Below are 224076 nucleotides of genomic sequence, written 5' to 3' on the forward strand. Positions count from 1 at the left end.
CCACCATCATGCCTCGGCGTCGGCCTGGGCCACCTCAGCCTTCACCTTCTTCGGCTCCAGCAGCATCTCCAGCGCCTTGCCCACCGCAGCAAATGCGAAGGCGCCGGTGATGTGGGTGGCCGCACCGAGGCCGGCACCGCAATCCAGCTTCAGCGCGGCGTCGGCCCCCAGGTTCGGGCGCAGGCCACAGACACTGCCGTCGGCCTGGGGATACTTCACGTTCTCCAGCGAATACACCGCCGGCACGCCGAAATAGCGCTTGGCATTCTTCGGGAAATTGAACTCGCTGCGCAGCTTCTTGCGGATCAGCGCCAGCATGGCGTCATGCTCGGTGCGCGAGACATCGCGGATGCGCACCAGGGTCGGGTCGGTGCGGCCCCCGGCAGCCCCTACGGTCAGCAGCGGCAGCTTGCGGCGGCGGCACCAGGCGATCGTCTCGACCTTGACCCGGAAGCTGTCGCAGGCATCGATCACCAGGTCGAAACCGCGGTCCAGCAGCTCGGCCATGTTGGAGACGGTCAGGAACGCCTGCACCGCATCGACGCCGATATCCGGATTGATCGCACGGCAGCGCTCGGCCATCGCCTCGGCCTTGTTGCGGCCATAGTTGCCTTCCAGCGCGGGCAGTTGCCGGTTGGTGTTGGACACGCAGATATCGTCGGCATCGATCAGGGTCAGGTGGCCGACCGCCGAGCGCGCCAGCGCTTCCACCACCCACGAGCCGACGCCGCCCATGCCCACCACCGCCACGCGGCTGCCCTGCAGGCGCTCGAGCGCACCTACGCCATACAGCCGTTCGATGCCGGCGAAGCGTTGTTTGACCTGTTCGTTCATCCGGCTATTTTAACGTGCAGGCACGCGTGCCTACAGCGCGCCGGTACCAAACCCACCGTTGCACGCCACCGTTGCACGACCGGAGAGCCCGCCATGAACGCCAGCCCGCCCCGCCGCCTGTCCTCCGCCCACCGCTACCTGTTCGTGCTCTGCCTGGGCCTGCTGATCGGCCTGGTCGCCACGGTGATGGTCGGGCGCGTGTTGCAGGCTCGCCGCGATCCGTTCCCGGACAGCCTGATGCAGGTGATGCAGCGGCAGTCGCAGCTGCTGCAGCAGGCCCAGCAGCAGAACCGCTGCAGCCTGGCCGACAGCATTCCGCGCCTGCAGGCGCTGCGCCTGCTGTCCAACGACCTGGACCTGGCCTTTCCCGGGCTGAAGGACAACGCGCAGTTCCAGCAGCATGCCAGCCGGTTGCGCGGCACCCTCAACAGTGCACTCGCTGCGCCGCCCAGTGACTGCACCGCCCTGGCCAAGGTGGTGGAAAGCGTGCAGAGCGACTGCCGGGCCTGCCATCAGGATTTCCGCTGAAGCGCATTCATCTTCCAGCCGGACTGTGCACGCGTGGTTGGCACCTCGTTCACGTTCAAAAGGGGACGATTCGTCCACCCTGCTGCATGACGCAGTACCACCCAACGCACCCGCCTTCACGGCCAGGAGACGCCCCATGAAGATCCAGCTCATCGCTGCCAGCGCCATTGCCACCCTTGCCCTGGCCGGCTGTGCCACCTCGCCCGGCTACGGCGGTGGCGGCTACAACAATGGCGGTTACAACTCGGGCGGTTACGGCAACAACGGCGGCTACAACCAGGGCCGCTGCGCCGACTGCGGCATCGTCACCCGCATCAACGTGGTGCCCTCGGGCCGTACCGCGCCCAGCGCGACCGGCGCGATCCTGGGCGGCATCGTCGGCGCCGTGGCCGGTCATGAGATCTCCGACCACACCGGTGGCAGCCGTGGCAACAAGAACATCGCCGCCGCCGCGGGTGCGGTCGGTGGTGCACTGGCCGGTAACCAGATCCAGAAGAACGTCACCAGCGACACCTACGACATCAGCGTGCGCATGGATGATGGCCGCACCATCGTGGTCAACCAGCGTGATCTGGCCGGCATCCGCGAGAACACCTACGTGCGCGTGGTCAACGGCAAGGTCATCCTGCGCTGATCGGCAACGGGCCAACGGCAAAGAAAAAGGCCCGCTTGCGCGGGCCTTTTCCGTTTGACGTGATGCAGCTCGATCAGGTCGGCTGCACGGCGTCGGCCTGCAGGCCCTTCTGGCCCTGCACGACGGTGAAGGTGACCTTCTGGCCTTCCTTCAGGCTCTTGAAGCCCTGGGTCTGGATGGCGCGGAAGTGCACGAACACGTCTTCGCCGTTTTCACGGCTGATGAAGCCGAAGCCCTTTGCATCGTTGAACCACTTGACGGTACCGGTCTCGCGTTCGGACATCTCACTAACTCCCTGATGACTCTCTCTTGTTGTTGGAAACGCCTGGTGGGCGGCTGACAAGCAAGGGGGAAGCGAGGTGCATCGATGCAGCGGATCGGGAAGATCTTGCTTCATCAGGCCACGATCCACGGTGACCTTGCCAAGCTCAGCGACTGCAACTTAACCCGCCCAAAACGAAAAAGCAACTGGCAAAATCTTTCACTGTCAACCCCAAAACGACCACCATACGGACCAGCATGGGACTCTCATTCATCTTGTATCTGCTAGCGGTCATTTTTGTCCTCGTCGGTATCGCCGGGATCATCCTGCCGGCCCTGCCAGGCATCCCGCTGGTCTTCGTCGGCCTGCTGCTGGCCGCCTGGGCCGATGGCTTCGCGCATGTCGGCTGGCCCACCCTGGTGGCGCTGGGCGTGTTGACCCTGCTCTCGCTGCTGGTTGACGTGCTGGCCACCGTGGTCGGCGCCCAACGGGTCGGGGCCAGCCGCAAAGCCCTGTGGGGAACGTTCGTGGGCAGCATCGTCGGGCTGTTCTTCATGCCGATCGGCCTGTTCGCCGGGCCGCTGCTCGGCGCGTTGGCCGGCGAGTACTGGCATACCCGCGAACTGGGACGCTCGACCAAGGTCGGCCTGGCCACCTGGCTGGGCATCCTGCTGGGCCTGGCGCTGAAGCTGGCCGTGGTCATCGCGATGCTGGGCCTGTTTGCCTTCGCCTGGTTCCTGTAGCGGGCATTGCCTTCACGCTGCGCGCACGCTGTGCCCGTGCATAAACCGTGGGGGCTGGCCGCCATCCGGTGCAGTCGCCACACTGTGCGTTCCCCGTATTCAATGAAGGGCCTGCTGCAATGACCCTCCCCACGCTGTTTCCCCGCCTCGCACCACTGGCCGCAGCCCTGTCCCTGGCCAGCGCTACGGCGGCCGCCCAGGAGTTCGCGCCCAGCGCCGAAGCCTCGCCGGCGGCGTGCGCGGCCATCACCACCGATGCGGCCCGCCTGGCCTGCTATGACCGTCAGTTCGGGCATACCCCGCAGGCCACGGCCGCCGCCGACGCAGCCGCCGAAGCCGCCGCCCAGGCCCGCCGCGAAGAACGCCAGACCGCACGCGTGAGCCAGGGTGAGGAGAAGCTGCGCGAACGCGTCAGCGACCTGTTCCGCCCGGCCGCCCCGGACAGCGCGCTGGCCAATGCCGGCCGCGGCTCGCTGCTGGACAGCCGCTGGGAACTGGCCGAGGACTCCAAGCTGGGCCCGTTCCAGCTGCGCGCCTACAAGCCGGTGTACCTGTTGCCCGCGTTCTGGACCAGTGACCGCAACACCATGCCGCACTCGCCGAACCCGGCCAATACGGTCACCACGCCGCAGGTCCTGGACAGCGCCGAATTGAAGTTCCAGATCAGTTTCAAGACCAAGATCGCCGAGAATTTGTTCGGCGACAACGGCGACATCTGGGCCGGCTACACCCAGAGCTCGCGCTGGCAGGCCTATAACAGCGCCGATTCACGCCCGTTCCGCGAAACCAACTACGAGCCGGAAGTGATGATGGTGTTCCGCAATGGCTACTCCATCGGGGGCTGGCGCGGGCGCATGACCGGCATCGCGCTGAACCACCAGTCCAACGGCCGCGCCGACCCGCTGTCGCGCAGCTGGAACCGGGTGATGCTCAACATCGGCCTGGACCGCGAGAACTGGGCGCTGGTGCTGCGCCCCTGGTACCGCATTCCGGAAACCCGCAGCGATGACAACAACCCGGACATCGAGGACTACATGGGCCGCGGTGATGCGACCCTGACGTGGAACCGCAACGGCCACGAGGTCTCGCTGATGGCCCGCCATTCGCTGCGCACCGGCAGCCGCTCGCACGGTGCGCTGCAGCTGGACTATGGTTTCCCGATCAGCAACCTGCTGCGCGGCCACGTGCAGGTCTTCGATGGCTATGGCGAGAGCCTGATCGACTACAACCACAAGGCCACGTACGTGGGCGTGGGCGTGTCGCTGCTGGAGTGGTTCTGATGCACGTGACGATCTGGCACAACCCGGCCTGCAGCAACTCGCGGGGTGCGCTGAAGCTGATCCGCGACGCCGGCTTCGAACCGGTGGTGATCGACTACCTGGACAGTCCTCCCGACATCGCCACGCTGCGCCAGGTGCTGGCCGAGTCGGGGTTGTCCGCGCATGAGCTGGTGCGCAGCAAGGAGCAATCGTTCGGCGAGCTGGGCCTGGCGGACGCCGATGAGGCCACCCTGTTGGCGGCCATGGCTGAACACCCGCGACTGATCAACCGTCCGGTGGTGCGCACCGCGCGCGGCACGCGCCTGTGCCGTCCCCCGGAAACGGTGCTGGAGCTGCTGTAACCCACCCCGCTCTGGTAGAACCGAGCCATGCTCGGCTGCGGTCCGCGTGCAAACCGTGAATGCAGCCGGACATGGCTCGGCTCTACAGAACAGGCTTACAACCAGTCGGCGATGCCTTCGCGGCGGTACACCTCGGCAAAGGCCGGGCGCGCCTTCATCGCGCTGGCATGCGCCTTCAGCACCGGCCAGGTGTCGCTGGGCCGCGGCATGTTGCGCGACCAGCGCATCAGCATCACCAGCATGTAGTCGACCACGCAGGGGGTTGCGCCCAGCAGGTAGGGGCCGTGCGCCTGCAGATGGGTGGCCACGTGCTGCCAGGCCGCTTCAAGGCGCTGCCGCGCCATTTCGCGGCTGGCGGCCACGTGCGCCTCGCCCGCCACCTCATGCGGATAGAACCAGGCCCGATAGGCCGGTTGCAGCGTATTGGCGCACCAGAACATCCAGCGGTAGGCATCGCCCCGCTGTGGCGTGCCCAGCGCCGGCAACAGGTTGGCCTCCGGGTGCCGGTCGGCCAGATACAGCGCGATGGCCGCCGCTTCGGTCAGCACCACGCCATCGATCACCAGCGTCGGCACCACGCCGGCCGGATTCAGCGCCAGGTACCCGGCCGCCTTGTGCTCCTGCGTATCGAAATCCAGCAACACCAGTTCATGCGCGATGTCCAGTTCGATCAGCAGCCAATGCACCACCAGGGCGGCGGTACTGGGCGAACCATACAGCGTGGTGCTCATGCGGCAGATCCTGTGCGGGTGGAGCGGCCGATTATGCGCCCACGCGGGCAATCGTTGATCAGCCACAACTGCTCATGCAGGAATCCCGGCGTTCACCACAGGACATCATCGGCGCGCGCAGCGTGCAGTCATGCGCTTTCAGTTCGCAGGAGCGGCGCAGCTCGGGGTTGGCGATGTCCTTGCAGCGCTTGTCCGGCGCCGGCACCACCTGCTGCTCGCAGTTGCTCTGGCGGCTGCCGATGGAATCATTCTGCGCCATGCAGCTGCGGTAGCTGGCCTGGCACTGCATGCGGCATTGCGCCGATGCGGAGAAGTCCGCGCCTTCGTACGACGCCGGGGTACTGCAGCCGGCCAGCGCCAGCAGCACGCCTACCACGATGAATCGATGCAGGGCCATGGACACGTCCTGTGTGAGCGGATGCCGACCGTAGCAGAGCCAGCGCTGCAGATTCGTTAACCCCGCCCCAGTTACAGCAACGGCGCCGCGTGGGCGCCGTTGCCTGAAACGGAAGCGGAGGAATTACTCCACCACCACCGGAATCTTGCCGATGCGGGCCTGCCATTCACGCGGGCCGGTCTTGTGCACCGATTCGCCGGTGGAGTCGACCGCCACGGTCACCGGCATGTCCTGCACGGTGAACTCGTAGATCGCTTCCATGCCCAGGTCGGCAAAGCCAACCACCTTGGCCGCCTTGATCGCCTTGGACACCAGGTAGGCCGAACCGCCGACCGCCATCAGGTAGGCCGACTTGTTGTCACGGATCGCCTCGATGGCCGCCGGGCCACGCTCGGCCTTGCCGACCATGCCCAGCAGGCCGGTCTGCTCCAGCACCTGGCGGGTGAACTTGTCCATGCGGGTGGCGGTGGTCGGGCCGGCCGGGCCCACCACTTCGTCGCGCACCGGATCGACCGGGCCGACGTAGTAGATGAAGCGACCCTTCAGGTCGACCGGCAGCTGCTCGCCCTTGTTGAGCATGTCGACCATGCGCTTGTGCGCGGCGTCGCGGCCGGTCAGCAGCTTGCCGTTGAGCAGCAGGGTCTGGCCCGGCTTCCAGCTGGCCACGTCTTCCGGGGTGATCGTGTCCAGGTCCACGCGGGTGCCCTTGGACGCGTCGTAGGTCAGCTTCGGCCAGTCTTCCAGCGACGGCGGGTCCAGCATCACCGGGCCGCTGCCGTCCAGGGTGAAGTGCGCATGGCGGGTGGCCGCGCAGTTCGGGATCATCGCCACCGGCAGGTTGGCCGCGTGGGTCGGGTAATCGTTGATCTTGATGTCGAGCACGGTGGTCAGGCCCCCCAGGCCCTGCGCACCAATGCCCAGCGCATTGACCTTCTCGTACAGCTCCAGGCGCAGCTCTTCGATGCGGTTGGAGGCACCACGGGCCTGCAGCTCGGTGATGTCGATCGGCTCCATCAGCGCTTCCTTGGCCAGCAGCATCGCCTTCTCGGCGGTGCCGCCGATGCCGATGCCGAGCATGCCCGGCGGGCACCAGCCAGCGCCCATGGTCGGCACGGTCTTCAGCACCCAGTCGACGATCGAATCGGACGGGTTGAGCATGGCGAACTTGGTCTTGGCTTCCGAACCACCGCCCTTGGCGGCGACGATCACGTCGACCGTATTGCCCGGCACCACCTTGACGTTGACCACGCCCGGGGTGTTGTCCTTGGTGTTGATGCGCTTGCCGGCCGGATCAGCCAGCACCGAAGCGCGCAGCTTGTTGTCCGGGTGCATGTAGGCACGGCGCACGCCTTCATTGGCCATGTCTTCCACGCCCATGGTGGCGTCGTCCCAGCGCACGTCCATGCCGATTTCCAGGAACACGGTGACGATGCCGGTGTCCTGGCAGATCGGACGGTGGCCTTCGGCGCACATCCGCGAATTGATCAGGATCTGGGCCATCGCTTCCTTCGCGGCCGGCGACTCCTCGCGCTCGTAGGCGGCGGCGAGGTTCTTGATGTAGTCAACCGGGTGGTAGTACGAGATGTACTGCAGCGCGTCGGCGATGGACTGGATGAGGTCTTCCTGCTTGATCGATGTCACGGCTTGCTCGCTTGCTCGAGGCTGGCGGGGGTAATCCGCCCATTTTACCCCCTCCCCCGGCCGCAGGGTGGTAGTGCCGGCCGCTGGCCGGCAATATCCGCGCAAGCCCCCTGTCACGCCACGCGCCAATGCGGCGTCCTTGCCCACATGAACGCCGAAACCACTTTCCAGACCCACCGCCCGCGCCTGATGGCGCTGGCCTACCGCCTGCTCGGCAGCCGCGCCGACGCCGAAGACGTGGTCCAGGACGCCTGGCTGCGCTGGTCCGGCGCCGATCCGGCCAGCGTCCGCGACGCCGAGGCGTGGCTGGTCACCACCACAACCCGGCTCGGGCTGGACCGCCTGCGCGCGGCCAGGCGCGAGCGCCTGCACTACGTCGGCCCATGGCTGGCTGAGCCGCTGGCGGTCACCCTCGAGCCCGATCCGGCCCCCGGCCCGGCCCAGTTGCATGCGCTGGCCGACGATGTCTCGGTCGCCTTCCTGACCCTGCTGGAGCAGCTGGGCCCTGAAGAGCGCGCCGCGTTCCTGCTGAAGGAAGCCTTCGACCACGACTATCGCGAGATCGCCGTCCTGATCGGCCACAGCGAAGCCAACTGCCGGCAGCTGGTGCACCGCGCGAAACAACGCCTGCAGTCCGGGCGGCCGCGCTTCAACGCCGATGCCAGCCAGCACCGGCAGCTGCTGGCGCGCTTCATGGAGGCCTCGCAGCGCGGCGACAGCGAAGCGATCCAGGCCCTGCTGCACGCCAACGCGTTGCTGGTCTCCGACGGCGGTGGCGTGGTTACCGCCGCGATCCGCCCGCTGCTGGGCGCCGAGCGCATCGGCCGCCTGTTCTGGGCGATCGCGCGCCGTGGGGCGGTGCATCCGGCGCAGCTGGGCTACGTCAATGGCGAACCGGCGATCCTGCGTTTCATCGGCGACCGACTGCACTCGGTCACCACCATCGAGGTTATCGACGGCCGCATCGCCAACCTCTACAGCGTGCTGAATCCGGAAAAGCTGCCGACGGTTGTCACGCGCGAGGGTGCTGCGGCGTCCTGGTAGTGAAAGGCGGTCATCGTGGCCGCCGTGGAGCCGAACATGTCCGACCACGCCTCTCCGCGCGTCCCCTACACCCGCCTGGCCGCCGAGGCCTTCAAGGGCCTGCTGGCCACCAGCAAGGCGGTGCATGACAGCTCGATCGACCCGACCCTGATGGAACTGCTGTTCCTGCGCGTATCCCAGCTCAATGGCTGCGGCTACTGCATGGACATGCACGGCACCGCGCTGCGCAAGGGGGGCATCGAGCCGCGCAAGCTGGATACCCTGCCCGCGTGGCATGAAAGCCGCTTCTTCGATGCGCGCGAGCGTGCCGCGCTGGGCTGGGCCGAGGCGCTGACCCGGCTGACCGACGGCGCGCCGTCACAGGCCGCGTTCGATGCGCTGGCCCCGCACTTCGATGAGAAAGGCATCAGCGACCTGAGCATGGGCATTGCGGTGATCAATGCCTGGAACCGGTTGGGTGCCGGCCTGCTGCCGCCGTTGCCGTAAGAGGGTTTTGTTGGCCGGGCTGCCGCCCGGCACCCGCAGAGGCAACAGCAACGTCAAAAGCTGGCTCTACTGTGGGTTGGCGGGGTGGGCCAGGTCGCAGGGGACGCTGCAAGTACATCCATGTAAGCTCGGTCGCCGCATCCATGCGGCTCACGCCCCTGCGACCTGACCCACCCCACCTTCGACAGTTCCCTGCTGCTGTTGGTAGGTGTCGACCTTGGTCGACAAGGTAGATCCACGCCATGCGTGGATGCAGCAGGGTCAGATCTCTTTGCAGGGCAAAGGGATCTGACCCCAAGCCGCACGGCTGCACTGATCCCTTCTGCACGGCCCGGGCGCGCACAATGCGCACATGCCCGCCGCCTCCGAAAAAAAGCCCAGCCTGCGCCAGCGCTTCAGAGCGATGCGCAACCTGCCGCCGTTCCTGCGCATGGTCTGGCAGACCAGCCCCGCGCTCACCCTGGCCAGCCTGGGCCTGCGCCTGATCCGTGCGCTGCTGCCGGTGGCGATGCTGTACGTCGGCAAGCTGATCATCGACAGCGCGCTGCACCTGAGCCAGCACGATGCCGGCTTCCCGCCGCTGGGCGAGGCACTGTCCAGCGGCCTGCTCAATCCGCTGCTGGGCCTGCTGGCGCTGGAGTTCGGCCTGGCCATCGGCTCGGACCTGCTCGGCCGGCTGGTCAGCTATGCCGATGCGCTGCTCTCGGAATTGTTCGCCAACGTCACCAGCATCCGCTTGATGGAGCATGCCGCCACGCTGGACCTGGAGGACTTCGAAGACCCGGACCTGCAGGACAAGCTGGACCGTGCACGGCGCCAGACCATGGGCCGGATGAACCTGATGAGCCAGCTGTTCGGCCAGGTGCAGGATGCGATCACCGTGGCCAGCCTCGCCGTCGGCCTGCTGGTCTACGCGCCGTGGCTGATCCTGCTGCTGGCGCTGGCGCTGGTGCCGGCCTTCATCGGTGAGTCGCACTTCAACGCGGCCGGCTACAGCCTCAACTTCCAATGGACGCCCGAGCGCCGCCAGCTCGACTACCTGCGCCAGCTCGGCGCCAGTGTGGAAACGGCCAAGGAAGTGAAGATCTACAACCTGCACCGCTTCCTGGTGGAGCGTTACCGGCGCCTGTCGGTGGCGCTGTTCCAGGCCAACCGGGCACTGGCCCGGCGCCGCGCGTTCTGGGGCACGCTGCTGGCTGCGCTGGGCACGCTGGGCTATTACACCGCCTACGCCTACATCGCCTGGCGCACGGTTCGCGGCGATTTCTCGATCGGTGACCTCACCTTCCTGGCCGGCAGCTTCCTGCGCCTGCGCCAGCTGCTGGAAGGCCTTTTGATCGGGTTCTCGCAGGTGGCCAGCCAGGCGCTGTACCTGGACGATCTGTTCTCGTTCTTCCAGATCGAGCCGGAGATCCACACCCGCGACGGCGCCGTACGCGTGCCGCAGCCGATCCGCCAGGGCTTCGTGTTCGAGAACGTCGGCTTCCGCTATCCCGATGCGGAACAGTGGGCGGTGCGCCATCTGGATTTCCAGCTGCATGCGGGCGAAGTGCTGGCCCTGGTGGGCGAGAACGGCGCCGGCAAGACCACCCTGGTCAAGCTGCTGGCGCGGCTGTACGAACCGGACGAGGGCCGCATCCTGCTTGATGGCCGCGACCTGCGCGATTACGACCTGGACGACCTGCGCGCCAACCTCGGAGTGATCTTCCAGGACTTCGTGCGCTACAACCTCAGCGCCGGCGAGAACATCGGCGTCGGCCAGGTCGAGGCCATGCACGATCAGGCGCGCATCGCCGACGCCGCCCGGCGTGGCATGGCCGAAGAAGTGATCGACGCACTGCCCGGCGGCTATGATCAGCTGATCGGGCGGCGCTTCAAGCAGGGCGTGGACCTGTCCGGCGGCCAATGGCAGAAGATCGCCATCGCCCGCGCATGGATGCGCAATGCGCAGGTGATGATCCTGGATGAGCCCACGGCGGCGCTGGATGCACGCAGCGAGTTCGAGGTGTTCCAACGGTTCAGGGAACTGGCGGATAATCGCACCGCTGTACTGATTTCCCACCGTTTTTCCTCGGTACGCATGGCCGATCGCATCCTGGTGCTGGCCGATGGGCGGATCGAGGCCAGTGGCACCCACGCCCAGCTGATGGCCCAGGGCGGTCGCTACGCCGAGCTGTTCGAGCTGCAGGCGGCCGGTTACCGCTGAGAACGCCTCTCGTTCCGCCTAATGAGAACCCGTCTCATTTGAGATAGAATCACCCCCGACGACTTTCGATAGATACGCCCATGTCCTCCGCTTTCGGCGCCGAAACGGTGCTTGAGGTCCGTCACTGGACCGACGCCTACTTCAGCTTCACCCTTACCCGCGACAGCGGTTTCCGCTTCGAGAACGGCCAGTTCGTGATGATCGGCCTGGAAACCGAGGCGCGGCCGCTGCTGCGCGCCTATTCCATCGCCAGCGCCAACTGGGAAGAGCATCTGGAGTTCTTCAGCATCAAGGTGCAGGACGGCCCGCTGACTTCGCGCCTGCAGCACATCAAGCCGGGCGACAAGGTGCTGGTCGGCAAGAAGCCCACCGGCACCCTGCTGATCAGCGACCTGCACCCGGGCAAGAACCTGTATCTGCTGGGTACCGGCACCGGCATGGCGCCGTGGCTGTCGGTGATCAAGGATCCGGAGACCTACGAGCGCTTCGAGAAGGTGATCCTGTGCCACGGCGTACGCTACGAAAAGGACCTGGCCTACCGCGATTACTTCGAGAAGGAACTGCGTGAGCACGAGTTCCTCGGCGAGATGATCGGCGACAAGCTGCTGTACTACCCGGCCGTCACCCGCGAACCGTTTGCCAACCAGGGCCGCCTGACCTCGCTGATGGAAAGCGGTGAGATGCAGCGCACCCTTGGCCTGCCGGAACTGAGCCCGGAAAACGACCGCGCGATGATCTGCGGCAGCCCGCAGATGCTGGCCGACCTGCGCGCCGTGCTCGACGCGCGTGGCTTCCAGGTTTCGCCGCGCATCGGCCAGCCAGGCCATTACGTGTTCGAGCGCGCGTTCGTCGAGAAGTAAGGCGGCCTTTGTGCGTGCCCGCTTGCGTGCTCCACGCATTGCGGGCATCGTGCACCGCACATGGGCCAATGGCCCCCTGGGGACGACACGGATGACGAACACACCTGTTCCGCACTGGATGCGGGCCTGGGCAATGGCCTGCCTGCTGCTGGCCGCCATTCCGGCATGGGCCTCGCCGCCCGCCAGCGGCGACGTGCCACCGCAGGCGCTGGGCGATGACGCCAAGGGCAAGCCAGTCAACCTGACCGAGCTGCGCGGCAAGGTGGTGATCGTGACGTTCTGGGCTTCCTGGTGCGGCCCGTGCCGCAAGGAACTGCCCATCCTGGCGCATCTGCAGCAGGTCGTCGGCGAAGACGCATTGCAGGTCTATGCCGTCAACTGGGGCGAGCCGCGACGGGAGGTCAACCGCCTGATCCGCCAACGTGGCTGGCCGAAGCTGGACTACCTGCACGATCCCAGTGGCGTGCTGGCCGAGCAGTTCGGCATCGTCGCCGTGCCCCACATGTTCATCGTCGGCCGTGACGGCACCATCGCCCACGCCCATCGTGGCTACAGCGAGGCCAGCCTGCCGCGGATCATGCAACAGGTCATCGAAGCGCTGCCCGAAGAAGTCCGCAACCGCCAGGCAGGAGCGGCCGCAGGAAACTGAGCGGCGGCAATCACGAGCGACGCCGGGCATGGCCTGGCGCTGCCGCAGGGCGCAGGCGGTTACAGCAGCGCTTCGATCGCTCCGCGCAGTTGCTCCGGCCGGGTGGTGGGCGCATACCGCGACACCACCTGCCCCTGGCGGTCGACCAGGAACTTGCTGAAATTCCACTTGATGCGGGCACTGCCCAGCAGGCCGCGCTTCTGGCGTGACAGCCAGGCCCACAGGGGATCAGCGCCCTCGCCGTTGACCTCGATCTTCTCCGACAGCGGGAAGCTGACCGGGTAATCCAGCGAGCAGAACTGGCGGATCTGCGCGGCATCACCGGGCTCCTGTGCGCCGAACTGGTTGCAGGGGAAGCCGATCACCACCAGGCCGCGCTCGCGATAGTCCTGCCACAGCTGTTCCAGGCCGGTGTACTGCGGGGTGAAGCCACAGCGGCTGGCGACGTTGACCAGCAGCAGCGGCTGGCCCTGGTACCGGGCCAGCGCCTGCGGCTGGCCGTCCAGGTCACGGAAGCTGAAATCGTAGGCGGTGGTCATGGCGGTGGGCCCGGGGAAAGGACACCCGCATGGTACCGGGGGAGCCGCGTGCCCGGCAGCCACCCATGCGGCGGCGCTGCCAGCATGTCTTTTGACACAAGTGGGCGCGCGACCGGCCGGGTTACCCTCGGAACCTTGTTTGCCTTACCGGAGTTCCTACCTTGACCACTCGCCTTGCCCTTGCCGTGGCCATGTCCCTCGGCCTTGCCCTGCCCGCCTTCTCCGCCGGCGCCGCCACCCCGGCCGCCAGCACCGCCGCCCAGCAGGCCAATCCGTTCTTCGCCGAAAGCCCGCTGCCCCTGCACTTCCCGCAGTTCGACAAGATCAAGGACAGCGATTTCGCCCCGGCCTTCGACGCCGGTATGGCGCAGCAGCTGAAGGAAGTGGAAGCGATCGCCAACAACAAGGCCAAGCCGACCTTCGACAACACCATCATCGCCCTGGAAAAGAGCGGTGACGTCCTTGATCGCGCCACCACCGTGTTCTTCAGCCTGGTCGGCGCCGATACCAACGACACCCGCAAGAAGCTGCAGGCTGATTATTCGGCCAAGTTCGCCGCGCACAGCGATGCGATCGCGCTGAACGGCAAGCTGTTCGCGCGCATCCAGGCACTGTACGACACCCGCAGCCAGCTGGGCCTGGACGCCGAAGGCGTGCGCCTGGTCGAGAAGTACTACGACAACTACGTGCGCGCCGGCGCCAAGCTGTCCGACGCCGACAAGGCCAAGCTGAAGGAAATGAACGCCGAGCTGGCCAACCTGGGCACCAAGTTCAGCCAGAACGTGCAGTCGGAAGTGAACGCTTCGGCGATCACCGTCGCCGACGTCAAGGAACTGGACGGCCTGTCCAAGGAGCAGATCGCGGCCGCCGCCGAAGCGGCCAAGGCCCGCGGCCAGGACGGCAAGTACGTGATCACCCTGCTCAACACCACCGGCCAGCCGCCGCTGACCAACCTGGCCAACCGCGCCCTGCGCCAGAAGATCTACGAAGCCTCGGTCAGCCGTGGCAGCCGTGGCGGTGAGTTCGACAACACCGCACTGGTCTCGCGCATCATGCAGCTGCGTGCCGACAAGGCCAAGCTGATGGGCTTCCCGAACTTCGCCGCCTACAACCTGACCAACCAGACCGCCAAGACCCCCGAAGCGGTCAATGCGATGCTGGGCAAGCTGGCCCCGGCTGCGGTGGCCAACGCCAAGCGTGAAGCTGCCGACCTGCAGGCGATGATCGACCAGGAACAGAAAGCGGCCGGCAAGAAGACCTTCGCGCTGGAACCGTGGGACTGGGCCTTCTACAGCGAGAAGGTGCGCCAGGCCAAGTACAACTTCGACGAGTCGCAGCTGAAGCCGTACTTCGAAATGAAGAACGTGCTTGAGAACGGCGTGTTCCATGCCGCCAACCTGGAATTCGGCCTGACCTTCAAGCAGCGCACCGACCTGCCGGTCTACCACGATGACGTCACTGTCTACGATGTGTTCGACGCCGACGGCAGCCAGCTGGCGATCTTCATCTTCGACCCGTATGCACGCGCCTCCAAGCGCGGTGGCGCGTGGATGAACTCCTACGTATCGCAGTCCAAGCTGACCGGCTTCAAGCCGGTGGTCGCCAACCACCTGAACATCCCGAAGCCGCCGGCCGGCCAGCCGACCCTGCTGACCTGGGACGAGGTGAACACCACCTTCCACGAGTTCGGCCACGCCCTGCACGGCATGTTCTCCAACGTGAAGTACCCGTACTTCTCCGGCACCTCGGTGCCGCGTGACTTCGTCGAGTTCCCCTCGCAGGTCAACGAGATGTGGTCGGACAACCCGGTCATCCTGAAGAACTACGCCAAGCACTACCAGAATGGTTCGGCGATGCCGCAGGCACTGCTGGACAAGGTGCTGGCCGCGGCCAAGTTCAACCAGGGCTTTGCCACCACCGAGTACCTGGGTGCGGCCATGCTGGATCAGCGCTGGCACCAGATCGGCGCTGACCAGGTGCCGGCCGCCAAGGACGTGATGGCCTTCGAGCGTGCTGCGCTGGAGAAGGACGGCATCTACTACGCACCGGTTCCGCCGCGCTACAAGACCCCGTACTTCAGCCACATCATGGGCGGCTACTCGGCCGGCTACTACGCCTACATCTGGTCGGAAGTGCTCGACGCCAACACCCAGAAGTGGTTCAAGGACAACGGTGGCCTGAGCCGCAAGAACGGCGACCACTTCCGCGCCACCCTGCTGTCCAAGGGTGGCAGCGTGGATGCCATGCAGCTGTTCCGCGATTTCGCCGGCCACGAGCCGCAGATCGAGCCGCTGCTGGAAAAGCGTGGCCTGACCGGCGCCGGCAACTGATCGCTGGCGCGGTAGCGTGAAACGAAAACCGCCCGGGAGACCGGGCGGTTTTTTGTTGGATGGGGTCAGAGGCCATTTCTACGAAACGGGATCCGACCCCGGGGTCGGATCCTGTTCCATCGGAAAGGGCTCTGGCCCCATCCACGCATGGCGTGGATGGGCCTGAATCAACGCGGCGCCACGTACCCGCCCGGCACGCCTTCCGGCGACAGCACCAGCTGCCATAGCTGCGCATGCCGGCAACGGAAGGTGGCCATCGAGCCGGCCAGGTAGAACCGCCACATGCGGCGGAAATGCTCGTCATAACGGGCATCCAGCTGCGGCCAGGCCGCTTCCACATTCCGCCGCCAGGCCTGCAGGGTCAGATCGTAGTCGGTGCCGAAGTTGTGCCAGTCCTCCAGCACGAAGCGTCCTTCGAACGCCTTGCTGATCTGCAGCGCCGACGGCAGCATCGAATTGGGGAAGATGTAGCGCGCGATCCACGGATCGGTGCGGTGCCGGGAGATGTTGGTACCGATGGTGTGCAGCAGCAGCAGGCCGCGCGGCGACAGGCAGCGCCGGGCCACCTCGAAGAAGCTGGCGTAGTTCTTGTCGCCGACATGCTCGAACATGCCGATCGAGAAGATCGCATCGAACGGCTCATCCAGTTCGCGATAGTCCTGCAGGCGGATCTCGATCGGCAGGCCGGCACACAGCTCGCGGGCGAAGTCGGCCTGCTCCTGCGAGATGGTCACGCCGACACCGCTGACGCCATAGCGCTCGGCAGCGAACTTCAGCGCTTCGCCCCAGCCACACCCAATGTCCAGCACGCGCTGGCCCGGGCGCAGCCCCAGTTTGCGGCAGACCAGGTCGAGCTTGGCCTCCTGCGCGGCGTCCAGATCGCCGGCACTGCGCCAGTAGCCACAGCTGTACACCAGGCGCTGGCCGAGCATGGCCTGGTAGAGATCATTGCCAAGATCGTAGTGGCGCCGGCCGACCTCGTAGCTGCCCTGCCCGCTCTGCAGGTTGAACAGCCGCGCTTTCAGCGCATCGGCCACTTCGCGCCAACCATGCACCCGTTCGTCCAGGTGCGCCTGCATCAGGTGGACGAGGAATTCATCCAGGACAGTGGCATCCCACCAACCGTCCATGTAGCTCTCGCCGAGGCCGAGCGAGCCGTGTGCCATGACCCGCGCGAAGAAGCGCGGGTCATGCACCTGGATGTCCTGTGGCTGGGTGCCGCCGATGCGGACCCCGGCTTCGTGCAGCAGGCCGGCGACCCGCTCCTGCAACCCTGTATCCACCCCACGTCCTCCACTGCGATCAACCGCGTGCGAACAGCTCCACGTAGTCCTTGGCCACGTGCGGCAACACCACCGCCGCCGGTACGTCAGCGGTCTGGGTGCCGTCCGAGTATGGGCCCACCTGGTACGGCGGGAACACAAAGCGCAGCGCGGTGATCTGCCCCTTGTCGTCGGTCAGCGGCTGGAACTGGCTGAAATTATCGGCCTGCGGGCCGGTCCCGTCGGCGATCATGCGCGAGGCATTGCGCAGCGATTCCTGCAGCTGGGCCGGGTCCATGTCTTCGCCACTGAGGCGGGTGGCCACGCGCTCGCGCAGCTGGTCGGCGACGAAATCGCTGATCGCTTTCCAGCCCTTGGCGTCGGGCACCAGCTTCTCGGCACTGAGCATCTGCTGCTGCTGAGGCAGCCACACGAAGCGCGCCACCAGCGGCTCACCGTGGGCGCCACCGGTATAGCGGCTGCCATCGGCGCTGACCACCACCAGCTGCGGGGTTTCCAGCAGCTTCTCAAAGCTCAGCGACAGTTCGTAGGGCATGGTCGGCTTGTCATTGCCCAACCCATCCAGCGCCTGCTGCAGGTCGCTGCGCGCACTGGTGGCATAGCCCTGCAGCGCGCGCGCCAGCCCCGGGTAGCGATCGATGCCGGCCGGGTAGCTGATACCCACCACCTCGCGCTCGTTGTTCTCGATCACGTCGCGCAGATCCAGCGGCGCTTCCGCGGCCGGTGCCGGATCGACCGCAGCGGTTTCGGCGGCGGGAGCCGCATCGGTCGCCGGAGCCGGTTCGCCTTGACGCTGGCAACCGGCCAGCACCAGCACACCCACCACGCCGGCCAGCACGCTTCCGTGCAGTGGCCGGTTGTTTCCAATCTTCATCGGGATCCCCTGTTCATGTTTATCCATCATCGCCTGCCCTGGCTGAAGCGTGCCCCGCTGGCGCTCAGCCCACCAGCAGGTCGTGGTACTCCTCGTGCCGCTGCAGGAAGGCTTCGGCATAGGAACACGCCGGCACCACCTTGTACTTCTGTTCGCGGGCAAAGCGCAGCGCGACGCGGGTCAACTCGCCGGCGATGCCACGGCCAGCGATCGGCTCGGGCACTTCGGTGTGGGTGATGACCATGCGCCTGCGCTTGATCTGGTAGTCCAGTACCGCCAGCTGTCCTCGCACACGAGCGGTGAAGCGGTGGTTGGCCAGGTCGTGCTCGACCTCGTAGGCCAGACCGGGGGGCGTGACCGAAGCCATGGAACTGTCTCCTGCGGCGACTGCGTGGATGGTGCGCAGCCGGGCGCCATGATCGCGTGAAGCCTGAACAGGGGCAAGTCCAGTCCGTTCACGTCACTTTTCGACCCTCAAGCTGGAGCCGGGGCGGCCGCTATCGCCTGTGGAGGGGTCTGCCTTGGCTGGCACGGCCCTTGCGAACGTTGATCACGTGCACCCCGCGGAGGCTTTCATGCACCCCAGCGACACCCATTCGGACACCGACCACGCCCTGCTCGAGGGGCTGCTGCAACTGGCAGTGGAAGGGCAGACCGAAGACCAGGATTTCCAGCGCATCGGCGAAGAAGTGTTCGCCCGCCTGCTGGACACCTACGGCCAGCAGACCCGGGCCTGACCAGCAACCAGGTCCCTGCCCCGGGGTCGGATCCAGCGGATCCGACCCCAGCCCCTCAACCGCCGCCGAGGCGGAAGGTCGGGTTGGACAGTTCGCGCAGGAAGTGGCTGAAGATGCTCGGCTGCATGGCCAGCATGAAGATCACGCCGAACGCCGCGCCGGCCAGGTGCGCACTGTGGTTGATGCGGTCACCGCCACGCTTGTCCATCCAGATGCTGTAGCCGACATAGAACGCGGCGTAGATGATCGCCGGTGCCGGGATGAAGAACACCAGGATGATCGACCACGGCTTGATCAGGATGAAGGCGAACAGCACCGCCGACACCGCACCGGACGCCCCCAGGCTGAGGTAGTTCGGGTTCTTCTGGTTCTTCAGGTAGCTGGGCAGGATCGAGACCAGCAGCGCGCCGATGTAGAACGCCGGATAGGTCAGGTAGCTGCCGGTCAGCTGCACCATCACGCTCTCGATGAATCCCCCGAAGAAGAACAGGGTGATCATGTTGAAGATCAAGTGCGACCAGTCGGCGTGGATGAAGCCATAGGTCACCAGCCGGTCGTACTGGCGGTGACGGTCGATGGCCGGCGGCCACAGGATCAGCCGGTCGGCCAGCTTGCGGTTGTTGAACGCCATCCAGGACAGGATGGCGGTGATGGCGATCAACAGCAGATTGACAGGGGTCATCTCAGGCTCAGGCGCTGCGGTAGTTGTCGACCATACGATAGCGTTTTGCATACCAACCGAACGCCAACGCCGCGATGAAGGCAAAGCCGGCGAAGAAGAACATCAGGAAGGCGGCCTCGCTCAGCCCGGTACTGGCAATCTGGTGGGTCACCGCATCGTTGCGCACCGCCGCGTTGGACAGCAGCACCCACAGGTTGCCGATGGTGGTGGTCAGGTTCCAGAAGCTCATCACCACGCCCTTCATCGCCTGCGGCGCCTGGCTGTAGGCGAATTCCAGGCCGGTGGCCGAGACCAGCACCTCACCGAAGGTCAGCAGCGCATACGGCAGCATCTGCCAGAAGATCGACATGGCGTTGCCACCGTCCATGATCACCTGGATGCCGCCGACCACGATCCAGGCCAGGCCGCTGAAGGCGATGCCGGCGGTCATGCGGCGCAGCGCGGTCGGCTCGAAGCCGAAGCGGCGCAGCGCCGGGTACAGCACCAGATTGTTGAACGGGATCAGGATCATCACCAGCAGCGGATTCAGCGCCTGCATCTGCGAAGCGGTGAACCAGCTCGGCATCTGCATCTGCTGGCCCTGCAGCACCCAGGTCGAGGCCTTCTGGTCGAACAGCGAGAAGAACGGCGTGGTCAGCGCGAAGATCACCAGCACGCGCAGCACCGAGCGCACGCCCTCCACCGCCTCGGCCGGATGCTGGCCGCGGGCGCGGTCCAGCTGCAGCCAGGTGCCGCCACCGATGCCGGCCAGGATGGCCACCAGCGCCAGGCACAGGCAGATCACGATGCCCAGCGAACCGACCAGGCCGAACGAGGCGGCGGCCAGCACCAGACCGGCAATGGCCATCACCAGGCCCGGACGGCCCTGGCCGGCCACGCGCGCGGTCAGCGCGGTGCGCACCACGTTGGCGAACGAATGCGGATCCTTCGGCGGCAGCGGCACCAGCACGTAGCGCTTGCGGCCCAGCCAGAACACGAAGGTGGCCACGAACATCAGGATGCCCGGGATGCCGAACGCCCACTGCGGGCCCCAGTTCTTCAGCACCAGCGGAATCAGCAGCGAGGCGAACAGCGAACCGAAGTTGATGATCCAGTAGAAGGCGTCGAAGACGATCTTGGCCAGGTGCTTGTTGCTCTGGTCGAACTGGTCACCCATGAACGAAGCCACCAGCGGCTTGATGCCACCGGCGCCGAGCGCGATCAGGCCCAGGCCGAGGAAGAAGCCTTCGCGGCTGTTCTCGAACAGCGCCAGGCACAGATGGCCGGCACAATAGACCAGGCTGAACCAGAGAATGGTGTGGTACTTGCCGAAGAACCTGTCGGCCAGCCAGCCACCGAGCAGCGGGAAGAAATACACGCCGATCATGAAGCTGTGCATGATGTCCTTGGCTTCACCGGCACGGCCTTCGGCTGTGATTTCCTGCAGCAGCAGCGAGGTGATCAGGAACTGCACCAGGATGTTGCGCATCCCGTAGAAGCTGAACCGTTCGCAGGCCTCATTGCCGATGATGTACGGGATCTGGCGCGGCATCTTTCCCTGGCCGGCGATGGGGGCGACTGCGTCGTGGCTCATCCTGTAAGGCATTCCTGCAAAGCGAAAGGCGCAAGATTACCGGAACCCGGGCTTGCGAGGCACGCTGCAGGGCTGCATGACAACGGTGGCAATCCATGGCAGGCGACGCCGACCCTGCCGGAAGTCACGGCACCTGCACGACAAAAGCGTAAACTTATCGTTATGCGCCCCCTCCCCCCCGCCCGCCTCCTGCTCAGCTGCCTTGCGCTGGTGCTGGCGTTGCAGGTGCAGGCGCGTCCACAGGCGCCAGCCAGTGCTGCCGCTGATGCAGAGCCCCGCCAGCTGACGGTGGCCGCCCTGGAACTGCCCAGCCGCGACGACGCGCAATGGAAGCTGCGCCGCGAGCAGGTCGCGCAGCTGCTCACCGAACTGCAGCCGGATGTGATCTCGGTGCAGCAGGTGCTGCAGCAGCAGGGCCGCAACCCGGCCTGCTGGCTGGCCAGCCGGTTGCGCTACAGCTGCGACTTCGTCACCGCCGACCCGCCCAGCCAGTCGCTGCGGCATGGCAACGCGATGCTGACCCGGTTGCCGGTCAGCGAAGACGGAGTCACCCTGCTGCATCCGCCTGGCACCTTCAGCGCGGCCGGCATGATGCGCCTGAAGCTGGGCCAGGCGCTGGTCAACATCTACGTGGCGCGGCTGCGCCCGGACCCGGACGAGGCGGCCGCCCGTCAGCATCAGACCAGCGATCTGATGACCTGGATCGGGGCCACGGCCGAAGGCATGCCCAGCCTGATCGCCGGTGATTTCTCGGCAACCACGGTGGAACTGGTGCGCAGCACGCCCGGCTTCCAGCCGGCCCGGCGCAATCCCGGCGGCCGCCCCGAAGCACCTGCGGCCAGTGGTGGCGGCGCCAGTGGCCACGGCCTGGACGTGCTGTTCCAGGTCAAGCACTTCGGTGGCATCCGCCAGCAGCCGATCCTGCTGCCGGCCGACGGTGATCTGCCCGGCCTGCGCCTGGGCGTGATGGCAACCCTGCGCCTGCAGGGCGATACGGCCACCGCGGAATAGGTAGTGCCGGCCGCTGGCCGGCTCCCCCGGCACCACACCGATGCCGGCCAGCGGCCGGCACTATCGAATGACTGCTGCAACAAAAAGGCCGGGGTCTCCCCCGGCCTTTTCATTTCATCCAGTGACGCAGATCAGGCGATCGCTTCCTGGTAACGGCGCTCGACTTCGTTCCAGTCGATGACGTTGAAGAACGCGCCGATGTATTCCGGGCGACGGTTCTGGTACTTCAGGTAGTACGCGTGCTCCCACACGTCCAGGCCGAGGATGGGGGTATTGCCTTCCATCAGCGGGCTGTCCTGGTTGCCGGTGCTTTCGACCACGACCTTCTTGTCCGGGGTCACGCTCAGCCAGGCCCAGCCACTGCCGAAGCGGGTCAGGGCGGCCTTGGTGAAGGCATCCTTGAACTTGTCGAAGCCACCCAGGTCCTTGTCGATGGCCTTGGCCACGTCGCCCACCGGGTTGCCGCCGGCGTTCGGCGCCATCACCGTCCAGAACAGCGAATGGTTGGCGTGGCCACCACCGTTGTTGCGCACCGGGCCCTGCAGGTTCTCCGGCAGCGACTTGAGCTTCTTCACCAGTTCTTCGACCGGCAGGTCAGCGTACTCGGTGCCTTCCAGCGCCGCGTTGACGTTGTTGATGTAGGTCTGGTGATGCTTGGTGTGATGGATTTCCATCGTCGCCGCATCGATATGCGGTTCCAGCGCGTCGTAGGCGTAGGACAGCTTGGGCAGGGTGTAGGCCATGATGCATCTCCTGATTGCGAGGGCACCCGACGGTGTCGGGCGGTGCGCGGTGAATGATGGGGACAGACCCCAAGATTACCAAGGGGGATGTAAAGGAAATTGCGTCCTGCCGGTGAGCATCCCGGCAATTGTTACGCAGCAGTGACGCGCCGCCCTCCTCATTCACCGTGCAGCGCGCAGGCGCTACAGTGCGTGCATCACCCTCGCCTGCCCCCGCCCATGCGCAACCCCCGGCTGCTGATCACCGCCATCGCCCTGCTGCTGCTCGGCCTGGTCGTCAACCAATTCATGCAGCGGCCACCGGCGCCGCAGTTCGCACCGGACCTGCAGGGCGCGCCCGCCGCGCGTGCACCGGCGGTGCGCAGTACCGGCGACGCCAGCGGGCTGCCGGCGTTCCTGCCCGCCGAGGCACGGCAGACCATCGCCCTGATCCAGCGCGGCGGCCCGTTCCCACATCGCCAGGATGGCAGCACCTTTGGCAACCGCGAGCAGCAGCTGCCACAGCGTGCGCGCGGCTACTACCGCGAATACACCGTCGATACGCCCGGCGCACGCACCCGTGGCACGCGCCGCATCGTTACCGGTGGCGATCAGCCGGAGGCGTGGTACTACACCGATGACCACTACGCGTCATTCCGCAGCTTCACCGTACCGGCCCAGGGAGCGCAGTGATGAGCCATGATGATTTCGGCCTCGGCCTGCATGACATCAACAATGCCGGCGTCTACGCCATCGACAGCGAGGACATCGGCGCGCTTGCCGCGGCGATGCGCGATGCCGGCCTGCGGGTGATCCGCATCGATCTGGAAGGCGTAGCGGACAAGCGCACGTTGCTGGCGCGGCTGGCCGCGCAGCTGGATTTCCCGGCCGGCTTCGGCGGCAATTGGGATGCCTTGTCGGACAACCTGCGCGACCTGCAGTGGCTGCCGGCCAACGGCTATGCATTGTTCCTGGCCGACGTGGACGCACTGCGGGCCACCACGCAGAAGGACTTCGACACCCTGCTGGACGTGATGGATGAAGCCAGCCGCGACTGGGTCGGCCGCGACGTGCCGTTCTGGGTGTTCCTGTCGCAGAGCGCGTAGGCGCAATGCCCTGGTAGAGGCCGGCCTTGGTCGGCGCTCATGCCAACCAAGGTTGGCATCTACCCAGGCGCGCCTGCACGACGACCACACCCCGCGATGGAAACAGGCGTGGACAACGGCAGCCGCTAGCGGCTCCCGTTGTCTTCCTGCAGTTCCTTCTTGAACGGGATGTCCGGCGGCGGACGCGCCACGGCCGGCTGGTCCTGCATGTTCGGATCACTCAGGCCGCAACCGCCACCGGCCTGCAGGATCGAGATCACGCAGGAAATCCGCGTGCTGGTGCCCGGCAGCGGGATTTCCATCGTCTGGATGCCCTTGCGCACCCACTCGGCCAGCAGCGATTCCTGCGGCACCCAGTATTTGTCGAACGAGGTGGGGGTGTAGTCGTACGGCGGCCGCTTCAACCACGTGCCCGACTGGGCGATGCGCTCCCGGCTCCAGCCATCATTGGCGCCGCCCGGCGCGCCGCGCTCGGCATGACCCTCACCGTCCTGCCCCGGTACACGCACGCTGCCATCGGCATTGAACAGGCCATCTCCCTTGCCTGCGCTGCTGGCCTGGCGGGCACCGCTGGCGGCGCCATCACGGTTGCGGCTGGACGCGCCCCAGTCATCGCCCTTGGCGGGGGTGGCCCAGTTGCCCGGAGTGGGCGCAGGGCGCGCGCCGGCCTGGCCGGGTGCGGTGCTGGGCACCGACGCTGCCGACGTCCGGTTGCTGGCCTGCGCCGCACTGCCGCTGGCCGCCGGCATAGCGGCCGGCGCACTGCCACTGGAGGTGGAAGGCGACGCTGCCGGCGCCGACGCGACGGCGCGCTCGCGCACCTGCACCTCGCGACCTGCCGGCGCACGCAGCGCCGGCGCGCGGCCGGCCACGTCCGCCATCCGCACCTGCGGATCGACCACTGCCTGTACCTCACGTTCGCGCACCTGCACGTCGCGCTGCGGTACGCGCACCTGCACATCAGCCGTGCGCAGCGGCTGCGGTGCAACCGGCGCATCCACCGCGCTGACCTCGCGTTCCTGCACCTGGATCTCACGCACCTGCGGCGCGCGCACCGCGACCTCCTGCGTCCGCAGCGGTGTCGGGGTGGGCGGCGCCTGCACCGGCTGCACGCTGCGCTCGCGCACCACCGGCGTGGCGTCGCGCGGCACGATGCTGACCTCGGTACGTGGCACGCTGACCGGAGGCACCACGAAATCGCTGCTGGCTTCGGCCACGGTGGTGGCCTGCACCGGCGAGGGCGGTGGAGCTGCCAGCGGCGCGGGTTCGGCAGTGGCAGGCGGCACGGACTGGCTGGCGGTGGGTGCCGCTGCTGGCGCGGGCGCAGGCGCCGATGCCGCGGCCGGACGCGGCTCGGGCGCGGTCGCCGCGCCCGCGTCATGGCCCGCCGCAACCTGACCGGCCGGCGCGGCCGCAGCCGCTTCAGCGCCGGGCTGATCGCCGCCGCCTTCCTGGCTGGCGCGGCCGACGAATTCCACCTGCACGCGCTCGCCCTCGGCGCCCTCTTCATCCGGCGCCGTGGTGCGGATCACCGCCACCCACAGCAGCAGAATGAAGAACAGCAGATGCAGCAGCGCACTGGCCAGCGCGGAGGTCCAGCGCATCCAGCGCTGGTCCCGCGGCGCGGCATCCCAGTCCTGCCAGAACAGGCGGCGCAGGGCCTGCCAGGGCGACAAACGCGGCAGCCGGCCCGGCGGGCCCGGCAGCGGCCGCGGCAGCAGCACCGCGATCACCTCACGGGCGTGCAATGGCCTGGGCAGCGGACCCAATGAGCGCAACCACAGCGCCCAGCCATACGGCAGGCGCGTGGTCTTTTCGAGGATGGCGCCTGGCTGCTGGCGCGCCAGCAGCAGGTCGATGAGTTGCTCGGCCCGGGTCAGAGGCACGCGTCGGCGATCAGGCGGCGTTGCCGCGCGGAATGTACGGCGCGTGGCCGCTGTCGTGGTCGGTCGCGTCGCGCACAGCGGTCACGCCCGGCACGCGCCCCATCAGGGTCTTTTCGATGCCCTGCTTGAGGGTCACGTCGGCCATGCCGCAGCCCTGGCAGCCGCCACCGAAGCGCAGCAGCACCACGCCTTCGGCCGAGACTTCCTGCACGGCCACCTTGCCCCCATGCGACGCCAGCTGGGGATTGATCTCGTTTTCCACCACCCAGTGCACGCGCTCGACCAGCGAGGCCGCATCGCCGGGCGCTTCGCCCTTGATGCGCGGTGCCTTGATGGTCAGCTGCTGGGTGCCGGCGCTGCCGGCGACGATATCGATCTCGGCGCCGTCGAGCCAGCCGACGCTGCCGGCATCGACATAAAGGGTGAAGCCATCGCAATCCACCGCCCACTCGTCGCCTAGCAGGTCGGTTGGCTCGGCGAACTCCAGCCGGGCGTCGGCGCGCGGCGTACCGGGATCGACGGCACTCAGGCGCACGCCCATGCCGGGCACGCCCTCGCGTTCGATCAGCTTGCGGAAGTGGGTCTGGGCAGTGTCGGAGATCTGGATCATCAGGCTATTCTAGCCAAGTCAGCGTCGGCCGCTCATTCGGTTTATACACCGTCCGGCGCATTGTTCAGTCAACACGAGGTGGAGGAACCCATGTCCGACCTGATTCCGCTGGCACAGGCGCACTGCGTGCCGCGAAAGGGCAGCGACCACAAGCTGGGCGAGGCCCGCCTGGCCGAGCTGCTGCCGCAGGTGCCGGGCTGGGAGCTGGCCGAGGCCGGCCAGGCGCTGGTGCGCACCTTCCGGTTCAAGAACTATTACGAAACGATGGCCTTCGTGAACGCGCTGGCCTGGATCGCCCACCACGAGGACCACCACCCGGACCTGGGCGTGCACTACGACCGCGCCGTCGTGCGCTATTCCACCCACGACGTGGGCGGCCTGAGCGAGAACGACTTCATCTGCGCGGCAAAGACTTCGGCCCTGACGGAGCAACTGCCATGAACGTACGTTTGCTGAGCCTGTCCCTGATCGCTGCGACCGGCCTGGCCGGCTGTGGCCCGTCCGAACCACCGGCACCGCCACCGACGCCGCCGACCGAAGTGGCCGCGGTGAAGACGCCGCCGCCGCAGTACCCGCTCGAACTGGCCTGCATGGGCGTGGGCGGCACCAGCACCTTCAAGGTGACCATCGGCACCGACGGCAAGCCCAGCGAGGTTGCTCTGCTGACCGGCGCTGGCAATCCGCAGCTGGACGAGCTGGCCAGGACCGCCGTGCAGGGCTGGCAGTTCAATGCCGCCACCCGCAACGGCCAGCCGGTACCGGCCACCATCCAGGTGCCGGTCAGCTTCAATCCGCCGCAGCCGAAGCCCGACCAGTGCTTCGCAATTGAAGAACGCCTGCGCCGCGGCGGCTGATCGCGCACTCCGACGAGGCCAGCCGACGCCCGCCTCGCCCTCGCCGCCCCGGCCCTGCCCGGGGCGGTTGTCTGTCAACAGGACCGCGTCGGTAGATGCTGCAGATTCCCACCGAAAACATCTGGATCGCACTGGCGGTCACCCTTGCGGCCGGCCTGGCGACCGCCATCGGCAGCCTGATGGTGCTGTTCTCGCGGCGGCCCAACCCGCGCCTGCTGGCCTTCGGCCTGGCCTTCGCCGGCGGCGCGATGGTCTATGTATCGCTGTCGGAAATCCTCAACAAGTCCATTGCATCGTTCGCCTTGGCCTATGGCGAGCGCACCGGCTTCACCTACGGCACGCTGGCATTCCTGCTGGGCGTGGTGGCGATCGTGCTGATCGACCACTTCATTCCCAATCCGCATGACAGCCTGGACAAGCAGGACCCCGCGTTCCGCGAGAACAGCCGCGAGTACCTGAAGCGGGTCGCGCTGCTGACCTCGATTGCGATCACCGCGCACAATTTCCCGGAAGGGCTGGCGACCTTCTTCGCGACACTGGAGAGCCCGTCGGTGGGCATGCCGCTGGCCTTCGCCATCGCCATCCACAACATTCCCGAGGGCATCGCGATCGCGGTGCCGGTGTACTTCGCCACCCAGAACAAGTTCTATGCGTTCAGTGCCAGCCTGCTGTCCGGCCTGGCCGAGCCGGTGGGCGCGGCACTGGGCTACTGGCTGCTGTCCGGATCGCTGTCGCACGCCACCTTCGGCTGGGTGTTCGGGCTGATTGCCGGCGTGATGGTGTTCCTGGCGCTGGATGAGCTGCTGCCAGCGGCCAAGCGCTATGCCAAGGGCCACGAGACCGTATACGGGCTGGTGGCTGGCATGGGCACATTGGCGATCAGCCTGGTGCTGTTCAAGTGGTGAGGGGTTGCCGGCCAACGGGCTGAGCCCCCTCGCGGCTGGCGGAGCGAGATGCCGGGGTTGGGCCGGGCGAGGTGGGTTTGCGGGGGACGCCGTAAACCAATCCATGGGGGCTTGGCAGCCGTTTTCAGGGGGCCAGATCAGTCCGCGGCATGGATGCCGCGGCCAAGCCCCCAAGGACGGGTTCACGGCGTCCCCCGCCAACCCATCCGGACCGACCAAAACCGGAATACCGCTTTGGACGCCAGCCGCGAGGGGGCTGCGCCCGTTGGCCGGTCAGCCCCGCAGGGGCTACTTCAGCCGGTCCAGCGCCTCGACCAGCTCCTCGGCCAGCGGCGCGTTCAGCACGTACGGGGTCTTGCCATCGTCCAGCGCGAACTCCAGCGATGCCGCATGCAGGAACAGCCGCTTCAGCCCGATCTGCTCACGAAGCCGCTTGTTGACCGCCGGATCGCCGTACTTGTCGTCACCGGCCACCGGATGACCCAGATGCTGGGCATGCACGCGGATCTGGTGGGTGCGACCGGTCTCGATGCGCACTTCGCAATAGGAATGACCACCGCGGCGCTCCAGCACCCGGAAGTGGCTGATCGATTCCTTGCCGATCGCGTTGACCTGCACATGGCGCTCGCCGCCCTGGCGCAGGCCCACGTGCAGCGGCGCATCCACCGTCATCACGCCATCTGGCATGCGCCCGGCCAGCAGGGTCAGGTAGCGCTTGCGGATGCCGGCGCCGTGGTCTTCACGCAGCAGGGCCTGCAGTTCGCTCAGCGCCGAACGCTTCTTGGCCACGATCAGCAGACCGGAGGTGTCGCGATCCAACCGGTGGACCAACTCCAGGGTCTGGCCCGGGCGCAGCGCCCGCAGCGTCTCGATGGCACCGAAGCTGATGCCGCTGCCGCCATGGCTGGCCACGCCGGTGGGCTTGTTCAGCGCCAGCAGGCGCGCATCCTCGAAGACGATGGCCTGCTCCAGCCGGCGCATGAACGCCTCGGGCGGGCCCGCCTTGTCTCCTTCTTCCGTGAGACGGACCGGCGGCACACGCACCTCATCGCCCGCCTCCAGCTTGCGTTCGGCCTTGGCACGGCCGCCATTCACGCGGACCTGGCCGCTGCGCACCAGCTTGTAGACCAGGCTGCGCGGGGCGCCCTTGAGCTGGCCCAGCAGGAAATTGTCCAGGCGCTGGCCGGCACGGTCCTCGGGAACGGTGATCATGCGCACCGAAGGCTTGTCGCCGGCTGGCTTGGTGGGGTCTGAGGCAGTCATCTGGCTGTTTATTCTGTTACACTCGGGGGGCGAGATAAGGGATTGATTTCGTTGGAAGTTACTCAGGGCCAGAAGCCCAGCTTCCGACGAATCCGGCACAGTGCGCGACCACCGCCCGCGGGGCGGCCATGTTAGCGGCTCACCGGCCTTCCCGGCCATCGCCGGATGCCTGACACGCAACCGTGCTGAACATGTCCCGCGTGGCGCTCCAGCCTGGCTGACAGCTGCCTGCGGCCCTGCAACACCCAAAACCCATAAGAGTGAAGCGCTCCCGCGGCCTGCCGTGGTGTCGTAGCGCTGGAAACCCAAGCCGCCCTCCCCGCGCTTGCGCGAATGGGCGGCGAGCCGTGTCCAGAGGCGAAACCCCATGGCGTTCCGCGCGGTAGCCGCTTGCGAGGAACGCAACAATGAAGCGAATGCTGATCAACGCCACGCAGGCTGAAGAGCTGCGTGTTGCCATCGTGGATGGCCAGTCGTTGTATGACATCGACATCGAACAGCCGTCGAAGGAACAGAAGAAGTCCAACATCTACAAGGGCCGGATCTTCCGCATCGAGCCCTCGCTGGAAGCGGCCTTCGTCGAATACGGTGGTGGCCGCCATGGCTTCCTGCCGCTGAAGGAAATCTCCCGCGACTACTTCCAAGCCGGTGTCGACCACAACAAGGCCGGCATCCGCGAACTGCTCAAGGAAGGCCAGGAAATCGTCGTCCAGGTCGACAAGGAAGAGCGCGGCAACAAGGGCGCTGCCCTGACCACGTTCATCTCGCTGGCCGGCCGCTACATGGTGCTGATGCCGAACTCGCCCAGCGCCGGCGGTGTTTCCCGTCGCATCGAGGGCGAAGACCGTGCCGCCCTGAAGGACGCGCTGGACAAGCTGAACATCCCCGACGACATGGGTGTGATCATCCGCACCGCCGGCGTCGGCCGCGATGCCGAAGAGCTGCAGTGGGATCTGGACTACCTGCTCAACGTCTGGCGCGCCATCGCCGACGCCGCGCTGAGCAAGCCGGCCCCGTTCCTGATCTACCAGGAATCGCGCCTGATCGTGCGCGCCCTGCGTGACTACCTGCGCGCCGACATCGGCGAGATCCTGGTGGACACCGAGGAGATGTACGAGCACGCCCGCGAGTTCATGCAGCAGGTGATGCCGCAGACCCTGCGCAAGCTCAAGCATTACAAGGACGACATCCCGCTGTTCAACCGCTTCCAGATCGAATCGCAGATCGAAGGCGCCTACGAGCGCAACGTGCGCCTGCCGTCGGGCGGCTCGATCGTGGTCGACCAGACCGAAGCGCTGACCGCCGTCGATGTGAACTCCTCGCGCGCCACCAAGGGCAGCGACATCGAGGACACCGCGTTCCAGACCAACCTGGAAGCGGCCGAAGAAGTGGCCCGCCAGCTGCGCCTGCGCGACCTGGGCGGCCTGGTGGTGATCGACTTCATCGACATGGCCTCCAACAAGCACCAGCGCGAGGTCGAGAACCGCCTGGCCAACGCGCTGAAGTACGACCGCGCGCGCGTGCAGGTCGGCCGCATCTCGCGCTTCGGCCTGCTGGAAATGAGCCGCCAGCGCCTGCGCCCGAGCCTGGGCGAATCCAGCCAGATCGTCTGCCCGCGCTGCGACGGCCACGGCCGCATGCGCAGCGTCGAGTCGCTGTCGCTGTCGATCATCCGCGTTGCCGAAGAGCACGCGATGAAGGAAAACACCGGGCAGGTGCTGGTGCAGGCCCCGGTGGAGATCGCCAACTACCTGTTGAACGAGAAGCGCAGTGCGCTGCGCGAGATCGAACGCCGTCACGAAGCGCCGATCGTGATCGTTGCCGACGAGCAGCTGCACACCCCTCATTACACCGTGACCCGCCTGCGCGAGAACGAGCTGGGTGAAGAGAGCAACAAGCCCAGCTACCAGCGCGGCACCCCGCGCAAGCTGCCGGTGCATGCCCTGACCAAGGGCCAGCTGAACATCCCGCCGCCGGCAGTGACCCAGGTCAAGCACACCTCGCCCGCCCCGGTGCGCGAGGAAGCAGAACCGGCCAAGGCGGCGCCGGCCCCGGTCGCCGCAGCGCCGGTGGCAGCGGCCCCGAGCGGTGGCGTGATCGGTTGGCTCAAGCGCGTGTTCGGTGGCGAACCCGCGCCTGCCCCGGCGGCGGCTGCGCCAGCGGCGCGCCAGCAGCAGGAAGGCGGCCGCAAGGACCGCAACAAGGATCGCAACAAGGACCGCAAGGACCGTCGCGACGACAATCGTGGCAATGGTGGCAACGGCAACGCGCAGCAGCAGAAGGACGGCGGCAACCGCAAGGACCGCGGCGAGCAGCGCAAGGACGGCCGCAACGGCAACAACGGCAATGCCCAGCAGCAACCGCAGCAGGGCAAGCAGAAGGAGCCGCAGCAGAAGGATGGCCAGCAGCAGCCGCAGCAGAACAAGCCGCGCAACGAGCAGCAGGGCCAGAACCAGAACCAGCAGCAGCCGAAGCTGAAGCAGCCCAAGCAGCCGCGTCCGCAGCAGCAGGACGGCGACAAGCCGGCCGACAAGCCGCAGCGCAATGCCGCCGAGGCGCCGGTCGATGCAGTGACCGCAGCCGCCGCCGTGGCCGCGACCGCCGTTGCCGCCAACGTGGTGACCGCGCAGGAAGGTACGGCTCCGGCCGCACCGGTGGCCGAAGTGGGCCTGGCTGATGCAGCACCGGTGGCCGACACCGCGGTCAACGCTGATGCCGACGCCGTTGCCGTGTCCGGCGACGATGCGGCAATCGACGCCGCAGGCGAGCAGGCTGGCGAAGGCGCGACCCGCCGTCGTCGCGGTCGTCGCGGTGGCCGTCGTCGTCGCCGTGGTGGCGCCGAGAACGCTGCCGGCAGCGATGCCCTGGGCGATGACCAGGATGACGCCGACGAAGGTGATGACAGCGACAGCACCGACCCGGTTGCCGACGGCAGCGCCGAGGCCACTCCGGTGGCCGTGGCGCAGCCGGCCCGCTCGCAGCCGGAATTCGATTTCGATGACGAAGCCGAGCCGGCGACCGTTGAAGCCGAGAAGCCGGCCCGTGCTGCCGCCGCCGTGGTTGCCGCGCCGGTTGCGGTGGTGAGCAGCGCCGTGGTCGATGCCGCAGCGCCGGTCGTGGCCGAAGCACCGGCACCGGTCATCAAGGCCGAGCCGGCGCCGCAGCCGGTTCAGACCAGCATGCTGGATCAGATCGACGCCGCAACCCCGGCCCAGCCGGCGGCACCGATCGCTCCGGTGGCTGAAACCAAGCCGGTTGTCGAGGAGGTCGCCGCGGTGGCCGCGCCGGCACCGGTGGTGGTCGACGCTGCGCCGGTGGTGGAAGCGGCTCCGGTCGTTGAAGCCAAGCCGGCGGTTGCCGAAGCCGCACCGATCGTGGCCGACGTCATTCCGGTGGTTGAAGCCGCTCCGGTGGTGGAAGCGAAGCCGGTGGTCGAGGCCGTCCCGGTGGTCGAAGCTGCACCGGTTGTGGAACAGCCGGCAGCACCGGTGGCCGTCGAGGCCGCGCCGGTCGAAGCTGCCGCTCCGGTGGCTGAAGCCGTGGTGACGCCGTCGATCGACCCGATGGCCGATGGCCATGCCGATTCGGCCAGCCAGGCCGCTGATGCCCAGGCATCGAACGAAGACGAAGAAGCTGCCAAGCGCACGCCGCCGGCGAACTGATCGTTCTTTGATCGCGTAGAACGAAACGGCGGGGATCGATGATCCCCGCCGTTTCTGTTTGTGCCGTACCGTGATGTGGTGGCCGACCTTGGTCGGCGCCGTGGTTCGTGCCAACCCAGGTCGGCACCTACCGAAGCGGGTGTTGCTCAGGGCTTGGGGGCGAACTGCAACCGAGTCCAGACGCCGTAGTGGTCCGACGCCCAGCGGCCGCTGTCGTCGGGCTGATCGAACAGAATCTTCGCTTCGCGCGCGACCATCGCGTCCTGCTGGAAGAAGATGTGGTCGATGCGCGAGGGCGCCTGGTAATAGTGACGGTTCAAGGTGCTGACGCCGGCCAGATCGGTGTTGACGTGCACGCTGCCGTAGCTGTCGCCGTAATGGCTGCGCAGCTCACTCAGATCGCCGGCATCGACCAGCGCGTTGAAATCGCCAGCGATCACCACCGGCGCACCGGCCGAGGTTTCGGTAATGAAACGCAGCAGGTCCTCCACCTGGGTGCGGCGGATGCGCTGGCCGTTCTCGTCGCTGCGCTCGTTCAGATGCGTGGCATAGACGTTCACCGGCGCGCCATCGACGTCGATGCGCAGGTGCGCCACCGTGCGGTAGTCGTCCAGCGGTTTCAGCAGATGATCGCCGCGCGCCAGGATCGGGCGCCGGGTCAGCAACGCATTGCCGTAGCGCTTGGGTGCACCGACCGGATCGGTCGACACGAACACATACTGGTAGCCCAGCTGGCTGGCCAGCCATTGGGCCTGGTTGCGCACGTTGCGGCGCTGGATCACCTCCTGCAGGGCCACCGCATCGGGTTGCAGGCGCTTGAGCTCGGCCAGAATGGTGCGGCGGCGGCTCGGCCAGTCCTCGCGGTCATGGTGCAGGTTGAACGTGACCATGCCCATGCCCGCAGCGCTGGCAACGTCGGTCGCCGCAGTCGTGGCCGCTGGCTCGGCCGGCAGCACAACGCCCGGCAATGCCAGCGCAATCGCCAGCCCCAGGGCGCGCACCGATGCGCGCGCCCTCGCCCCCTGCTCCCTCATGGTTACTGCCCCTTGCGTTCGGCGCGGCGCACCGCGCTCGGTACATCGATTTCGACCCGCGCCGGCAGCTGGTGCACGTGCAGCTCCCTGTTGATCCACTCGGCCGCTTCGCCGTTGATGGTCGCCTCGCCCGGATCACCGGCGTACGGCCACGGCAGCACCACGCCGCCGACCGGTGGCAGCAGGCCCGGCTGCACCTCCAGCACCAGCTGCTTGTCACTGCGCTGCAGGCGGTAGTTGAGCTGGCCCTGCGGCGTGCGCAGACCCTGCACGGCGATGCCCTCGCCCTGCAGCCACGACGTCGGCACGCCGGCAGCCAACACCAGTGCATCATCCATGTCACGGTTGTAGGCAAACATGTCCAGCGCCGAACGCACGAAGTCCGACGCCACCCAGGCATGCGGCAGGTCACCGACGAAGAACGGCTTGCGCGGCGTGCGCGAGACCACTTCGGCCCACTGGTTCCAGGCCTGCGGCGTGCGATCCCTGAAGAAGAACTCGGTGGCCTGCCAGGCACGATCGCGCCAGCCCAGGCGCACGAACGCGGCCACATTGCGCCACTCGTACGGGGTGTAGTCCTTCCATTCGCGCTTGCCGTCGCGGCGGGCCACGAACTCCTTCCAGTAGCGCTCGAAGGTCGCCTCCAGCGCCTGCTGCGGCAGACGGCCCTGTTCGCCACCCGGCGCCAGCGCGATGGTGGTGGAGGTGGCATCGAAATCGCCCAGCTCGGCCGAACCCGGCAGGTAATCGATGTGGTGCTGCTGCATCGCCGACAGCAGCGACGCCTGCAGGTCATCACGGAACTGGTCCCGCGATTCGGCCATCTGCATCGCCTCGACCTTGCCCAGCTGGGCGGCCAGCAGCGCCGCGTCCTTGTAGCCGCGCAACGCCCAGAAGTTGTCCCAGTACGAATGCATCGGCTTGGCCGAATAACCTTCGTGGCTGATCGAGGCCGGCATCATGCCGTAGAAGGCCGGGTTGCGCGCACGGTTCTCTTCGGTGCGCTCGCTGGCGCGCAGCTGCTCCATGTAGGTATAGGCGCCCTGCACATGCGGCCACATCAGCTCGGCGAAGGTGCTGTCACCGGTATAGCGCCCATATTCGGCAATGCTGTAGATCAGCTCGCCGTGGCTGTCGTTCTCCGGCACCGGGTCGCTGCCGCGCGCATCGACGCAGCACGGCACCTTGCCGTTGTCGAACTGGAACGGCGCATACCAGTTGATGTAGTCACGCACCGCGTCGCTGCGACCCATGCGCAGCAGGCCTTCGGAAATCATCGCGCCATCGCGGATCCAGCTGCGCGCATACGAACGCGTGCCGGGCTGCAGGCGCGGGCCAACGCGCGAGATCAGCATGTGCGCGACGGCGGTGCGCAGGGTGTCGACCAGCGCCTGGCCGGCGGCGGGCACCTGCAGCGAGACCACGCCCAGCTTCTGCCGCCACTGCTCGGCCACCTGCGCCTGCGCCTTGGCCACGTCCAGCGCCTTCGGCGCCCAGCCACCGGTCTGCGGCAGCACCACCGCCACTTCCCGGCTCTGCCCCGGCTCCAGCCTGATGGTGTACAGCAACGCACCCGAGGCCATGCCGGTGCTGTCCTTCACTGCGGTGGTGGCCGGGTACTTGCCGTCGGCCAGGTGCATCGCATCGAGCTTGCCGTCGAAGGTGCTGGCAAAGCGCGCGTCGGGCACCTGCAGGGGATACACGCGCGGCTCGCCGTTGATCCGCACCAGCTGATCGCCGACATCCAGCGCATCGATGCGGCTGAAGCCGCCGACGGTGTTGAGGAACTGCGTGGGCGGATTGACCTGCCACGGGCGGATCGCCAGTGCCAGGGTGTATTCGTGCGCCACCTTGTCCGGGTTGCTCAACCGGTAGCGGCCGATCAGCTGCGCACGCTCCGGGGTGCCCTGCACGAAGCTGGTCACCGCCAGCCCGACCTTTTCATGCACCCAGTCGACATTGGCGATGGGCAGGTAATGGTCCTGCAGCGACTGGGTGATGGCGACCTTGGACCAGTCCAGCAGCTTGCCATCGAGGCGGATGAACGGCTCGATGCTGAAGCTGCCCTTGGCCGGCTCCAGCGCGCCGTCCTCGCTGATCAGCGCCTGTTCCTGGCCGCCGTCGAGGCCGAGCAGGGTCCAGTAGGGTTGTTCGCCCACATAGGCGCGCGGCAATGATCCGCGTGGCAGGTCGGCGGCCACCGAGGACAGGAAGGCATTCGGCGTTGCGGCAAAGGCCAGCGGCTTCAGTGCGATGTCACGGATGCCGTAGCGCCAGTTCGGGCCGTCCTGCAGATCGAAGCGCACGTAGCGCGCATCGGTATCGGGCAGCGCCAGCCAGTCACGGCCACCGGCACCGCTGGTCACCTCGCGCACGGTGCGCCAGTCACGGCCATCTTCCGAGGTACGCACGGTATAGCGGCGCGCTTCCAGGTTCGGCAGCCAGTCGATCACTGCACCGCCGATCTCGCGGCTCTTGTGCAGGTCCAGGCTGATGGTCTGCTGCTTGACCCCGCCACTGATCCAGAACGTATCGCTCTTGCCGTCGATCATGCGGTCCTGCAGAGCGGTGGCGGTATCGGCAATCACCGAGGGCACCAGCGCCGAATCGTCCTGCGGCGGCAGGCCCTGCAGGGTGAGCTTGTCGAAGCACACCGTGCCACGGCCGCCGACCTTGCTGTAGATCGTGAACTCGACGGCGGCGCTGCGCGCCAGCTCCTTCTCCGGCGACGGCCCCCACGCCTTGTCGATCTGGCGTCGACGGTATTCGACCGGCGTCCACGCCTTGGGGAAGCTGTAGCCGGGGCGGTTGACCCACCAGACGTTGTCGCCGCTGGCATCGATCAGCTTGAACTGCAGGTCGTTGGCCGGCGAATCGCCGCGCAGCTGGAAGCCGAAACGGTAGTTGGCCGGGTATTGAATGTTCAGCGCGCGGCGGATGCCGACGTAACCGGAAACCTCATGGAAGTCGTAGTCCAGGCACAGCGCGCGGCCACCGCCGGCGCCACTGACCGGGCGCAGCGAACCGCTGACCTGGTCGGACAGCACCAGCTTCCAGGCGCCGATGTCGTCGAAGTCGTCCAGCACCTTCGGTGCCGGCAGCGCCGGGGGTGCGGCGATCGCCAGGGAAGTCCACAACAGGCCCAGTCCAACGGCGATCACTCGCTTCATCCCTTGACGCTCCCCAGCAACAGACCTTGGATGTAGTACCGCTGCAGCACCAGGAACAGCGCCAGCACCGGGACCACGGTGACCACCGCGCCGGCCATCATCATTTCCACGTCCATGATGTGCTCGCGCGAGAGGGTGGCCAGCGCCACCGGCAGAGTGTAGTGCTCCTGATCGGTCAACACGATCAACGGCCACATGAAATCGTTCCATGCGCCCATGAAGGTGAAGATCGCCAGGGTCACCAGCACCGGCTTGAGCATCGGCAGCACGATCTGGAAGAAGATGCGCAGCTCCCCTGCCCCGTCGATGCGGGCCGCCTCCAGCAGTTCATCCGGGATCGAGCGCGCGTACTGGCGCACCAGGAAAATGCCGAACACGCTGGCCAGCGCCGGCACGATCACGCCACCAAAGCTGTTGACCAGGCCGAGCTGCTTCATCAGCAGGAACAGCGGCAGCATCGCCACCTGCGCCGGAATCACCAACGCCGCCATCAACACCTGGAACAGGCGCTCGCGGCCGACGAAGTTGAGCTTGGCGAAGGCATAGCCGGCCATGGTGTTGAGCAGCAGCGAGCCGAAGGTGATCGCCAGCGAGACCAGCAGGCTGTTGGCGAAGTTGCCGCCCATGCCGGTACGTGCGAACAGCTCATGGTAGTTGTGCGTGGTGATGCTCGAAGGCAGCAGCGGCGGCGGGAAATGGCTGGCCTCGCCCTGCGGCATGAACGAGACCGACACCATCCACAGCAGCGGCGCCAGGCTGACCAGGGCCAGCACCAGCAACGCGCCATTGATCATCCACGGGTACCAGCGCGACTGGCCGATTTCACGACTCATACCAACTGCCTCTTGCGGCCAAAGCGGAGCATCACGGTGGTCACCGCCAGGATGATCAGGAACAGCAGGAACGCCACCGCCGAGGCGCGTCCCAGGTTCCACCACTTGAAGCCTTCCTCGAACATGAAATACAGCACGCTGACGGTGCTCTGCAGTGGGTCGCCGCGGGTCATCACGTACGGCTCGGCGAACAGCTGGAAGTAGCCGGACACGGTAATGACACCGACCACCAGCAGCACCGGCCCGAGCATCGGCAGGGTGATGTGCAGGAACTGCTTCCAGCGCGAGGCGCCGTCGATGCGCGCGGCCTCGTACAGGTCATGCGGGATCGCCTGCAGGCCGGCCAGGAAGATCACCATGTTGTAGCCAAAGTTCTTCCATACCGCGAACAGCATGATGGTCGGCATCGCCCAGTTCGGGTCACCCAGCCAGTCGATCGGGCTGATGCCCAGATGGCCCAGCCCGTAGTTCACCAGGCCGTAGCTGGTATGGAACAGGTAGCGCCAGATCACCGCCACCGCCACCAGCGTGGTCACCACCGGGGCGAACAGTGCGGTGCGGAACAGGGCCTTGAAGCGCGCCGCCGGGGCGTTGAGCAGCATCGCCGCGCCCAGCGACACGCCGATCGACAACGGCACGCCGATCAGCACGAAGTAGGTGGTGTTCCACAGCGACTTCCAGAACATCGGTGTCTGCAGCAGGTCGATGTAGTTGCCCAGCCCGACGAAGCGCAGGTTGCTGCTGTCGGCCAGCGCATACAGGTCGAAGTCGGTCACGCTCAGCGCCAGCGCCGAGGCCACCGGCAGGCCGAAGAACACGCCCAGCACGATCAGCGAAGGGCCGGCGAAGATCCAGCCGGCAAGCGAAGTACGTTTCATTGCGCGCTCCCGGCGGCCACGGCACTGCTGGACTGCGACGACGGTGCGCGCTGCTGCAGGCGTTGTTGTTCATGCATCCAGCGACGCTTGGCCAGCACCTTGTCCACGCGCTGGTCGAGCTCTTCCACCGCTTTGTCCTGCGCCAGGCCACCGCGCACCACCTTCTCGGTGACGATGCGCATTTCCTGCACGATGCGCTCCCATTCGAGCACCTTCGGCGTCGGCTTTACCCGCTCCAGCTGGTCTCGGAACGCCGCAGCCAGCGGATCATTGGCCAGCGACGGCGCGCTCCAGGTGCTGCGGCGCGGCGGCAGGTCGCCGATGATCGAATGGAAACGCGCCTGGATCGCCGGCCGCGACAGGAACTCGATCAGCTTCCAAGACGCTTCCTTCTGCTGCGACTTGCGGAAGATCACCAGGCTGGTGCCACCGGCGATGCCGGCACCGGGGCCATCCGGGCCGGGAAGGGCCGCGGTACCCCACTGCCCTTCCAGTTCCTTCGGCTGCAGCTTCTTGAACTCGCGGATGTTCCAGGGGCCGGAAATGTAGAACACGTTGAAGCCGCGGAAGAACTCGTCCCAGACGTTGGAGATCTGTGTCTCGGACATCTTCGGCGCCCAGCCCTGCTCGAACATGTTGGCGTAGAAGGCCAGCGTGCGGCGGAAGCCCGGGCTGGCGAAGTTGCCGCGGGTATCGTCGTCGCGCAGCAGCGGGTCGGGCTGCTGCAGCGCCAGCGACAGCTGCTGCTCGAACTCGTTGATCGGCATCAGTACCGCGTAACGGTTCGGGCCCTGCATGCGCTTGATCGCCGCCATCTGCTGGTCCCACTCGGCCCAGGTACGCGGCGGGTGGTCGTAGCCGGCCTTGGCCAGCAGGTCCTTGCGGTAGTAGATCAGCCGCGTATCGACGTACCACGGCACGCCGACCAGCTCGCCATGGATCACGTTGGTATCCCAGATGCCCTGGAAGTAGTCCTTTTCATCAACCACCGCCGAGTGATCGACAAACGGCTGCAGCGGCGTCAGCGCATCGAGCTCGGCAAACTCCGGCACCCAGGTGTTGCCGAGCTGGCAGACATCGGGCAGGCCGTCGGCGGCGAACGCGGTCAGCAGCTTCTCGTGCGCTGCCGTCCACGGGATGTTCTGCACATCCACCTTGATGCCGGGGTTCTCGGCCTCGAACTCGTGGATCAGCTCGCTGACCACCTCCGCTTCGCGGCCCATCGCCCAGAAGCGCACGGTGGTGGTACCCGGCTCGGTGCGTGCGCAGCCGGCCACGGCCAGGGCGGCCAGGGCAGGCAGCGCCCAGCGGCGCAGGCGGTCGATCCAGTTCGGCACCGGGTTACTTCCCCTGCCCTGTGTTGCGGTTGGCATTGTTCTTCTGTTCCTGCGCGGCAGCCGCGCGTGATTCGGCGATACCCACCGCGCGTGCCGCCGCGGCCTTTTCGTCTTTCTGCAGTTCCAGCGGCTGGAACGAGCCTTCCGGCGCCAGCCAGCCGCCACTGAACCCGGCCCGCTCCAGACCCTTGCGGATGTACGGGTTCTTCTTCATCACTTCCCAGACGAAGTCGTTGCGGTAGTTGGCGATCATGGTCAGGATCGGGCCCTGGTCGATGGCGATGTAATCGCTGGCGACCCAGCCGCGATCCGGCACCACGCGGCCGGTCTTGATCGGGATGTCGTAGTTGAAGCTGGGATTGAACGAATCCAGGAAGCCGTAGCTGGAATAGATGTAGTCGCCGTAGCGCTTGTGCATCTCCAGCGTGGCCGGAATCACCTGCTCCGGTGCGAACACCACCGAGGCGATCGCCGCGGTCGGCGCGATCGTGCCGTCATCGAAGTTCTCGCGCAGGCCGGCGCCGCGCGAGGAATAGTGGCGGAACTGGCGCTGCTCGCCGCGGTACTCCTGCGTGGTGTTCTGCGGGCCATCGCTGGCGGTCAGGCCCCAGACGTTCTCGCCATAGTCCTTCCACTGCATCGGGTTGGCGATGGCGTACTCGCGCTGGGCCAGCGCGGCCGAACGGCTGTTGAGGAAATAGGTGCTGCCGCGTTCGCGCATGTACGCGTCCTGGATATCGCGGAAGTCGATCCAGACATGGCTGTACTGGTGGCCGAACAACGGGCCGAAGGACAGGTATTCCTGGCCCTGGTAGACGCCCCAGTCGTTGTCATAGGTGCGCGTCCACACCGTCCATGCGTCCGGGCTGACCGGGTGCGTGGGCGAGCCCAGGGCGAGGATGTAGACCATCATCGCCTCGTTGTAGCCCATCCAGTCATGGTCGATGAAGCCGCTCTCCGGGAACCAGCCCATCGAGATCAGCGGCGCGCGCTGCTGCAGCCACGGCCAGTCGACCTTCTTGTACAGGGTGTCGGCGATCTGCCGGATTTCCTTCTCGCGCGGGTCGTCACCGTCGTAGTAGGACTGCGCGAACAGCACGCCCATCATCAGCAGCGCGGTATCCACCGAGGACAGCTCGACCCAGCTGTCGTAGCGTCGGCCCTGCTGCATGTCCAGGAAGTGGTAGTAGAAGCCCTTGTAGCCGGCCTTGCCGGTACGCTGCGGGCCCATCGGCACGTCGCGGAAGAACTTCAGCGTAGTCAGCGTCCGATCGATCGCCTGGTTGCGGCTGACCCAGCCGTTCTCGATGCCGATCGGATAGGCAGTCAGCGCGAAGCCGACCGAAGCGATGCTGGCGAACGGCCGCGACGGATAGCGGTCCGGGGTCAGGCCGTTCACTTCGTTGGTGGTGTCCCAGAAGAACTGGAAGGTGCGCCGCTCGATGTCATCGAACAGCGGCGGCAGCTCCGGCTTCATCGGCCGCGGCGGTGCGTCAGCCTCGATCAGGATCACCGGTGGGCGCGGCTTGGCAGGCTCCTGCTGGGCCGGCTGGCAGGCGGCCACGCCCAGGCTCAGCGCGGCGGCGGACAACAGATGGCGTGCCTGCATGGCGCGGTTCCTCCGGTGGTCTGATCGATGGGAAAGCATACCGTCCAATGATCTGAAATCGTTTACAAGATGCGTTCTTAAAAAACCACGAAAAACGTGGTTTGACACCGCGATCATTGCCCACACCGCTGCCCTCTGCCCGGCAGCGGTGTGGGCAATGGACCGGCACCCGGCCGGCCATTGCCGTTTTCACCGATGCCGCCAGCGAGCCGGCGGCATCGGGTCATGCATCAACGCCCGGGCTTAGAAGCGGAAGCCCACTTCGGCCTTGACCTGACGCGGCGTACCGATGATGTCGCCGGTCTCGTTGTAGCTGGCCTGCAGCTTGCCGTTGGTCTTGACGTAGTTGTAGGTGGAGAAGTTGTCGAAGTTGAACACGTTGATGATGTCGATACGCGCGTACAGCTCGGTATCGCCCGGCATCTTGAACGTCTTCGTCGCCTGCAGGTCGACCGAACGGTAGCCGAAGATCTTGCCACCCACCAGGAACTTGCCGGTGGCATTGGGCACGGCCGCCTGCGGGGTCGGCAGGGTGTAGCCGCTGGCCTGCATCACCGGGTACCAGTCATTGACGGCGGTCGGCGTAGCCAGGGTGATCTTGCCACCGAAGGTGATACCCCAGAAGCCGGCGTACGAACCGGTCACCACCAGGCGGTGGCGCGGCGCGCCGTTGGAGCGGATGGTCGGGTAGTCACCGATCAGGCCGCGGTCGAAGGCGTACTTCTCGTTGATGTCGCGGTTGTGGCGCGCGGTGGTCCAGGTATAGGCGATCGAGGTCCCCCAGCCGCTTTCCTTGGTGAACGGCTTCTGCGCCGACAGCAGGACCTGGGTCGCACGGGTCTTGATGCCCTGCTGGCCGATGATCAGGCTGCCGAAGCCCGGCACGTTGCAGCTCCAGGCCTGGCTCAGGCCCGGGTCGGTGCCGCCGCACAGGCGCGGGTCATCGAAGAACTGGCCGGTCGGGTAACGGTTGCCCAGGGTGAAGGCGAAGCCGTCGTAGCTCAGGGTGCGGGCGATGGTGGCATCGGTCAGCCAGTCACCGATCTGGTTGCTCATGCCCAGACTGAACTGATCCGAGTACGGGGCCTTCAGCTTGTTGTTCAGCAGGTCCACTTCCAGGCCGGCATTGCTGGTCGCGCCAACCAGCGACTGCAGGTTGCCGATGCCGTTGAGCAGGTTCGGGTTCCAGTCGTAGCAGGCGGCCTGGCCGTTGATGCAGGTGCCGGTGGCCGGGTTGCGGAAGTAGATGGTCGGCTGCGGCAGGGCCAGCTTGGTGGTTTCCAGCTGCAGGTTGTCAAACAGGTCGCGGTCGTAGGAACGGCCGGCACCACCGTGGATCACGTGCTGCTCGTCGGCGTTGATGTCATACGAGAAGCCCAGGCGCGGCTGCCAGGCATCCTTGAACGCCTTGCGGTTGTGGCCGTTGCTGATGTAGTCGCTGATGTCCAGGCCGCCCAGTGCCAGCGAATCGGCATAGGTCTGGCCGGCAGGCGCGCGCGGATCCTGCGAGTAGATGGCGTCGACCACCTGCTGCGGGGTCACGAAGTCCAGGTAGGACGGGGTCTTTTCGTAGTCCCAGCGCAGGCCGAGGTTGATCTGCAGGTGGTCATTGACCTGCCAGTCGTCCTGGATGAACACGCCGTACTGCTTGGACTTGGAACGCACTTCACCGGACACGCCCGACACGCCGGTCACCGGCTTGACGAACTGTGCCTTGTACGGAATGGAATCCGGGAAGTCCGGATCGCCCAGGCTGTAGGTGAAGGTCGGGTTGATCTGCGCCGCATCGGAAGCGTACAGGTCGATCTGCTTGTACTTCACGCCCATCTTGATGGTGTGGTCACCGGCCCACTGGATGCCATCCAGGGTCAGGTTGTCTTCGATCGACCAGCCCTTCTGGCCCTTCACCTGCGAATCCAGTGCCGAGGCGCCACCGATCTTCACCACGGTGCGGTCTTCCGGACCGTCCGGCGCGGTGTAGGTGATGCCGTTGGCCAGGGTCAGCGGGGTCGGGTTGTTGAACGAATCTTCGTGGGTGACCATCAATTCGTTGTAGTAACGCTCACCGCTGTGGTTCCAGCGCAGCGCGTAACGACGGTCGGTGTTGACCACTTCACGGCCGGCTTCCGGCGAGGTCTGGCCACTGAACTGCGACTGGGTTTCGTCGCGGTCCTGGAAGGTCAGTTCGATGCGATCGTTGTCGGTCGGCTCGAAGTCGATCTTGCCGAAGATCAGGTCCTGCTGGAACGGCTGGCTGGCCGGGCCGAGGCCGGCAGCACCGGCCGGCGGCAGCAGGCCGGCAGCGCCGGTGACCGCGCCGTCCGGCGCGATGGTGACCGGCAGGTCAAAGCGCTTGGCTTCGTAGGTCACGAAGAAGTGGGCCTTGTCCTTGACGATCGGGCCGCCCAGCGCGAAGCCGTATTCCTTCTCGGCCGAGACCATCTTGTCCTTGCCGCCCTGGCGCTCGGCCGGGGTCTTGGCGCGCATGTCTTCATCGGTGTAGCGGTAGAACGCCTCACCCTTGAACTCATTGGTACCGGACTTGGTCGCGGCGGTCACCGCAGCGCTCGACACCTGGCCGTACTCGGCCTTGTAGTTGCCGCTGATGACCTTGTATTCACCGATGGCCAGCTGCGGGAACGGGTTGCCGGCGCTGCCGGACTGGCCGGCCACGCCGCCGCCCTTGACGTAGCTCTTCTGGCCCACGCCGTCGATGTACACGTTGGTGCCGTCGGCATTGGTGGCACCGCCGCGCAGCGAGGTGTTGCCCTTGGCGTCGCGGGTGAAGATCATGCCCGGCACCGCGTCGGCGAACTCCAGGAAGTTGCGCGACACCTGCGGGGTGGTCTGGATCTGCTGCAGGCTGACGGTCTTGCCGACTTCAGAGGTGCGCACTTCCTGCAGCAGGGTCGGTGCGACGACGTTGACGGTGTCCAGGTTGGTGGCCGCGGTCGAACCCGGCGTGCTGCTGGCAGCACCGGCGAAGTTCAGCGTGGCGGTCGAGGCCACGGTGACGGTGACCTTCTGGGTCTGGCCGTTGGCGACCACGTCGTAGGTGCCCGGATCCAGGCCCATCAGCGAGTAGCTGCCATCGGCACGCACGGTGCCGCGACGGACGGTACCGGTGGCCACATTGGTGGCGGTGACTTCAGAACCGGCCTGGGCGCCGGCAACCTGGCCGCGCAGGCTGGCGTTGGCCGACTGCGCCATGGCGTTGGGGGCCGCAGCCAGCATCAGACAGCTGACCAGTGCGGTGCTCAGCAGCCGGCGTGCCGGCGTGCGGAAGGTGGTATGCATCATCAACTCAATCTCCGGGTGGCGGTGACCGCTCGCGCGGTCCCTGCGATCAATCAAAAAAGAAGGAACGCCTCTGGCTTCAACGGCCGGATGGCGGAGTGGTGGAATCGCGAACTATCAAGCGGGGAACCAGGGTCTGCTTGTCCCCTGTCCCATCCGTGGAGGTGCCGTCCATCAACTGCATCAGGCGCGTCATGGCCCGATCGCCGAGCTCGGCGATGCTGACCTGCATGGTGGTCAGCGACGGGTGGACGAAACGTGCCAGTGGAATGTCATCGAAACCGGCCAGGGCGACATCGGTCGGCACATGGACCCCAGCCTGCGTGAACGCATACAGGCAACCCAGGGCCATCATGTCGTTGGCGGCGAACACGGCATCGGGCAGCGCTCCGGCTGCCAGCAACTCCTGACCGGCGCGGTGGCCGGAAGCTTCGTCGAAATCACCGGGCAGCTCGATGCCTTCGGCGCCACTGCCGAATGCCGCCAGCGCGTCACGGAAGCCGCGCAGGCGCTCGCGCGCGTCGAAGTTGAGGTCCGGGCCAGAAATGAAAGCGATGCGGCGGTGACCGGCCTCCAGCAGGTGGCCGGTCATGGCCATCGCACCGGCGTGGTCGTCGATGCTCAACACCGGGTGTTCCTGCGTGGGCAGGTAGGTATTGATCAACACCGTCGGCAGCGACTGCGGCAGGTTGTCGGTCAGGAAGCCCGGGCTTTCGGCATAGGGCGAGAGCACCAGCAGCCCGTCAACCCGGCCGCGCATGGCACGCAGGGCCGCGCCCTGCTGCTCCTGGTCGCCGTGGTAGCTGGACACCAGCAGGTGCTGGCGGCGGTTGCGGGCAACGTTGTCGATGCCGCGCATCAGCTCGGAGAAGAATTCGCCGTACAGGTCGGGCAGCACCACGCCCACCGTGTTGGTGCGGCGGCTGCTCAGGCTGCGGGCGGCGGCGTGCGGGGTGTAACGCAGCCGGGCGGCCACCTCCAGCACAAGCTGGCGGACCGGTTCGGCGACATTTTCATGCCCGTTGAGCGCACGCGATACCGTGGCCACGGAGACCCGGGCTTCGCGAGCGACGTCTTTGATTGTGATAGCTGCCTTGTTCACGAAGCCGCCCTCCACGGCTTGGACCTACCAGCATTGGCGCGGAATGTAAGCGTTTCCATCTGGGCTTGTAAACAGTCCGTTAGGCGAATGTCCTGAAATGGACATGAAAACCTGTCCATCACAGGCCTTTGCGAAGACCTGCGATGACAGCGCGGGACAAGGGCTCAGCCCTGTTCTGACGGGGTGGATGCGCGGATGGACAGGGCGTGGATGTCGGTGTCCATCATCGCCCCCAGTGCGGCATAGACCGCGCGGTGGCGCGCCAGCGGCCCCAGCCCGGCAAAGCGCTCGCTGACCACCAGTACGTTGAAATGGCCGCGCCCATCGCGGGCTCCGGCATGGCCGGCATGGCGATGACTGTCGTCTTCGATTTCCAGCCGGGTCGGAGCCAGCGCCTGTTGCAGCGCATCACGGATCCGTTCGATCCGTCCGCCGTTCACGGCAGGACCTTGCGGAACGGCCGCACCTGCACGCGGGTGTAGACGCCCGCGGCGACGTAAGGGTCGGCATCGGCCCAGGCCTGAGCCTGGGCCAGCGACTCGAACTGGGCAATCACCACCGAGCCGCTGAAGCCGGCCGGACCGGGGTCTTCGCTATCCACCGCCGGACAGGGACCGGCCAGCAGCAGGCGCCCTTCGTCGCGCAGCCCGTGCAGACGTGCCAGATGTTCGGGCCGGGCCTGCAGCCGCTGTGCCAGCACATCCTGGCCGTCATACCCCTCGATCACATACCACACCGGCGTTACCTCGCTTGCGTTTTCGGGTCCGCAGATTCTAGCCAATGGCCCCTGTCGCCGCCCTCGGCTGGACACCTGCGCCACAAAGGCTTACCCTAGAGTCCATTGCACGTGGCTGGATGCAGCAGCTCTTCGGTTCCTGCGGCCAATGCGGCCCCCGACGACCGACCTGCCGCTTCAAAACCGGATCGCCTGACCGGGCCACGTAGACGACCTCCCCGTAGTTTCGTCGCTGCCGTTCGCTGCGGCGCGTCCTGCTGTTTGATATGTGTGGAATCGCGCCGATCCCGGCGTGTCTGGTGCCCTGGGGCTCCGTGGCGTTGGCCCGGCGAACCCGGTGCCGCGACTGGTCCGTTGCAATCCTGATGTCCATTAGATGACTTCCGAACTCGCGCTCGACGCGAACCCGCCAACCCGGCCGCCCGCCCCCCAGCAGCAGGAAATGCCGCTGGCCGTGGTGCATGGGCAACCGGTCCTGCAGATCCCGCAGGACCTGTACATCCCGCCGGACGCGCTGGAAGTGATCCTGGATGCCTTTGAAGGCCCGCTGGACCTGCTGCTGTACCTGATCCGCCGGCAGAACCTGGACGTGCTGGACATTCCGGTGGCCGAGATCACCCGGCAGTACGTGGAATACATCACCGTGATGCGCGAGCTGCGTTTCGAGCTGGCGGCCGAGTACTTGGTGATGGCCGCGATCCTGGCCGAGGTGAAGTCGCGCATGCTGCTGCCGCGGCCGGTCAGCGAGGAAGGCGACGAGGCCGACCCGCGCGCCGAGCTGGTGCGCCGGCTGCAGGAGTACGAACGCTTCAAGCAGGCGGCCGAGGACATCGACGCCCTGCCCCGCCAGGACCGCGACACCACGGTGGCGCATGCCTTCATGCCCGAGCGCGCGGCGGTGAAACTGCCGCCGCCGGTGGACCTGAAGGAAATGCTGCTGGCGCTGCACGACGTGCTCAAGCGCGCCGAGCTGTTCAGCGGCCACGCCATCAAGCGCGAGGCACTGAGTGTTCGCCAGCGCATGGGCGAAGTGCTCGGCCGCATGGAAGATGGCAGGTTCTATCGTTTCGAGAGCCTGTTCACCGCCGAAGAAGGCAAGCTGGGCGTGCTGGTCACGTTCCTGGCGGTGCTGGAACTGGCCAAGGAGCAGTTGCTGGACATCGTGCAGGAAGAGCCGCTGGCGCCGATCTACGTGAAGTCGCTTGCCGCCGGCAACACCAACGCCCCGCTGCAGTTCAGCAGCGAGTTCGACGACAACGACGACGCCAACGAGAACGAGTGAGCGCTGCCTGCAGATGGATCAATCGCTGATCAACCGCATAGTCGAAGGTGCCCTGCTGGCCTCCAGCCAGCCGCTGACCCTGGCCCAGCTGAAGGACCTGTTCCCGGAAGAGGAACCAGCACCGCCGGGCAGCATCGAACGTGCGCTGGAGCGCCTGCGTGAAGCCTGCGCGGAGCGCGGCGTGGAGCTGGTCGAGGTCGCCTCCGGCTTCCGCTACCAGGTCACCGGCGAAGTGCACAGCTGGATCAGCCGGCTGTGGACCGAACGCAAGACCCGCTACACCCGTGCCACGCTGGAAACCCTGGCGCTGATCGCCTACCGGCAACCGATCACCCGCGGCGAGATCGAACAGGTGCGCGGCGTGGCGGTCAGCAGCAACATCATCCAGGCCCTGGAAGAACGTGAATGGATCCGTGTGGTCGGCCACCGCGACGTGCCCGGCAAGCCGGCACTGTTCGGCACCACCAAGGGCTTCCTGGACTATTTCGGCCTCAAGCGCCTGGACGAACTGCCGCCCCTGTCCGAACTGAAGGACCTGGGCGAGCTGGAACCGCAGCTGGCGCTGGACCGCGATGGCCCGGCCGTTGCCGGTGCAGACGGCCCGGATGTTTCGGCCGGCGCCGACGGCGCTGCCGCCAACGATGACGTCGGCCTGGCCGGCAGTGACACCCCAGATTCCGCCGATGCAGACACTGCCTCGGCTTCCGATGAGCAAGCACCTTCGCCCCTCGATGATGGGCACCCCGATTCCGCGCCGGGCGAGCGCGCGGTGCCAGTGAACGAACGCGAAGACAACGCCGTCGCGACGACGACCGTGGCTGTTGACCAAGCCGATTCCGAACCAGAGGCCGACCTCGAAACCGTCGGCCGGAGCAAAACTGATGAGTGACACCCCCCGTAACAAGCTCTCGCTCAAGCGCGAAGCCACCTCCGAACAGTTCAAGCTGGAAGAGCGCCTGCACAAGGTGCTGGCCCAGGCCGGCCTCGGCTCGCGCCGCGCGCTGGAACAGCGCATTGCCGAGGGCCTGGTCAAGGTCAACGGCGAAGTCGCGCAGACCGGCATGTCGGTCAAGAGCGGCGACAAGATCGAGCTGGATGGCCGTGGCTTCGTCGCCACCGCGCTGGCCGAACCGTCGCGCGTGCTGGTCTACAACAAGCCGGAAGGCGAAGTGACCACCCGCGAAGATCCCGAAGGCCGCCCGACCGTATTCGAATCGCTGCCGCCGCTGAAGGGCGCGCGCTGGATCGCCATCGGCCGCCTGGACATCAACACCACCGGCCTGCTGCTGGCCACCACCGACGGTGAACTGGCCAACGCCATGATGCACCCGTCGTTCGAGGTCGAGCGCGAGTACGTGGTGCGCGTGCGCGCCCCGGAAGGTGAGGAAAAGGTCTCCGACGCCATCGTCGACCGCCTCGCCCGTGGCGTCGCGCTGGAAGACGGCCCGGCCAAGTTCGACGAGATCGAACGCATCGGCGGCACCGATTCGCACGATTGGTTCCGCGTCGTGGTAAAGGAAGGCCGCAACCGCGAAGTGCGCCGCCTGTGGGAATCGCAGGGCTGCCAGGTCAGCCGCCTCAAGCGCACCCGCTACGGCAAGGTCAGCCTGCCGCGCGAACTGGCCCGTGGCCATTCGGTGGAACTGGGCACCTCCCAGGTCGAAGCCCTGCGTGCGCAGCTGAAGCTGGAAGAAGGCGCGCCGTCGGCACTGACCCTGCAGCCGGTGATCGGCCAGCGCCGCGCCGCCAAGACCACCGTACGCGTGCGCGAAGGTGGCCGTGGCAATGCGTACGTCAACGGCCACAACACGGCCGACGAAGGCCGCGAACTGCGCCGCTTCGACAACGTGCGCGAAGATCGCGGCCGTGGTCGCGGTGGCAAGGGTGGCGGCTTCAAGGGCGGCCTGACGGTCAGCGGTGAAGCGGCGGCCAAGCAGTCGCAGAAGCCGTTCAAGCAGCGCGCGCCGAAGAATGATCGCTCGCTGCCGGAAGGCAACCCGGCCGCGTTCCGTACCTGGTACGTGCCGGACGGTGTCAGCACCGGCCCGAGCGGCCATCGCAATGCCGGTCCGGGCGCACGTGGCCCGGGTGCCCGTGGTCCGGGCGCGGGCGGCCAGGGCCGTCCGTACGGCAAGCCGAAGAGCGCAGGCGCCGGTGGCGGCCAGGGCCGTGGCGGTTTCGGCGGTGAAGGCCGTGGCGGCGCAGGCGGCCAGGGTCGTCCGGCCGGTGGCGGCAACCGCTCGCAGGGCCAGGGCAACAAGCACCCGTACGGTCATCCGGGCAACGCCCCGAGCTTCCCGTCCGACCACGCCACCCCGGGCTTCAACCCGTATGGCAGCCCGAAGCCGGCACACGGCGCCCGTCCGGGCGGTCGCGGTCCGGGTGGCGGCAACAACCGTGGCCCGGGCGGTAATCGCGGCCCCGGCGGTCCGGGTGGCAACCGTGGCCCGGGTGGCCCCGGCGGCAACCGCGGTCCGGGCGGCCCGCGCCGCAGCGGCCCGCGCGGCGGCTGATCGCTACGGCGACTGAAACGAAAAACCCCGGCGCAGGCCGGGGTTTTTCTTTGTCTGGTGTCGGCCCGAGATTGGGCGCGACCGATGGTGCAGTTCCGTTTTAGGAAAGGTTTGAAAACAAGTTATCTGTGTCACAGGTCGCCGTAACCGGGTCGACCGGTCTCTATCGTGGGCGCTCTTCCACACCACAGGGCACTTCCCATGACTGGCATCACCCCCGAACAGGCACGCGCCAACGCCGACCTCGCTGGCCGTACCACCGGCGAATTCATCCAGGACATCGATTACTCCATTGATGCCAATTCACGCGAAGGCAAACGCAATATCGTGGTCGCCCTACCCCGCGGCCTGGCGCGCGAAGGCCAGGCCGAAGCAGTAATGGCGCATTACCAGGACCGTGGCTACGAGGTCGAACAACTGAGCGTGACCGGTCACGCCTGGAACCTGCAGATCGGCTGGTAAGAAGAAGGGGACGGAGGGGATTAAGTCGCTCTTGCCACATTGCGAGTGGTCAAGGCGAAAACGACTTAATCCCTTCCGTCCCCTTTTTTGGGGTCAGCGGCGGCTGATGGTGAAGGCGGTGCCGTCCACGCCCAGATCCCAGCCTTCGCCGGTGCCGGACAGGGCCAGAGAGATGTCGCCCTTGGTCATCACCTGCGCGTTGCTGGACTTCACCGCACCCGCGTGCGCGCCAACCGATGCGTAGGTCCCCAGCAGTTCATTGACGCTGACCGCACCGGTGAAACTGCCCCGGCCATTGGTGATCTTCGATTTACCCACCGTCAGGCCGCCCCCCTTCATCTGGATGCGTACCGGCAGGCTGGCACCGTTGCTGCAGGTGACCGTGCCGTTGCCGGAGGCGGTCTTGTAGATCAGCGACCAGCCGGACAGGTTGTAGCGAAGCTGGCAGTCGAGATTGCCGGCGGCGTGCGCGGCCGGGGCCAGCGACGCGGCAGACAGGGCCAGCAGCAGGGCGAAGGGCTTGTTCATGGCGGGACTTCCAGATCGTTCGGACTGCTGGCGAATCTAGCAGCGCGCGCGTGCACGATGGATGCACGCGCGCATACAGGTGCGGCCAACATTCAGCCGCCGTCCGACTGGCTCAGGCCTGCTCGTCCAGATGGAACGCATCGGCATCGAGCATCGCCGGGAAGCGCGCGCGGTGCGCGGCCAGCGCCTCGGCCGAAATGGTGGTGGTCACCACCTGCTCGCGCTCGCGGATCTCCACCTGCGGCTGGCCGAGGAAATCGATCACCGCGCTGTCGCCTGCATAGTGCAGCTGGTTGCCATCCACGCCCACGCGGTTCACTGCAGCCACGAAACACAGGTTCTCGATCGCCCGCGCGCGCAGCAGGGTCTTCCACGCATAGGCACGCGCCGAGGGCCAGTTGGCGACGAAGATCTGCAGGTCGAAGTCCAATTGCTCGGGACGCTCGACGTTGTAGCGGTTGCGGCAGAACACCGGGAAGCGCAGGTCGTAGCAGACCTGCGGATTGATCCGCCAGCCCTTCCATTCCACGCTCAGGCGCTCGCGACCGGCGGCATAGCGTTCGTGCTCGCCGCCGTAGCGGAACAGGTGACGCTTGTCGTAGTACTGCAGCCCGCCATCGGGTGTGGCGAACAGCAGGCGGTTGTACACGCCCTCGCCATCGCGCAGCTGCACGCTGCCGATCACCGCCGCGTTCAACGCCCGGGCCTGCTCGCGCACCCAGGCCACGGTCGCGCCGTCCATGCCTTCGGCCTGGGCGATGGCATCGTTGGAGAAGCCACTGGTGAAGGTCTCCGGCAGGATCACCAGGTCGGTGTTGCCGGCCAACGGCGCCAGCAGCGCGCCGTAGTAATCACGATTGCCCGCCGGGTCATGCCAGCGGGTATCGCCCTGGACGAGGGAAATGCGCAGGTCCTGCATCATCACTGCTCCGCTCAAAGAAGGCGCAGGCGTTCGATCGCCGCGTCCATGGTCGCTTCATTCTTGGCAAAGCACAGGCGCACCAGGCGCTGGCCAGCCGGCGGATTCTCGTAGAACGGCGACAGCGGGATGGCGGTCACGCCCTTCTCGATGGTCAGCCACTTCACGAACTCGTGATCCGGCAGGTCGCTGATGGCCGAGTAGTCGACCAGCTGGAAGTAGCCTCCCGGCACCGGCAGCGGCTTCAGGCGGGTACCTGCCAGCTGCTCGCGGAAGCGATCGCGCTTGGCCTGGTAGAACGCGCCCAGCTCCAGGTGGTGTTCCGGCTCGTCACGGATCATCGCGGCGAAGCCGTACTGCGCCGGGCCAAAGCTGGTAAAGGTGTTGTACTGGTGCACCTTGCGGAACTCGGCGGTCAGCGCCGATGGCGCGATCGCGTAGCCGATCTTCCAGCCGGTGCAATGGTAGGTCTTGCCGAAGCTGGAAATGACGAACGCGCGCTCGCGCAGTTCCGGGTAGCGCAGCGCCGATTCATGACGGCGGCCGTCATAGATGATGTGCTCGTACACTTCATCGGAGATCAGGTAGATCTGCGTGCCGCGCAGCAGCTCGGTCAGCGCCTGCATGTCCTGCGCCGACAGCATCGCGCCGGACGGATTGTGCGGGGTGTTGACGATCAGCATGCGGGTGCGCGGAGTGATTGCCGCACGCACGCGATCCCAATCGACCGCGAAGGTCTGCGGATCGAGCGACACATGCACCGCCCTGGCGCCGGCCAGGTCGATCGCCGGCTCATAGCAGTCATACGCCGGGTCGAGCACGATCACTTCCTCGCCGGCACGCACCACGGCGTGGATGGCATTGAAGATCGCCTCGGTGCCGCCGCTGGTGACGGTGATCTCGCTGTCCGCGTCGACCTGTGCGCCATAGCAGTCCAGCGCCTTCTGCGCGATCGCCTGGCGCAGCGGCGCCACGCCGGTCATCGGCGGGTACTGGTTCAGACCGGCGGCCATCGCCCTGGCGGTCTCGTCGATCAGGCGCTGCGGCGCGGAAAAGTCCGGGAAACCCTGGCCCAGGTTGACCGCGCCGTGTTCGGCGGCGAGCTGGGACATCACGGTGAAGATCGTGGTACCGACCTTGGGCAGCTTGGTGTTGGGTTGCATCGGCCTGGGGAGTATGGGGAGACGGATCCCTGAGTTTACGCAATCCCTGCTTCGGTAGTGCCGGCCGCCGGCCGGCAACCTCGGCTGGCAGATGGGGAAATTGCCGGCCAGCGGCCGGCACTACCATCTGAATTCACCGCTACAATTGCCGCCGCACTCCGGCATGAAGACCCCTGCCCCTTGAACACCCCTGCATTGCTGGCCGCCAGTGGCCTGAGCTTCTCCCGCAATGACGAGCCGGTGTTCGGCCCGCTGGACTTCCACGTGGACGCCGGCGAAGCCCTGCTGGTGCAGGGTGGCAACGGTGCCGGCAAGACCACGCTGCTGCGCGTGCTGGCCGGCCTGGCCCGGCCCGGTGCCGGCCAGGTACGGATCGACGGCAAGCCGGCCAGCAATGCCGAGCGGGCGCGCTACGTCGCCTATCTCAGCCACCTGCCCGCGCTGAAGCCGGACCTGGATACGCTGGAGAACCTGCACTTCCTGTGCGGCCTGCACGGCCGCCGTGCGCGGCAGATGCCGGGCAACGCGCTGGCCATCGTCGGCCTGGCCGGCTACGAAGACACCCTGGTGCGTCACCTGTCCGCCGGGCAGAAGCGGCGCCTGGCGCTGGCGCGCATCTGGCTGTCGCCGGCGCCGCTGTGGCTGCTCGACGAACCCTATGCCAACCTCGACCTGGAGGGCATCACCCTGGTCAACCGGATGATCTCGGCGCACCTGCGCGCCGGTGGCGCAGCGCTGGTCACCACCCATGGCGCGTATGCCGCACCGCCGGTGCGCACCCGCCAGCTCGACCTCGGCGGTGCCGCATGATCGCGCCGGGTACCGAACCGGGCCTGTGGCAGACCGCCGGCGCCCTGCTCAAGCGCGATCTGCGCCTGCTCTGGCGCCGTCGCGGCGATGCGCTGCAGCCGCTGCTGTTCGCAGTGCTGGTGGTGGTGCTGTTCGCGCTGGCCCAGGGCCGCGAACCAGAACTGCTGAGCGCCACCGCCGGCGCCGTGCTGTGGCTAGCGGTGCTGCTGGCCGGGCAGCTGTCGCTGGATTCGCTGTTCCGTTCCGATGCTGAAGACGGCTCGCTGGAGCAATGGCTGCTGGCACCGGTGCCGCTGGCCTGGCTGGTACTGGTGCGCGTGCTGCTGCACTGGGCCACCACAGCGCTGCCGTTGATCGTGGTCAGCCCGTTGCTGGCCGAAATGCTGCATCTGCCGCATGACCGGCTACCGCTGTTGCTGGCATCGTTGCTGCTGGGAACGCCGTTGCTGAGCCTGATCGGTGGCGTGGTCGCCGCGCTGACCGTAGGCATCCGGCGCTCTGGTATTCTCGTGGCGTTGCTGTCGTTGCCGCTGTACGTGCCGGTGCTGGTGTTCGGCGCAGGCAGCCTGGCGGCGGCCGGACGCGGACAGGATCCGGTCGGTGCACTGCTGATGCTGGGCGCCGGCCTGCTGGTCGCGCTGGTGCTGGCACCGCTGGCCACTGCTGCTGCAATACGCATTTCTCTGAGTTGACCGAGCTGAGAGCCAATCCACCCCTGCTGGATAGCCGCCACGCATGAATCCGATTGTCCGCTGGTTCCACCAACTCGGTTCACCGCCCACGTTCGACCGTTTCGCTGCCCGCTGGTCGCGGGTGTTCTACCTCGCCGCGGTGCCGGTGCTGCTGGTCGGCATCTGGCAGGCGCTGCTGGTGGTGCCGCCGGAGGCCCGGCAGCTGGACAGCTTCCGCATCCTCTACATCCACGTGCCCAGCGCCTGGATGAGTCTGTTCGTGTTCGCGCTGATGGCGCTGTATGCCGCCATCGCACTGATCTGGCGGATCAAGGTCTGCGAGATCCTGGCCATGGCCTGCGCGCCGATGGGCGCCGGCTTCACCCTGATCACCCTGCTCACCGGCAGCATCTGGGGCAAGGGCACCTGGGGCACCTGGTGGGATTGGGACCCGCGCATGACCAGTGAACTGGTGCTGCTGTTCCTGTACCTGGGCGTGATCGGCCTGTACCACGCCATCGAAGACCGCCGCAGCGCCGCGCGCGCGGCCGGACTGCTGGCCGTCGTCGGTGTCAGCCTGCTGCCGGTGATCCGCTACTCGGTGGACTGGTGGGGTGGCCTTCACCAGCGCCAGTCGATCAATGTATTTGGTGACTCGGCGATCAGCAGCGCGATGATCGCGCCGCTGTGGTGGATGGTGATCGGCACCAAGTTCTGGTTCGCCGGTTCGGTGCTGGCCAAGGCGCGCGCCGACAACCTCGACCGCGAGGCGGGCAAGGCCTGGGTCGGTGGCCGCGTCGATGCAGAGCGCCCGGCCCGGGAGGCCCAGCCATGACCCACCTGCCCTATGTGATCGGTGCCTACGCCGTGTTCGTGCTGGTGCTCGGCGCCGATGCCCTCGGTTCGTGGCTGCGCCTGCGCGTGGCGCGCCGCCTGGCACTGGCCCGGCAGCAACGGCAGCAGACCCGCGCCGGCAAGCAGGACGCAGCGGCCTCGCTGCCGACGGAGCTGGAACGATGACGCCGGTGCAGCGTCGCCGCCTGGCCTGGGTACTGCTGGCCCTGCTTGCCTCCGGCCTGGCCACCGCACTGGTGGCGATGGCGTTGGAGCGCAACATCGCCTATCTGTACACGCCCGCCGAAGTGCTGCGCGGCGATGTCGATGCACAGACGCGCTTCCGCTTGGGCGGCATGGTGGTGAAGGGATCCTTCAACCGCCCGGTCGGCTCGCTGGAGGCACGCTTCGAGGTGACCGACGGCGATGCACAGCTGCCCGTGACCACTTCGCGGATCCTGCCGGACATGTTCGCCGAAGGCACGGCGGTGGTCGCCAGTGGCCGCCTGCAGGACGGCGTGTTCGTCGCCGACGAAGTACTGGCCAAGCACGATGAAAAATATGTGCCGAAGGAAGTGGCCGACAAGATGGGCGACGCCCATCGCAAGCATGACGTGCCGGTAACGGCGCCCGAGGTGCGTTGAGTGCTGCCCGAACTGGGTCAGATCCTGCTGTTGTGCGCGCTGCTGGCCTCGCTGCTGCAGACCGCCCTGCCGCTGGCCGGTGCACATCGCAACCATGCCGCATGGATGGCGGTGGCACGACCGGCCGCCTTCGCGCAGTTGCTGCTGCTGGCCGGTGCGTTCGCGGTGCTCACCGCCGCATTCGTGCAGCAGGACTTCTCGGTGCGCTATGTCGCCGAGAATTCCAACTCACTGCTGCCGATGATCTACCGCTACTCGGCGGTGTGGGGTGCGCACGAAGGCTCGCTGCTGATGTGGGCGCTGGTGCTGGCACTGTGGACCGGCGCGGTGGCGCTGTTCTCGCGGCACCTGCCGGCGCCGGTGCAGGCGCGCGTGTTGGCGGTGATGGGCATCGTCAGCGTCGGCTTCCTCGCGTTCCTCATCTTCACCTCCAACCCGTTCCTGCGCCTGAACCCGGCGCCGCTGGAAGGCCGCGACCTCAACCCGCTGCTGCAGGACCCGGGCCTGATCATTCACCCGCCGATGCTGTACCTGGGCTACGTCGGCTTCGCGGTGCCCTTCGCCTTCGCCGTGGCCGCACTGCTGGAAGGCCGCATCGACGCGCGCTGGCTGCGCTGGACGCGGCCGTGGACCAACGTGGCCTGGGGCTTTCTGACCCTCGGCATCGCGCTGGGCAGCTGGTGGGCCTACTACGAGCTGGGCTGGGGCGGCTGGTGGTTCTGGGACCCGGTGGAGAACGCCAGCTTCATGCCCTGGCTGGTCGGTGCGGCACTGATCCACTCACAGGCCGTCACTGAAAAGCGCGGCACCTTCGGCAGCTGGACCCTGCTGCTGGCGATCGCCGCCTTCGCGCTGTCGCTGCTGGGCACGTTCCTGGTGCGCTCGGGCGTGCTGACCAGCGTGCATTCGTTCGCTGCCGATCCCTCGCGCGGCCTGTTCATCCTGATCTTCCTGTCGCTGCTGGTCGGCGGCAGCCTGCTGCTGTACGCACTGCGCGCCAGCCAGCTGAGCGTGGACGCCGACGATCCGCGCCGCGGCTTCACCGCCACCTCGCGCGAAACCCTGCTGCTGGCCAACAACCTGCTGCTGGCCACGGCCTGCGCGATGGTGCTGCTGGGCACGTTGTACCCGCTGCTGGCCGACGCGCTGTCACTGGGCAAGATCTCGGTCGGGCCACCCTACTTCGGCAGCCTGTTCCTGCTGCTGATGGCACCGATGGTGCTGCTGCTGCCGTTCGGGCCGCTGGTGAAGTGGCAGCGTGACCAGCCCTCGCGCGCCTTCGCGCTGCTGGCGCCCTGGCTGGGCCTGGCGGTGGTGCTCGGTGCATTGGCCTGGTGGCAGGCGCCGCAGAACGGCTGGAAGGCCGGCATCGGTGTGGCCGCCGCCGCCTGGGTCGGGCTCGGTACCGCGCGCTTTGTCTGGCAGCGGCTGCGCGGCAATGGCCGCTTCACCGCCGAGATGCTCGGCATGATTGTTGCCCACACCGGCATTGCGGTGTTCCTGGCCGGCGCACTGCTGGTGGAAGCCCTGAACGTGCAGCGCGAAGTGGCGCTGGCACCGGGCCAGCAGCTGGTGGTCGGCCGCTACGAGGTGCGCTTCGAGGGCGTGGACCACCGCGAAGGCCCGAACTTCATCGCCGACCGTGGTCATCTGCGGGTATTCCGCAACGGCCATGAACAGGCCCTGCTGCATCCGGAGAAGCGCCAGTACGCCAGCGGCGGCCAGGTGATGACCGAAGCCGGCATCGATGCACGCTTCGATGGCGATGTCTACGTGGCATTGGGCGAGCCGCTGGGCAACAATGCATGGGCGGTGCGGGTGCATATCAAGCCGTTCGTGCGCTGGATCTGGCTGGGCGCGCTGCTGATGGCCCTGGGCGGATTCATCACCGCCGCTGACCGCCGTTTCCGTCGTCCGTAGGAGTTTCCATGTCCCAGTCCCCCGCCCCGCGCCCCTCCCGCCCGCTGCCGCCGGTAGCCATCGTGATCGGCGTGCTGTTCTTCTTCGGCCTGCTCGGGCTGATGATCTACGGGGTGATGAAATCGGGCGACCCGCAGCGTGACGTGCTGCCTTCGGCACTGATCGACAAGCCCGCGCCGGCGTTCGCGCTGCCGGTGCTGCACGACCCGGACATGATCGTGCGCAGCGATGAGCTGCGCGGCGCCCCCTACCTGCTGAACGTGTGGGGCAGCTGGTGCGCGGCCTGCCGCGAGGAACACCCGGTGCTGACCCGTTTCGCCGAGAGCAAGCGCGTGCGCGTGATCGGCTACAACTGGAAGGACGACCCGACCGACGCACTGCACTGGCTGGAACAGCTGGGCAATCCGTTCATGGTGGTGCTCAGCGATGTCGAGGGACGTACCGCGATCGACTGGGGCGTGACCGCTGCGCCGGAGACCTTCCTGGTCGATGGCAGCGGCGTGGTGCGCTGGAAGTACAGCGGTGCGATGACCCAGCGTGTGGTCGACGAGAAGCTGATCCCGGCGCTGGAAAAGATCGAAAAGGCGCAGGGCAATGCCGGCACTACCCTGCATACGGCACCGTAACCCGATGCGCTGGCTGCTGGTGCTGCTTCTGATGCTGCCACTGGCCACGCTGGCCCAGCAGCCGCTGCACGACCCGCAGCCGCTGCAGTTCCGCGATGGCGCCGAAGAGCGTCGCTTCCATGACCTGGCCGCGCAGCTGCGCTGCGTGCAGTGCCAGAACCAGTCGCTGGTCGACTCCAACGCGCAGATTGCCCAGGACCTGCGCCGCGAGGTGCTGCAGCTGATGCAGCAGGGCCACGACGATGCGCAGATCAAGCAGTTCCTGGTGGCCCGCTATGGCGAGTTCGTGCTCTACCAGCCGCCGCTGCAGCCGGGCACCTGGCTGCTGTGGGGCGGCCCGTTGCTGGTACTCGGTGCCGGTGCGCTGGTGGTGCTGGGCATCGTCCGCCGCCGCGGGCGCACGGTGGCTGCCGCACCGGCCGGCAAGGACGATGAAGGAGACGGCTGGTGAACGTGTGGCTGCCGACAATGGCCGGAGCCGTGGCAGCACTGATGGCGGTGCTGGTGCTGTGGCCGCTGCGCCACCACGGCCGCAAAGGGTTTTTCGTGGGTGTGCTCGCACTCGGCGTTGCCGGTACCTGCCTGTATGTGCTGGTGGGTGATCCCCGTGCTGCGCAGCTGAAACCGACAGCCACGGTGGCGACCTTGCACGATGGGGTGCAGGCCCTGCAGGACGCACTGAAGCGCGATCCGCAGCGTGCCGATGGCTGGGCCCTGCTGGGCCGTTCGCAGGCCGAACTGGGCGACGCTCCCGCCGCGGCCGCCGCGTTCGCCCGCGCCGCAGCGCTCGCCCCCGATGATCCGGGAGTGCTGGTGGAAGCGGCGCAGGCGCGTGCCCAGGCCGACCCGGGCAAGCAGTTCGATGACACCGCCGTGGCCTGGTTGCAGCAGGCTCGATCACTGGCCCCGGACGCGGAGCGGGCCAGCTGGTTGCTGGGCATCGCCCTGCGCCAGCGTGGCCGCAATGCCGAGGCCGCCGATGTGTGGAGCAGTTTGCTGCCACGGCTGGAACCCGGTGCCGCGCAGGCGTTGCAGGCGCAGATTGCCATCGCCCGTGAGGCGGCCGGCCAGTCCGCCGAGGCAACGGTTGCAGCGGCGCCGGCATTGCTGCAGGTACGTGTGCAGTTGCCGGCCATGAAAGCGGCCGAGTGGCCGGCCAGCACCCAGGTGTTCGTGCTGGCGCGTGCCGTCGGCGGGCCGCCGATGCCGGTGGCCGCACGCAAGCTGCCACTGGCCGGCTTCCCGGCCACGGTCGGGCTGGGCGACGCCGACAGCCCGATGCCCACTGCACCGCTGTCGGCGCACCGCGAAGTGGAAGTGCTGGCGCGCATCTCGCGCAGCGGCAGCGCCAACCGGAGCGAAGATGACCTGCAGAGCGTCCCGGTAAAGGTGAGCCTGCCGCATGAAGGCGTCGTGGAGCTGCGGTTTCCGTAGCGTACCGCGCGGTAATGCCGGCCGCCAATGGAAACCAGCGTGTCGCCAGCTGCACATGCCGCCCCGCTAGAATGCCCTCATGACCGAATTCATCCCGCCCGGCACGCGTTTCCACGCCCTGCCCTCGCCGTTCCCGTTCAAGCGCGGTGGCGCACTGCACGGCGCACGCGTGGCCTTCGAAACCTGGGGAACGCTGGCCACCGATGGCAGCAACGCGATCCTGATCGTCACTGGCCTTTCCCCGGACGCGCATGCCGCCGCCAATGAGGCCAACCCGGCACCGGGCTGGTGGGAAGCGATGGTCGGCCCGGGCAAGCCGATCGATACCGACCGCTGGTTTGTGGTGTGCGTCAATTCGCTGGGCAGCTGCAAAGGTTCGACCGGCCCGGCCTCGCTCAACCCCGCCACTGGCCAGCCCTACCGCCTCGATTTCCCCGAGCTGTCGATCGAAGACGGTGCCCGTGCCGCCGTCGAGGTCGTGCGTGCGCTGGGCATCACCCAGCTGGCCTGCGTGGTCGGCAATTCGATGGGCGGCATGACCGCATTGGCCGTGCTGATGCTGCATCCGGGCATCGCACGCAGTCACATCAACATCTCCGGCAGTGCGCAGGCGCTGCCGTTCTCGATCGCGATCCGCTCGCTGCAGCGCGAGGCGATCCGCCTCGACCCGCGCTGGAATGGCGGCCACTACGACGACGCCGAATACCCCGAGTCCGGCATGCGCATGGCGCGCAAGCTGGGCGTGATCACCTATCGCTCCGCACTGGAATGGGACGGCCGATTCGGCCGCGTGCGGCTGGATTCGGACCAGGCCGACGACGATCCGTTCGGCCTGGAATTCCAGGTGGAAAGCTACCTGGAAGGCCACGCGCGTCGCTTCGTGCGCTTCTTCGATCCCAACTGCTACCTGTACCTGAGCCGTTCGATGGACTGGTTCGACCTGGCCGAGTACGCCGATGGCGACGTGCTGGCCGGGCTGGCGAAGATCCGGGTGGAGAAGGCGCTGGCCATCGGCGCCAACACCGACATCCTGTTCCCGGTGCAGCAGCAGCAACAGGTCGCCGACGGCCTGCGTGCCGGTGGTGCCGAGGCGCGCTTCATCGGCCTGGAATCGCCGCAGGGCCATGATGCGTTCCTGGTCGATTTCGAGCGGTTCGGCCCGGCCGTGCGCGACTTCCTCGACGCGCTGTAAGTGGGCTGGCGGCGCAACCTGGCGCTGGCCGCGTTCGGCGCCTTGATCGCCTTGATGATCAGCGGCGTGCTGCCGCTGTGGCTGGGCGGCGGGTGCCTGCTGGTCAGCGCAGTGTCGTTCGGGCTGTACGGCCACGACAAACGCGCGGCCCAGCGAAAGCAATGGCGGATTCCCGAACGCACGCTGCAGCTGCTGGCGTTCGCCGGCGGCTGGCCCGGCGCGCTGCTCGGCCAGGCCGTATTCCGTCACAAGCACCGCAAGGCCGCATTCCAATGGGTGTTCTGGCTGTGTGTGCTGGCCAACGTGGCCTCGATCGCGGTGCTGCTGCGCGAGTTTTCGCGATAACCCTCGCAATCGGTAGTGCCGGCCAGCGGCCGGCAATTCCGTATCAAGCGCCATGAGGTTGCCGGCCAGCGGCCGGCACTACCATTCACGCTTCGCGGACCAGCACCCCATCACGCATCCGGTACTGCGCATCCACCACGCCTCCGGGCAGATCATCGTGGGTGATCATCAGCAGGCTGCGACCGTCCAGCAGCGCGGAAAGATCCTGCAACAGCGCGCGCGCCGTATCCACGTCCAGGCCTTCGGTCGGTTCGTCCAGCAGCAGGATCGGCGCGTTGCGCAGCAGCGCACGCGCCAGTGCCAGGCGCCGCGCCTGGCCGGCCGACAGCGTCGCGCCGTTCTCGCCCACCCAGGTCTGCAGGCCACCGTTGTGCTCGGCCCATTCGCCCAGGCGTACCCGGCGCAGCACCGCCCACAGCGCGGTGTCGCTGGCATCGGGATCGCCCAGCCGCAGATTCTCGGCCACCGTTCCGGCAAACACCGGTGCGTTCTGCGGCAGCCAGGCCAGCTGCCGATGCCATTCGGCCTGGGCGAAATCGCGCAGATCACGGCCGCCATAGGTCAACCGTCCCTGCTGCGGATCCCACAGGCGCAGCAGCAGACTGGACAGCGTGGTCTTGCCGCAGCCACTGTCACCGCGCACGGCAATGCGTTCGCCCGGCGCCAGGGTCAGCTGTACACCGGCCAGTACCGGCCGCGCTGCACCCGGCCACTGGAAGTGCACGTCATTCCAGTGCACACGCGCCGCCTGCGGCACCGGCTGCGGCGCCTGCGGGTCCTCCACCGTCAGCGGCTGCTCGACAATGGCCTGCAGGCGATCGGCGGCGATGCGCCCGGATTGCAGCGACTGCCAGGCCAGGCCCATGCCCGCCCATAGCTCGATCAGCGCGACGGTGAGGAAGACCAGGCCGGCCGCCATTTCCGCCGCGATGCGCTGCTGCTCGGCAGCGTGCAGGGCCAGTGCCAGCATGGCCACCAGCCCAAGCCCGGCGACCAGCCCATGCAGCGTGGAGCCGGCAATCAATCGCCAGCGCCGGCGCCGGTCGCGCGAGGCCAGCTGCTTGGCCGCCACCCGCACCTTCAGCTGCCACGCTGCATCGGCATGCAGCGCGGCCAGATCGCCCGCGCCTTCCAGCCCCTCGAAGGCGGCCGTGCGCAACGCGGCGCGATGCGCGGCGCGGTCGGCCTCTTCATCATCGCGGCCGCGAACGCCCAGCCACGGCACACCGAAGGCGATCAGCACCGCCAGTACCGCCAGCAGCAGCGCCGCCGATGGCAGGATCATCGCCGCCGAAGCAATCGCCACCAGCGACAATCCGCCCAGCGCCAGCAGCGGACCGATGGCGCGCACCAGCAGGCCATCGACCTCACCGATGTCACCGAGCAGGCGTGCCAGCAGGTCGCCGGTACGGGTGGCGCCCAGCCGGGCCGGTGCCAGCGGCAGCGCGCGGCGGAAGAACCACACGCGCAGGTCGCGGGCGATGCGCAGGGTGGCGTCGTGGCCAACCAGCTTCTCGAAGTAGCGCGACACGATCCGGGCCATGGTCAGGCCACGGATGCCGGCCGACGGCGAGAAGAAGTTGAAGCCCTGGCCGAGCCCGGCCGCACCGGCCAGCGCAGCCGCGGTGAGGAAACCACCGGACAGGCCCAGCAGTGCGGTACCGGCCAGCATCGTGGTCCACAGCAGCAGCACGGTCAGCAGCAGGCGCGGCCGATGGCGCAGGAACACCGCGCGCAGCGAATCGGGCGAACGGTTCATGCGCGCACCGCCTGCGCCGGTTCGACCAGGCGACCTTCCGGCAGCAGCAGGCAGCGGTCGGCCCAGGCGATCACCGCCGGGCTGTGGGTGGCCACCACCACACTGCGCCCGCGCGCATACGCGGCCAGGCTGCGCAGCAGTGCCGCTTCGGTATCGGCATCGAGGAAGGCGGTGGGTTCGTCCAGCAGCAGCACCTGCGGGTCGCGCAGCAGCAAGCGGGCCAGGGCGATGCGTCGTGCTTCGCCACCGGACAGGCCGAAGCCGCGCTCGCCGATCACCGTGTCCAGCCCCTGCGGCAGGCGCTGTGCGAACTGCAGCACCTGCGCGGCCTCGGCGACCGCACGCAGGCGCGCGTCGGTGGCCCCGGGATCGGCCAGCCGCAGGTTGTCGGCGATGCTGCCGTGGAACAGGTACGGGCGCTGGCTGGCATAGGCCACCTGGACGCCGGGGCGCACCTGCAACTTTCCGGCGCGCGGCGGCAACCAGCCGGCCAGCGCTTCCAGCAGCGTGCTCTTGCCACTGCCACTGGGGCCGACCAGGGCCAGCCGCTGTCCCGGCTCCAGCAGCACGTCCAGATTCTGCAGTACATCCTGCGGCGCACCCAGCGGGCGCAGCACCAGGCCGCGCGCCTGCAGTGGCGGCAATGCGGCCTCGGCCGGCTCCACCGCCAGCGGTGCGGTCTCGTTCTCGACCAGGTTCTGCTCATCGGGCAACGACTGCAGCAGACGCTCTACTTCGGCCGCGGCGGCCAAGGCATTGGCGCGGTCGTGGTAGTGCGCGGCCAGGCGCCGCAGCGGGGCGTAGAACTCCGGGGCCAGCAGCAGGCAGAACAGACCGGCGCCGAGGCTCGGCACGCTGGCGTGCAGCGACATCATGCCCAGGTAGCTCAGGCCCAGGTACAAGGCCACCATCGCCACACTCACCGAGGCAAAGAATTCCAGCACCGTGGACGACAGGAAAGCGATGCGCAGCACCTTCAGGGTACGCACGCGCACGCCCTCGGCCGCCGCCTCGATGCCCTCCAGCTCGGCCTCGCCGCGGCCATACAGGCGCAGCAGGCCCAGTCCCTTGATGCGGTCGGCGAAATGGCCACTCATCCGCGCCAGCTCTCCCAGCTGCGCACGGCCGGCGGCCTCGGCGCCCCACCCCACCAGCATCATGAAGAACGGCACCAGCGGTGCGGTGAACAGCAGGATCAGCGCCACCACCCAGTCGACCCAAGCCACTGCGGCCAGGATCAGCAGCGGGACCACCACCACTTCGGTCCGTACCGGCAGGAAACCACTGTAATAATTCTCAATCGCATCGCCGTGATGCAGCATCAGTTCGCCCAGCTCGCCGGTGCGGCGTTGGCGCAGCCACAGCGGGCCATGGTCCAGCAGGCGGGCGAACACACGCTCGCGCAATGCCAGCCGTGCGGCGTCGGCCACATCGCCGGCCGCCGCCTGGGTGGCGCTGCCCAACAGGGTACGCAGCACCAGAATCAGCGCCAGCGCACCCAATACCGGCAGCCCCGACGCCAGCGCGGCATGCTCCACCAGCACCTGCTGCACCAGCCAGGCGATGCTGGCGGCCTGCCCGATCAGCAACGCGCCCGACACGCTGATGCACAACGCTGCCAGGCGCTGACGACCGCGTGCGGGCCGCGCCAGATCGGCCAGCCAGGCCGTGCGCGCGCGCCGCTGACGGGTGGTTTCAGCGTCCGGGGACAGACTGGCGGAAGTCGTTTCGGCAGCGCTCAAGGGGTCTTCACGGTCAACGGGGGAGACACGGCATTGTAGGCGCAGGCAACAGCCCGCCCCTGCGGCCGGCGGTCGCAGTCTTCATCGGGTTCGCATACGATCCCTTCGCAGACCTGTTCATACATTGATCTGGATCAAGGCTTTCTGAAGTAGTCGGTCACATCATTCACGTCGTAGACCACCCTTCCCGCCACCTGCAACGGCACTATCCAACGAGGTAGCCAGGCCATGATTGATCAGACAGTCGTAGAACTGTCGCGGCTGCAATTCGCGCTGACCGCGATGTACCACTTCCTATTCGTACCGCTCACCCTCGGCCTGTCCTTCATGGTGGCCATCATGGAGAGCGTGTACGTGATGACCGGCAAGGAGATCTGGCGCAGGATGACCCTGTTCTGGGGCGTCCTGTTCGGCATCAACTTCGCCATGGGCGTCGCTACCGGCATCGTCATGGAATTCCAGTTCGGCATGAACTGGTCCTACTACAGCCACTACGTGGGTGACATCTTCGGTGCGCCGCTGGCCATCGAAGGCCTGATGGCGTTCTTCCTGGAAGCCACCTTCGTCGGCCTGTTCTTCTTCGGCTGGAACCGCCTGAGCAAGGTCAAGCACCTGATGGTGACCTGGCTGATGGCGCTGGGCACCAACCTGTCGGCAATCTGGATCCTGATCGCCAACGGCTGGATGCAGAATCCGACCGGTGCGGTGTTCAACCCGGAAACCATGCGCATGGAAGTGGTCGACTTCATGGCGGTGGTGTTCAACCCGGTGGCGCAGGCCAAGTTCGTGCACACCGTCAGCGCCGGCTACGTGACCGGTGCGGTGTTCGTGATGGCGATCAGTGCCCTGTTCCTGCTGCGCAACAAGCACAAGGACCTGGCCCGTCGTTCGTTCGCGGTCGCCGCGGCGTTCGGCCTGCTGTCCTCGCTGTCGGTGGTGGTGCTGGGTGACGAGAGCGGTTACGCCGCCAGCGAACACCAGAAGATGAAGCTGGCCGCGATCGAAGCGATGTGGGAAACCGAGCGTGCGCCGGCCGACTTCACCGCCTTCGGCATCCCGAACCAGACGACCCACCAGAACGACTACGCGGTGAAGATCCCGTACCTGATGGGCCTGATCGCCACCCGTTCGTTGAACCAGCCGATCCCGGGCATCCTGGAACTGGTCGAGCGTGCCGAACACCGCGTGCGTGGCGGCCAGCTGGCCTACGGTGCGCTGGAACGCCTGCGTGCCAACAAGAACGACGTCGAAGCGCGCGAGATGTTCGATCGCCACTGGCAGGATCTGGGCCACGGCCTGCTGCTCAAGCGCTACCGCGATGACATCCTCAACGCCACCCCGCAGGAAATCTCGCAGGCGGCGATGGATACCGTGCCGCGCGTGATGCCGTTGTTCTGGACCTTCCGCGTGATGGCCGGCCTCGGCTTCTACCTGATCGCCTTCTTCGCACTGGCCTTCTACTACTCCTGCCGCAACAACTTCCAGGACAAGCGCTGGTTCCTCAAGGTGGCCCTGTGGACGCTGCCGGCGCCGTGGATCGCCATCGAATGCGGCTGGTTCGTGGCCGAGTACGGTCGCCAGCCGTGGGCGGTTGATGGCGTGCTGCCAACCTTCTATGCGGCATCGGGCCTGGCCCTGCACGAAATCGTGCTGACCCTGGCCGGCTTCACCGCGATCTACACCGCACTGATCGTGGTCGAGATCAAGCTGATGCTCAAGGCGATCCGCAAGGGTCCGGACGAGGTGCTGCCGTCGCTGCAGTCGCCTCAGCCGCATGCTTCCCACAATGCCTCGGCGCCCGCCGCCGGCCAGGCCTGAGGCAGGAGAACCACGATGGATTTCATTCTTCTGGACTACACCACGCTGCGCGTGATCTGGTGGCTGCTGCTCGGCATCCTGCTGATCGGCTTTGCCGTGATGGATGGTTTTGACCTGGGCGTGGGCACCCTGCTGCCCTTCGTCGCCCGCAACGATGCCGAGCGCCGCCTGGTGATCAACACCATCGGCCCGGTCTGGGAAGGCAACCAGGTGTGGCTGGTGCTGGGCGGTGGTGCGATCTTCGCCGCGTGGCCGCCGCTGTACGCGGTCAGCTTCTCCGGGTTCTACCTGGCGATGTTCGTGATCCTGTTCGCGCTGATCCTGCGTCCGGTCGGCTTCAAGTTCCGCAGCAAGATGCCCAGCGAACGCTGGCGCAACACCTGGGACTGGGCACTGTTCATTGGTGGCTTCATCCCGGCGCTGATCATGGGCGTGGCGGTGGGCAATGTGCTGCTGGGCGTGCCGTTCCACTTCGATGACAGCATGCGCATCTTCTATACCGGCTCGTTCTTCGGTCTGCTGATGCCGTTCGCGCTGCTGGTCGGCCTGCTCAGCGTGTCGATGCTGGTCGCCCACGGTGCCGCCATGCTGGTGATCAAGACCGACGGCCCGGTGGCCGAACGTGCAGCCCGCTTCGGCAGCATCGCCGCGATCATCGCCTTCGTGCTGTTCGCGGTGGGCGGTGCCTGGGTGGCCTTCGGCCTGCCCGGCTACCAGATCACCTCGCAGGTGGTCACCGATGGCGCCACCAACCCGCTGCTGAAGACCGCCGAACTCGGCGCTGCCGGTGGCTGGATGCGCAACTACAGCGCGATGCCGGCCACGATCCTGGCGCCGCTGCTGGGCCTGGCCGGCCTGCTGGCCAGCGCGGTGCTGCTGCGAGCCCGTCGCGGCGGCCTGGCGTTCATCGCCTCCGGTGCGGCCATCGCCGGCATCATCCTGACCGTCGGCTTTGCCATCTTCCCGTTCCTGCTGCCGTCCTCGAGCCAGCCCACCTCCAGCCTGACCGTGTGGGATGCCTCGTCCAGCCACCTGACCCTGTGGATCATGCTGCTGGCCACGGCGGTGTTCCTGCCGATCATCCTCGCCTACACCACCTGGGTGTACCGCGTGCTGAAGGGCAAGACCACCAGCGAAGAGATGGGCAACAACCCGAACGCATACTGATTGACGGTGTGCCGGGCCACGCTCGGCACACCCCTTGAACAAAGGAGATTGACCATGTGGTATTTCGCCTGGATTCTCGGTGCCGGCCTCGCCTCGACGGTGGCCATCCTCAACGGCATGTGGTTCGAAGCCCGCGAGCAGAACCGCATCGAGAAGGAAAATCGTCACTGAGCGGTAAAAAATCCTTGCCGCCTTGGCCTTCACACGGTATCTTAGGCGGCTCCTTCGGGGTGTAGCTCAGTCTGGTAGAGCGCTACGTTCGGGACGTAGAGGTCGCAGGTTCGAATCCTGTCTCCCCGACCACTCATGTGGTCGCATTGAAGCCTGGTGAAGTCCTCCAGGCTTTTTTGTTCCCTGAAGTGGCACTGCTTCGGCAGTGTGAAGAAAACAGCATTTACCCCTTGCCGCCATCGGGGTAGATCGCTAGAATAGGCGGCTCCCTTCGGGGTGTAGCTCAGTCTGGTAGAGCGCTACGTTCGGGACGTAGAGGTCGCAGGTTCGAATCCTGTCTCCCCGACCACTTCGGTGGTCACCAAGAAGCCTGGAAGACGACAGTCCTCCGGGTTTTTTTGTGCCTGTTGTTCGGGCGCCCTGCCTGTGAAGCGCTGCAACGGGGCAAGGCAGCCGCCCTGCCCCGCCACACGGCCCGACGTCAGCAGGGCCGCACGTTGAGGCCGGCGTACAGGCCCAGCGCGCGGCTGGCCTGGATCAGACCCTCGATCACGCGGTCGCCCACGTCCTGGTCCGGCCCACCATCCTGCCGCGCCCGCTCGGCCGCCAGCAGAATGGCATGCACGGTGCGCAGCCCGGCCAATGCGCAATCGGCATCGGCCAGAGCCATGCAACGGCCGGGATTGAGCTGGCGTTCGGGCCAGGGCCGTCCATCGGACGCGCCCCCGCTGTCGATACCACGCAACTGCGCGACGAAGGTGATGGGCGCGCCTGCCGCATCGGCATTGGCCGGCGCGTGACTGGTGGGCGGGAAAGAAGTATCAGAGGTCTTCATGGGCATTCTCCATGCAAGGAACACGGTGATGCCGCCGCAGAGAGGCGGCGGGCGATACGTGGCTGCAAAAACCCGGCTGACTTAGTTCGGGCGGATGTGCTTGCGCACACCCCCACGCACCGCCCGCCATGGAACGCGAACGGAATGCCAGCCGGCGCCGCGCGAAGCGACGCCGGCTGGCAAGCGTATACAACATGTCAGCTCGGGTTTTGCAGTCCCGGCCACCCTTTTCCGGTGGCATGCGAAGGTGTAAACGCCAACGCACGATGCGCCAATGGACAAACGCGCCACCGCAACAATTCGTACGATTCGCGACGTTGTTGCATAGGGCCTGCAGACGTCCAGAACCAAGCGGCGCAAAGGCAGGAACGGCGCGCCTGAGCGCGAAGCGGCCAGCAGGCACGCCTCGCACACAGGCGGCTTGCCGGCCTGCGGCAGTGCGGGCAATGGGGCCAGCTCCGAGGCAGCAGCGGCAGGCCTGGCACTGTCAGCCCCGCCACCTTCGCCGCCCATGTCCGCATGGACGCGGGATTGCTTGCCGGACATCCGCGAGCAGCCGCACGAGAGCCGGTCGCCGTGGCGCGCGGCGGGCTGGCCTTCAAACGTCAGCGTGATGTCGCCGCTTACGACGGATGCCACGCGCTGGTGCCTGGGGCAGGTGGCCTTGTCGCCCACCCGCGCAACCGGCATGCCCTCGATGTCGGTCGCGGGGGAGCCGGTGATGACCCTGCCACCGCCGGTGGTTGCATCACCGACCACAATCAACGTCCTTGCCACCCTGTAATCCTTCCGCCCTGGAGGTGGCCCGAACCTAGCAACGCTCCGACACCGCGCGCACTTCAACGCGGCGTCGAGCACAGCGTGCCTCCCGCACCCGCACGGGCGCAGGCTGGCGCTGCAAGGGTTTGGCTGGATTGCGGCGAATACGTGACGCACATCAACCGCCGCCCTCCAGCGATGCAGATCGCGACAAATCGTGCCGACAGGACCGGGCCCCGCCAGCCACGTACAATGGCGCCTCCCCCACCCTGCCGCGTCGGCGTAGACCGATGCCGGCCCTGCATGCCAGCACTCCGGCGTGCGTCACCTGCAAGGACCACCGATGAGTTCCTCCCCTTCCGATTCGCCGTCGCTGCTGCACGGGCGCCTGCTCGCCTTCGCCGCGATCCTGCTGGCCGCAGTCAACCTGCGCACCGCCGTCACCTCGATCACGCCGCTGCTGGACGTGCTCGGCCAGCAGTTCGGCTTCGGCACCACCATGACCGGCGTGCTGGGCATGCTGCCGACCGCCTCGTTCGCCCTGTTCGGCGTGGCCACACCGGCACTGGCACGGCGCCTGGGCCTGGAGCGCACCACGCTGCTGGCAATGGTGATGGCGATGGCCGGCCTGCTGCTGCGCTCCAGCGCCGGCAATGTCGGCATGCTGCTGCTGGGTTCGGTGCTGGCGCTGGCCGGCATGGGCATCGGCAACGTGGTGGTGCCACCGCTGGTGAAGCGCTACTTCGCCAACAAGGTCGGCACCATGAGCACGCTCTACATCAGCGTGCTGCAGCTGGGCACGATGCTGCCGGCGCTGCTGGCGGTGCCGGTGGCCAACGCCGCCGGCTGGCGCGTGTCGCTGGGCATGTGGGCACTGCTGGCGCTGGCCGCCGCGCTGCCGTGGCTGATGCTGGCCCGGCGCGCGCCGAAGCCGCAGGCCGATGCTGCCGATCCGACCGCGCAGCCACATGGCAAGGTCTGGCGCACGTCGCTGGGCTGGAGCATGACGCTGATGTTCGGCATGACCTCGCTGATGACCTATTCGATGTTCACCTGGCTGCCGCGCATCGTGGTGGAGGCCGGCGGCTCGCCGGCCTTCGGCGGGGTGATGGTGGCGGTGTTCTCGGCGCTGGGCCTGCTGCCCTCGCTGGTCATCCCATCGATGGCGGTGCGCCTGCAGAACCCGTTCCCGCTGGTGCTGATCGGCTTCTTCTCGTTCGTGATCGCCTTCACCGGCCTGCTGCTGGCACCGATGAAGGCCCCGCTGCTGTGGGCTTGCCTGCTCGGCGTCGGCCCGTCCACCTTCCCGCTGGCACTGACCCTGATCAACCTGCGTACGCGTACCCCCACCGGCTCGGCGGCGCTGTCCGGCTTCATGCAGGGCGTGGGCTACAGCTTCAGCTGCCTGGGCCCGTTCCTGGTCGGCTGGCTGCACACCGTCAGCGACGGCTGGACGCTCCCGTTCAGCTTCCTGTTCGGCTGCGCCACGCTGATGCTGTGCGCCTCCTGGGTGGCGTGCAAACCGCGCAAGCTGGAAGACCTCTGGTAAGCCGTGCCGGCCGCCTTGGCCGGTCCCGTCGGGCGCTTACCCGCCTTTCCGGGAAATTTGACGCGCAACTGACAATTCCGGGCGGATAGTGCCCACGAGTGCCCATCCTTGCCGCGTGCCGGCATTGGGCACGGGGGCGGCCCGGCCGCCCAGGCCACCACTCGGTGCGCGGGGGATTCTCGTTCAAGACATGACATCGCGGGTCGCTGTCCGGGTTGTACCCGTCCTGACTGGGCGGGAGTGCACGAAGGGAGTGACGCAGGGCACGGCCATCCAGAAATCTGGCATGTGATGTGCGTCACATTTTTCACGGTTGTCTGGTCAGGAAGCCAAGGGGGTCCCCAATGGTCGTCCACCGCCGGCTGGCGCTCTGCGTCGGCCTCGCCTGCTCCGCGCTGGCCTGGGCCAGCAGTGCCGCGCCGCCGGACCGCGAGGCGGCGCTGGCCGAGATCGGCCGCTACCGTGACCAGGCCCGCTGGCTGGACGCGCTGGGCGCGATCGAACGTGCGAGCCAACAACAGCCCAATGACGACCTGCTGTTCAAACTGCGCGTCCTGACCCTGGGCGACATCGGTAATGCATGGCGCGCCTGGGAGCTCTACCAGCAGCGGCCGCAGCTGTTCGACGCTGCCCAGAAGCAACGCCTGGAGGGCGACTATCTGGCCAAGCTGGTGGTCTGGAGCCTGGCCTACAGCCGCAGCGAAGACAGCCGCCTGGAAGAGGCCGAATCCACGCTGGCGCGCATGCAGCGTTATCTGGGCGGCGAAGGCACGCCACCGGCCCAGGCTCCGCTGCGCATCCGCATGGACCGCCTGATCCTGCTCAACCGGCTGGGGCGCCACGCCCAGGTGCGCGAGGAAGCACGCGCCCTGCAGGCCGAGGGTCACACGCTGCCCGACTACGTACTGCCTGCGGTGGGCGATTCACTGATGGGAACGCTGCACCCGCAGGAAGCCATTCCGGTACTGCAGGCCGCGGTGGCCGGCGACCCCACACGCGATGCCTCGCACTCGCAACTGGCCTACGCCTACCTGGAAAGCGAGCAGCAGGAGAACGCCATTGAGCTGTTGCAGGCGTGGCGTGACAAGGAACCGGCCTGGCGCTGGAGCAATGGCAAATCGCCGTATGCGAACTGGTCGCGCTACGAGGCCGACCTGAATCTGGCGATGGTGCGCGCCTACAGCGGCGATCTGTCCACCGCGCAGCACGACCTGGAATCGATGGTGGATATCGCGCCGGGCAACGGCGGCCTGCAGAGCGCACTGGGCAGCGTGTACATGATGCGCGGCTGGCCACGCCGGGCCCTGCAGCGGCAGCAGATGGCGCACGCGCTCGACCCGCGTGACGTGGAAGCGCGGCTGGGCATGGAAGAGGCCTACGTCGCCCTGCAGCGCGATGACCTGGCGCGACCGCTGCACGACGACCTGGTCGCGCGCTACCCGACCCAGCCGGCGGTGCAGCGCATGGACCAGGCATGGCGCGTGCATCGCGGGTGGCAGGTGCAGGCATGGACCGACATCGGACGCAGTTCCGGTGGTGGCGGCACTTCACCCTTGGGCAACAACGATCGTCGCTATGGCGTGGAAGTGCAGTCACCGATCCTGGACGATCGCTGGCGGCTGTTTGCCTTTGCCGACCGGCGCTCGGTCGACTTCCAGGACCAGCGCATCGACCCGCTCTGGCTCGGCGCAGGCGTGCGCTACCGCTTCGGCCAGCTGGATGCGGAAGCGGCCGTGCTGCGCGCCAATGACCATGTGGGTGATACCGGCCTGCGTGCCGGCGTGGGTTGGCAGTTCAACGACTACTGGCACGCCGGCCTTGCGGCCGCGCGCAATGACCCGGAAGCGTCGATGCAGGCGCGCGTTGCCGGCATCACCGCCGACAGCCTGAGCGCGCGGGTGGACTACCGGCGCAGTGAGCTGACCCACTGGTTGTTCGGCGCCAGCCGCTTCCGCTACGACGACGGCAATCATCGCGAGCTGTTCAGTACCGCCCTCGAGCAGCGCCTGCTGACCCGACCGCGCTGGCTGGTCGACGGCCTGGCCAGTGCCTACACCAGTCGCGGCAGCCGCGCTGATGCGCCCTATTTCAACCCGTCACGCGACCGCATGGTCGAGATCGGGCTGCGCATCGACCAGCAGCTGTGGCGGCACTACGAACGCCACTTCCGGCACCGGCTGACGGTTTCGCTGGGGGACTACTGGCAGGACGGCTTCGGCAGCGCGCTGGTGCCATCGGTGTCCTACCAGCATGAGTGGCAGCTGGGGCCGGGCCGTGTGCTCGAGTACGGCGTGCGCTGGTCGCGGCCGGTCTACGACGGCCACCGCGAACGCCATCTCGGCTTCGAAGCCGCATTGCGCTGGGGAGACTGACATGGCCCGCATCCTGCGACTGATCCTGCTGCTGTTGCTCAGCACCGCACCGACCGCACTGGCACAGCAGGCCGCGCATCTCGATGCGGCCGACAACGGGCTGCTGATCCTCAGCTACCACGATATCCGCGACCAGGTGGCCGCCAAGGGCGATGCCGATACCTATGCGGTGAGCACGCAGAACTTCGCCGCACACCTGGACTGGCTGGGGGCGCATGGCTACCACCCGGTGTCGCTGTCGCAGGTGATCGATGCCTCGCAGGGCCGCGCCACGCTGCCACCGCAGCCGGTGCTGCTGACCTTCGATGACGGCCTGCGCAGTGTCTACGAAAAGGCGTTCCCGTTGCTGCAGGCCTATCGCTACCCGGCCCTGGTGGCGGTGATCACCGACTACATGGACATGGCGCCGGGGCGCACCATCGACTACGGCTACCGCCCGTTCGGCCACGACGATTTCCTCACCTGGGCGCAGCTGAAGCAGATGCATGACAGCGGCCTGATCGAAGTGGCCAGCCATACCGACAACCTGCACCATGGCGTGCTTGCCAATCCGCAGGGAAACTCCACTCCGGCCGTCGTGACCCGGGTCTACTCGCCTTCCACGCGCAGCTATGAGACCCAGACGCAGTACGAACAGCGCCTGCGCGCCGACCTGACCCGCAGTGCGCAGCGGATCGAGCAGCATCTTGGCGTACGCCCCCGCGCGATCGTGTGGCCGTACGCGGCCTACAACCAGCTGAGCAACGACATCGCCGAGCAGCTGGGCATGCCGGTGTCGTTCGACCTGGAGGGGCGCAGCACACCGGTCACCCGTGACCTGCACGGCCTGGCGCGTTTCCTGGTCAGCGACAACCCGACCGTGGAAGGACTGGCGTTCGAACTGCGCCGCGACGCGGCACTCGATGGCATCCGCGCCCTGCAGATCGACCTGGATGATGTGTATGACCCCAACCCGGCGCAGCAGGCGCGCAACCTCGACGCGCTGATCGAACGGGTCAAGCGCATCGCACCCACCCACGTCTACCTGCAGGCCTTCGCCGACGCCGACGGCAACAACACCGCCGATGCGCTGTACTTCCCCAACCGCCACATGCCGATGCGCGCGGACCTGTTCAGCCGCGTGGCCTGGCAGCTGAAATCCCGCGCAGGGGTAAAGGTGTATGCGTGGTTGCCGGTGCTGGGCTTCGAACTGCCCGACCCGGTGCAGCGCAAGGCGTTGGCCATCCACAACGGCGATGCCGATGGCATGTACCGGCTGGACTTCACCAACCCGAAGGCGCGCCAGATCATGCTCGACCTCTACGAGGACCTGGCGGTCAATTCCTACTTCGAAGGCCTGCTGTTCCACGACGATGGCTACCTGCGCGACACCGAGCTGCCGTCGCTGCCGGCGGGGAGCGATGGCAGCGCGCGCACCCAGGCGCTGATCGACTTCACCCTGGCCCTGCGCGACCGCGCGCAACGCTGGCGGCCGAAACTGGCCACCGTGCGCAACCTGTATGCCGAACCGGTGCTGCGCCCGCAGAGCGAAGCCTGGTTCGCGCAACGCCTGGACCTGTTCAACAAGGCCTACGACCAGACTGCGCTGATGGCAATGCCGTGGATGGAGGGCAGCAAGCATCCGGAGCGCTGGCTTGACCAGCTGCTGGCCGCCGTACGCCGCCACGATCCACAACTGCAGCACACGCTGTTCGAGCTGCAGACCGTCGACTGGCGCACGGGCCAGCCGATTCCCGCCGACCGCCTGCGCGCGCAGATCCGCCAGCTGCAGGCACAGGGTGTGCACCACTTCGCCTGGTACCCGGATGACTTCATCGCCGACCAGCCCTCCACCCACGATGCCCGTGCGGCCATGTCCGCCGGCAACTTCCCGTATCCGGAGAAGTGACGTGGACATGCATCCGTTGCTGCTGATCCTGTTCCAGTTCGCCTTCTACTACCCGATGGTGATGGCGTTCTTCTGGATGTCCGGCGGTCTGTACTACTACTACCGGCGCGAACGCCATTCGCGCCCACGCAGCGACCCACCGCTGATGGTCGATCCGCCGTTCGCGACCCTGCTGATTCCCTGCCACAACGAATCGGAGAATCTTGACGACACCCTCGGGGCTGCGCTCAACCAGCGCTACCCGACCGATTACGAGGTGATCGCCATCGATGACGGCAGCAGTGACGACACCGGTGCGCGCCTGGACGCGCTGGCGGCCCAGCATCCGCGGCTGCGCGTGCTGCACCTGGACCGCAATCTGGGCAAGGCCAATGCGTTGCGCATGGGCGCGCTGGCGGCGCGCTCGGAGTACCTGGTGTGCATCGACGGCGATGCCATGCTGGAGGAACACGCACTGCACTGGATGGTCTGGCACCTGGTCAGCGGCAACCGGGTCGGCGCGGTCACCGGCAATCCGCGCATCCGCAACCGCTCCACCCTGCTTGGCCGTCTGCAGGTGGCCGAGTTCTCCTCCATCATCGGCATGATCAAGCGGGCGCAGCGCGTGTACGGGCGCATCTTCACCATTTCCGGGGTGATTGCCGGCTTCCGTCGCACTGCATTGCACCAGGTGGGCTGGTGGTCGGACGACATGGTGACCGAAGACATCGACATCAGCTGGCGCCTGCAGCGCGGGCACTGGGACATCCGCTACGAGCCCAACGCCCTGTGCTTCATTCTGATGCCGGAAACACTGAAGGGATTGTGGCGGCAGCGCCTGCGCTGGGCGCAGGGCGGCGTGGAAGTCATGCTTCGCCACGCCCGCTCTCTGCTGAACTGGCGCGAGCGCCGGATGTGGGGCGTGCTGCTGGAGTACGTACTGAGCGTGATCTGGGCCTACACGATGCTGTTCATCGTCGTGCTGTGGGTGCTGGGCAAGTTCTTCCCGATGCCGCCCCAGCTGTACATCGCCAGCCTGCTTCCTCAATGGCATGGCGTGATCCTGGCGCTGGTCTGCCTGCTGCAGTTCGCCAGCAGTCTGATCATTGACCGGCGTTACGAAACACAGATTGGACGCAACTACTTCTGGGTCATCTGGTACCCGATGGCGTACTGGCTGATCAGCCTTTCCACCACCCTGGTGGCGTTGCCGAAGACGCTGCTGCGACGCCGTCGCAAGCGCGCCACCTGGACCAGCCCTGATCGGGGAATACGATGAACGCACAGCACCCGTCCAACCGATTCGATTCGCGGATGATCCGCAAGCCGCACCGCCAGCCGCGGTTCCAGCGCACGGCCTGGGGATTTGTCACCCTGGCGTTCTGGGGCTTCTACTTCTACCTGTGGGCACCCCTGGTGACGCTGGTGTCGTGGCTGGTCGGCGGCCAGATGGCATGGCAGCAGCTGTATGAGCGGCAGAACCAGTTCGACCCCTACGTGCTGGTGGCGCTGCCGGTGATGCTGTTGTGCGCCAGTGTGCTGCTGATCAGCTGGGCCGAGTACAACCGTGCGCGCTTCCGCGGACGGGACCGGCGACTGCCGCGGCCGCTGGCCAGCGTCAACGAGGTGGCAGCGGACCTGGGCGCCAGTACCGGCCTGGCCGAGCGCCTGGCCCAGTGCAAGGCGGCGACGCTGCACATGGACGAGCACGCACGTCCGGTCGGCATCCGCCGCGAAGTGGTGTAGCCCGACAACCCGGTGGGTGCCGACCTTGGTCGGCACCGGGGTCTCATCCACGCATGGCGTGGATCTACCGGGTCCGAAGGCCTGGCGGCCAGGACATCAGCGGCGGGTCTGCCCTTCGCCACGCACCACGAAGCGTTCGACGGTGAGCGCTTCCAGCCCCATCGGCCCGTACGCATGCAGGCGCGTGGTGGATATGCCGATCTCGCTGCCCAGCCCCAGCTGGCCACCATCGGAGAAGCGCGAGGACGCATTGACCATCACCACCGCCGAGCGCAGCGCATTGACGAAGCGCTCGGCATTGCCGCTGTCTTCAGTGGCGATCACTTCGGTATGGTCGGAGGTGTAGGTCCGGATGTGCGCGATGGCCGCATCCAGATCGTCGACCACGCGCACCGCCAGCACCAGATCGAGGAACTCGGCAGCGTAGTCGTCTTCGGTGGCCAGCGTGCTACCCGGCAACAGGGGGTGCGCATCCGCATCGGCACGCAGCTGCACGCCACGCTCGCCGAGCGCCTGCGCCACGTGCGGCAGGAACGCATCGGCCACCTCTCGGTGCACCAGCAACGTCTCCAGCGAATTGCAGGCCGCCGGCCGGCTGCACTTGCCATCCACCAGCAGGTCGATGGCCTTTTCCAGGTCGGCGCTGGCGTCCACGAACAGATGGCACACGCCCTTGTAGTGCTTGATCACCGGCACCCGCGCATGCTCGGCAACGAAACGGATCAGGCCTTCGCCGCCACGCGGAATCGCCAGGTCGATCAGTTCGTGCAGCTGCAGCAGCTCCAGCATGGCTTCGCGGCGCAGGTCGGTCAGCACGGTCACCGCGGCCGGCGGTACGCCATGGGCCTGCAAGGCACCGGCCAGCGCCTGGGCAATGGCGGTGTTGGAATGGATCGCTTCGGAACCGCCGCGCAGGATCACGCCGTTGCCGGCCTTCAGGCACAGCGCCGCCGCTTCTGCGGTCACGTTCGGGCGCGCCTCGTAGATCATCGCGATGACGCCCAGTGGCACGCGCACCTTCTGCACGCGGATGCCGTTCGGGCGCACGTCGTCGCGGGTCACCTGGCCGACCGGATCGGGCAGCCCCGCCACTTCGCGCACCGCTTCGGCCATCGCCAACAGGCGCGGCGGGTCCAGTGCCAGGCGATCGAGCATGGCACTGCCCACCCCCTTGTCGCGCGCCGCCGCCAGATCGCGCGCGTTGCCGGCCAGGATCAACCCGGCGTTCACTTCCAGCGCCTGCGCCATGCCCAGCAGCAGCGCCCGCCGGGCATCACTGTCGAGGCCGGCAACCACCTGGGCCGCGTCACGGCAGGCCCGCGCCTGCGCTTGGATATTGCTCATCGGGATGTCCTTCAAACCGGTCATGGCAGCACCAGGTCGTCGCGATGGACGACGCTGCCACCGTAGTTGTAGCCGAGCACGGCCTGGATGTCGCGCGAATGGCGGCCTGCGATGCGGCGCACGTCATCGGCCGCGTACTGGCTGACGCCACGGGCGATGCACACCCGCCCCTGCGGTGCGTCCCAGCACACCTGCACCATGTCGCCACGGCGGAACGCCCCTTCGGCACCGGTGATGCCGCCGGGCAGCAGCGAGGCGCCCTTCTCGCGCATCGCCTGCGCCGCGCCGGCATCGATGAGGATCGCGCCTTCGGCCAGCGGTGCGTGGCGCAGCCAATGCTTGCGGGCCGCTTCGCGGCTGCGTGCGGCATGAATGCGGGTACCGAACAGGCGATCCTGTGCCAGCGCGCGTACCACCGCGCCACTGCGGCCGTTGAACAGATAGGTTTCGATGCCGAGGCGACCGGCCTTCGCCGCGGCCTCCAGCTTGGTGCGCATGCCGCCGGTACCAGCGCGCGAGCCCGCGCCGCCGGCCATCGCCAGCACCTCATCACTCAGCTCTGCGACATCGTGCAGCGGCCGTGCGTCAGCCACGCTGCGCGGGTCGGCGCTATACAGCCCGTCGATGTCGGTAGCGATGAACAGCGCATCGGCATCGACCAGCGCGGCCACCGTCGCGGCCAGGTTGTCGTTGTCACCGAGCTTGAGCTCGTCCACCGACACGGTGTCGTTCTCGTTGACCACCGGCAGCGCGCCCAGCCGCAGCAGCTCGCTGAGCGTGGCGCGTGCATTGAGATAGCGGCGGCGGTTGCGCAGGTCGTCGTGGGTCAGCAGCACCTGCGCCACCGGGCGCTCGAAGAAGCGCTGCCAGAGCCCGATCAGCTGCGCCTGGCCCAGCGCTGCCAGGGCCTGGCGTGCGGCCATCGCCGCGCCGGGCTCGTCGGCGCGCGGCAGGATCGCGCGACCGGCCGCTACCGCGCCGGACGATACGATCACCACCTCGCGCCCAGCCAGCACGTTGGCCGAGACAAACTGGGCCAGGCCCAGCGCATGCCGCGGCGACAGGCCACCGCCATCGGCGGCCAGCAGGCTGCTGCCCACTTTCAGCACCGCACGCCGCCACGGCGGCAGCGCCTGTTCCGGGAACGGCGAAGCGACGTGGCTGGCATGCAGGGTCATCAGTCAGGGCCTCAGCGGGTGTTCCATTCGTGCACGGTCAGGTCGGAGGCCTGCATCGTCACCAGCGGATCGGTGGCGACGATGGCCTGCGCCTGCGCTAGGCTGTCCACGTCGCACAGCACGTAGGCGCCACCACTGCCATCGGCGAAGCCGCCGGTCAGCTGCAGCTTGCCCTGCGCCTGCAACGCATCAAGGAAGTCGCGGTGCGGCTGTACGGCCGCCGCGTTGAAATCAGGCCGACGCATGGCCAGCACCAGGTAGACGGTGCCGGCCATCAGGACAGCGCCTGCCAGCGTGCGCGCAGTTCATCCAGGCGCAGATCGGCGGCCGAGCCCGGCGACACGCGCGCGGCCAGACTGCCCTCCGGCGTGCGTCCCTGCCCTGCACTGTCGGCACCGGCCGCCGCGGCCTTGTAGGCCTCGCGGAACGGCACACCGGCCACGGCCGCTTCCACCGCCACATCGGTGGCATACATGCCCGAGTCGATCGCCGCGCGCAGTTTGTCATCGCGCCATTCCAGATTGGCCAGCAGCGCCGGCAGCAGCTCCAGCGCGGCCAGGCCACGGCCGAAACCGTGGAAGATGGCGCCCTTGGACGACTGCAGGTCACGGTGATAACCCGACGGCAGCGACAGCAACTGTTCGATCTCGGTACGCGCGGCGGCCACGCTGGCGTGGGTGGCACGCATCAGCTCGATCACATCCGGGTTGCGCTTGTTGGGCATGATCGAGCTGCCGGTGGTGTACTGCGCCGGCAACGCAACAAAGCCGAACTCGGCGCTGGTGAACAGCGACAGGTCCCAGGCGATGCGGCGCAGGTCCAGCGTGGCACCACCGAGCGCTTCCAGCGCAGCCAGCTCGAACTTGCCGCGCGACAGCTGGGCATAGATCGGCGAGATCTGCATGCGCGCGAAGCCGAGCGCGGCGGTGGTGTGCTCACGGTCCAGCGGCAGGTTCACGCCGTAGCCGGCGGCAGTGCCGAGCGGGTTGGCATCCACCAGTGCATGGGTGTCGCGCGCGCGGATGGCGTTGTCGATGAAGGCTTCGGCCCAACCGGCCCACCACATGCCTGCCGAGGACACCACGGCACGCTGGATGTGGGTATAGCCGGGAATCGGCAGATCCTTCTCGGCCTGCGCACGGTCCAGTGCAATCTTGGCCACGTCGGTACTGACCTGCGCCACGCGCTGCAGCTTCTCTTTCAGCCACAGGCGGGTGGCCACCAGGATCTGGTCGTTGCGGCTGCGGCCAGTGTGGATCTTGCGGCCGGCATCGCCGAGGCGTTCAGTCAGGCGGACTTCGATGGCCGAGTGACCATCTTCGTACCGCGCGTCCAGCACGAAGCGGCCGTCGCGGAAGTCCTGCGCCAGCACCTCCAGTTCGCGCAGCAGTCCAGCCAGCTCGTCGGCACTGAGGATGCCGATGTGCTGCAGGCCCTGCGCATGCGCGGCGCTGGCGGCGATGTCGTGCAGGAAGAACTCGCGGTCGAGGATCACGTCGTCGCCAGCGAGGAAGGTCTGGATCTGGGCGTCGACAGCGACGCCGGGCTTCTGCCAAAGAAGGTCTGCCATGGGGGCTCCGGAAGGCGGGGTCAGTGCGGGATCGACGTCAGTTCGTCGATGCCCAGCGCGAGATTGAGGTTCTGCATGGCCTGGGTGGCCGCGCCCTTGAGCAGGTTGTCCAGGGTCGCCACCACCACCACCCGTTTGCCGCCCGGGGCCAGGGTGAAGCCACCGACCTGGGCGCCATGACGACCGGCGATGCGGCTGACCCACGGCGCTTCATCCACCACCTCGATCAGCGGTTCGCCGGCATAGGCCTGCTGGAAGCGTTCGACGATCTGCTCGCGGGTCTGCGCGCGATTCAGCCACAGGTTCGCAGTCAGCGTGATGCCACGGAAGTGCGGCGCGACGTGCGGCATGAACTCGACGGCCACGCCCAGTCGCACCGACACCTCGCGCTCATGCACGTGATTGGTCAATGCATACGGCATCAGGTTGTCGGCCAGCAGTTCAACGTTGTTCTTGTCCGAGGGCGTGGTGCCGGCGCCTGAGTAACCGGACACACCAAAGCACTGCGGCGGACCGGCCAGCAGATCCAGCAGCGGATGCACCGCCAGCTGCATCGCCGTGGCATAGCAGCCCGGATTGCTGATGTGCTTCTGGCCGTTGTAGCGGCCCCGGGTCAGTTCCGGCAGCCCGTAATACCAGCTGTGGTCGAAGCGATAATCGGCCGACAGGTCGACGATGACCGTGTCCGGCTTCGCCGCTTCCAGCGCGGCCACGAACGGGGCGGCCAGGCCATTGGGCAGGGCCAGGATCACCGCATCCACGCCCTTGGCCGCCACGGCATCGGCGTCCAGGTTCTCATACTGCAGGTCCCCCTGGAATTCCGGATGGTGATCGGACAGGCGCTGCCCGGCGCGCTCGCGCGAGGACACAAAGGCCAGTTCCAGGCGCGGGTGCGCGGCCACCAGCTTGATCAGCTCGGCGCCGGTATGGCCGCGGGCACCGACGATGCCCAGGGTGAAAGTCGAATCGTTCATGCGTGACTGTCCAGGCGGAACTGCAGGTGGCGCTTCACGCCCTGCCATTCCGCATCGATGATGGAGAAGATGACGGTGTCGCGCGGCGTGCCGTCGGCATGCCGCTTGTGGTTGCGCAGCACGCCATCCTGCTTGGCGCCGAGGCGGGCGATGGCGGTGCGCGAGGTGAAGTTGAACCAGCTGGTTTCCAGCACCACGCTGATGCAGCCCATGGCCTCGAACGCATGCTGCAGCAGCAACAGCTTGGCCTCGGTGTTGGCACCGGTGCGCTGCACGCGCGGGGCGTACCAGGTGTAGCCCAGACTGAGCTTGGGCACGCTGGCGTCCAGGTCGTAGAAGCGGGTGCTGCCGACGATGCCGCCGGCCGCATCACAGATCACGAACGGCAGCACCCTGCCTTCGGCCTGCGCCTGCAGCGCGGCCTGCACATAGGCCTCGGTGCGCTCCGGCGACGGCACCTGGGTGTACCAGAGCTGGTCCAGCCCGCTGCCTTCCAGCGCAGCACGCAGGCCGGGCACGTGCTCATCCTGCAACGGCTGCAACGAAACGTGCTGACCACGCAGGGTGGGTACCAGGTTCCAGGCGTCCGGGTTGTTCATCGTTCAGCCCTGCAGGCTCGGGGCGCGCTGGGCGCAGTGTTCGACATAGGTACGGATGCGGTCGATGCCATCGGCGCCGTACCAGAACACCTTCCAGTGGTCCTGCTTGTAGCAGCCATCGGATTCGGCGTAGTAGAAATGGTTGATCGGGTTGCCGTGGCGCGAACGCCAGAACAGCTGCGGAGTTTCCTCCAGCATCACGTTCCAGACCGCGCGACCCAGGCCTTCGCCCTGTGCATCGTCGAGCACGGCGAACTTGTCCAGGTACACGCCTTCGGCCTCGTCGGTGAGGATCACCGCGGTGCGGTAGTTCTCGCTGACATAGGCGCGCAGCAGCCGGGTCTTCTCGAAGTAGTCCGGCACCAGGGTGCGGCCGAAACTGGATTCAATCAGGCCCTTCAGGCGCGGCAGGTCCAGTTCGTTCCAGGCGGTGGCGCGCAGCACTTTTTCGCCCTTGCGCACCAGCGTGCCCGAGCCCTTGTGGGTGAACAGTTCCTTGGCCAGGTCGGCCGGCCGGGTGATCGACACCGACGATTCAAGCGGCAGCCGGTCGAGCAGATCCTTGATCTGTTCGATCTTCACTTTCATGCCACCGTGGATCCACGGCTGCGCGATCAGGTGGTCGTACTCGGTGGACAGGTTGATCGAATCGATCACGTTGCCCGCCTCATCCAGCAGGCCACCAGTTCCGGTCAGGAAGATGATCTTGTACGGCTGCAGTTCCTGTACCAGCTCGTTGGCGGCGAAGTCGGCGTTGACGTTGAGGATCTGGCCGCCGGCGGTCTCGCCCAGGCTGGTGATCACCGGGATCGAGCCGGCACGCAGGCTGGCCTCGATCGGCGCCAGGTTGACCTTCTTCACTTCGCCGACCAGGCCGTAGGTATCCACGTCCAGGTACTCGGCCTCGAACACGCCACCGGTGATCGAAGTGGCGCGCGCGCCGTTCTGCTGCAGCGCCTCGACCAGGCGCAGGTTGGACTGCTGGAACACCCGGCGCACGATCGCCAGCGCTTCCGGTGAGGTCACGCGCAGGCCGTTGACGGTCTGCTTCTCGATGCCGGCCGCCGACAGCTCGGCATCCAGCTGCGGGCCGGCGCCGTGCAGCACGATCGGGGTCAGCCCGACTTCCTGCAGGAACGACAGCGAGGAGGTCAGCGCGTCGAGATCGTCGCGCAGCACCGCGCCGCCGACCTTGACCACGGCGAAGCGCTTGGCGTCCAGCTGCGAGAAGCGCTTGAGGTACTGGCTGATCTCCTTCGCGCTGGCCATGCTGGAAAGCAGGCGCACGATGGTCTGGCGGGTCTGGCGGTGGGGCTGGAGGGCAGGAGACATTTCGTTTTCGTCGGAAAGGGAAGAATCAGGCGCCGGCGGCGATGATGCGATGTACGGCGTCGGTGTAGCGCTGCAGCTGGTCCAGCGTCACGAACTCATCGGCGGTATGGGCCTGGGCGATGTCGCCCGGGCCGAACACCAGCGTGGTGTAACCGGCGGCGGAGAACAGCGAGGCTTCGGTCCAGAAGTCCACCGCGTTGCCGATCGGCAGATCCAATGCGTCGGCCACGTCGCGCGCCAGCAGGCGACGGTTCTCGGCCTCGGCGATGTCACCGGCCGGCAGGCTCGGGCCACGGAAGGTTTCGGTGAACAGGGCTGCCTGCGGTTCGGCGAAGCCTGCAAAGGTCGCCAGCAACGCGTCGATATCCATCGACGGCAGCGGGCGGAAACCGAAGCGCACTTCGGCGGCCGGCGCGATCATGTTGGCCTTGATGCCACCTTCGACGCGGCCGATGTTGAAGCGCAGGCCGGTCAGCCCGCCAAAGCGCGCCGAAGCCAGCGATTCCACATGGTCCAGCGCGCGGTTGCCCCAGCGCATGGCCTGGTGCAGCGCGCTGGCGGCGGCATCCTGCTTGCCGGAGGCATGCCCGGCACGGCCGGCGAACTGCATCAGCACCGAGCTGATGCCACGGTGCGCCAGCACCGCTTCACTCATGGTCGGCTCAGCCACCAGCACCGCTTCGTACGGAATGCCGCGGGCCAGGAACGCGGCAATGCAGCGCGGATCGTTGGCTTCCTCGTCGCTGGAGAACAGGAACGCGGCATCACCATCGCTGGCATTGGCCGCAGCCACCAGTGCAGCGGCCGCACCCTTGATGTCGCATACACCCAGGCCGACCACGCGGTCATCCAGGCGCCGCATCACGTGCGGGTCGGCACTCCAGTGCGGCGAGTCCGGCACCGTGTCCAGGTGCACGTTGAACAGGTACTTCGGCGTACCGCGCACGGCGTACAGGCTGACCGCACCGGCACCATGGTCGATCACCTCGACGTTGAACCCGGGCAGGTTGTCGCGCAGGTAATCGAAGATCCCACCGGTGGTGATCGCACGCGGCGGGTTGCGGGTGTCGAAGGACACCAGGGCCTGCAGATGCGAGAGCGTCTGTTCAAGCATGAATCAAAGATCCTGTGGAATTCCGCCGGGCATGGCCCGGCGCTACCGTAATGCGTCTGGTGGAGAGCCCCCTTCTTGTTGAAGGGGGCGCGCCAACGGCGCAGGGTTAAGGCGGAATGCGTGGTCAACCGCTCAGCGGTTGACTTGCGCGTAAAGCGTCGAGCTCATGCCGAACAGCTTGATGAAGCCCTCGGCCTCTTCCACACCCCAGTCGGCCGACTGCGCGTAGGTGGCACCCTTGGTGTTGAGCAGGTGCGGCGACTTCACCGCCACTGCATCGACGCGGCCACCACGGGTTTCCAGTACCACCTCGCCGTTCACCTTGGCCTGCGAGGACTTCAGGAACGCTTCGATGTCGGTCTTCAACGGGTCGTGGTAGAAGCCTTCGTACACCAGCTCCACCCACTTGCGCGCCACGTCCGGCTTGAAGCGGTTCTGCTGCTTGGTCAGCACGGCGTCTTCCAGCGCGCGGTGTGCGGCCAGCAGCGAGACCAGGCCCGGGGCCTCGAATACGATGCGGCCCTTCAGGCCGATCACGGTGTCGCCGGTGTACACGCCGCGGCCAACGCCATACGGGGCGAACAGCTTGTTGAGCTGGGCCAGGATCTGGTCGCCCGGCAGCGCCTTGCCGTTCAGTTCAACCGCTTCGCCTTCGACGAACTTCAGGGAGACCGTCAGCGCCTGTTCCGGCCACTCGCTGCGCGGCGAGCACCAGCCACGCGCGCCTTCGCCCGGCGCTTCCCAACGGTCGATCTCGCCGCCGGACATGGTCACGCCCAACAGGTTCTCGTTGATGGTGTAGGCCTGCTGCTTGGCGCGCACGCCGAAGCCGCGCTCTTCCAGGTACTTCTGCTCGTAGGCGCGGGTCTGGGTGTGTTCCTTCTGGATCTCGCGGATCGGCGCGATGATCTGGTAGTCGCCCAGCGCCTTCACCGCCAGGTCGAAGCGGACCTGGTCGTTGCCCATGCCGGTGCAGCCGTGGGCAATGATGTTGGTGCCCAGTTCGGCGGCACGCTTCAGCGCGGCATCGACGATCAGGTAGCGGTCGGACACCAGCAGCGGGTACTGGCCCTGGTAGCCTTCGCCGGCCCACACGAACGGCTTGACGAAGCCTTCCCAGATGGCCGGGCCGCCATTGACGGTCACATGGCTGGTGACGCCCAGCTCGGCGGCACGCTTTTCGATGAAATCGCGCTCTTCATCATCCACGCCGCCGGTATCGGCGAACACGGTGTGCACGTTGTAGCCGCGCTCCTGCAGGTAAGGCACGCAGAAGCTGGTATCCAGGCCGCCGGAGAAGGCGAGAACGACGTCTTTGTTGCTCATGGGGGTAATGTCCAATCGGGTGGGGTAGCGCCGGGCCATGCCCGGCGGATTGTTTCAATGCCTGGAAATCAGCGCCCGGCAACGGCGGCCATGATCGCCTTCTGCACGTGCAGTCGGTTCTCGGCTTCGTTGATGGCAATGCACTGCGGCGAATCCATCACGCCGTCGGTAGCCTTCACGTTGCGGCGCAGCGGCAGGCAGTGGCTGAACACGCCGTTGTTGGTCAACGCCATCTTCCGCTCGTCCACGATGAAGTGCTTGAACTGGTCGCGGATCGGCTTTTCCGGCTCCCAGTTGCCGAAGAACGGCAGCGCGCCCCAGCTCTTGGCGTAGACCACATCGGCACCAGCGTAGGCGCTGTCGATGTCATGGCTGATCTTCAGCGAACCGCCGCTCTCGGCCACGTTCTGCTCGGCCCAGCCCATGTAGCGGTCGTCGAGGATGTAGTCGGCGGTCGGGCACAGCAGGGTCACGTCCATGCCCATGCGGGTGGCGATGGTCAGCGCCGAGTTGGCCACGGCGGTATTCAGCGGCTTGGGGTGATAGGTCCAGGTCAGCACGTACTTCTTGCCACGCAGGTCCTGGGTGCCGAAGTGCTCCTGCAGTGCCATGATGTGGGCCAGTTCCTGGCACGGATGGGTGATGGTCTCCATGTTGATGACCGGCACCGGCGAGTACCTGGCGAAACTCTGCAGGACCACATCCTGGCGGTCGTAGGCCCAATCCTGGAACTTCGGGAACGCACGCACCGCAATGATGTCGCAGTAACGGCCCAGCACCTTGGCCACCTCAGCGATGTGTTCTTCGGTATCGCCATCCATCACCGTGCCGAGATTGAACTCGATCGGCCACGCATCCTTGCCCGGCTGCAGCACCACCGCGTGGGCACCGAGCTGGAACGCCCCCAGCTCGAAGCTGGTGCGGGTGCGCATGGACGGATTGAAGAACACCAGCGCGATCGACTTGCCCTTGAGCTGGTCGCCGAGCTTGTTGCGCTTGAACAGCGCCGCCTGGGTCAGCAGCGCGTCGAGATCGCTGCGGCTCCAGTCCTGGGTGTTCAGGAAGTGCTTGGGAGACATCATTTTTCCTTGCGTAGCGGCGCCGGGTTCGACGCGGTGGAAGGGAAAGCAGGAACCAAAGGTGGATCGAAAAGGTTGCAGTTGCAGCTTTCAGAACGCGTAAACGAAAAAACCCAGCCGGCGGGCTGGGTTTTTTTCGGACGAACAGCAAAAAGCTCCGGTTACCCAGCGAGAATGTGGGGTTCCGGTCGACGCGCACGCGAGGTCATGCCCGACGCCTGTCGGGCTGCGCTGCTGTCGTGCTGGAAGTCGGTGAGCTTCATGGCCGGCAATCTTTGCATGTGGCCGGAGCCGGCGCAAGGGGCAGCGGTCCCGAAATCAGGGATTGCTGGCGGTGCCCTGCTCGGGGCCGACCCATGGGGTGATCGACACCCGGATCTTGAGCCGGTTGCCGGGATCCTCAGGCAGCCGCGAGCGGTACTTGGTGCCCTTGTAGACGTAGTCCACGTCATAGGCGATGGGACGGCGGAATTCACGCCCCACCGGCACGATGCGGCAATCACGGGTCAGCATCGGCCCATTGTTGGCCGGGGCCGGAGCCGGGGTCTCGGTGGCGGCCTCTTCGGTCGCCTCCTCGTCGCTGCGCTTGAACATCGAGCGCACCGAATCCCAGAAACGGCCGATCCGCCCCTTGTCCTCCACCGGCTCTTCACCGGTGACGTTGACCGGGGCCAGGGTGCGGGTCGATACCGGCTCGCAATGCTCCTCGGTACGGGTCGCGCGCAGCGTCTGGAACACCGGCTCCACGTTCAGCACCTGGGCATAGTCGAACTTCACGTTCTCCACGATCACCACCCGGTTGCGGGGCTCGGCCTCCTGCGCCAGGGCCACGGCGGGCAGCGCCGACAGGCAGGCCAGGGTCAGCAACGCGGTGGATTTCATTGGCGACGGGAGCAAGGACACGGCAATAGTGTAGGCAGTGACGAGCACAAGGGGCTGAACATTACCCGTCCACGCCGCTCCTGCCCACCCCACCCTGGGCGGGCGCGGCGTCCACCGGTGGCAGCGGGCGCCCCAAAGGGGCTCGACACGTTCTAAAATCGAAGGCTTGTCCCCCAGCCACAGCCCCATGACCCTGCGCCTGCACAACAACCTGACTCGCCAGCTCGAACCGTTCACCCCGCTCGACCCGGCCTGTCCGACGCTGTATGTGTGCGGCCCGACGGTCTACAACTACGTGCACATCGGCAACGCCCGTGGCCCGGTGGTGTTCGGGGTGCTGGCCGATCTTCTGCGCCGCCGTTTCGGCGCACTGCGCTACGCCCGCAACATCACCGACGTGGACGACAAGATCAACACGGCCGCGCGCGAACAGTGCGTGCCGATCAGCACCATCACCGACCGCTTCGCTGCGGCCTACCGTGAAGACATGGCCGCGCTGGGCGTGGCGCCGCCGGACATCGAGCCGGAAGTGACCGCGCACATGCCGCAGATCATCACCATGATCGAGCAGCTGATCGGCAGCGGCCACGCCTACGCCGCCGAGGGCCACGTACTGTTCGCGGTGGCCAGCTTCGATGGCTACGGCAAGCTCTCGCGCCGCGATCCGGAAGAGATGCTGGCCGGCGCCCGCGTCGATGTCGCCCCGTACAAGCGCGACCCGGGCGACTTCGTGCTGTGGAAGCCCTCCACCGACGACCTGCCCGGCTGGGAATCGCCGTGGGGCCGTGGTCGTCCGGGCTGGCACATCGAGTGCTCGGCAATGGCCGCCGCGCATCTGGGCCAGACCATCGACATCCACGCCGGCGGCGTCGACCTGCAGTTCCCGCACCACGAGAACGAGATCGCGCAGAGCGAATGCGCCCACGGCGGCAGGATCTTCGCCCGCTTCTGGCTGCACAACGGCATGCTCAACTTCGGCGGCGCCAAGATGAGCAAGTCGCTGGGCAACATCGAGCGCGTGCACGACCTGGTGCGCCAGCACCCGCCGGAAGCGCTGCGCCTGGCCCTGCTGTCGGCCCATTACCGGCAGCCGCTGGACTGGACCGACGGCCTGATCGAGCAGTCGGTGCGCACCCTGGACCGCCTGTACGGGACCCTGCGCGAACTGGCGTCGATCGAGGCCGCGGCGGTCATCCCGGCCAGCGTCGAAGCGACCCTGGACGACGACCTGAATACCCCGCAGGCGCTGGCCGAAGTGGCCCGCATCGCCGCCGATGCACGCCGCGCCACCGATCCGGCCGAGCAGGCGCGCCTGAAGGGCGAGCTGCTGGGCGCGGGCCTGGCGCTGGGCCTGCTGCAGGCCGACCCGGCGCAGTGGTTCGGTACCGCGGCCGGCGACGACGGTGATGATGCCCGCATCCAGGGCCTGATCGACGAACGCGCTGCGGCCAAGAAGGCGCGTGACTTCGCTCGTGCCGACGCCATCCGCGACCAGCTGGCCGCTGAAGGCATCGTGCTGGACGACACCCCGCAGGGCGTGCGCTGGTCGCGCAAGCGCGGCTGACCTGTCCTGCCCCGTGGCCGGTCCGCCGGCCACGCCCCCACTGTAGAGACTGCTGTGATCGACTCCCCGTTCCCGCTTGAACCCACCGCCGCCGAGGCCCAGGCCGCCATCGCCGAGGAATTCGGCTTCTTCGGCGACTGGTCCGAGCGCTACCAGTACCTGATCGACCTCGGCCGCAAGCTGCCGGCCTTCCCGGAAGACTGGAAGACCGAGGAGCATCGCCTGCTGGGCTGCCAGTCGATGGTCTGGATCGTGCCCGAAGGCAACGCGCAGTCGCTGCGCTTCCACGCCATCAGCGATTCGGCCATCGTCTCCGGTCTGATCTTCCTGGCCCTGCGCGTGTACTCCGGGCGCTCGGCGCAGGAGATCGTGGCCACCGAACCGAGCTACATCCAGGACATCGGCCTGGCCCGCCACCTCTCACCCACCCGCAGCAACGGCGTGGCGGCGATGCTGGCCTTCATCCGCGAGACCGCGCAGGCGCAGCTGCAGCGCGAACAGCCGTGAGCGAGCCTGCCACGGCCGAAGACACCGCGCTGGGCCTGCTGTCCCGGCCCGGTTTCGCCAAGCTGCTGGCCTACCGCATCTTTGCGATGCTGTCCTACCAGGTGGTTGCGGTCACCGTCGGCTGGCATATCTACGAAGTCACCCGCAATCCGTTCTCGCTGGGCCTGATCGGGCTGGCCGAGGTGCTGCCGTTCTTCTGCGTGGCGCCGTTTGCCGGCTACCTGGTCGACCATCTGCCGCGCCGCCGGCTGGGCATGGCCGCCTGTTCCGGGCTGATCGCCACCGCACTGGTATTGACCGGCGTCGCTACAGGCTGGCTACCCTTTGAAGGCGTGTGGCCGATCTATGCGGCCATCGCCTTGACCGGCATGGTCCGGGCGTTCCTCTCGCCCATCTACAACGCGCTGTTCGCCCGCGTGCTGGCCCGCGACCAGTTCGCGCGCGGCGCCGGCCTGGGTGCGGTGGTGTTCCAGGCCGGCATGGTCGCCGGCCCGGCACTGGGCGGCGTGCTGGTCGGCTTCGGCGGCAAGGGCCTGTCGTATGCGGTGGCCACCGCCTTCGCGCTGGTGGCGATGGCCTGCCTGGCCACGCTGAAGGTCGACGAACCGGTGCGCACCGGTCCGGCCGCCCCGATCTTCAAGAGCATCGCCGAAGGTGCCCGCTTCGTGGTCGGCAACCGCATCATGGTCGGCGCGATGGCGCTGGACATGTTCTCGGTGCTGCTGGGCGGCGTGGTGGCGATGCTGCCGGCGTTCCTGCACGAGATCCTGCACCACGGCCCGGAGGGGCTGGGCGTCCTGCGCGCGATGCCGGCACTGGGTTCGGTGTGCGTGGGCCTGTGGCTGGCCCGCCATCCATTGCATCGCAATGCCGGCCGCGTGCTGCTGTGCGCGGTGGCCGGGTTCGGGCTGTGCGTGATCGGCTTCGGTCTGTCCCAGCACTTCTGGCTGTCGGCACTGATTCTGCTGTTCTACGGGGCGTTCGATGGCGTCTCGGTGGTGATCCGCTCGACCATCCTGCAGTTGGCCACGCCGGAAGAAATGCGTGGGCGGGTATCGTCGATCAACGGCATCTTCATCAGCTCGTCCAACGAGCTGGGCGCGTTCTATGCCGGCACCATGGCCCGCCTGCTCGGCCTGGTACCGGCGGTGGTGCTGGGCGGGTTTGCAGTGCTGAGCGTGGCCGGGATCACGGCGTGGAAGAACCCGACGCTGCGGAAGTTGAATCTTCGCGACCTGCAGTGATGCTGCGAACAGCGGATTCAGCGGCGCCGGGCGTTTGGCTGGGTCCGTTGCTCTCCCTCGATGATTGGGCTTGTCACTTTCTTTTCGCGAAAAGAAAGTAACCAAAGAAACGCTCCACCATCCGCGAGCCGGCGCTGCGCGCCGGTGCCCTGTGCTCCTCGGTGAATCAGGGGACGGCGCCGAACTCGCTGCGCTCAAACAGCGGCGCCTCTTCGCCCCTGATTCCCCTGCGGTGCTCGGCTCGCTACAAGGCGGACTCAAGTCAAGAGCCGCAGCCGCGCACGCAGGCTTCGGTAGCGCCGGACCATGCCCGGCGAGCGAAGTGGCGGTCTTTACTCTCATTCCTCCCTCCAAGCCCGCGCCTTCGGCCCGAGCCGAGCATGGGCTCGGCTTTACAGCAACCGCGCACGCAGGAAACCGTCGAGAGCCTGCGGGTGGGGCCGGGCAGGACCGTCCGCGGCATGGATGCCGCGGCCGAGCTTACAGGGATGTACTTGCAGCGTGTCCTGCCCGGACCCACCCGCAGGCTCCACCCGATACCTGGAAGGCGCCGTTCTACCCAGCCAACCACACCCAACAAAAAACCCGGCCGAGGCCGGGTTTTTCGCATGACCACACAACGATCAGGAATCAGTCGCCCTGCTGCTTCTGCAGGTGCTCCCAGCGCTCCTGGGCGTCGATGGTGCGCTCGGCGGTCAGGCGCGCTTCCAGGCGCTCCAGGCCGATTTCTTCACCGGTGTCCACGCAGTAGCCGTAGTCGCCGGCTTCCAGGCGCTTGAGGGTGCTGTCAATCTTGCCGATCAGCTTGCGGTAGCGGTCGCGGGTACGCAGCTCCAGCGAGTTCTCGGTCTCGCGGGTCGCGCGCTCGGCTTCGTCGCCGATGTCACGCACTTCCTCGCGCAGGTTCTCGATGGTCTGCTTGGACTCTTCCACCAGGTCCGCGCGCCAGTTCTGCAGGCGCTGGCGGAAATACTCCTGCTGCAGCGAGCTCATGTATTCCTCTTCCGAGGACGGCTTGTAACCGGCCGGCAGGATCGGGCGGCCGGTGGCCTCGTCGGTCTTGTACTCGACCACCTTGTACTTGCTGCGCGGGGCCGGTGCCGCCGATCGGGCGGCGACAGCGACGGCGACCTTGCCGACAGGGCGCGACACGGTCTTCGGGGCGGAATCGGATTTCACGGCGGTTTTGGCAGGCGATTTCGAAACGGGCACGGGATTCTTGGATTGCGGGGCCTTCGATGCAGCAGAAGCGGCGGCCGGGGCCGGCTTGGGAGCCGGTTGGGCTGCTGCCGCTGCCACGGTCTTGGCCGGGACAGGCTTGGCCGGAGCCGGCTTGGCAGCAGGCTTCGGTGCGGACTTCACTACGGGGGCCGGGGCCGGCTTGGCGGCCGGTACGGCGACATTCTTGGCAACGTTCTTTACAGCAGCAGGCGTGGCGGCCGGTTTGGCCGCAGCGACCTTCTTCGCCGCCGGCTTGGCAACCGGCTTGGCGGTGGCCTTCTTCACCACCGCCTTCGGCGCCGGCTTGGCGGCGGGCTTCTTCGCCACCGGCTTGGCGACGGCCTTCTTCACCGGCGCGGCCTTGCTCGCAGCCTTCTTCACCACCGGCACCTTCTTGCCGGCAGCAGCAGGTTTGGCCTTGGCGGGTGCGGCGGCCTTCTTTGCCACCGGCTTGGTCGCCTTGACCGGTGCTTTCTTCGCGGTGGCCTTCCTGGCCGCCGGTTGCGAGGACGTTGCCTTGGTCACCGCCTTGCTGGCCGGCTTTTTGGCAACGGGCTTTGCCGCCAACTTCTTCACAACAGGCTTGGCGGTTTTCTTGGCGGCCGTTGCGGCCTTCTTTGCAGTTTTTTTAGCAGCCACGAAACGCTCTTCCTTGGATTCCCCGGGGCCCGGGAAAGCGGGCCTTTATAGCCTACCCGACCCGCAGCAGCAACCTCGGCGCCCTGCTCCATTCAGTCCTGGAGCCAAGGCACCCAAAGCGCGGTCCGACGAACACGGACCGCCTTGCGCGGTACGGAACCTGGCCGGCACCCAGTGGTGCCGACAGCGGTCGCAGGCCATCGGCGACATGCGACCAACGGCCCATCCTGCACAAATGCGGCCTTCATGCCAACTGGCATAAGATGACTGGGTGATCTCGCGCCTGCTCATTGCCCTGCTGCGCTTCTACAAGCGCTTCATCAGCCCCCTGCTGGGGCCGCGCTGCCGCTTCGTGCCCAGCTGTTCTGAATACGCCATGGATGCCATCGCCCGCCACGGTCCGCTGCGCGGCAGCTGGCTGGCCGCGCGCCGGCTGGGCCGCTGCCATCCGTTCCACCCCGGCGGCTTCGATCCAGTGCCCGAGTCTCTCCACGCCCCCTCTTGCCGTTGCACAGGAAAACACTGACATGTCCTCCACGCTCATCACCAATGCCCGCATGGTCAACGAAGGCCGCACCTTCGACGGCGACCTGCGCATCGAGAACGGTCGCATCGCGCAGATCGGCAGCGGGCTGACGCCGCGCGACGGCGAACAGGTGGTGGACGCGGCCGGGCGCTGGCTGCTGCCGGGCATGATCGACGACCAGGTGCACTTCCGCGAACCGGGCCTGACCCACAAGGGCGACATCGCCAGTGAATCGGCGGCGGCCGTGGCCGGCGGCCTGACCAGCTTCATGGACATGCCCAACACCAATCCGCCCACGCTGGATTCGACCATCCTGGAAGCGAAGTACGAGCTCGCGCGCGGCCGCGCCTGGGCCAACTATGGCTTCTACCACGGCGCCAGCAATGACAACCTCGACGCGATCCGCGCCCTGGACCCGAAGAAGGCGCCGGGCGTGAAGGTGTTCATGGGCGCGTCCACCGGCAACATGCTGGTGGACAACCCGGAAACGCTGGACGCGATCTTCCGCGAGTGCCCCACTCCGATCATCACGCACTGCGAAGACACGCCGATGATCGATGCCAACCTGAAGGCGTTCCAGGAGAAGTACGGCGAAGCACTGACTCCGGACATGCACCCGGACATCCGTTCGCGCGAGGCCTGCATCAAGTCCACCCGCCTGGCCATGTCGCTGGCCCGCAAGCACGGCACCCGCCTGCACGTGCTGCACATCTCCACCGCCGACGAGCTGGCACTGTTCGAGAAGGGCCCGCTGATCCGCGCCGACGGCAGCCGCAAGCAGATCACCGCCGAAACCTGCGTGCACTTCCTGCACTTCGCGCGCCCGGACTACGCGACGAAGGGCAACCTGATCAAGTGCAACCCGGCGATCAAGGAAGTGTCCGACCGCGAGGCGATCACCGCCGCGCTGGCCGACGACGTGCTGGACGTACTGGCCACCGACCACGCCCCGCACACCTGGGAAGAGAAGCAGAAGCCCTACGCGCAGGCGCCGTCGGGCCTGCCGCTGGTGCAGTACGCGCTGGTGGCCGCGCTGGAGCGCGTGCACGAGGGCAAGCTGACCCGCGAGCAGGTGGTGCAGAAGTTCGCGCATGCGCCGGCCCAGCTGTTCGACGTGGAAGAGCGCGGCTTCCTGCGCGAAGGCTACTTCGCCGACCTGGTGCTGGTGGAAGACGTGCCGTTCACCGTCAAGCGCGAGGACGTGCTGTCCAAGTGTGGCTGGTCGCCGTTTGAAGGCACCACCTTCCGTTCGCGCGTGGCCTCGACCTGGGTCAACGGCCAGCTGGTGTGGGACGGCAGCACGCTGGTCGGCGAACCGGCCGGCCAGCGCATGACCTACGACCGCTGATGCGCGCGGCTCTCCTGACCGGGGCGCTGCTGCTGGCCGCGCCCCTGCTCTGCACATCTTCGGCAAGCGCAGAGGATGCCATCGGCAGCCTGATCGACAGCCGCGTGGTGTTTCCGGCCAGCGCGTCGCAGGGCGCGCTGGTGATCGGCAAGGTCCCGGCCGGCAGCCGCGTGCAGTACGCCGGCCGCCAGCTGCGGGTGAGCAACTATGGCAGCGTGGTGTTCGGCATCGGACGCGACGAAAAGGGCCCGTTGCGCGTGCAGGTGCAGCGCACCGACGGCGGCAGCGAAACGGTGACCATCGCGGTGACGCCGCGCGACTGGCCGACCGAGCGGGTCAACGGCGTGCCGCCGAAGACGGTCAATCCGCCGCCGGCCATTGCCGAGCGGATCAAGCGCGAACAGGCACAGGTAACGGCGGCGCGTGCCCGCGATGACGACCGCACCGACTTCACCCAGACCTTCATCTGGCCGGTGCAGGGCCGCATCAGCGGCCGCTTCGGCAACGCACGCGTGTACAACGGCCAGCCGGGCGCGGGTCACTCCGGCATGGATATCGCGGTGCCGACCGGCACGCCGGTGAAGGCGCCGGCGGCCGGTATCGTCACCTTCGCCGGCCCGGACCTGTACCTGACCGGCGGCACGCTGCTGCTCGACCACGGCTTCGGAGTCAGCTCCAACTTCCTGCACCTGTCGCGCATCGACGTGAAGGTCGGTGACCGTGTGGAACAGGGCCAGGTGATTGCGGCGGTCGGCGCCACCGGCCGTGCCACCGGCCCGCACCTGCACTGGGGCATGAACTGGTTCGACACCCGTATCGACCCATTGCTGGTGCTGGAACGCAAATAACGCGCGCGAATCGGGGATTCATCCACGCATGGCGTGGATCTACCGCAATGCGACTTGGTAGGTGCCGACCTTGGTCGGCACGATCCCGCAGAACGTGCGGACCAAGGTCCGCAGCTACCAGGAGCGATCAACCGCGCGCGGCCCACCACACGCGCAGCAAAGTGCGCATCGGTGTCGCTTCAATCGGCTTGCCCGCGGCCTGCGCGGCCACGCGGGCACGCGCCAGGCTGGACCACACGCGCCGCGGCCGAGGGCCGGGCACGCGGGCGCCCCACCCTTTCAACAGCGACTGCGCCCAGCGCTGCGCAGCACTGCTGGAATCTTCATCCAGCACGCTGCGCGGCACACCGGCCACGCCGGCGTCCTGCAAACGCTGGGCCAGGGTCTGCAGCAGCACCGCACGACCAGCGCCGGTGCGCGGCTTGTCGCTGAACAGCGCCGCTTCCACCGCCGCCACCGCATCGGCGTAGTTGGCCAGCGCGCGCTCGGCGCTGGCGGCATCGAGCGCGACGGTGCGCGCTTCGACCAGATCCGGCAGCGCGTCGGCCAGCTGCGCCCACGGCGCACGCACCGGTTCCAGCAAACGACCCAACGGGTGGCGCGACCGGCGCGCAGCCCAGCTGCGCAGCTCCTCGCCCCACCACGCCAGCTTGGCATCGGCCGGCAGCGGATCGCCGCCGGTGTTGAGCATGTCGTCGAACTCCTGCAGCAGCGCGAACCACGCCACCGCGAGTTCGCGTTGCGATTCGGCCACGAACGGGGCGGCCACCGACCATTCCGGCCAGCGGCTGCGCCACTTGTCGAGGAAACTTTCCAGCGCGGTACTGCTCACTACGGGGTTCCTTACGGCTGGGCCGGGGCTGCCGGCCGGGTCGGCCACAGACTGGCCAGTTGCAGAAGTCCGGCGTTCTCCACCAGCACGTCGGCCTGCCAGGCCAACGGGTCGTCGCTGTGCAGGCGATAGCCCCACAGCGCCGCCACCGAGGGCATGGCTGCGGCCCGTGCGGCGATGATGTCGCGCTCATCGTCGCCCACGTAGACGCAGTCTTCGGCAGCAATGCCGAGGGCCTGCGCAGCGTGCAGCAGCGGCAAGGGGTGCGGCTTGCGTTCGGCCAGGGTATCGCCGCCCACCAGCACCGCACAGCGCTGCTGCCAACCGTACTGCGGCACGATCAAGCGCGCCAGGTACTCCGGCTTGTTGGTGACGATGCCCCACACGGCACCGGCGGCATCGAGAGCCGCGAGCATGTCCGCCACCCCCTCGAACAACACGGCGTGCTGCCCGATCAGGGCTTCGTAGCGCTGCAGGAACTCGGGAATCAGTGCATCACGCGCCGCCGTGTCCAGTTCGGGGAAGGCGGCCGAGACCATGGCACGCGAGCCCTTGGACACCACCGGGCGCAACAGGGCCGGATCGATCGGCGCGCGGCCACGTTCGGCCAGCATCGCATCGCATGTGGCAACGAAATCCGGCGCACTGTCCAGCAGGGTGCCGTCCAGGTCGAACAGCACCGCGCGCGGGAAGCCTGCGCGGCTCACTGCGGCTTGACCGCGTAGGCCAGGTAGTTGATGTCGGTGCGGCTGCTCAGCCGCGCACGGTTGCGCCACGGCTCGTAGGCCATGCCACTGACGTCCACCAGCTGCACATCGGCCTCGCGCAGCCAGCGTGCCAGCTCGGCCGGCTTGATGAATTCCTGGTAGTGGTGGGTGCCCTTGGGCAGCAGTCGCGCCACGTATTCGGCGCCGACAATGGCCACCGCGAAGGCGGCGGCGGTGCGGTTGATGGTGGACAGGAACAGGTGGCCGCCCGGCTTCAGCAGGCGCTTGCAGGCCTCGATGATCGCGCCCGGGTCGGGCACGTGTTCCAGCATCTCCATGCAGGTGACCACATCGAAACTGCCCGGCTGCTCGGCAGCCAGATCCTCGGCGGCCTGCACCCGGTAATCGACCTTGGCACCGCTTTCCAGCGCGTGCAGGCGCGCCACCTTGACCAGTTCCGGGGCCAGGTCGATGGCCGTGACGTCGGCGCCGGCCTGGGCCAGCGCCTCGCTCAGCAGGCCACCACCGCAGCCGATGTCGAGCACGCGTGCACCGCGCAGCGGCACACGGTCGGCCACGTACTGCAGGCGTACCGGGTTCAGCGCATGCAGTGGCTTCTGCGGGCCGTCAGCGTCCCACCAGCGGTTGGCCAGCGCGGCGAACTTGTCCAGCTCGGCCTGATCGAAATTGGAAGAAGCGTGGGGGGCGGTCATGAGAAGTCCTTGCGGCGCCGGGGTTCAGGCGCGGATATGGCGGATGCGCTCGCGCCACTGGCGCGCGTTGGCGATGATGCCCGGCAGGTCCATGCCGACCAGCTCGCGCTGCACCAGCTTCGGCTTGCCGGCGATCCAGACATCGCTGACCTGCTGGCGGCCTGTGGCGTAGACCAGCTGCGACAGCACGTTGTGCAGGGGCTGGGTTTCCAGCGCCGACAGGTCCACGCAGACCAGGTCGGCCTGCTTGCCGACTTCGATCGAGCCGATGCGCTCGCCGAAGCCCAGCGCACGCGCGCCGCCCAGCGTGGAGGCACGCAGCGTGGTGGCCGCGTCCAGTGCGGTGGCATCGTCGGCCACCGCCTTGGCCAGGATCGCCGCGGTGCGGTTCTCGCTGAACATGTCCAGGTCGTTGTTGCTGGCGCAACCGTCGGTGCCGATCGCCAGGTTCACGCCTGCGCGCTGCAGGGCGCAGGCCGGGCAGAAGCCGGACGCCAGCTTCAGGTTCGATTCCGGGCAGTGCACCACGCTGACGCCGCGCTCGGCGCACAAATGGATTTCCGCGTCGGTCAGCTGGGTCATGTGCACCGCGATCAGGCGGTCGTTGACCAGGCCCAGGCGATCCAGACGCGCCAGCGGACGCTGGCCATGCAGCTTGATCGAATCGGTGATCTCCTGCGCGGTTTCATGGGTGTGCAGGTGCACCTGCATGTCCAACTGGTCGGAGAGCATGCGCACGCGCTCGAAATTGGCGTCGTTGACGGTGTACGGCGCATGCGGCGCGAACGCGGTGCCGATCAGCGGGTCGGTGCGCCACTGGTCGTGCAGTTCACCGGCCTTGGCAAAGTACTCGTCGTCGGTCTTGGCCCAGGCGGTGGGGAAATCGATGATGACCGCGCCGACCAGCGCGCGGAAACCGTGCTTCTTGTAGACCGCCGCCTGTACGTCGCCGAAGAAGTAGTTCTCGTTGGCACAGGTGGTGCCACCGCGCAACATTTCGGCGATGGCCAGCGTGGTGCCATCGGCGACGAACTCGGGGCCGATCACCGCCGCTTCCACCGGCCAGATGTGCTGCTGCAGCCAGGTCATCAGCGGCAGGTCGTCGGCGACGCCGCGCAGCAGGGTCATCGGGTTGTGCGTGTGCGCGTTGACCAGGCCCGGCATCAGCGCCGCCTCGGGGCGGCTGACCACCTGTGCGGCGCGGAAACGCGCGCGGGCTTCGGCACGCGGCAGGATGGCGACGATCTCGCTGCCACGCACAGCCACGGCGTGGTCTTCCAGCACCACCGCATGCGGCTCGATCGGAACGACATAACCGGCTTCGATGAGCAGGTCGCAGGCTTCGGGGAGGTGCGGGCTGTCGCTCATGCGGGCTCACTGGCTGTGGGGGCGGCGAGATGCTTCTGGGGGACACGCCCCTGGGTCAGGGGCTGCCGCGAAGCGGCGGGGTCTGGAGACTCGTGAAGCGGGGCCCATGATCTGCCGAAGCAGATCATGGGAGCGCCAGCGCGAATGCGATGGCGCGTACCCGAGCATGGCTCGGCTCTACAGGTAATCCGGCTGCGCCGGATTACTTGACGCGTGCGGAGTATTCGCCCGAACGGGTGTCGACCTTGACGATCTCGTCCTGGTTGACGAACAGCGGCACGCGGACCACAGCGCCGGTTTCCAGGGTGGCCGGCTTGCCGCCGCCGCCCGAGGTGTCACCACGGACGCCCGGATCGGTCTCGGTGATCTTCAGTTCGACGAAGTTCGGCGGCTGCACGAAGATCGGCGAACCGTTGAACAGGGTGACGATGCAGGACTCTTCGCCCTTCAGCCACTTCTCGGCACCGCCCATGCCGGCCTTGTCGGCCTGCACCTGCTCGAAGGTTTCCGGGTCCATGAAATGCCAGTACTCGCCGTCGCTGTACATGTAGTTCATGTTGGTGTCGACCACGTCGGCCACTTCCACGTCATCGGTGGCCTTCATGGTCATTTCCACGGTGCGGCCCGACTTGATGAAGCGATAGCGCACGCGCGTGAAGGCCTGGCCCTTGCCCGGCTTGATGAACTCGGTCTCGGAGATGACGGCCGGTTCATTGTTCACCAGGATCTTCATCCCGTTCTTGACATCGTTCATGCCCGCAGTGGCCATGTTCAAGCTCCTCAAATGGCGAAACCGCCGCGCGTGCGGCGAGCCGGATAGAATGGAAAGCCCACCGAAGGCCGGTGGGCGACAGTTTTTCTGCCCCCATGATAACCGCAGGCCCCCTCCCCATGCAGCTTTCCGCCTTCCCCCGGCCCCAGTCGCCAGGCGCGCCCGCACGCTGGCAGCAGCTCTGGCGCCAGGCGCTGCGCGAGCCGCAGACCCTGCTGGCCCGGCTGGAGCTGGACCCGGCTGCGCTGGGCGTCTCGGAAGCGGCCATGGCCCAGTTCGCGCTGCGCGTGCCCGAAGGCTTCGTGGCCCGCATGCGCAGGGGCGACCCGGCCGACCCGCTGCTGCGCCAGGTGCTGCCGATCGACGCGGAAATGCGCCCCGCACCGGGGTTCAGCTTCGATGCGGTGGGCGATGGCGCAGCCAAGAAGGCCACCGGGGTCATCCAGAAGTACCGCGGGCGGGCCCTGCTGGTGGCCACCGGCAGCTGCGCGATCAATTGCCGTTACTGCTTCCGCCGCCACTTCGACTATGGCGCCGAGAACGCCGCCAAGGGCGGCTGGCAGGAGGCGGTGGCGGCCATCGCAGCCGACCCGGACATCGACGAAGTGATCCTGTCCGGCGGCGATCCCCTGTCGCTGGCCACGCACAAGCTGGTTGAGCTGACCGACGCGCTGCGAGCGATTCCGCACCTGCGCCGGTTGCGCATCCACACCCGCCTGCCGATCGTGCTGCCCGAGCGCGTGGACGAGGAGCTGCTGGTCTGGCTAGGCAGCCTGCCGTGGCCGCTGGCGATCGTGGTCCATGCCAACCACGCCAATGAATTCGACGCCAGCGTGGACACTGCGATGGCACGCCTGCGCGGCACCGGCGCACAGCTGCTCAACCAGGCGGTGTTGCTGCGCGGGGTCAATGACAGCGTGCAGGCGCTGCAGGACCTGAGCGAGCGCAGCTTTGCCGCCGGCGTGCTGCCCTACTACCTGCACCAGCTGGACCGGGTCGAGGGCGTGGCCCATTTCGAGGTGGACGACACCCAGGCCAAGGCGCTGATCGCCGGCCTGACCGCACGCCTGTCCGGCTATCTGGTTCCCAAGCTGGTGCGCGAACTGCCGGGCGACCCGAGCAAGCGCCCGGTGTAAGGGCACGGCCGGGGTCAGATCCCTTTTCCTGCGGAAAAGGGATCTGACCCCGGCACAAGACCCCGGTAGGTCCCCGCCGTGCGTGGATGGGGTGTCAGAGCCCCGATTCGATCATCCGCACCACTTCGGTGGCGGTCACCGGGTGGCTCAACCAGTAGCCCTGGCCGAGATCGCAGCCGCGCTGGGCGAGAAGTTCGAACTGCGCCTGCTGCTCGATGCCTTCGGCCACCACCGTGATCCCCAGCGCATGGGCCATGGCGATGATCGCCGTAGTCAAGGCCAGATCGTCCGGGTCGCGCTGCATGTCGGCGACGAAACTCTTGTCGATCTTGACTCCGTCCACGGGCACCTGGCGCAGGTGGCTCAGGCCGGAGAATCCGGTACCGAAGTCGTCCAGCCAGACTTTCACGCCGGTGCGGTGCAGCTTGTCCAGCAGCTGCGCAGCGACCATTTCATCGCCGATCACGGCGGTTTCGGTCAGCTCCAGATGCAGGCGCGAAGCCGGCAGCCCGGACTCGTGCAGGCACTGCGCCACCAGTGCCGGCAACTCCCCTCCGCGCAGCTGGCGGGGCGAGACGTTGACCGAGACGAACAGGTCATCACCGCCTGCCCCACGCGGCCACTGCGAGGCTTCCATGCAGGCCGCGCGCAGCACCTTCGGGCCGATGATCTCGATCAATCCGCTCTGCTCGGCCACTTCGATGAACACCGACGGCGGAATCGTTCCCAGGGTCGGATGCTGCCAGCGCAGCAGCACTTCCACGCCGACCATGCGGCGATCACGCATGCGGAAGATCGGCTGGTAGGCCAGCCGCAGCTCGCCGCGCTCCCATGCGCCACGCAGCTCCTGCTCCATGTGCACGCGGCGTTCTACCGCGTGATCCATCGCACGGCTGTAGTAGCGATAGCAGTTCTTGCCAGCCATCTTCGCCTGGTACATCGCGATATCGCCGTTCTTCAGCAGCGTGGTCGCATCGGCCGCGTCATCGGGAAACAGGGTCACGCCGATGGAGGTGCCCAGGAACAGCTCCCTGCCCTGCACCACCAATGGCTTGCCCAACTCGCGCACCAGCACTTCGGCCAGCAGCCGTGCGTTGGCGGCCACGTCACCGTCGCCCACCAGGATCACGAACTCGTCGCCACCGAACCGCGCCAGCAGGGCCTCATCCCCACCAGCCTCGGTGACGGCGCGGCCGATGCGCTGCGCGAACTGCAGCAGCGCCTCGTCGCCAGCCTCGTGGCCGAGCGTGTCATTGACCCGCTTGAAATCATCGATGTCGGCAAACAGCAGGCCCAGCCGATGGTTGGAGGCACGCGCGGCCATCAGGCGATGGTCCAGTGCCTCCCGGAACGCCAGCCGGTTGGTCAGCCCGGTCAGGGCATCGGTATAGGCCATGTGCCGCACTTCGCGGTCGTGGCGGGCAATCGCATCGCGCATGCGGGCAAACCCGCGCACCAGCTCGCCGACTTCATCATCGCGGGTGTTCTCGGCCAGCGGTGCCTGGTAGTCACCGGCTTCGATGCGCCGCGCGGCGGCAGCCAGGTCACGGATCGGCGCGACCAGGGTGCGCTGCACGTACAGGATCACCACCACGCCGATCACCACCAGCAGGCCCAGCATCAGCAGCAGCCAGCCCAGGTGGCGGCTGCCGACCTGCTGCAGGCGTTCGCCCAGGGTGGCATTGGCGGCCTGTTCGCGCTGCTGCACTTCATCGAGCGCCATGCCGACGCGGACCCCACCGATGCGCTGGCTGCCGACCATGATCGGCATGGTGTTGTCGAGCACCTTCGGCGATTCCTGCACCACCAGCGCCCGCGCTGCAGCCGCCTTGGGCGCCAGCGGATCGGCCATCGGCTGGCCGAACCCGGAAACCTCCACCGAACCGTCATGCACCAGCCGGCCGCGCTCGTCGAACACCAGCACGTAGCGCACCACCGGCTGCCGCGCGGTGCTGCGCACCAGCGCGCCGACCTGGTCCAGGTCACGGTAATACAGCGGGTTGGCCAGCGCGTCGGACAGCTCGCGCGCCACCGCTTCTCCACGGCTGCGCACGCTGCGGTCGAACAATTCATGGATGACGCCCCCGCTGAGGGTACGCACCTCGCTCTGCATCGCCGCCTGGCGTCCCAGCAGCACGGCCAGAATCGCCACCACCACGACCATCGCCCCGCCCATCGCGAGCAGGAACCTGGCCTGCATTCCCGAGCCGAGCCACTTCATTCCACTTCCATCCGCACGCGCGTCAATCCTTGTTTCAATTCATCCAACCGCTGCTGCGCATGCGCATCGACGCGGTGGAACCCAGAAGTGCCGAAAAACCGATGCAACGCCCCCTGCGCCCGTGGGTCGCTGGCCGCCTGCAGCAGCACCTGCTGCAGACGATCACGCACCTGCGGATCGAGGTCGGCGCGCACCATCTCCACCGCCCGCGGGTAGGGCTCGGTACGCCGCAGTTCGCGGAAATCGCGCCGGAATGCCGCCGGCACCCGCCGCTCGTCGTCCCAGTCCACACTGCTCACCGCCCCCGCTTCGACCAGCCCCTTGTGCACGAACGTAGCGATGTTCAATTCGCTGCGCGCAAACACATACCCAACGCTGTTGCGCCCCGGCGTGTCCCATTCCCCGGCCAGGATCTGCGGCGACAACCCTTCCTGCAGCAGGGTCATCACCGGCACCAGGTAGGCACTGGTGGACGCGGTGTTCTGCAACGCCAGACGATGGCCGCGCAGATCCTCCATGTTCTGGATCGGACTGTCGCGGCGGACGAAGAACACCGTCTGATACTGGCGCACGCCATTGCGTTCGGTCAGCAGCAACGGTCGTGCACCGCTGCGCTGGCCCAGCGCCATGGCCGTGCCGGACGTTTCCGTGACCCAGTCCACCCGCCCCCGCCGTAGATAGCTGGCCATCTGCTGCGGATCGCGCGCCATCAGGATCCTCCCCTCCCTGATGCCGACGTCGTGCATATGCGCCACCACATAGTCCAGCAACGGCTGCAGCTGCTCGTAGTGGGCCTTGGGATCATCACTGATCCGGCCCAGCACCAGCACCGGATCCGGTGCCGCATGCAGCGACCCGGCCAGCAGGAACATGGCCAGGCCCAGCAGTCCCCTCTGCACTGCCTTTCGCAGACCCGACACAGGTTTCATCCCCCCAGGGTATCCGGACAGACTACCCGAAAAAATGAGACCGTCGTCAGTCGTCCCTGCTGCCGGCACGGGCCAGCCGGGCCATGCGCTGGGTATCGGCCAGGATGCCGCGCAGCAGGCGCACTTCCTGCTCGCTCGGCTGATTGCGCAGGAACAAGCGGCGCAGCTTGCGCATCGCCGACTCCGGGGCACGCCCCTTGTGGAAATCGATCTCGTCCAGGGTGTCGCCCAGCTGGGCAAAGAAACTCTCCATCTGTTCGTGGCTGGCCGGCTGCTCGCGGAAGCCCGGCTCGGTCTCCGCCACCGGCTGCGCGCCGAGCAGCTGCATGCGCGTTTCATAGGCCAGCACCTGCACGGCAGCGGCCAGGTTGAGCGAACTGAACGCCGGATCGGACGGGATGTGCACCGCGGCATGGCACAGCTGCAGCTCTTCGTTGGTCAGCCCGGTCCGTTCGCGACCGAACACCAGCGCCACCTCGGCGCCTTCGCCGGCCCGGGCCACCGCGCGGGCGGCGGCGTCGGCCGGCAGGTACTCCTCCAGCTGCACGCGACGGGCGCGGGCGGTGCAGCCCAGCACCAGGGTGCAGTCGGCCACGGCTTCGGCCAGGGTGGCGACCACCGGGGCATCCCCGAGCACATCCTCAGCGCCAGCCGAACGCCGGAAGGCCTCCTCATCCAGCGGCTTTTCGGGGGCAACCAGCACCAGGCGGGCCAGTCCCATGGTTTTCAGGGCGCGGGCGGCAGCCCCCATGTTGCCGGGGTGCTGGGTGCCAACCAGGACGAAACGGAGGCGGGTGGCGGCAGGAAACTGGGACATGAACAGGGAAAAGGTCGAGCTGGACGATGACCAATGGTAAACTGTGCGGCCGGCCACTGCGCCGGACCCGCTCTTTTCCCCCGCCAGTCCATCTCTTCTGCCTTTCCGGGAGCCCACGCCATGCAGAAACCCGCCGTCACCGTCATGGTCAAGGCCGCCCGCCTCGCCGGCAACGTCCTGTTGCGCAACATCAACAAGCTCGAGGCGCTCAATGTGGTGCAGAAGGGCCGGATGGACTACGCCAGCGAAGTGGATGCGGATGCGGAAAAGGTCATCGTCAAGGAACTCAAGCGCGCCTACCCGGACTACGGCATCTTCGGTGAAGAAGGCGGCGTGCAGGGCGAGCGTCGCCAGATGTGGGTCATCGACCCGCTGGATGGCACCAGCAACTACCTGCGCGGCGTGCCGCACTACTGCGTGTCGATCGCGCTGGTGGAGAACGGCGAGCCGACCGATGCGGTGATCTTCGACCCGCTGCGCAATGAACTGTTCACCGCCAGCCGCGGTGCCGGCGCGGTGCTGAACGACCGCCGCATCCGCGTGGCCGACCGCAAGGACCTGGACGGCACCATGATCCACACCGGCTTCGCCCCGCGCGAGCGCAACCGTGCCAGCGCCCAGCTGAAGGCGGTCGACGCCCTGCTGGTGCACGGCGAAGACATCCGCCGCACCGGTTCGGCCGCACTGGACCTGGCCTACGTGGCCTGTGGCCGCGCTGACGCCTACTTCGAAGCCGGCGTGAAGGCGTGGGACATCGCTGCCGGCCTGCTGCTGGTGCGCGAAGCCGGCGGCAAGGTCTGCGATTTCAAGGGCGCCACCCTGGGCCGCATGGACAACCGCGGTCCGGAGACCCACCAGATCGTGGCCGGCAACCTGAAGGTGGCCGAGTCGCTGCAGAAGGTGCTGGTGAACACCGGTTACGCCGCCGAGTTCGACGCGAAGTTCTGAGCTTCCGCGTAAAGCGGTTCACGGAATGGCACCTGCGAAGGTGCCGTTTTCGTTTGCGCGCCCGGAGATTCGTTTCCGCGACTGCGGAGGGGTGTCACTTTCTTTGCGCGCAAAGAAAGTAACCAAAGAAACGCTCCGCCGGCCGCGAGCCGACGCTACGCGCCGGTACCCTGCGCTTCTCGGCGAATCAGGGGGCGGCGCCGAACTCGCTTCGCTCAAACATCGGCGCCTCTTCGCCCCTGATTCCCCTGCGATGCTCGGCTCGCTCAAGGCGGACTGGAAGGTCAAGAGCAAGAGCAAGAGCAAGAGCAAGAGCATCCACGAGTAGCATGGATCAACCGGGTACCGCTGTGGCGTTTGACCTTGGGTCCGCCTTGAGCGAGCCGAGCACCGCAGGTCCGGCGAGGGCGAAGAGGTGCGGGTGTCTGAGCGCAGCGAGTTCCCGCACCGTCCCTCGACGGGCCGAGGAGCGCAGGGTACCGATGCGCAGCATCGGCTCGCGTCCTGGCGGCGTGTTTCTTTGGTTACTTTCTTTGCACGAGCAAAGAAAGTGACACCCCTCCGCAGGCGCGAAAACGATCCGCCGGGCGCGACCCGGCATCAGCAATGCATTCCCGCAAACAAAAACGCCCGGCGCGAGGCCGGGCGTTCCTGCACTACCTTGAAAGCCGAGGCTTACGCCACCGTCGAAGCACGCAGCGCAGCGATGCGCTCTTCCAGCGGCGGATGGCTCATGAACAGCTTCTTCGCGGTCGAGCCGGCAATACCGAACGCGGCGATCTGCGTCGGCAGGGTGCTCTGGCCGTGGTTCAGCTGCAGGCGCTCCAGCGCGGCGATCATCTTCTGGCGGCCCGCCAGCGAGGCACCACCGGCGTCGGCGCGGAACTCGCGGTGGCGCGAGAACCACATCGAGATCATCGTGGCGAACAGGCCGAACACCATCTCCAGCACGAACACGATGATGAAGTAGGCAAAGCCACGGCCACCGCCTTCGCGGTTGCCCGACAGCGCGCTGTCGATGATGCCGCCGACCACGCGGGCCAGTACGATCACGAAGGTGTTCAGCACGCCCTGCAGCAGTGCCATGGTGATCATGTCACCGTTGGCAACGTGAGCGATCTCGTGGCCCAGCACTGCTTCGGCTTCGTCTTCGCTCATGTTGTGCAGCAGGCCGGTGGACACCGCCACCAGCGCGTTGTTGCGGTTGGCGCCGGTGGCAAAGGCATTGATCTCCGGGCCTTCATACACCGCCACTTCCGGCATGCCGATGCCGGCCGCCTTGGCCTGGCGCTCGACGGTGGCCAGCAGCCAGCGCTCGGTCTGGTTGCGCGGCTCGGTGATCACCACCGCGCCGGTGGAACGCTTGGCCATCCACTTGGACAGCAGCAGCGAGATGAAGGAACCACCAAAGCCGAAGATGCCGGCCATGACCAGCAGGCCGCTCATCGAACGGGAGTCCACGCCCAGGATGGACATCACGATGCCGGCGAGAATCAGCACCGCAAGGTTGGTGGCCAGGAACAGGGCAATGCGGGTAAACATGGGAGAATCCGGCTCTAAAAGGGTCGATATCGACCAATTTGCGGTGCAGTCAGCTTGAATTCAAGCGCCAACCTGACCGACGATTCAGCCAGCATGACCTCACCCACTCCCTGCGGCCGCTTCGCGCCCTCGCCGACCGGCCTGCTCCACCCTGGTTCCCTGCTCGCCGCCTTCGGCAGCTGGCTGCTGGCCCGCCATCACGGCGGCCTGTGGCGACTGCGCATCGAGGATGTCGACCCGCCACGCACCGTGCCCGGCGCGGCCGAGTCGCAGCTGCAGGCGCTGGCCGCGTTCGGGCTGGCCCATGATGGCCCGATTCTCTGGCAGAGCACCCGCGGGCTGGCCTACCAGGCCGCCCTGGATGTGCTGCTGGCCAGCGACCTCGCCTTCGTCTGCCACTGCAGCCGCAGCGACCTGGCCGCCAGTGGCGGCATCCACCACCGCTGCGTCGCACGGCAGCCGCGACCGGATCCTGCCGTCCGCTTCCGCGTGCTGTCCGGCAGCGTCGTGCACTTCGTCGATGGCCTGCGCGGGCCGCAACAGCAGGATGTACACGCCGAGGTCGGCGACTTCGTGCTGCGCCGCGCCGATGGCTGCTGGGCCTACCAGCTGGCGGTGGTGGTCGATGACGCCGCACAGGGCGTGACCGAAGTGGTGCGCGGCGCCGACCTGCTCGATTCCACCGCGCGGCAGATCCTGCTGCAGCAGGCGTTGGGCCTGGCCGTGCCACGCTACTGGCATCTGCCGCTGCTGCTGGATGCGCCGGGTCACAAACTGTCCAAGTCGCTGGCCGCGCTGCCAGTGGACACCCGGCACCCGCTGCCGGTGCTGCGCCAGCTCTGGCAGCTGCTCGGTCAGGCGCCCGCCGCGCTGGATGCGGCCCAGGACCTGGACGCGCTGCTGGCCCGCGCGCAACAGGCCTTCGACCCGGCACGGTTGCCGCGCGCCGACATCCTGTTGCCGCCCGGCGCACTTTCCGCGCCGATGTTGCAGAATCCCCCTTCCCCCACCTGATATCCGGACAGCACTCCATGACATCTCGCGTCGCACTGGTCACCGGCGGAACCGGCGGCATCGGTACCGCCATCTGCCAACGCCTGGCCGACCAGGGCCACCGGGTCGCCACCAACTACCGCGACGAAGCCAAGGCACGCGCCTGGCAGCAGGCCATGACCGAGCGTGGCTATCGCGTGGCGATCTTCCCGGGCGATGTCTCCGATCCGGACAGCGCCGAAGCGCTGGTGCGCGCGGTGGAAGCCGAGCTCGGCCCGGTCGAGATCCTGGTCAACAACGCCGGCATCACCCGCGACACCACCTTCCACCGCATGCGCGCCGACCAGTGGCACGATGTGATCAACACCAATCTCAACTCGGTGTTCAATGTCACCCGCCCGGTGATTGAAGGCATGCGTCGCCGCGGCTGGGGCCGGGTCATCCAGATCAGCTCGATCAACGGCCTGAAGGGCCAGTACGGCCAGGCCAACTACGCAGCGGCCAAGGCCGGCATGCACGGCTTCACCATCTCGCTGGCCCGCGAGAACGCCGGCTTCGGCATCACCGTCAACACCATTTCGCCCGGCTACGTGGCGACGGACATGGTGATGGCCGTGCCCGAAGAGGTGCGCGCCAAGATCATCGCCGACATCCCCACCGGGCGGCTGGGCAAGCCGGAGGAGATTGCCTACGGGGTGTCCTTCCTGGTGGCCGACGAGGCCTCGTGGATCACCGGCAGCAACCTGGACATCAACGGCGGCCACCACATGGGCTGGTAAGCCGCGCAGGGGCCTGATGCGGCGTACGCCGGCGGCCCCTGCCGATGGTCATGCTGCGCAACACGCAAACCCTTGTTGCGCAACATGATCGCCCCTGAAAGCCAAGCCTGGCGGGGGCTGAGGCGGTTGCAACCGCTGCTGCACTGCGCCATGCTGCGCATCTACTGTGACGAGTGACCGCTTCAATGGCTGCGACCCGCATCATCAAGAAGTATCCGAACCGCCGTCTCTACGACACTGAGATTTCCAGCTACATCACCATCGAGGACGTGCGCCAGCTGATCCTGGACGGTGAAGACTTCGAAGTCCGCGACGCCAAGAGCGGCGACGACCTCACCCGTTCGGTCCTGCTGCAGATCATCGCCGACCAGGAACAGGACGGCGAACCGATGCTCTCCACCCAGCTGCTCAGCCAATTGATCCGTTTCTATGGCGATTCGCTGCAGGGCTTCATGGGCAATTACCTGGAGCGCAGCATGCAGGTCTTCCTCGACCAGCAGCAGCAGTTCCGCCAGCAGATGGGCAACCTGCTGGGGCAGACCCCGTGGGCGATGATGAACCAGCTGACCGAACGCAATCTGGAATTGTGGCAGGAATTCCAGCGCAGCATGGGCACCGGTTTCGGCGGCCCGCGCCCGGGCGGCACCGGAACGGGTACCGGCACCGGTACCGGCAACAAGCCGAACGAACCGGGAACCGGCACCGGCGGCAAGACCCGCCGCTGAGCCACGGTCCGGGCCGGAACGAAAACGGCGCGCCCCTGGCGCGCCGTTCTGTTTTGTGGCTCAGCGGCGAGGCGTCAACGTTTCGCCTTGCACCCGGTGCACACGCGCTCGACCTTGTAGCCTTTGGTCTTCAGCTTCTCGACCACGCCGTCGCTGCCCAGCAGGTGCAGCGTGCCCACCACCACCAGCGTGCCGCCCTGCCCGGCCTGCAGGTACGGCACCAGCCTGGGCACCCAAGCGTCGTTGCGCCCGGTGTTGATGCGCTGATACAGCTGCGGATACTGCTGGCGCATTTCCGCCGCCATCTTCGTCCACAGCAGGCGCTCATCACCGCGGCGCCACGCATCGTGCAGCTGGCGTGCCTGCTCGTCAGCCTTGCCGGCCTGGTCCAGTGCCTCGGCCAGCATCTGCCGCTGCTCCTGCAGCGTCATGCCATCGAGCGTGCCGATCTGCGTGTCGATGTCCTCCAGCCCTGCGGTCTTGCGGCCGGTCTTCTGCGCGCGCTCCATGAAATACCGGTCCAGGCCCAGCGCCGGGTCCAGCCCCAGCTTCTGCATCTGGCCCACTGAAATGCTCAGGCCGACAAACCACGGCTTCATGCCCTGCATCTGTGCCAGCGGCAGCTGGTTCTCGGCGGCAAAGGCCTGCAGCTTCTGCCAGGTCGCGGCATCGAGATCGCGCTTGAGCTCGCTGCCATCGGTGCGGGTCGCGGCCTGCACCATGCGGCTGACCAGCTGCGGCGACTGCATGTCTTCCGGTGACAACTCGAACACCACCCGCTGCGAGGCCTCGAACGCCTGCTCGACATCGGCCGACAACGGATAGTCCTGCGGCTTCAGCAGATGGAACGACCCCAGCAGGTACAGGCGCGCATCGCCAGGGCCGGTGACTTTCCACAGCAGCGGCACCGGCGGCTTGGCGGCAGCTGCGGTTCCGGCAGGGGTGGACGGGGTGTCACGGGCCGGGGCCAGCGGCGCGATTGCGCAGGCCGCCAGCAACAAGGTGGCGCGGAACAGGTGTCTGATCGGCATGGTCAGCCTTCTCCTTCAGGCAGGTGGTAGGCCTTCTCGCCCGCTTCCACGCGCAGGTCGAGCCGGTTTTCCGGCGGCGCCAGCGGACAGGTCGCGTAGGCGGTGAACGCGCATGGCGGGTTGTAGGCGTGGTTGAAATCGATACGCACCGTACCGTCGGCTGCGGGCGCGTCGGTATCCAGGTAACGACCGGCCGGATAACTGCCGCGGCCGCTGGTGCGGTCAGCAAAGATCAGGAACAGCGGTTGGCCGGGCGCGCCGATCGCCTCCAGGCGCCAGCGGCGGCCATCACGCTCGAATTCGACGGCGCCGGCATTGGGCATCTGCGTGGTCAAGCCGGTGATGTCGACGATGGGCAGGGTCTTGCCCGCCGGATGCGCGATGAAGCGCGCCTGCACCTGCCAGTCAGCGCCACCGGGCCAGTACTGCAGGCCGGCGAAATCGCGGCGCGCAGGTGCGTCGGCATGCTTCACCCGCAGTGCATCGCGCGGACCACGGCGGATGATGCTGAGCTGGCCCTTGCCGCCATCGAAGGCGAGCAGGGTCGGCTGCGGATCCTTGTCGGTGTCAACCCGGATGCGTCCGCGCACCGGTTGCCCGTCATGGCTGACCTCGGCGCCCGCTTCCGGCGTGAACCACCACTGGCTGCCTTCCCGGCGCAACAGACCCAGCTTGTCCGGACCCACCGCCAGGCGGATGCCATTGGTGGCCCCGCTACCGACGAAGTGCGATTTGTTCTGCAGCCAATGCAGCCCCACCAGCGCTGTCCAGCCATCGGCCCGGGTCAGGTCCTGATAGCGCGCCACGCGCCACTGCTGCTGCGCGGCGGCAAACGCCGGATCCTCCATCGCCGCCGGTGCCGGTGGTGTCGCCGGGCTGCAGGCGGCCAACATCCAGGCGACCAGCAGGCCACTCATTGCCCAGTTACGCATCGATGCTCCCCTCAACGTCCGCGCAGGAACCAGCGGTCGATCTCCGCCAGCGAAAAACGGGCCCAGGTCGGTCGGCCGTGGTTGCACTGGCCGGACCGCTGGGTGATTTCCATGTCGCGCAGCAGCGCGTTCATTTCCGGCACGGTCAGGCGCCGGTTGGCGCGCACTGCGCCGTGGCAGGCCATCGTCGACAGCAGTTCGTCGCGCGCGCTGGCCACGCGCCGGCTCTGGCCATGTTCGCGCAGATCGGTCAGTACATCGCGCAGCAACCCTTCCGGCTCGGCATGGGCCAGCAGTGCCGGAAGGCTGCGTACGTGCAGCGCCCCCGGGCCGGCACGGGTCACTTCGAAGCCCAGTGCGGCCAGCGTTTCGGCTTCACTCTCCGCGGTGTCGGCCTCGCGTTCGCCCACCGCCAGCGTGATCGGCACCAGCAACGGCTGCGACTGCAGGCCGATGCCATCGTGCGCATTCTTCAGGCGCTCATAGCCGATGCGCTCGTGCGCGGCATGCATGTCGACCACGATCAGGCCTTCGGCGTTCTCGGCCAGGATGTAGATGCCGTGCAGCTGCGCGATCGCATAGCCGAGCGGCGGTACGCCGGCGTCTGCACGGGTGACCGGCAGGCCGTTCTCGGTCGGCATCGGCGGCAGCGGCGCGGCGCGCTCGGCACCGGCCGGCGTGGCGTACAGCGCCGCATAGGCCGCTGGCGCATCGGCCACCTGCAGCCCCAACGGTTGCTGCGGGCGCCAGCCGGAGAAGCCTCCACTGCTGCCGCCCGAACCGGCACCGGGCGCAGGCCCGCGGACCAGGCCGAAGCCGGATGCGCCCACGCTCGAGGCCATCGGTGCCGCTGCGGTGTCGGCCGGGTGCGCAGCGCCTGCACCGATCTCCTGTGCCGACACACCGGCACGGGTCTCGGCCAGCGCATCCTTCAGGGTGCGGTAGACGAAATCGTGCACCAGCCGCGAATCGCGGAAACGCACCTCATGCTTGGCCGGGTGCACATTGACGTCGACGCGGGTCGGGTCCAGCTCCAGGAAAAGCACGTAGGCCGGCTGGCGGCCGTGGTACAGCACATCGCCGTACGCCATCTTCACCGCATGGGCAACGCTGCGATCACGCACCGAGCGGCCGTTGACGTACAGATACTGCTGATCGGCACTGGCGCGCGAATAGTGCGGTTGCGCGATCCAGCCGTGCAGGCGCAGGCCGGCACCGCTGTGGTCCACGCGCACGGCCTGGTTGGCGAAGTCCTCGCCCAGCGTCTCGGCCAGCCGCGCATCGGAATACAGATCACCCGGCTTGTAACGACGCGAGGCCTTGCCGTTGTGCGACACGCGCAGCTCGACGTCCGGTCGCGCCAGTGCCAATGACCGCAGCCATTCTTCGATATGACCCAGCTCGGTGCGTTCGGCGCGCAGGAACTTGCGACGCGCCGGCACGTTGTAGAACAGCTCGCGCACTTCCACCGTGGTACCCGGCGCATGCGCGCGCGGGGTGACCTCACCGATCTTGCCGCCTTCGATCTGCAGCGCCGAGCCGTGTTCGTCATGCGCGCGGCGCGAGGCCAGGGTGAAGCGGCTGACCGAAGCGATCGACGGCAGCGCTTCACCGCGGAACCCCAGTGTCGCCACCGATTCCAGATCGTCCAGGTCGGCAATCTTGCTGGTGGCGTGGCGCGATACCGCCAGCGGCAACTGCTCCGGTGCGATGCCACTGCCATTGTCACGGATGCGGATCAGGCGCACACCGCCCTCTTCCAGATCGATGTCGACGCGGCTGGCACCGGCATCGATCGCATTCTCGACCAGTTCCTTGACCACCGACGCAGGACGCTCGACCACTTCGCCAGCGGCGATCTGGTTGATCAGGATTTCCGGCAACGGCCGGATCGGACGCGGGCCGGGCGCGCTCATGGGAGAGGATGGGCAGCAGACTTCATGGGTCGATGATAGCGGAGCCACACGCCCGCCGGGCATGGCCCGGCGCTACCCGGCACGCGGACCGGCTTACTTGCTGCCGCCGGCCATGGTGCCGGCTGCGTCGATCTCGGCCTGCGCACGCGCCGCGTACAACGTCCCCGGCGGCGGCTGCCGGCTGAAGAAGGTATGCACGCCATCGAGCACGGCGCCGGCGATCTTGCGCTGGTAGGCCGGGTCGATCAGGCGGCGCTCTTCATCCGGGTTGGAAATGAACGCAGTTTCCACCAGCATCGCCGGCATGTCCGAGGTGCGCAGCACCGCGAAGTTGGCGCGTTCGATGTTCGGCTTGTGGTTGTTGCCGATCCGCTTCAGGCCCCCCAGCACATGCCCGGCCGCGTCTTCGGAGGCCTTCATGTAACCGCTCTGGGCCAGGTCCAGCAGCACATTGGCCAGCGTGCCTTCGGTCTGCTGCAGGCGCACGCCACCGACCAGATCGGCCGCGTTTTCCTTGTCCGCCAGCCAACGTGCGCGCTGCGAGGATGCGCCCTTGGTCGATAGCACATACACCGACGAACCGGTTGCCGAGCGGTTTTCGGCGGCATCGGCGTGGATCGAGATGAAGATGTCGGCCTTGTTCGCACGCGCCTTCTGCGCACGCATCGGCAGCGGGATGAAGACGTCGCTGTCGCGGGTCAGGTAGGCCTTCAGGCCGGGCGTGGCGTTGACCTGGCGGGCCAGTTCGCGGGCCACCGCCAGGGTGACATCCTTCTCACGCTTGCCGGTCGGGCCGATCGCGCCCGGGTCCTGGCCACCGTGGCCGGGATCGATCGCCACCACCAGATGGCGCATGCCCGGCTGCATGCGGATGCGCGAGGCATCGCTGGGCATCGCCGGGCGTGGCGCTTCAACCGGCGCCGCGGGCGCCGGTGTGGGAACGGTGGCCGGCGGCGTGCTCACCACGGCGGCGGTGCGCTGGCCGGCGAGGATCGCGGCTGGCGAGGACGAAGGGGTACTGCTGGCCGTGGTCCCTGCCGCGGCGACCTGGACCGGCGCGGTGGACGGTGCCGGCGTCGGCGCGGCGGGCGCTGCAGCCGTGGCGCTGGCCTGCTGCTGCACCTGTGCAGTCAACAACGCGGTGGCGCGTGCGGCATCGGTACGCGACTGCGCACTTTCGGCCGCGCTCGGGGCCGGAGCGGTGGTCGGCGCCGGAAGTGTCGGTGCCGGACGCTGGGCGGCCACGGCCGGGCCATCGCCCGGCCACTCGATCACGAGCTTGGATTCGTTGCCCTCGCGCTGCATCTGCGGGCGGAACGGCGCCACCGATTCGGCAAGGTCGAACACCACGCGGAACGTACCCGGCACCGGCTGTCCGGTGCGCACGGCCGTGACCACGCCCTGTGCGGCCGGCATCTTCAGGTTGCGGATGGCGCTGGAGTCGGGGAAATCGACCACCAGGCGGTTCGGACCGGCCAGCGACAGGGTCTTGTAGCCGCCGCTGCCGACCAGCGAGATCTCGGCGCGGGTGCCGGTGGCACCGGTGTTCAGCAGCACCTGGCGGACTTCACCGGCCCACGCACTGACGCTCGCCAGACCCAGTCCGACGGCGGCACAGATGGCGATGAGACGGTTCCCCGGGCGCATGGCTCAGGATTCAATCACCGCGCTGAACGGAATGCAACACCTTTTTCCTTAATAATCCGTAACCTGCCGGTGTTTGTTCTCGTCAGCCGGCAGAAATGGCCTGCAAGTCGCCCCCTTGCGGGAGCCGTTGCAGCCATTCACGACCGATGTCGCTTGCCGCGGTGAGACGGACCCGACGGCCGTGACCCTCGATCTCCAGCGCCACCACCAGGTCGGTCGGCGGCAGCGCGCCGGCACCGCGCTCGGGCCATTCGACCAGCCACAGCACCGCACCGCCCTCGTCCAGGCCGAGGAAATCCAGCTCGCCGGCCTGACCGATCCGGTACAGGTCCAGGTGCCAGGCCTCGCCGCCGCTCGCCAGTGGATAGCGCTCGACCAGGGTGTAGGTCGGGCTGCGGATCGCGCCCTGCACGCCCAACGCTCGCAGCAGGGCGCGCGCAGTAGTGGACTTGCCGGCACCGAGGTCGCCGCGCAGTTCGACCAGCGCCTGCGGCGGCCGGCTGGCCGCCAGCCACTGCCCCAGCCGTTCGGTGGCGTCGCTGTCGGCAAGGAAGAAGTCAGTCATGGGGAGTGTTCCGGGTTGGCCAGTCGCCGCAGCGGCGCCAGCAGGTCGGTGGGAAGCAGGCCGCGCGCGCCTTCGGCCGCAGCGGCATCGCCGGCCAGTGCGTGCAGCAGCGCGCCGGCGGCGGCGGCATCGAACGCGCACAGGCCCTGCGCACGCAGACTGGCAATGATGCCGGTGAGCAGGTCGCCCATACCACCGACGGCCATGCCGGGGTTGCCGGCGGCGATCAGTCGCGGCAGCTGCGCGGGCGCGGCCACGATGCTGCCCGCGCCCTTCAGTACCACCACGGCGTGGAAGCGCTCGGCCAGCGCCTGCGCACTGGCATAGCGATCGGCCTGGATGTCGGCAGTCCTGCAGCCCAGCAGACGCGCAGCCTCACCCGGATGCGGGGTGAGGATGGCCTCGGGCAACGCGTGCGGCTCCTGCGCCAGCAGGTTCAGCGCATCGGCGTCGACCACCAGCGGCTTGCCACAGGCCAGCGCCCGCGCAGACAGCGCCCGCGCCCATTCGTCCTGGCCCAGCCCCGGACCGATCGCCACCACCCTGGCCCTGTCCAGCAGTGCGGGCAGCGCATCGCCGTCTTCCAGCGCGTGGCTCATCGCCTCGGGCAGGCGCGCCAGCAACGGTGCCACGTGATCGCGACGGCTGCCGACGCTGACCAGCCCGGCACCTGCGCGCAGCGCGGCGGCGGCGGCCAGCATCACCGCACCGCCGCTGCCATGGTTGCCGCCAATGCACAGCACGTGGCCGGATTCACCCTTGTGGGTGTTGGCCCGGCGCGGTGGCAACAGCGCCCGCAGACGCTCCCCCGTCCAGCGCTGCGCGCTGGCGGCAATGCCGTCCCAGGCGGCGTCAGGCAGTTCCAGCGGCGCCAACCGGCGCTGGCCCACGTGTTCCAGTGCATCGCCGGTGTACAGGCCACGGTGGCAGGCGATGAACTGCAGTGTGACCTCGGCCTTCACCGCCACCCCCGGCACGCGACCGTTATCGGCGTCGACGCCACTGGGCACGTCCAGCGCCAGTACCGGTGCCGTTGTGCTGTTGAGCGCCTCGATCAGCGCCAGGGCCTCGCCCGCCGGCGCCCGGTCCAGGCCAAGCCCGAACAACGCGTCCACATACACCTCGGCCGGCGGCAGCTGGCCGTCGAACGCGACGACGCAGCCTCCTGCCGCCGCAAAGTCCGCCGCGGCCTGGCGGGCCAGCGCCGTGGCAGGCGCCTTGCCCGGCAGCGTGACCACCTGCACCGGGCGTCCCGACCGCAGCGCATGGGTGGCCAGCACGTAGCCATCGCCGCCGTTGTTGCCGGCGCCGGCCAGCACGCACAACGCTCGGGCCTCGGGCCACTGCTGCAGCAGGCATTGCCAGCCGGCCAGGCCGGCCTGTGCCATCAGGCCCCAGCCACCGTCACCGGCCAATGCCGAGGCGCGCGCATCGAGCGTGCGCGCGGCGGCGGTGTCGAACAGAAGAGAGAGATCGGGCATGGCGGGATTTTATACTGGTGCTCATGTCCCCCGTCCCCGCCCCTGTCGATCCGGCCCAGGCCGTGCAGCGCATCCGCGAACTGGCCCGTGCGCATGGCTTCCAGCGCTGCGGCATCGCCGGCATCGAGCTGGGCGAGGATGAAGCACACCTGGCCGACTGGCTGGGCCAGGGCCTGTACGGCACGATGGACTGGATGGCGCGCCACGGCACGCTGCGCGCGCGACCGGCCGAGCTGCTGCCGGGCACGGTGCGGGTGATCTCGGTCGGCATGGACTACAGCCACAAGGACGATACCGAAGCGTGGGCCACCCTGGCCGACCCGGGCCGTGCCTATGTGGCGCGCTACGCGCTGGGCCGCGACTATCACAAGCTGATGCGCAACCGCCTGCAGAAGCTGGCCACGCAGATCAACGATGAAGTGGCGCCGCTGGGCTACCGCGTCTTCGTCGATTCGGCACCGGTACTGGAACGCGCGCTGGCGCGCAATGCCGGGCTTGGCTGGATCGGCAAGCACACCTGCCTGATCGATCGGCACGGTGGCTCGTGGTTCTTCATCGGCGAGATCTACATCGATATCCCGCTGCCGATCGACACCCCGGCCACCGCGCACTGTGGTACCTGCACGCGCTGCATCGATGTCTGCCCCACCCGCGCGATCACCGGCCCGCAACGACTGGATGCGCGGCGCTGCATTTCCTACCTGACCATCGAGCACGATGGCGCCATTCCCGAGGACATGCGGCCGTTGATGGGCAACCGTATCTACGGGTGTGACGACTGCCAGCTGGTCTGCCCCTGGAACAAGTTCGCCAAGCGCACCGACGAAGCCGATTTCCGCGCGCGCAACAACCTCGACACCGCGCGCCTGGACCAGCTGTTCGGCTGGGATGAAGCCGAGTTCCTGCGCCGCACCGAAGGCAGCCCGATCCGCCGCAGCGGGCATGAGCGCTGGCTGCGCAACATCGCGGTGGCGCTGGGCAATGCACCGGCCTCGGCCGAGGCGCTGGCCGCGCTGCACACCCGCATCGACGATCCCTCGCCGCTGGTACGCGAACACGTGCAGTGGGCGCTGGCCCAGCACGCCCCGCGCTGACGTGCGATCCTGAGCGCCCGTTCCACCTGCCGCACGCCGTTCCCATGCAGCCACGCAACAACGACATCCTCACCCCCAGCCAGCTCAACACCCTGGCCCGCGACCTGCTGGAAGGCAGCTTCCCGGCGATCTGGGTCGAGGCCGAGCTCGGCAGCGTGGCGCGACCTGCCTCCGGCCACCTGTACTTCACCCTGAAGGATGCGCGTGCCCAGCTGCGCGCTGCGATGTTCCGGATGAAGGCGCAGTACCTGAAATTCGTGCCGCGCGAAGGCATGCGCGTGCTGGTGCGTGGCAAAGTGACCCTGTACGACGCACGCGGCGAGTACCAGATGGTGCTCGACCACATGGAGGAAGCCGGCGAAGGCGCGTTGCGCCGTGCGTTCGAGGAACTGAAGGCCCGACTGGACGCCGAAGGCCTGTTCGACCCGGCACGCAAGCGCCCGCTGCCGGCCCATGTGCAGCGCCTGGCAGTGATCACCTCGCCTACCGGTGCCGCCGTGCGCGACGTGCTGAGCGTGCTCGGCCGCCGCTTCCCGCTGCTGGAAGTGGATCTGCTGCCGACCCTGGTCCAGGGCAGCACGGCGGCTGCGCAGATCACCCGCCTGCTGCAGGCCGCCGATGCCAGCGGACGCTACGACGTGATCCTGCTGACCCGCGGTGGCGGTTCGCTGGAAGACCTGTGGGCGTTCAATGACGAAGCCCTCGCCCGTGCGATCGCCGCCAGCCGCACTCCGGTGGTGTCGGCGGTGGGCCACGAAACCGACTTCAGCCTCAGCGATTTCGCGGCCGACCTGCGCGCTCCGACACCGTCGGTGGCGGCCGAACTGCTGGTACCGGACCAGCGCGAACTGGCCTTGCGCCTGCGCCGCACCGCCGCGCGCATGGTGCAGTTGCAACGGCAGGCGATGCAGCAGGCGATGCAGCGCGCCGATCGCGCCCTGCTGCGCCTGAACGCCCAGAGCCCGCAGGCACGGTTGGAGCTCCTGCGCCGGCGCCAACTGGAGCTGGGCCGGCGCCTGCATGCGGCATTCAACCAGCAGCAGGAGCGTCGTGCAGCCCGGCTGCGGCACGCGGTGGCCGTGCTGCGCGGTCATCACCCGCAACGCCAGCTCGACGCGATGCAGCGGCGCCTGGCGGCCCTGCGCGGGCGTCCGCAGGCCGCGATGCAGCGGCGGCTGGAGCGCGATGCGCTGCGCCTGCGCGGGGTAGCGCGCTCGCTGGAAGCGATCAGCCCGCTGGCGACCGTCGCGCGTGGCTACAGCATCCTCACCCGCAGCGACGACGGTACGCTGGTGCGGAAGGTCGATCAGGTACGGCCCGGCGATGCCCTGCAGGCGCGCGTTGGCGACGGCGTGATCGACGTGCAGGTCAAGTAGAGGCTTGTTCGGCAGGGCTGCCGCCCTGCATCTGCGGGGGGCCGGCAGGGCTGCGCCCTGCATCTGCGGTAGTGCCGGCCGCTGGCCGGCAACCTCAGCGGCAACAGCCGAAGCAACAGCCAGAGCAGCTCTGGATTGCCGATGACCTGGCGGGGCGATGTGGCTGTGCAGGACACGCCGTGAACCCGTCCTTGGGGGCTCGATGGCGCCATCCATGGCGCCAACGGTCCTGCACAGCCACACCGCCCCACCCCGACAGGTTCCCGGTGACGGTCGGTAGATCCACGCCATGCGTGGATGACTCTCTTTCAGATCTCAAATCAATTCGGGGTCAGATCCGTTTTCCTGCGGAAAACGGATCTGACCCCACGCGCCATTCCGGCAGCCCGCAGGTGCAGGGCTGCAAGCCCTGCCGCCCCCCTACTTCGCCTGCTCGCAGAACTTCTGCCGGTACTCGAGCGCCTTCGGCATCAGCGCCTGCAGGTTCTGGATGCGGGTGCCCGGGTTGGGATGGGTGGAGGCAAACTCCGGCGGTGCCTGGCCACCGCTGGCCTGGCCCATCCGCTGCCACAACGGCACCGCCTCGCGCGGGTCGAAGCACGCCGCCGCGGCCAGCATCAGCCCCACTTCGTCGGCCTGGGTCTCGTGGCTGCGCGCATACGGCAGCAGGTAGCCGTAGCCCATCGCCGACATCATCATCTGTTGCTGCTGCGCATCCATGCCGCTGGCGGCGCCGGCCACCTGCCCGATCTGGGTCAGCTTCTGCTGCGCCATGCGCTGCGCACCGTGGCGCAACAGCGCATGGGCGATTTCGTGGCCCATCACCACCGCCATCGCATCGCGGGTGCGCGCCACCGGCACCAGCCCGGTATAGACCGCCATCTTGCCGCCCGGCAGGCAGAACGCATTGGCCTGCTCGGACGGAATCACGTTCACTTCCCACTGGAAATCACGCGCAAAGTGCGCCGGCTGCACGCCGTGTTCCTGCGCCAGCGCGGTCTCCACCACATCCACCTTGGCAATCAGTCGCTGCGCGATGTCACGCACGTCGCGCGCGATCGGCGCGTTCGGATCCATCGGCGGTTCCTGCGAGAGGATCTGCTGGTACGCCTGCAGGCCCAGCGCGGTCTCCTGGCGCGCATCCAGGCTGCTGTCGATCATGACCTTTTCGCCGGTATAGGGATCCACCGTGCGGTTGGAAAACCAGTAGAACGCGGCATAACCGGCGGCCAGCAGCAGCACCCACCAGCGGATGTTGCCGAACAGGCCGCGCCGTTGCGGGCCCTGTGGCGAGCGGGAAAAGGGATCGTTGCGCATCGGGCGGTCTTCCTGCTGGCCCCGCCGGCCGGCGGGCACGGCGCAATCTTAGTGCGCCGACGCCTGCAGCGGGTGAAGCCGCTGGCCGATCAGATACCGCGCACCAGGCGGAAACCGATGCGCGCGCTGGTCGTATCCGAATCCTGCGACTGCCGCCAGGCGGCACGGGTCTGCTCGGGCGCGTTGGCCCAGTTGCCGCCACGGATCACCCGCGCGCGGCACCCCGGGTTGAACCAGGCCACGCCATCGGACGGCGCACGCCGGTAGCTGGCATGCCAGCAGTCGGCCACCCATTCGCTCAGGTTGCCCGCCATGTCATGCAGGCCGAAGGCATTGGCCTGGAAGCTGGCCACCGGCGCCGGCCCCCACCAGCCATCACCGTAGCCGATGAAGGCGTTGTGCCAGTGCCGGCCGGAGGGCGATACGTCCTTGCTGCCGGTGAAGTTGCCGCTGCCGGGAGGAGGTGTACCGGCATCTCCCCACGGGTAACGGCCACTGCTGCCGGCACGCAGTGCATACTCGAACTCAGCCTCGCTCGGCAGCCGGTAGCTGCGTCCGGTCTGCTCGGACAGCCACGCTGCGTAGTTCTCGGCATCACGCACACTGACGTGCATCACCGGCGAGTTGCCCAGCGCGCGGCCGCCATCGTAGTCCGAGCGCCAGTCCACGCCACTGCGCCGGATGAAGTTGCCACTGCGCTCGTCATACACCACCGAATGACCACGGCGGGTGGCCCGGGGCCGCGCGTTGGTGGCCTTTACATAGCGCTCGAAGTCGCCGACGGTGACTTCGGTGATCGCCATCGCGAAGCCTCGGTCAAAGCGTACGTAATGCGAAGGTCGCTCCGAATCGGCCGAGCCCGGCTCGGCGTCGCCGGCGCCCATCTGGAATCCACCATGCGGCACCACCACCATCTGCGGGCCGCGCCCGCCATCGCGCATCGCATCACTGAACACCTGGCCGGGGCGGAAGCTGCCGTAGTGCGTGGCCAGGTCGATGCGCTCGCGCAGCTGGGCCACCGCCGCATCACCGGGCAGACCGATGCGCAGCGCCTCGGCCAGCTTCTCCCGCGCCGGTTTCAGGCCCTGCGGCGTGGCCAGCTCGCGCAGGCCGTCGTCGCGCAGCCGCAGCAGCGTGTCCGAGCGGATCTGCTCGATGCGTTCGAACGCATCGGCAATGGTCGGCGACGAGTCACGGACCTTGCTCGCCTCGGCCAGCCAGCTGCCGGCGCTGGCGAAGTCGCGGGCACGCGCGGCATCCTCGGCGCGGCGGATCAGGCCACTTTCGGCCGCCGCCAGACCCTGCTTGGCCCGGCTGTTGTGTTCATCCAGCGCCAGCGCCTCGCGGAAGTTGCCGATCGCGCCGTCCCCTTCCTCGCCGATCCGGTCCGAGCGCAGGTCCTCTTCGCCCGCGCGGTTGTAGGCCACCACGCGCTGGGCCCGTTCCACCCGCCCCTGCAGGGCGCGCACCTTTTCGTCATTGGGCGCCAGCGTCAGCAGCACCAGCGCCTGGCGGCTGGCCTCGGCCAGTGCCTGGCGCTGCTGCAGCGGACGCACCAGCAGCTGGTCGGCCTGCTGCTGCAGGCGCTGGCGCGCACGCTGCAGGCCCTGCCGCGCCTGGCGGTCATCCGGGTCTTCCTCCTGCACCGCCAGCCACAGCGGAATGGCTGCGTCGGCATCCTCGTAGAGCCGCCCCTGGGTGAACGCCTGCTCAGCCGCACGGCGCAGCTGGGCCAGGCTGCGCCCTTGCCGGTCCACGCGCGGCGGCGTCCACTGTTGAACATCCTCTGCGGCGTCCTCGCCGGCAATGGTCACGCGGCCCTGCTGCGGCGGCGATGCCGTGTCGGTGACGCTCGCCTGGGCCGGGCGCACATCGTCGCCGGCGGCCCGCTCGGCGGTCGTCGGCGGCGACGGCGTGCAGCCGGCCAGGGCCACGGCCAGGGCTGTGCACAGCACGGGCGACAACGAAAAACGCAAGCAGAGCCTCCTTCGGCACGGACGCGGACCGACGTTAGGCTATTCTCCCCTGCCTGAGCAAACCCGAGTAGTAGGCCCCCGACCCGTGGCAATCTGGATCACCACCCCCGCCGAGCTGGACGCGTACTTCCAGCAGCGCCCGACCCGCATCGGCCTGGACACCGAATTCATCCGTGAACGCACCTTCTGGCCGCAGCTGGCGCTGGTGCAGATGGCGGTCGGCCAGGACATCCTGCTGATCGACCCGCTGATTCCCGGCATGACCGACGCACTGGTGCCGTGGCTGGCCGACGAATCGATCACCAAGGTGATGCACAGTGCCAGCGAGGATCTGGTCGCGTTCAAGTGGGCCTGCGGCGTGCTGCCGCGCCCCCTGTTCGACACCCAGATCGGCGCCGCACTGGCCGGCATCGGCGGTGGCATGGGCTACCAGAAGCTGGTGGCGGAAATCACCGGGGTGACCCTGGCCAAAGGCGAGACCCGTTCGGACTGGATGCGCCGGCCGCTGTCCGATTCGCAGCTGCAGTATGCCGCCGATGATGTCGAGCACCTGTTCGCCCTGCATGACGCGATCGATGCCAGGCTGCGGGCGCTGGGGCGCCAGCAGTGGCTGCATGACGATGGCGAGCGCCTGCTGGCCAGTGTCGCCAACGATGAGGATCGCTGGCCGCATCTGGGGATGCGCTCGGCACAGTTCCTCGATGCCGCCGCCCAGCGTCGCCTGCTCCGCCTGCTGCGCTGGCGCGACGTGCAGGCGCGCAACAGCGACCGGCCGCGCAGCTGGATCCTGGACAACGAACTGGCCGCCACCCTCGCACGTACGCCGCCGGCCGACGCGGACGCGCTGGGCAAGCTGTTCGAGCAGTTCCCGAAAGCACCGCGCAAGCTCGCCGGTGCCGTGTGGCAGGCCCTGCAGACACCGTTGGCTGACGAGGCCGACGCACCGCTTGCACTGCCAGCCAATGACAGCAACAAGCAGGCCCTGAAGAAGCTGCAGGATGCGGTCGCCGAACGCAGCCGCGATCTGGGCCTGCCCGACGGCGTGCTGGCTTCGCGAAAGCATCTGGAGAGCTATCTGGAACGCCGCCAGTGGCCCGCCGCGCTGGCCGGCTGGCGCCAGCAGGAACTGGAGTCACGGCTGCAGGCGCTGTTACCGCCACGCTGATTTCGGCAGGCGTCGGGCACATCCGGCGCCTGCGCAGTGGAAATGAGCCCCTGCCACGCTTGTCGGCGTCGGCACGGGCCTGTCCAATAGCGGCCCCGCCATGTTGGATTGCATCAGATGACAAACGGAATTGCGAAGGACGGCCTCTCTGTGGAGGATCTGGCCTGGCGCGCCCAGGCGCGCAGCGCACTGCAGGCGCAGGACTATGCCGCGCTGGATGCACTGCTGGCGCCCCACGAGCAGGTCTGGCTGGACGGCGTGCGACCCTTGCCCGGCATCCGCTGGCGCCTGCGCAACCTGCATGATGCCGAACTGAGCCTGGATGAGCGCCTGCAGCAGGCGCAGCAGTGGGTCGCCGCGGCCCCGCACAGCTACTACGCGCACCTGCGCCTGGGCGCCTGCTGGGAGTCCGCCGCAGGCGCGCTGCGCAGCGCCGACGTCGCCGCGCTGGTGGAGGACAGCCAGTGGCTGGCCGCACGCCTGGCCCGCGACCATGCGGTGCACGCCTACCTGCAGGCGATTCCGTTGTCATCCCGCCCGGCGCTGGCGCTGGATGGCATCAAGCGCATCACCAGCTACCTGCGTGAACCGAACTGGTTGCTTGCACTGCAGGCCGGCCAGCCGGCCGAATCCGATGAGCAGGTGCTGGCCGAGCGCTATCCGCAGGCGTGGCCGCAGGCAGTGCAGATGCTGTCGCGCTTCGGCGCGCCGCTGCAGACGCTGCCCAGCGCGCTGCCCGCGCTGCTGCAGGAGCGCGACCAGGACGATTTCGACGCACCGTTGGCGTACTGGATGCACCTGGTGCTGCAGCAACGTCCCAACGACCAGAGCACCCTGGAAGACACCCTGTACTACCTGTACCCGCGCTGGGGTGGCAGCCACGAGGCGATGGAGGATTTCATCGAAGGCAGCTGGTGCCGTGGCCTGGAGCTGGCGCAGCGCAACGCGTTGCGCTGGTGCAAGGAACAGGACTGGCTGGGCGAGCTGCCGCACCACGACGATGCCGATGCTGTGGCTGCGCACGAACGTGCCTATGCGCAGATCCTCGACGGGCACCTGGAGCGCTTCGTACGTGCGGAGGTCCTGATCCAGCGCGCCGCGCTCCGCTTCCACCTCGGCCGCATCGAGGAGATCGAAGGCCAGGTGCACTGGAACGCCGGCTGCATGCAGGCTGTTCTGGAAGACCTTCAGCAGGCCTGGACGCTGGATCGTGACATGGTGCTGCACGGCGGCTTCAGCGGCCTTGAAGCCTGCACCTGGTTCGCCCATGTCGACGGAGCCGAAGCCCTGTTCGCACAGGTGGTGGACTACGCCGCCCACGAAGGCGATTCGGCGCTCGGCCTGCTCTGGGCGGCTACGGCCATCGAGCACGGCCTGCTGGGCCAGACCGCCGACCCGGCGCGTGCGCAGCCCCTGCTGCAGCGCGCCCTGAAGATTGCGGCGGAACAGAAGACCTCCACGGTCACCTTTGCGTCCAACCTGTTCTGCGATGTCTCGCAGGATGCGGGTCTGTCGCTGCTGCAGCGCATGGCCGACGCTGGCGATGCCGGTGCGATGGCCGCGCTGTGCGACCTGTACAAGGGCCGGCTGGGTGGCCGCGACCAGCCGGAATTCGTGGATGCGCAGAAGGCCCTGTACTGGCAGGAACGCGCGGTGGAGGGTGGCGACCTGATCGCCACCTACAACCTGGGCGTGCGCCTGGTTGCCGCCGGTGGCGCTGACAACGAAGCGCGTGCACGCGAGCTGTACCTGCGCTGCCTGCGCGAAGCCGAGGCCGGTGAACGCGTGTGGGGCCCGACCTGCCGCAACCTGGCCTGCCTGGCATTCGATGGCCAGAACGACGCGCACAAGCGCGAAGCGGTCGAATGCGCCCTGATCCCGCTGTGGTGGCGTGGTGAGGACGACGACAAGCTGTGGGCCGCCGGCTACCTGGCCGACGTCTACCACTTCGGCAACGGCGTGCCGGCCAACGCCTTCCTGGCCCTGACCTGGCTGCAGCGCGCCTGCGAGATCGATACCGGGTACGTGGACGTGGTGCGCATGACGCCGCTGATCAACGGCGAAGGACGCTGGTTCGGTGCCAGCCGTGCGCGCAAACAGCAGGCGCAGGACCGCCAGCAGGTGGACAGCGCCACATGGGCTCTGACCTTCGGCCAGCGCAGCCAGGACAGCGACCTCACTGCGGTCTGACACAACAAAAGGGCGGCCCGGATCACCGGGCCGCCCTTTGCATTCACGCCGTGCGATGGCGGCACGTGCCGCCACCGCGAGCGCGGATTACCAGTTCATGTTCAGCGAGACACCCACGGTGCGCGGTTCGTTGTAGACCGCGGCCATGTAGTTCTCGATCACACCCTTGAGGTTCTTCTCGTTGGTGATGTTTCGCGCGAACAGCGCCACTTCGTAGGCACCGTAGTTGCCCGAGTAGCCGATCTTCAGGCCACCCTCGAAATCACCCTTGGAGTTGAATTCCTTGCTGTCGTACAGCACGAAGCTGGTGTAACCCTGCTTGTTCCAGTCGGTGGACACGAACATGGTGCCGGCATCGCTGACCGGGAAGTCGTAGCGGGCAGCCAGGTTGACGTTGTACTTCGGTGCGTTCGGCAGCGGATTGCCGTCGATCTGCGCGAAGGTGTTGGCACCGACCTTGATGGTCGGGTCATTGACCGTGCACACGACCTGGCCGTTGAGGCCGCAGACCTGCGCGTACACGCGCTTGTCCTTGATCTCGCTGTGCAGCAGGCTGACACCTGCGCTCAGGGTCAGGTTGGGGATCGGGCGCAGCTCCATGTCCGCTTCAAAGCCGTAGGCCTTGGCCTTGTCGGCGTTGAACAGCACGCCGTTGCCGTCCGAATCGTTGCCGTTGAGCTGGATGTCGTTGACGGTGTAGGTGAACGCGGTGGCGTTCAGGCGCAGGCGGTTGTCCCACAGGCTGCTCTTCACGCCCGCTTCCCAGGACAGGATGGTCTCGGAATCGGCGGTGGTGAAGTCGGCATTGAACACCGCCGAACGGCCCTGGATGGTCGGGCCACGGAAGCCGCGCGCGACCTTCGCATAGACGCTCACGTCCGGGGTGATCTGATACATCGCGCTCAGATCCCAGCTCGGGGTGGTGTCGGACATCTTGACGTCGGTGCGGCCCTTGTAGGTGACCACGCCGGCGGCGGTGTCGGCGGTCTTCAGCAGGCGGGTGTGCTTCTCGTCCCTGGTCTGGCGCAGGCCTGCGGTGACGGTGAACTTGTCGGTGAAGGCGTAGCTCAGCTGGCCGAAACCGGCCCACGAGGTGTTCTTGTTGCGCAGGCGCACCCAGTTGTTCGGGTTGCGGCCCGCGCCCTGCAGGAACCAGGCACGCTGGTAGAAATCGGTGGTGTCGCTGCCATTGAAGTAGAACGCACCGGCCTGCCACTGCAGCGCGCTGTCGTCATGGCTGGCCAGGCGGAATTCCTGGGTCCACTGGTCCAGGTCGCGGATGCGGCCCATCGACTGGCCATAGCCGTTGGGCACACCGTTGACCGGGAAGTTCACCGCAGCGCCGCCGTCAGTATCACCACGGCTGTAGCCGGAGGTAGTCTCGTAGGCGGTGATCGAGGTGAAGTCGATCGCGCCGAAGTCGTAGCGCGCCTTCACCGAGCCGCCGTAGGTCTTGTAGGCCTGCGGGTTGTTGTCGGCTTCGTCGTAGGCCACCTTGTCGCGCGCCACGTCGGTCTTGTTCGAGCCCTTGGTCAGCGCGCTGCGCAGGAACAGGGTCGAGGTGCCTTCGTAATCGCGGGCATGGGCCGAGGCCAGGATCGAGAACTGGTCGCTCGGGGTCAGCAGCAGCTGTGCGCGCACGTTGCGGTCATCGAAGCCGCCCATGGCATTCTTCTTCGGGCTGACCGTGCCATCGGCGCTCGGGCCGGTGTAGGTGTTGTCGACGTAGTCATCGCGGTGCTGGTACAGCGCCGACACGCGGAACGAGGCGACGTCGTTGATCGGGCCGCCGAAACCACCGTCGATCGACACGCTGTTGTAGGTCGCATAGCTGGCGCTGACGCGGCCGGTGTAGTCCTGGGTCGGCTTCAGCGTGTCGAACTTGACGATGCCGGCGGTGGTGTTGCGGCCGAACAGCGAGCCCTGCGGGCCGCGCAGCACTTCCACCTGGTCCACGTCATAGACCGGGTTGGACTTCAGTACCACGTGTTCCAGCACCACGTCGTCCTGGATGATCGACACCGGCTGCGAGGCACCCAGGTAGAAGTCGATGTTGCCCAGGCCACGGATGTAGAAGCGCGGGAAAATGCGGCCGGTGGTGGTTTCCGCATACAGGCTCGGCACGCGGCCAGACAGCGCCAGCAGGGTGTCATCGCCACCGGCAGTGAAGTCGCGCATGCGCTCGCCCTGCACCACACCCACCGAGACCGGCACTTCCTGCAGGTTCTGCTCGCGGTGCTCGGCGGTCACGGTGATCGTGTCCAGCCCGGTGGGGGTCGGGGCGCTGTCCTGCGCGGCGGCACCGAAGCTGCCGACCAGGGCCAGACCGGCACAGGCCAGGGCCAGCGGGTGGCGGCGGAAGGAAACGGAGGAAGACGACGTACCCGACAGGCGGCGGGAATCGGTATGGGAGGGCATGCAATGCTCTGAGGAGGCGTCCGTGCGGCCTGCGCGAGCCGGGCGGCAAAAAGGAGGAAAACTGCGCAAGCGGCCATTATCCCCCAAATTGTTACGATTTCGTTGCGCGGCGCCCAAAGCCGGCGAAACAAGCGTTTTCGGCACAGTCAGCCAGCACCGCCTGGGGTCAGATCCGTTTTCCGAGGGAAACGGATCTGACCCCGGATCTCACGGCAGCGGAGTCAGCGCGACATCGACCATCGCCAGCAGGCGTTCGCGGCTGATGCCATCGCGGGCCTGCACCGAGATGCCGTGCAACACCGTGGCGAAGTGGTCACCCAGCGCCTGCACCGCCGCGTCGTCGGCCAGCTCGCCCTCGGCCTGCGCCTGCTGCAGCCGCGCGATGATCGCCGCCGTGCGCTGGCGACGATGGCTGGCCAGCCAGTCGCGCACGCCTTCGCCATCGGGCGACACGCTGCTGGCCGAAGACACCACCAGGCAGCCGTGCGGACGCCCGCGGCGGGTGTAGGTGAGCACCGCCTCGCGCAGCATCGAACCGATCGCCTCACGCAGCGACGCGTTTTCCAGCGCGCGCGGTGCGAAGCCACCCTCGCCCTCTTCGTACAGCGCCACGGCCTCGCGGAACAGCTGCTCCTTGCTGCCGAACGCGGCATAGATGCGCGCCGAGGCGATGCCCAGCGTTTCGACCAGCGCCGACATCGAGGTGCCCTCATAGCCATGCTGCCAGAACAGCAGCATCGCCTTGCGCAACGCCTGGTCCCTGTCGAATTCGCGCGGTCGCCCTGCCATCTGTCCTGCCTGCTCCAGTGAGGCGCGCAGTGTAACGCGGGTGTTGACCCTCACGAGAGTCGCGCCTATTCTTTGTCGATCGACAAACAATTGGAGCAACACATGCAAACCCTCAAGGGCCCCAGCCTGCACCTGGCACAGTTCGCCAGCGACCAGGCCCCGTTCAACAGCCTTGCCGGCATCGCCGCCTGGGCCGCCGGCCACGGCTTCAAGGCGCTGCAGATTCCCGCGTGGGATGCACGCCTGTTCGACCTGGCCACCGCCGCCGACAGCCAGGACTACTGCGACGACATCCGCGGCACCCTGGCCGAGCACGGCCTGCAGGTCAGCGAACTGACCACCCACATCCTCGGCCAGCTGGTGGCGGTGCATCCGGCCTACGATGAACTCTGCGATGGCTTCGCGCCGGAGGCGCTGCGCGGCAATCCGCAGGCCCGCAGCGAGTGGGCGCAGCAGCAGCTGCACCTGGCCGCCCGCGCCTCACGCCGGCTCGGCCTGCAGGACATGGGCACCTTCTCCGGCTCGTTCGCCTGGCCGTACCTGTTCCCGTTCCCGCAGCGCCCGCCGGGCCTGATCGATGCCGCCTTCGATGAACTCGCCCGTCGCTGGCGGCCGATCCTCGATACCTGCGAGGACAACGGCGTCAACCTCTGCTACGAGATCCACCCCAGCGAAGACCTGCATGACGGCACCAGCTTCGAGCGCTTCTACGAACGCGTCGGCCAGCACGAGCGCTGCCGCATCCTGTTCGATCCCAGCCACTTCGTGCTGCAGCAGCTGGATTACCTGCAGTACCTGGACATCTACCACCCGCTGATCCGCATGTTCCACGTCAAGGATGCGGAGTTCCGTCCCAGCGGCCGCCAGGGCATCTACGGTGGCTATGCCGACTGGACCGAGCGGGCCGGTCGCTTCCGCTCGCTCGGCGATGGCCAGGTCGATTTCAAGTCGATCTTCTCCAAGCTGGCCCAGTACGACTACCAGGGCTGGGCGACACTGGAATGGGAGTGCTGCCTGAAGGACCAGGAAGCCGGCGCGCGCGAAGGCGCTGCGTTCATCCGCGACCACATCATTCCGGTCACCGACAAGATCTTCGACGATTTCGCCGGTGCGCCGATCAGCACCGCACAGATGCAGCACATGCTCGGCATCGCCTGAGCCCCCACGGAGCATTCCCCATGACCACGTCCCTTCCCGCTGGCACTGCCGGCGATGACCCCCTGCGCCACCACTACCTGCGCATCGACGGCCAGCGCGTGCATTGCGTGTCCGCCGGCCACGGCGAACCGGTGCTGCTGATTCCCGGCTGGCCACAGACCTGGTACGCCTGGCGTCACGTGCTGCACGCGCTGGCCGAAGCCGGCTTCGAAGCGATCGCGGTCGATCCGCCCGGCATCGGCGAGTCCGACCGCCCGGCCCATGGCTATGACACCGGCAGCGCCGCCGCGGTGCTGCACCAGACCATGCTGGCACTGGGCCATGCGCGCTATCAGGTGGTTGGCCATGACATCGGCATGTGGATCGCCTATGCACTGGCCAGCGACCAGCCGCAGGCGGTGCGCCAGCTGGCCGTCACCGAGGCGGTGATTCCAGGCCTCGCACCGGAACCGGGCATCTTCGCCGCACCGGCCGACAACATCTTCCTCTGGCACTTCATGTTCAACCAGGTCGCCGACCTGCCCGAGGCACTCATCAGCGGCCGCGAGCGCGCCTACCTGGAATTCATGTTCGATCGCTGGTCGTACCGCCGCGATGCGGTGGCCGCCGATACCTACATCGCCGCCTACAGCCGCCCCGGCGCACTGCGGGCCGGCTTCGCCTGGTACCGCGCGATTCCGGAAACCATCCGCCAGAACAAGGAACGTGCGCAGCGCCGGCTGGCGATGCCGGTGCTGGCCATCGGCGCTGAGCACGCCACTGCCGATGCGCCGATGCTGACCCTGCAACCGCATGCCGACAATGTGCGCGGCAGCATCGTGCCCGGCTGCGGCCACTTCATCATGGAAGAAGCCCCGCAGGCGTTCCTGGACCAGCTGCTGCCGTTCCTGCGGGAGGCACGTCATGCGGCTTGAAGCGGCGCTGCAGCAGTTCGTCGATGCGGTCGCAGCCCATCCGCTGCCGCATGACCTGCGGGATCTGCGTGCGATCAGTGCAACGGCGCTGCCACAGTTGCAGGGTGCGCCGCAGCGGGTGGCACAGGTGGTCGAGTACAGCGTGACGGCGCGCGATGGCCACGCGTTGGAAGTGCGCCTTTACACACCGGAGGGGCTGCCCGAAGGACCGGCACCGGCCCTGTTGTTCGCCCATGGTGGCGGCTGGTTCCAGTGCTCGCTGGCGGTCTATGACGGTCCGTGCCGGGCATTGGCCAATGCCAGTGGCTGCGTGGTTGCCGCGGTCGGCTACCGTCTGGCGCCGGAACACCCGTTCCCAGTAGCGCTGCACGACGTTGCCGACGTCTGGTCGTGGCTGCAGGCCAACACCGAACGCCTTGGGCTGGACTCGCAGCGGCTGGCAATCGGCGGCGACAGTGCAGGCGGCAATCTGGCCGCCGCCTGCTGCCTGCTGCTGCGCGATCTCGGCCTGCCGCAGCCGCGCCGTCAGCTGCTGCTCTACCCGGCACTGGACGCCGGCATGAACAGCGACTCCTATCGCGAGTACGCCAGTGGCTACTACCTCAGCGCCGAACTGATGCAACGCTGCTGGCAGGCCTATCTCGGCGATCCGGGCGCACCGCCGGCACTGGCCTCGCCTGCCCATGCAACGGATCTGCATGGATTGGCGCCGGCCTCGGTACTCAGCTGCGAGCACGACCCGCTGCGTGACGAGGCCGAACAGTACGCGCTGCGGCTGCAGGCGGCAGGCATCGACTGCACGCTGGAGCGGCTGCCCGGGATGGTCCACGCCTGCATCCATCTGCACACGGTCAGTGCCTCCACCGACGTGGCCGTGCAGCGCGCCGGCGCCCTGCTGCGCCAGGCCCTGTGCTGAACCGGTCCGGGACGGTGGCAGACCCTGCACGGCCACCGTCCCGGACCGGCGCTTGGCAAGCCCGGCAGGCGGCGCTACACTGAAAGCCTGCCGTGGGGCCATAGCTCAGCTGGGAGAGCGCGTCGTTCGCAATGACGAGGTCAGGAGTTCGATCCTCCTTGGCTCCACCACTATTCAGAAGAACCCGCAGATCCTCGCGATCTGCGGGTTTTTTTCTTTTCCGGGTGCTGGCTCAGGCAGGCTCCTGGCCGCCATCCTTGCGTTGCGGGCTGCGCGAATGCGCATCGCGCACCTGTTGATCGTGCTGGCCCGGCCGGCGCTTGGCCACATCATCCTGTTTCCGGTCCTGACGACTCTCCTGCACGCCCTGCTTCGGGTCCTGATCCTTGTCTCGCTCGCTCATCGAAATCTCCCACGCCGGTGGCGGGCCCATGTTGCCCCCCACGCTAGAGGTTGCCGGGTAAGCCGCAGGTCAGTCCTGTGCCAACGTCATGTGCAGGCACGGGCTTGCCGCCGCGGCCCTCGCGCAGCCAGAATCCGGGGCACCACGCCAACCGGTATGCCATGCCCTCTCCTGCCCAGCACACAGCGCACGCGTTGCCGATGCTCCTCAATGCGACTGACGGCAGCATCCAGCTCGGCAACCTGCCGACGCTGATCGGCGCCACGCTGTCACGGGATCAGGCGCGCATCGCCTTCGCCACGCTGATGCATGGCGAGCGCGATGTCGGCACCGGCTATCACTGGCTCAGCCTGCACCGGCTCAGCCTGGGCGGCGCGCCCGCCGGCATCAGCCTGTGTTTCCAAGGTCAACAGCTCGACATGGTGACGATGGGCGTCGACCTGCCCGGCGCAGCACTGCAGGACGGCTGGCCGACGCAGGCGGCGATCGACGCCGAAGTCGCGTTCATGAAGCGCACGCTGGGCGCAGCGCTGGGACAGCAGCTGGCGGGTGGCTACGCCCGGTTCGACTGGGGCGAAGCCTGGGCCCGTTTCGATCCGAAGGGGTTCATGGCCAGCAGCGGTCTCCGCTACGTTCCACGCTCATGACCCCACTCAGGTACGCGTGATCGACACGCCGCCTTCCACGCGCATCGCGGTACCGGTAACGAAACTGCTCTCATCGCTGGCCAGGAACAGCGCCGCATTGGCGATCTCCTCCGGCTCGGCCATCCGCTTCAATGCGTGCAGCGAACGCACGAAATCACGCGCATCGCCAGTGGGTGCGGCCTGGCGCCCCATTTCGGTATCGGTGCCACCAGGCAGCAGCACGTTGCTGCGCACCCCACGCGCGCCATACTCGGCGGCGATCACCTGGCTCAGGCCGATCAACCCTGCCTTGCTGGAGGCATAGGCGGCCATGCCCGGGAAGCCCACGGTGTGGCCGACGAAGGTGCCGACAAACACCAGCGAGCCCCCGCCACGCGCCAGCAGCGCAGGCAACTGTGCACGCGCAGCGTGAAAGGCCGAATCCAGGTTGGTGGCCATCACCTCGCGCCACGCATCCACCGGGAACTCCGCCGCCGGCGCCCCCGGCCCGAGCATGCCGGCATTGTTGAGCGCGATGTCCAGGCCACCGAATGACTGCTGGGCCAGCTCCACCAGCGCCGCAGCCGTGCCCGGATCGGCCACGTCGGCGGCATGCACCACCACCTCGCCACCGGCAGCGCGGATCTGTGCGGCCAGTTCGCGTAGCGGCTGTGGCCGCCGCGCGTTGAGCACCAGCTTTGCCCCTTCGGCGGCAAAGCGCAGCGCGCTGGCACGGCCGATGCCGGCGCTGGCACCGGTGATGAGGGCAATCTTGTTGTTCAGGCGCATCGTTGTTGTCCGCGTGATGAAGTGACCGCCACGATGCCGCGCTGCGGCGGCCGCGACACTCCGTTTCCGGGCCCTTTGCGCAGGTGCAGGAAACGGAGTTTTCCCCGGCGCGGCGCGTGCCAGAATCCGGCCATGGACAGCACTGCCTTTTCCCCCCTTGATGCCCGCATCGAACGCGTCTGCCGCCACCTGCAGACCAGTCCTGAAGAACCCTCGCTGCAGGAACTGGCCGACCTCGCCGGCTGCAGCCCGACCCGGCTGCATCGCCTGTTCAAGCAGGCCACCGGGCTGACGCCGAAGCAGTACGCTGCCGCCCTGCGTGCCGACCGCCTGCGGACCGGACTGCAGCAGTCGGAACGCATCACTGACGCCTTCCATGATGCCGGTTTCGGTTCCAGCGGGCGCTTCTACGAAAATGCGCCGCGCCTGCTGGGCATGACTCCCAGGCAGTGGCGGGCGGGCGGCCGCGGTGAAGTCATCCATTTCGCGCTGGCCGAGAGTTCGCTGGGCAGCGTGCTGGTGGCCAACAGCGCAACGGGTGTCGTCGCGATCCTGCTTGGCGATGATCCGGAAGTGCTGCTGCAGTCGCTGCAGCAACGCTTCCGCCAGGCCGAACTGATCGGTGCCGACAGCGGCTATGAGCAGCTGGTGGCACAGGTAGTGGGCCTGGTCGAAGATCCATCGCGGGGCGCCACCCTGCCGCTGGACATCCGCGGCACCGCCTTCCAGCAGCGCGTGTGGCAGGCCCTGCAGCAGATTCCGCGCGGGCAGACCGCCTCGTATGCCGACATCGCCGCGCGCATCGGCGCGCCCCGTTCAAGCCGCGCGGTGGCACGCGCGTGTGCGAGCAATCCGCTGGCGGTGGCGGTGCCGTGCCACCGCGTGGTGCGCCGCGACGGCGACCTGTCCGGCTACGCCTGGGGCGTGGCCCGCAAGCGTGAACTGCTGCGCCGGGAAAAAGCCCCGACTGCCTGAAGTGGGTGCCGACCTTGGTCGGCACACCCTGCGGTAGCGCCGGGCCATGCCCGGGGAACACTCAATCCAGCTTCACCACCAGCTTGCCGAAGTTGCGCCCCTTCAGCAGGCCGAAGAAGGCCTCCGGCGCATTCGCCAGCCCCTGCACCACGTCCTCACGGTACTGGATGCGGCCCTCACGCAGCCACTGCGGCATCTCGCGTTCGAAGTCCGGCCACAGATGATTGAAGTCGTGCACGATGAAACCGCGCACGGTCAGGCGCTGGCGCAGGATCTGGCTGAACAACGCCGGCAAACGGTCCGGGCCGGGCTGTTCCACACCGCGGTCGTTGTAGGTTGCGATGGTGCCGCACACGGGAATGCGGGCAAAGTCGTTGAGCAATGGCAGCACCGCATCCAGTACATGGCCCCCCACATTCTCGAAATAGACATCGATGCCGTTGGGCACGGCGCGGCGCAACTGTTCGGCGAAATCGTCCGCGCGATGATCCAGCGCCACGTCCACGCCCAGCGTCTGCAGATAAGCGCGCTTGGCTTCACCACCGGCGATGGCGACCACGCGCGCGCCCTGCAGCTTGGCCAACTGGGCCACGGTCGCGCCGACCGGACCGCTTGCGGCGGCCACCACCAGCGTCTCTCCCGGCTGCAACCGGGCGATTTCATGCAGGCTGGAGTAGGCGGTGAATCCCGGCATGCCATACACGCCCAGCGCCGTACTCAACGGCAGTCCGGCCGGATCGAGGCGACGCCCCAGCGCCTTGGCCGGCAGCACCGCGTGGGTCTGCCAGCCACCCGCGGCCAGTACCAGGTCTCCCACCGATACCCCATCGGCCTTCGACTGCAGCACCTCGGCCACGGTCTGGCCTTCCATCACCGCCCCCACCGCCACCGGCGCCGCGTACGAAGGACCGTCGTCCATGCGACCACGCATGTACGGATCCAGCGACAGGTAGCGGTTGCGCAGCAGCACCTCGCCATCGGCCAGCGGCGGCAACGGCGCCTGCTCCAGGCGGAAGTTGGCCGCCGTCGGCGCGCCCTGCGGACGCGAAGCCAGCACGATGCGGGAGGGGGTCGGGGAATCGGACATGGCGGTCGGCTCTGCTGTTGCCAGCATCAGGAAAGGAACGCCGACACTACGCCGCCGCCTGCCCGGCCGGTGGCCGCGAAAACAGCGTTCCATGCCCCGCCCCGGCGTCGTCGGCGCGCATCCCTTGCCACTGCCGCTTTGCCCATCACCGTGGGTCGCTGATTTCCGCCGCCGGCGATGATCCGTGAATCGATGTTCAGGCGCTCCTGCCCTGCCACGCAACGGAGGATCAAGCACTTGCGGGTGCGCAGACGGCAATGTGAAGAATTCTTGGCAAAACCCTTGCCGAAGACAACCGACCTCCGTAATATACGCCTCCTCGGCAGCGACCTCGCTGCAACGAAACATGTGGCCGAGTAGCTCAGTTGGTAGAGCAGGGGATTGAAAATCCCCGTGTCGGCGGTTCGATTCCGTCTTCGGCCACCACTTTCGAAGGCCTGCAGAAATGCGGGTCTTTTTTTTCCGGAAACCGCATTCACCGCGGTCGCCACACAATTTGGCCGAGTAGCTCAGTTGGTAGAGCAGGGGATTGAAAATCCCCGTGTCGGCGGTTCGATTCCGTCTTCGGCCACCATCTTCAATGACCTGCAGAAATGCGGGTCTTTTTTTGTCTGCGCTTTGCCGTCCACGCATGGCAGTGGTGCGCGCCCCCGCTTGACGAAACATTTACACCGACACCGGCTGCGACACCTACGCTCCAGACTCCTGCCCGGAGTCCGCCGATGCACCTGCGCCCCACCCTGCTCGCCTGCCTGCTGCTGGCCGCCTCACCGGTGATCTCTGCCGAGCCGGTGCGTGCGGTCGAGACCCTGGACATCGATCGCTACGCCGGCCAGTGGCATGAGATCGCACACCTGCCGGTGTCGTTCCAGAAGCGCTGCACGGGTGAGATCACCGCCAATTACGGATTGCGCCGCGATGGCCGCATTACCGTCACCAACGCCTGCCGCGCCGACGATGGCCAGCGCCTGGTGGCCGAGGGCGTGGCCCGCCCCGTCGCCGGGCACGCCGGCCAGTTGCAGGTGCGCTTCGCTCCGGACTGGTTGAGCTGGGTACCACTGGTCTGGGCCGACTACTGGGTGCTGGCGCTGGACCCGGACTACCAATGGGCCCTGGTGGGCGAACCCGGCCGCCGATACCTGTGGATCCTCTCGCGCCTGCCCGAGATGGACCGGGCCCAGTTCGAGCAGCTGAAGGCCAAGGCCGAGGCAATGGGCTACGACCTTGGCCCGTTGCGGGTCATGGCCCCGCTGCGTGACGCGCCGGCCGATTGAACCGCGCCACAACCGGCGCACCCGGCGTGCCTGATCCGGCGCCGCGCACGCCCGGCCGCCATCTTCACACGCTACCCTCTGCGACAGGTCGCCAGCGGCGATCCACACAACCATACGCCGTAGTATGCTTAACCCAACGCACCCCCTTCAGAGGACTTGCGCCCATGCTCCACCGTGTCCGTACCGCCTTGATCATCCTGTGCACCCTCGCCCTTGTTGCCTGCAACAACGGCATCGTCAAGCGTGTGTCCGAACCGGCGGCCAGCCTGCAGCAGCTCACCGTACGCGCCGACGGCAACTGGACGGTGGCGCTGCGTCTGCAGAACTACAGTTCGATGCCGATGACCTTCGATGAGGTCTCGCTGGCGCTGACCGTTGGCGACGCAGCGGCCGGCACCCTGCAGGCCAGGCCGGCCATCTCCATCGGCGGCACTTCCGCCGACGTCATCAATGTCGAGCTGGTGCCCAGCTCGGCCGCACGCCTGGTGGTGGCCGACGCACTGGCCGGCAACCGCACCCTCGCCTATGGCCTGAAGGGTTCGGTGGCGGCCACGCCGCAGGAAAAGAAGCAGCGCAGCTTCGACATCAGCAGCCGCAGCACGCTCAACCAGGCGCCAGGCCTGCCCGGCGTGCTGCGCTGATTCCGCTTACCGATTTCCGCTGCGGCGCCGCGCGCCGCTCCCCCTGTCCCTGATCAATTCGAGACGTACCGATGAGCAGCTACACCGCCCCGCTTTCCGATCTCCGTTTCGCCCTGCACGACGTGCTCAAGGTCGAACCCCTGTTCGCCCGCCTGGGCTTCACCGACGCCACCGCCGACGTAGTCGATGCCGTGCTGGAAGAGGCCGGCCGCTTCAGCGCCACCGTGCTGGCCCCGCTCAACAGCGTTGGCGACGAGATCGGCTGCGTGCTCGACCAGGCCAGCGGTGAAGTGACCACCCCGCCCGGCTTCAAGCAGGCCTACGACCAGTTTGTCGACGGCGGCTGGACCGGCCTGACCGCTTCGCCGGAACTGGGCGGCCAGGGCCTGCCGCATACCCTGGGCGTGCCGCTCAACGAAATGATCAACGCCGCCAACCTGGCCTGGGGCAACTTTCCGCTGCTCTCGCACGGCGCCATCGAAGCGCTGAAGCAGCATGGCGAGGCCTGGCAGCACGAGGCGTTCCTGAAGCCGCTGATCGAAGGCCGCTGGACCGGCACCATGTGCCTGACCGAGCCGCACTGCGGCACCGACCTGGGCCTGCTCAAGACCAAGGCCGAACCGAACGCCGATGGCAGCTATTCGATCACCGGCACCAAGATCTTCATCACCGCCGGCGAGCACGACCTGACCGGCAACATCGTGCACCTGGTCCTGGCCAAGCTGCCCGACGCGCCGCCGGGCGCCAAGGGCATCTCGCTGTTCGTCACCCCCAAGTTCAAGGTCGACCGCGACGGCAACGTGGGCGAGCGCAATGCGCTGCGCTGCGGCTCGATCGAGCACAAGATGGGCATCAAGGGCTCGGTCACCTGCGTGATGAACTTCGACGGCGCGCAGGGCTACCTCGTCGGCCAGCCGCACAAGGGCCTGCAGGCGATGTTCACCATGATGAACACCGCACGCCTCGGCGTCGGCCTGCAGGGCATCGGCCTGTCCGAGCGCGCCTACCAGAACGCGCTGACGTACAGCCGTGAGCGCCTGCAGTCGCGCGCCCTGAGCGGCGCCAAGTTCCCGGACAAGGCGGCCGACCCGATCCTGGTCCACCCGGATGTACGGCGCATGCTGCTGACGGTGAAGTCGCTGGTCGAAGGCAGCCGCCTGCTGGCCCTGCACGCGGCCACCCTGATCGACGTCGCCCATCACGCCGAGGACGCCGCCGAGCGCAAACGCGCCGACACGCTGGTGAGCTTCCTGACCCCGATCTCCAAGGCCTGCCAGACCGAATGGGGCATTGAGAACACCTACAACGCGCTGCAGTGCTTCGGTGGCCACGGCTACATCCGCGAACACGGCATGGAGCAGCTGGCGCGCGACGCCCGCATCACCACGCTGTATGAAGGCACCACCGGCATCCAGGCGCTGGACCTGATCGGCCGCAAGACCGCCTCCAGCCAGGGCGCTGGCCTGAGGCTGATGCTGGCCGAAATCGAAGCCTTCGCCAAGGAACACGAGGGCAACGAGGCCCTGGCCGAGTTCATCGGCCCGCTGCGTGCAAAGGCCGCCGAATGGGGCAAGCTGACGATGGACGTACTGCAGCGCGCGGCCGGCAACCCGGACGAACTGGGCGCGGCCAGCTACGACTACCTGTTCTATTCCGGCTACGTGGTACTGGCCTACTGGTGGGCACGCAGCGTGGCCGCCGCCGATGCCAGCGCACACGGCCCCGCCTTCGCCCAGGGCAAGCGCGAAACCGCACGCTTCTACTTCGCCCGCGTGCTGCCGCGCACCCTCAGCCACGCCGCCGCCATCCAGGCCGGCGCCGCCCCGCTGATGGCGATGGACGACGAACGCTTCGGCGCCTGATCCGGGCCGCACCCGGCACCCGCGGTAGTGCCGGCCGCTGGCCGGCAACCGCAACAGCAACAGCTGCATCCCGGTGGATGGCGGGGCGGTGTGGCCTGGCAGGACACGCCGTAAACCCATCCTTGGGGGCTCGATGGCGCCTTGCTCGTGTGCGGTGTCCTGCGCACACGGCAAGACCGGGGTTGGGGCGTCCTGCCCAACGCCCGAGGCATGCCTCGGGCCCATGGCGCCAACGCTCCTGCCAACCCACACCGCCCCGCCTCTGACAGTTCCCCGCGAACTGCGTAGATCCACGCCATGCGTGGATGGAACCCCCCGAAATCCATCTGGAGAAGAGCCCCCTTTTGTTAAAGGGGGCGCGCCAAAGGCGCGGGGAATAGGTGGAATGCGCGGACCTGAATGTTGACGATTTGCGTATCGCCCACCGGCGATACACAAATCGTCAACATTCAGGTATAAGCTGTTCTCCCGATGGAGACAGACACTACACGCTTGGGTCTGATCGAAGCCGGAGCTCCGATTTCTGCTCCGGGCGCCGAAGCATCGCCCAACGCCACGACGCTGCATCGACCCGGTTCCGTCCGGCTGCTCTCGCTGGATGCCCACGGACGCGTACTGGACTGGATCACCTGGCAGGATGCGGCCTGCCTCTATGCCCGTGAAGCGGTGGCCTGGACGCTCGGCGATCCCTGCCTGCACATCCACGGCGGCACCAACCGCTTCAGCGGCCTGCAGAGCGGGCTGGACCTGCACCCGATCATCGCCGCGCGCGGCCACGCCCGCTCCCGCGCGATCGACCCCACGCCGAACCTGACCAATCCGGCCCTGTTCGCCCGCGACGCCCATCTGTGCATGTACTGCGGCCAGCAGTTCAACCGCCCCACGCTCACCCGCGACCACGTCCTGCCGCTGTCCAAGGGCGGCCTGGACTGCTGGGAAAACGTGGTCACCGCCTGCTTCCACTGCAACTCGCGCAAGAGCGACCGCACCCCGCAGCAGGCCGGCATGCCGCTGCTGGCCGTGCCTTACCGGCCCAGCTGGATCGAGCATCTGATCCTGTCCAACCGCAATATCCTGGCCGACCAGATGGCCTTCCTGAAGGCGCAACTGCCGAAGCGTTCAAAACTCAGCACCTGAACGACGGAAAATGCAACCCTCACCGTCCTGTCACGGGCGGCGGCGTTTGCTTGCCCCACCCCCGTTTGAGGGCGAAAATGGGCGTTCAGAACAAGTGCGAACATGATGATCGACTCTGCCCGCTATCCCCGCCTCGCGCGCATCCAGACCCCGGATGACCTGCGCACGTTCGACGAATCCGAAATGAGGGCGGTCGCTGACGAACTGCGCGCCTACCTCATCGAATCGGTGGGCAAGAGCGGTGGCCACTTCGCCGCCGGCCTGGGCGTGATCGAACTCACCGTGGCCCTGCACTACCTGTACCAGACCCCGCATGACCAGCTGGTCTGGGACGTCGGCCACCAGACCTATCCGCACAAGATCCTGACCGGCCGCCGCGACGAGATCCACACCGTCAAGCAGAAGGACGGCGTCGCGCCATTCCCGAAGCGCGAAGAGAGCGAATACGACACCTTCGGCGTCGGCCACTCCTCGACCTCGATCTCGGCGGCGCTCGGCATGGCCATTGCCCGCCAGTCCGAAGGCGACGACCGCAAGGTGGTGGCGGTGATCGGCGACGGCGCGATGACCGCCGGCATGGCCTTCGAAGCGCTGATGCATGCCGGTGGCATGGAGCCGGAGCCGAACCTGCTGGTGATCCTCAACGACAACAACATGTCGATCTCCGAGGCGGTTGGCGGACTGACCAAGATGCTCGGCCGCGCCACCGGCAGCCGCACGCTCAACGCGTTGCGCGAAGGCGGAAAGAAGATCCTCGGCGACAAGAAGAACAACCCCGCGCGCTTCGTCAAGCGCTGGGAAGAACACTGGAAGGGCATGTTCGTGCCGTCCACGATGTTCGAGGAAATGGGCTTCCATTACACCGGCCCGATCGATGGCCACGACATGCCCGCCCTGCTGTCCACGCTGAAGACGCTGCGCGCCTCCAAGGGACCCAAGCTGCTGCACGTGATGACCACCAAGGGCAAGGGCTACGAGCCGGCCGAGGGCGACCAGATCGGCTACCACGCCGTGGGTCCGTTCGATCCGGACAAGGGCCTGGTGGCCAAGGCCGGCGCCAAGAAGCCGACCTATACCGATGTATTCAGTGACTGGCTGTGCGATGCCGCTGCGGCCGAGCCGCGCCTGTACGGCATCACCCCGGCCATGCGCGAAGGCTCCGGCCTGGTGCGTTTCAGCAAGGAATACCCGCAGCGCTATTTCGACGTGGCGATCGCCGAGCAGCATGCGGTCACCCTCGCCGCCGGCATGGCCACCCAGGGCGGCAAGCCGGTGGTGGCGATCTACTCCACCTTCCTGCAGCGCGCCTACGACCAGCTGGTGCACGACGTGGCGATCCAGGATCTGGACGTGCTGTTCGCGATCGACCGCGCCGGCGTGGTCGGCCCGGACGGCGCGACCCATGCCGGCAACCTGGACCTGAGCTTCCTGCGCTGCGTGCCGAACCTGGTGGTGATGGCACCGTCCAACGAAGCCGAATGCCGGCAGATGCTCAGCACCGGCCTGCAGCACCCGGGCCCGGCGGCGGTGCGCTACCCGCGCGGCAGTGGCACCGGGGTGGATGCCGGCAGCGACCTGTCCACTCTGCCGATCGGCAAGGGCGAGCTGCGTCTGCAGGGCAGCCGCATCGCCCTGCTTGCCTTTGGCAGCACCGTGGCCGCAGCCGAACAGGTCGGCCGCGAACTGGGCCTGAGCGTGGTCAACATGCGTTTCATCAAGCCACTGGACCGCGAACTGGTGCTGGCCATGGCCGCCCAGCACGACGGTCTGGTGACGATCGAAGACAACGTGGTCGCCGGTGGCGCCGGTTCCGGCGTCGGCGAACTGCTCAATGCTGAAGGCGTGCTGCGCCCGATCCTGCATCTGGGCCTGCCCGACAGCTACCAGCACCATGCCAGCCGCGAAGACCTGCTGGCAGAAGCCGGCATCGATGCCGCGGGCATCCGCGCCGCGGTGCTCAAGCGCTGGCCGCAGCTGGCCTCGGGTACGCCGCCGCTCAGCGCGGCAAGCTGATGGAAGCAGCCGCGCTCGGCGTGGCTCTACGGTCATCCCGGTACATCCACGCCATGCGTGGATGGCGACATCAACCGTAACTGACCGCTTCCACGTACGCGCCGCTGGCCTCCACGCGCACTGCGGCGCGCTGCCCGGTGTCGACAAAATGCAGGCGCGCCAGGGTCTCGGCGAAATCATAGGCGCGGGCGCCGTCGCGGAACTCGATCGGCTCCGGCCGGTCCGGATGCAGCACGCGCCACTGGCGCTGTTCGCATTGCAGGCGGATCAACATGCAGCTCACTCCTTGAGACAGCGTATCGACGGTGGCAGATCAGGCCGTGCCGGGGGCGGCAGGCAATGTCGTAGCGGACCAAGGGCACGCAAAGGCGCCCTTGGTCGCAGAAGATACGGGGTTCAAATTGTGATCTGTATCAGATTATTCTGATTTTCGACAGGCGGGCTCAATTCACCTGGAACTGGGCGCGGCAGCCGTCACTGACCCAGATGCCGCGGCGATCCCAGCCCCAGGTCTGGCCTTCGATGCAGGCACTGCGCGAATCCTGGCGGACCAGGCGCACGCCACGGCGGACCCGCGCATCGCAGTATTCCTGCCGGTGCCCGTTGGAATGGCAGGTGATCACATCGCCGCCGCCCCAACCGTTGCCGCTGCCATTGCCCCAGCCGCCACCATTGCCCCAGCCACCGCCACGGCGGTACTCGCCGACAAACTCGGCACGGCACCCCTGGGTCACCCACACGCCGTAGCGCGACTGGCCCCAGGTCTCGCCTTCCACGCATGGCGAACCGGACAACTGACGGATCATCCGCGCCCGGCCTTCCAGACGGCACTCGTTGCTGCGGTTCTTGATCGACTCGCAGCGCACGATGCCGCTGCCTTCGCGACCGCCGTAGCGGTCATCGTCATACCCGTACCCATAGCTCTGCGCCTGCGCGCCACCGGCGGCGGCCAGCATTGGCAGCAGGGTGCAGGCCACGGTCCGCCAGGTGAGTGCCTTGCCCATCGATGTCTCCAGATGAATACGATGGCGCAAGCATCCGGGATTCCTGGCACGGCGCACAGGGGGGCGCGCGAGGGCGGTTCGTTCCCCATTCAAACAACCCAACCGGACCTGACCGGACCGGCACAATCTCATTGGCTGCTGGTCACCATGCCGCTGGCCATGCCACCAGCATTGCCCAATCGCTCTTCGAACGCATAGGCGAACAGCTCCGCATCATTGCTGATGCCCAGCTTCTTCATCGCGGAAATGCGCTGCCGGCTGATGGTGCTGACGGTGCGCCGCAACTGCGCCGCGATCTCGGTGATCGAGGGACCCGACACATAAAGCCGCAGCACTTCAAGTTCCTTGGGCGACAGCACCGACAACGATCGCTCGCGCCCCGCCTCCTGCAGGCAGGGCACCAGCCCAGGGTCCAGGTAGATCCCGCCACTGAGCACGGTATCGACCGCCTTGCGGATGTCATCCACGCCACTGCTTTTGCACACCAGTCCGCGCACACCGGTACGCATGGCCATGTTCAAGGTCGTCGCGTTGGTGACCATCGTGGCCAGGATCACCGGCACGCCGGGGTGATTGCGACTCAACGCCTGCAGCATCGCCTGGCCATCGGAGCGGCCACCGTCGGGCATCGAAAAATCGGTCACTACCAGGTCCACGGTGTGCTCGGCCAGTATCGCCAGAAGGCGTTCCGCACTCTGCGCCTCTGCCACCACGCGATGGCGACCGCCCGCCTCGATCACGATACGCGTGCCCAGCAGGACCAGTGGATGATCGTCCGCGATGGCGATTCGAGTGAGCATGCTGATTACCCGTCAATAGTCACGCCGCAGTGCGTGGCAAAGACGCTAATAACCATTCCGTGCGACGTCAACTTAACAATCAATCACTGCAATTGATTTCATTCCGGACGAAGAATTCCGCCATTTCCATTAGTTGTACACCGCCGTCGAAGCAGGCGTGACGCGACAGTTTTCCCAATAGTTTCATTCCATAAAACCGGGAAAGGACTTTACATGGAGACCTCCGATCACTCGCAGCGCTGGACATCCCATGGTCCGATTCCGACGTCATCCTTTTGAGGAACTGCAAAGACCTCGTGAACCCGGACCACTGGCACCGGCAACACTGCCTAATGCAGCATTGCCGTTCGTGCAGCAGCTGCGCCTGCACCTGACAGGTGACACCGCGCTGGCGCGTCGGCCCGGTCATGCCGCGATCGTCCATGGCGAGGCAACGGTGTGCTGGCTGGATGCGAGGAACGATCGGATGATGACCACCGCACCGGCACCGATCACGCTGACACTGCTGCAGAAGCTGCTCGGTGATACCGACCCGCCGCTGAGCCTGGTCCCGGTGACCCAGGATGTGTTCGTGCAGCGCGCGACGGTGTCCAGCAACATCCCGCTGCGCCCGACCCTGTGGAACATCGGCCTGGCCACGGCCGACCATGGCGCGCCGATGCCGCCCCTGCACAGCGGCATGCAGCTGCGCCTTCGCCGCTGGCCCGACTTCCGCATCCTGGCCCATCGCCCCGACCACTTCCGGCTGTGTGCGCTGCTGATAAAGCAGGGTGCCTCGGTGCAGACGTGCTGTGACCTGCTCGAACTGCCGCGCGGCACCGCGCAGTCATTCTTCAACGCGGCCTTCCTCACTGCCTACGCCTTTCCCGTGGTGGGCGAGGAGGTTGCCGTCCGCCCCTCCGCCACGGGGGGCCTCGTCAATCTGTGGCGACAGCTTCGCATCCGCTGGAGTGCATGACCATGCGTGAGCACAAGATCGTAGTGATGGGCCCGCTGGGTGCCGGCAAGTCCACGCTGGTGCAGACCCTCACCCGGGGCCGGGCGGTGCTGACCGAGGCGCTCAATACCGACCCGACCGTGGGCAAGCAGTACACCACCGTGGCCATGGACTATGGCGACATCGACCTGCCAGGTGGCGACCGCCTGCGCCTGTACGGATCACCCGGGCAGGAACGTTTTTCCTATCTCTGGCCTATCCTGCTGGCCGGTGCCGAAGGCGCCATCGTGCTGGTCGATGGCAGCGCCGACGTGGGCAGCACCCTGGCCAGGCTGCATCTGAAGGCCATCGCGGACAACGCTCCCCGCCTGCCCGTGGTCATCGGCTTCACCCGATGCGGCAGTACCGATGATCCGGTGCAGCCGCACTGGCAGGACTGGTTGCAGGACCATGCTCCGCACCTGCCGGCATTGCCGCTGGACCCGCGCGACATGGCGCAGGCCATCACTGCGATGGACCTGCTGATGAGCCAGATTGAATGCAATGCCATGGCGGCCGCGCATGAATGAGATCGCTGCCACATCGGCACTGGGCGTCCTGCTGCGCGAGGTCAGCGGCATCCAGGCCATCGTCGTCGCCAGTGCCGATGGCTTCGCCCTGGCCCAGGCAGGGCCGCAGGGCCATGTCGCCGACCGCCTGGCGGCGATGACCAGCTCGATGCTTGGACTCGCCGGCGCACTGGGCCGCGAGCTGCACTTCGGCGAACTGGACACGCTGATCCTCGACGCCACCGACGGCAAGGTGCTGATGCTTGCCATTCCCGGAACACGGCCACGCCTGCTGATGACCGCATGCGACCACCGCTGCGTCATCGGCAACGTGCTGTGGCATGCCAAGCAGTGCGTGCGTGCCCTGGCCGACAACACGAACTGATGCATGCCCCTCTCACTGCTCAGGCGGATCTTTACTTCCTCTCACCCGCAACGGACCACTGAAATGAATATCGCCATCAACAAATGCCTGGACACGCTCATGCAGATCAACGGCGCGCAAGCCGTCGCCCTGGTCGACTACGAAAGCGGCATGCTGCTGGGTGAAGCCGGCTCGGGCGTGGACATGGAGCTGGCCGCTGCCGGAAACACCGAAGTGCTGCGCGCCAAGATGAAAACTGCAGAAGCACTGAACCTCAACGACAGCATCGAGGACATCCTGATCACCCTGGGCCGCGCGTATCACGTGCTGCGGCCGGTGACGGCCAAGCGGGGCCTGTTCTTCTACGTGGTACTGGACCGGCAGAAGGCCAATCTTGCCCTCGCCCGCCGCGCGGTCCTTGAGGTTGAAAGCTCACTGGCGCTGTAGCACGCCCCCGTCTGGACAGGGGATGGGAATGCCGGGGCTGCTCTGGGGAGAGCAGCCCCGGCCTGTGGTTGCGCCATGCGCGCCCCGCCCGACAACGGCAGCGACCGTCAATGCACCCTCGATCAACCGCAAACGCAGCAGGCCACGCGCCGCGTCGCTACCGACCCTGGGCGGCGGTGGGCATCATCGCCGGCCTGACTGCGGTCTACGCACTGCTGTTGAACGCGCCCGGGGCAGGCGCCGATGCCGACCGCAACCGCCTGCACGCTGCCACCAGCACGCTTGGCCGCGCCATCGCAGCGGTGGAAGCCAGTTATGCCGATGGTGATCTCACCGTGACCGACCAGCACCTGGGCCTGCCTGCAAGTGCGGCGCATTGCGCCCACCTGCGTGCCTCGTTGCCCGATACGGGCCACGCGGTACTGACCTGCGATCTGCACCAAGGCCGCTTCGTGCGCCACCGCGTGAGGTGGCAACGCAGCCCTTCCGGCCAATGGCGATGTGATACGCACGGCGCCGACGTGCAGGCACTGCCAAGGGCGTGCCTGGCGGAATGAAAATCCGCTTTCTGATTAATTGAATAATCAGCATGCAGACGCACATCGAATATCACTTTACCAATTCTTGAATATACCGATTGCGGCACGCGTGATTTTCTATGGTTGCGCCACGAGACATCGCTTCGTGGCCGTACCGATGAATCAGCCATGTCACAAAGGACTATCATGAATACCGCAATCGCCCCGACATCCCGCGCAGGCATGCGCACTTCCCGGCAGCAGGGTTTTTCCCTTATCGAACTCATGGTGGTGGTGGCGATCATCGGCATCCTGGCCATGATCGCGCTGCCGCAGTATCAGCGGTTCTCGGCCAAGACCAAGCTGGCCGCCGCACTGGCAGAAGTTGCGCCGGGAAAAGTCGGCGTGGAAGCGTTGCTGGCCGAGGGCGCCGACCTTGAGAATGCAACGGCTGAAGCGCTGGGGCTGCCTGCCACCGGCTCGCGCTGCCAGTCGTTCGACGTTGCAGTGGATGCGACGGCAGACCAGGCCCGGCTGGTCTGCAACCTGAAGGACGACGCAACCTATGGCGTCGGCGGCTTCTCCCTGAGCCTCGTCCGCAGTGGCGCAGGCGTCTGGAACTGCGAGAGCGACGTCGGCGACAAGAGCCTTCTGCCAGAGGCCTGCCGAACCTGACACCGACGAGCGCGCGCAGCCACGTCCGGTCGTTCCGACAACACAGGATCATCATGAACGTACATCCCGCAGCGCGCGCGCCAACGCCGCGCGCCCGACAGAATGGTTTTTCGCTGATCGAACTGATGGTGGTGGTGGCGATCATCGGCATTCTCGCCATGATCGCCCTGCCGCAGTATCAGAGGTACGCGGGCAAGGCAAAGATGGCAGCGGCCTTGTCCGAGCTGGCCGCGGGGAAAGCCGGGGTCGAGGCACTGCTGGCCGACGGTTTCGCCGATGACGACGTCAGCTCGGAAGACATCGGGCTGCCAGCCCAGGGGTCACAGTGCGAGCGGTTTGAAGTGGCCGGCAGCGGGACGTCCTTTCTGCTTACCTGTTGGGTGAAACCCGATACCGCGCTCGGCCCGGGTACCCCGTCATTGAACCTGCGGCGTGATTACTGGACCGGCACCTGGACCTGCATCGGCAATACGCATGATGAAGGCCTGCTTCCGGAAGGTTGCCGCTCTTCCTGATCGCATTCCCACGCCTGCCGGACCACGCGTGGCCCCATGCCCCTGGCCCTTCTCCCCCGCCACTCCTTCGTGGACGCGGGGGCACGTTCCCGGTGCGCCAGGCAATCGCGCCCCCCCCCGCCTTACGTCGTTGCCCATGCACACCGACCATGCCCCAGGCTCCCCTCCGCAGACATCAACGACACGTCCGGCAGGCAGCCCGCAGTGCCGACAGTCTGCGCCCTCCACCATCGTCATTGCCGATGCGAATCCGTGGGTCCGTCGCGAACTGGCGATGAGCCTGCGCCCGCACCTGCGCGCCGAAACACTCATCGAAGCCCGCTCGCCCGCCGAAGTGCTGGCGCCGATCGCCAACCCGCACTGTACGGCACTGGTCATCGATCCCTGCATGCCCACCATCGGCCAGACCGACGGTCTGCCGTTGCTGCGCCAGATCTGCTGCCTGCGCAAAGATCTGCTCATTCTCGTTCTGGCCCACCAACCCCTGCGCCTGTTGCAGGATCGCAGACTGCCGAGGCAGATCCGGCATGTCTATGCCAAGACGGTCAACCCGCGGTGGCTGTGTCGCTTCATCAGCCAGACCCTGCCCCGGGCATCGCCGGGGACTACATCAACGATGCCGGGTGACGCCCGATAGCAGGGGCAGTCACCGCAGCGCTCGCCTCGAAGCGCACGGCTTCCACGCTGCTGCCCAGCGCTTCCACGCGCACCATGCTGCCCTGGCCGGTCCGGCGGTGATGGGCACTTGCCCGGCCAACGGCGGCGTCGAACGCGGCAGCGCCACTGCCGAATACCTCGGGCGCGCCTACGGCGGGGTCCAGCAGGGACCACTGTGCGGCACTGCATTTGACGGTAATGACCATGAGGGGCTCCTTGCTGGGAAACGGCACGAGGGCAGGTGCCCTCCTCCGGTGCGGTCACCCTAGCCAGCCCATCAGAACGGTTCTATCAGACAAGTACGAAAAATCCCTGCGGGCTCGTCAGAACCTGCCTCTCATCACATCCCTGAGTCCGTTTAGCCCGTTTATTCCGTGATCCTTGTCACGGAGTCAGCAGGGCTTCACACTATCCTCACCAACAGGGGCCCCTTCCACATGCGCACCTTCTTCTCACAGCAGCGTTCGACGTTGCTGAAGTTCTATTTCGTGGCCAGCTACGTGGTGCTGATAGAAGAACTGATCCGCGCCACGGTGTTCTAGACGCTTGCCGGGTCCCGGGCAGCAGCGCAGACTGCTGCTTTGGACACGGACTCCCCCATGAAAGCGCTCCTCCTGATGCCCGCAGCGCTGCTGCTGGCCGCCTGCGTCAGCACGGACAGGCCGGCGGCCACCACCGATACTGGTACCACCCGCCCGGCGCCCGGCAGTGACCGCGATGCACATGGCTGCATCGGCTCGGCCGGATACCAGTGGTGCCAGCACAACCAGCGCTGCGAGCGTCCCTGGGAACTGGCGCAGGCCCAGGGCCTGGCCAATACCGCTGAGGCGATCGACGCCTATTGCGCCAAGCCGGCCAGCCCGCCGCAGACCTGAGACCGACCACGCATGGCTGAACTGAGTCCGCTGCCCACGCTTGCGCGTGGCCGCTACCGCCACTTCAAGGGCGGCGAATACGAAGTCATCGATCTGGTGCGCAGCAGCGAGACACTGCAACCGATGGTGCTCTATCGGGCCCTGTACGGCGAAGGCGGCCTATGGGTGCGCCCCTACTCGATGTTCGTCGAGCAGGTGCCCGGCGAGCACGGACCGCAGCCCCGCTTCGCCCGCATCGACGACTGAGCCCGGCACCGGCCGAGGCTGGCAACGGTAACCAGGCGCTGCTGGGCTACAATCGTACCGTCCAGTCGGTTTCTTCCTGTATGCCCCCATCCACGTCCCCGCCCCCTCCCCGTTCTCGGCGCAAGGCGCCCGAGAGCGTGCGCCAGTCGCTGCTGCAGGCCACCGTTGCGATGATCGGCCAGCATGGCCTGGCCGCCCTGACCGTACAGGACGTCGCGCGCGCGGCCGGGGTCAGCAAGGGGGCGCTGTTCCACCACTTCAGCAGCAAGCAGGCCCTGGTCGATGAGGCCATTGGCGGGCTCATCGGCGAATTCGAGGCACGCGTGCGGGCCCTGCTGCCGGCAGAATCGTCGGGCTACGGCCGCTTCAGCCGCGCCTATGTCCAGGCCAACTTCGAGCACCTGCTGCAGCAGGAACAGGACAACGATATCGGCCTCACCCTGGGCAACCTGCTCGAACCGGCCCTGCTGGTGCGCTGGCGCGACTGGAAGCGGGCCATGCTGGTCGAATTCCCCGACGAAGCCGATGACCCCCGGCTGTACGCGGCGCGCTGCGTCGCCGATGGCTATTGGGCCACCGCCTATGGGCGCCCGCTGGATGCGCTGGAACATGCCAACGCGCTGGCGATGGCCGAGCAGGCGCTGAAGCTGTGTGATCCGTTGTAGCCCGGAGCCCGAGATGAATCCCTACCTGTACCTCGCCTCCGCCATCGTCCTGGAAGTGATTGCCACATCGCTGCTGAAGGCCTCTGAAGGCATGAGCCGGGTGTGGCCGACGCTGGGCGCACTGGTCGGCTACGGCCTGTGCTTCTACCTGTTGTCGGTGACCATGAAGTCCATCCCGACCGGCATCGCCTACGCGATCTGGTCCGGCGTGGGCATCGTCCTGATCTCGCTGATCGGGCTGCTGGTGTTCAAACAGCGTCTGGATGCGCCGGCCCTGATCGGCATCGGCCTGATCTGCGCCGGGGTGCTGGTGATCAACCTGTTCTCACGCAGCAGCGCACACTGAGCGCGCTGCTGCGTGAACGACGCTAGCTGACTTTCTTTGCCACGCTCATGCCCAGCAGGAACAGCACCACGGCGATGATGATGCCGGCCCAGAACAGGAACTTGGCGATGCCCACGGCTGCGCCGGCGATGCCGCCGAAGCCCAGCACGCCAGCGATGACACCGATGATGGCGAAGATGATGGCCCACTTGATCATGTCGATCCTTTCCCCGCAGGGAATGCAAACGGTACGGTCAGGCTAGGCCGGCGCCGATGCGGCACCCGTGAACGGGCCGCGTGTGCGATGTGAATCAGCGCGGACGGAAGCGCAGCAGCGCTACGGCAAACGCCAGGAACACGCTGCCTACCAGCCGTTCGAACCAGCGCCGCGCGAACGGCCGGGCCAGCCAGCGGCGCAGGCCATGTCCGCCGGCTGCGTACATTACGTACCAGAACAGTTCGCAGGCCGCGAAGGTCGCCACAAGCACGCTGTACTGCACGGCCTGGCTGCGCGAGGGGTCGACGAACTGCGGCAGGAACGCGGTGGCGAACAGCAGCAGCTTGGGATTGCTCAGGCCGACCCACAGCCCGCCGCGCAGGACGGTCCACGCCCCATGTACCGGCGCCATCGCCGGCGCCTCGTCGCTGGCCACCGGCGGCGCCGGCCGGAAGCTGTCGTGCCAGGCCTTGATGCCCAGCCAGGCCAGGTAGGCCACGCCCAGATAGCGCAGCACCTCGAACAGCATCGGCGAGGAGTGCAGCAACGCGCTCAGCCCCGCCGCGGAGGCCGCCAGCACCAGCAGCATCGCCAGCAGGCAGCCGGCCATGGCCGGAACGCTGCCGCGGAAACCCAGCCCGACACTGCGCCCGAGGATGTGCAGCATGTTCGGCCCAGGCGTGCCGCACAGGACAAAAACCGTGGCCAGGAACCACCACCAGGTATGCAGCGCCATGTCCGGCATCCACCACGGAAGAGCGCACCAGCATAGGGCCCGCTGCCGCATTGCGGCACACACAGCGGCGCGCCGATACAATGGTTACAGATACGCGGTGAGCGCATGGGCGACGCCATCTGTGCTGCAATGGCCTGCCCTGGCATGGAGCAGTGCATGAAGACCCTGGGCCTGATCGGCGGCATGAGCTGGGAGAGCTCGGCGCAGTACTACCGGCTCATCAACGAGGCGGTGCGCGATCGCCTCGGCGGCGCGCATTCGGCGCAGCTGCTGCTGTGGTCGGTGGATTTCGCCGGCATCAAGCAGCTGCAGCACGAGGGTGACTGGGATGCCCTAGGCACCCATATGGTGGACGCCGCGCAGCGGCTGCAGGCCGGCGGCGCCGAGCTGCTGCTGATCTGCACCAACACCATGCACGCACTGGCCGATCGCATCGAGTCCGCGTGCCGGTTGCCGCTGCTGCATATCGCCGACCCGACGGCAACGGCGATCGTCAGGGCGGGCGCGCGCAGGGTCGGCCTGCTCGGCACCGCCTTCACCATGGAACAGGACTTCTACCGCGGCAGGCTGGAACAACGCTTCGGACTGGAGGTGCTGGTCCCGGACGCCGCCGACAGGCGCTGCGTGCACGACATCATCTACCAGGAACTGATCCTCGGCGTGGTCAGCGAAACATCGCGGCGGCGCTACGCCGAGGTGATCGCACGGCTGACCGCGCGCGGGGCCGAAGCGATCATCCTCGGCTGCACCGAGATCATGCTGCTGGTGCGCCCCGAGGACAGCGCGGTGCCACTGTTTGACACCACCTCCCTGCACGCGATCGCAGCGGTGGACGCGGCACTGGGTTGATCCGGACCGGCGTCAGCCCTCGCCCTGCACTTCCAGCGCGGTGATCAGCCAATCGACCACCGCCTGCGAATCACACAGGAAGAAGATGGCGTCGCCCGAACGCGCCTCGGTCAGCAGGCGATAGACGGTGATCGCCACCGCCGACTGATTGGCGATGAACACTTCCGGGCTGCGCGGCCCTTCGCTGTGCCCTGCCACTGCCTGCAGCGCCTTGCGCGCGGCCACCGTGGTGGCCGGGTCCGCACTGCGGGTCAGTTCCGGCCCGCGCAGGCCCCAGGCAACGAACACATGCTTGCCCTTGAACGTGGTGTCCAGGACCTGCACCGGCCCAGCATCGGTGCTCGCCGAACGATGAATGACGGTACTGCTGATCAACGCAACCCCCTGTGGTCGTCGTGGTCCGCGCATCGTCTCCGGCAGGCCGCGCGCACGCCAGTGACGACAGCCACAGGCTGCGCCGCCAGGCGTGGCAGACATGTAAGAAGGTGTAAGCCGATGCGATCGGATGTGCAGCGATGATACGGGATGTAAGCCTCTGCATGGGCCCGTGCGCACTACTAAATCCCGCATGAGCCATCGCTGCAACGCTCCGTTCCGGCGGCCCCGGCCTGGTCCATTCTTGCGGCCCGTCCCCCTGCCGAGACTGCTCATGATCCATCACCTGATGCTGCCGATCGCCCTCTCCACCCTGACGCTGCTGCCGGCCGCCACCCCGGTGGCAGCCCGCGATTACGACAGCGATCACATTTCGCCGTTGCGCTGCGAATCGCAGTTCAACAAGCCCCAGCAGTGCCCGATCGAAGGCCGCATGCGCCTGGCCAGGCAGCTGTCGATCACCCGTTGCGTGGAGGGCCAGAACTGGGGGCAGAGCCGCCGCATGCTCTGGGTCGACGACGGCTGTCGTGCCGAGTTCGTGGCCGACGGACGCGGACGTTGGCCGGGCCACGGCCGGGACCGCGACGATGACGGCGAACGCCTGGTCTGCGAGTCATACGAACAGAAGGACAAGGAATGCCGCATCCGCGTGCGTCACGAGGTACGCCTGGTCAGGCAGAAGTCGGTGACGCCCTGCATCGAGGACCGCAACTGGGGCTGGGACCACCGCGGGGTGTGGGTCAGCGGCGGCTGCCGCGCCGAGTTCCGGGTGTACTGACCGATGTCCACGTGTTGGCCGCGGCAGATGGGCGAACGCGGCCGGCGCAGTCGATAGACTGGGCCCGACCCGCCCAGGAGCCGACGATGCTGCCACCCGATGCCTCACCGACGATGCTGCGTCTGCGCGATGCGGTGCCGAGCGATTTGCCGGTACTGGTCGCGCTCGACAGCGTCGCGGCCGGCGATCCGCAACGCGCACGGCAGATTGCCGGCTGGCTGGCGAGCGCCGCCGTGTACGTGGCGGAACGGGACGATGTCGCGGCCGGCTATCTGGTCATCCACCATCACTTCTTCGGCGAAGCCTTCATCGAAATGCTGATGGTGGCGCATGCGCAGCGCCGCCGGGGCATCGGGGCCGCCCTGCTGCGCCACGCGAGCGCACTGCAGGGGCAGCGCAAGCTGTTTGCTTCAACCAATGCCTCCAATGCCGGCATGCAACGTCTGCTCGCTGCCTCCGGCCTCATCGGCAGCGGCATCGTGCACGGTCTGGACGAAGGCGATCCGGAACTGATCTACCGCTTTGCCGGCAGCTGATCCAGACAGGCAGTCACCCTGTCGTCCAGCAGATCCATCAACACCGGATCCATGCACCGATAGTCATCGGGGATATCAAGGCAATGCAGGCGCTTGTGCTCCAGCAGGCGCGCGTAGCTAGCCTGCAGGCGATGCTGGTGCTTGGCCTCCATCACGAAGATGACATCGGCCCAGCGGATGTCCGCCGGGCCGATGGGGCGTCGTGCATGTGGGCTGGTGCCGGCCGACAGCGCGGTGAACCCGGGCCGCCGTTGCCACATGGCTTCTGCGGTCGGGCTGCGCAACTGGTTGCGGCTGCAGACGAACAGCAGCTTGATCATTCCTGTTCCTGCAGTTGGCGGGCGTTGAGGACCGGATAGACGAAGCCCAGCTGGCGTGCGCGCGCGAGCTTGGCACCGCGCGTGTACAGCAGCTTCCAGTTCTTTTCGGGCTTGTAGCTGTACGCCGTCGTGGCGCGGTCGCCACCGCGGTTGCAGGCCTGGCTGCGACGCCAGGCACGGTTTCTTGCAGATTCCATTGTGTGTTCTCGTGAGTACCGGGTTCAGCAGCCGCGGTATTACGAGTGGCGCGCAGCATACACCGCGCGCACAAAAAAGCCCACGCATCGCTGCGCAGGCTCTTTGATTCATCACAGTGGTCGGGACGGCCGGATTCGAACCGACGACCCTCTGCCCCCCAGGCAGATGCGCTACCAGGCTGCGCTACGCCCCGACTGATGCTGCGATGTGCCCGCCAGTGCGGCGGGCCGTGAAGTATAGCGGATTACGATGGAAATGGGATCAGCGACGCAACAACTGCAGCACTTCTTCCAGCTCCATGCGCACCTGCTTGATGATCTGGTTGCTCAGCGCCGATTCCTCGCGGGCATCGGGACCGTCCAGACGCAGGCGTGCACCACCGATGGTGTAGCCCTGTTCGTACAGCAGGCTGCGGATCTGCCGCACCATCAGCACGTCGTGGCGCTGGTAGTAGCGACGGTTGCCTCGGCGCTTGGCCGGCTCAAGGCTGGGGAACTCGGTTTCCCAGTAGCGCAGGACGTGCGGCTTGACGTCGCACAGCTCGCTGACCTCACCGATGGTGAAGTAACGCTTGGCCGGTATCGGCGGTAGTTCGCGGTTACTGCCCGGATCCAGCATAAGCTTCCACCCGCTCCTTGAGCTTCTGGCCCGGACGGAAGGTCACCACCGTACGGGCGGAAATCGGAATTTCCTCGCCGGTCTTGGGGTTGCGACCCGGGCGCTGGTTCTTGCGCCGCAGATCGAAATTACCGAAGCCCGACAGCTTCACCTGACGTCCCTGTTCCAATGCTTCACGCAGCACATCGAAAAACGCGTCGACGAATTCCTTGGCTTCCCGCTTGTTCAGACCGACTTCGTCGAACAGCTTTTCCGCCATCTCCGCCTTGGTCAATGCCATTGCCTGCTACCCCCGAGTGCTGCCCGCTCAGCCGCGGATCCGGGCGTGGTGTTCACGCTCGATGGCGGTGACCGCCTCGGCCACCACCGCATCCACGTCGCGGTCCGTCAGAGTGCGCGACTTGTCCTGCAAAATCAAGCCCATAGCGAGACTCTTGAATCCCGGCTCGACGCCCTGGCCGACATACCGGTCGAACAGGTTCAGCTCGCGCAGCAGCGGCCCGGCGGCCTGGCGGACGGTGGCGGCCAGATCGGCCCAGGCCACCTGTTCAGGCACCAGGAACGCCAGGTCGCGGCGCACCGCCGGGAAGCGCGACAGTTCGCCGGCACGCGGCAGGCGGCGGGCGGTCAACGGCTCCAGGTCCAGCTCGAAGGCGTACACGTCGGCTTCGATGTCCATGGCCTTGGCCAGGCGCGGGTGGACCTGGCCGATCCAGCCGATTGCCACGCCATCGCGGAACACCTCGGCCGAACGCGCCGGGTGGCCGTAGGCACGCGCCGACGGGCGGAACTCCAGCTGCGCACCACTGGCAGCCGCCAGCGACTCCAGATCGCCCTTCAGGTCATGGAAATCGACCTTGCGGGTCGGCAGGCCCCACTGCACCGCCTGCGCATCACCGCAGACCGCCGCCGCCACGCGCGGGGTTTCCAGCGGCGCGGGCTGACCGTCTCCGGCCTGCTGGGCAAACACCCGGCCGATCTCGAACAGGCGCACACGGCCGAGCTGGCGGGCGGCATTGCGGCCCAGCGTGGCGACCAGGCCCGGCAGCAGCGACGGGCGCATCACCGCCAGTTCGGCCGACAGCGGGTTGGCCAGCGGCACCAGCCCGTCACGCAGCTGCCATTGGGTCAGCAGCGCGTCGTCGACGAAGGCGAAGTTGACGGTTTCCTGCTGGTCGCGGGCGATCAGCTGGCGGCGCACGCTCAGCGCGTCCAGCTGGGTCTCGCTCGGCATCGCCACGCGGGCGGCGCCGCCCGGCAGTGTGGTCGGAATCTGCTCGTAACCGTGGATACGGGCCAGCTCTTCGATCAGGTCTTCTTCAATGGCGATGTCGAAGCGGCGGCTCGGCGCGGCCACCTGCCAGCCCTCGGCAGTAGCCGCCACATCCATGCCCAGCGCGCGCAGGATGCGCTCAACCTCGGCATCGTCGATGGTGATGCCGAGCACCCGGGTGATGCGCGCGCGGCGCAGCACGATCGTTGCCGGCTGCGGCAGATCGGCCTCGCGCACGGCTTCGGTAACCGGCGCCGGGGTGCCGCCGGCCAGATCCAGCACCAGGCGGGTGGCGTACTCGATGGCGGTGCGCGGCAATGCCGGGTCGACGCCACGCTCGAAGCGGTGGCCGGCATCGGTGTGCAGGCCCAGCTTGCGGCCGCGGCCCATGATCGCGGCCGGCGCGAAGTGCGCGGCCTCCAGGAAAACGGCGGTGCTGGCATCGGTGACGCGGGTGTCGAAGCCACCCATCAGGCCGGCCAGGCCAACCGCGCGATCGGCATCGGTGACCACCAGGAAGCTGTCGTCCAGCGTGGCATCACGGCCGTCCAGCAGCTTCAGGGTCTCGCCCGCACGCGAACGGCGCACGGCGATGCTGCCCTGCAGGGTGCCCAGGTCATAGGCATGCATCGGCTGGCCCAGCTCGAGCATCACGTACTGGGTGATGTCGACCAGCAGCGAGACCGGGCGCACGCCACTGCGGCGCAGGCGCTCGGCCATCCACAGCGGAGTCGTGGCGGCGGCGTTGACACCCTCGATGACACGTCCCAGGTAGCGCGGCGCTTCAGCGCCGGCGTCCAGCTGGATCGACAGCTCACGGCTGCCGACCGGCGCAATGGCATCGGCGGCGAAATCCAGCACTTCGCTGCGGGTCGCAGCGGCGACGTCGTAGGCAATGCCACGCAGGCTGAAGCAGTCGGCGCGGTTCGGGGTCAGCTTGATCTCGATGCTGGCATCGGGCAGGCCCAGGTACTCGACCAGAGCCTGGCCGACTGCCGCATCGTCGGGCAGTTCGAGCAGGCCGGACGCATCGTTGTCCAGACCCAGCTCCTTGGCCGAGCACAGCATGCCGTTGGACTCGACGCCGCGCAGCTTGGCCGGCTTGATCTTCAGCTCGCCGATCTGCGCACCGACCATCGCCAGCGGCGCAACCAGGCCCGGGCGCGCATTCGGCGCACCGCAGACGATCTGCAGCAGCTCGCCCTGCCCGGCATCGACCTTGCACACCTGCAGGCGATCGGCTTCGGGATGGCGCACCGCTTCGACGATGCGTGCCACGACCACGTGATCGAGGCCGTCGCCGAGCGCGGTCACTTCTTCCACTTCCAGGCCGATGGCGGTCAGCACCGCGCTCAGCTCATCGCGCGAGGCGGAGGTCGGGACGTGGCTGCGCAGCCAGTTTTCGGAGAATTTCATGGTGTCACCCTGGTGGGCCCGGCGCATGCGCCTGGGCCTGCGTTGTTGAGTCCGCCGGGCATGGCCCGGCGCTACCTAGTGGCGTTACGCGAACTGTTTCAGGAACCGCACATCGTTCTCGAAGAACGCGCGCAGATCGTTGACGCCGTAGCGCAGCATCGCAAAGCGCTCCACGCCCATGCCGAAGGCAAAGCCGGTGTAGCGCTCCGGATCGATGCCGACGTTGCGCAGCACGTTCGGATGGACCATGCCGCAGCCGAGCACTTCCAGCCAGCGCGTGCTGCCATCGGGCTGTTGCCAGGCGATGTCCACTTCCGCACCCGGTTCGACGAACGGGAAGTAGCTGGGACGGAAGCGCATCTCGAAATCGCGCTCGAAGAACGCGCGCACGAACTCGGCCAGCGTGCCTTTCAGGTCGGCGAAGGTCGAATGCTCGTCCACCAGCAGGCCTTCGACCTGATGGAACATCGGCGAATGGGTCTGGTCGCTGTCGCTGCGGTACACCTTGCCGGCGGCAATCATGCGCAGCGGCGGCGCGTGGTCGCCCATGTAGCGCACCTGCACGCCGGAGGTGTGCGTGCGCAGCAGGCGGCCGTCGCCGAAGTAGAAGGTGTCGTGCATGGCGCGCGCCGGGTGATGCGGCGGGAAGTTCAGCGCTTCGAAGTTGTGCCAGTCATCCTCGATCTCCGGCCCTTCCGACAGCTCGTAGCCCAGCCGGCCGAAGATGCCGGTGATGCGCTCCAGGGTGCGGGTGATCGGGTGCAGGCCGGCACGGTCGCCATTGCGGCCCGGCAGGGTGATGTCGATGGCTTCGGCGGCCAGGCGCGCATCCAGTGCCGCGTCTTCCAGCAGCGCCTTGCGCTCGCCCAGCGCGCGGGTCAGCGCGTCACGGGCCTGGTTGATCGCTTCACCGGCGGCCTTGCGCTCGTCGGCCGGCAGGGCGCCGAGCTGCTTGAGCTGCGAGGTGATGCTGCCACTCTTGCCAAGCAGGGCCACGCGCAGCTGTTCCAGCACGTCGGGGCTCTGTGCGGCGGCCACATCGGCCAGCGCCTGGGTGGTGAGGGATTGGATGTCGCTCATGGGGGGCCGGAACTCCAGTCGATCTGCCATCGCGATGCGCGAAGGGCCGACCCCTGTCGCCACCGCCGTCCCCGCGCTGCCGCTGTGGCCACGCCGGGACCCAAAAAAGAATGGGGAAGGACTTGCGCCCTTCCCCATGCATTGCCTTGACCTGACACCGTTCCGCAGAACGGTTACGGCATCGGGAAGGACTTATGCCGCCAGCGCGCCCTTGGCCTTTTCGGCCAGCGCGGCAAAACCGGCTGCGTCGTGCACGGCGATGTCAGCCAGGACCTTGCGATCCAGGGTGATGCCGGCCTTCAGCAGACCGTTCATGAAGCGGCTGTAGCTCATGCCGTTGATGCGGGCAGCCGCGTTGATGCGGGTGATCCACAGCGAACGGAAGTTGCGCTTCTTCTGCTTACGGCCGATGTAGGCGTACTGCTGTGCCTTGATGACCGCCTGCTTGGCAACGCGGAAGACCTTGCGGCGAGCGTTGTAGTAACCCTTCGCCAGGGTCAGGATTTTCTTGTGGCGGCGACGCGCCTGTACGCCACGCTTAACTCGTGCCATTTTTCAGTTCCTCAGAGGTAAGGGAGCATGCGGTCCAGACGGCCTGCATCTTCTGCACGGACATGGCCCGTCTGACGCAGATTACGCTTACGCTTGGTCGCTTTCTTCGTGAGGATGTGGCTACGGTTGGCGTGGCCGCACTTGTACTTGCCCGAGGCGGTCTTGCGGAAACGCTTGGCCGCTGCCCGGTTGGTCTTGATCTTGGGCATTGCAATGTCCTTGATGGGGGTGACCCTGGTTTCTGACTGATCTGGCGGCGGCCTGGGCCGCTCTTTCCTTCCTGCCATGATCGGCGTACGACCCGTCCTGGGTGGGTCGAGCCGGGCATGATACAGGCAAAACCACCCTGCCACCAGCCCCTGCAAGCCCTTACCGGCAATTCACCGGCCTCCTGCAAAAGCAAAGGGACGCCAGCGGCGTCCCTTTACCCTGAACCATTCAGCCAGGCGCCCCGGAAGGCGGCCCGTCAGGCCTCAGGTCTTCTTCTTCGGCGCGATCATCATGACCATCTGACGCCCTTCCAGGCGCGGACGGGATTCAATGACGATGTCCTCGCCCAGATCGGTCTCGATCCGGTTGGCCATTTCACGGCCCAGTTCCTGGTGGCTCATTTCACGGCCACGGAAGCGGATGTTGACCTTGATCTTGTCACCATCCTCAAGGAACCCACGCATCTTGCGCAGCTTGATCTGGTAGTCGCCCTCGTCCGTGACCGGACGGAACTTCACTTCCTTGATCTCGACCTGCTTGGTCTTCTTCTTGGCCTCGCTGGCCTTCTTCTGCGCTTCGAACTTGAACTTGCCGAAGTCCATGATCTTGCAGACCGGCGGATCGGCCTGCGGCTGGATTTCGACCAGGTCCAGGCCTTCATCTTCGGCCATGGACAGCGCTTCGTCGCGCGACAACACGCCGATCATTTCTCCGTCACTGCCGATCACGCGGACGCGCGGCACACGGATTTCCTGATTCTTGCGGTTCTGTTTGTTGTCAGGGGTGCTGATATTACGTTCTCCCAAGGGTATCGAACCGGTCCGGGTGCCTGTGCCCCCGGACCGGACCTTTGCTTACGCGCCCTCGGCCTGGAGCCGCTCGATGAAGGCCTGCAGGCTCATGCTGCCCAGGTCTTCGCCAGAACGCGTACGCACCGCCACAGCCCCATTTTCCTTCTCGCGGTCACCGATGACCAGCAGGTAGGGCACGCGCTGCAACGTATGCTCGCGGATTTTATAGCCGATCTTCTCGTTACGCAAATCCGAGCTGACGCGGAAGCCTTGCTCCGCAAGGGTTTTGGTCACGCCCGAGACGTACTCGGCCTGGGCGTCGGTGATATTGGCCACCACCACCTGGGTCGGCGCCAGCCAGGCCGGGAACTGGCCGGCATGGTGCTCGATCAGGATGCCCAGGAAGCGCTCCATCGAGCCGACGATGGCCCGGTGCAGCATGACCGGGTGTTTCTTCTGGCTGTTCTCGTCCACGTACTCGGCGCCGAGGCGGCCGGGCATCATGAAGTCGACCTGCATCGTGCCCAGCTGCCAGGTACGGCCGATGGCGTCCTTCAGGTGGTACTCGATCTTCGGGCCGTAGAAGGCGCCCTCGCCCGGCAGCTCCTGCCATTCCACGCCACAGGCGGTCAGCGCCGAGCGCAACGCGCCCTCGGCCTTGTCCCAGGTGGCATCGTCACCGAGGCGCGATTCCGGACGCAGCGCGATCTTGATCTGGATATCGTCGAAGCCGAAGTGCTGGTACACCGCCAGCGCCTGCTGGTGGAACGCGGTCACTTCCGATTCGATCTGGTTTTCGGTGCAGAACACATGGCCGTCGTCCTGGGTGAAACCGCGCACGCGCAGGATGCCGTGCAGCGCGCCGGACGGCTCGTTGCGGTGGCAGGAGCCGAACTCACCGTAGCGGATCGGCAGGTCGCGATAGCTGTGCAGGCCCTGGTTGAACACCTGGATGTGGCCCGGGCAGTTCATCGGCTTGACCGCGTAGGTGCGCTTTTCCGACTCGGTGAAGAACATGTTGTCCTGGTAGTTGTCCCAGTGGCCGGACTTCTTCCACAGGCTCACGTCCAGGATCTGCGGGCAGCGCACTTCGCCGTAGCCGCTGTTGCGGTAGACCTTGCGCATGTACTGCTCGACCACCTGCCACAGCGCCCAGCCCTTGGGGTGCCAGAACACCAGGCCCGGCGCTTCTTCCTGCAGGTGGAACAGGTCCTGCTGCTTGCCGATGCGGCGGTGGTCGCGCATTTCGGCTTCTTCGATGCGCTTGATGTAGGCCTCAAGCTGCTTCTTGTCGGCCCAGGCGGTGCCGTAGATGCGCTGCAGCTGTTCGTTCTGCGCGTCGCCACGCCAGTACGCGCCGGAGATGCGGGTCAGCTTGAAGGCCTTCAGGAAGCGCGTGTTCGGCACGTGCGGGCCGCGGCACATGTCCACGTATTCCTGGTGGTAATACATGCCCATGGCCTGGATGTCGTCGGACATGTCCTCGATCAGGCGCAGCTTGTAGTCCTCGCCACGGGCCTTGAAGATCTCGATCACTTCGGCGCGCGGGGTCATCTTCTTGATGACGTCGTAGTCCTGGGCGATCAGCTCGCCCATGCGCTTCTCGATCGCGGCCATGTCGTCCGGGGTGAACGGGCGCTCGGAGTAGATGTCGTAGTAGAAGCCCTCGGCGATCACCGGGCCGATCACCATCTTCACGTCCGGGTACAGCTGCTTGACGGCGTGGCCGACCAGGTGGGCGCAGGAGTGGCGGATGATCTCCACACCCTCCTCGTCCTTGGCGGTGATGATGCGCAGGCTGGCATCGTGGTCGATGACGTCGCTGGCATCGACCAGCACGCCATCCACGGCGCCGGCGATGGTGGCCTTGGCCAGGCCGGCGCCGATCGACTGGGCGACGTCCATGACGCTGACGGGGTTTTCGAATTCGCGGCGGCTGCCGTCGGGAAGGGTAATGTTGATCATCGCAGTAGCTTCGTGCGGGGCCCGCCGGGCGGGCTGGAAAGCGGTCCCGGGCCGGAGCCCGGGCAATAAAAAAGCGCCGCGAGGGCGCCTGGAACACAGGGCCTTCGGGGGCAGGTCAACAGTGGGCGGTGGTAGTGCTCATGTCACACGCTCGGCCGGCGCTGGGCGCGGGCCACCTTGTTCCAGTCAGGGTTCTGCGCTGATCTTAAACCAGCAGGCGGGAAAGCCCAAGGGCCACCGTACGGTCCGCTGAATGAGCGTCGCTGGCGGCGTGAAAACGCAATGATTACCATGTCCGCGCGGCCCGCCCTGTGCCAGCCTGCCCGCTTTCCCCCAGGACCTCGTGATGCGCCACCCGCTCCGACCGGCTCCCGCCGGCCCCGCCCGTGCCCCGCGTTCGCCCGCCCGCAGCCGCGCCGGCCACCCGCGATGATCACCGTCGGCCTTTCCACGCTCGGCTTCTGCAGCCTGGGCATGCTGTCGGCGATGTTCTCGGCACTGTCCTTCTATGCCGCCTCGCCGCACTGCCGCTGGCCGCGCCTGCGCCGTGCCGGCCGCCTCGGCCGCCAGATCGGCCTGGTTGCCGCCGCTGCCGCGTTGTGGCTGTGGATGGCAGAGCTCGGCTTTGCCGCCGGGCTGGTGGCGATGCTGTGTACCTGGATGCTGTCGGCCATGCTGTTGCCGACGCTGGCAGCCTGGCACCGCCCCGGCGCGGAGTCGCCCTGATGTGGGCACGTGCCTTCGCCGGCCTCGTCGCCGGCTTCTTCCTGGCCGCCGCGGTGACCGGGCTGGTCACCTGGCTGCCTCCCGGCCCTTGGCAGAACGCGCTGGTTCCGAGCCTGATCGCCTTCGTGCCGCTGTGGATGCTGGCGGCCCTGTGGGCGTTCAGTTTCCGCAGCGCACTGCGCGCCTGGCTGGTGCTGGCCGGCAGCGCAACGGCCGGCTTCGCCGTGCTCGGGCTGCTGCGCCTGGCCGATGCCGTGCAATGAGACCGACCGCATGAAGTTCAGCTCGCAGACCCTGCGCACCTTCACCACCCTGCACACCTGGGTCGGCCTTGTGGCCGGCTTCGGCCTGTTCGTGGCGTTCTACGCCGGCGCACTGACCCTGTTCCATCATGACCTGCCGCTGTGGCAGACGCCTGGCGCTGCCACAGCGCTGCCCGCTGGCCTGGACGACGCGCAGTACCTGCTGGAGGACGTGCTGGCCACCCATCCGGAAGCGCGCCGCCACGTCGGGATGACCTTCCCCGGCACCGAGCACCCGCAACCGTTGGCCTACTGGCAGGCCGACGACGGCAGCTGGCGCTACGCGTGGTCGGGCCAGATCAGCGGCAGCCCGACGCCCCCGCAGAGTGGGCTGGCCGAACTGGTCAACGAACTTCACTACAGTCTCGGCCTGCCGGTGGCCGGCATCTATGTGATGGGCATTGTCAGCCTGCTGTACGGCATGGCCCTGCTCAGTGGCCTGGTGATCCATCTGCCGAAACTGCTCGGCGATCTGTTCGCGCTGCGCCCCGGTCGCAACCTGAAGCAGATGTGGCAGGACGCGCACAACGTGATCGGCGTGCTCAGCCTGCCCTTCCACCTGATGTTCGCCGTTACCGGCGCCCTGCTCTGCCTGGTCTTCGTGCAGATGGCCCTGCTCAATCCACTGATCTACGACGGCAAGGTGCTGGCGGCGGCGCCCGCGGCGATGGACACCGCCCCGGTGCGCGAGGCCACCGGCATTCCGGCGCCGCCGGGCAGCCTGCGCGTGCTGCATGCGCGCGCCCTGGAGGTTGCCCGTGCGCAGGGTGTGGCCAGCTTCGAGCCGGCCTACCTGAAACTGGCCAATGCCGGCGACGCCCATGCCACCATCGAGATCACCGGTGAATCCACCGGCACGCTCGGGCCGCTGGGTTCGGTGGCGCTGGACGTGGCCACCGGTAACGTGCTGGCCACCCAGCTGCCGGGCCACCGTGATGCCAATCACGCCACGCTCAGTGCCGCCTACGCACTGCATTTCGGCGAGTTCGGCAATGGCGTGGTGGTCTGGCTGTACTTCCTGCTCGGCCTGGGCGGCGCCTTCCTGTTCTATTCGGGCAATCTGCTGTGGATCGAATCCCGCCGCAAGCGGCGCCAGCCGCAGCAACCGCGCGCCGGGGTGAACATGGCCCGGGCCACAGTGGGGGTCTGCATCGGCCTGTGCGTGGCGATCTCGGTCGCGTTTGGCACCGCGCTGGTGCTGGAACGGTTGGCACCGTCGGTCGTGGACCAGGGAATCCGCTGGGCCTGCTTCGGCAGCTGGGCGGCCTGTGCGTTGTGGGCGGCGTTGCGCCGCCCGGCACGGGCCGCACGCGAACTGCTCTGGGCAGCGGCGATCAGCACCGCACTGGTGCCGGTCCTGCACGGCGCACTCAATGGCGACTGGCTGTGGCGCGCCGCCGCGCGTGGCCACTGGCCGCTGTTCTGGGTCGATGCCATCGCGCTGGCCATGGCCTTCGGCTTCGCCCGCCTGGCAATCGCCAGCCAGCGCCGCGCCCGCAATGGCGATCCGAACAGCGTCTGGGCGAACTGAGCCTTCGCCGGGCATGGCCCGGCGCCGGCGGGCGGCTCAATCGCCGATGCGGGCCTTCTGCCACGGGCCGAGCATGGCGTTGAGCAGGCTGGCCTGTTCGTCGTCGCCGGTCAGCTCCCACATGAAGACCCCGGCCAGGCCCTGCTCGCGGGCAAACTGCGCACGCAGGCCGATCGAACGCGGATCTTCATAGCTGATGAAGATCTTCTGCGCAGCGTTGTACAGCCATGGGCTCTGCGCCTGCGGCTGCCAATGCTTCGTCCAACCGGGCTGGTCCAGATAGCGCGCCTTGATCACCCGCCAGTCGCCGGCATCGGCCGGTGCGCTGTATGCCTGGTACAGGCCATCGGCGGCTTCGCCGGTGACCTTGAAGCCGCGCCCGTAGAACGGCACGCCCAGCACCAGCTTGTGCGCCGGCACGCCATGCTCGCGGTAGTACTGCACTGCGCCGGCGACGTTGTTCCAGCGCCGCAGTTCCGGTGCCAGCGGGTCGGCCGGCACTTCATGCAGCGGCGCATTGAAGGTCGACACCGACGAGAAGCCGGTGCCCATGTCGTAGCTCATCAGGTTGATGAAATCGAACACCTTGGCCAGCGCCGGCAGGTCGTAGCTGGCGGCCGGATCGTACGGGCCATCGGTCTGCAGGCGGCCGGCGGCCAATGCGGCCGTCAGCAGCATCGGCTGTCGCGCCTTGCGCCCGTGCGCGTCGAGCGCCACGCGGAACGCCTGCGCCAACCGGGTCAGATTGGCGCGATCCTGCGGACGGTGCGCCAGCTCCTTCGGCCCGCCACTGACCGGAAACTCCCAGTCGATGTCCACGCCATCAAAGCTGCCGGCGTGGCGATCAAAGAACAGAGCCATGCACGAATCGACCAGGCGCTTGCGGCTGCCCTCGGTCAGTGCCGCATCGGAGAACCCGCCGGCACCCCAGCCACCGATCGAGATCAGCGTGCGCAGGTGCGGATGCGCTTTCTTGAGTTCGGCCAGCGCGGCGAAGTTCTTCGGTGCTTCCGCCCCGATCGTGCAGCGCCCGTCCTCGATGGTGGAGAACGCGTAGAACAGGTGGGTCAGGCGCTCAGCCGGAATGCTCGACACCGGGTAGCGCTCGGCCGAGCCCCCCGGGTAGTACGCACCGAAGATCGGCGGTTGCGCCGCTGCGGCCTGCGCGGCAATGGGCGAGGCACCGGCTATCAGCACGGCAAGGACGGCCACGGTCTGGCGGAACATGCGATCTCCTGGTTCGAAGGCGCCGTCACGTTAGCAAACCGATGCGCCCGCAGGACCGATGTCGTGGCATGTCGTCCACTGGACAGGCGCGATCTGCCGGGTGACGACAATCCAGCAGTCACGCCACGGCCATCATGCAGTGCAGCAGGACACGTGCCGACGCAGCAGCACCGGGATGTTTGCTGGAGGCCATCGAACAGCGCGAGCATCCGCTGAGTGACCCCGAGCCGTGGTGAGGCACCGTAGAGTCGAGCAAGCTCGACGCTACGAAAAAGAAAAAGCGGGCCGAAGCCCGCTTTTTCATTTCAGCGATTCCAGAAGCGTGTCAACCAAGGTTGACTCCCACCGTAATCGACCGGAGGTCGATTACTCGGCGCTGGCGCCTTCGCCTTCTTCCACGGCCTTCATCGACAGGCGGATACGGCCCTGCTTGTCGACTTCCAGCACCTTGACCTTGACCACATCGCCTTCCTTCAGCTTGTCGCCGACCTTCTCGACGCGCTCGCTGGAGATCTGCGACACGTGGACCAGCCCGTCCTTGCCCGGCAGGATGGTGACGAACGCACCGAAGTCCATGATCTTGGCGACCTTGCCTTCGTAGATGCGGCCCGGCTCGACGTCCGAGGTGATCTGCTCGATGCGGGCCTTGGCGGCCTGGGCAGCGATGGCGTTGACCGAGGCGATGACGATGGTGCCGTCATCCTGGATGTCGATCTGGGTGCCGGTTTCCTTGGTGATGGCCTGGATGGTCGAGCCACCCTTGCCGATCACTTCGCGGATCTTGTCCGGGTGGATCTTGATGGTCAGCAGGCGCGGCGCGTAATCCGACAGCTCTTCGCGCGGCGCGGTCAGGCCGTGGGCCATTTCGCCCAGGATGTGCAGACGGCCAGCCTTGGCCTGCTGCAGGGCCTGCTTCATGATCTCTTCGGTGATGCCTTCGATCTTGATGTCCATCTGCAGGGCGGAAATGCCCTCAGCGGTACCGGCCACCTTGAAGTCCATGTCGCCCAGGTGATCTTCGTCACCCAGGATGTCGGACAGGACGACGAAGCGCTCGCCTTCCTTGACCAGACCCATGGCGATACCGGCCACCGGGGCCTTCACCGGCACGCCGGCGTCCATCAGGGCCAGCGACGAACCGCAGACCGAGGCCATCGACGAGGAGCCGTTCGACTCGGTGATTTCCGAGACGACGCGGATGGTGTACGGGAAGGCTTCCAGCGACGGCATGACAGCCAGCACGCCACGCTTGGCCAGGCGACCGTGGCCGATTTCGCGGCGCTTCGGGCCCATCATGCGGCCGCACTCGCCCACCGAGAACGGAGGGAAGTTGTAGTGGAACAGGAAGTTTTCCTTGTACTCACCGGCAACGGCGTCGATGACCTGGCCGTCACGGGCGGTGCCCAGGGTGATGGTCACGATGGCCTGGGTTTCGCCGCGGGTGAACAGCGAGGAACCGTGGGTACGCGGCAGCACGCCGGTCTTCACCGCGATCGGGCGGACGGTGTCCAGCGCACGGCCGTCGATGCGGACCTTGGTGTCCAGCACCGAGTCACGCATGGTGCGGTATTCCAGCTCGCCGAATTCCTTCGACAGCTCGGCCGGGTTCCAGCCCTCGGCAGCCACGCGGCCGGCCAGGGTTTCGACCACGTCCTTCTTGATCGCCGAAATGGCGTCGCGGCGCTGCAGCTTGTCGCGCACCTGGAAGGCTTCGCCCAGGCGCGGGCCGATGGCTTCCTTCAGGGCGGAGATCAGCGCGTCGTTCTTGGCCGGGGCTTCCCAGGTCGACGGCTTGGTGCCGGCTTCCACGGTCAGCTCGTTGATCGCGTTGATGACCTTCTGCATTTCGCGGTGACCGAAGGTCACGGCGCCCAGCATCACTTCTTCGGACAGCAGCGCGGCTTCGGATTCAACCATCAGCACGGCGTTGGAGGTACCGGCAACGACCAGTTCCAGCTGAGAGTCAGCCAGTTCGCTGACGGTCGGGTTCAGGATGTACTCGCCGTTCTTGTAACCGACCTTGGCAGCGCCGATCGGACCCATGAACGGGGTGCCGGCCAGGGCCAGGGCCGCCGAGGCGCCGATCAGGGCCGGGATGTCACCGTCCACGTCCGGGTTCAGCGACATGACCGTGGCGATGATCTGCACTTCGTTCTTGTAGTCTTCCGGGAACAGCGGGCGGATCGGACGGTCGATCAGACGCGAGATCAGGGTTTCCTTCTCGGTCGCACGGCCTTCACGCTTGAAGAAACCACCCGGGATACGGCCGCCGGCGTAGAACTTTTCCTGATAATCGACGGTCAGCGGGAAGAAGTCCTGGCCTTCGCGCGCGCTCTTGGCGGCGACGGCGGTGACCAGCAGTACGGTGTCGTCCATCTTGACGATGACGGCGCCGCTGGCCTGACGGGCGACTTCGCCGGTCTCAAGCGTGACGGTGTGCTTGCCGTACTGGAAGGTTTTGGTGATTTTTGCCACGGAGGGTGTCCTTGGGGATGCTGTCTGCGAATTTGGACCGTCGGCGACCCTTGCCGCCAGCGGGTGGCCGGATCGTTCCGGCCTGAATCGGGGATTGCGGTGCTACAAAACAAAACCGCGGCGCATCGCTGCGCCGCGGGGGATTCGTTGCTTAGCGACGCAGGCCAAGCTTTTCGATCAGGGCCTTGTAACGCTCGACGTCCTTCTTCTTCAGGTAGTCGAGCAGGCTGCGACGGCGGTTGACCATCTGCAGCAGGCCGCGGCGGCTGTGGTGGTCCTTCTTGTGGGTCTTGAAGTGGCCGGTCAGCAGCTCGATGCGGGCGGTCAGCAGGGCCACCTGGACTTCCGGGGAGCCGGTGTCAGCCGAGCTGCGCTTGTTGTCTTCAATGACCTTCTGGGTGTCGATCGACATTTTCTTTTTTCTCTGTGATGCGTGGCCGGCAGGAACGCGCTTCGCGCACCGCCAGGCTCGCCGTGGACTACAAGGATGAAACCTGCGTGGAGCAGGCTGCCGGAAAACGGCCGCGAAATTGTAACGGCCAGGGGCTTCCGGGACAAGGACCGGGGCTGAACCAGCCTGACCTGGTCAGAGGTTGAAACGGCGCTGCGGGGCCAGCAGGCCGCTGTCATCAACCTGTCCGAGCCCCTGGACAGCATCGTCCGGACCGAACACGGCCACCAGGCCCTGCGGCCAGGACAGGTCGCGCTGGCGCTGGCCCACGCAGAAGCGATGCGCCTGTTCGGCATCGAGGTCGACCCGCGGGTATTCGGCCAGCCCGGCGGCCAGCGGCAGCAGCAGTGCGTCCATACCCGCCTCGTCGCCGGCCTCGACCATTGTGCGCAGCTGGTCCAGGGTGACCATGGCCGGCTCACGGAAAGGTTCCACCCAGAGCCGGCGCAGCGCGCTGATGTGGGCGCCACAGCCCAGGGCCTCGCCCAGATCACGGGCCAGGCTGCGGATGTAGGTGCCCGAGCCGCAGGTCACGCGCAGGCGCAGCCGTTCCGGCTGCTGCTCCAGCACCTCGATGGCATGCACCTGCACCTCGCGCTCGGGTGCCTGGATGACATCACCACGGCGGGCCTTCACATACAGCGGCTCACCGCCCTGCTTGAGCGCCGAATAGATCGGCGCACGCTGCAGGATGCTGCCGGTGAGCGGCGCCAGCGCGGCCTGCAGGGCGTCTGCACTGATGGCAGGCACCGGGCGCTGCAGCAGCACCTGGCCTTCGGCATCATCGGTATCGGTGGTCTGGCCGAGCACGATCTCGGCGTCGTAGGCCTTGGCCGAACCGAGCAGCAGACCGGCGATCTTGGTGGCTTCACCGAAGCACAGCGGCAGCAGCCCGGTGGCCAGCGGGTCGAGGCTGCCGGTGTGGCCACCCTTTTCGGCGCGGAACAGGCGACGGGCCACCTGCAGGGCGGCGTTGGAGCTCATGCCGGTCGACTTGTCGAGCAGCAGGATGCCATCCAGGCGGCGGAACTGAATTCGGGTCATGACAGGATTTCGTAGAGTCGAGCCATGCTCGACTGCCACAGCGCTGCCTGCATCAGACATCGCGCTGCCGGAATGCAACAACGCCGGGCATGCCCGGCGTCGCGCGGTTATTCTTCGTCGCTCTCGCGACGCTTCTCCGCAGCCAGCGTATCGGGCAGGTCGCGCAGGATGTTGTCGATGTGCTCACCACGGTCGACCGAGTCGTCGTAGTGGAAATGCAGCTCCGGCACGTGGCGCAGCTTCATCGCCCGGGCCAGGTCCATGCGCAGGCGGTAGCCCAGCTCCTTCAGCCCGGCCACCGCCTCGGCCGAGCGCTCGGGCATCAGCGCGGTGACGAACACCTTGGCATGGGCCATGTCGCGGGTGATTTCCACGTCGGACACGCTCACCGAGGGCAACCCGTGCTCGCGCACGGCGTTGTGCACCAGGGTGCCGAGTTCACGGCGCAGCTGGGCGGAGACACGGTCGGTTCGATGGAAAGTCTTGGGCACGCGGTCAGGCTCTTGATTTGAATGTGACCCGACCAAGGTCGGGCCCACCAGGGTGGCGGACCGGCCCGTGAGGACCGGTCCGTTGCAGCATTACAGGGTGCGCGGCACTTCGATACGCTCGAAGCACTCGATCTGGTCACCCGGCTTGACGTCGTTGTAGGCCTTCACCGCGATACCGCATTCGGTACCGTTGCGGACTTCCTCGACGTTCTCCTTGAAGCGGCGCAGCGATTCCAGTTCGCCTTCGAAGATCACCACGCTGTCGCGCAGGACGCGGATCGGCTTGTTGCGCTTGACCACGCCCTCGATGACCATCGAGCCGGCAACGGCGCCCAGCTTGGAGCTGCGGAACACGTCGCGGACCTCGGCAATACCGATGATCTCTTCGCGGATCTCCACGCCCAGCAGACCGGAGGCCACCTGCTTCACCTGATCGATCACGTCATAGATGATCGAGAAGTAACGCAGGTCAACGCCGTTGGATTCGATGATGCGACGGGCCGAAGCATCCGCACGCACGTTGAAGCCGATGACGGTGGCCTTCGAAGCGGCCGCCGAATTGGCGTCCGATTCGGTGATGCCGCCCACGCCGGAGTGGATCACGTTGATGCGGATGTCTTCGTTGGACAGCGCGACCAGTGCCTGGCTCAGGGCCTGCACCGAACCCTGCACGTCGGCCTTGATGACCAGGTTGAGGACCTGCTGGCCCTCGCCCTTGCCCAGGGTTGCCATGATGTCTTCCATGCGGCTGCCAGCGGTGGCGACCAGGCGCGATTCACGACGCTTGGTCTCGCGCTGCTGGGCGACATCCTTGGCCAGGCGCTCGTCCTCGACGACCACGAAGTCGTCGCCGGCTTCCGGCACGCCGGACAGGCCCAGGACCTGCACCGGGATGGACGGGCCGGCGAATTCCGGCTGCTTGCCGGTTTCGTCAAACAGCGCACGCACGCGGCCGTACTGGATGCCGCACACCAGGTAGTCGCCCTTCTTCAGGCGGCCCTGCTGCACCAGCACGGTAGCGACCGGGCCGCGGCCCTTGTCCAGCGACGATTCGATCACCACGCCCGAGGCGCGGCCTTCGTCGACGGCCTTCAGTTCCAGCAGTTCGGCCTGCACCGACACCGCGTCCAGCAGGTCGTCGATGCCCAGGCCGGTCTTGGCCGAGATCTCCACCATCTGGATGTCACCACCGAAGTCTTCGGCCACGACCTGCTCGGACAGCAGCTCGTTCTTGACCCGCATCGGGTCGGCGCCGGACTTGTCGATCTTGTTGATCGCCACGATCAGCGGCACACCCGCCGAACGGGCGTGCTGGATCGCTTCCTTGGTCTGCGGCATGACGCCGTCATCGGCCGCCACCACCAGCACCACGATGTCGGTCAGCTTGGCGCCGCGTGCACGCATCGAGGTGAACGCTGCGTGGCCCGGGGTATCCAGGAAGCTGATCACGCCCTTCGGCGTATCCACGTGGTAGGCGCCGATGTGCTGGGTGATGCCGCCGGCTTCGCCGGTAGCGACCTTGGTGCGACGGATGTAATCCAGCAGCGAGGTCTTGCCGTGGTCGACGTGGCCCATGATGGTGACCACCGGCGGACGCTGCACGGCTTCGCCCTGGTTTTCACCGGTCGAGGCCAGCAGTGCGTCTTCGGCGTCGTTGTCGTTGGCACGGATCGCCTTGTGGCCGAGTTCTTCGGTCACCAGCGCAGCGGTGTCGTGGTCGATGGACTGGGTGATGGTGGCCATCACGCCCATCTTGAACAGCGCCTTCACCACCTCGCCGCCCTTCAGCGCGAGCTTCTGCGCCAGGTCGGCCACGGTGATGGTTTCGCCGATCGCCACTTCACGCACCACCGGTGCGGTCGGACGCTCGAACGCGTGCGGGCCGGCATTGCTGCCACCGCGCGACATGTCGCGACGGCCACCGGCCTGGTTGCGGCCACCCGGACGACCCCGGGTGTTGCTGTTGTTGCTGTTGCCACGACGCGCACGATCGGCGGCCGACAGGTGCATCTGGCCGGCGAAACGGTCGCCCGGGCCACGCTCGTTGCGCGGCGCGCTGCGGTTGTTGCGGTCATCGTTGCGCGGCGGCGGCGGTGCACTGCGCGGCGCTGCCGGAGCGGCGGCCGGGGTACGCGGCGGGCGCGGCGCGGTTTCATCGATCGGAGCACGCTTGGGCTTGGTGGCGGCCAGTGCCTCGGCCGCCTTGGCGGCAGCCGCAGCTTCTTCGGCGGCCTTCTTCTCGGCCTCTGCGCGTTCCTTGGCCGCAACCTCTTCCTCACGGGCACGGACGATGGCTTCGTCGCGCAGACGATCCTTCTCGGCCAGGGCCTGCTGTTCGGCGAGGTTGCGGGCACGCGACTCTTCCAGCTTGCGCAGGATGTCGGCGCGCTCTTCGTCCGGGGTCATGGCGCGAGCACCATCCTTGACGTAGGTGCGCTTCTGGCGCACCTCGACATTCACGGTCGTCTTGCTGCGACCGGAATTGACCGTCACTTCCTGCTGCTTCCGGCGGTTGAGCGTGATCTTCTTTGCAGACTGATCGGTCTCTTCCGGGGCCTGCTCGGGCTTGCCGTGCGAACGACGAAGGAAGCCCAGGAGCTTCACCTTCTCGGAGCTGGTCACGACCTGGTCGGGACCGCTGAACTTCATGCCGGCACCGGCCAGCTGTTCCAGCAGTTTTTCGACCGGCGTGTTGACCAGTTCGGCAAGCTTGCGGATGGTGGTTTGCTGCGACATTCGGATCCTATGATCTTGTGGGCGCCCCCCCGCATCTGGAGGTGGCGCGGATTCTACGCCCTGAGCGGCTCAGGGCCCTGTTCATTGCCGGCTCATTCGCCGCGTTCCAGTCGGGCGATCTCCTCGGCACGCGCGGCCAGGATCAGCGCAGCAGCGCGCTCCTGGTCCAGCCCTTCGATGCCGAAGTCCATGACCTCGTCGGCGGCCAGGTCGGACAGGTCCTCGCTGGTACGCACGCCGTGGCCGGCCAGCGCATACGCGGTGGCTTCGTCCATGCCCTTCAGGGACAGCAGGTCCTGCGCCGGCTGGCCGTCTTCAAGGCCTTCCTCGACTGCCAGGGCCTCATTGAGCAGCGCATCGCGGGCACGAGCGCGCAGCTCTTCGACGATGTCTTCGTCGAAACCTTCCACGGCCAGCAGCTCGCCAACCGGGACATAAGCGATTTCCTCGACGGTGCCGAAGCCTTCGCTGACCAGGATGCCGGCGATTTCCTCGTCCACTTCCAGCTTGTCCATGAACAGCTGGCGGGCCGACGCCTGCTCGGCTTCCGACTTGGCGGTGACCTGGTCCTGGGTCATCACGTTGAGCTGCCAGCCGGTCAGGCGGCTGGCCAGGCGCACGTTCTGGCCGCCCTTGCCGATGGCCTGGGCCAGGCGGTCTTCTGCCACGGCCAGGTCCATCGAGTGCTTGTCTTCATCGACGATGATCGACTGCACTTCGGCCGGCGCCATCGCGTTGATGACGAAGTTGGCCGGGTTGTCGTTCCACAGCACGATGTCCACGCGCTCGCCATTGAGCTCGTTCGACACAGCCTGCACGCGCGAACCGCGCATGCCGATGCAGGCACCGATCGGATCGGTACGCTGGTCGTGGGCCAGCACGGCGATCTTGGCGCGGTCGCCCGGATCGCGGGCACAGGCCTTGATTTCCACCAGGCCCTGGCCGACTTCCGGCACTTCCAGCTTGAACAGCTCGATCATGAATTCCGGGGCGGCGCGGCTGATGAACAGCTGCGGGCCACGCGGCTCCGAGCGCACTTCGGCCAGGTAGCCGCGCACGCGGTCACCGGCGCGCAGCACGTCGCGCGGAATGCCCTTGTCCTTCGGAATGAAGCCTTCGGCGTTGCCGCCGAGGTCGACGTAGATGTTGCCGCGCTCGGCGCGCTTGACCACACCGGTGATCAGCTCGCCGACGCGATCCTTCCACGCATCCACCACCTGCTGGCGCTCGGCTTCGCGCACGCGCTGGACGATGACCTGCTTGGCGGCCTGGGCGGCGATGCGGCCGAAGTCCGGGTTTTCGATCTGCTCTTCGATGTAGTCGCCGACGTCCACGCCTTCGGCTTCATCGACGGCGTCCATCAGGCGGATCTGGCGGTCCGGCGATTCCATGACCACGTCATCGGCCACCACTTCCCAGCGGCGGTAGGTTTCGTAGCTGCCATCCTTGTGGTCGATGACCACGCGGGTCAGCACTTCCTCGTCGGGATAGCGCTTCTTCGCTGCCGAGGCCAAGGCGGCCTCGATGGCATCGAAGATCACTTCACGCGGCACGCCCTTCTCGTTGGCGACTGCGTCGACTACCAGCAACAGTTCCTTGCTCATTGGCTCACTCCGCGCGCGGCTTCTTTGCCGCCGGCTCGTTGGAAGAAGAATTCGGGTTCGGCTTCGGACGCTTCGGTGCCGGACCGGTCGGCTTGCTCGGGGCCAGCCCCAGCGCCACCCAGTCGGGCATGATCCGTGCCTTGTCGATGTTGTCAGCCGACACCACCACTTCGGTTTTGTCGACGATGAAGGTGATGGTGCCTGCGGCTTCGTCGGTCGCTTCGATGCGGCCCTGCAGACGACGACGATTGTCCTGCGGCAGCTTCAGCGTGACCTTGGCCGATTCGCCCTGGTGGCGGGCGAACTGCTCCAGGTTGAACAGCGGGCGGTCCACGCCCGGCGAAGACACTTCCAGCGTGTAGTTGCCGCTGATCGGGTCTTCAACGTCCAGCTGCGCCGAGACTTCGCGGCTGACCCGCTCGCAGTCGTCGACATTGATGATGCGCTCGGGCTGTTCAGCCAGCGGCACGTCGATGTAAAGGCGCAGGGTCGCACCGCCGGGGGCCGGCAGATACTCAACGCCCAGCAGCTCCAGGCCCAGCGACACAACGGTCGGGGCGAGCAGATTCGCGATGTCGGTTGCCTTGTCGCTCACAGCCTGCCTTGATCTCTTGGTTGGGTGCCGGCCTTGGCCGGCGTGAAAACATGACGCCCCGGAAACGACAAAGGGCCCGCTGGGCCCCTTTTCCGGAAAGACTCCGGTGACTGGATTCCGGTTGCAACCTGCATTGCCTGCCGGTTGCGGCCCTCCTTCCGGGTCCGGACTCCCGCCGGGAGGCCGCCTTCAGGGGTAGTGCTAGGCTGCTGATGATAGCGGCTGCACCGCACTGGTGCAAGGTGCGGGGTTACCCCGAAGCTTCCGCTGCGCTCGCCGGGCATGGCCCGGCGGACCGAGCACCGCCCCAAAGAAAAACGCCTCCGAAGCAGGACTTCGAAGGCGATCTCTTTACTTGGTAGCGGGGGCAGGATTTGAACCTGCGACCTTCGGGTTATGAGCCCGACGAGCTGCCAGACTGCTCCACCCCGCATCAGAAGCGGAATTATGAGTGATGGCTTCAAAAAATGCAAGCTTTCCCTCATTCATCAAGCCGGTTGGCGCCGGTTCGATGTTGGTAGCGGGGGCAGGATTTGAACCTGCGACCTTCGGGTTATGAGCCCGACGAGCTGCCAGACTGCTCCACCCCGCACCGGAAGTGTTTGAACTGCTGCCCTGCTCTTTCGAGGAGGGCTACCGCAACGATGTTCTGGCTGAACCGCTGCAGTGACAACTCAGGCTGCGCATATTACACGAATCACGCAGCTTTGTGTCAACTTTTATGCAAGATGCGCAAATGCCTGCTGGCACCAGACCATGATCGGGTTCCAGGCGATACCCAGCGCCAGCAGCGCCAGTGCGTTCACGCCCAGCACCAGGCCCAGCACGCGGTCGTTGCTGCGCGGCATGGCCTCGCCCACCGGCTCATCGAAGTACATGACCTTGATGACGCGCAGGTAGTAGAAGCAGCCGACCACGGCACACAGCACGCCGAGGATGGCCAGCCACAGCAGGCCGCCGTTGACGGCCGCGCCAAGCACGGCCAGCTTGGTCCAGAAGCCCAGGAACGGCGGGATGCCAGCCAGCGACGCCATGATGCACAGCACCAGGCCGGCCATCCACGGGTTGCGGGCATTCAGGCCCTTGAAGTCCTCGATGTTCTCGGCTTCAAATCCGGCACGCGACAGCGCGATGATCGCGCCGAAAGCGGCGGTGGACATGATGGCGTAGGCCAGGGCGTAGAACAGCGCCGCCGCATAGCCCTGCGCGCCGCCACCGGCGATGCCCATCAGCAGGAAGCCGATGTGCGAGACGGTGGAGAACGCCAGCATGCGCTTGAGGTTGCTCTGCGCGATGGCCATCAGGTTGCCGATCACCAGCGAGACCGCGGCCAGGCCGGCGATCAGCAGCTGCAGCTCGGTGGACAGCGGGCCCACGCCCATTTCCAGCAGGCGGTAGGCCATGCCGAACGCGGCCAGCTTCGGCGCCGAGCTGATGAACAGCGCGATCGGCGCCGGCGCACCCTGGTACACGTCGGGCAGCCACATGTGGAACGGCGCGGCGCCGAGCTTGAAGGCGACGCCGGCGATCATGAACACCGCACCGGTGATCAGCAGCACGCGCTCTTCCGAGTGCGGAATGGCATCACGGATGACGTCCAGGTGCAGGCTGCCGGTGGCGCCGTAGATCAGCGACATGCCGTACAGCAGCAGGCCCGAGGCCAGCGAACCGAGCACGATGTACTTCATCGCCGCTTCCGAGGCCAGACCGCTGTCGCGGTTGCTGGCGACCAGGGCGTAGGAGCACAGCGCCAGCAGTTCCAGGCCCAGGTAGACCATCAGCAGGCTGCCGGCCGAGACCAGGATCATCATGCCGGCGGTGCCGAACAGGATCAGCACCGGGATCTCGCCCTGGAACAGGTTGCGGTCACGCAGGTAGCGCCAGCCATAGACCAGGGTCAGGCCGCTGAGCAGCACGATTCCGGTCTTCATCACGTCCGCGGCGGTATCACGCACGAACATGCCATGGAAGACTTCGCCCTGCCCGCCCACGCCGGTGGCCAGCATGAACAGCACCACGGCCAGCGCAGCGAGCGAGAACAGGTGGGTGACGATCTTGTTCCGGTTGCTGACGAACAGGTCGAGGATCATCAGGGCGAAGGCGCTGCCGATCAGCACCAGCTCGGGAGCGAGCGGTGGCAGGTCGGCGGCGGTCAATGGCAGCAGCGGCGAGGTGGTCATCATCAAATCCTGGAATTACAGCAGCTTGCTGGATGCGATCTGCATGGCCAGCTTCGCGATCGAGGGCTCCATCAGGTCGGTCAGCGGCTTGGGGTAGATGCCCAGGGCCAGCACGCCGACGGCGAACACGCCCAGCACCAGCCATTCGCGGCCGTTGATGTCCTTCAGTTCGGCCACGTGGCTGTTGGCCACCTCGCCGAAGAAGATGCGCTTGTACAGCCACAGGGTGTAGGCCGCGCCGATGATCAGCGTGGTGGCCGCACCCAGCGCGATCCACGGATTACGCTGGAACGCCGACAGGATGACCATGAACTCACCGACGAAACCGCTGGTGCCCGGCAGGCCGGCATTGGCCATGAAGAACAGCATGGCGAAGGTGGCGAACCACGGCATCACGTTGACCACGCCGCCGTAATCGGCGATGCGGCGGCTGTGCATGCGGTCGTACAGCACGCCGACGCAGGAGAACATCGCGCCGGACACGAAACCGTGCGAAATCATCTGCACCATGGCGCCCTGCAGGCCCAGGCGGGCCGCATCGGCGTTGCCGGCTTCACGCACCAGCCACAGAGCGATGAAGGTGCCCAGGGTGACAAAACCCATGTGCGCGATCGACGAATAGGCGATCAGCTTCTTCATGTCGTCCTGCACCAGGGCGACCAGGCCGACGTAGATCACTGCGATCAGCGACAGCGCGATCACCAGCCAGGCCCATTCCTGCGATGCGTCCGGGACGATCGGCAGGTTGAAGCGCAGGAAGCCGTAGCCACCGATCTTAAGCGCGATGGCGGCCAGGATCACCGAACCGGCGGTCGGCGCTTCCACGTGCGCGTCCGGCAGCCAGGTGTGGACCGGGAACATCGGCACCTTGACCGCAAAGGCGATCAGGAAAGCGAAGAAGATCCAGGTCTGTTCCTTGGCCGACAGCGGCAGCGCATACAGGTCGGCCAGCTGGAAGCTGCCGCCCTTCATGTACAGGTAGATCAGCGCCACCAGCATCAGCACCGAGCCGAGGAAGGTGTACAGGAAGAACTTCAGCGCAGCGTAGATGCGGCGCGGGCCGCCCCAGACACCGATGATCAGGAACATCGGGATCAGCATCGCTTCGAAGAACACGTAGAACAGCATCGCGTCCGTCGCGGCGAAGATGCCGACGGTGACGCCTTCCAGGATCAGGAAGGCGGCCACGTACTGGTTCACACGCTTGTCGATGGCGCTCCAGGCGCCGATCAGGGCAAGCACGCTGACCAGCGTGGTCAGCAGGATCAGCGCGATGGCAATGCCGTCCACGCCCAGGTTGTAGCCGATCTTGTACGCCGGGATCCAGGCATGGGTCTCGACGAACTGCAGGCCGTCGACACCCGGGTTGTAGCCGCTCAGCAGCGAAAGGCTTGCAACGAAGGTGAGGACCGCCACGCCCAGCGACGCCCAGCGGGCGGTCTGCGCATCACGGATCGCAAGGATCAGGGCGCCACCGATGATCGGCAGCCAGATGAGGACACTGAGTAGAGGCCAGTTCGACACGTCTTCTTATTCCGTACAGGTCATCAACGCAGGTAATGCATCAGCACGCCCAGCAGGGCAATCAGGCCGATGATCATCGCGAAGGCGTAGTGATAGAGGAAACCGGATTGGGTACGACGCAGCACGCCGGCTGCGACGTCCACAACACGTGCCGAGAGATTGACCACGCCGTCGACGATGTTGCTGTCGATCCAGCGCGAGACCTTGCCCAGCTTGACGCTGCCGCCGGCAAAGCCATCGATCCACAGCTTGTCGAAGCCGTACTTGTTTTCCAGCACCGAAACGATCGGGGCGAAGGCCTTGCGCGCCTTGCCCGACAGGTCCGGCTTCCACAGGTAGAACAGTGCAGCCAGCAGGAAGCCCGCAACGGTCAGGAAGAACGCAGGTGCCATCATGCCGTGCAGCGCGAAGGCGACCGGGCCGTGGAACTCTTCACCCAGGAAGCCGATGGTGTTCTTGGCCGGATCGTAGAAATCGACGATGCCGGTGAAGAACGTATGCGCCTGGCCCTTGATGGCGTCGTGCGCGTGGTGGCCTGCCCAGTCGGTGCCGTACAACATCGGACCGATGCTGAAGAAACCGATGGCGATCGACGGGATGGCCAGCAGGATCAGCGGCAGGGTCACCACCCACGGGGTTTCGTGCGGCTCATGCGGACCATGGCCATGACCGTGGTCGTCGTGGTGCGCATCACCGTGGTGGGCGTCGGCGGCGTGGTGATCGTCATGACCGTGGCCATGGGCATGATCATCATGCGCGTCGCGGAAGCGTTCCTTGCCATGGAAGGTCAGGAACAGCAGGCGGAAGCTGTAGAAGCTGGTGACGATCACGCCACCCAGCACCGCCCAGTAGCCGTAGGTGGCCACCCAGTTGTTGGACAGGTGCGCGTGCAGCTCGGCCGCCTCGATGATGGTGTCCTTCGAGTAGAAGCCGGAGAAGAACGGCGTGCCGACCAGCGCCAGGGTACCGATCCACATGGTGATGAAGGTGATCGGCATGTACTTGCGCAGGCCGCCCATCTTGCGCATGTCCTGCTCGTGGTGCATCGCGATGATGACCGAGCCGGCACCCAGGAACAGCAGGGCCTTGAAGAAGGCGTGGGTCATCAGGTGGAACACGGCGGCCGAATAGGCCGACACGCCCAGGGCGACGGTCATGTAGCCCAGCTGCGACAGCGTGGAGTACGCGACGACGCGCTTGATGTCGTTCTGCACGATGCCGATCAGGCCGGTGAAGAACGCGGTGGTGGCACCGATGAACAGCACGAAGTTCAGCGCGGTCTGCGACAACTCGAACAACGGCGACATGCGGGTGACCATGAAGATACCGGCGGTCACCATGGTCGCGGCGTGGATCAGGGCCGAGATCGGGGTCGGGCCTTCCATCGAGTCCGGCAGCCACACGTGCAGCGGGACCTGGGCCGACTTGCCCATGGCGCCGATGAACAGGCAGATGCAGATGACGGTGGCGATCGACCAGATCACCGGCTCGTTGAGCAGCTGCATGCCGAGGATCGTGCCGTCCCAGATCTGCAGCTGGGCGCGCGGATCAGCCAGCATGCCGGCCTGCGAGAACACCTGCGAGTAGTCCAGGGTGCCGAACACCCACAGAACGCCGGCGATGCCCAGCAGGAAGCCGAAGTCACCGACGCGGTTGACCAGGAACGCCTTCATGTTGGCGAAGATCGCGGTCGGGCGCTTGAACCAGAAGCCGATCAGCAGGTACGACACCAGGCCCACCGCTTCCCAGCCGAAGAACAGCTGCAGGAAGTTGTTGCTCATCACCAGGGTGAGCATCGAGAAGGTGAACAGCGAGATGTAGCTGAAGAACCGCTGGTAGCCCGGGTCGTCCTGCATGTAGCCGATGGTGTAGATGTGGACCAGCAGCGACACGAAGGTCACCACCACCATCATCATCGCGGTCAGCTTGTCGACCATGAAGCCGACGTGGGCCGAGTACTGGCCAACCTCGAAGAACGTGTAGATGTTCTGGTTGAACGGCTGCGCGCCGCCCCACATCAGCTGGTAGAACGTGTACATCGACAGGCCGCAGGCAACTGCGACGCCGAGGATGGTGAGGGTCTGCGCGCCGAAGCGCTTGACCTGGCGACCGAACAGGCCGGCGATGATGCTGCCGAACAGCGGTGCAAGCACCACTGCGATCAACAGACTCTTGGAGAGAGTGATTTCCATCTGTGGATCAGCCCTTCAACGAATCGACTTCGCCGACATTGATCGTGCGGCGGGTGCGGAACAGGGTCACCAGGATCGCCAGGCCGATGGCGGCTTCCGCGGCGGCGACGGTCAGGATGAAGAACACGAACAGCTGGCCGGACGGGTCGCCCAGCTGGCGCGAGAAGCCGACGAAGTTGATGTTCACCGACAGCAGCATCAGCTCGATCGACATCAGCAGGACGATGACGTTCTTCCGGTTGAGGAAGATGCCGGCCAGGCTGATGGCAAACAGCACCGCGCCCAGCGCGAGGATATGGCCCAGCGTGATCATGCCTTGGTCTCCTCTTGGCCTGCGGCAGGCGTGTTGTTGCTGTGGACCACCGGCTGTTCGGCATCCATCTTGACCATGCGCAGGCGCTGGTCGGCCTTGACCATGGTCTGCTCGCCCGGGTTCTGGCTCTTCACGCCGGTGCGGCGACGCAGGGTCAGCATCACGGCGGCAACCACGGCCACGGTCAGGATGACGGCGGCGAACTCGAACGGCAGCAGGTATTCGGTGAACAGCGTGCGCGCCAGCCAAGTGATGTTGGAGCTGTCGGCGGCGATCGCGGCGGCGTTGTCGGCCGGGAACGGCGTGACCGAACGCGCCTTGACCCCGATCAGGATCAGCATCTGCGCCAGCATCGCGACCGCGACAATCAGGCCGACCGGCAGGTAGCGCACCCAGCCCTCACGCAGCTTGGTGGGGTCGATGTCCAGCATCATCACCACGAACAGGAACAGCACCATCACCGCACCGACGTACACCAGCACCAGCGCCACGCCGAGGAACTCGGCGCCCACCAGCAGCCACACGCAGGCAATGGAGAAGAAGGTCAGCACCAGGCACAGCACGGCGTGAACCGGGTTGCGCACGCTGATCACCGCACCGGCCGAAACCGTTGCCGCGATGGCGAACACCCAGAAAGCGATATTTACCCAATCCATCTCTCGACCTCAGCGGTAAGCGGCGTCGGCGGCACGACGCTCGGCGATCTCGTTTTCGAGACGATCGCCAAGGGCCAGCAGCTGCGGCTTGGTAACGATGTTTTCGCCACGGTTCTCGAAGTGGTACTCGAGGATGTGGGTTTCGACGATCGAGTCCACCGGGCAGCTTTCTTCACAGAAGCCGCAGAAGATGCACTTGAACAGGTCGATGTCGTAGCGGGTGGTACGGCGGGTGCCGTCCTCGCGCTTGGCCGAGTCGATGGTGATGGCCAGCGCCGGGCACACCGCTTCGCACAGCTTGCAGGCGATGCAGCGCTCTTCGCCGTTGGGGTAACGGCGCAGCGCGTGCAGGCCACGGAAGCGCGGCGACTGCGGGAACTTCTCCATCGGGTACATCAGCGTGTACTTCGGCTTGAAGCTGTACTTCAGCGTCAGCCAAAGACCGGCCAGCAGTTCGAGCAGCAGCAGGCTCTTGAAGTAATGGGTAATCCTGTTCATCACTTAGACGCCCTTTTGAATCACGCCGAAGAACACCATGACGGCGGTAACCGCGATCCACAGAATGGCCAGCGGGATGAAGACCTTCCAGCCCAGGCGCATGATCTGGTCATAGCGGAAGCGCGGGAAGCTGGCACGGAACCAGATGTAGGCACTGGCGAAGAAGAACACCTTGACGAACAGCCACGGTGCACCGCCCTTCCAGATCCAGTCGACCAGCGGCGAGACATCACCGAAGTTGACCCAGCCCTGGACCGGGCTCAGCCAGCCGCCGAGGAAGAAGATCGAGATCAGGAAGCTGATCAGGATCATGTTCGCGTATTCGGCCAGGAAGAACAGCGCGAACGCGCCGCCGGAGTACTCGACCATGTGGCCGGCCACGATTTCCGACTCGCCTTCCACCACGTCGAACGGCGCGCGGTTGGTTTCAGCCACGCCCGACACCCAGTAGATGACGAACAGCGGGAACAGCGGCAGCAGGAACCAGTCGAAGAAGCCGGAGCTGCCGGCCTGCGCCATCACGATGTTGCTCAGGTTCAGGCTGCCGGCAGCGATCATCACGCCGACCAGGGCGAAGCCCATCGCGATTTCGTAGCTGATCATCTGCGCCGAGGCGCGCATCGCACCCAGGAACGCGTATTTCGAGTTGGAGGCCCAACCGGCCAGGATGATGCCGTAGATGCCCAGCGAGGTCATCGCCAGCAGGTACAGCAGGCCGGCGTTGGCATTGGACAGCACGATCTGCGAATCGAAGGGCACCACCGACCAGGCCGCGAAGGCCGGCGCGAGGGTGATCAGCGGCGCCAGCAGGTAGATCGCCTTGTTGGCGCTGCTCGGCTGGACCACTTCCTTGAACAGCAGCTTGAAGACGTCGGCGAAGGCCTGGAAGATGCCCATGCCCACGTACATCGGGCCGTGGCGGACGTGCATCCAGCCGATCAGCTTGCGTTCCCAGACCACGTAGAAGGCCACCGAGACGATCACCGGCACGGTGATCACCAGGATCTTCAGGATGATCCAGATCAGCGCGCCGATGTCACCGAGGCCAAGCAGCCACTGGTGCAGCGGGTCGACCGCGTTCAACAGCAATTCGTTCATGCAGCCACCACCGATACGCGAGCGGCACCCAGCGGCGCGGTCGCGCCGTGGCCCGATTCAATCCAGACCGAACCCGCAGCGACGCGGGCGTCGACCACCACCGGCAGGGTGGCCTTGCCGGCATCGGTGCCGACCTTGGCCATCTGCCCTTCCTGCAGCTGCAGGCGAGCGGCATCGTCAGCGTTGAGCACGATGCGCGGGGCGTTGTTGAGCGGATGCGACTGCAGCGCCGGAGCGCGACGGACCACCGCATCGGTGCGGTAGATCGCGGCGGTCGAAGCCACTTCCAGGCCTTCGCCGGCAACGGCCGGCTGCGCGGAGGCAGCCACGGCGACCGACACCGGCGCCAGGCTGGCACGCAGGCCGGCCAGGTCGGTGAAGTCGAAACCGGCCAGCGCCATGTCGCCGCCCAGGGCACGCAGCACGCGCCAGCCTTCACGGGCCTCGCCCGGCAGCTTGCCGCCGGCACGCGCCGACTGCTGGCGACCATCGAGGTTGGTCAGGGTGGCGTCGATTTCCGGCAGCGCACCGATCGGCAGGATCACGTCGGCAACATCGCGGGTCGAGGTGCAGGCGAACTGGCTGAAGGCCACCACCTGGGCACCGGCCAGCGCCTTGCGCGCGGCCGGCGCGTCGGCGAAGTCCAGGCCCGGCTCCAGGCCGTACACCACGTAGGCCTGGCGCGGCTGCGCCAGCATCGCGGCGACGTCCTTGCCGGCCGGCAGCACGCCGGCGCGGGTCAGGCCAATGGCATTCGCGCCCTGCGGGATGCGGCACAGCTTGGCACCGGTGGCGGCAGCGAAGTCACGCGCAGCGGCGCGGATCGCGGCAGCCTGCGGGTGGTTCTCGGCGATGCCACCGACGATCAGCACGGTGTTGTTGCCGCCCTGCACTGCCGAACGCAGCTCGGCGTTGGCCAGTGCGTCGACGAACTTCGACGGCGCGACGATCTGCTTGCCGGCAATGCTGAAGGCGAAGTCGAAGTCCACCGGGTTGACGACGTGGATCTTGGCGCCGTTGGTGGTCTGCGCCTTGCGCAGGCGGGCGTGCAGCAGCGGCAGTTCGTGGCGGATGTTGCTGCCCAGAACGACGATGCGGTCGGCGCCTTCGATTTCGGCCAGCGGCAGGCCGAACACTTCGGCGGTTGCGGCGTCGGAGAAATCGCGGTTGTTGATGCGGTGGTCGATGTTGCTCGAGCCCAGGCCCTTGGCCAGGCGGGCCAGCAGCGCGCCTTCCTCGTTCGAGGTGGACGGGTGCACCAGCACGCCCAGGTTGTCGCCCTGGTTGGCCTTGAGGATGTCGGCGGCTGCGGCCAGACCTTCGGCCCAGCTCACTTCCTTCCACTCGCCATTGACCTTGCGCAGCGGCTTGACCGCACGGTCTTCGCTGTACAGGCCCTGGTGCGAGTAGCGGTCGCGGTCGGACAGCCAGCACTCGTTGACGGCTTCGTTGTCACGCGGCACGGTACGCAGCACTTCGCCGCGGCGTACATGCAGGAACAGGTTCGAACCCATCGCGTCGTGGTAGCCCAGCGATTCGCGCGCGGTCAGTTCCCACGGGCGGGCGCGGAACTGGAACACCTTGTTGGTCAGCGCACCGACCGGGCAGACGTCGACGACGTTGCCCGACAGTTCGGTGGTCAGCGGCTTGCCGTCGTAGGTACCGATCTGCAGGTTCTCGCCACGGTACATGCCACCCAGTTCATAGGTGCCAGCCACGTCTGCTGTGAAGCGCACGCAGCGGGTGCACTGGATGCAGCGGGTCATCTCGGTGGCGACCAGCGGGCCCATGTCTTCGTCGGGCACCACGCGCTTGCGCTCGTTGAAGCGGCTGACCGAACGGCCATAGCCCAGCGACACGTCCTGCAGCTCGCACTCGCCGCCCTGATCGCAGATCGGGCAGTCCAGCGGGTGGTTGATGAGCAGGAACTCCATCACCGAGCGCTGGAACTTCAGTGCCTTCTCGCTGCGGGTGGCGACCTTCATGCCGTCCATCACCGGCGTGGCGCAGGCCGGCGCCGGCTTCGGCGACTTCTCCACGTCCACCAGGCACATGCGGCAGTTGGCGGCGATCGGCAGCTTCTCGTGGTAGCAGAAGCGCGGAATGGAGATGCCGGCCTTGTCGGCGGCCTGGATGATCATCGAGCCCTTGGGCACGACCAGCGACTTGCCATCGATCTCGATGGTGACGTGATCGGGTGGGACGCTCGGATTTACGGGTTGCGCGCTCATGCAGCGGCTGCCTCCACCTTCTTGCCGTCAACCATCGAATGACCGTTGACGATGTAGTACTCGAACTCGTCCCAGAACTGGCGCAGGAAGCCCTGGATGGGCCATGCAGCCGCTTCGCCGAACGCACAGATGGTGTGGCCTTCGATCTGGCCGGCCACCGCCTTCAGCTGGTGCAGGTCTTCCATCGTGGCCTTGCCGGCGACGATGCGCTCCAGCACGCGGTGCATCCAGCCGGTGCCCTCACGGCACGGGGTGCACTGGCCACAGGATTCCTTGTGGAAGAACTGGCTGATGCGGCAGGCGAACTTGACGCAGCACACGCTGTCATCCAGCACCACGACGGCACCCGAACCCAGGCCCGAGCCCAGTGCGCGGATGGTGTCGTAGTCCATCGGCAGGCCCTTCAGCTCGGCCGCGGTCAGCACCGGCATCGACACGCCGCCCGGAATCGCGCCCTTCAGGGTGCGGCCCGGACGCAGGCCACCGGCCATTTCCAGCAGGTCGTCGAAGGTGGTGCCCAGCGGCACTTCGAAGTTGCCGCCGTTCTGCACGCAGCCGGACACCGAGAAGCACTTCGGGCCGCCGTTGCCGGTCAGGCTCAGGCCCTTGAACCACTCCGGACCGTTGCGGATGATCGCCGGCACCGAACCGTAGGTTTCGGTGTTGTTGATCGTCGACGGCTTGCCGTACAGGCCGAAGTTCGCCGGGAACGGCGGCTTGTAGCGCGGCTGACCCTTCTTGCCTTCCAGCGATTCCATCAGTGCGGTTTCTTCGCCGCAGATGTACGCGCCGGCGCCCAGGGCACCGTAGATGTCGATGTCCACGCCCGAGCCCATCACGTTCTTGCCCAGCCAGCCGTTCGCATAGGCGTCGGCCAGGGCCTGCTCGAAGTGCTCGAACGGCTCGTGGTGGAACTCACCGCGCAGGTAGTTGTAGCCCACGGTCGAACCGGTGGCGTAGCAGGCAATGGCCATGCCCTCCACCACCGAATGCGGGTTGTAGCGCAGGATGTCGCGATCCTTGCAGGTGCCCGGCTCGGATTCGTCCGAGTTGCAGAGGATGTACTTCTGCATGTTGCCCTTGGGCATGAAGGACCACTTCAGGCCGGTCGGGAAGCCAGCGCCACCGCGGCCGCGCAGGCCCGAGGCCTTGACCATCTCGATGACCTGCTCCGGCGGGATCTTCTCTTCGAGGATCTTGCGCAGGGCGGCGTAGCCACCGGTCTTGAGGTAGCTTTCGTACGACCACGGGGTGTCGTAATGCAGGGTGGTGTAGACCACCTGGTGCGGCAGCGGCGCGGGGCCGACCGGACCCTTGGATTCGTGGTGATGTGCCATGCCCTTACTCCAGCCCGTCCAGCAGCTCGTCGACCTTTTCCAGGGTCAGACGCTCATGGTAGTGACCGTTGATGACCATCATCGGCGCGCCACCACAGCCAGCCAGGCACTCTTCCTCGCGCTTGAGGTAGACGCGGCCGTCCGGGGTCGATTCACCGTGCTTGATGCCCAGCTTCTTCTCGCAATGGCGCACGATGTCTTCGGCGCCATTGAGCCAGCAGCTGATGTTGGTGCAGATGGCCACGTTGTTGCGGCCCACCTTCTCGGTCTCGAACATCGAGTAGAAGCTGGCCACTTCGTAGGCCCACACCGGCGGCAGGTCCAGGTACTTGGCCACGCCGGCGATCAGTTCGTCGGTCAGCCAGCCCTCGTTCTGCTCCTGGGCCGCATGCAGGCCCTGCAGCACGGCAGAGCGCTTGCGGTCCGGCGGGAACTTGGACAGCCAGTGATCGATGTGAGCGCGGGTCTTGTCGCTCAGCACCACCATCGGGTCGACGTCGCGCGCCGCCTCGAAATTACCTGTCGCCTTCATCGGCCGACCTCAGCGAAATGCATAACGTGAAATTGCAGAAACTGCGGCGCCGGCTTGCGCCGGCTGCCTGCAGCGGGCGTTGGCGTGGCTGACGGCATTACCGGTCAACCTCGCCGAACACCAGATCGTAGGTACCGATCATCGCCACCACGTCGGCCAGCATGTGGCCGCGCACGATCGAATCGATCGAGGACAGGTGGGCAAAGCCCGGTGCACGCAGGTGCACGCGGAACGGCTTGTTGGCGCCATCGGAGACCAGGTAGCAGCCGAACTCGCCCTTCGGGGCTTCCACCGCCGAGTAGGTCTCGCCGGCCGGCACGCAGTAGCCTTCGCTGAACAGCTTGAAGTGGTGGATCAGCGCTTCCATGTCGTCCTTCATGTCCTCGCGCTTGGGCGGAGCGACCTTGAAGTTCTTCACCATCACCGGGCCCGGGTTGGCCTTCAGCCACGCCACGCACTGCTTGATGATGCGGTTGGATTCGCGCATTTCGGCAACGCGGACCAGGTAACGGTCATAGCAGTCGCCTTCCTTGCCCAGCGGGATGTCGAAATCGACGGCATCGTACTTGGCGTACGGGCGCTTCTTGCGCAGGTCCCAGGCAACGCCCGAGCCGCGCAGCATCACGCCGGTCATGCCCCACTGGTGGGCCAGTTCCGGAGTGACCACGCCGATGCCGACGGTACGCTGCTTCCAGATGCGGTTGTCGGTCAGCAGGGTTTCGTATTCGTCGATGCGCTTGGGGAACTCGACGGTGAAGTTCTCCAGGAAGTCCAGCAACGAGCCTTCGCGCGAAGCATTGAGCTGCTTCAGCGCCTTGCCCTTGTGCCAGCGCGATTCCTTGTACTTCGGCATGTGGTCCGGCAGGTCGCGGTAGACACCGCCCGGACGGTAGTACGCCGCGTGCATGCGCGCGCCGGAGACCGCTTCATAGCAGTCCATCAGTTCTTCGCGCTCGCGGAAGGCGTACAGCATCACCGCCATGGCACCCAGGTCGAGTGCGTTGGAGCCCAGCCACATCAGGTGGTTGAGGATGCGGGTGATTTCGTCGTACATGGTGCGGATGTACTGCGCACGCTCCGGCGCTTCGATACCCATCAGGGTCTCGATCGCGCGCACGTAAGCGTGCTCGTTGCACATCATCGACACGTAATCCAGGCGATCCATGTAGCCGATCGACTGGTTGAACGGCTTGGATTCGGCCAGCTTTTCGGTACCACGATGCAGCAGACCCACGTGCGGGTCGGCGCGCATGATGGTTTCGCCGTCCATTTCCAGGATCAGGCGCAGCACACCGTGCGCGGCCGGATGCTGCGGGCCGAAGTTCATGGTGTAGTTGCGGATTTCCTGCCGTGCTTCGGCCGGATTGCTCGCGAACGCTTCGCGGGCCTGGTGGAACTCGCTCACTTCACTGCCTCCTGCGCGCGCTCACCTTCTGCGGTCTGCAGACGGGCGTCGTCACGGATCACGCGCGGCACGCCGACGCGCGGCTCCACCGAGGTGACCGGTTCGTAGATCACGCGCTTCTTTTCTTCGTCGTAGCGGACTTCGACATTGCCGATCAGCGGGAAGTCCTTGCGGAACGGATGGCCGACGAAACCGTAGTCGGTCAGGATCCGGCGCAGGTCCGGGTGGCCTTCGAAGATCACGCCGTACAGGTCGAACGCTTCGCGCTCGAACCAGTTCAGGCCCGGCCAGATGCCGGTCAGCGAGGACACCACCGGCAGTGCTTCGTCAGGGGCGAAGCAGCGCAGGTGCATCATCAGGTTGTGCTGGTACGAACGCAGCTGGGCGACCACGGCGAAACGCTGGGTCGGCATGTGCTGCGGGCGGGCGCCGTCGGCACCGTTTTCCTCGGTGGGGAATTCACCCCACGCGAAACGGCCCTGGGCCTTGCCTTCGACACCGCGGCTGAAGCCCTGCGAGGACACGTCAGCGGTGTCCCATTCGTCGGAGCCATAGCCGAGGTAATCGACGCCGCAGAGATCCACGGCCTGCTCGAAACCAAACTCGTCACGCAGCGCCAGGGCGGTGGCGTGCCACTCGGCGGCAGGCACTTCCAGCGTCACTTCGCCGCGGGGTTCGACCACGATGACCTTCGCACCTGCGAAACGTGCGGAGAGTCGGTCGATGAAGGATGCTTGCTCTGCCATGGGGGCTTGGCGCGCTCTTGTCAGGTGAAGGGGTCAGCGGGCGATGGTCTGTGTACGCCAGATCTTCTTCTGCAGCTGCAGGATCCCGTACACCAGCGCCTCGGCGGTCGGCGGGCAGCCCGGGACGTAGACGTCCACCGGCACCACGCGATCACAGCCGCGCACGACAGAATAGGAGTAGTGGTAATAGCCACCGCCGTTGGCGCAGCTACCCATGGAGATGACCCACTTCGGGTCCGGCATCTGGTCGTAGACCTTGCGCAGCGCCGGGGCCATCTTGTTGACCAGGGTACCGGCCACGATCATCACGTCGGACTGACGCGGCGACGGGCGGAACACCACGCCGTAGCGGTCAAGGTCCAGGCGCGCGGCGCCGGCGTGCATCATCTCGACCGCGCAGCAGGCCAGACCGAAGGTCATCGGCCACATCGAGCCGGTGCGCGCCCAGTTCAGCAGTGCGTCGACGCTGGTGGTGACAAAGCCCTTTTCCAGCAGCGGGTTGTCGCCTTCCGGCCGCAGGATGTCGTCAACCCGGCCTTCCGGCGTGGGGTTGTTCATGAGGCCATCGAGAGTCTGAATCACTCCCATTCCAGCGCTCCCTTCTTCCAGACGTAAATGAAACCGAGGAACAGCATGCCGACGAACAGGCCCATGGTGACCAGCGATCGGGCACCGAGCTCCATGAAGACCTGGGTCCACGGCACGATGAAGATGATTTCCAGGTCGAAGACGATGAACTGGATCGCGATCAGGTAGTAGCGCACGTCGAACTTCATGCGCGCGTCTTCGAAGGCTTCGAAGCCGCACTCGTACGGCGACAGCTTTTCCAGATCGGGGCGGCGGGGACCGAGGAATCGGCCTACCAGCATCAGCGTAATGCCGATACCGGTGGCAACGATCAGAAACAGCAGAGAAGGCAAATATTCGGCCAGCACAGCGATTCTCTCTTGCCTCTGCCGCCGCGCCTGCAGGCGCTTTGGCATGGGGGAGTGGACGGAAATGCGCCTGGCGCCTTGCGCGCCAGACCAACCCGCTTTACTTACAAATGGTGCCCAAGAGGGGACTCGAACCCCTACGACTTGCGTCGCTACCACCTCAAGGTAGTGCGTCTACCAATTCCGCCACCTGGGCAAACGATCACATCAGACTATCTTCCCGATGCGCCGCGTATTGTAACCGGCTTCAGTGTTTCTGGGAGCCTTCCGAAGGCTTTTCTTCACCAGAAACCGAAGATTCCGCCTGAGCCGGCACATTCGCGGCCGGAACCGGGGCGGCCGGGACCGCATCGGCCTTCGGAACGGCCGGCAGTTCGCCCGCCGGAGCCGCCGGAGCGGTCGCCGCCGGGGCGGACATCAGGCCCAGGTCCTGGTCGGCCGCCGGACGGCTGCCGTGACCGGCGTACCAGGCCATGAAGAGGCTGATGCCGAAGAACACGACAGCCAGCCACTTGGTCGACTTGGACAGGAAGTTCGAGGCGCCACGCGCACCGAACACCGTCCCCGAGGCGCCGGCACCAAAGCCCGAACCCGCCGCCGCACCCGAGCCACGCTGCATCAGGATCAGCGCGATCATGGCCACAGCGACCAGCACGTAGACGACATTGAGGATCAACATCAGCATTGGAAACCGCCCTCGGACAATACTTCTAGGATTAGTTCGCGGCCGCCGCCCGTGCGATGGCCAGGAAGTCCGCGGCCACCAGGGAGGCGCCGCCGACCAGCCCACCATCGACATCCGGCTGCGCGAACAGTTCCCCGGCATTGTCGGGCTTCACGCTACCGCCGTAAACAATGGGCAGTGAATCAGCAATTCTAGCATCGAAGCGCGCGACTTCGCCACGGATGAACGCGTGTACCTGCTGCGCCTGCTCCTTGCTGGCGGTGCGGCCGGTGCCAATGGCCCAGACCGGCTCGTAGGCGACCACGGCCTGGGCGAAACCGGCCGCGCCGGTCAGCTCCAGCACCGGGGCCAGCTGGCTGGCGATGACCGCTTCGGTCTGCCCGGCTTCGCGCTGTTCCAGGGTTTCGCCCACGCACAGCACCGGCACCAGCCCGGCGTGCAGGGCCGCGGCGAACTTGCGCGCGACCAGCTCACTGCTCTCATGGTGGTACTGGCGGCGCTCCGAATGGCCGACCAGGCCATAGCGGGCACCGACCTCATGCAGCATGGCGGCGCAGACCTCACCGGTATAGGCGCCCTTCTCGTTGCTGCTCACGTCCTGGGCGCCGAACACCAGGCCGGTGTCGCCGAAGTCCTCGACCAGCTCCCCCAGGTACGGCAGCGGTGGCAGGATCACCACGTCCACCCCGTCCAGCGGCAGCCCGGCGGCCACCTGCCCCAGCAGTTCATTGGCGAATTGACGGCTGCCATGCAGCTTCCAGTTTCCGGCGACGATCTTGCGGCGCATGAGCGGGTGGCTCCTGTGTGAAGTCAGCCGAGCATGATACCCGTTACGGCAAAAATCCGTTTCCGTGTAAGCGGTTACATGATTTTTCAGCCAACGGCGCAGCCCCTCGTGGCGGGGGAGTTGGTCGCGAAAGGCCAGGTTGAGTGGGTGGGCTTGGCCGGGGTCAGATCCCTTTTCCGCAGGAAAAGGAATCTGACCCCTACCCCCCGCCTCCCCACTGGACATTCCAGAGCCGCTTTGGCTTTGGAGCTGCCGGCCAGCGGCCGGCACTACCTGTAATGAAAAAGCCGCCTTTCGGCGGCCTTCTCACTCATTACTTCAGCTTGATCTCGCGCAGGCGTTCCTCGAGGAAGCCATGGGCGGTGATCGCTTCCGGGTAGCGGCTCGGGTTCTCGGCGGTGATGCACGAGGGCAGCACGTCGATCAGGAAGTCCGGGTTCGGGTGCAGGAAGAACGGCACCGAGTAACGCGGCTGGCGCGCCAGCTCGCCCGGGGGATTGACCACGCGGTGGATGGTCGACGGGTACACATGGTTGGTCAGGCGCTGCAGCATGTCGCCGATGTTGACCACGATGGTGTCCGCGTCCGAGGTGAACGGCACCCACTGACCATCATGCGACTGCACTTCCAGGCCCGCGGCGCTGGCGCCGACCAGCAGGGTGATGAAGTTGATGTCGCCATGGGCACCGGCACGCACGTTCGGGATGTCGTCGGTGGTGATCGGCGGATAGTGGATCGGGCGCAGGATCGAGTTGCCGAAGTTGGTCTTGTCGGCAAAGAAGTTTTCCGGCAGGCCGATATGCAGGGCCAGCGCCGACAGTACGCGCGAGCCCAGGTTGTCCAGCGCCTGGTACAGGCCATAGCCGCGCTCACGGAAACCCTCGACCTCGGTCGGCCACAGGTTCGGTGCCATCACGTCGCGGTACTTGGAATCGTCGGCGATCTCACGACCGATGTGCCAGAACTCCTTCAGGTCGAAGTGCTTGGAGCCCTTGGCGGTTTCCACGCCGAACGGGGTGTAGCCGCGGGCACCACCGCTGCCGGCCACGTGGTACTTGCGCTTGACCTCTTCCGGCAACGCGAAGAAGGCCTTGAAGACGTCGTAGGCCGCGTCGATGTCGGCCTGGGGGATGCCGTGGTTGCGGATGCCCGCGAATCCCCATTGGCGGTAGGCCGCGCCCAGCTCGGCCACGAAGGCCTCGCGGTCGCTGTCGAAACGGGTGATGTCGAGGGTGGGGATCTGGCTCACAGCGGTTCCTGGCTTGTCGTTGGTCTGGGCGGGCCGCGCATTCACGGCCCACCTGAACATTGTGACAGATCGCCCGGAGTACGCCACCCGATACGAAGAAACAAACCGATACAATGCGCCACCCGCGCGCGGATTAACGATTCCGTCACAACCGGGGCTCTCCTTTCATCCCGCGCCCCTGCCCCGATCGTCCATGCACACTGCCGCCCCTTCTACCGATGCTCCGCTGCTGCCCAGTGCCGCCCGCCGCTGGCATCGCCTGGCCTGGTGGTCGCTGTTCGTAGCGGGCAATGCGGTGCTCGCCGCAGCGATCGCGCTGGGCAACGTGCCCCTGCGCGACAACCCCGGCGGCGCTGCCGGCCTGGCCTACCTGGCCATCGCCCTGCCCGGCCACCTGCTGGCCTTCGGTGCCCTGGCCGGCCTGCTGCCCCTGCTGCTCGGCCTGTGGCCACGCAGCGCGCGCATCCTGAGTGTCAGCGCCGTGGTGCTGCAGGGCCTGTGGCTTTGCCTGCTGCTGGTCGACGCCAAGGTATTCACCCTGTACCGCTTCCACCTCAATGCCATGGTGGTGAACATGGTGTTCGGTGGCGCTCTGCAGGACCAGGTGGCTCTGTCGTGGAAGACCTGGCTGCAGGTCGGCATGCTGGTCGCCGCAGTTTTCAGCGCCGAGGGCCTGCTGGCCTGGGCCTGCTGGAAACTGCTGCCTGCCGCTCCGCGCCGGCGCCGCGTGCTGCAGGCGTGGGCGGTGGTTGCGCTGCTGATGGGCGGCGGCCAGGTCGCCACCGCCTATTACGATGCCCGCGGCGACCGCGACGTGATCGCGCAGTGGAACTACCTGCCGTGGGCACAGCCGATCACCGCCAAGAGTTTCATGCGCCGTCTGGGCGTGGTCAGTGAGCAGCAGGCCGGCCTGCCCGACCCGCGCCATGCACAGCTGCAGTACCCGCTGCATCCGCTGCGCTGCCAGAGCACGCAGCGCCCGAACGTGTTGATGGTGGTGCTCGAGTCCCTGCGCCAGGATGCACTCACCGCACAGGTGATGCCCAATACCACGGCATTGGCGCAGGACGCGCGCGTCTACGACCACCATTTCAGTACCGGCAATGCCACCCGCTACGGCCTGTTCGGGCTGCTCTACGGTCTGCCCGGCGGCTATTGGCCCAGCATGCTTGACGAGCAGCGCGGCTCGCAGCTGTTCCGGGTGCTGGGCCAGCAGGGCTATGACCTGCATCTATATGGCAGTGCGCCGCTGTACAGCCCTGAGTTCGACCGCACCGCGTTCGCCGATGTGCGCGACCAGCTGCACCAGGGCCCGTCGCAACTGAAATCCGATGGCCGCGATCGCGCGATTGTCAGCGCGTTGCAGCAGGACATCCGGGCCAGCCAGGCGGCACAGCGCCCCTGGTTCGGCTTCGTGTTCCTCGACTCCACGCACGCGCCGTACCACATGCCGGCGGACTATCGCCCCCTGGCCACGCCGATGGCCGGCGACATCGACTTCCTGGCATTCGGCCCTGACCACGACCCGACCCCGGAACTCAACCGCTACCGCACCGCCGTGCACTACGCCGACAGCCTGATCGGCACGCTGCTGGACGACCTGCGCGCGCAGGGGCTGGAGCAGAACACGATCGTGCTGGTCACCGGCGACCACGCCGAGGAGTTCAACGATCTGCAGCTGAACTACTGGGGCCACAACGGCAACTTCTCCGACTTCCAGCTGCAGGTGCCGTTCGTACTGCATTGGCCCGGGCAGGACGCCGGCAGACAGGCCCGCATCAGCTCGCACGAAGACTGGGTTCCCACGTTGATGCGCCACGCACTGGGCTGCGAGAACCCGCTGGCCGACTACAGCACCGGCCAGGACCTGCTGGCCGAGCCGCAGGGCCCGCGCGCACTGGTGGTCGAAAGCTGGTCGCAACGCGCGGTCCGCTACGGCGATGCCATCTACGTGTTCGACAAGTTCGGCAATGCCACCGCACTGGACCGGCACTACCGCCCGCTGCCACAGCAGAGCCCCGATGCCACCGCGGTGCGCGCTGCATGGGAAGCGTTGACCCGCTTCCGTAACCGCTGACCCTCAAGGATCGATTCCACATGAACCGTCCGCTGCGCATCCTGCACACTGAAGCCGCCAAGGGAATGGGCGGGCAGGAGATCTATATTTTCCGCCACATGCAGGTGATGCGCGCGCGTGGCCACGAGGTGTCGCTGTTGTGCCAGCCCGATGCCCGTCTGGCCGCGCTGGCACGCGATGATGGCTTCACCGTGCACACCCTGCGCATGGGCGGCCTGGGGCGCCTGCTGCGGGGCATCTGGTCGGTGTCGCGGCTGGTGCGGCGCGAGCGCTATGACGTGGTCAATACCACCAGCCGCCGCGATGCGCTGATTGCCGCTGCCGGCGCACGGCTGGGAGGCACGCCGCTGGTGGTGCGCTCGCGCCACCTGATGAGCCCGGTCAATTCGCTCCTCACCTATACCGGCCTGCCGCACCGGGTGCTGACCGTGAGCAGCTTCGTCAAGCAGCTGCTGGCCGACCGCGGCATTCCCACCGAACGCATCGGCATCGTGCCGCCGATCGCGGTACCGCCGCGCTGGAGCGACATCCGCAAGGATGATCCCTGGCAATGCCTGCAGGACGTGCGCGCCGAAGTGCGTGCCGAGCTCGGCTTCGGTGCGCAGGACATCGTGGTGGGCTGCGTGGCGGTGCTGCGTGAGCCCAAGGGCCATGTCGATCTGCTGCAGGCGATGGTCCCGCTGTGCCGGACCCACCCCAACCTGCATCTGGTGGTGATCGGCGATGGCCAGACCGTGATGGAACGGCTGCAGGCGCTGCGCGAGGAACACGGGCTGCAGCAACAGGTACACCTGCTGGGCTACCGCGACGGGGCCTGCCGGTTGATGGCCGGCTTCGACATCTTCGCCCTGGCCTCGCACAAGGAGGCCGCCGGAACCGTGTTCCTGGAAGCGGCCTATGTCGGCGTGCCGATCGTGGCGACGCGGGTCGGTGGCGTTCCGGAAATGGTGGTCGATGGCAGCAATGCGATCCTCACCCGGCTGGGTGACGGCGCCGCCCTCACCGGTGCGTTGCGCCTGCTGGTGGATGATCCGGAACGGCGCCGGCAGATGGGCCGCGCTGGCTGGGAATGGATGCGCAGCGCCCACCGCTTCACCCCCGCCGGCCACGGCGAGACCACCGAGTACTATTACCACCAGTGGCTGAAGGAGCTGGGACATGGCTGATGCGCGAACCGTACCGGTGCTGATGCACCATCACGTCAGCCCCTCACCGGGCATGATCACCGTGTCACCGGAGAACTTCGAGAGCCAGATCGCGTGGCTGGCCCGCAATGGCTGGACGTCGCTGACCCTGGACCAGTACGCCGGTTTTCTTGCGGGCCGGCCGGTGCCGCGCAGGTCGATCGTGATCACCTTCGACGATGGCTATCTGGACAACTGGGTGTATGCGCATCCGATCCTGCAGAAGTACGGCATGCACGCGGTGGTGTTCGTGGTCACCGGCTGGATGGGCGAAGGCCCCGAGCGCCCGCACGCCGGCATCGCCGGCGCGGCACTGCCGGCCACGCCGGACCATCGCGGCTGCGAAGCGGCCATCTACGAGCACAAGCGCAGCGATGAGGTGATGATGCGGTGGAGCGAGGCGCGCGCGGCGATCGCCGCCGGCACCTTCGAAGTGCATTGCCACACCCACACCCATACCCGCTGGCTGCGCCGCGACGACCTGGACCGCGCGCAGCGCCGCGCGGGCCTCAGCCACGACCTGGCGATCTCGCGCGAGGTGCTGCGCGACAAGCTCGGCGAGGTATCGGACACGCTGTGCTGGCCCTATGGTGATTTCGACCAGGACCACATCGAGGTCGCGCGCGAGCACGGCTTCCGCTACCTGCATACCACCCATCCGTTCGGACGCAACGTGGTCGGCGGTGATCCGGAGCGGATCTACCGCTTTGCGATCCGCAACCGGCCGGCAAGCTGGTTGCGCAAGCGCATCGCGCAGAGCTACAACCCGCTGCTCGCACCGCTGTTCAATGGCTTCAAGGCGCGCCAGAAGAAGATGGTGCCGGGGCCGTAACAAGGGCCTCAGAAGAAGCGCCCGTACACGACCTGCACGATCTCGCCGTTGCCGGTGTTGATCAGCAGCGCGTCCGGCCCATAGCGCACCCATTCAAGTCCCACCGGCGGCACGTCCAGGCCAAACAGCCAGAAGTCGTTGAGGATGTAGTCGCCCACCCAGTACGGGCGCGGCAGGATCTGGCCATAGTGCCAGCGCTGATAGGCGTAGCCGACCGGCGGATGGTAGGGACCGATGCGGAAGGCGTGGTCGGCGCGGAAGTTGTGCCGGTAGTCCTCGCGGTACGCCGGCCGTGCAGTGCCCAGTTCACGCGGGCGCTCCATCCGCGGGTAGCCCCACGGTGCACGCATCGGCTCTTCGCGCGGAGCGGACATGTGCGGTCCGCCTTCAGGGCGGGGTTGCGCGCTGGCAACAGAAATGCCACCCAGCAACGGCAGCACCAGCAGCGCACCTGCCAGCAGGCAGCGGCTGTAGCGCAGTGAGATGTTCATGGTCGTGGTCCTTGCAACGAAGGAAGAACAATGGAGCGTGATCGGCTCCGACCGGGTCCTCTTCTGCGCAGGCATCGGGCAGAAGCAGGAATCCTGATGCCCGGAATACGCCGCGCTTCGTTCACGCCACGTCAGAAAGCGCATACGCCGCGCTGAACGCGATTTCCGGTCGCGGTGGGTTCAGCCAACGGTACCGGAAAGCGACATGGCCGCTGTCGCGGCCATGTCGGGGTTACCTCTGCGCTGTGCCGACCGGATCGGCCGTCTCAGCCGGCAGCGTCGCGCACGGCGGCCGACAAGCGATCCAGCGTATCCTGCATCAGCGCTGCATCGTCGGCCTCGACCGTGACCCGCACCACCGGCTCGGTGCCGGACGGGCGCAGGAACGCACGGCCGCGACCGGCCACCGCCTGCTGCGCGTCGGCCAGTGCCGACTGCACGCGTTCGGCCTGCACGGTGGCCTTGGCCGATACATTGCCCAGGCGGACGTTGACCGTCTTCTGTGGCACCCGCAGCAGCCCCTTCAGGGCCTGCCGCAGGGTCTGTCCGCTGTTGCGCAGCGCCACCAGCACCTGCAGGGCACTGATGATGCCGTCGCCCGTGGTGGCCCGGTCCAGGCACAGCAGGTGGCCGGAGGCTTCGCCGCCGAGCACGCCACCGCCTTCCACCAGCGCCTGGTGCACATAGCGGTCACCGACGTTGCTGCGCAGGAAGGGAATCTGCAGGTCGGCGAAGGCCTTTTCCACGCCGTAGTTGCTCATCAGCGTGCCCACCACCGGTCCATGCAGGCGCCCTTCGGCTTTCCACGCACGCGCCAGGATGTACAGCAGATCATCGCCATCGACCGGGTTGCCCTGGTCGTCGGCCATCAACACCCGATCGCCATCGCCGTCGAAGGCGATGCCAAGATCGGCGCGGGTCTCGCGCACCTTGGCCGCCAGGTTGTCGATGTGGGTGGATCCCACGCCTGCATTGATGTTGACGCCGTTGGGCTCGGCACCGATGCTGATCACTTCGGCGCCCAGTTCGCGGAACAGCAGCGGCGCGATCTGGTAGGTGGCGCCATGCGCACAGTCGAGCACCAGGCGCACGCCGCGCAGGTCGAACGTACGCGGCACACTGGCCTTGCAGAACTCGATGTAGCGGCCCACCGCCTCACGGGCGCGCGAGGCCTTGCCCAGCTTCTCCGATTCGGCGGTGGTGAAGGCGATGTCCAGCGCCGCCTCCAGCGCCAGCTCGGTGGCATCGTCCAGCTTTTCGCCCTGGGCGGAGAAGAACTTGATGCCATTGTCGTAGTGCGGGTTGTGCGAGGCGCTGATGACGATGCCGGCATCCACCCCCAGCGTGCGGGTCAGGAACGCCACGGCCGGGGTCGGCATCGGGCCCAGCAGCTGCACATCAACGCCGGCAGCGACCAGCCCGGCTTCCAGCGCTGCTTCGAACATGTAACCGGAGATGCGGGTGTCCTTGCCGATGATCACGATCGGCCGGCGCCCGTCCTGGCCGCGCTGGGCGACCAGAACGCGGCCAAGCGCATTGCCCAGGCGCAGCACGAAGTCGGCCGAGATCACGCCCTGCCCGACCCGCCCACGGATGCCATCAGTACCGAAGTACTTGCGGCCTCCCATCAAACCACCTCCGGCGCCGGCTGACGGCCGAGCATGGCCAGCAGATCGGACAGCCGGTCGCGCAGTTCACGACGGTCGCAGATCTGGTCGATGGCACCGTGCTCGAGCAGGAACTCCGAGCGCTGGAACCCTTCCGGCAGCTTCTCGCGCACCGTCTGCTCGATCACGCGCGGGCCGGCGAAACCGATCAGCGCCTGCGGCTCGGCGATGTTGATGTCGCCCAGCATCGCGAACGAGGCCGACACGCCGCCGGTGGTCGGGTGGGTCAGCACCGAGATGTACGGCAGCCCGGCTTCACGCAGCTTGCCCAGCGCAGCCGAGGTCTTGGCCATCTGCATCAGCGAGAACAGGCCTTCCTGCATGCGCGCACCACCGCTCTGCGAGAAGCACACGTAGGGCGCGCCGATCTCGACAGCGGTTTCCGCGGCCAGCGCGAAGCGCTCACCGACCACCGACCCCATCGAGCCGCCCATGAAGGCGAAATCGAACGACGACGCCACCAGCGCACGGCCCTTGAGCAGGCCGCGCATGGCGATCAGTGCGTCGTACTCGCCCGTGTTCTTCTGCGCGATCTTGATGCGCTCGCTGTACTTCTTCTGGTCCTTGAACTTGAGCAGGTCGGTCGGCCCCAGGCGCGCACCGATCTCGGTGGTGCTGTCGGCGTCGAACAACGCCGCCAGCCGCGCACGCGCGCGGATCGCCATGTGGTGGCCGCACTTCGGGCACACCTCCAGGTTCTCTTCCAGTTCCGGCCGGTACAGCGCACTGCCGCAGTTGCTGCACTTTTCCCACAGGCCCTCGGGGACGCTGCGCTTCTTGCTGGGGGTGTTGTCGGTGCGGATGCCGGACGGCATCAACTTGCTGAGCCAACTCATGCGGGAGGACACTTCCGTTCAGGGCGGCCCGGGGGCCGCAAAGGCGGACAGTCTAGCTCCGCTTCCCCCGCCCGTGCACCCCTTGCCGGGCTTCGGGCTGGCGGGAAAAACCATGCTGGGACGTACGTTTAGCGCGGCAACGCCGTGCGGGGCACACATGTGCCGGTCAGCGGCCGGCACTACCCTCAGTCGTCCAGGGCCTGCCGCAACGGGCTGAGGAAGGCCCGGGCACGCCGGGCGGCCTCGCCGGCCGAGTCGGCGTCGGCCAATGCGGCCACCAGCGCACTGCCGACCACCACACCGTCGGCCTGCCGCGCCATCGCCGCGGCACTGGCGGCATCCTTGATCCCGAAGCCAGCCACCACCGGCACCGAAGCGCGCTGGCGCAGGGCCTGCAGGCGTGCACCGGCCGCATCGCTGTCCAACCGCTCCGATGCGCCGGTCACACCGGCAAAGCTCACGTAATAGAGGTAACCACGGGCCAGCGCCAGCAGCTTGTCGGCGCGCGCTTCGCTGGTGGTCGGCGAGGCCAGCAGCACCAGCGCCAGGCCGGCGGTATCGAACGCCTGCTGCGCTTCGCCGGCTTCTTCCGGCGGCAGGTCGACCAGCAGCACGCCGTCCACGCCCGCCGCCACCGCGGCCTGGGCGAACGCGGCATAGCCATGGATCTCCACCGGGTTCAGGTAGCCCATCAGCACCACCGGGGTCTGTGCGTCGCGCTCACGGAACTGCGCCACCGCCTGCAGCACGTAACGACTACCGGCACCGCGTGCCAGCGCGCGTTCGGAGCTGCGCTGGATGGTCGGGCCGTCGGCCATCGGGTCGGAGAACGGCACCCCCAGTTCGATCACATCGGCACCGGCCTCCACCAGTGCATGCATGACCGGCACGGTCGCTTCCAGCGAGGGATCTCCGGCGGTGACAAAGGGAATCAGCGCCTTGCGGCCAGCGGCACGCAGGCGGGCGAAACAGGCATCGATACGCTCAACGGACATGTCAGGTACATCCTTCAATCAGATCAACGGCGCCGCTGGCGCCCCAGTACATTCTCGATACAACGCCATCGACGATCTCCACGCGGATCGCCAGGTCCGAACCGGGGTCCTGCCAGAGCAGGCTCTCTCCGGCTTCCGGGTCGTCGCCATAGGCCTGCGCGGTCACACCGGACGGGAGCAGCTGCAATGCCTGCGCGCGGGGCATGTCCAGGCGCAGGCCGAACGGACCCGGCTGCACCACCACCTGCCCGGAATCATCGATCGGAGCCAGGTCGAAACGAACCACGTCGCCGTCCTGCACCATCATCGCCACGCCTTCCGGCAGCGTGCCGCGCTCGTAGTATTCGCAGCGCCCCTGCGTGGCCTCGTGCAGCCCGGCCGAATGCCAGGCGCCCTCCGCTTCAACTTCACTGAACCGCTGGCCGATCAGCACCTCACCGGCATGGTCCAGGGCCACCGAGACCACCGCCGGTGCGCTGTCCTCATCGGCCTGCGGGGGGACCACCGGCGCAGGGGCGTCATCGATCGGGCGATGCGCCATGTCGTCGTTGCTGGCCGGGCGCTGCGCCGGCGCAATCGCCGCCGGTGCGGCCGGCGCAGGTGCCAGCACCGGCGGATCGGGCGGCGTGCATCCCCCCAACCCCACCGCCAGCACCAGCGCGCCGCCGTGGCGCAGCATCGGATTCACAGCACCAGGCCTTCGCGCGCGGCGATGGTGTGCACGTCCTTGTCGCCACGGCCGGACAGGTTGCACAGCACGATCTGGTCGCGCGGGCGCTCACGCGCCAACTTGATCGCCTGCGCCAGCGCATGGCTGGATTCCAGCGCCGGCAGGATGCCTTCGGTGTGCGCCAGCAGGTGGAAGGCCTGCAATGCTTCCTCATCGGTGATGCCAAGGTAGCGCGCACGGCCGGTATCGGCCAGGAAAGCGTGTTCGGGGCCGACGCCGGGGTAATCCAGGCCCGCCGAGACCGAGTGGGTCTCGATGATCTGGCCATCGTCATCGCACAGCACGTAGGTGCGGTTGCCGTGCAGCACGCCGGGGCGGCCGGCGGCGATCGACGCGGCGTGGCGACCGGTGTGGATGCCATCGCCGGCCGCCTCGGCGCCCACGATCTCGACCTGGCGATCGTTGAGGAAGGCATGGAACAGCCCGATCGCGTTGCTGCCGCCGCCGACGCAGGCGGTGATCGCATCGGGCAGACGGCCATACTCGGCCAGCATCTGCTCGCGCGCTTCGCGGCCGACGATGGCGTTGAAGTCACGCACCATGCGCGGGTACGGGTCCGGCCCGGCCACGGTGCCGATGATGTAGAAGGTGTCCTGCACGTTGGTCACCCAGTCGCGCATCGCTTCGTTCAGCGCGTCCTTGAGGGTGGCCGAGCCGGAGGTGACCGGCACCACCGTCGCGCCGAGCAGCTTCATGCGGTAGACGTTGATCTTCTGCCGCTCGATATCGGTGGCACCCATGTACACCACGCACTCCAGGCCCAGCCGTGCGGCCACCGTGGCACTGGCCACGCCGTGCTGGCCGGCGCCGGTCTCGGCGATGATGCGCTTCTTGCCCATCCGCGCCGCCAGCAGCGCCTGGCCGATGGTGTTGTTGATCTTGTGCGCGCCGGTATGGTTCAGGTCTTCGCGCTTGAGCAGGATCTGCGCGCCGCCGACATGGTCGCTCAGGCGCTGGGCGTGGTAGATCGGGCTCGGCCGGCCCACGTAGTGGGCCAGGTCGCGGTCGTAGGCCTGCTGGAAGGCAGGGTCCTGCCGAGCCTGGTCATAGGCCTGGGCCAGTTCCTGCAGCGGGCCGACCAGGGTTTCGGCGACAAAGCTGCCACCGTAGTGGCCGAAGTGACCCTGGGCATCCGGGAAGGCATGGAAGTCGGCAATGGGGGAAGCTGACATGGAAGCGACCGCTGGTTCGAGACAGGTGGATACTCTAGCGCACGGGTCGTGACCGGAAAATGGATATTATCTGGCGCATCCCGTCAGGAAATCTCACATGAGCAGCTCATCACTTCCGCCGCTCAACGCGCTGCGGGCGTTCGAGGCCACCGCGCGCCTGGGCGGTGTCGGCCGTGCCGCGCAGGACCTTCACGTCACCCACGGTGCGGTCAGCCGGCAGCTGAAGCTGCTGGAGGACCACCTGGGCCTGGCGCTGTTCCAGCGCGCCGGCCGTGGCCTGCGCCTGACAGCCGCCGGCACCCAACTGCACGCCGCGTGCGGTGAGGCGTTCGGTCGCATCGAAGACTGTGTGCGTGAACTGCGGCGGCCTGCGGCGTCACCGGCGCTGGTGCTGGGCTGCAGTGGCAGTGTGCTGGCACGCTGGATGATCCCGCGCCTGCCTGCACTGCAGGCGGCCCTGCCCGGCGTGCGCCTGCAATGGTCGGCGCTGGACGGCAGCTTCACCGAGGCGCAGGCGGCGCTGGACGCGGTGCTGCTGCTGGCACAGGGGCCGTGGCCGCGCGGTTGGCAGGTGCATGAGCTGGCACCGGAACGGGTGGGCGTGGTGGTCGCGCCCTCCCATCCGGCCGCGCAGCGCCTGCGCAGCGGGCCCCCCTCGGTGCTGCTGCAGGAGACGCTGCTGCACACCCGCTCACGGCCGCAGGCGTGGCCGGCATGGGCGAAGGCGCATGATCTGGATGCCTCGAAGCTGCAGCTGGGCACCGCCTTCGATCACCTCTACTACCTGTTGGAAGCAGCGGTAGCCGGGCTGGGCCTGGCCATTGCGCCCGAGCCACTGGTGGCCCAGGACCTGGCCGCGGGCCGGCTGGTGGCCCCTTGGGGCTTCACTGCTACCGGTGGCTTCTGGGTGCTGGCCCGGCCCGATGGCCCATTGGATGCGCGGGTCGATGCCCTGGCCGATTGGTTGGTGGGGCAGCTGTAGCGTCGAGTCTGCTCAACGCTACGGCGCGGTGGGTGCGGCCAGACGTTGCTGCAGATCTTCGCGCAGGCGCGACAGCTCGACTTCGGCCTGCTGGCGCTGCTGCATGCCTTCGCGATGGATGCTGCGCACTTCCTCGACCGTGGCAATCAGCTGGTCGTGCACATGACGCAGCGTGGCAACGTCGATCACCCCACGCTGGTTGCTGCGCGCGGTATCCACCGATGCCTGGCGCAGCAGGTCGGCATTGCGGCGCATCAGCTCATTGGTGGCATCGTCGATGGCCGTGGACAGTTCAACCGCCGCCTTCTGCTCTCCCAGCGAAAGCTGGATCGCGAACTGGCGCTTCCACGACGGAATGGTGATGTCGCGGACGGTATTGAACTTCTCGATCAGCTGCAGCGCGTTGGCCTGGATCAACCGGATCATCGGCAGCGACTGATCGGCAGCATGCTGCATCAGCTGCAGGTCGGACACGCGCTTGTCGATCAGCCGGATCGCATTGTCGATCTCGCCCTGGCGGATGCGCTGCTGCGGATCCTCACTGCCCTGCCCAGCCAGTTGCTCGGCCTGCAGTTCCGCCAGCCGCTGCTTGCCCGCCGCCGCATACAGGCCGAGCGCATGGCGCTCTTCGCGGACGATGTCATGCATGCGGTCGAACTCGCCCACGCGCTTGGCCATCAACGTCTGCTGCACGCCGACATCGCCCAGCAACTGCTCGATCTGCGCGTTGGTATCGCTGAACTTCTGTACCAGCTCGCCCTTGGATACGCGTAGGCGATCGATCAGGCCACCGATCACCGGCACTTTCGACCTCTGCGCGAAGCCGTCCAGCTTCAGGCTGCGCGCGATGCGCACCACTTCGCCCAATTTCTCGCCACTGGCGTCCAGGTCGCGGTTGCGCACCTGGTCCAGCAACTGGCTGGAGAACGCCGCCGTGCGCGTGGCTGCTTCACGCCCGAACACCTGCAGGTTGCCCGGTCGCAGATCGTCCAGCTCCATGCGGATCTCGGCGATGCGAGGCAGATCCTCGCGGCCCAGGCCCAGGGCCTGCAGTGTGCCCTCATCGAGCGGAGCGGCGGTCGTCGTGCCGGGCATGAGCGCAGCGGGGGTCTGGCTGTCCTGGGTCATCGGGCAGTCTCCTTGCAGTTGGGTATGCGGCAACGGCGGCCGGCTCACGGCAGTCTAGCCTGAGCCGCCGCCACCTCGTCATCAATCTGGGCGTGCAGTGTGCTGGCCCTCGCGGCCAGGGCGGCACCGGCACCGGCCTGCTTCGCCAGAGCGGCCTGTCGCCAGGCCGGCAGCAGAACATCGTGGATGCGCGCGAAGCGCTGCAGCAGCACCGCGTCCTGGTCCTGCAGCAGCTGCCACTGAGCGGCCTCGACACGATGCAACGCAGCCAGCCGGCGCAGGTGATCCAGCCGCTGCGACAGCGCGGCCTGGCCGGCCGCATCACATCGCTCCAGCCGTGATACGCCCAGCTCGACCCAGGCGTCCAATGCCGTGGCCGCCTCTGCACGCTCGGTGATGGCCAAGGCTCGGGCCTGCTGGTGCTGTTGCAGGTGCTGGGCCTGCTCGCGCGCCTGCAGGGCCAGTACGCCCAATTGCGACTGCAGCGCACGCCCTTCCGCCTCGCGGTCGACATCGCGCCCAAGCAGGCGCCCCCACCAGCTCTCCTGGCGCCGGATCTGCGCAGGGTTGCCGGCCTGGAGTGCCAGGGCAATGCGTGCCAACGCGGCCACCAGGCCTTCGCCTGCAACCGAGGGCACGCCAGCGGCGCGCTGGGTGAGCGCCTGCAGCAGTGGCGTACCGTAGTCGGCCAGCACGGCGATATCGGCCGTGTCCGGCAACACCGGTGACGGCAGTGTCGCCGGTGCGGTCACGGCAGAGGCGGCGGCTGTGGGCTCGATGCCACGCTGCCTTCAGCGTCTTCCGGTGGCAGCGACTCGCCGTAGAAGTGGCGCATCAAGGCCTCGTCCAGTGCGCGTTCTTCCGGCGTCGTGGCACGGCGAACGCGTGCACGCTGCGGCACCCCACTACCGTGCCCACGATGCTCGACCTGCTGCCGCGCCCAGCCGGCGAACGCGGCCAAGGTCTGCGACACCTGTACCTGCTGCGCCTGCGATGCCGCCAACAGTTCGACCAACGGTGCCAGGCCCGCCTGCAGTTCTTCGGCCAGGACCGTGGCCGGCACGCCCGGAGCCGCCGCGATCGACGCCGACGTGGCAGAGGGCTGAGGTGTTTCAGAAATGCGCTGCAAGGCCTCCAGCAACGCCTGCCACGGCACCGGTGCCGCAACGGCGATGGCTTCCTGCGCCAACGGTGGCTGTTGCAGGGCCGTGGCGATGTCGGCCAACTGCGCAACCACTCGCCCACCGACGTCGCTGTCGTCGGCGCCCATGGCCTTGTTGCGCATAAAATCGCGCTTGATCTGTGCCCAGCGCTGGGCCTGCGCATCATCCAGTACGCCACGCAGTTCGGCCAGCTTCAGCAGGTTCTCCTCGGCGCCGGTGGTCAGTAGCTGCGCCTCGCCCAGGTAATGGTCGGAGATCAGCTGCTGCAGCTCTTCTTCGTTCATCACCGGCGAGATCTTCTCGGCCAGCTTGTTCATGTTGCGATAGCTGCCCTGCAGGCGGAACGGCGGTTCGGTGCGGTAGCGATCGTCCTGTGCGGCACTGGCGATGTACTGCTGGTTGACCCGGTAGACCACGTCGCGCACGCGCAGCATGCGCTGCAGGGTGGCGGTGATCTCGTTGATCTCAGCACTGCTGTAGGCGTGGCTGAGGCCGTTGGTCGAGACCTCCTTGCCCATCGCGCGATCAACCAGTACGTACAGGTCGGCCATGTCACGGGTGGCCAGCGGCGCCAGCACCGGATTGGAGGTCAGGCTGTTCTCGATATAGCTGAGGGTGAACGCCGCTTCCATGCCGCCCAGCACATCACCGAGGTTGTAGATGTCGGCACGGTTGGCCAGCATGTCCGGAATCTTGAACACCTCACCCGACTCGGTATACGGGTTACCGGCCATGACCACGCAGAACTTCTTGCCGCGCATGTCGTAGGTGCGGGTGCGGCCACGCCACACGCCCTCGATACGGCGGGTACCGTCGCACAGCGAAATGAATTTCTGCAGGAACTCGGGATGGGTGTGCTGGATGTCGTCGACATACAGCATGGTGTTGTTGCCCATCTCCAGCGCCAGATTGAGCTTCTCCAGTTCCTGCCGCGAGGTCGCATCGGGCGCCTGCTGCGGATCGAGCGAGCGCACTTCATGGCCCAGCGCCGGCCCGTTGATCTTCATGAAAACCAGGCCCAGGCGATGCGCCACGTATTCCATCAACGTGGTCTTGCCGTAGCCTGGCGGCGAAATCATCATCAGCAGGCCCATCAGGTCGCTGCGCTTGTTCTCGCCGACCGTGCCCATCTGCTTGGCCAGGTTGTCGCCGATCACCCCCAGGTAGACGTCATTGATGAGCTTGTTGCGCACGAACGAGGACAGCGGACGCGCCTTGAACTCGGACAGGCGCAGGGCCTGCCGCTCGCGGCTGATGATGCCCTGGCGCACGCTCTGGTAGGCATGGAAGGAGGGCACGAAGCGCTGCAGATGATGCTGCAGCCGCGACTGGAAATCGTCCAGCGTCAGCACCAGCGTGCCGCCCTGGATGCGCGGGTGCTCGCCCAGCAGCCCCTTCACCTCGGCGCGCAGCGTGGCCTCGCTGGCACGCGTGCGCAGCTGCCGCTGCACCAGCAGCAGCGCGGCGGCTTCGTCGACGTAACCAGCGTGCGCAGCCTGGGCCGGCAGGCTGGCCAACGCACGCAGCCACTGCCCGGCCAGGGCCCAGCGCGTGGCCAGCGGATCCTGGTTGCGCTGCAGCGCGCGTTCGAAAGCATCGCGCTGACCGGCCTGCTCCAACTGTGAGGACAAGGCATCCAACAGCGCCTGCGCATGTCGGCTGATGCTGAAGACCGGGTCACCATCTCGCAGTTCATCGGCCAGATAGGCGGCCGCATCGGCGGCCATGTCGGCATCGAACGGAAGGGCCTGCGCCTGCGCATAGTCGTGCAGGGCCTTGGCCATTTCGACGCGCAGCGCCTGACGGCCCTCGTCGGATCCGAACAGACGGGCAATGGTGTCAGCGCCGGCCTGGCGGCTGGGCCACTGCGCGACAGCATCGTCGCGTTGCAGCGCGGCCCAGAACACCTGGGCCAGGGCGCGTACCCGTGGCGCATGCCGCAGCGGACCGGCGGCCTGCTGCAACGGCAACAGCGCACGCAGTATCAGCGCGGCGTCGTGGTCGTGGATGCCACGCTCGTAGCCCTCGCGGTAACGCGGCGCGGCAAACGCACGCACGCGCTGGTCCAGGGCCTCCGGTTCGGCGGCGTCGTGCAGCAGTTGGGGCAGGTCCAGCCCGTCGCGCCCCGCTTCTGCCGTGCGCAGCAGGCAGCCGGCCAGGTACTCGCCGCGGTAGATGGCTTCGGATTCCGAATCCAACGTGACCGGCCAGAACGGCTTCAGCGCGTCCAGTTCCGGGTCGTGCAGGGTTTCCAGGAAATCGGTGCCGGTCAGATGGATGGCCAGCGTATCGCCGCGCGGCAGCAGGGTCAGATCGAGTGGCTGGGTGTTCACGCTGAAGCGATGGCGCGGGCCCAGCCGCACGACATTGCCACCGGCTTCGTACAGATCGCTGCGGTCGCGCAGCTGGCGCACCGCCTGGTCACGCACGCCCTTCAGGCGTGCCTCGATATCGTCGGCCTTGACGTTGTCATGCAAGGTGCGCAGGCGTTCGGCCAGCTCACGCAGCTTGAGGATCAACGGATCGCCGGCGAAGAATGCATTGAGTTCGTCAGGGGTGGCAAAGCGTTCGGTGCGCTTGGCCAGGCCGTCGAGGATGCGGTTGGCCGCATCGAGCACTGAACGCGCCTTGCGCTGGCGATCGTCCAGCAAGGCCTGCTTGTGCGTATCAAATGCCTCGACCAGTTCCTCGCGCTTGCTCAGGATGTCGCCGAGGAACTGTTCATGCTCGCCGAACTGGCTCTCCAGCTCTTCCAACTGCACCAGCAGGCGCGACAACTGTTCGTCGGCGCGCTCCGGGTCGGTTGCCAGGGCCAGCGCACTGGTGATCGATTGCGAAAACAGTGCGAACTGTGCGGCGAACTGCGCTACGGCCTCGGCCGAGCCCAGCGATCGGCGGCGCTGATCAGCGCGTGTGCGGGCCTGGTTGAGGCGGCCATAGAGCACCGAGATCGACTCGACCACACGGGTTCGGGCAGTGGCATCGTCCACCTTCAGCCCGGCCATCAGCTCGGACAGCATGTCCAGGTCGGCGGCCATGCCACGCAGCCCTTCCAGCTGCTCGTCCAGCTGGCGGGCACTCTGCGCCTGCTGGGCGGATTCATCCAGCGCCTGCAGCCGCAGGGTGAGCGGCGCCAGTGCGGCCTCGCCCGCGAGGAATTCACCGGTGGCGGCGCCAACACGGTCCTGCGCCTGTACCAGCTCGGCGGTCATCGCCTCGATGCGCGCGGTGTCGATGTAGCGCAGCTCGCGGATGGTCAGCAGCCGCCCACGCAAGGCAGCGATCGCATTGAGGGCCTCGACGAAGGCCTGCACTTCATCCCAGTTCTGCGGCTGCAGCCGGCCAAGCAGCGCCTTGTGCGCGGCCTCGGCCTCGACCATCGCCTGCGCCGACTGCTGGCGGATCGACTGCACCTTCTCGTATTCGTCCAGCACCGATTCGCCGGTGGCGCTGATCTGTCGCAGCAGCGCTGCGGCGCCATCGCAGGCCTCATCGCCCAGCCAGTGGTGGGCGTCGAAAAGCCGACGGGTATCGGCCACCAGGCGCTGGTAGCGCTGGACCGACACGTCCTGGCCGTCGATCTCGCGCGCCAGGTTGAACAGGTTGGAGATGCCACGCACCAGTTCGGCATTGCCGATGCGGCCCATGAAGGTATTGCCGGGCGGGCGGCTGGCGGCGAACTCGTCGCTGCTGAACGGCGTCTGCCAGACCTGCATCGGATGGATGCGGGTCGGTTCGTTGCCTTCGGCATGGAACAGCACCATGCGCCCATCCTGCAGGAAGGCATAGCCGTGGCCGAACACCGGGTTCTGCAACACGCGCTGGATGGTGTTGTAGACGAACAGCGCCGAGCGCCCACCCTCGCGTTCGTAGAAGATGTACAGCACGTCCTCGCCGTTGGGCGAACGCAGGCTGCGCTTGAACTGCATGCCGGCCATCGAGGCGTCGAACGCCTTGTGCTCGCCGCCCTGCAGGTAATAGCCACCCGGGAAGATCACGCCGTGGTCTTCGGGCAGCTGCACGCAGGCCTGCACGATCGCATCGTTGCGCACGATGCCGCCGGTCAGCGTGTTGTAGATCAGGCCGCGCCACTCCGTCTCGCGATACGGCAGCACCTTCAGCAGCACCAGCGAACCGACCCGGGCGAACTCGAACTGGGCGTCGTCCAGCGACTGGGTGCTGTCCTCGACTGGTTCGCTGTAGATGCCCTGCCCGGTTTCGGTGTTGTTCTCGACCTTGATGGTCAGGTCGCCACCGGTGGTTTCCACGAACAGGGTGTCGAGGATGTTCAGGTGCGAATGGCGGCCATTGACCGCCAGGTCGCGGGTCGCCCTGGTCCATTCGAAGTCGAACGGCGGCGGCAAAGCGATATCGCGCTCACCGCGCGCATCCAGATAGGTCAGTTCGCCATCGCGCGACAGCGCCCAGCGGAACACGCGCACGTCACTGCTGCGCTCGCCGATCTGGAACGAGGCCAGCAGCTTGTCGCCGACCACGATCAGCTGCAGCAGGCGCGCATGCTTGTAATAGGCGTACAGCTCGTTGAAGTCATGCACGAAGCCGGGCTGGTCGAGGAAGCTGCCCTTCAGCTCCAGCGCGGCGACGTCGTAGCCATCGGGGCCCTGCACCAGCCGGTACAGGCCGAACACATCCTCGATGCGGGTCTGGGTCTTGAGCCCGATGAACACGTTGTAGCCGAACAGCAGGCGGTCCGGGCCCACCTGCACGATGTCGCGGCCGACGCAGTTGTTCTCGCTGCGGATGCGGAAACGCCCGACCACTTCCAGCCGGCTGTCGCCGAACTCGGTCAGGCGCTGGCGGTTGAGCGTTTCGGCCAGGCCCTGCAGGCGCTGGCCCTGCTCGGCCAGGCGGCGGCGCAGGACTTCGTAGGCACCGCCTTGGGCAACGGCCTGGTCGACGCTGGTGGCGCCGGCCTCCGCTGCGGTGGATTCGGCGGTCGGTTGGGTTTGAGACATCAGCAGGCTTCCGGCTCACGGGCGAACGGCCGCGGGTGCGGCCGGCGCGGGCGGGCGGTGGTCAAAGCGGCCACCGCCCGATGCATCAACGGGCGCTGTCGAGCACGGTAGCCGACACCGTCGGCACCGTTTCGGCGTCCTCGGCGATCTGCCGCGGTGCCGGCTCGGCCACGGCCACGCCCAGGTAGCGCTGCATCAGCTCCTGCACGATCGGGCTCTTGCCGGCGAAGCCTTCGATCGACTTGCCCAGTGACACCGCCTTGACCAGGTTCTCGAACATGCCGCCGTCGCCGCCGACCAGATCGATGTCGGCGTTGCGCAGTGCGCTGGCGATGACGTTGGCGTTCTCGCGCGACACTTCCTTGCCCGCCTCGATCGAGGCCAGCGCCTGCTTCAGGCTGTTGTCCAGCATCATGCGGAACTCTTCGTGGCCACGCGCCTGGTCGCTCAGCGAAGCGATCGCCTCGAACTTGCGCACCAGGCCCTCGGCCTCGGCCAGCAGCTTCTTCTGTACCACACCGGCCTCGGCGTTGCCCAGCGATTCGGTGGCCGTGGCACGCGCCAGGCCCATCTTTTCTTCGCCCTGGGCCTGCGCCTGCAGCGTCTCGGCCAGCACACGGGCCTCGTTGCTGCCCTGCTTCAGGCTGGCTTCGGCCTTGGCTTCGATCACGCGCGCCTCGGCAATACCGACCTTCTCGATGGCCAGTGCCGAGGCCTCGCGCACCTGCGCCTCGGCCAGGCCCGGTGCGGCCTGTTCGGCACGCAGCGCGTCGGCCAGCAGACGCTTGGCTTCGGCCTGCTTGCCGGCCGCTTCGTGCTCGGCCTGGGCCAGCGTGGTCAGTTCCACCGCACGGTGCTTGGACGCGGTTTCGCGCGCCTGCGCCTCCTTCACTTCGCGCACCAGCGATTCCTGCGCCTTGGCTTCGGCTTCCAGGATCAGCACCTGCTTCTGGCGGTCGGCCTCGGAGACCTCGCGCACTTCCTTGATGCGCTCTTCTTCCTGCGCCACGGTCTTGTCAATGGAGATGCGTTCGCGGGTGATGTTGGCTACGTCCATCTTGCCCTGCTCGACCACCTTGTCACGCTCCACGCCCTGCAGCTGCACTTCGCGGTCGGTGGTGACCTGTTCAAGCTGGCGTGCGCGCTCGACGCGCTCGGCCTCGATGGCCACGGCGCGCTGGCGGTTCTGCTCGGCCACTTCCACTTCGCGCAGGCGGTTCTGATCGCGGATCTCGATCAGCTGCTGCGCTTCGATGCGCGCGTTCTCGGACAGCTGGCGCTGTTCCTCCTGCACCTTGGCGGTCTCGGCTTCCTCGCGCGCGCGGATGGTCTCGATCTCACGCTTCTGGCGCGCTTCGGCCTCGGCCTGCTGGCGCTCCAGCGCCAGCAGCGCTTCACGTGCCTCCACGTTCTTCTTGGTGATGGCGAGCTTCTCGTTCTGCTCCAGCTCGTTGGTCACTACGTTCTGCGCAGCGGTCAGCTCGGTGATCTTGCGGATGCCCTGCGCGTCGAGGATGTTGAACTGGTCCAGCAGCGACTTCGGCGTCTGTTCCAGGTAGTCGATGGCCACGTCTTCGAGCACATAGCCGTTCAGATCGTTGCCGATCACCGCGATGATCTCGTCGCGGAATTCCTGGCGCTTCTCGAACAGTTCGGTGAAGTCGAACTTCTTGCCGACCGTCTTCAGCGCCTCGGAGAACTTGGCGTTGAACAGTTCGTCCACGGCATGCTTGTCGGAAGCGCGGTCGGCGCCGATGGCCTTGGCCACGCGCAGCACGTCGGCCTGGGTCTCATTGACCCGCAGGTAGAAGGCCACGGCGATGTCAGCCCGCATGTTGTCGCGGCAGATCAGCCCTTCCTTGCCGCGGCGGTCGATCTGCAGGGTGATCAGGCTGATCCGCATCAGCTCGGCGCGGTACAGCACCGGGATGATCAGTGCGCCGGTGAAGTGCACCTTCGGCGTGGAACTCATGTCGTTGACGATCAGGGCCACGCCCTGGTCGACCTTGCGGTAGAAGGCCTTGAACAGCCCGGCCAGGCCGAGCAGACCGACCAGCAGGACGGCCACGCCGATCAGGAAGGGGGCCATGGTTGCCAACGTCATCAGTGATTCTCCTTGTTGCCCGGAAGCAGGTTGTCCTGGAAATCGAGGGCGACCGCGTCGGCGCGGACCACCCGGTAGTAGTGCTGTTCGGCCACGTGCTCGACCAGCACGATGCGCTCGCCACGCTGCAGTTCGATGTCGCTGCGAACCTGCAGGACCAGCCCGGCGCCACCGTCGTCGACCGTGGCGTGGCCGCTGCGCGCGTCCACCTTCGGCGAAGCGACCTCGCCGATACGCCCCAGCAGCGAGGTCTGGGCCACCGGCCGCAGGCGCAGCAGGAACCGACGGATCGGGCGCAGCAGCAGTGCCGTCACCGGTATCGCCGGCAGTGGAGCGAGCACGGCCACGAGCGCGCCGAACCCCCAGCGCAGCAGGTCCGGCAGTGGCAACAGTACGAACAGATGGATGAAGTAGGTTAAGGCCCAGCCGAAGAATCCCAGCAGGGTGACCACGACCATGACCGGCACGCCGCCCAGGCCGAAGCGCTGCAGCAGGGCCGACAGGCCGCTGAGATCGTTGCCGCCGTCCAGTGCGCCGTCGGCGCCGAGGTCGCCGAATCCGTCATCCACCAGGCCAAACGCAGCAAGCCCCCAATAGACCAGCGCTACCGCCAGCACGATGCTGTACGGCAGGGTCGGGAAACCAAACACCACGGTGAGGAATTCCTGCATCGCTTGCCTTCCTGGGCTGAGGGCGGCGTCCGCCCATTCGGGACGCGCAGAACGCGCCCCGTCGATCCTCGCGCCCGCCTTTATGGCAGGCGCAGGAGACCATCCTATGTGAAGAATGCGTGCAGGCTCAAATCCGGCGGCAGCTCACGACAAATAGTGACGTCAATCACTCCAGAACCGTGCAGTCCGCGCGGCGCACTTCCTCCACGAAGGTGCGCATCTTGTAGCCATCCTTGATGCCCGGTTCCAGCTCGATGCCGCTGGAGACGTCCACGCCCCACGGCAGCGTGGCCAGCACGGCATCGTAGACGTTGTCGGGGTTCAGCCCGCCGGCCAGCAGGAACGGCCGGTGCAGCCCGGTCGGGATGCGGCCCCAGTCGAAGGCCACGCCGGTGCCGCCACCGCCGCCCGGGGCGTGGCTGTCGAACAGGAAACCGGCCGCGCTGGGATAGCGCAGCTGCAGGGTGCGCGCGTTGACCTCCTCGCGCCCGCCCATGGCAATGGCCTTCAGGTAGGGCATGTTGAAGCTGCGGCAGAAGCTCTCGTCTTCCTCGCCATGGAACTGCAGCAGGGTCGGCCGCACCGTGCGCAGCACCTCGCGTACCTCTTCCTTGCTGTTGTTGCGGAACAGGGCCACCACATCGACCATCGGCGCGATCGCCTGGCGCATCGCGCGCGCCTCGGCCGGGGCGACCCGGCGGCTGCTTTCACGGGCGAAGATGAAACCCACCGCGTCCACGCCCAGCTCACCGGCCAGGCGGACGTCGCCGGCACGGGTCATGCCACAGAACTTGATGCGCGTACGGTAGTAGGAGCGGCTCATAGCGTGACCTCGGCGGGCAGATGCCAGTTGTCGGGGTACAGAGGCCCAAGGAACACCAGGCCCTGTGGCGGTGCGGTGGGACCGGCTACGGTACGGTCGCGCCCGGCCAGCAGTTCGGCGATCCAGTCCACCGGTTTCTCGCCGCTGCCCACCAGGATCAACGAACCGACGATATTGCGGACCATGTGATGAAGGAATGCATTGCCCTGCACAGCCACCTCGATCACCTCGCCGTGGCGGCTGACCTGCAGCGACTGCAGCTCGCGGCGCGCGTGCAGCGCCTGGCACTGCACGGAGCGGAACGCGCTGAAGTCGTTCTCGCCAAGCAGGGCCTGGCCGGCGGCGTGCATCAGGGTTTCGTCCAGCGCCCGGCGCTCCCAGCTCAGGGTCTGCCGATCCAGCGCCGGCCGCACCTCGCGGTTGAGCAGGCGGTAGCGGTAGCGCCGCGCACGCGCCGAGAAGCGGGCGTGGAAATCGTCGGCCACCGGCACGCACCAGCGCACCGCGATCGAACGCGGCAGGCGGGTGGTGGTGCCCAGCATCCAGGCACGTGGATCACGCACCACCCCGGTATCGAAATGCACGACCTGGCATTGGCCGTGCACACCGGCATCGGTGCGACCGGCGCAGACCACCTGCACCGGCGCATCGGCCACCGAAGACAGGGCCTGTTCGAGGCTGGCCTGCACGCTGGGGCCACCTTCTCCCAGGTTCTGCCACCCCCTGAAATCGCTGCCGTCGTATTCGACGCCGAGCGCGTAACGCATGTGCTACCTCGATGTTGCAGATGGGACGGCGCTCAGGCCGGATCGCGTTCCGACCAGACCGCCAGTTCGTTGCCACCGGGCTCGACGAACTGGAAGCGGCTGCCCCCCGGGAAGGAAAACACCGCGCGCACGATCTCGCCGCCGGCGGCGCTCACTGCGGCCTGCACCGGCAGCAGCTGGTCGGCGTACAGCACCAGCAGCGGCGCGCCGCTTTCACTGGCCTGCGCAGGCTGGCCGCGGAAGAACCCGCCCTGCAGGCGGCCATCGTCGAAGGCGGTGTAGTCGCTGCCATAGTCGACGAACGACCAGCCGAACACCTTCTCGAAGAAGGCACGGCTGGCCGCCGGATCGCGGGAGGCGAATTCAACGTAGTCGATGCGGCGCTCGCGGCTCATGGCAGGGTCCTTGTTGGCGGAATCGGTCACGGCAGACGGGCCAGCAGTTCGCGGGCCTGGTTCTGGCAGTGCAGGTCGCCGCCTTCGGCCACTTCCTGCAGCAGCATGCGGGCGGTCTGCGCATCGCCCAGGTCGAGATAGGCGATGGCCAGCTCCAGCCGCTCCTGGCCGGCGCGTGGCGACCAGCCGGCATCACTGCCCGGTACGGCGACGTCTTCGTGCGCGGCCCCGGCCGGCAGCTCATCCAACGCCGTGCTGGAATGCGCGTTGTCCTGCGCCTCGGCCGGCAGATCGAACACGCCGCGGAACTGCGGCTGCTGTTCGGCCTGCAGCGCGTAATCCGGTACCGCCACCTCAACGGGGGCCGCTGGCGCGTCCGGTTCATCCAGCACGGATGCAACCGGCACCCCGTCGTCCTGTGCGGCCACGGGCTCGTCCCAGCGTGGCAGATCGGTCACCGCCGCAGGCAGTTCCACCACCTCGTCATCGCGCAGCGTCTGCGCCTGCCATTCGGCCGGAGCAGCGGTGCCGGCGACCGGTTCGCCGCCCACCTCGTCCTGCACCTCGGCCTCGGTCGCCCAGGCCGGCATCGCCGGCTCGTGGCGGCCTCCGTCGGCCGCCGCCGACGACCAGGAGGACTGCTCGGCCAGCGTATCCAGCGCCGCACCGGCCGGTACCGCTGCGGCCAGACCGGCGGCATCGTCTTCTTCGCGCAGCGGCGGCAGCGGCGACGGCTTGCGACGGCGCAGCAGCCAGGCCGCGGCGGCCGCCAGCAGCAGTACCGGCAGGCCCAGCCAGTACCACGGGGCGGCCGCGTCGCGCGATTCCGGAGCCTGTGCCAACCGCTGCTGTGCGGCGGCCAGGTCGTTGTCCTTCATCGCGATCAGCGATTGCTGCTGTTCCTTCAGTTTTTCCAGATCGGCCACACGCTGCTTCAGCTCACCAATCTCGGCATCGCGGGTGGCGATGTCCTCGCGAGCCTGGCGCAGTTGTTCGTTGCCCAGCATGTCACCCTCGCTGCCGGCACCAGTGCCGGTGGTTGTGCCCGCGTGCGCGGCGTCGGAGGCCAGCGCCGGGGCGATTTCAAGTCGTGCCCCGTTGGCCGCAGCCGGGGAGGAAGCGCCTGCTGCGGCTGCCTTGGCAACCGGTGCGACGGTGCCGGCGGGCTGCGGCACGGTACGTGCCTGGCGCCACTGCGCGGTGTGCTCGCGCACCAGCGCGGCGGCCTCGCCTGCGTCGATCGCGGCCACTGCATCGGTACCCGGCATGCGCAGCACCGCGCCCTGCTTGAGCAGATTCACGTTGCCGCGGATGAAAGCTTCCGGATTGGCACGCAGCAGCGCGATCATCGCGCGATCGCGGCTGACCTGGCTGCCGCGCGCGACCGTGGCGGCGATCTGCGACAGCGTCTGGCCGCGCTGCACGGTGAGGCTGCCATCGGCCGCAATCGATGCCGATGCCGGTGCCGATGCCGATGCCGATGCCGATGCCGAGCGCGATGCTACCGGCCCCGCCGCTGCACGGGCCGGTTCGGCCTGGGTAGCCGGCGTGGGGGCTGGCTCACGGGCGATGGTGTTGGACAGGGTCCCTGCCGGGGCAACAATCTCCGGTTCGGCAACGGCCAGCGCACTGGCCGGCGCGTCAACCAGCGCCGAATACTCGCGCACCAGCCGGCCCTGGCCCCAGTCGGCCTCGATCAGGAAACTCAACGACGGGGTCTCGACCGGCGCCTGCGAAGTCACCCGCACCACCGCCCTGCCCTGCGCATTGCGGGTCAGCTCGAACTGCAGCTCGCTGACCAGCCCGCTGGGCCGCTGCAGGCCGACACGTTCGAAGGTGACCGGCGAGGCCAGCGCCACGCGCAGGTTCTCCAGCTCGGAGGGGTCGGCCGAGACCACCGGGATCTCGGCCAGCAATGGCTGGCCGGGCTTGGACAGGACACGGATGTCGCCCAGACCGAGGGCGAGCGCCGAACTGCTGGCCAGGGCCAGCAGCGCAGCGGAAAGATAGGTGAGCGGACGCTTCGCGCCCTTGGCCCGTTTATTCATGGGCGACACTATAAAGCGTGCGGACCGGGGTCCGCACCCACCGATGGCGAGCCTTCGGTACTGCCGGCCGCTGGCCGGCAGCACCACATGCCCATCATTGAAGGCAATGCCGGCCAGCGGCCGGCACTACCGCAGTGATCAGCGCGCTTCGGCGGCGACCAGCTCGGCCAGCTGCACTGCGTTCAACGCTGCACCCTTGCGCACATTGTCCGACACGATCCACAGGTTCAGGCCGCGCGGGTGCGACAGGTCCTCACGGATACGGCCAACGTACACCGCGTCGGTGCCCGAGGCATGGGTGACCGGGGTCGGGTAACCACCGGCTTCGTGGCGATCCACCACTTCGATGCCCGGCGACTGCTCCAGCAGCGCGCGCGCCTCGGCCACGGTGACCTTGTCACGGGTCTCGATCGCCACCGACTCGGAATGACCGTAGAACACCGGCACGCGCACGGCGGTCGGGTTCACCAGGATGCTGTCGTCGCCGAGGATCTTGCGGGTTTCCCACACCAGCTTCATCTCTTCCTTGGTGAAGCCGTTGTCCTGGAAGTCGTCGATGTGCGGGATGAGGTTGAAGGCGATCTGCACCGGGAAGCGCTGCGGATCGATCTCCTGGAAGCTCAACAGCTGGCCGGTCTGCTTGCCCAGTTCCTCCAGCGCCGAACGGCCGCCGCCGGACACCGACTGGTAGGTGGAGACGTTGATGCGCTCGATGCCGTACTTGCGGTGCAGCGGCGCCAGCGCCACCAGCATCTGCATGGTTGAGCAGTTGGGGTTGGCGATGATGCCGCGCGGGCGGTTGCCGATCTGGTCCGGGTTGACCTCGGACACCACCAGCGGCACGTCATCGTCGTAACGGAAGGCCGAGGAATTGTCGATCACCACCGCACCGGCGGCGGCGAACTTCGGCGCGTACTCCTTGGACACGCTGCCACCGGCCGAGAACAGGGCGATCTGGACACCACTCGGATCGAACGTAGCCAGGTCCTGGATCTTGATCTTCTGGCCGTTGAACTCGACTTCGCCACCGGCCGAACGCTCCGAAGCGAGCAGGCTCAGGGTGCCGACCGGGAAATCACGTTCGGCCAGGATGGCCAGCATGGTCTCGCCGACCGCACCGGTGGCGCCGACGATGGCGACGTGGAAACTGCGCTGTGCATTGCTCATGGGGGAACTCTCACGAAAACGGGAATGGGAAAATCGTGCACGACAGCTGGGTTCGGGGAACCTCCTCAAGCGGGACGCGCGGAGGTTCCCTATCGTTTGCCGGTTTTTTTGCCCAGGGTCACGCGCGCAGCCAGGGCCGCGTCCGCGTTGATCGCGCTCGGCATATGCGCCGCGTCACCGGCCAGACCGAGGCCGGCCAGCAGGTTGTCCACGGCCAGCTGCACCATCGCCGTACGCGTGGCCAGCGAGGCGCTGCCGATATGCGGGGTCAGCACCACGTTGCGCAGCGCCAGCAGTTCCGGGCGCACCGCCGGTTCGCCCTCGTAGACGTCCAGACCGGCGGCGGCCAGACGGCCGTTGGCCAGCGCATCGGCCAGCGCCAGCTCGTCAACGATGCCACCGCGGGCGATGTTCACCAGGGTGGCCGAGGGCTTCATCTTCGCCAGCGCCGCCGCATCGATGATGTGATGCGAGGCCGGGGTGTACGGCAGCACGGTAAGCAGGTGGTCGGACTGTGCCAGCAGCGTGTCCAGGTCCACGTAGGATGCGCCGAGCGCGGCCT

Annotated in this window: 215 protein-coding genes and 9 tRNA genes (1 of these 224 only partly in view); 95 read left to right on the plus strand and 129 right to left on the minus strand. The window is 67.0% G+C overall.

The features are described from left to right. Positions 1-6: 6 nt before the first annotated feature. Positions 7-834: a tRNA threonylcarbamoyladenosine dehydratase gene (locus AC5YGJ_RS07230; RefSeq protein WP_107230914.1), complete on the minus strand. Its 828-nt coding sequence runs from the start codon at positions 832-834 to the stop codon at positions 7-9. Between the two features lie 93 nt (positions 835-927). Between AC5YGJ_RS07230 and AC5YGJ_RS07235 the strand changes: the two genes are divergently transcribed. Both AC5YGJ_RS07235 and AC5YGJ_RS07240 read left to right on the plus strand, forming a co-directional pair. Next, a complete protein-coding gene (locus AC5YGJ_RS07235; protein WP_496186167.1) occupies positions 928-1362 on the plus strand; it encodes a hypothetical protein in 435 nt (144 codons plus the stop codon). Between the two features lie 136 nt (positions 1363-1498). Then, complete coding sequence (locus AC5YGJ_RS07240; protein WP_057498272.1) at positions 1499-1996, plus strand: glycine zipper 2TM domain-containing protein; 498 nt, start codon at positions 1499-1501, stop codon at positions 1994-1996. 73 nt (positions 1997-2069) lie between these two features. Here AC5YGJ_RS07240 and AC5YGJ_RS07245 read toward each other — a convergent pair whose 3' ends face one another. Continuing rightward, positions 2070-2279, minus strand: coding sequence for a cold-shock protein (locus AC5YGJ_RS07245; protein ID WP_057498273.1), 210 nt, complete (start codon positions 2277-2279; stop codon positions 2070-2072). Positions 2280-2515: 236 nt separating this feature from the next. Here AC5YGJ_RS07245 and AC5YGJ_RS07250 point away from each other — a divergent pair, with 236 nt between their 5' ends. The 3 genes from AC5YGJ_RS07250 to arsC all read left to right on the plus strand — a co-directional run bounded on the left by AC5YGJ_RS07250 (position 2516) and on the right by arsC (position 4622). Next, positions 2516-3001, plus strand: a complete 486-nt coding sequence (locus tag AC5YGJ_RS07250) for a DUF456 domain-containing protein (RefSeq protein WP_057498274.1) — start codon at positions 2516-2518, stop codon at positions 2999-3001. 119 nt (positions 3002-3120) lie between these two features. Then, the gene (locus AC5YGJ_RS07255) at positions 3121-4281 is read left to right on the plus strand and encodes a phospholipase A (RefSeq protein ID WP_249843520.1); all 1161 of its coding nucleotides are present in this window, start codon (positions 3121-3123) and stop codon (positions 4279-4281) included. After that, positions 4281-4622: an arsenate reductase (glutaredoxin) gene (gene arsC, locus AC5YGJ_RS07260; RefSeq protein WP_309337089.1), complete on the plus strand. Its 342-nt coding sequence runs from the start codon at positions 4281-4283 to the stop codon at positions 4620-4622. The genes AC5YGJ_RS07255 and arsC overlap by 1 nt, the downstream gene beginning before the upstream one ends. Before the next feature lie 95 nt (positions 4623-4717). On the opposite strand, the gene AC5YGJ_RS07265 is transcribed toward arsC, so the two are convergent. From AC5YGJ_RS07265 to AC5YGJ_RS07275, 3 genes are all read right to left on the minus strand, one after another. Then, a complete protein-coding gene (locus AC5YGJ_RS07265; RefSeq protein WP_496186168.1) occupies positions 4718-5353 on the minus strand; it encodes a glutathione S-transferase family protein in 636 nt (211 codons plus the stop codon). A gap of 58 nt (positions 5354-5411) precedes the next feature. Next, positions 5412-5750 (minus strand): hypothetical protein, encoded by a 339-nt coding sequence (locus AC5YGJ_RS07270; protein ID WP_496186169.1) that lies wholly within the window; start codon positions 5748-5750, stop codon positions 5412-5414. Between the two features lie 123 nt (positions 5751-5873). Continuing rightward, a complete protein-coding gene (locus AC5YGJ_RS07275) occupies positions 5874-7391 on the minus strand; it encodes a fumarate hydratase (RefSeq protein WP_008268808.1) in 1518 nt (505 codons plus the stop codon). A 147-nt stretch (positions 7392-7538) separates the two neighbouring features. Between AC5YGJ_RS07275 and AC5YGJ_RS07280 the strand changes: the two genes are divergently transcribed. The 5 genes from AC5YGJ_RS07280 to AC5YGJ_RS07300 all read left to right on the plus strand — a co-directional run bounded on the left by AC5YGJ_RS07280 (position 7539) and on the right by AC5YGJ_RS07300 (position 12636). Continuing rightward, positions 7539-8435: an RNA polymerase sigma-70 factor gene (locus AC5YGJ_RS07280; protein WP_496186170.1), complete on the plus strand. Its 897-nt coding sequence runs from the start codon at positions 7539-7541 to the stop codon at positions 8433-8435. 36 nt (positions 8436-8471) lie between these two features. Continuing rightward, positions 8472-8921 carry a carboxymuconolactone decarboxylase family protein gene (locus AC5YGJ_RS07285; RefSeq protein ID WP_053509636.1) on the plus strand — a complete coding sequence of 150 codons (450 nt, stop codon included), beginning with the start codon at positions 8472-8474 and terminating at the stop codon, positions 8919-8921. A gap of 352 nt (positions 8922-9273) precedes the next feature. Further along, a complete protein-coding gene (locus AC5YGJ_RS07290; protein ID WP_496186171.1) occupies positions 9274-11127 on the plus strand; it encodes an ABC transporter ATP-binding protein in 1854 nt (617 codons plus the stop codon). An 80-nt stretch (positions 11128-11207) separates the two neighbouring features. Next, the gene (locus AC5YGJ_RS07295; RefSeq protein WP_014037801.1) at positions 11208-11987 is read left to right on the plus strand and encodes a ferredoxin--NADP reductase; all 780 of its coding nucleotides are present in this window, start codon (positions 11208-11210) and stop codon (positions 11985-11987) included. 91 nt (positions 11988-12078) lie between these two features. Beyond that, positions 12079-12636, plus strand: coding sequence for a TlpA disulfide reductase family protein (locus AC5YGJ_RS07300; protein WP_496186172.1), 558 nt, complete (start codon positions 12079-12081; stop codon positions 12634-12636). A 59-nt stretch (positions 12637-12695) separates the two neighbouring features. Here the strand turns inward: AC5YGJ_RS07300 and AC5YGJ_RS07305 are convergent, their stop codons facing one another. Beyond that, positions 12696-13175, minus strand: a complete 480-nt coding sequence (locus tag AC5YGJ_RS07305; protein ID WP_249843513.1) for a glutathione peroxidase — start codon at positions 13173-13175, stop codon at positions 12696-12698. 161 nt (positions 13176-13336) lie between these two features. Between AC5YGJ_RS07305 and AC5YGJ_RS07310 the strand changes: the two genes are divergently transcribed. Further along, positions 13337-15505 (plus strand): M3 family metallopeptidase, encoded by a 2169-nt coding sequence (locus tag AC5YGJ_RS07310; RefSeq protein WP_249843512.1) that lies wholly within the window; start codon positions 13337-13339, stop codon positions 15503-15505. 167 nt (positions 15506-15672) lie between these two features. On the opposite strand, the gene cfa is transcribed toward AC5YGJ_RS07310, so the two are convergent. Genes cfa through AC5YGJ_RS07325 form a run of 3 tightly spaced genes read right to left on the minus strand, consistent with a single transcriptional unit; the run spans position 15673 to position 18029 of the window. Further along, positions 15673-16788, minus strand: coding sequence for a cyclopropane fatty acyl phospholipid synthase (gene cfa / locus AC5YGJ_RS07315; RefSeq protein WP_249843511.1), 1116 nt, complete (start codon positions 16786-16788; stop codon positions 15673-15675). Between the two features lie 19 nt (positions 16789-16807). Further along, positions 16808-17689 (minus strand): DUF3298 and DUF4163 domain-containing protein, encoded by an 882-nt coding sequence (locus tag AC5YGJ_RS07320; protein ID WP_496186173.1) that lies wholly within the window; start codon positions 17687-17689, stop codon positions 16808-16810. Positions 17690-17726: 37 nt separating this feature from the next. Then, the gene (locus AC5YGJ_RS07325; RefSeq protein WP_006455911.1) at positions 17727-18029 is read right to left on the minus strand and encodes a GNAT family N-acetyltransferase; all 303 of its coding nucleotides are present in this window, start codon (positions 18027-18029) and stop codon (positions 17727-17729) included. A 208-nt stretch (positions 18030-18237) separates the two neighbouring features. Between AC5YGJ_RS07325 and AC5YGJ_RS07330 the strand changes: the two genes are divergently transcribed. Continuing rightward, positions 18238-18399, plus strand: a complete 162-nt coding sequence (locus AC5YGJ_RS07330; protein WP_181358714.1) for a hypothetical protein — start codon at positions 18238-18240, stop codon at positions 18397-18399. A 55-nt stretch (positions 18400-18454) separates the two neighbouring features. Here AC5YGJ_RS07330 and AC5YGJ_RS07335 read toward each other — a convergent pair whose 3' ends face one another. Continuing rightward, positions 18455-19081 (minus strand): rhomboid family intramembrane serine protease, encoded by a 627-nt coding sequence (locus tag AC5YGJ_RS07335; RefSeq protein ID WP_107230927.1) that lies wholly within the window; start codon positions 19079-19081, stop codon positions 18455-18457. Between the two features lie 7 nt (positions 19082-19088). Beyond that, on the minus strand, positions 19089-20654 hold the full coding sequence (locus AC5YGJ_RS07340) for a POT-type proton-dependent oligopeptide transporter (RefSeq protein ID WP_249843509.1): 1566 nt from the start codon (positions 20652-20654) through the stop codon (positions 19089-19091). A 162-nt stretch (positions 20655-20816) separates the two neighbouring features. Between AC5YGJ_RS07340 and AC5YGJ_RS07345 the strand changes: the two genes are divergently transcribed. Beyond that, entirely contained in the window at positions 20817-21665 is an 849-nt protein-coding gene (locus AC5YGJ_RS07345; protein ID WP_496186174.1) for an endonuclease/exonuclease/phosphatase family protein, read from the plus strand. Between the two features lie 131 nt (positions 21666-21796). Here AC5YGJ_RS07345 and AC5YGJ_RS07350 read toward each other — a convergent pair whose 3' ends face one another. After that, positions 21797-22408, minus strand: coding sequence for a superoxide dismutase (locus AC5YGJ_RS07350; protein WP_005410310.1), 612 nt, complete (start codon positions 22406-22408; stop codon positions 21797-21799). A gap of 219 nt (positions 22409-22627) precedes the next feature. On the opposite strand from AC5YGJ_RS07350, the gene AC5YGJ_RS07355 reads away from it, so the two are divergent. Both AC5YGJ_RS07355 and AC5YGJ_RS07360 read left to right on the plus strand, forming a co-directional pair. After that, positions 22628-23080 (plus strand): guanyl-specific ribonuclease, encoded by a 453-nt coding sequence (locus tag AC5YGJ_RS07355; RefSeq protein WP_496186175.1) that lies wholly within the window; start codon positions 22628-22630, stop codon positions 23078-23080. Continuing rightward, positions 23080-23493, plus strand: coding sequence for a barstar family protein (locus AC5YGJ_RS07360; protein ID WP_496186176.1), 414 nt, complete (start codon positions 23080-23082; stop codon positions 23491-23493). The genes AC5YGJ_RS07355 and AC5YGJ_RS07360 overlap by 1 nt, the downstream gene beginning before the upstream one ends. 125 nt (positions 23494-23618) lie before the next feature. On the opposite strand, the gene AC5YGJ_RS07365 is transcribed toward AC5YGJ_RS07360, so the two are convergent. Together AC5YGJ_RS07365 and AC5YGJ_RS07370 are read right to left on the minus strand one after the other, a co-directional pair. Next, positions 23619-25379, minus strand: coding sequence for a hypothetical protein (locus AC5YGJ_RS07365; protein WP_496186177.1), 1761 nt, complete (start codon positions 25377-25379; stop codon positions 23619-23621). 10 nt (positions 25380-25389) lie between these two features. Next, positions 25390-25989, minus strand: a complete 600-nt coding sequence (locus tag AC5YGJ_RS07370) for an NfuA family Fe-S biogenesis protein (protein ID WP_005410314.1) — start codon at positions 25987-25989, stop codon at positions 25390-25392. A 90-nt stretch (positions 25990-26079) separates the two neighbouring features. On the opposite strand from AC5YGJ_RS07370, the gene AC5YGJ_RS07375 reads away from it, so the two are divergent. From AC5YGJ_RS07375 to zupT, 3 genes are all read left to right on the plus strand, one after another. After that, the gene (locus tag AC5YGJ_RS07375; RefSeq protein WP_107230933.1) at positions 26080-26430 is read left to right on the plus strand and encodes a 4a-hydroxytetrahydrobiopterin dehydratase; all 351 of its coding nucleotides are present in this window, start codon (positions 26080-26082) and stop codon (positions 26428-26430) included. Further along, a complete protein-coding gene (locus AC5YGJ_RS07380; RefSeq protein ID WP_249843504.1) occupies positions 26427-26843 on the plus strand; it encodes an energy transducer TonB in 417 nt (138 codons plus the stop codon). Before AC5YGJ_RS07375 ends, AC5YGJ_RS07380 begins: the two co-directional genes overlap by 4 nt. A 95-nt stretch (positions 26844-26938) precedes the next feature. After that, entirely contained in the window at positions 26939-27748 is an 810-nt protein-coding gene (zupT, locus tag AC5YGJ_RS07385; protein WP_249843503.1) for a zinc transporter ZupT, read from the plus strand. Positions 27749-28036: 288 nt separating this feature from the next. On the opposite strand, the gene AC5YGJ_RS07390 is transcribed toward zupT, so the two are convergent. Then, positions 28037-29011, minus strand: coding sequence for an RluA family pseudouridine synthase (locus AC5YGJ_RS07390; protein ID WP_249843502.1), 975 nt, complete (start codon positions 29009-29011; stop codon positions 28037-28039). A gap of 407 nt (positions 29012-29418) precedes the next feature. Between AC5YGJ_RS07390 and AC5YGJ_RS07395 the strand changes: the two genes are divergently transcribed. Further along, positions 29419-32673 (plus strand): Rne/Rng family ribonuclease, encoded by a 3255-nt coding sequence (locus tag AC5YGJ_RS07395; RefSeq protein WP_496186178.1) that lies wholly within the window; start codon positions 29419-29421, stop codon positions 32671-32673. A 146-nt stretch (positions 32674-32819) separates the two neighbouring features. Here the strand turns inward: AC5YGJ_RS07395 and AC5YGJ_RS07400 are convergent, their stop codons facing one another. From AC5YGJ_RS07400 to AC5YGJ_RS07445, 10 genes are all read right to left on the minus strand, one after another. Then, entirely contained in the window at positions 32820-33707 is an 888-nt protein-coding gene (locus AC5YGJ_RS07400) for an endonuclease/exonuclease/phosphatase family protein (RefSeq protein ID WP_496186179.1), read from the minus strand. 2 nt (positions 33708-33709) lie between these two features. Next, positions 33710-36877 carry a discoidin domain-containing protein gene (locus tag AC5YGJ_RS07405; protein WP_496186180.1) on the minus strand — a complete coding sequence of 1056 codons (3168 nt, stop codon included), beginning with the start codon at positions 36875-36877 and terminating at the stop codon, positions 33710-33712. Continuing rightward, complete coding sequence (locus AC5YGJ_RS07410; protein ID WP_057495576.1) at positions 36874-37710, minus strand: carbohydrate ABC transporter permease; 837 nt, start codon at positions 37708-37710, stop codon at positions 36874-36876. Before AC5YGJ_RS07410 ends, AC5YGJ_RS07405 begins: the two co-directional genes overlap by 4 nt. After that, on the minus strand, positions 37707-38588 hold the full coding sequence (locus AC5YGJ_RS07415; RefSeq protein ID WP_005410323.1) for a carbohydrate ABC transporter permease: 882 nt from the start codon (positions 38586-38588) through the stop codon (positions 37707-37709). The genes AC5YGJ_RS07410 and AC5YGJ_RS07415 overlap by 4 nt, the downstream gene beginning before the upstream one ends. After that, positions 38585-39925, minus strand: coding sequence for a sugar ABC transporter substrate-binding protein (locus AC5YGJ_RS07420; protein WP_249843497.1), 1341 nt, complete (start codon positions 39923-39925; stop codon positions 38585-38587). The genes AC5YGJ_RS07415 and AC5YGJ_RS07420 overlap by 4 nt, the downstream gene beginning before the upstream one ends. A 4-nt stretch (positions 39926-39929) precedes the next feature. Beyond that, positions 39930-41534, minus strand: a complete 1605-nt coding sequence (locus AC5YGJ_RS07425) for a glucoamylase family protein (RefSeq protein WP_107230941.1) — start codon at positions 41532-41534, stop codon at positions 39930-39932. A gap of 243 nt (positions 41535-41777) precedes the next feature. Then, a complete protein-coding gene (locus AC5YGJ_RS07430) occupies positions 41778-44834 on the minus strand; it encodes a TonB-dependent receptor (RefSeq protein ID WP_496186181.1) in 3057 nt (1018 codons plus the stop codon). Positions 44835-44910: 76 nt separating this feature from the next. Beyond that, positions 44911-45948 carry a LacI family DNA-binding transcriptional regulator gene (locus tag AC5YGJ_RS07435; RefSeq protein WP_249843495.1) on the minus strand — a complete coding sequence of 346 codons (1038 nt, stop codon included), beginning with the start codon at positions 45946-45948 and terminating at the stop codon, positions 44911-44913. A 149-nt stretch (positions 45949-46097) separates the two neighbouring features. Next, positions 46098-46373: a BolA family protein gene (locus tag AC5YGJ_RS07440; protein ID WP_309337034.1), complete on the minus strand. Its 276-nt coding sequence runs from the start codon at positions 46371-46373 to the stop codon at positions 46098-46100. Next, positions 46370-46669 (minus strand): YciI family protein, encoded by a 300-nt coding sequence (locus AC5YGJ_RS07445; RefSeq protein ID WP_249843493.1) that lies wholly within the window; start codon positions 46667-46669, stop codon positions 46370-46372. Before AC5YGJ_RS07445 ends, AC5YGJ_RS07440 begins: the two co-directional genes overlap by 4 nt. 376 nt (positions 46670-47045) lie before the next feature. Here AC5YGJ_RS07445 and AC5YGJ_RS07450 point away from each other — a divergent pair, with 376 nt between their 5' ends. From AC5YGJ_RS07450 to AC5YGJ_RS07465, 4 genes are all read left to right on the plus strand, one after another. Next, positions 47046-47951, plus strand: a complete 906-nt coding sequence (locus AC5YGJ_RS07450) for a segregation and condensation protein A (protein WP_249843492.1) — start codon at positions 47046-47048, stop codon at positions 47949-47951. Between the two features lie 13 nt (positions 47952-47964). Further along, positions 47965-48840, plus strand: a complete 876-nt coding sequence (scpB, locus tag AC5YGJ_RS07455; RefSeq protein ID WP_496186182.1) for an SMC-Scp complex subunit ScpB — start codon at positions 47965-47967, stop codon at positions 48838-48840. Beyond that, complete coding sequence (locus AC5YGJ_RS07460; RefSeq protein WP_309337031.1) at positions 48833-50464, plus strand: pseudouridine synthase; 1632 nt, start codon at positions 48833-48835, stop codon at positions 50462-50464. Before scpB ends, AC5YGJ_RS07460 begins: the two co-directional genes overlap by 8 nt. Positions 50465-50665: 201 nt before the next feature. Beyond that, complete coding sequence (locus tag AC5YGJ_RS07465) at positions 50666-50926, plus strand: hypothetical protein (RefSeq protein ID WP_249843489.1); 261 nt, start codon at positions 50666-50668, stop codon at positions 50924-50926. 93 nt (positions 50927-51019) lie between these two features. On the opposite strand, the gene AC5YGJ_RS07470 is transcribed toward AC5YGJ_RS07465, so the two are convergent. The 3 genes from AC5YGJ_RS07470 to AC5YGJ_RS07480 form a co-directional block, all read right to left on the minus strand. After that, positions 51020-51454, minus strand: a complete 435-nt coding sequence (locus AC5YGJ_RS07470) for a hypothetical protein (protein ID WP_107230949.1) — start codon at positions 51452-51454, stop codon at positions 51020-51022. Between the two features lie 112 nt (positions 51455-51566). Further along, positions 51567-52373, minus strand: a complete 807-nt coding sequence (locus tag AC5YGJ_RS07475) for an amidohydrolase (protein WP_496186305.1) — start codon at positions 52371-52373, stop codon at positions 51567-51569. A gap of 14 nt (positions 52374-52387) precedes the next feature. After that, positions 52388-53536 carry a pyridoxal phosphate-dependent aminotransferase gene (locus AC5YGJ_RS07480; protein ID WP_309337026.1) on the minus strand — a complete coding sequence of 383 codons (1149 nt, stop codon included), beginning with the start codon at positions 53534-53536 and terminating at the stop codon, positions 52388-52390. A gap of 57 nt (positions 53537-53593) precedes the next feature. Here AC5YGJ_RS07480 and ccmA point away from each other — a divergent pair, with 57 nt between their 5' ends. The 11 genes from ccmA (at position 53594) to AC5YGJ_RS07535 (ending at position 62012) form a co-directional block, all read left to right on the plus strand. Then, entirely contained in the window at positions 53594-54346 is a 753-nt protein-coding gene (gene ccmA / locus AC5YGJ_RS07485; protein WP_496186183.1) for a heme ABC exporter ATP-binding protein CcmA, read from the plus strand. Beyond that, entirely contained in the window at positions 54343-55038 is a 696-nt protein-coding gene (ccmB, locus tag AC5YGJ_RS07490; protein WP_249843487.1) for a heme exporter protein CcmB, read from the plus strand. Before ccmA ends, ccmB begins: the two co-directional genes overlap by 4 nt. Before the next feature lie 43 nt (positions 55039-55081). Continuing rightward, positions 55082-55852 carry a heme ABC transporter permease CcmC gene (gene ccmC / locus AC5YGJ_RS07495; protein ID WP_496186184.1) on the plus strand — a complete coding sequence of 257 codons (771 nt, stop codon included), beginning with the start codon at positions 55082-55084 and terminating at the stop codon, positions 55850-55852. Further along, positions 55849-56037 carry a heme exporter protein CcmD gene (locus tag AC5YGJ_RS07500; protein ID WP_111112329.1) on the plus strand — a complete coding sequence of 63 codons (189 nt, stop codon included), beginning with the start codon at positions 55849-55851 and terminating at the stop codon, positions 56035-56037. The genes ccmC and AC5YGJ_RS07500 overlap by 4 nt, the downstream gene beginning before the upstream one ends. After that, positions 56034-56495 (plus strand): cytochrome c maturation protein CcmE, encoded by a 462-nt coding sequence (ccmE, locus tag AC5YGJ_RS07505; RefSeq protein WP_309337018.1) that lies wholly within the window; start codon positions 56034-56036, stop codon positions 56493-56495. The genes AC5YGJ_RS07500 and ccmE overlap by 4 nt, the downstream gene beginning before the upstream one ends. After that, positions 56496-58415 (plus strand): heme lyase CcmF/NrfE family subunit, encoded by a 1920-nt coding sequence (locus AC5YGJ_RS07510; protein WP_249843483.1) that lies wholly within the window; start codon positions 56496-56498, stop codon positions 58413-58415. It abuts the gene before it with no gap. An 8-nt stretch (positions 58416-58423) separates the two neighbouring features. Continuing rightward, the gene (locus AC5YGJ_RS07515; RefSeq protein WP_496186185.1) at positions 58424-59041 is read left to right on the plus strand and encodes a DsbE family thiol:disulfide interchange protein; all 618 of its coding nucleotides are present in this window, start codon (positions 58424-58426) and stop codon (positions 59039-59041) included. A gap of 4 nt (positions 59042-59045) precedes the next feature. Further along, positions 59046-59492: a cytochrome c-type biogenesis protein gene (locus AC5YGJ_RS07520; RefSeq protein WP_496186186.1), complete on the plus strand. Its 447-nt coding sequence runs from the start codon at positions 59046-59048 to the stop codon at positions 59490-59492. Further along, positions 59486-60475: a tetratricopeptide repeat protein gene (locus tag AC5YGJ_RS07525; RefSeq protein ID WP_496186306.1), complete on the plus strand. Its 990-nt coding sequence runs from the start codon at positions 59486-59488 to the stop codon at positions 60473-60475. Before AC5YGJ_RS07520 ends, AC5YGJ_RS07525 begins: the two co-directional genes overlap by 7 nt. A 79-nt stretch (positions 60476-60554) precedes the next feature. Beyond that, positions 60555-61667, plus strand: coding sequence for a homoserine O-acetyltransferase MetX (gene metX, locus AC5YGJ_RS07530; RefSeq protein WP_249843479.1), 1113 nt, complete (start codon positions 60555-60557; stop codon positions 61665-61667). Then, on the plus strand, positions 61668-62012 hold the full coding sequence (locus AC5YGJ_RS07535) for a DUF1294 domain-containing protein (RefSeq protein ID WP_249843478.1): 345 nt from the start codon (positions 61668-61670) through the stop codon (positions 62010-62012). Positions 62013-62097: 85 nt separating this feature from the next. On the opposite strand, the gene cydC is transcribed toward AC5YGJ_RS07535, so the two are convergent. Together cydC and cydD are read right to left on the minus strand one after the other, a co-directional pair. Next, positions 62098-63771, minus strand: a complete 1674-nt coding sequence (cydC, locus tag AC5YGJ_RS07540; RefSeq protein ID WP_496186187.1) for a thiol reductant ABC exporter subunit CydC — start codon at positions 63769-63771, stop codon at positions 62098-62100. Then, complete coding sequence (gene cydD, locus AC5YGJ_RS07545) at positions 63768-65513, minus strand: thiol reductant ABC exporter subunit CydD (protein WP_496186188.1); 1746 nt, start codon at positions 65511-65513, stop codon at positions 63768-63770. Before cydD ends, cydC begins: the two co-directional genes overlap by 4 nt. A 228-nt stretch (positions 65514-65741) precedes the next feature. Here cydD and AC5YGJ_RS07550 point away from each other — a divergent pair, with 228 nt between their 5' ends. The 5 genes from AC5YGJ_RS07550 (at position 65742) to AC5YGJ_RS07570 (ending at position 69018) form a co-directional block, all read left to right on the plus strand. Then, positions 65742-67331: a cytochrome ubiquinol oxidase subunit I gene (locus tag AC5YGJ_RS07550; protein WP_107230964.1), complete on the plus strand. Its 1590-nt coding sequence runs from the start codon at positions 65742-65744 to the stop codon at positions 67329-67331. Between the two features lie 15 nt (positions 67332-67346). After that, positions 67347-68498: a cytochrome d ubiquinol oxidase subunit II gene (gene cydB / locus AC5YGJ_RS07555; protein WP_496186189.1), complete on the plus strand. Its 1152-nt coding sequence runs from the start codon at positions 67347-67349 to the stop codon at positions 68496-68498. Positions 68499-68552: 54 nt separating this feature from the next. After that, positions 68553-68669: a cytochrome bd-I oxidase subunit CydX gene (cydX, locus tag AC5YGJ_RS07560; protein ID WP_008268311.1), complete on the plus strand. Its 117-nt coding sequence runs from the start codon at positions 68553-68555 to the stop codon at positions 68667-68669. Positions 68670-68724: 55 nt separating this feature from the next. Further along, a tRNA-Pro gene (locus AC5YGJ_RS07565) sits at positions 68725-68801 on the plus strand. A gap of 140 nt (positions 68802-68941) precedes the next feature. Continuing rightward, positions 68942-69018, plus strand: a tRNA-Pro gene (locus tag AC5YGJ_RS07570). A 132-nt stretch (positions 69019-69150) separates the two neighbouring features. On the opposite strand, the gene AC5YGJ_RS07575 is transcribed toward AC5YGJ_RS07570, so the two are convergent. Further along, positions 69151-69504, minus strand: coding sequence for a hypothetical protein (locus AC5YGJ_RS07575; protein ID WP_496186190.1), 354 nt, complete (start codon positions 69502-69504; stop codon positions 69151-69153). A gap of 81 nt (positions 69505-69585) precedes the next feature. Beyond that, entirely contained in the window at positions 69586-70281 is a 696-nt protein-coding gene (locus tag AC5YGJ_RS07580; protein WP_496186191.1) for a PAAR domain-containing protein, read from the minus strand. A gap of 325 nt (positions 70282-70606) precedes the next feature. On the opposite strand from AC5YGJ_RS07580, the gene AC5YGJ_RS07585 reads away from it, so the two are divergent. The 5 genes from AC5YGJ_RS07585 to pgaD all read left to right on the plus strand — a co-directional run bounded on the left by AC5YGJ_RS07585 (position 70607) and on the right by pgaD (position 77797). Further along, a complete protein-coding gene (locus AC5YGJ_RS07585; protein WP_496186192.1) occupies positions 70607-71812 on the plus strand; it encodes a CynX/NimT family MFS transporter in 1206 nt (401 codons plus the stop codon). Positions 71813-72156: 344 nt separating this feature from the next. After that, positions 72157-74184: a poly-beta-1,6 N-acetyl-D-glucosamine export porin PgaA gene (gene pgaA / locus AC5YGJ_RS07590; RefSeq protein WP_496186193.1), complete on the plus strand. Its 2028-nt coding sequence runs from the start codon at positions 72157-72159 to the stop codon at positions 74182-74184. A 1-nt stretch (position 74185) separates the two neighbouring features. Next, entirely contained in the window at positions 74186-76072 is a 1887-nt protein-coding gene (gene pgaB / locus AC5YGJ_RS07595; protein WP_496186194.1) for a poly-beta-1,6-N-acetyl-D-glucosamine N-deacetylase PgaB, read from the plus strand. Between the two features lie 7 nt (positions 76073-76079). Beyond that, on the plus strand, positions 76080-77330 hold the full coding sequence (gene pgaC, locus AC5YGJ_RS07600) for a poly-beta-1,6-N-acetyl-D-glucosamine synthase (RefSeq protein WP_181358716.1): 1251 nt from the start codon (positions 76080-76082) through the stop codon (positions 77328-77330). Continuing rightward, positions 77327-77797: a poly-beta-1,6-N-acetyl-D-glucosamine biosynthesis protein PgaD gene (pgaD, locus tag AC5YGJ_RS07605; RefSeq protein ID WP_496186195.1), complete on the plus strand. Its 471-nt coding sequence runs from the start codon at positions 77327-77329 to the stop codon at positions 77795-77797. The genes pgaC and pgaD overlap by 4 nt, the downstream gene beginning before the upstream one ends. 96 nt (positions 77798-77893) lie before the next feature. Here pgaD and AC5YGJ_RS07610 read toward each other — a convergent pair whose 3' ends face one another. The 11 genes from AC5YGJ_RS07610 to AC5YGJ_RS07660 all read right to left on the minus strand — a co-directional run bounded on the left by AC5YGJ_RS07610 (position 77894) and on the right by AC5YGJ_RS07660 (position 89195). Continuing rightward, positions 77894-79165: a glutamate-5-semialdehyde dehydrogenase gene (locus AC5YGJ_RS07610; RefSeq protein WP_496186196.1), complete on the minus strand. Its 1272-nt coding sequence runs from the start codon at positions 79163-79165 to the stop codon at positions 77894-77896. Next, positions 79162-80319, minus strand: coding sequence for a glutamate 5-kinase (proB, locus tag AC5YGJ_RS07615; protein WP_496186197.1), 1158 nt, complete (start codon positions 80317-80319; stop codon positions 79162-79164). The genes AC5YGJ_RS07610 and proB overlap by 4 nt, the downstream gene beginning before the upstream one ends. 11 nt (positions 80320-80330) lie before the next feature. After that, positions 80331-80594: a YciI family protein gene (locus tag AC5YGJ_RS07620; RefSeq protein WP_496186198.1), complete on the minus strand. Its 264-nt coding sequence runs from the start codon at positions 80592-80594 to the stop codon at positions 80331-80333. Continuing rightward, entirely contained in the window at positions 80594-81889 is a 1296-nt protein-coding gene (gene argH, locus AC5YGJ_RS07625) for an argininosuccinate lyase (RefSeq protein ID WP_496186199.1), read from the minus strand. Before argH ends, AC5YGJ_RS07620 begins: the two co-directional genes overlap by 1 nt. Before the next feature lie 20 nt (positions 81890-81909). After that, a complete protein-coding gene (gene argC, locus AC5YGJ_RS07630; protein WP_249843464.1) occupies positions 81910-82863 on the minus strand; it encodes an N-acetyl-gamma-glutamyl-phosphate reductase in 954 nt (317 codons plus the stop codon). Beyond that, on the minus strand, positions 82860-83462 hold the full coding sequence (locus tag AC5YGJ_RS07635) for a GNAT family N-acetyltransferase (RefSeq protein ID WP_496186200.1): 603 nt from the start codon (positions 83460-83462) through the stop codon (positions 82860-82862). The genes argC and AC5YGJ_RS07635 overlap by 4 nt, the downstream gene beginning before the upstream one ends. A gap of 3 nt (positions 83463-83465) precedes the next feature. Continuing rightward, positions 83466-84794 carry an acetylglutamate kinase gene (locus AC5YGJ_RS07640; RefSeq protein WP_461294299.1) on the minus strand — a complete coding sequence of 443 codons (1329 nt, stop codon included), beginning with the start codon at positions 84792-84794 and terminating at the stop codon, positions 83466-83468. A 25-nt stretch (positions 84795-84819) separates the two neighbouring features. Then, on the minus strand, positions 84820-85908 hold the full coding sequence (locus AC5YGJ_RS07645; protein WP_496186201.1) for an acetylornithine deacetylase: 1089 nt from the start codon (positions 85906-85908) through the stop codon (positions 84820-84822). A 132-nt stretch (positions 85909-86040) separates the two neighbouring features. Beyond that, the gene (locus AC5YGJ_RS07650; protein ID WP_409460263.1) at positions 86041-87234 is read right to left on the minus strand and encodes an argininosuccinate synthase; all 1194 of its coding nucleotides are present in this window, start codon (positions 87232-87234) and stop codon (positions 86041-86043) included. Positions 87235-87302: 68 nt separating this feature from the next. Next, positions 87303-88313, minus strand: coding sequence for an N-acetylornithine carbamoyltransferase (locus tag AC5YGJ_RS07655; RefSeq protein WP_249843459.1), 1011 nt, complete (start codon positions 88311-88313; stop codon positions 87303-87305). 318 nt (positions 88314-88631) lie between these two features. Next, the gene (locus AC5YGJ_RS07660) at positions 88632-89195 is read right to left on the minus strand and encodes a glycine zipper 2TM domain-containing protein (protein ID WP_107230988.1); all 564 of its coding nucleotides are present in this window, start codon (positions 89193-89195) and stop codon (positions 88632-88634) included. Positions 89196-89382: 187 nt separating this feature from the next. Here AC5YGJ_RS07660 and cysS point away from each other — a divergent pair, with 187 nt between their 5' ends. The 3 genes from cysS to AC5YGJ_RS07675 are packed head-to-tail and all read left to right on the plus strand — an operon-like array spanning position 89383 to position 92510. Then, positions 89383-90759, plus strand: coding sequence for a cysteine--tRNA ligase (gene cysS / locus AC5YGJ_RS07665; RefSeq protein WP_496186202.1), 1377 nt, complete (start codon positions 89383-89385; stop codon positions 90757-90759). A 54-nt stretch (positions 90760-90813) separates the two neighbouring features. Then, positions 90814-91266, plus strand: coding sequence for a SufE family protein (locus AC5YGJ_RS07670; protein WP_107230990.1), 453 nt, complete (start codon positions 90814-90816; stop codon positions 91264-91266). Next, positions 91263-92510, plus strand: a complete 1248-nt coding sequence (locus AC5YGJ_RS07675) for an MFS transporter (RefSeq protein ID WP_496186203.1) — start codon at positions 91263-91265, stop codon at positions 92508-92510. Before AC5YGJ_RS07670 ends, AC5YGJ_RS07675 begins: the two co-directional genes overlap by 4 nt. A 630-nt stretch (positions 92511-93140) precedes the next feature. On the opposite strand, the gene dksA is transcribed toward AC5YGJ_RS07675, so the two are convergent. Next, a complete protein-coding gene (gene dksA / locus AC5YGJ_RS07680; RefSeq protein WP_249843456.1) occupies positions 93141-94370 on the minus strand; it encodes an RNA polymerase-binding protein DksA in 1230 nt (409 codons plus the stop codon). 271 nt (positions 94371-94641) lie between these two features. On the opposite strand from dksA, the gene yidD reads away from it, so the two are divergent. Genes yidD through AC5YGJ_RS07695 form a run of 3 tightly spaced genes read left to right on the plus strand, consistent with a single transcriptional unit; the run spans position 94642 to position 97092 of the window. Further along, the gene (gene yidD / locus AC5YGJ_RS07685; RefSeq protein WP_496186204.1) at positions 94642-94896 is read left to right on the plus strand and encodes a membrane protein insertion efficiency factor YidD; all 255 of its coding nucleotides are present in this window, start codon (positions 94642-94644) and stop codon (positions 94894-94896) included. A 1-nt stretch (position 94897) separates the two neighbouring features. After that, a complete protein-coding gene (locus AC5YGJ_RS07690) occupies positions 94898-96244 on the plus strand; it encodes a dihydroorotase (RefSeq protein WP_409460265.1) in 1347 nt (448 codons plus the stop codon). Then, a complete protein-coding gene (locus AC5YGJ_RS07695) occupies positions 96244-97092 on the plus strand; it encodes a M23 family metallopeptidase (RefSeq protein ID WP_496186205.1) in 849 nt (282 codons plus the stop codon). Before AC5YGJ_RS07690 ends, AC5YGJ_RS07695 begins: the two co-directional genes overlap by 1 nt. 127 nt (positions 97093-97219) lie before the next feature. Here AC5YGJ_RS07695 and AC5YGJ_RS07700 read toward each other — a convergent pair whose 3' ends face one another. The 5 genes from AC5YGJ_RS07700 to efp all read right to left on the minus strand — a co-directional run bounded on the left by AC5YGJ_RS07700 (position 97220) and on the right by efp (position 101481). Then, positions 97220-97924 carry an isoprenoid biosynthesis enzyme family protein gene (locus AC5YGJ_RS07700; RefSeq protein WP_249843453.1) on the minus strand — a complete coding sequence of 235 codons (705 nt, stop codon included), beginning with the start codon at positions 97922-97924 and terminating at the stop codon, positions 97220-97222. Positions 97925-97935: 11 nt separating this feature from the next. Beyond that, positions 97936-98631, minus strand: a complete 696-nt coding sequence (locus tag AC5YGJ_RS07705) for a phosphoglycolate phosphatase (RefSeq protein ID WP_249843452.1) — start codon at positions 98629-98631, stop codon at positions 97936-97938. After that, positions 98628-99344 (minus strand): bifunctional 2-polyprenyl-6-hydroxyphenol methylase/3-demethylubiquinol 3-O-methyltransferase UbiG, encoded by a 717-nt coding sequence (gene ubiG / locus AC5YGJ_RS07710; RefSeq protein WP_107230997.1) that lies wholly within the window; start codon positions 99342-99344, stop codon positions 98628-98630. Before ubiG ends, AC5YGJ_RS07705 begins: the two co-directional genes overlap by 4 nt. A 24-nt stretch (positions 99345-99368) precedes the next feature. Next, positions 99369-100712 (minus strand): TRZ/ATZ family hydrolase, encoded by a 1344-nt coding sequence (locus AC5YGJ_RS07715; RefSeq protein ID WP_099551878.1) that lies wholly within the window; start codon positions 100710-100712, stop codon positions 99369-99371. A 202-nt stretch (positions 100713-100914) separates the two neighbouring features. Beyond that, positions 100915-101481, minus strand: coding sequence for an elongation factor P (gene efp / locus AC5YGJ_RS07720; protein ID WP_107230998.1), 567 nt, complete (start codon positions 101479-101481; stop codon positions 100915-100917). A gap of 98 nt (positions 101482-101579) precedes the next feature. Here efp and epmB point away from each other — a divergent pair, with 98 nt between their 5' ends. Continuing rightward, positions 101580-102620, plus strand: coding sequence for an EF-P beta-lysylation protein EpmB (gene epmB / locus AC5YGJ_RS07725; RefSeq protein WP_496186206.1), 1041 nt, complete (start codon positions 101580-101582; stop codon positions 102618-102620). A 94-nt stretch (positions 102621-102714) separates the two neighbouring features. On the opposite strand, the gene AC5YGJ_RS07730 is transcribed toward epmB, so the two are convergent. From AC5YGJ_RS07730 to AC5YGJ_RS07740, 3 genes are all read right to left on the minus strand, one after another. Continuing rightward, positions 102715-104841, minus strand: coding sequence for a putative bifunctional diguanylate cyclase/phosphodiesterase (locus AC5YGJ_RS07730; RefSeq protein ID WP_107231000.1), 2127 nt, complete (start codon positions 104839-104841; stop codon positions 102715-102717). Next, positions 104838-105713: a phosphate/phosphite/phosphonate ABC transporter substrate-binding protein gene (locus AC5YGJ_RS07735; protein ID WP_496186307.1), complete on the minus strand. Its 876-nt coding sequence runs from the start codon at positions 105711-105713 to the stop codon at positions 104838-104840. The genes AC5YGJ_RS07730 and AC5YGJ_RS07735 overlap by 4 nt, the downstream gene beginning before the upstream one ends. Positions 105714-105816: 103 nt before the next feature. Continuing rightward, the gene (locus AC5YGJ_RS07740) at positions 105817-106587 is read right to left on the minus strand and encodes an RNA methyltransferase (RefSeq protein WP_249843449.1); all 771 of its coding nucleotides are present in this window, start codon (positions 106585-106587) and stop codon (positions 105817-105819) included. A gap of 120 nt (positions 106588-106707) precedes the next feature. Between AC5YGJ_RS07740 and AC5YGJ_RS07745 the strand changes: the two genes are divergently transcribed. Both AC5YGJ_RS07745 and AC5YGJ_RS07750 read left to right on the plus strand, forming a co-directional pair. Further along, positions 106708-107535, plus strand: a complete 828-nt coding sequence (locus tag AC5YGJ_RS07745) for an inositol monophosphatase family protein (protein WP_107231003.1) — start codon at positions 106708-106710, stop codon at positions 107533-107535. Positions 107536-107560: 25 nt separating this feature from the next. Beyond that, a complete protein-coding gene (locus tag AC5YGJ_RS07750; protein ID WP_496186207.1) occupies positions 107561-107863 on the plus strand; it encodes a hypothetical protein in 303 nt (100 codons plus the stop codon). Between the two features lie 347 nt (positions 107864-108210). Here AC5YGJ_RS07750 and htpX read toward each other — a convergent pair whose 3' ends face one another. After that, a complete protein-coding gene (htpX, locus tag AC5YGJ_RS07755; RefSeq protein WP_057495513.1) occupies positions 108211-109077 on the minus strand; it encodes a protease HtpX in 867 nt (288 codons plus the stop codon). A 93-nt stretch (positions 109078-109170) separates the two neighbouring features. Here htpX and gluQRS point away from each other — a divergent pair, with 93 nt between their 5' ends. The 3 genes from gluQRS (at position 109171) to phaR (ending at position 111574) form a co-directional block, all read left to right on the plus strand. Next, positions 109171-110091, plus strand: coding sequence for a tRNA glutamyl-Q(34) synthetase GluQRS (gene gluQRS / locus AC5YGJ_RS07760; RefSeq protein ID WP_496186208.1), 921 nt, complete (start codon positions 109171-109173; stop codon positions 110089-110091). A gap of 17 nt (positions 110092-110108) precedes the next feature. After that, positions 110109-110849, plus strand: coding sequence for an acetoacetyl-CoA reductase (gene phbB, locus AC5YGJ_RS07765; protein WP_249843447.1), 741 nt, complete (start codon positions 110109-110111; stop codon positions 110847-110849). Between the two features lie 185 nt (positions 110850-111034). Beyond that, positions 111035-111574: a polyhydroxyalkanoate synthesis repressor PhaR gene (gene phaR / locus AC5YGJ_RS07770; protein ID WP_107231006.1), complete on the plus strand. Its 540-nt coding sequence runs from the start codon at positions 111035-111037 to the stop codon at positions 111572-111574. Between the two features lie 74 nt (positions 111575-111648). On the opposite strand, the gene AC5YGJ_RS07775 is transcribed toward phaR, so the two are convergent. The 6 genes from AC5YGJ_RS07775 to AC5YGJ_RS07800 form a co-directional block, all read right to left on the minus strand. Beyond that, on the minus strand, positions 111649-112605 hold the full coding sequence (locus AC5YGJ_RS07775) for a TraB/GumN family protein (RefSeq protein ID WP_496186209.1): 957 nt from the start codon (positions 112603-112605) through the stop codon (positions 111649-111651). A 2-nt stretch (positions 112606-112607) separates the two neighbouring features. Then, on the minus strand, positions 112608-113537 hold the full coding sequence (locus AC5YGJ_RS07780; RefSeq protein WP_496186210.1) for a DUF1684 domain-containing protein: 930 nt from the start codon (positions 113535-113537) through the stop codon (positions 112608-112610). An 11-nt stretch (positions 113538-113548) separates the two neighbouring features. Further along, entirely contained in the window at positions 113549-115453 is a 1905-nt protein-coding gene (gene mutL / locus AC5YGJ_RS07785; protein WP_496186211.1) for a DNA mismatch repair endonuclease MutL, read from the minus strand. A gap of 93 nt (positions 115454-115546) precedes the next feature. Then, on the minus strand, positions 115547-117100 hold the full coding sequence (locus AC5YGJ_RS07790; protein ID WP_249843444.1) for an N-acetylmuramoyl-L-alanine amidase: 1554 nt from the start codon (positions 117098-117100) through the stop codon (positions 115547-115549). A gap of 82 nt (positions 117101-117182) precedes the next feature. Beyond that, complete coding sequence (gene tsaE, locus AC5YGJ_RS07795; protein ID WP_249843443.1) at positions 117183-117665, minus strand: tRNA (adenosine(37)-N6)-threonylcarbamoyltransferase complex ATPase subunit type 1 TsaE; 483 nt, start codon at positions 117663-117665, stop codon at positions 117183-117185. Then, positions 117662-119146: an NAD(P)H-hydrate dehydratase gene (locus tag AC5YGJ_RS07800; RefSeq protein WP_496186212.1), complete on the minus strand. Its 1485-nt coding sequence runs from the start codon at positions 119144-119146 to the stop codon at positions 117662-117664. The genes tsaE and AC5YGJ_RS07800 overlap by 4 nt, the downstream gene beginning before the upstream one ends. A gap of 23 nt (positions 119147-119169) precedes the next feature. Between AC5YGJ_RS07800 and queG the strand changes: the two genes are divergently transcribed. Together queG and xseA are read left to right on the plus strand one after the other, a co-directional pair. Further along, complete coding sequence (gene queG, locus AC5YGJ_RS07805) at positions 119170-120240, plus strand: tRNA epoxyqueuosine(34) reductase QueG (RefSeq protein WP_249843441.1); 1071 nt, start codon at positions 119170-119172, stop codon at positions 120238-120240. A gap of 44 nt (positions 120241-120284) precedes the next feature. After that, on the plus strand, positions 120285-121616 hold the full coding sequence (xseA, locus tag AC5YGJ_RS07810; RefSeq protein WP_249843440.1) for an exodeoxyribonuclease VII large subunit: 1332 nt from the start codon (positions 120285-120287) through the stop codon (positions 121614-121616). Between the two features lie 420 nt (positions 121617-122036). Here xseA and AC5YGJ_RS07815 read toward each other — a convergent pair whose 3' ends face one another. Both AC5YGJ_RS07815 and AC5YGJ_RS07820 read right to left on the minus strand, forming a co-directional pair. Continuing rightward, positions 122037-122933: a M48 family metallopeptidase gene (locus AC5YGJ_RS07815; protein ID WP_249843439.1), complete on the minus strand. Its 897-nt coding sequence runs from the start codon at positions 122931-122933 to the stop codon at positions 122037-122039. A gap of 89 nt (positions 122934-123022) precedes the next feature. Beyond that, the gene (locus tag AC5YGJ_RS07820; RefSeq protein ID WP_496186213.1) at positions 123023-124909 is read right to left on the minus strand and encodes a formylglycine-generating enzyme family protein; all 1887 of its coding nucleotides are present in this window, start codon (positions 124907-124909) and stop codon (positions 123023-123025) included. An 85-nt stretch (positions 124910-124994) separates the two neighbouring features. On the opposite strand from AC5YGJ_RS07820, the gene rnd reads away from it, so the two are divergent. Both rnd and AC5YGJ_RS07830 read left to right on the plus strand, forming a co-directional pair. After that, a complete protein-coding gene (rnd, locus tag AC5YGJ_RS07825) occupies positions 124995-126074 on the plus strand; it encodes a ribonuclease D (protein ID WP_496186214.1) in 1080 nt (359 codons plus the stop codon). 117 nt (positions 126075-126191) lie between these two features. Continuing rightward, complete coding sequence (locus AC5YGJ_RS07830) at positions 126192-128264, plus strand: DUF4034 domain-containing protein (protein WP_496186215.1); 2073 nt, start codon at positions 126192-126194, stop codon at positions 128262-128264. An 87-nt stretch (positions 128265-128351) separates the two neighbouring features. On the opposite strand, the gene AC5YGJ_RS07835 is transcribed toward AC5YGJ_RS07830, so the two are convergent. Both AC5YGJ_RS07835 and AC5YGJ_RS07840 read right to left on the minus strand, forming a co-directional pair. Continuing rightward, positions 128352-130682, minus strand: coding sequence for a TonB-dependent receptor (locus AC5YGJ_RS07835; RefSeq protein WP_496186216.1), 2331 nt, complete (start codon positions 130680-130682; stop codon positions 128352-128354). Between the two features lie 207 nt (positions 130683-130889). After that, a complete protein-coding gene (locus AC5YGJ_RS07840; protein WP_249843434.1) occupies positions 130890-131471 on the minus strand; it encodes a TetR/AcrR family transcriptional regulator in 582 nt (193 codons plus the stop codon). A 102-nt stretch (positions 131472-131573) separates the two neighbouring features. On the opposite strand from AC5YGJ_RS07840, the gene AC5YGJ_RS07845 reads away from it, so the two are divergent. From AC5YGJ_RS07845 to AC5YGJ_RS07860, 4 genes are all read left to right on the plus strand, one after another. Then, positions 131574-132629, plus strand: coding sequence for a sugar phosphate isomerase/epimerase family protein (locus AC5YGJ_RS07845; RefSeq protein ID WP_249843433.1), 1056 nt, complete (start codon positions 131574-131576; stop codon positions 132627-132629). A gap of 20 nt (positions 132630-132649) precedes the next feature. After that, entirely contained in the window at positions 132650-133543 is an 894-nt protein-coding gene (locus AC5YGJ_RS07850; protein ID WP_496186217.1) for an alpha/beta fold hydrolase, read from the plus strand. Then, the gene (locus tag AC5YGJ_RS07855; RefSeq protein WP_496186218.1) at positions 133533-134459 is read left to right on the plus strand and encodes an alpha/beta hydrolase; all 927 of its coding nucleotides are present in this window, start codon (positions 133533-133535) and stop codon (positions 134457-134459) included. Before AC5YGJ_RS07850 ends, AC5YGJ_RS07855 begins: the two co-directional genes overlap by 11 nt. A 94-nt stretch (positions 134460-134553) precedes the next feature. Then, positions 134554-134629: transfer RNA gene (locus AC5YGJ_RS07860), tRNA-Ala, on the plus strand. 62 nt (positions 134630-134691) lie between these two features. On the opposite strand, the gene AC5YGJ_RS07865 is transcribed toward AC5YGJ_RS07860, so the two are convergent. Then, positions 134692-134862, minus strand: coding sequence for a hypothetical protein (locus tag AC5YGJ_RS07865; RefSeq protein ID WP_496186219.1), 171 nt, complete (start codon positions 134860-134862; stop codon positions 134692-134694). 161 nt (positions 134863-135023) lie between these two features. Here AC5YGJ_RS07865 and AC5YGJ_RS07870 point away from each other — a divergent pair, with 161 nt between their 5' ends. Continuing rightward, positions 135024-135509 (plus strand): hypothetical protein, encoded by a 486-nt coding sequence (locus AC5YGJ_RS07870; RefSeq protein WP_496186220.1) that lies wholly within the window; start codon positions 135024-135026, stop codon positions 135507-135509. Between the two features lie 6 nt (positions 135510-135515). Here AC5YGJ_RS07870 and AC5YGJ_RS07875 read toward each other — a convergent pair whose 3' ends face one another. After that, positions 135516-136277 carry an SDR family oxidoreductase gene (locus tag AC5YGJ_RS07875; protein ID WP_496186221.1) on the minus strand — a complete coding sequence of 254 codons (762 nt, stop codon included), beginning with the start codon at positions 136275-136277 and terminating at the stop codon, positions 135516-135518. A 132-nt stretch (positions 136278-136409) separates the two neighbouring features. Here AC5YGJ_RS07875 and AC5YGJ_RS07880 point away from each other — a divergent pair, with 132 nt between their 5' ends. After that, positions 136410-137252, plus strand: a complete 843-nt coding sequence (locus tag AC5YGJ_RS07880) for a bifunctional transcriptional activator/DNA repair enzyme AdaA (RefSeq protein WP_496186222.1) — start codon at positions 136410-136412, stop codon at positions 137250-137252. Positions 137253-137313: 61 nt separating this feature from the next. Here AC5YGJ_RS07880 and curA read toward each other — a convergent pair whose 3' ends face one another. Further along, a complete protein-coding gene (gene curA, locus AC5YGJ_RS07885) occupies positions 137314-138339 on the minus strand; it encodes an NADPH-dependent curcumin/dihydrocurcumin reductase (RefSeq protein WP_496186223.1) in 1026 nt (341 codons plus the stop codon). Between the two features lie 350 nt (positions 138340-138689). On the opposite strand from curA, the gene AC5YGJ_RS07890 reads away from it, so the two are divergent. The 7 genes from AC5YGJ_RS07890 (at position 138690) to dxs (ending at position 145266) form a co-directional block, all read left to right on the plus strand. Continuing rightward, positions 138690-138765 (plus strand) — tRNA-Phe (locus tag AC5YGJ_RS07890). A gap of 72 nt (positions 138766-138837) precedes the next feature. Continuing rightward, positions 138838-138913, plus strand: a tRNA-Phe gene (locus tag AC5YGJ_RS07895). 148 nt (positions 138914-139061) lie between these two features. Continuing rightward, entirely contained in the window at positions 139062-139613 is a 552-nt protein-coding gene (locus AC5YGJ_RS07900; RefSeq protein WP_496186224.1) for a lipocalin family protein, read from the plus strand. Positions 139614-139777: 164 nt separating this feature from the next. Beyond that, a complete protein-coding gene (locus AC5YGJ_RS07905; RefSeq protein ID WP_249843425.1) occupies positions 139778-140254 on the plus strand; it encodes an LEA/WHy family protein in 477 nt (158 codons plus the stop codon). 71 nt (positions 140255-140325) lie between these two features. Then, positions 140326-142116, plus strand: coding sequence for an acyl-CoA dehydrogenase C-terminal domain-containing protein (locus AC5YGJ_RS07910; protein WP_496186225.1), 1791 nt, complete (start codon positions 140326-140328; stop codon positions 142114-142116). Between the two features lie 471 nt (positions 142117-142587). Next, entirely contained in the window at positions 142588-143253 is a 666-nt protein-coding gene (locus AC5YGJ_RS07915) for an HNH endonuclease (protein WP_496186226.1), read from the plus strand. A gap of 105 nt (positions 143254-143358) precedes the next feature. Beyond that, positions 143359-145266, plus strand: a complete 1908-nt coding sequence (dxs, locus tag AC5YGJ_RS07920; RefSeq protein ID WP_249844972.1) for a 1-deoxy-D-xylulose-5-phosphate synthase — start codon at positions 143359-143361, stop codon at positions 145264-145266. Between the two features lie 70 nt (positions 145267-145336). On the opposite strand, the gene AC5YGJ_RS07925 is transcribed toward dxs, so the two are convergent. The 3 genes from AC5YGJ_RS07925 to AC5YGJ_RS07935 form a co-directional block, all read right to left on the minus strand. Next, complete coding sequence (locus AC5YGJ_RS07925; RefSeq protein ID WP_107231034.1) at positions 145337-145540, minus strand: hypothetical protein; 204 nt, start codon at positions 145538-145540, stop codon at positions 145337-145339. 169 nt (positions 145541-145709) lie between these two features. Further along, positions 145710-146270: a DUF3011 domain-containing protein gene (locus AC5YGJ_RS07930; RefSeq protein WP_496186227.1), complete on the minus strand. Its 561-nt coding sequence runs from the start codon at positions 146268-146270 to the stop codon at positions 145710-145712. A gap of 128 nt (positions 146271-146398) precedes the next feature. Next, complete coding sequence (locus tag AC5YGJ_RS07935) at positions 146399-147070, minus strand: response regulator (RefSeq protein ID WP_496186228.1); 672 nt, start codon at positions 147068-147070, stop codon at positions 146399-146401. Between the two features lie 349 nt (positions 147071-147419). Here AC5YGJ_RS07935 and AC5YGJ_RS07940 point away from each other — a divergent pair, with 349 nt between their 5' ends. The 8 genes from AC5YGJ_RS07940 (at position 147420) to AC5YGJ_RS07975 (ending at position 151711) form a co-directional block, all read left to right on the plus strand. Continuing rightward, complete coding sequence (locus AC5YGJ_RS07940; RefSeq protein WP_496186229.1) at positions 147420-148028, plus strand: hypothetical protein; 609 nt, start codon at positions 147420-147422, stop codon at positions 148026-148028. Continuing rightward, positions 148025-148576 carry a GTP-binding protein gene (locus AC5YGJ_RS07945; protein ID WP_409460277.1) on the plus strand — a complete coding sequence of 184 codons (552 nt, stop codon included), beginning with the start codon at positions 148025-148027 and terminating at the stop codon, positions 148574-148576. Before AC5YGJ_RS07940 ends, AC5YGJ_RS07945 begins: the two co-directional genes overlap by 4 nt. Then, positions 148569-148940: a roadblock/LC7 domain-containing protein gene (locus AC5YGJ_RS07950; RefSeq protein ID WP_249843418.1), complete on the plus strand. Its 372-nt coding sequence runs from the start codon at positions 148569-148571 to the stop codon at positions 148938-148940. The genes AC5YGJ_RS07945 and AC5YGJ_RS07950 overlap by 8 nt, the downstream gene beginning before the upstream one ends. A 63-nt stretch (positions 148941-149003) precedes the next feature. Continuing rightward, entirely contained in the window at positions 149004-149366 is a 363-nt protein-coding gene (locus AC5YGJ_RS07955) for a hypothetical protein (RefSeq protein WP_409461454.1), read from the plus strand. 110 nt (positions 149367-149476) lie between these two features. After that, complete coding sequence (locus tag AC5YGJ_RS07960; protein WP_496186230.1) at positions 149477-149923, plus strand: pilin; 447 nt, start codon at positions 149477-149479, stop codon at positions 149921-149923. Between the two features lie 168 nt (positions 149924-150091). After that, a complete protein-coding gene (locus AC5YGJ_RS07965) occupies positions 150092-150559 on the plus strand; it encodes a pilin (protein ID WP_279920411.1) in 468 nt (155 codons plus the stop codon). A gap of 53 nt (positions 150560-150612) precedes the next feature. Beyond that, positions 150613-151074 carry a pilin gene (locus AC5YGJ_RS07970; protein ID WP_496186231.1) on the plus strand — a complete coding sequence of 154 codons (462 nt, stop codon included), beginning with the start codon at positions 150613-150615 and terminating at the stop codon, positions 151072-151074. Between the two features lie 274 nt (positions 151075-151348). Next, on the plus strand, positions 151349-151711 hold the full coding sequence (locus AC5YGJ_RS07975; protein ID WP_496186232.1) for a hypothetical protein: 363 nt from the start codon (positions 151349-151351) through the stop codon (positions 151709-151711). Here AC5YGJ_RS07975 and AC5YGJ_RS07980 read toward each other — a convergent pair. Further along, the gene (locus AC5YGJ_RS07980) at positions 151680-151937 is read right to left on the minus strand and encodes a hypothetical protein (RefSeq protein ID WP_249843415.1); all 258 of its coding nucleotides are present in this window, start codon (positions 151935-151937) and stop codon (positions 151680-151682) included. The two genes, AC5YGJ_RS07975 and AC5YGJ_RS07980, sit on opposite strands and share 32 nt — an antisense overlap. A 393-nt stretch (positions 151938-152330) precedes the next feature. Between AC5YGJ_RS07980 and AC5YGJ_RS07985 the strand changes: the two genes are divergently transcribed. The 4 genes from AC5YGJ_RS07985 (at position 152331) to AC5YGJ_RS08000 (ending at position 153863) form a co-directional block, all read left to right on the plus strand. Further along, a complete protein-coding gene (locus AC5YGJ_RS07985) occupies positions 152331-152606 on the plus strand; it encodes a hypothetical protein (RefSeq protein ID WP_496186233.1) in 276 nt (91 codons plus the stop codon). Positions 152607-152618: 12 nt separating this feature from the next. Further along, a complete protein-coding gene (locus AC5YGJ_RS07990) occupies positions 152619-152852 on the plus strand; it encodes a DUF1653 domain-containing protein (RefSeq protein WP_249843413.1) in 234 nt (77 codons plus the stop codon). 80 nt (positions 152853-152932) lie between these two features. Then, the gene (locus tag AC5YGJ_RS07995; RefSeq protein WP_306803791.1) at positions 152933-153517 is read left to right on the plus strand and encodes a TetR family transcriptional regulator; all 585 of its coding nucleotides are present in this window, start codon (positions 152933-152935) and stop codon (positions 153515-153517) included. Positions 153518-153530: 13 nt separating this feature from the next. After that, complete coding sequence (locus tag AC5YGJ_RS08000) at positions 153531-153863, plus strand: SMR family transporter (RefSeq protein ID WP_496186234.1); 333 nt, start codon at positions 153531-153533, stop codon at positions 153861-153863. 22 nt (positions 153864-153885) lie between these two features. On the opposite strand, the gene AC5YGJ_RS08005 is transcribed toward AC5YGJ_RS08000, so the two are convergent. Next, positions 153886-154059 (minus strand): DUF1328 domain-containing protein, encoded by a 174-nt coding sequence (locus AC5YGJ_RS08005; protein ID WP_107231041.1) that lies wholly within the window; start codon positions 154057-154059, stop codon positions 153886-153888. 94 nt (positions 154060-154153) lie between these two features. Then, a complete protein-coding gene (locus AC5YGJ_RS08010) occupies positions 154154-154795 on the minus strand; it encodes a LysE family translocator (protein ID WP_249843410.1) in 642 nt (213 codons plus the stop codon). Positions 154796-154951: 156 nt separating this feature from the next. On the opposite strand from AC5YGJ_RS08010, the gene AC5YGJ_RS08015 reads away from it, so the two are divergent. Then, positions 154952-155644 carry an aspartate/glutamate racemase family protein gene (locus AC5YGJ_RS08015; protein ID WP_309339610.1) on the plus strand — a complete coding sequence of 231 codons (693 nt, stop codon included), beginning with the start codon at positions 154952-154954 and terminating at the stop codon, positions 155642-155644. 12 nt (positions 155645-155656) lie between these two features. Here AC5YGJ_RS08015 and AC5YGJ_RS08020 read toward each other — a convergent pair whose 3' ends face one another. Continuing rightward, a complete protein-coding gene (locus AC5YGJ_RS08020) occupies positions 155657-156052 on the minus strand; it encodes a hypothetical protein (RefSeq protein ID WP_107231044.1) in 396 nt (131 codons plus the stop codon). A 241-nt stretch (positions 156053-156293) separates the two neighbouring features. Between AC5YGJ_RS08020 and AC5YGJ_RS08025 the strand changes: the two genes are divergently transcribed. Both AC5YGJ_RS08025 and AC5YGJ_RS08030 read left to right on the plus strand, forming a co-directional pair. Continuing rightward, the gene (locus AC5YGJ_RS08025) at positions 156294-156797 is read left to right on the plus strand and encodes a DUF3011 domain-containing protein (protein WP_496186235.1); all 504 of its coding nucleotides are present in this window, start codon (positions 156294-156296) and stop codon (positions 156795-156797) included. 86 nt (positions 156798-156883) lie between these two features. Beyond that, positions 156884-157333, plus strand: coding sequence for a GNAT family N-acetyltransferase (locus tag AC5YGJ_RS08030; protein ID WP_496186236.1), 450 nt, complete (start codon positions 156884-156886; stop codon positions 157331-157333). Here the strand turns inward: AC5YGJ_RS08030 and AC5YGJ_RS08035 are convergent. From AC5YGJ_RS08035 to thrS, 11 genes are all read right to left on the minus strand, one after another. Continuing rightward, positions 157312-157653 (minus strand): low molecular weight protein tyrosine phosphatase family protein, encoded by a 342-nt coding sequence (locus AC5YGJ_RS08035; protein ID WP_309339604.1) that lies wholly within the window; start codon positions 157651-157653, stop codon positions 157312-157314. The genes AC5YGJ_RS08030 and AC5YGJ_RS08035 overlap by 22 nt on opposite strands. After that, positions 157650-157850 (minus strand): hypothetical protein, encoded by a 201-nt coding sequence (locus tag AC5YGJ_RS08040; protein WP_496186237.1) that lies wholly within the window; start codon positions 157848-157850, stop codon positions 157650-157652. Before AC5YGJ_RS08040 ends, AC5YGJ_RS08035 begins: the two co-directional genes overlap by 4 nt. Before the next feature lie 117 nt (positions 157851-157967). Further along, positions 157968-158044, minus strand: a tRNA-Pro gene (locus AC5YGJ_RS08045). Positions 158045-158112: 68 nt separating this feature from the next. After that, the gene (locus AC5YGJ_RS08050; RefSeq protein WP_005410431.1) at positions 158113-158469 is read right to left on the minus strand and encodes a MerR family transcriptional regulator; all 357 of its coding nucleotides are present in this window, start codon (positions 158467-158469) and stop codon (positions 158113-158115) included. Next, on the minus strand, positions 158450-158749 hold the full coding sequence (locus tag AC5YGJ_RS08055; RefSeq protein WP_005410432.1) for an integration host factor subunit alpha: 300 nt from the start codon (positions 158747-158749) through the stop codon (positions 158450-158452). Before AC5YGJ_RS08055 ends, AC5YGJ_RS08050 begins: the two co-directional genes overlap by 20 nt. Before the next feature lie 27 nt (positions 158750-158776). Continuing rightward, entirely contained in the window at positions 158777-161158 is a 2382-nt protein-coding gene (gene pheT, locus AC5YGJ_RS08060) for a phenylalanine--tRNA ligase subunit beta (protein WP_496186238.1), read from the minus strand. An 84-nt stretch (positions 161159-161242) separates the two neighbouring features. After that, entirely contained in the window at positions 161243-162238 is a 996-nt protein-coding gene (locus AC5YGJ_RS08065) for a phenylalanine--tRNA ligase subunit alpha (RefSeq protein ID WP_005417865.1), read from the minus strand. Between the two features lie 192 nt (positions 162239-162430). Then, positions 162431-162790, minus strand: a complete 360-nt coding sequence (gene rplT, locus AC5YGJ_RS08070) for a 50S ribosomal protein L20 (protein WP_017157120.1) — start codon at positions 162788-162790, stop codon at positions 162431-162433. 11 nt (positions 162791-162801) lie between these two features. Beyond that, positions 162802-162999, minus strand: a complete 198-nt coding sequence (gene rpmI, locus AC5YGJ_RS08075; protein ID WP_005410436.1) for a 50S ribosomal protein L35 — start codon at positions 162997-162999, stop codon at positions 162802-162804. Positions 163000-163263: 264 nt separating this feature from the next. Beyond that, complete coding sequence (infC, locus tag AC5YGJ_RS08080) at positions 163264-163806, minus strand: translation initiation factor IF-3 (RefSeq protein ID WP_005410437.1); 543 nt, start codon at positions 163804-163806, stop codon at positions 163264-163266. A 48-nt stretch (positions 163807-163854) separates the two neighbouring features. Beyond that, positions 163855-165756 (minus strand): threonine--tRNA ligase, encoded by a 1902-nt coding sequence (gene thrS, locus AC5YGJ_RS08085; protein ID WP_249843350.1) that lies wholly within the window; start codon positions 165754-165756, stop codon positions 163855-163857. Between the two features lie 429 nt (positions 165757-166185). On the opposite strand from thrS, the gene AC5YGJ_RS08090 reads away from it, so the two are divergent. From AC5YGJ_RS08090 to AC5YGJ_RS08100, 3 genes are read left to right on the plus strand one after another with little or no spacing between them, the layout of a single operon-like run. Next, the gene (locus AC5YGJ_RS08090) at positions 166186-166482 is read left to right on the plus strand and encodes a hypothetical protein (RefSeq protein ID WP_107231051.1); all 297 of its coding nucleotides are present in this window, start codon (positions 166186-166188) and stop codon (positions 166480-166482) included. After that, complete coding sequence (locus AC5YGJ_RS08095; protein ID WP_496186239.1) at positions 166482-166745, plus strand: hypothetical protein; 264 nt, start codon at positions 166482-166484, stop codon at positions 166743-166745. Before AC5YGJ_RS08090 ends, AC5YGJ_RS08095 begins: the two co-directional genes overlap by 1 nt. A gap of 10 nt (positions 166746-166755) precedes the next feature. Then, positions 166756-168315, plus strand: a complete 1560-nt coding sequence (locus AC5YGJ_RS08100; protein ID WP_496186240.1) for a PepSY-associated TM helix domain-containing protein — start codon at positions 166756-166758, stop codon at positions 168313-168315. Between the two features lie 36 nt (positions 168316-168351). Here the strand turns inward: AC5YGJ_RS08100 and AC5YGJ_RS08105 are convergent, their stop codons facing one another. The 28 genes from AC5YGJ_RS08105 to AC5YGJ_RS08240 all read right to left on the minus strand — a co-directional run bounded on the left by AC5YGJ_RS08105 (position 168352) and on the right by AC5YGJ_RS08240 (position 197306). Then, complete coding sequence (locus AC5YGJ_RS08105; protein WP_496186241.1) at positions 168352-169542, minus strand: glycoside hydrolase family 18 protein; 1191 nt, start codon at positions 169540-169542, stop codon at positions 168352-168354. A gap of 366 nt (positions 169543-169908) precedes the next feature. Continuing rightward, entirely contained in the window at positions 169909-172017 is a 2109-nt protein-coding gene (gene pnp / locus AC5YGJ_RS08110; protein ID WP_197595073.1) for a polyribonucleotide nucleotidyltransferase, read from the minus strand. Positions 172018-172168: 151 nt separating this feature from the next. Continuing rightward, positions 172169-172429 carry a 30S ribosomal protein S15 gene (gene rpsO / locus AC5YGJ_RS08115; protein ID WP_005410445.1) on the minus strand — a complete coding sequence of 87 codons (261 nt, stop codon included), beginning with the start codon at positions 172427-172429 and terminating at the stop codon, positions 172169-172171. A gap of 174 nt (positions 172430-172603) precedes the next feature. Further along, entirely contained in the window at positions 172604-173512 is a 909-nt protein-coding gene (truB, locus tag AC5YGJ_RS08120) for a tRNA pseudouridine(55) synthase TruB (RefSeq protein ID WP_249843346.1), read from the minus strand. Between the two features lie 107 nt (positions 173513-173619). Continuing rightward, entirely contained in the window at positions 173620-174003 is a 384-nt protein-coding gene (rbfA, locus tag AC5YGJ_RS08125) for a 30S ribosome-binding factor RbfA (protein ID WP_005410447.1), read from the minus strand. Between the two features lie 90 nt (positions 174004-174093). Further along, positions 174094-176739 carry a translation initiation factor IF-2 gene (gene infB, locus AC5YGJ_RS08130; protein WP_496186242.1) on the minus strand — a complete coding sequence of 882 codons (2646 nt, stop codon included), beginning with the start codon at positions 176737-176739 and terminating at the stop codon, positions 174094-174096. Between the two features lie 92 nt (positions 176740-176831). Continuing rightward, on the minus strand, positions 176832-178343 hold the full coding sequence (gene nusA / locus AC5YGJ_RS08135; protein ID WP_057497491.1) for a transcription termination factor NusA: 1512 nt from the start codon (positions 178341-178343) through the stop codon (positions 176832-176834). Between the two features lie 4 nt (positions 178344-178347). Beyond that, positions 178348-178938: a ribosome maturation factor RimP gene (gene rimP / locus AC5YGJ_RS08140; RefSeq protein WP_107231060.1), complete on the minus strand. Its 591-nt coding sequence runs from the start codon at positions 178936-178938 to the stop codon at positions 178348-178350. 356 nt (positions 178939-179294) lie between these two features. Further along, positions 179295-179371: transfer RNA gene (locus AC5YGJ_RS08145), tRNA-Met, on the minus strand. An 82-nt stretch (positions 179372-179453) separates the two neighbouring features. Next, positions 179454-179530, minus strand: a tRNA-Met gene (locus tag AC5YGJ_RS08150). Between the two features lie 127 nt (positions 179531-179657). Next, the gene (gene nuoN, locus AC5YGJ_RS08155; RefSeq protein ID WP_249843343.1) at positions 179658-181118 is read right to left on the minus strand and encodes an NADH-quinone oxidoreductase subunit NuoN; all 1461 of its coding nucleotides are present in this window, start codon (positions 181116-181118) and stop codon (positions 179658-179660) included. 15 nt (positions 181119-181133) lie between these two features. After that, positions 181134-182642 carry an NADH-quinone oxidoreductase subunit M gene (locus tag AC5YGJ_RS08160; protein WP_249843342.1) on the minus strand — a complete coding sequence of 503 codons (1509 nt, stop codon included), beginning with the start codon at positions 182640-182642 and terminating at the stop codon, positions 181134-181136. A gap of 23 nt (positions 182643-182665) precedes the next feature. Beyond that, positions 182666-184834 (minus strand): NADH-quinone oxidoreductase subunit L, encoded by a 2169-nt coding sequence (gene nuoL / locus AC5YGJ_RS08165; protein WP_249843341.1) that lies wholly within the window; start codon positions 184832-184834, stop codon positions 182666-182668. A gap of 7 nt (positions 184835-184841) precedes the next feature. Next, on the minus strand, positions 184842-185147 hold the full coding sequence (gene nuoK / locus AC5YGJ_RS08170; RefSeq protein ID WP_005417921.1) for an NADH-quinone oxidoreductase subunit NuoK: 306 nt from the start codon (positions 185145-185147) through the stop codon (positions 184842-184844). Then, positions 185144-185803, minus strand: coding sequence for an NADH-quinone oxidoreductase subunit J (locus tag AC5YGJ_RS08175; protein ID WP_496186243.1), 660 nt, complete (start codon positions 185801-185803; stop codon positions 185144-185146). Before AC5YGJ_RS08175 ends, nuoK begins: the two co-directional genes overlap by 4 nt. Before the next feature lie 9 nt (positions 185804-185812). After that, positions 185813-186301 (minus strand): NADH-quinone oxidoreductase subunit NuoI, encoded by a 489-nt coding sequence (gene nuoI, locus AC5YGJ_RS08180; protein ID WP_461294364.1) that lies wholly within the window; start codon positions 186299-186301, stop codon positions 185813-185815. Positions 186302-186304: 3 nt separating this feature from the next. Then, the gene (gene nuoH, locus AC5YGJ_RS08185; RefSeq protein ID WP_107231065.1) at positions 186305-187399 is read right to left on the minus strand and encodes an NADH-quinone oxidoreductase subunit NuoH; all 1095 of its coding nucleotides are present in this window, start codon (positions 187397-187399) and stop codon (positions 186305-186307) included. Next, positions 187396-189630: an NADH-quinone oxidoreductase subunit NuoG gene (gene nuoG, locus AC5YGJ_RS08190; RefSeq protein ID WP_496186244.1), complete on the minus strand. Its 2235-nt coding sequence runs from the start codon at positions 189628-189630 to the stop codon at positions 187396-187398. The genes nuoH and nuoG overlap by 4 nt, the downstream gene beginning before the upstream one ends. Continuing rightward, the gene (gene nuoF / locus AC5YGJ_RS08195) at positions 189627-190967 is read right to left on the minus strand and encodes an NADH-quinone oxidoreductase subunit NuoF (RefSeq protein WP_108750220.1); all 1341 of its coding nucleotides are present in this window, start codon (positions 190965-190967) and stop codon (positions 189627-189629) included. The genes nuoG and nuoF overlap by 4 nt, the downstream gene beginning before the upstream one ends. Positions 190968-190971: 4 nt before the next feature. Next, the gene (gene nuoE, locus AC5YGJ_RS08200) at positions 190972-191499 is read right to left on the minus strand and encodes an NADH-quinone oxidoreductase subunit NuoE (RefSeq protein WP_006381132.1); all 528 of its coding nucleotides are present in this window, start codon (positions 191497-191499) and stop codon (positions 190972-190974) included. Positions 191500-191596: 97 nt separating this feature from the next. Next, positions 191597-192904 (minus strand): NADH-quinone oxidoreductase subunit D, encoded by a 1308-nt coding sequence (locus tag AC5YGJ_RS08205; RefSeq protein WP_106548825.1) that lies wholly within the window; start codon positions 192902-192904, stop codon positions 191597-191599. Next, positions 192901-193650, minus strand: a complete 750-nt coding sequence (locus AC5YGJ_RS08210) for an NADH-quinone oxidoreductase subunit C (RefSeq protein ID WP_005410462.1) — start codon at positions 193648-193650, stop codon at positions 192901-192903. The genes AC5YGJ_RS08205 and AC5YGJ_RS08210 overlap by 4 nt, the downstream gene beginning before the upstream one ends. Positions 193651-193683: 33 nt before the next feature. Then, positions 193684-194238 carry a NuoB/complex I 20 kDa subunit family protein gene (locus tag AC5YGJ_RS08215; protein ID WP_005410463.1) on the minus strand — a complete coding sequence of 185 codons (555 nt, stop codon included), beginning with the start codon at positions 194236-194238 and terminating at the stop codon, positions 193684-193686. Then, positions 194229-194585 (minus strand): NADH-quinone oxidoreductase subunit A, encoded by a 357-nt coding sequence (locus AC5YGJ_RS08220; protein WP_005414075.1) that lies wholly within the window; start codon positions 194583-194585, stop codon positions 194229-194231. Before AC5YGJ_RS08220 ends, AC5YGJ_RS08215 begins: the two co-directional genes overlap by 10 nt. A gap of 111 nt (positions 194586-194696) precedes the next feature. Beyond that, a tRNA-Leu gene (locus tag AC5YGJ_RS08225) sits at positions 194697-194781 on the minus strand. Between the two features lie 51 nt (positions 194782-194832). After that, the gene (gene secG, locus AC5YGJ_RS08230; protein ID WP_057497500.1) at positions 194833-195270 is read right to left on the minus strand and encodes a preprotein translocase subunit SecG; all 438 of its coding nucleotides are present in this window, start codon (positions 195268-195270) and stop codon (positions 194833-194835) included. 31 nt (positions 195271-195301) lie between these two features. Continuing rightward, on the minus strand, positions 195302-196057 hold the full coding sequence (tpiA, locus tag AC5YGJ_RS08235) for a triose-phosphate isomerase (RefSeq protein ID WP_249843337.1): 756 nt from the start codon (positions 196055-196057) through the stop codon (positions 195302-195304). A gap of 313 nt (positions 196058-196370) precedes the next feature. Beyond that, entirely contained in the window at positions 196371-197306 is a 936-nt protein-coding gene (locus tag AC5YGJ_RS08240) for an isopenicillin N synthase family dioxygenase (RefSeq protein WP_107231069.1), read from the minus strand. A gap of 193 nt (positions 197307-197499) precedes the next feature. Here AC5YGJ_RS08240 and AC5YGJ_RS08245 point away from each other — a divergent pair, with 193 nt between their 5' ends. The 3 genes from AC5YGJ_RS08245 to AC5YGJ_RS08255 are packed head-to-tail and all read left to right on the plus strand — an operon-like array spanning position 197500 to position 201399. Continuing rightward, positions 197500-199383, plus strand: a complete 1884-nt coding sequence (locus tag AC5YGJ_RS08245; protein WP_496186245.1) for a DUF3413 domain-containing protein — start codon at positions 197500-197502, stop codon at positions 199381-199383. Between the two features lie 20 nt (positions 199384-199403). Beyond that, the gene (locus AC5YGJ_RS08250) at positions 199404-200549 is read left to right on the plus strand and encodes a glycosyltransferase family 4 protein (protein ID WP_309336916.1); all 1146 of its coding nucleotides are present in this window, start codon (positions 199404-199406) and stop codon (positions 200547-200549) included. Next, positions 200542-201399, plus strand: a complete 858-nt coding sequence (locus AC5YGJ_RS08255; protein WP_107231072.1) for a polysaccharide deacetylase family protein — start codon at positions 200542-200544, stop codon at positions 201397-201399. The genes AC5YGJ_RS08250 and AC5YGJ_RS08255 overlap by 8 nt, the downstream gene beginning before the upstream one ends. A gap of 8 nt (positions 201400-201407) precedes the next feature. Here AC5YGJ_RS08255 and AC5YGJ_RS08260 read toward each other — a convergent pair whose 3' ends face one another. From AC5YGJ_RS08260 to trpB, 6 genes are all read right to left on the minus strand, one after another. Then, on the minus strand, positions 201408-201890 hold the full coding sequence (locus AC5YGJ_RS08260; RefSeq protein WP_496186246.1) for an RcnB family protein: 483 nt from the start codon (positions 201888-201890) through the stop codon (positions 201408-201410). A gap of 266 nt (positions 201891-202156) precedes the next feature. After that, on the minus strand, positions 202157-203518 hold the full coding sequence (gene glmM, locus AC5YGJ_RS08265) for a phosphoglucosamine mutase (protein ID WP_496186247.1): 1362 nt from the start codon (positions 203516-203518) through the stop codon (positions 202157-202159). After that, entirely contained in the window at positions 203518-204393 is an 876-nt protein-coding gene (gene accD / locus AC5YGJ_RS08270) for an acetyl-CoA carboxylase, carboxyltransferase subunit beta (RefSeq protein WP_496186248.1), read from the minus strand. Before accD ends, glmM begins: the two co-directional genes overlap by 1 nt. 185 nt (positions 204394-204578) lie before the next feature. After that, the gene (gene trpA, locus AC5YGJ_RS08275) at positions 204579-205388 is read right to left on the minus strand and encodes a tryptophan synthase subunit alpha (RefSeq protein ID WP_496186249.1); all 810 of its coding nucleotides are present in this window, start codon (positions 205386-205388) and stop codon (positions 204579-204581) included. Between the two features lies 1 nt (position 205389). Continuing rightward, complete coding sequence (locus tag AC5YGJ_RS08280) at positions 205390-206076, minus strand: hypothetical protein (RefSeq protein WP_496186250.1); 687 nt, start codon at positions 206074-206076, stop codon at positions 205390-205392. Continuing rightward, entirely contained in the window at positions 206073-207290 is a 1218-nt protein-coding gene (trpB, locus tag AC5YGJ_RS08285; protein ID WP_496186251.1) for a tryptophan synthase subunit beta, read from the minus strand. The genes AC5YGJ_RS08280 and trpB overlap by 4 nt, the downstream gene beginning before the upstream one ends. Before the next feature lie 97 nt (positions 207291-207387). Between trpB and AC5YGJ_RS08290 the strand changes: the two genes are divergently transcribed. Continuing rightward, a complete protein-coding gene (locus tag AC5YGJ_RS08290) occupies positions 207388-208272 on the plus strand; it encodes a LysR family transcriptional regulator (protein ID WP_496186252.1) in 885 nt (294 codons plus the stop codon). An 18-nt stretch (positions 208273-208290) separates the two neighbouring features. Here AC5YGJ_RS08290 and AC5YGJ_RS08295 read toward each other — a convergent pair whose 3' ends face one another. From AC5YGJ_RS08295 to AC5YGJ_RS08345, 11 genes are all read right to left on the minus strand, one after another. Beyond that, the gene (locus AC5YGJ_RS08295; protein ID WP_496186253.1) at positions 208291-209400 is read right to left on the minus strand and encodes a toxic anion resistance protein; all 1110 of its coding nucleotides are present in this window, start codon (positions 209398-209400) and stop codon (positions 208291-208293) included. A 44-nt stretch (positions 209401-209444) separates the two neighbouring features. Further along, positions 209445-210152 (minus strand): hypothetical protein, encoded by a 708-nt coding sequence (locus AC5YGJ_RS08300; protein WP_249843326.1) that lies wholly within the window; start codon positions 210150-210152, stop codon positions 209445-209447. Continuing rightward, the gene (locus AC5YGJ_RS08305) at positions 210149-215539 is read right to left on the minus strand and encodes a DNA repair ATPase (RefSeq protein ID WP_496186254.1); all 5391 of its coding nucleotides are present in this window, start codon (positions 215537-215539) and stop codon (positions 210149-210151) included. Before AC5YGJ_RS08305 ends, AC5YGJ_RS08300 begins: the two co-directional genes overlap by 4 nt. An 85-nt stretch (positions 215540-215624) precedes the next feature. After that, the gene (locus AC5YGJ_RS08310; protein ID WP_249843324.1) at positions 215625-217643 is read right to left on the minus strand and encodes a hypothetical protein; all 2019 of its coding nucleotides are present in this window, start codon (positions 217641-217643) and stop codon (positions 215625-215627) included. After that, entirely contained in the window at positions 217643-218314 is a 672-nt protein-coding gene (locus AC5YGJ_RS08315) for a hypothetical protein (RefSeq protein WP_496186255.1), read from the minus strand. Before AC5YGJ_RS08315 ends, AC5YGJ_RS08310 begins: the two co-directional genes overlap by 1 nt. A gap of 166 nt (positions 218315-218480) precedes the next feature. Beyond that, positions 218481-219137, minus strand: coding sequence for a phosphoribosylanthranilate isomerase (locus tag AC5YGJ_RS08320; protein ID WP_006458876.1), 657 nt, complete (start codon positions 219135-219137; stop codon positions 218481-218483). Beyond that, positions 219134-219904 carry a tRNA pseudouridine(38-40) synthase TruA gene (gene truA / locus AC5YGJ_RS08325; RefSeq protein WP_249843322.1) on the minus strand — a complete coding sequence of 257 codons (771 nt, stop codon included), beginning with the start codon at positions 219902-219904 and terminating at the stop codon, positions 219134-219136. Before truA ends, AC5YGJ_RS08320 begins: the two co-directional genes overlap by 4 nt. A gap of 32 nt (positions 219905-219936) precedes the next feature. Next, a complete protein-coding gene (locus AC5YGJ_RS08330; protein WP_107231080.1) occupies positions 219937-220299 on the minus strand; it encodes a VOC family protein in 363 nt (120 codons plus the stop codon). 26 nt (positions 220300-220325) lie between these two features. After that, positions 220326-222347, minus strand: coding sequence for a FimV/HubP family polar landmark protein (locus AC5YGJ_RS08335; protein WP_496186256.1), 2022 nt, complete (start codon positions 222345-222347; stop codon positions 220326-220328). 138 nt (positions 222348-222485) lie between these two features. Further along, a complete protein-coding gene (locus tag AC5YGJ_RS08340; protein ID WP_249843320.1) occupies positions 222486-223514 on the minus strand; it encodes an aspartate-semialdehyde dehydrogenase in 1029 nt (342 codons plus the stop codon). Positions 223515-223603: 89 nt separating this feature from the next. Beyond that, positions 223604-224076 carry the 3' end of a 2-hydroxyacid dehydrogenase gene (locus AC5YGJ_RS08345; protein WP_496186257.1) on the minus strand. The gene runs 565 nt beyond the window's last position, so 473 of the gene's 1038 nt are visible here — the last part of the coding sequence; its start codon lies off the right edge, out of view; its stop codon occupies positions 223604-223606.

It is taken from the genome of Stenotrophomonas sp. CS3K5 (genome assembly GCF_059515225.1).

Coding starts and splice junctions, on each gene's coding strand:
- metX (WP_249843479.1), top strand. CDS start 60,555: ATGACCGAATTCATCCCGCCCGGCACGCGTTTCCACGCCCTGCCCTCG.
- AC5YGJ_RS07475 (WP_496186305.1), bottom strand. CDS start 52,373: ATGCAGGACCTGCGCATTTCCCTCGTCCAGGGCGATACCCGCTGGCAT.
- pheT (WP_496186238.1), bottom strand. CDS start 161,158: ATGAAATTCTCCGAAAACTGGCTGCGCAGCCACGTCCCGACCTCCGCC.
- AC5YGJ_RS07740 (WP_249843449.1), bottom strand. CDS start 106,587: ATGTCCCAGTTTCCTGCCGCCACCCGCCTCCGTTTCGTCCTGGTTGGC.
- curA (WP_496186223.1), bottom strand. CDS start 138,339: ATGTCCGATTCCCCGACCCCCTCCCGCATCGTGCTGGCTTCGCGTCCG.
- AC5YGJ_RS07305 (WP_249843513.1), bottom strand. CDS start 13,175: ATGACCACCGCCTACGATTTCAGCTTCCGTGACCTGGACGGCCAGCCG.
- AC5YGJ_RS08245 (WP_496186245.1), top strand. CDS start 197,500: ATGCACACTGCCGCCCCTTCTACCGATGCTCCGCTGCTGCCCAGTGCC.
- AC5YGJ_RS07640 (WP_461294299.1), bottom strand. CDS start 84,794: ATGTCTCCTGCCCTCCAGCCCCACCGCCAGACCCGCCAGACCATCGTG.
- AC5YGJ_RS08030 (WP_496186236.1), top strand. CDS start 156,884: ATGCTGCCACCCGATGCCTCACCGACGATGCTGCGTCTGCGCGATGCG.
- AC5YGJ_RS08315 (WP_496186255.1), bottom strand. CDS start 218,314: ATGCAGGAATTCCTCACCGTGGTGTTTGGTTTCCCGACCCTGCCGTAC.
- AC5YGJ_RS07840 (WP_249843434.1), bottom strand. CDS start 131,471: ATGGCAGGGCGACCGCGCGAATTCGACAGGGACCAGGCGTTGCGCAAG.
- AC5YGJ_RS07270 (WP_496186169.1), bottom strand. CDS start 5,750: ATGGCCCTGCATCGATTCATCGTGGTAGGCGTGCTGCTGGCGCTGGCC.
- AC5YGJ_RS07830 (WP_496186215.1), top strand. CDS start 126,192: ATGACAAACGGAATTGCGAAGGACGGCCTCTCTGTGGAGGATCTGGCC.
- AC5YGJ_RS07715 (WP_099551878.1), bottom strand. CDS start 100,712: ATGAGCGACAGCCCGCACCTCCCCGAAGCCTGCGACCTGCTCATCGAA.
- AC5YGJ_RS07910 (WP_496186225.1), top strand. CDS start 140,326: ATGAGCAGCTACACCGCCCCGCTTTCCGATCTCCGTTTCGCCCTGCAC.
- AC5YGJ_RS07450 (WP_249843492.1), top strand. CDS start 47,046: ATGACTTCCGAACTCGCGCTCGACGCGAACCCGCCAACCCGGCCGCCC.
- AC5YGJ_RS07575 (WP_496186190.1), bottom strand. CDS start 69,504: ATGAAGACCTCTGATACTTCTTTCCCGCCCACCAGTCACGCGCCGGCC.
- AC5YGJ_RS07295 (WP_014037801.1), top strand. CDS start 11,208: ATGTCCTCCGCTTTCGGCGCCGAAACGGTGCTTGAGGTCCGTCACTGG.
- AC5YGJ_RS08040 (WP_496186237.1), bottom strand. CDS start 157,850: ATGGAATCTGCAAGAAACCGTGCCTGGCGTCGCAGCCAGGCCTGCAAC.
- zupT (WP_249843503.1), top strand. CDS start 26,939: ATGCTGCAGATTCCCACCGAAAACATCTGGATCGCACTGGCGGTCACC.
- AC5YGJ_RS07925 (WP_107231034.1), bottom strand. CDS start 145,540: ATGTTGATCCGCCTGCAATGCGAACAGCGCCAGTGGCGCGTGCTGCAT.
- AC5YGJ_RS07690 (WP_409460265.1), top strand. CDS start 94,898: ATGTCCTCCACGCTCATCACCAATGCCCGCATGGTCAACGAAGGCCGC.
- AC5YGJ_RS08340 (WP_249843320.1), bottom strand. CDS start 223,514: ATGAGCAATGCACAGCGCAGTTTCCACGTCGCCATCGTCGGCGCCACC.
- nuoN (WP_249843343.1), bottom strand. CDS start 181,118: ATGACCACCTCGCCGCTGCTGCCATTGACCGCCGCCGACCTGCCACCG.
- phaR (WP_107231006.1), top strand. CDS start 111,035: ATGGCTGCGACCCGCATCATCAAGAAGTATCCGAACCGCCGTCTCTAC.
- cydB (WP_496186189.1), top strand. CDS start 67,347: ATGGATTTCATTCTTCTGGACTACACCACGCTGCGCGTGATCTGGTGG.
- argC (WP_249843464.1), bottom strand. CDS start 82,863: ATGAACGATTCGACTTTCACCCTGGGCATCGTCGGTGCCCGCGGCCAT.
- cysS (WP_496186202.1), top strand. CDS start 89,383: ATGACCCTGCGCCTGCACAACAACCTGACTCGCCAGCTCGAACCGTTC.
- AC5YGJ_RS07255 (WP_249843520.1), top strand. CDS start 3,121: ATGACCCTCCCCACGCTGTTTCCCCGCCTCGCACCACTGGCCGCAGCC.
- AC5YGJ_RS07480 (WP_309337026.1), bottom strand. CDS start 53,536: ATGCAACCCAACACCAAGCTGCCCAAGGTCGGTACCACGATCTTCACC.
- AC5YGJ_RS08295 (WP_496186253.1), bottom strand. CDS start 209,400: ATGACCCAGGACAGCCAGACCCCCGCTGCGCTCATGCCCGGCACGACG.
- AC5YGJ_RS08330 (WP_107231080.1), bottom strand. CDS start 220,299: ATGAGCCGCGAGCGCCGCATCGACTACGTTGAATTCGCCTCCCGCGAT.
- nuoE (WP_006381132.1), bottom strand. CDS start 191,499: ATGAAGGCGACAGGTAATTTCGAGGCGGCGCGCGACGTCGACCCGATG.
- gluQRS (WP_496186208.1), top strand. CDS start 109,171: ATGACCTCACCCACTCCCTGCGGCCGCTTCGCGCCCTCGCCGACCGGC.
- phbB (WP_249843447.1), top strand. CDS start 110,109: ATGACATCTCGCGTCGCACTGGTCACCGGCGGAACCGGCGGCATCGGT.
- AC5YGJ_RS08175 (WP_496186243.1), bottom strand. CDS start 185,803: ATGGATTGGGTAAATATCGCTTTCTGGGTGTTCGCCATCGCGGCAACG.
- AC5YGJ_RS07800 (WP_496186212.1), bottom strand. CDS start 119,146: ATGCCCGATCTCTCTCTTCTGTTCGACACCGCCGCCGCGCGCACGCTC.
- cydX (WP_008268311.1), top strand. CDS start 68,553: ATGTGGTATTTCGCCTGGATTCTCGGTGCCGGCCTCGCCTCGACGGTG.
- pgaC (WP_181358716.1), top strand. CDS start 76,080: ATGCATCCGTTGCTGCTGATCCTGTTCCAGTTCGCCTTCTACTACCCG.
- argH (WP_496186199.1), bottom strand. CDS start 81,889: ATGGCAGACCTTCTTTGGCAGAAGCCCGGCGTCGCTGTCGACGCCCAG.
- AC5YGJ_RS08105 (WP_496186241.1), bottom strand. CDS start 169,542: ATGTTCCGCCAGACCGTGGCCGTCCTTGCCGTGCTGATAGCCGGTGCC.
- AC5YGJ_RS07900 (WP_496186224.1), top strand. CDS start 139,062: ATGCACCTGCGCCCCACCCTGCTCGCCTGCCTGCTGCTGGCCGCCTCA.
- AC5YGJ_RS07745 (WP_107231003.1), top strand. CDS start 106,708: ATGCAGAAACCCGCCGTCACCGTCATGGTCAAGGCCGCCCGCCTCGCC.
- AC5YGJ_RS07410 (WP_057495576.1), bottom strand. CDS start 37,710: ATGAGTCGTGAAATCGGCCAGTCGCGCTGGTACCCGTGGATGATCAAT.
- proB (WP_496186197.1), bottom strand. CDS start 80,319: ATGACCCTGCATGCCAGCCACGTCGCTTCGCCGTTCCCGGAACAGGCG.
- rpsO (WP_005410445.1), bottom strand. CDS start 172,429: ATGTCGATCGACACCCAGAAGGTCATTGAAGACAACAAGCGCAGCTCG.
- AC5YGJ_RS07635 (WP_496186200.1), bottom strand. CDS start 83,462: ATGAACAACCCGGACGCCTGGAACCTGGTACCCACCCTGCGTGGTCAG.
- AC5YGJ_RS07750 (WP_496186207.1), top strand. CDS start 107,561: ATGGCACCTGCGAAGGTGCCGTTTTCGTTTGCGCGCCCGGAGATTCGT.
- AC5YGJ_RS07815 (WP_249843439.1), bottom strand. CDS start 122,933: ATGCGCAACGATCCCTTTTCCCGCTCGCCACAGGGCCCGCAACGGCGC.
- AC5YGJ_RS07330 (WP_181358714.1), top strand. CDS start 18,238: ATGCACCCCAGCGACACCCATTCGGACACCGACCACGCCCTGCTCGAG.
- rplT (WP_017157120.1), bottom strand. CDS start 162,790: ATGGCACGAGTTAAGCGTGGCGTACAGGCGCGTCGCCGCCACAAGAAA.
- ccmC (WP_496186184.1), top strand. CDS start 55,082: ATGAATCCGATTGTCCGCTGGTTCCACCAACTCGGTTCACCGCCCACG.
- AC5YGJ_RS07950 (WP_249843418.1), top strand. CDS start 148,569: ATGAATGAGATCGCTGCCACATCGGCACTGGGCGTCCTGCTGCGCGAG.
- AC5YGJ_RS08335 (WP_496186256.1), bottom strand. CDS start 222,347: ATGAATAAACGGGCCAAGGGCGCGAAGCGTCCGCTCACCTATCTTTCC.
- AC5YGJ_RS08290 (WP_496186252.1), top strand. CDS start 207,388: ATGAGCAGCTCATCACTTCCGCCGCTCAACGCGCTGCGGGCGTTCGAG.
- epmB (WP_496186206.1), top strand. CDS start 101,580: ATGATAACCGCAGGCCCCCTCCCCATGCAGCTTTCCGCCTTCCCCCGG.
- AC5YGJ_RS07430 (WP_496186181.1), bottom strand. CDS start 44,834: ATGATGCATACCACCTTCCGCACGCCGGCACGCCGGCTGCTGAGCACC.
- trpB (WP_496186251.1), bottom strand. CDS start 207,290: ATGTCAGCTTCCCCCATTGCCGACTTCCATGCCTTCCCGGATGCCCAG.
- AC5YGJ_RS07390 (WP_249843502.1), bottom strand. CDS start 29,011: ATGACTGCCTCAGACCCCACCAAGCCAGCCGGCGACAAGCCTTCGGTG.
- queG (WP_249843441.1), top strand. CDS start 119,170: ATGTCCCCCGTCCCCGCCCCTGTCGATCCGGCCCAGGCCGTGCAGCGC.
- AC5YGJ_RS07865 (WP_496186219.1), bottom strand. CDS start 134,862: ATGAGCGAGCGAGACAAGGATCAGGACCCGAAGCAGGGCGTGCAGGAG.
- AC5YGJ_RS07875 (WP_496186221.1), bottom strand. CDS start 136,277: ATGCGCCTGAACAACAAGATTGCCCTCATCACCGGTGCCAGCGCCGGC.
- nuoG (WP_496186244.1), bottom strand. CDS start 189,630: ATGAGCGCGCAACCCGTAAATCCGAGCGTCCCACCCGATCACGTCACC.
- AC5YGJ_RS08015 (WP_309339610.1), top strand. CDS start 154,952: ATGAAGACCCTGGGCCTGATCGGCGGCATGAGCTGGGAGAGCTCGGCG.
- AC5YGJ_RS07735 (WP_496186307.1), bottom strand. CDS start 105,713: ATGTTCCTGCTGGCCGGGTCGCTGCATGCGGCACCGGATCCGGTGCTG.
- rpmI (WP_005410436.1), bottom strand. CDS start 162,999: ATGCCCAAGATCAAGACCAACCGGGCAGCGGCCAAGCGTTTCCGCAAG.
- AC5YGJ_RS07280 (WP_496186170.1), top strand. CDS start 7,539: ATGAACGCCGAAACCACTTTCCAGACCCACCGCCCGCGCCTGATGGCG.
- AC5YGJ_RS07245 (WP_057498273.1), bottom strand. CDS start 2,279: ATGTCCGAACGCGAGACCGGTACCGTCAAGTGGTTCAACGATGCAAAG.
- AC5YGJ_RS07610 (WP_496186196.1), bottom strand. CDS start 79,165: ATGACCGGTTTGAAGGACATCCCGATGAGCAATATCCAAGCGCAGGCG.
- trpA (WP_496186249.1), bottom strand. CDS start 205,388: ATGTCCGTTGAGCGTATCGATGCCTGTTTCGCCCGCCTGCGTGCCGCT.
- AC5YGJ_RS07695 (WP_496186205.1), top strand. CDS start 96,244: ATGCGCGCGGCTCTCCTGACCGGGGCGCTGCTGCTGGCCGCGCCCCTG.
- AC5YGJ_RS07975 (WP_496186232.1), top strand. CDS start 151,349: ATGAGCCTGCGCCCGCACCTGCGCGCCGAAACACTCATCGAAGCCCGC.
- thrS (WP_249843350.1), bottom strand. CDS start 165,756: ATGATCAACATTACCCTTCCCGACGGCAGCCGCCGCGAATTCGAAAAC.
- AC5YGJ_RS07835 (WP_496186216.1), bottom strand. CDS start 130,682: ATGCCCTCCCATACCGATTCCCGCCGCCTGTCGGGTACGTCGTCTTCC.
- AC5YGJ_RS07650 (WP_409460263.1), bottom strand. CDS start 87,234: ATGAGCAACAAAGACGTCGTTCTCGCCTTCTCCGGCGGCCTGGATACC.
- AC5YGJ_RS08055 (WP_005410432.1), bottom strand. CDS start 158,749: ATGGCATTGACCAAGGCGGAGATGGCGGAAAAGCTGTTCGACGAAGTC.
- efp (WP_107230998.1), bottom strand. CDS start 101,481: ATGGCCACTGCGGGCATGAACGATGTCAAGAACGGGATGAAGATCCTG.
- ubiG (WP_107230997.1), bottom strand. CDS start 99,344: ATGACCGCCCCCCACGCTTCTTCCAATTTCGATCAGGCCGAGCTGGAC.
- AC5YGJ_RS07620 (WP_496186198.1), bottom strand. CDS start 80,594: ATGGCCGGCACCGTCTACCTGGTGCTGGCCATGCGTCGGCCTGATTTC.
- AC5YGJ_RS07285 (WP_053509636.1), top strand. CDS start 8,472: ATGTCCGACCACGCCTCTCCGCGCGTCCCCTACACCCGCCTGGCCGCC.
- AC5YGJ_RS07405 (WP_496186180.1), bottom strand. CDS start 36,877: ATGAAGCGAGTGATCGCCGTTGGACTGGGCCTGTTGTGGACTTCCCTG.
- AC5YGJ_RS08260 (WP_496186246.1), bottom strand. CDS start 201,890: ATGAACATCTCACTGCGCTACAGCCGCTGCCTGCTGGCAGGTGCGCTG.
- AC5YGJ_RS07500 (WP_111112329.1), top strand. CDS start 55,849: ATGACCCACCTGCCCTATGTGATCGGTGCCTACGCCGTGTTCGTGCTG.
- AC5YGJ_RS07855 (WP_496186218.1), top strand. CDS start 133,533: ATGCGGCTTGAAGCGGCGCTGCAGCAGTTCGTCGATGCGGTCGCAGCC.
- nuoK (WP_005417921.1), bottom strand. CDS start 185,147: ATGATCACGCTGGGCCATATCCTCGCGCTGGGCGCGGTGCTGTTTGCC.
- pgaA (WP_496186193.1), top strand. CDS start 72,157: ATGGTCGTCCACCGCCGGCTGGCGCTCTGCGTCGGCCTCGCCTGCTCC.
- tpiA (WP_249843337.1), bottom strand. CDS start 196,057: ATGCGCCGCAAGATCGTCGCCGGAAACTGGAAGCTGCATGGCAGCCGT.
- AC5YGJ_RS07965 (WP_279920411.1), top strand. CDS start 150,092: ATGAATACCGCAATCGCCCCGACATCCCGCGCAGGCATGCGCACTTCC.
- infB (WP_496186242.1), bottom strand. CDS start 176,739: ATGTCGCAGCAAACCACCATCCGCAAGCTTGCCGAACTGGTCAACACG.
- ccmB (WP_249843487.1), top strand. CDS start 54,343: ATGATCGCGCCGGGTACCGAACCGGGCCTGTGGCAGACCGCCGGCGCC.
- cydC (WP_496186187.1), bottom strand. CDS start 63,771: ATGAACCGTTCGCCCGATTCGCTGCGCGCGGTGTTCCTGCGCCATCGG.
- AC5YGJ_RS07355 (WP_496186175.1), top strand. CDS start 22,628: ATGCGCAACCCCCGGCTGCTGATCACCGCCATCGCCCTGCTGCTGCTC.
- accD (WP_496186248.1), bottom strand. CDS start 204,393: ATGAGTTGGCTCAGCAAGTTGATGCCGTCCGGCATCCGCACCGACAAC.
- AC5YGJ_RS07460 (WP_309337031.1), top strand. CDS start 48,833: ATGAGTGACACCCCCCGTAACAAGCTCTCGCTCAAGCGCGAAGCCACC.
- mutL (WP_496186211.1), bottom strand. CDS start 115,453: ATGAGCGCGCCCGGCCCGCGTCCGATCCGGCCGTTGCCGGAAATCCTG.
- AC5YGJ_RS08050 (WP_005410431.1), bottom strand. CDS start 158,469: ATGCTGGATCCGGGCAGTAACCGCGAACTACCGCCGATACCGGCCAAG.
- AC5YGJ_RS07395 (WP_496186178.1), top strand. CDS start 29,419: ATGAAGCGAATGCTGATCAACGCCACGCAGGCTGAAGAGCTGCGTGTT.
- AC5YGJ_RS07240 (WP_057498272.1), top strand. CDS start 1,499: ATGAAGATCCAGCTCATCGCTGCCAGCGCCATTGCCACCCTTGCCCTG.
- AC5YGJ_RS07380 (WP_249843504.1), top strand. CDS start 26,427: ATGAACGTACGTTTGCTGAGCCTGTCCCTGATCGCTGCGACCGGCCTG.
- nuoI (WP_461294364.1), bottom strand. CDS start 186,301: ATGAACAGGATTACCCATTACTTCAAGAGCCTGCTGCTGCTCGAACTG.
- AC5YGJ_RS07780 (WP_496186210.1), bottom strand. CDS start 113,537: ATGCGTAACTGGGCAATGAGTGGCCTGCTGGTCGCCTGGATGTTGGCC.
- htpX (WP_057495513.1), bottom strand. CDS start 109,077: ATGTTTACCCGCATTGCCCTGTTCCTGGCCACCAACCTTGCGGTGCTG.
- AC5YGJ_RS08255 (WP_107231072.1), top strand. CDS start 200,542: ATGGCTGATGCGCGAACCGTACCGGTGCTGATGCACCATCACGTCAGC.
- AC5YGJ_RS07265 (WP_496186168.1), bottom strand. CDS start 5,353: ATGAGCACCACGCTGTATGGTTCGCCCAGTACCGCCGCCCTGGTGGTG.
- AC5YGJ_RS08020 (WP_107231044.1), bottom strand. CDS start 156,052: ATGCGCGGACCACGACGACCACAGGGGGTTGCGTTGATCAGCAGTACC.
- AC5YGJ_RS07360 (WP_496186176.1), top strand. CDS start 23,080: ATGAGCCATGATGATTTCGGCCTCGGCCTGCATGACATCAACAATGCC.
- AC5YGJ_RS07230 (WP_107230914.1), bottom strand. CDS start 834: ATGAACGAACAGGTCAAACAACGCTTCGCCGGCATCGAACGGCTGTAT.
- AC5YGJ_RS07995 (WP_306803791.1), top strand. CDS start 152,933: ATGCCCCCATCCACGTCCCCGCCCCCTCCCCGTTCTCGGCGCAAGGCG.
- AC5YGJ_RS07955 (WP_409461454.1), top strand. CDS start 149,004: ATGAATATCGCCATCAACAAATGCCTGGACACGCTCATGCAGATCAAC.
- AC5YGJ_RS08250 (WP_309336916.1), top strand. CDS start 199,404: ATGAACCGTCCGCTGCGCATCCTGCACACTGAAGCCGCCAAGGGAATG.
- glmM (WP_496186247.1), bottom strand. CDS start 203,518: ATGGGAGGCCGCAAGTACTTCGGTACTGATGGCATCCGTGGGCGGGTC.
- AC5YGJ_RS07645 (WP_496186201.1), bottom strand. CDS start 85,908: ATGCTTGAACAGACGCTCTCGCATCTGCAGGCCCTGGTGTCCTTCGAC.
- scpB (WP_496186182.1), top strand. CDS start 47,965: ATGGATCAATCGCTGATCAACCGCATAGTCGAAGGTGCCCTGCTGGCC.
- dxs (WP_249844972.1), top strand. CDS start 143,359: ATGATCGACTCTGCCCGCTATCCCCGCCTCGCGCGCATCCAGACCCCG.
- AC5YGJ_RS07850 (WP_496186217.1), top strand. CDS start 132,650: ATGACCACGTCCCTTCCCGCTGGCACTGCCGGCGATGACCCCCTGCGC.
- AC5YGJ_RS07660 (WP_107230988.1), bottom strand. CDS start 89,195: ATGAAATCCACCGCGTTGCTGACCCTGGCCTGCCTGTCGGCGCTGCCC.
- AC5YGJ_RS08035 (WP_309339604.1), bottom strand. CDS start 157,653: ATGATCAAGCTGCTGTTCGTCTGCAGCCGCAACCAGTTGCGCAGCCCG.
- AC5YGJ_RS07585 (WP_496186192.1), top strand. CDS start 70,607: ATGAGTTCCTCCCCTTCCGATTCGCCGTCGCTGCTGCACGGGCGCCTG.
- AC5YGJ_RS07350 (WP_005410310.1), bottom strand. CDS start 22,408: ATGGCCTACACCCTGCCCAAGCTGTCCTACGCCTACGACGCGCTGGAA.
- truB (WP_249843346.1), bottom strand. CDS start 173,512: ATGACCCGAATTCAGTTCCGCCGCCTGGATGGCATCCTGCTGCTCGAC.
- AC5YGJ_RS08100 (WP_496186240.1), top strand. CDS start 166,756: ATGAAGTTCAGCTCGCAGACCCTGCGCACCTTCACCACCCTGCACACC.
- AC5YGJ_RS08095 (WP_496186239.1), top strand. CDS start 166,482: ATGTGGGCACGTGCCTTCGCCGGCCTCGTCGCCGGCTTCTTCCTGGCC.
- AC5YGJ_RS08215 (WP_005410463.1), bottom strand. CDS start 194,238: ATGGGAGTGATTCAGACTCTCGATGGCCTCATGAACAACCCCACGCCG.
- AC5YGJ_RS07520 (WP_496186186.1), top strand. CDS start 59,046: ATGCGCTGGCTGCTGGTGCTGCTTCTGATGCTGCCACTGGCCACGCTG.
- AC5YGJ_RS07515 (WP_496186185.1), top strand. CDS start 58,424: ATGTCCCAGTCCCCCGCCCCGCGCCCCTCCCGCCCGCTGCCGCCGGTA.
- AC5YGJ_RS07370 (WP_005410314.1), bottom strand. CDS start 25,989: ATGATCCAGATCTCCGACACTGCCCAGACCCACTTCCGCAAGCTGATC.
- AC5YGJ_RS08010 (WP_249843410.1), bottom strand. CDS start 154,795: ATGGCGCTGCATACCTGGTGGTGGTTCCTGGCCACGGTTTTTGTCCTG.
- truA (WP_249843322.1), bottom strand. CDS start 219,904: ATGCGTTACGCGCTCGGCGTCGAATACGACGGCAGCGATTTCAGGGGG.
- ccmE (WP_309337018.1), top strand. CDS start 56,034: ATGACGCCGGTGCAGCGTCGCCGCCTGGCCTGGGTACTGCTGGCCCTG.
- pgaB (WP_496186194.1), top strand. CDS start 74,186: ATGGCCCGCATCCTGCGACTGATCCTGCTGCTGTTGCTCAGCACCGCA.
- AC5YGJ_RS07970 (WP_496186231.1), top strand. CDS start 150,613: ATGAACGTACATCCCGCAGCGCGCGCGCCAACGCCGCGCGCCCGACAG.
- secG (WP_057497500.1), bottom strand. CDS start 195,270: ATGCTGATGTTGATCCTCAATGTCGTCTACGTGCTGGTCGCTGTGGCC.
- AC5YGJ_RS08310 (WP_249843324.1), bottom strand. CDS start 217,643: ATGACGTTGGCAACCATGGCCCCCTTCCTGATCGGCGTGGCCGTCCTG.
- AC5YGJ_RS07935 (WP_496186228.1), bottom strand. CDS start 147,070: ATGCTCACTCGAATCGCCATCGCGGACGATCATCCACTGGTCCTGCTG.
- AC5YGJ_RS08305 (WP_496186254.1), bottom strand. CDS start 215,539: ATGTCTCAAACCCAACCGACCGCCGAATCCACCGCAGCGGAGGCCGGC.
- AC5YGJ_RS08025 (WP_496186235.1), top strand. CDS start 156,294: ATGATCCATCACCTGATGCTGCCGATCGCCCTCTCCACCCTGACGCTG.
- AC5YGJ_RS08090 (WP_107231051.1), top strand. CDS start 166,186: ATGATCACCGTCGGCCTTTCCACGCTCGGCTTCTGCAGCCTGGGCATG.
- tsaE (WP_249843443.1), bottom strand. CDS start 117,665: ATGACTGACTTCTTCCTTGCCGACAGCGACGCCACCGAACGGCTGGGG.
- AC5YGJ_RS07400 (WP_496186179.1), bottom strand. CDS start 33,707: ATGAGGGAGCAGGGGGCGAGGGCGCGCGCATCGGTGCGCGCCCTGGGG.
- AC5YGJ_RS07335 (WP_107230927.1), bottom strand. CDS start 19,081: ATGACCCCTGTCAATCTGCTGTTGATCGCCATCACCGCCATCCTGTCC.
- pgaD (WP_496186195.1), top strand. CDS start 77,327: ATGAACGCACAGCACCCGTCCAACCGATTCGATTCGCGGATGATCCGC.
- AC5YGJ_RS08210 (WP_005410462.1), bottom strand. CDS start 193,650: ATGGCAGAGCAAGCATCCTTCATCGACCGACTCTCCGCACGTTTCGCA.
- nuoL (WP_249843341.1), bottom strand. CDS start 184,834: ATGGAAATCACTCTCTCCAAGAGTCTGTTGATCGCAGTGGTGCTTGCA.
- AC5YGJ_RS07730 (WP_107231000.1), bottom strand. CDS start 104,841: ATGAAGTGGCTCGGCTCGGGAATGCAGGCCAGGTTCCTGCTCGCGATG.
- AC5YGJ_RS07345 (WP_496186174.1), top strand. CDS start 20,817: ATGCGCCCCCTCCCCCCCGCCCGCCTCCTGCTCAGCTGCCTTGCGCTG.
- arsC (WP_309337089.1), top strand. CDS start 4,281: ATGCACGTGACGATCTGGCACAACCCGGCCTGCAGCAACTCGCGGGGT.
- AC5YGJ_RS07550 (WP_107230964.1), top strand. CDS start 65,742: ATGATTGATCAGACAGTCGTAGAACTGTCGCGGCTGCAATTCGCGCTG.
- AC5YGJ_RS08320 (WP_006458876.1), bottom strand. CDS start 219,137: ATGAGCCGCTCCTACTACCGTACGCGCATCAAGTTCTGTGGCATGACC.
- xseA (WP_249843440.1), top strand. CDS start 120,285: ATGCAGCCACGCAACAACGACATCCTCACCCCCAGCCAGCTCAACACC.
- AC5YGJ_RS07290 (WP_496186171.1), top strand. CDS start 9,274: ATGCCCGCCGCCTCCGAAAAAAAGCCCAGCCTGCGCCAGCGCTTCAGA.
- AC5YGJ_RS07465 (WP_249843489.1), top strand. CDS start 50,666: ATGACTGGCATCACCCCCGAACAGGCACGCGCCAACGCCGACCTCGCT.
- AC5YGJ_RS07990 (WP_249843413.1), top strand. CDS start 152,619: ATGGCTGAACTGAGTCCGCTGCCCACGCTTGCGCGTGGCCGCTACCGC.
- AC5YGJ_RS07870 (WP_496186220.1), top strand. CDS start 135,024: ATGCCCTCTCCTGCCCAGCACACAGCGCACGCGTTGCCGATGCTCCTC.
- AC5YGJ_RS07905 (WP_249843425.1), top strand. CDS start 139,778: ATGCTCCACCGTGTCCGTACCGCCTTGATCATCCTGTGCACCCTCGCC.
- nusA (WP_057497491.1), bottom strand. CDS start 178,343: ATGAGCAAGGAACTGTTGCTGGTAGTCGACGCAGTCGCCAACGAGAAG.
- nuoH (WP_107231065.1), bottom strand. CDS start 187,399: ATGAACGAATTGCTGTTGAACGCGGTCGACCCGCTGCACCAGTGGCTG.
- AC5YGJ_RS08005 (WP_107231041.1), bottom strand. CDS start 154,059: ATGATCAAGTGGGCCATCATCTTCGCCATCATCGGTGTCATCGCTGGC.
- AC5YGJ_RS07655 (WP_249843459.1), bottom strand. CDS start 88,313: ATGTCTCCCAAGCACTTCCTGAACACCCAGGACTGGAGCCGCAGCGAT.
- AC5YGJ_RS07930 (WP_496186227.1), bottom strand. CDS start 146,270: ATGGGCAAGGCACTCACCTGGCGGACCGTGGCCTGCACCCTGCTGCCA.
- AC5YGJ_RS07980 (WP_249843415.1), bottom strand. CDS start 151,937: ATGGTCATTACCGTCAAATGCAGTGCCGCACAGTGGTCCCTGCTGGAC.
- AC5YGJ_RS07250 (WP_057498274.1), top strand. CDS start 2,516: ATGGGACTCTCATTCATCTTGTATCTGCTAGCGGTCATTTTTGTCCTC.
- AC5YGJ_RS07300 (WP_496186172.1), top strand. CDS start 12,079: ATGACGAACACACCTGTTCCGCACTGGATGCGGGCCTGGGCAATGGCC.
- AC5YGJ_RS07470 (WP_107230949.1), bottom strand. CDS start 51,454: ATGAACAAGCCCTTCGCCCTGCTGCTGGCCCTGTCTGCCGCGTCGCTG.
- AC5YGJ_RS07235 (WP_496186167.1), top strand. CDS start 928: ATGAACGCCAGCCCGCCCCGCCGCCTGTCCTCCGCCCACCGCTACCTG.
- AC5YGJ_RS07340 (WP_249843509.1), bottom strand. CDS start 20,654: ATGAGCCACGACGCAGTCGCCCCCATCGCCGGCCAGGGAAAGATGCCG.
- AC5YGJ_RS07790 (WP_249843444.1), bottom strand. CDS start 117,100: ATGCGCCCGGGGAACCGTCTCATCGCCATCTGTGCCGCCGTCGGACTG.
- nuoF (WP_108750220.1), bottom strand. CDS start 190,967: ATGGCACATCACCACGAATCCAAGGGTCCGGTCGGCCCCGCGCCGCTG.
- AC5YGJ_RS07320 (WP_496186173.1), bottom strand. CDS start 17,689: ATGGATAAACATGAACAGGGGATCCCGATGAAGATTGGAAACAACCGG.
- AC5YGJ_RS07425 (WP_107230941.1), bottom strand. CDS start 41,534: ATGCAGGCACGCCATCTGTTGTCCGCCGCCGCGCTGAGCCTGGGCGTG.
- AC5YGJ_RS07880 (WP_496186222.1), top strand. CDS start 136,410: ATGGACAGCACTGCCTTTTCCCCCCTTGATGCCCGCATCGAACGCGTC.
- AC5YGJ_RS07415 (WP_005410323.1), bottom strand. CDS start 38,588: ATGAAACGTACTTCGCTTGCCGGCTGGATCTTCGCCGGCCCTTCGCTG.
- AC5YGJ_RS07325 (WP_006455911.1), bottom strand. CDS start 18,029: ATGGCTTCGGTCACGCCCCCCGGTCTGGCCTACGAGGTCGAGCACGAC.
- AC5YGJ_RS07845 (WP_249843433.1), top strand. CDS start 131,574: ATGCAAACCCTCAAGGGCCCCAGCCTGCACCTGGCACAGTTCGCCAGC.
- AC5YGJ_RS08065 (WP_005417865.1), bottom strand. CDS start 162,238: ATGAGCGACATCCAATCCCTCACCACCCAGGCGCTGGCCGATGTGGCC.
- AC5YGJ_RS07945 (WP_409460277.1), top strand. CDS start 148,025: ATGACCATGCGTGAGCACAAGATCGTAGTGATGGGCCCGCTGGGTGCC.
- AC5YGJ_RS07915 (WP_496186226.1), top strand. CDS start 142,588: ATGGAGACAGACACTACACGCTTGGGTCTGATCGAAGCCGGAGCTCCG.
- AC5YGJ_RS08000 (WP_496186234.1), top strand. CDS start 153,531: ATGAATCCCTACCTGTACCTCGCCTCCGCCATCGTCCTGGAAGTGATT.
- AC5YGJ_RS07375 (WP_107230933.1), top strand. CDS start 26,080: ATGTCCGACCTGATTCCGCTGGCACAGGCGCACTGCGTGCCGCGAAAG.
- AC5YGJ_RS07960 (WP_496186230.1), top strand. CDS start 149,477: ATGCACCCTCGATCAACCGCAAACGCAGCAGGCCACGCGCCGCGTCGC.
- AC5YGJ_RS07775 (WP_496186209.1), bottom strand. CDS start 112,605: ATGCCGATCAGACACCTGTTCCGCGCCACCTTGTTGCTGGCGGCCTGC.
- AC5YGJ_RS07985 (WP_496186233.1), top strand. CDS start 152,331: ATGAAAGCGCTCCTCCTGATGCCCGCAGCGCTGCTGCTGGCCGCCTGC.